229 protein-coding genes and 5 pseudogenes (1 of these 234 cut by a window edge) are annotated in these 230686 nt (G+C 48.8%); 114 read left to right on the plus strand and 120 right to left on the minus strand.

The window, feature by feature from the left end:
• Nucleotides 1-352 precede the first annotated feature (352 nt).
• Genes PHH59_RS00005 through mtnC form a run of 3 tightly spaced genes read left to right on the plus strand, consistent with a single transcriptional unit; the run spans nucleotide 353 to nucleotide 2219 of the window.
• The gene (locus tag PHH59_RS00005; RefSeq protein WP_300009275.1) at nucleotides 353-970 is read left to right on the plus strand and encodes a methylthioribulose 1-phosphate dehydratase; all 618 of its coding nucleotides are present in this window, start codon (nucleotides 353-355) and stop codon (nucleotides 968-970) included.
• Nucleotides 967-1527, plus strand: coding sequence for a cupin (locus tag PHH59_RS00010; RefSeq protein WP_300009278.1), 561 nt, complete (start codon nucleotides 967-969; stop codon nucleotides 1525-1527). The genes PHH59_RS00005 and PHH59_RS00010 overlap by 4 nt, the downstream gene beginning before the upstream one ends.
• On the plus strand, nucleotides 1524-2219 hold the full coding sequence (gene mtnC / locus PHH59_RS00015; RefSeq protein ID WP_300009281.1) for an acireductone synthase: 696 nt from the start codon (nucleotides 1524-1526) through the stop codon (nucleotides 2217-2219). Before PHH59_RS00010 ends, mtnC begins: the two co-directional genes overlap by 4 nt.
• Nucleotides 2220-2306: 87 nt before the next feature.
• On the opposite strand, the gene PHH59_RS00020 is transcribed toward mtnC, so the two are convergent.
• Both PHH59_RS00020 and PHH59_RS00025 read right to left on the minus strand, forming a co-directional pair.
• Nucleotides 2307-2573 (minus strand): hypothetical protein, encoded by a 267-nt coding sequence (locus PHH59_RS00020; protein WP_300009284.1) that lies wholly within the window; start codon nucleotides 2571-2573, stop codon nucleotides 2307-2309.
• 182 nt (nucleotides 2574-2755) lie between these two features.
• Nucleotides 2756-3286 carry an RNA pyrophosphohydrolase gene (locus tag PHH59_RS00025; RefSeq protein WP_300009287.1) on the minus strand — a complete coding sequence of 177 codons (531 nt, stop codon included), beginning with the start codon at nucleotides 3284-3286 and terminating at the stop codon, nucleotides 2756-2758.
• Nucleotides 3287-3521: 235 nt separating this feature from the next.
• On the opposite strand from PHH59_RS00025, the gene PHH59_RS00030 reads away from it, so the two are divergent.
• The 3 genes from PHH59_RS00030 to PHH59_RS00040 all read left to right on the plus strand — a co-directional run bounded on the left by PHH59_RS00030 (nucleotide 3522) and on the right by PHH59_RS00040 (nucleotide 4947).
• The gene (locus PHH59_RS00030; protein WP_300009291.1) at nucleotides 3522-4217 is read left to right on the plus strand and encodes an HAD family hydrolase; all 696 of its coding nucleotides are present in this window, start codon (nucleotides 3522-3524) and stop codon (nucleotides 4215-4217) included.
• A gap of 165 nt (nucleotides 4218-4382) precedes the next feature.
• Nucleotides 4383-4580 (plus strand): hypothetical protein, encoded by a 198-nt coding sequence (locus tag PHH59_RS00035; RefSeq protein WP_300009293.1) that lies wholly within the window; start codon nucleotides 4383-4385, stop codon nucleotides 4578-4580.
• Nucleotides 4552-4947, plus strand: coding sequence for a hypothetical protein (locus PHH59_RS00040; protein ID WP_300009296.1), 396 nt, complete (start codon nucleotides 4552-4554; stop codon nucleotides 4945-4947). The genes PHH59_RS00035 and PHH59_RS00040 overlap by 29 nt, the downstream gene beginning before the upstream one ends.
• A 12-nt stretch (nucleotides 4948-4959) precedes the next feature.
• On the opposite strand, the gene PHH59_RS00045 is transcribed toward PHH59_RS00040, so the two are convergent.
• The gene (locus tag PHH59_RS00045) at nucleotides 4960-5190 is read right to left on the minus strand and encodes a sulfurtransferase TusA family protein (RefSeq protein WP_300009299.1); all 231 of its coding nucleotides are present in this window, start codon (nucleotides 5188-5190) and stop codon (nucleotides 4960-4962) included.
• A gap of 79 nt (nucleotides 5191-5269) precedes the next feature.
• Between PHH59_RS00045 and cysG the strand changes: the two genes are divergently transcribed.
• On the plus strand, nucleotides 5270-6682 hold the full coding sequence (cysG, locus tag PHH59_RS00050) for a siroheme synthase CysG (RefSeq protein WP_300009301.1): 1413 nt from the start codon (nucleotides 5270-5272) through the stop codon (nucleotides 6680-6682).
• Between the two features lie 293 nt (nucleotides 6683-6975).
• Here the strand turns inward: cysG and PHH59_RS00055 are convergent.
• Nucleotides 6976-7212: pseudogene (locus PHH59_RS00055) on the minus strand (IS30 family transposase); the annotation flags it as partial.
• Nucleotides 7213-7558: 346 nt separating this feature from the next.
• Here PHH59_RS00055 and PHH59_RS00060 point away from each other — a divergent pair.
• The 3 genes from PHH59_RS00060 (at nucleotide 7559) to PHH59_RS00070 (ending at nucleotide 10636) form a co-directional block, all read left to right on the plus strand.
• Nucleotides 7559-8062, plus strand: coding sequence for a transcriptional repressor (locus PHH59_RS00060; RefSeq protein ID WP_300009304.1), 504 nt, complete (start codon nucleotides 7559-7561; stop codon nucleotides 8060-8062).
• Between the two features lie 417 nt (nucleotides 8063-8479).
• On the plus strand, nucleotides 8480-9532 hold the full coding sequence (locus PHH59_RS00065; RefSeq protein ID WP_300009307.1) for an aminoglycoside phosphotransferase family protein: 1053 nt from the start codon (nucleotides 8480-8482) through the stop codon (nucleotides 9530-9532).
• 183 nt (nucleotides 9533-9715) lie between these two features.
• Nucleotides 9716-10636, plus strand: coding sequence for a DMT family transporter (locus PHH59_RS00070; RefSeq protein ID WP_300009310.1), 921 nt, complete (start codon nucleotides 9716-9718; stop codon nucleotides 10634-10636).
• Here the strand turns inward: PHH59_RS00070 and PHH59_RS00075 are convergent.
• Nucleotides 10633-10827 (minus strand): hypothetical protein, encoded by a 195-nt coding sequence (locus PHH59_RS00075; protein WP_300009313.1) that lies wholly within the window; start codon nucleotides 10825-10827, stop codon nucleotides 10633-10635. The genes PHH59_RS00070 and PHH59_RS00075 overlap by 4 nt on opposite strands.
• A 680-nt stretch (nucleotides 10828-11507) precedes the next feature.
• Between PHH59_RS00075 and PHH59_RS00080 the strand changes: the two genes are divergently transcribed.
• From PHH59_RS00080 to PHH59_RS00115, 8 genes are all read left to right on the plus strand, one after another.
• Nucleotides 11508-12356, plus strand: a complete 849-nt coding sequence (locus PHH59_RS00080; RefSeq protein ID WP_300009316.1) for a hypothetical protein — start codon at nucleotides 11508-11510, stop codon at nucleotides 12354-12356.
• Nucleotides 12357-12374: 18 nt separating this feature from the next.
• Nucleotides 12375-13196: a hypothetical protein gene (locus PHH59_RS00085; RefSeq protein ID WP_300009319.1), complete on the plus strand. Its 822-nt coding sequence runs from the start codon at nucleotides 12375-12377 to the stop codon at nucleotides 13194-13196.
• An 18-nt stretch (nucleotides 13197-13214) separates the two neighbouring features.
• Nucleotides 13215-14051, plus strand: a complete 837-nt coding sequence (locus PHH59_RS00090) for a hypothetical protein (RefSeq protein WP_300009322.1) — start codon at nucleotides 13215-13217, stop codon at nucleotides 14049-14051.
• Nucleotides 14052-14069: 18 nt separating this feature from the next.
• Nucleotides 14070-14918 carry a hypothetical protein gene (locus PHH59_RS00095; RefSeq protein WP_300009325.1) on the plus strand — a complete coding sequence of 283 codons (849 nt, stop codon included), beginning with the start codon at nucleotides 14070-14072 and terminating at the stop codon, nucleotides 14916-14918.
• A gap of 28 nt (nucleotides 14919-14946) precedes the next feature.
• The gene (locus PHH59_RS00100; RefSeq protein ID WP_300009328.1) at nucleotides 14947-15198 is read left to right on the plus strand and encodes a hypothetical protein; all 252 of its coding nucleotides are present in this window, start codon (nucleotides 14947-14949) and stop codon (nucleotides 15196-15198) included.
• 128 nt (nucleotides 15199-15326) lie between these two features.
• Entirely contained in the window at nucleotides 15327-15743 is a 417-nt protein-coding gene (locus PHH59_RS00105; RefSeq protein ID WP_300009331.1) for a lysozyme inhibitor LprI family protein, read from the plus strand.
• Nucleotides 15744-15869: 126 nt separating this feature from the next.
• Nucleotides 15870-19190 (plus strand): hypothetical protein, encoded by a 3321-nt coding sequence (locus PHH59_RS00110; RefSeq protein WP_300009333.1) that lies wholly within the window; start codon nucleotides 15870-15872, stop codon nucleotides 19188-19190.
• A gap of 75 nt (nucleotides 19191-19265) precedes the next feature.
• A complete protein-coding gene (locus PHH59_RS00115) occupies nucleotides 19266-19931 on the plus strand; it encodes a DMT family transporter (protein ID WP_300009335.1) in 666 nt (221 codons plus the stop codon).
• Between the two features lie 5 nt (nucleotides 19932-19936).
• Here PHH59_RS00115 and hypF read toward each other — a convergent pair whose 3' ends face one another.
• From hypF to PHH59_RS00135, 4 genes are all read right to left on the minus strand, one after another.
• Nucleotides 19937-22186 carry a carbamoyltransferase HypF gene (gene hypF / locus PHH59_RS00120; RefSeq protein WP_300009339.1) on the minus strand — a complete coding sequence of 750 codons (2250 nt, stop codon included), beginning with the start codon at nucleotides 22184-22186 and terminating at the stop codon, nucleotides 19937-19939.
• A 15-nt stretch (nucleotides 22187-22201) separates the two neighbouring features.
• Nucleotides 22202-23329 (minus strand): hydrogenase formation protein HypD, encoded by a 1128-nt coding sequence (hypD, locus tag PHH59_RS00125; RefSeq protein ID WP_300009342.1) that lies wholly within the window; start codon nucleotides 23327-23329, stop codon nucleotides 22202-22204.
• Between the two features lie 276 nt (nucleotides 23330-23605).
• Complete coding sequence (locus tag PHH59_RS00130; RefSeq protein ID WP_300009345.1) at nucleotides 23606-23842, minus strand: HypC/HybG/HupF family hydrogenase formation chaperone; 237 nt, start codon at nucleotides 23840-23842, stop codon at nucleotides 23606-23608.
• 29 nt (nucleotides 23843-23871) lie between these two features.
• On the minus strand, nucleotides 23872-24456 hold the full coding sequence (locus PHH59_RS00135; protein ID WP_300009348.1) for a HupE/UreJ family protein: 585 nt from the start codon (nucleotides 24454-24456) through the stop codon (nucleotides 23872-23874).
• A 577-nt stretch (nucleotides 24457-25033) separates the two neighbouring features.
• Between PHH59_RS00135 and hypE the strand changes: the two genes are divergently transcribed.
• From hypE to pqqC, 13 genes and pseudogenes are all read left to right on the plus strand, one after another.
• A complete protein-coding gene (hypE, locus tag PHH59_RS00140; protein ID WP_300009351.1) occupies nucleotides 25034-26059 on the plus strand; it encodes a hydrogenase expression/formation protein HypE in 1026 nt (341 codons plus the stop codon).
• Between the two features lie 199 nt (nucleotides 26060-26258).
• Nucleotides 26259-27083: pseudogene (gene dapF, locus PHH59_RS00145) on the plus strand (diaminopimelate epimerase); the annotation flags it as partial.
• A gap of 24 nt (nucleotides 27084-27107) precedes the next feature.
• Nucleotides 27108-27773, plus strand: a complete 666-nt coding sequence (locus tag PHH59_RS00150) for a DUF484 family protein (protein ID WP_300010006.1) — start codon at nucleotides 27108-27110, stop codon at nucleotides 27771-27773.
• 1 nt (nucleotide 27774) lies between these two features.
• Complete coding sequence (gene xerC / locus PHH59_RS00155; RefSeq protein ID WP_300009353.1) at nucleotides 27775-28683, plus strand: tyrosine recombinase XerC; 909 nt, start codon at nucleotides 27775-27777, stop codon at nucleotides 28681-28683.
• A 182-nt stretch (nucleotides 28684-28865) separates the two neighbouring features.
• On the plus strand, nucleotides 28866-29888 hold the full coding sequence (locus PHH59_RS00160; protein WP_300009356.1) for a DUF2333 family protein: 1023 nt from the start codon (nucleotides 28866-28868) through the stop codon (nucleotides 29886-29888).
• A gap of 4 nt (nucleotides 29889-29892) precedes the next feature.
• Nucleotides 29893-30213, plus strand: coding sequence for a DUF4389 domain-containing protein (locus PHH59_RS00165; RefSeq protein ID WP_300009359.1), 321 nt, complete (start codon nucleotides 29893-29895; stop codon nucleotides 30211-30213).
• 380 nt (nucleotides 30214-30593) lie between these two features.
• On the plus strand, nucleotides 30594-32879 hold the full coding sequence (locus PHH59_RS00170; protein ID WP_300009362.1) for an adenylate/guanylate cyclase domain-containing protein: 2286 nt from the start codon (nucleotides 30594-30596) through the stop codon (nucleotides 32877-32879).
• A gap of 107 nt (nucleotides 32880-32986) precedes the next feature.
• A complete protein-coding gene (locus PHH59_RS00175) occupies nucleotides 32987-36316 on the plus strand; it encodes a TonB-dependent receptor (RefSeq protein WP_300009365.1) in 3330 nt (1109 codons plus the stop codon).
• Between the two features lie 32 nt (nucleotides 36317-36348).
• Complete coding sequence (locus PHH59_RS00180; RefSeq protein WP_300009368.1) at nucleotides 36349-36600, plus strand: hypothetical protein; 252 nt, start codon at nucleotides 36349-36351, stop codon at nucleotides 36598-36600.
• Nucleotides 36601-36836: 236 nt separating this feature from the next.
• Nucleotides 36837-36911, plus strand: a complete 75-nt coding sequence (pqqA, locus tag PHH59_RS00185) for a pyrroloquinoline quinone precursor peptide PqqA (protein ID WP_083930472.1) — start codon at nucleotides 36837-36839, stop codon at nucleotides 36909-36911.
• A 155-nt stretch (nucleotides 36912-37066) separates the two neighbouring features.
• The gene (pqqB, locus tag PHH59_RS00190; RefSeq protein ID WP_300009371.1) at nucleotides 37067-37978 is read left to right on the plus strand and encodes a pyrroloquinoline quinone biosynthesis protein PqqB; all 912 of its coding nucleotides are present in this window, start codon (nucleotides 37067-37069) and stop codon (nucleotides 37976-37978) included.
• A gap of 174 nt (nucleotides 37979-38152) precedes the next feature.
• Nucleotides 38153-38728: a Uma2 family endonuclease gene (locus tag PHH59_RS00195; protein WP_300009374.1), complete on the plus strand. Its 576-nt coding sequence runs from the start codon at nucleotides 38153-38155 to the stop codon at nucleotides 38726-38728.
• Nucleotides 38729-38837: 109 nt separating this feature from the next.
• On the plus strand, nucleotides 38838-39563 hold the full coding sequence (gene pqqC, locus PHH59_RS00200; protein ID WP_300009377.1) for a pyrroloquinoline-quinone synthase PqqC: 726 nt from the start codon (nucleotides 38838-38840) through the stop codon (nucleotides 39561-39563).
• Between the two features lie 160 nt (nucleotides 39564-39723).
• On the opposite strand, the gene rpsT is transcribed toward pqqC, so the two are convergent.
• The gene (gene rpsT / locus PHH59_RS00205) at nucleotides 39724-39996 is read right to left on the minus strand and encodes a 30S ribosomal protein S20 (RefSeq protein WP_300009380.1); all 273 of its coding nucleotides are present in this window, start codon (nucleotides 39994-39996) and stop codon (nucleotides 39724-39726) included.
• A gap of 96 nt (nucleotides 39997-40092) precedes the next feature.
• On the opposite strand from rpsT, the gene murJ reads away from it, so the two are divergent.
• The 4 genes from murJ to PHH59_RS00225 are packed head-to-tail and all read left to right on the plus strand — an operon-like array spanning nucleotide 40093 to nucleotide 43270.
• Nucleotides 40093-41652 carry a murein biosynthesis integral membrane protein MurJ gene (gene murJ, locus PHH59_RS00210; protein ID WP_300009383.1) on the plus strand — a complete coding sequence of 520 codons (1560 nt, stop codon included), beginning with the start codon at nucleotides 40093-40095 and terminating at the stop codon, nucleotides 41650-41652.
• Nucleotides 41653-41670: 18 nt separating this feature from the next.
• Entirely contained in the window at nucleotides 41671-42612 is a 942-nt protein-coding gene (gene ribF, locus PHH59_RS00215; RefSeq protein ID WP_300009386.1) for a bifunctional riboflavin kinase/FAD synthetase, read from the plus strand.
• 11 nt (nucleotides 42613-42623) lie between these two features.
• Nucleotides 42624-43061 (plus strand): PIN domain-containing protein, encoded by a 438-nt coding sequence (locus PHH59_RS00220; RefSeq protein ID WP_300009389.1) that lies wholly within the window; start codon nucleotides 42624-42626, stop codon nucleotides 43059-43061.
• Nucleotides 43058-43270, plus strand: a complete 213-nt coding sequence (locus PHH59_RS00225) for a hypothetical protein (RefSeq protein WP_300009392.1) — start codon at nucleotides 43058-43060, stop codon at nucleotides 43268-43270. The genes PHH59_RS00220 and PHH59_RS00225 overlap by 4 nt, the downstream gene beginning before the upstream one ends.
• A gap of 252 nt (nucleotides 43271-43522) precedes the next feature.
• Here PHH59_RS00225 and PHH59_RS00230 read toward each other — a convergent pair whose 3' ends face one another.
• From PHH59_RS00230 to rpoE, 4 genes are all read right to left on the minus strand, one after another.
• Nucleotides 43523-44929 (minus strand): DegQ family serine endoprotease, encoded by a 1407-nt coding sequence (locus PHH59_RS00230; RefSeq protein ID WP_300009395.1) that lies wholly within the window; start codon nucleotides 44927-44929, stop codon nucleotides 43523-43525.
• Between the two features lie 146 nt (nucleotides 44930-45075).
• Complete coding sequence (locus tag PHH59_RS00235; protein WP_300009398.1) at nucleotides 45076-46095, minus strand: MucB/RseB C-terminal domain-containing protein; 1020 nt, start codon at nucleotides 46093-46095, stop codon at nucleotides 45076-45078.
• Nucleotides 46092-46646, minus strand: a complete 555-nt coding sequence (locus PHH59_RS00240) for a sigma-E factor negative regulatory protein (RefSeq protein ID WP_300009401.1) — start codon at nucleotides 46644-46646, stop codon at nucleotides 46092-46094. The genes PHH59_RS00235 and PHH59_RS00240 overlap by 4 nt, the downstream gene beginning before the upstream one ends.
• Entirely contained in the window at nucleotides 46646-47248 is a 603-nt protein-coding gene (gene rpoE, locus PHH59_RS00245; protein WP_300009404.1) for an RNA polymerase sigma factor RpoE, read from the minus strand. Before rpoE ends, PHH59_RS00240 begins: the two co-directional genes overlap by 1 nt.
• A 151-nt stretch (nucleotides 47249-47399) precedes the next feature.
• Between rpoE and nadB the strand changes: the two genes are divergently transcribed.
• The 3 genes from nadB to PHH59_RS00260 all read left to right on the plus strand — a co-directional run bounded on the left by nadB (nucleotide 47400) and on the right by PHH59_RS00260 (nucleotide 51084).
• The gene (gene nadB / locus PHH59_RS00250; RefSeq protein ID WP_300009407.1) at nucleotides 47400-49016 is read left to right on the plus strand and encodes an L-aspartate oxidase; all 1617 of its coding nucleotides are present in this window, start codon (nucleotides 47400-47402) and stop codon (nucleotides 49014-49016) included.
• 90 nt (nucleotides 49017-49106) lie between these two features.
• Entirely contained in the window at nucleotides 49107-50504 is a 1398-nt protein-coding gene (locus PHH59_RS00255; RefSeq protein WP_300009410.1) for a hypothetical protein, read from the plus strand.
• A 79-nt stretch (nucleotides 50505-50583) separates the two neighbouring features.
• Nucleotides 50584-51084 (plus strand): hypothetical protein, encoded by a 501-nt coding sequence (locus PHH59_RS00260; RefSeq protein WP_300009413.1) that lies wholly within the window; start codon nucleotides 50584-50586, stop codon nucleotides 51082-51084.
• A 1-nt stretch (nucleotide 51085) separates the two neighbouring features.
• Here the strand turns inward: PHH59_RS00260 and hisC are convergent, their stop codons facing one another.
• The 9 genes from hisC to PHH59_RS00305 all read right to left on the minus strand — a co-directional run bounded on the left by hisC (nucleotide 51086) and on the right by PHH59_RS00305 (nucleotide 63016).
• The gene (hisC, locus tag PHH59_RS00265) at nucleotides 51086-52174 is read right to left on the minus strand and encodes a histidinol-phosphate transaminase (RefSeq protein WP_300009416.1); all 1089 of its coding nucleotides are present in this window, start codon (nucleotides 52172-52174) and stop codon (nucleotides 51086-51088) included.
• Nucleotides 52175-52421: 247 nt separating this feature from the next.
• On the minus strand, nucleotides 52422-53861 hold the full coding sequence (tldD, locus tag PHH59_RS00270; RefSeq protein ID WP_300009419.1) for a metalloprotease TldD: 1440 nt from the start codon (nucleotides 53859-53861) through the stop codon (nucleotides 52422-52424).
• 119 nt (nucleotides 53862-53980) lie between these two features.
• Nucleotides 53981-54586, minus strand: coding sequence for an outer membrane protein assembly factor BamC (gene bamC / locus PHH59_RS00275; protein WP_300009421.1), 606 nt, complete (start codon nucleotides 54584-54586; stop codon nucleotides 53981-53983).
• A 1-nt stretch (nucleotide 54587) separates the two neighbouring features.
• Nucleotides 54588-55406 (minus strand): carbon-nitrogen hydrolase family protein, encoded by an 819-nt coding sequence (locus tag PHH59_RS00280; protein WP_300009425.1) that lies wholly within the window; start codon nucleotides 55404-55406, stop codon nucleotides 54588-54590.
• A gap of 15 nt (nucleotides 55407-55421) precedes the next feature.
• Nucleotides 55422-59375, minus strand: a complete 3954-nt coding sequence (locus PHH59_RS00285; protein WP_300009428.1) for a DUF3971 domain-containing protein — start codon at nucleotides 59373-59375, stop codon at nucleotides 55422-55424.
• Nucleotides 59376-59454: 79 nt separating this feature from the next.
• Nucleotides 59455-60909: a ribonuclease G gene (rng, locus tag PHH59_RS00290; RefSeq protein ID WP_300009430.1), complete on the minus strand. Its 1455-nt coding sequence runs from the start codon at nucleotides 60907-60909 to the stop codon at nucleotides 59455-59457.
• A 41-nt stretch (nucleotides 60910-60950) separates the two neighbouring features.
• On the minus strand, nucleotides 60951-61553 hold the full coding sequence (locus PHH59_RS00295; RefSeq protein WP_300009433.1) for a Maf family protein: 603 nt from the start codon (nucleotides 61551-61553) through the stop codon (nucleotides 60951-60953).
• Nucleotides 61553-62020 carry a 23S rRNA (pseudouridine(1915)-N(3))-methyltransferase RlmH gene (rlmH, locus tag PHH59_RS00300; protein ID WP_300009436.1) on the minus strand — a complete coding sequence of 156 codons (468 nt, stop codon included), beginning with the start codon at nucleotides 62018-62020 and terminating at the stop codon, nucleotides 61553-61555. The genes PHH59_RS00295 and rlmH overlap by 1 nt, the downstream gene beginning before the upstream one ends.
• Nucleotides 62021-62230: 210 nt before the next feature.
• On the minus strand, nucleotides 62231-63016 hold the full coding sequence (locus tag PHH59_RS00305) for an ATP-binding cassette domain-containing protein (protein WP_300009439.1): 786 nt from the start codon (nucleotides 63014-63016) through the stop codon (nucleotides 62231-62233).
• Nucleotides 63017-63321: 305 nt separating this feature from the next.
• On the opposite strand from PHH59_RS00305, the gene PHH59_RS00310 reads away from it, so the two are divergent.
• The 4 genes from PHH59_RS00310 to PHH59_RS00325 all read left to right on the plus strand — a co-directional run bounded on the left by PHH59_RS00310 (nucleotide 63322) and on the right by PHH59_RS00325 (nucleotide 66425).
• The gene (locus tag PHH59_RS00310) at nucleotides 63322-63963 is read left to right on the plus strand and encodes a hypothetical protein (protein ID WP_300009442.1); all 642 of its coding nucleotides are present in this window, start codon (nucleotides 63322-63324) and stop codon (nucleotides 63961-63963) included.
• Between the two features lie 96 nt (nucleotides 63964-64059).
• Nucleotides 64060-64947 (plus strand): CHAD domain-containing protein, encoded by an 888-nt coding sequence (locus PHH59_RS00315; protein WP_300009444.1) that lies wholly within the window; start codon nucleotides 64060-64062, stop codon nucleotides 64945-64947.
• A gap of 243 nt (nucleotides 64948-65190) precedes the next feature.
• Entirely contained in the window at nucleotides 65191-65784 is a 594-nt protein-coding gene (locus tag PHH59_RS00320; protein WP_300009447.1) for a CatB-related O-acetyltransferase, read from the plus strand.
• Between the two features lie 413 nt (nucleotides 65785-66197).
• Nucleotides 66198-66425, plus strand: coding sequence for a PA3496 family putative envelope integrity protein (locus PHH59_RS00325; RefSeq protein ID WP_300009450.1), 228 nt, complete (start codon nucleotides 66198-66200; stop codon nucleotides 66423-66425).
• Between the two features lie 81 nt (nucleotides 66426-66506).
• Here PHH59_RS00325 and PHH59_RS00330 read toward each other — a convergent pair whose 3' ends face one another.
• The 7 genes from PHH59_RS00330 to PHH59_RS00360 all read right to left on the minus strand — a co-directional run bounded on the left by PHH59_RS00330 (nucleotide 66507) and on the right by PHH59_RS00360 (nucleotide 73345).
• Nucleotides 66507-67004 carry a CinA family protein gene (locus PHH59_RS00330; protein ID WP_300009453.1) on the minus strand — a complete coding sequence of 166 codons (498 nt, stop codon included), beginning with the start codon at nucleotides 67002-67004 and terminating at the stop codon, nucleotides 66507-66509.
• Entirely contained in the window at nucleotides 66988-67530 is a 543-nt protein-coding gene (locus tag PHH59_RS00335; protein ID WP_300009456.1) for a hypothetical protein, read from the minus strand. The genes PHH59_RS00330 and PHH59_RS00335 overlap by 17 nt, the downstream gene beginning before the upstream one ends.
• A gap of 307 nt (nucleotides 67531-67837) precedes the next feature.
• Nucleotides 67838-68578, minus strand: a complete 741-nt coding sequence (locus PHH59_RS00340) for a PEP-CTERM sorting domain-containing protein (protein ID WP_300009459.1) — start codon at nucleotides 68576-68578, stop codon at nucleotides 67838-67840.
• A gap of 190 nt (nucleotides 68579-68768) precedes the next feature.
• A complete protein-coding gene (locus PHH59_RS00345) occupies nucleotides 68769-69893 on the minus strand; it encodes a HupE/UreJ family protein (protein WP_300009462.1) in 1125 nt (374 codons plus the stop codon).
• A complete protein-coding gene (locus PHH59_RS00350) occupies nucleotides 69893-71068 on the minus strand; it encodes a hypothetical protein (protein WP_300009465.1) in 1176 nt (391 codons plus the stop codon). The genes PHH59_RS00345 and PHH59_RS00350 overlap by 1 nt, the downstream gene beginning before the upstream one ends.
• 201 nt (nucleotides 71069-71269) lie before the next feature.
• On the minus strand, nucleotides 71270-72739 hold the full coding sequence (locus PHH59_RS00355) for a DUF4331 domain-containing protein (RefSeq protein WP_300009468.1): 1470 nt from the start codon (nucleotides 72737-72739) through the stop codon (nucleotides 71270-71272).
• Between the two features lie 300 nt (nucleotides 72740-73039).
• On the minus strand, nucleotides 73040-73345 hold the full coding sequence (locus PHH59_RS00360; RefSeq protein WP_300009471.1) for an HU family DNA-binding protein: 306 nt from the start codon (nucleotides 73343-73345) through the stop codon (nucleotides 73040-73042).
• A gap of 427 nt (nucleotides 73346-73772) precedes the next feature.
• Between PHH59_RS00360 and pqqD the strand changes: the two genes are divergently transcribed.
• Both pqqD and pqqE read left to right on the plus strand, forming a co-directional pair.
• Nucleotides 73773-74042: a pyrroloquinoline quinone biosynthesis peptide chaperone PqqD gene (gene pqqD / locus PHH59_RS00365; protein WP_300009474.1), complete on the plus strand. Its 270-nt coding sequence runs from the start codon at nucleotides 73773-73775 to the stop codon at nucleotides 74040-74042.
• Entirely contained in the window at nucleotides 74023-75156 is a 1134-nt protein-coding gene (pqqE, locus tag PHH59_RS00370; protein WP_300009477.1) for a pyrroloquinoline quinone biosynthesis protein PqqE, read from the plus strand. Before pqqD ends, pqqE begins: the two co-directional genes overlap by 20 nt.
• Nucleotides 75157-75521: 365 nt before the next feature.
• On the opposite strand, the gene PHH59_RS00375 is transcribed toward pqqE, so the two are convergent.
• Both PHH59_RS00375 and PHH59_RS00380 read right to left on the minus strand, forming a co-directional pair.
• Nucleotides 75522-76022 carry a hypothetical protein gene (locus PHH59_RS00375; RefSeq protein ID WP_300009480.1) on the minus strand — a complete coding sequence of 167 codons (501 nt, stop codon included), beginning with the start codon at nucleotides 76020-76022 and terminating at the stop codon, nucleotides 75522-75524.
• 600 nt (nucleotides 76023-76622) lie between these two features.
• Nucleotides 76623-79118 (minus strand): LamG-like jellyroll fold domain-containing protein, encoded by a 2496-nt coding sequence (locus PHH59_RS00380; RefSeq protein WP_300009484.1) that lies wholly within the window; start codon nucleotides 79116-79118, stop codon nucleotides 76623-76625.
• A 306-nt stretch (nucleotides 79119-79424) separates the two neighbouring features.
• On the opposite strand from PHH59_RS00380, the gene polA reads away from it, so the two are divergent.
• The 5 genes and pseudogenes from polA to PHH59_RS00405 all read left to right on the plus strand — a co-directional run bounded on the left by polA (nucleotide 79425) and on the right by PHH59_RS00405 (nucleotide 86046).
• Nucleotides 79425-82190 (plus strand): DNA polymerase I, encoded by a 2766-nt coding sequence (gene polA, locus PHH59_RS00385; RefSeq protein ID WP_300009487.1) that lies wholly within the window; start codon nucleotides 79425-79427, stop codon nucleotides 82188-82190.
• A gap of 625 nt (nucleotides 82191-82815) precedes the next feature.
• Nucleotides 82816-84225 (plus strand): argininosuccinate lyase, encoded by a 1410-nt coding sequence (argH, locus tag PHH59_RS00390; protein ID WP_300009490.1) that lies wholly within the window; start codon nucleotides 82816-82818, stop codon nucleotides 84223-84225.
• A 463-nt stretch (nucleotides 84226-84688) separates the two neighbouring features.
• Nucleotides 84689-84949, plus strand: a pseudogene (locus PHH59_RS00395) (argininosuccinate lyase); the annotation flags it as partial.
• A gap of 125 nt (nucleotides 84950-85074) precedes the next feature.
• Entirely contained in the window at nucleotides 85075-85203 is a 129-nt protein-coding gene (locus PHH59_RS00400) for a helix-turn-helix domain-containing protein (RefSeq protein ID WP_366145489.1), read from the plus strand.
• A gap of 81 nt (nucleotides 85204-85284) precedes the next feature.
• Nucleotides 85285-86046, plus strand: a complete 762-nt coding sequence (locus PHH59_RS00405; RefSeq protein ID WP_300009493.1) for a hypothetical protein — start codon at nucleotides 85285-85287, stop codon at nucleotides 86044-86046.
• A 74-nt stretch (nucleotides 86047-86120) separates the two neighbouring features.
• Here the strand turns inward: PHH59_RS00405 and PHH59_RS00410 are convergent, their stop codons facing one another.
• Entirely contained in the window at nucleotides 86121-87068 is a 948-nt protein-coding gene (locus PHH59_RS00410) for an FRG domain-containing protein (protein ID WP_300009496.1), read from the minus strand.
• Between the two features lie 407 nt (nucleotides 87069-87475).
• Between PHH59_RS00410 and PHH59_RS00415 the strand changes: the two genes are divergently transcribed.
• The 3 genes and pseudogenes from PHH59_RS00415 to PHH59_RS00425 all read left to right on the plus strand — a co-directional run bounded on the left by PHH59_RS00415 (nucleotide 87476) and on the right by PHH59_RS00425 (nucleotide 89179).
• Entirely contained in the window at nucleotides 87476-87802 is a 327-nt protein-coding gene (locus PHH59_RS00415) for a winged helix-turn-helix domain-containing protein (RefSeq protein WP_300009499.1), read from the plus strand.
• Nucleotides 87803-87896: 94 nt separating this feature from the next.
• A pseudogene (locus PHH59_RS00420) lies at nucleotides 87897-88025 on the plus strand (DNA-binding response regulator); the annotation flags it as partial.
• Nucleotides 88026-88366: 341 nt separating this feature from the next.
• Nucleotides 88367-89179, plus strand: a complete 813-nt coding sequence (locus tag PHH59_RS00425; RefSeq protein ID WP_300009502.1) for a UDP-2,3-diacylglucosamine diphosphatase — start codon at nucleotides 88367-88369, stop codon at nucleotides 89177-89179.
• A gap of 76 nt (nucleotides 89180-89255) precedes the next feature.
• Here the strand turns inward: PHH59_RS00425 and PHH59_RS00430 are convergent, their stop codons facing one another.
• The 15 genes from PHH59_RS00430 to PHH59_RS00500 form a co-directional block, all read right to left on the minus strand.
• Entirely contained in the window at nucleotides 89256-90305 is a 1050-nt protein-coding gene (locus PHH59_RS00430) for an MJ1255/VC2487 family glycosyltransferase (protein WP_300009505.1), read from the minus strand.
• Nucleotides 90305-90826 (minus strand): phosphatase PAP2 family protein, encoded by a 522-nt coding sequence (locus PHH59_RS00435; protein WP_300009508.1) that lies wholly within the window; start codon nucleotides 90824-90826, stop codon nucleotides 90305-90307. The genes PHH59_RS00430 and PHH59_RS00435 overlap by 1 nt, the downstream gene beginning before the upstream one ends.
• 331 nt (nucleotides 90827-91157) lie before the next feature.
• Nucleotides 91158-91988: an SDR family NAD(P)-dependent oxidoreductase gene (locus PHH59_RS00440; protein ID WP_300009511.1), complete on the minus strand. Its 831-nt coding sequence runs from the start codon at nucleotides 91986-91988 to the stop codon at nucleotides 91158-91160.
• 5 nt (nucleotides 91989-91993) lie between these two features.
• Nucleotides 91994-92569: a DUF4124 domain-containing protein gene (locus PHH59_RS00445; protein ID WP_300009514.1), complete on the minus strand. Its 576-nt coding sequence runs from the start codon at nucleotides 92567-92569 to the stop codon at nucleotides 91994-91996.
• A 52-nt stretch (nucleotides 92570-92621) separates the two neighbouring features.
• Nucleotides 92622-94451: a glutamine--fructose-6-phosphate transaminase (isomerizing) gene (gene glmS / locus PHH59_RS00450; RefSeq protein WP_300009517.1), complete on the minus strand. Its 1830-nt coding sequence runs from the start codon at nucleotides 94449-94451 to the stop codon at nucleotides 92622-92624.
• Nucleotides 94451-95824, minus strand: coding sequence for a bifunctional UDP-N-acetylglucosamine diphosphorylase/glucosamine-1-phosphate N-acetyltransferase GlmU (glmU, locus tag PHH59_RS00455; RefSeq protein ID WP_300009520.1), 1374 nt, complete (start codon nucleotides 95822-95824; stop codon nucleotides 94451-94453). The genes glmS and glmU overlap by 1 nt, the downstream gene beginning before the upstream one ends.
• A 110-nt stretch (nucleotides 95825-95934) precedes the next feature.
• Nucleotides 95935-96357 (minus strand): F0F1 ATP synthase subunit epsilon, encoded by a 423-nt coding sequence (locus PHH59_RS00460; RefSeq protein WP_300009523.1) that lies wholly within the window; start codon nucleotides 96355-96357, stop codon nucleotides 95935-95937.
• A 22-nt stretch (nucleotides 96358-96379) separates the two neighbouring features.
• Nucleotides 96380-97762: a F0F1 ATP synthase subunit beta gene (atpD, locus tag PHH59_RS00465; RefSeq protein WP_300009526.1), complete on the minus strand. Its 1383-nt coding sequence runs from the start codon at nucleotides 97760-97762 to the stop codon at nucleotides 96380-96382.
• Between the two features lie 37 nt (nucleotides 97763-97799).
• A complete protein-coding gene (atpG, locus tag PHH59_RS00470) occupies nucleotides 97800-98669 on the minus strand; it encodes a F0F1 ATP synthase subunit gamma (protein WP_300009529.1) in 870 nt (289 codons plus the stop codon).
• 12 nt (nucleotides 98670-98681) lie between these two features.
• On the minus strand, nucleotides 98682-100226 hold the full coding sequence (gene atpA / locus PHH59_RS00475) for a F0F1 ATP synthase subunit alpha (protein WP_300010017.1): 1545 nt from the start codon (nucleotides 100224-100226) through the stop codon (nucleotides 98682-98684).
• 12 nt (nucleotides 100227-100238) lie between these two features.
• Nucleotides 100239-100772 (minus strand): F0F1 ATP synthase subunit delta, encoded by a 534-nt coding sequence (locus PHH59_RS00480; RefSeq protein WP_300009531.1) that lies wholly within the window; start codon nucleotides 100770-100772, stop codon nucleotides 100239-100241.
• A 5-nt stretch (nucleotides 100773-100777) separates the two neighbouring features.
• Nucleotides 100778-101251 (minus strand): F0F1 ATP synthase subunit B, encoded by a 474-nt coding sequence (locus PHH59_RS00485; RefSeq protein ID WP_300009534.1) that lies wholly within the window; start codon nucleotides 101249-101251, stop codon nucleotides 100778-100780.
• 36 nt (nucleotides 101252-101287) lie between these two features.
• Entirely contained in the window at nucleotides 101288-101557 is a 270-nt protein-coding gene (atpE, locus tag PHH59_RS00490) for a F0F1 ATP synthase subunit C (RefSeq protein WP_198007969.1), read from the minus strand.
• Nucleotides 101558-101626: 69 nt separating this feature from the next.
• Nucleotides 101627-102403, minus strand: coding sequence for a F0F1 ATP synthase subunit A (gene atpB, locus PHH59_RS00495; protein WP_300009537.1), 777 nt, complete (start codon nucleotides 102401-102403; stop codon nucleotides 101627-101629).
• 21 nt (nucleotides 102404-102424) lie between these two features.
• The gene (locus PHH59_RS00500) at nucleotides 102425-102784 is read right to left on the minus strand and encodes an ATP synthase subunit I (RefSeq protein ID WP_300009540.1); all 360 of its coding nucleotides are present in this window, start codon (nucleotides 102782-102784) and stop codon (nucleotides 102425-102427) included.
• A gap of 149 nt (nucleotides 102785-102933) precedes the next feature.
• Here PHH59_RS00500 and PHH59_RS00505 point away from each other — a divergent pair, with 149 nt between their 5' ends.
• Nucleotides 102934-103749, plus strand: coding sequence for a DUF2797 domain-containing protein (locus tag PHH59_RS00505; protein ID WP_300009543.1), 816 nt, complete (start codon nucleotides 102934-102936; stop codon nucleotides 103747-103749).
• A gap of 224 nt (nucleotides 103750-103973) precedes the next feature.
• Here PHH59_RS00505 and cysN read toward each other — a convergent pair whose 3' ends face one another.
• The 5 genes from cysN to mobB form a co-directional block, all read right to left on the minus strand.
• Nucleotides 103974-105602, minus strand: coding sequence for a sulfate adenylyltransferase subunit CysN (gene cysN / locus PHH59_RS00510; protein WP_300009546.1), 1629 nt, complete (start codon nucleotides 105600-105602; stop codon nucleotides 103974-103976).
• Nucleotides 105603-105649: 47 nt separating this feature from the next.
• Nucleotides 105650-106558: a sulfate adenylyltransferase subunit CysD gene (gene cysD, locus PHH59_RS00515; RefSeq protein WP_300009549.1), complete on the minus strand. Its 909-nt coding sequence runs from the start codon at nucleotides 106556-106558 to the stop codon at nucleotides 105650-105652.
• A gap of 118 nt (nucleotides 106559-106676) precedes the next feature.
• The gene (gene mpl / locus PHH59_RS00520; protein ID WP_300009552.1) at nucleotides 106677-108035 is read right to left on the minus strand and encodes a UDP-N-acetylmuramate:L-alanyl-gamma-D-glutamyl-meso-diaminopimelate ligase; all 1359 of its coding nucleotides are present in this window, start codon (nucleotides 108033-108035) and stop codon (nucleotides 106677-106679) included.
• A gap of 210 nt (nucleotides 108036-108245) precedes the next feature.
• On the minus strand, nucleotides 108246-109490 hold the full coding sequence (glp, locus tag PHH59_RS00525) for a gephyrin-like molybdotransferase Glp (protein WP_300009555.1): 1245 nt from the start codon (nucleotides 109488-109490) through the stop codon (nucleotides 108246-108248).
• Nucleotides 109487-110011, minus strand: a complete 525-nt coding sequence (gene mobB / locus PHH59_RS00530) for a molybdopterin-guanine dinucleotide biosynthesis protein B (RefSeq protein WP_300009558.1) — start codon at nucleotides 110009-110011, stop codon at nucleotides 109487-109489. Before mobB ends, glp begins: the two co-directional genes overlap by 4 nt.
• A gap of 109 nt (nucleotides 110012-110120) precedes the next feature.
• On the opposite strand from mobB, the gene PHH59_RS00535 reads away from it, so the two are divergent.
• The 4 genes from PHH59_RS00535 (at nucleotide 110121) to PHH59_RS00550 (ending at nucleotide 113760) form a co-directional block, all read left to right on the plus strand.
• Nucleotides 110121-110606 (plus strand): DnaJ domain-containing protein, encoded by a 486-nt coding sequence (locus PHH59_RS00535; protein WP_300009561.1) that lies wholly within the window; start codon nucleotides 110121-110123, stop codon nucleotides 110604-110606.
• A gap of 5 nt (nucleotides 110607-110611) precedes the next feature.
• Nucleotides 110612-111664 (plus strand): peptidoglycan DD-metalloendopeptidase family protein, encoded by a 1053-nt coding sequence (locus PHH59_RS00540; RefSeq protein ID WP_300009564.1) that lies wholly within the window; start codon nucleotides 110612-110614, stop codon nucleotides 111662-111664.
• 45 nt (nucleotides 111665-111709) lie between these two features.
• Nucleotides 111710-112687 carry an RNA polymerase sigma factor RpoS gene (rpoS, locus tag PHH59_RS00545; RefSeq protein WP_300009567.1) on the plus strand — a complete coding sequence of 326 codons (978 nt, stop codon included), beginning with the start codon at nucleotides 111710-111712 and terminating at the stop codon, nucleotides 112685-112687.
• A 122-nt stretch (nucleotides 112688-112809) separates the two neighbouring features.
• On the plus strand, nucleotides 112810-113760 hold the full coding sequence (locus PHH59_RS00550; protein ID WP_300009570.1) for an alpha/beta hydrolase: 951 nt from the start codon (nucleotides 112810-112812) through the stop codon (nucleotides 113758-113760).
• A 180-nt stretch (nucleotides 113761-113940) separates the two neighbouring features.
• On the opposite strand, the gene PHH59_RS00555 is transcribed toward PHH59_RS00550, so the two are convergent.
• The 11 genes from PHH59_RS00555 to aroQ form a co-directional block, all read right to left on the minus strand.
• The gene (locus tag PHH59_RS00555; RefSeq protein ID WP_300009573.1) at nucleotides 113941-114225 is read right to left on the minus strand and encodes a helix-turn-helix domain-containing protein; all 285 of its coding nucleotides are present in this window, start codon (nucleotides 114223-114225) and stop codon (nucleotides 113941-113943) included.
• Between the two features lie 3 nt (nucleotides 114226-114228).
• Nucleotides 114229-115209 (minus strand): tRNA dihydrouridine synthase DusB, encoded by a 981-nt coding sequence (dusB, locus tag PHH59_RS00560; RefSeq protein ID WP_300010023.1) that lies wholly within the window; start codon nucleotides 115207-115209, stop codon nucleotides 114229-114231.
• A gap of 205 nt (nucleotides 115210-115414) precedes the next feature.
• Nucleotides 115415-115942: a hypothetical protein gene (locus tag PHH59_RS00565; RefSeq protein ID WP_300009576.1), complete on the minus strand. Its 528-nt coding sequence runs from the start codon at nucleotides 115940-115942 to the stop codon at nucleotides 115415-115417.
• The gene (locus PHH59_RS00570) at nucleotides 115943-116128 is read right to left on the minus strand and encodes a metal-binding protein (protein ID WP_300009579.1); all 186 of its coding nucleotides are present in this window, start codon (nucleotides 116126-116128) and stop codon (nucleotides 115943-115945) included.
• 26 nt (nucleotides 116129-116154) lie between these two features.
• Nucleotides 116155-117351 carry a class I SAM-dependent rRNA methyltransferase gene (locus PHH59_RS00575; protein WP_300009582.1) on the minus strand — a complete coding sequence of 399 codons (1197 nt, stop codon included), beginning with the start codon at nucleotides 117349-117351 and terminating at the stop codon, nucleotides 116155-116157.
• Nucleotide 117352: 1 nt separating this feature from the next.
• On the minus strand, nucleotides 117353-118192 hold the full coding sequence (locus PHH59_RS00580) for a zinc-ribbon and DUF3426 domain-containing protein (RefSeq protein ID WP_300009584.1): 840 nt from the start codon (nucleotides 118190-118192) through the stop codon (nucleotides 117353-117355).
• 7 nt (nucleotides 118193-118199) lie between these two features.
• Nucleotides 118200-119078, minus strand: coding sequence for a 50S ribosomal protein L11 methyltransferase (gene prmA, locus PHH59_RS00585; RefSeq protein WP_300009587.1), 879 nt, complete (start codon nucleotides 119076-119078; stop codon nucleotides 118200-118202).
• 4 nt (nucleotides 119079-119082) lie between these two features.
• On the minus strand, nucleotides 119083-119493 hold the full coding sequence (locus tag PHH59_RS00590; RefSeq protein ID WP_366145478.1) for a PilZ domain-containing protein: 411 nt from the start codon (nucleotides 119491-119493) through the stop codon (nucleotides 119083-119085).
• Nucleotides 119494-119646: 153 nt separating this feature from the next.
• A complete protein-coding gene (gene accC / locus PHH59_RS00595; RefSeq protein WP_300009590.1) occupies nucleotides 119647-120990 on the minus strand; it encodes an acetyl-CoA carboxylase biotin carboxylase subunit in 1344 nt (447 codons plus the stop codon).
• Nucleotides 120991-121010: 20 nt separating this feature from the next.
• Nucleotides 121011-121451, minus strand: coding sequence for an acetyl-CoA carboxylase biotin carboxyl carrier protein (gene accB, locus PHH59_RS00600; protein ID WP_300009593.1), 441 nt, complete (start codon nucleotides 121449-121451; stop codon nucleotides 121011-121013).
• Between the two features lie 5 nt (nucleotides 121452-121456).
• Nucleotides 121457-121903, minus strand: a complete 447-nt coding sequence (gene aroQ, locus PHH59_RS00605) for a type II 3-dehydroquinate dehydratase (protein WP_300009596.1) — start codon at nucleotides 121901-121903, stop codon at nucleotides 121457-121459.
• 182 nt (nucleotides 121904-122085) lie between these two features.
• On the opposite strand from aroQ, the gene ubiG reads away from it, so the two are divergent.
• The 12 genes from ubiG (at nucleotide 122086) to PHH59_RS00665 (ending at nucleotide 131161) form a co-directional block, all read left to right on the plus strand.
• Entirely contained in the window at nucleotides 122086-122793 is a 708-nt protein-coding gene (gene ubiG / locus PHH59_RS00610; protein WP_300009599.1) for a bifunctional 2-polyprenyl-6-hydroxyphenol methylase/3-demethylubiquinol 3-O-methyltransferase UbiG, read from the plus strand.
• A gap of 6 nt (nucleotides 122794-122799) precedes the next feature.
• Nucleotides 122800-123480 (plus strand): HAD-IA family hydrolase, encoded by a 681-nt coding sequence (locus PHH59_RS00615; protein ID WP_300009602.1) that lies wholly within the window; start codon nucleotides 122800-122802, stop codon nucleotides 123478-123480.
• Nucleotides 123471-124199 carry an SDR family NAD(P)-dependent oxidoreductase gene (locus tag PHH59_RS00620; protein ID WP_300009605.1) on the plus strand — a complete coding sequence of 243 codons (729 nt, stop codon included), beginning with the start codon at nucleotides 123471-123473 and terminating at the stop codon, nucleotides 124197-124199. Before PHH59_RS00615 ends, PHH59_RS00620 begins: the two co-directional genes overlap by 10 nt.
• Before the next feature lie 9 nt (nucleotides 124200-124208).
• Nucleotides 124209-124757: a putative Fe-S cluster assembly protein SufT gene (gene sufT, locus PHH59_RS00625; protein WP_300009610.1), complete on the plus strand. Its 549-nt coding sequence runs from the start codon at nucleotides 124209-124211 to the stop codon at nucleotides 124755-124757.
• 256 nt (nucleotides 124758-125013) lie between these two features.
• A complete protein-coding gene (locus PHH59_RS00630) occupies nucleotides 125014-125274 on the plus strand; it encodes a hypothetical protein (RefSeq protein ID WP_300009613.1) in 261 nt (86 codons plus the stop codon).
• A gap of 171 nt (nucleotides 125275-125445) precedes the next feature.
• Nucleotides 125446-126459 carry a beta-N-acetylhexosaminidase gene (gene nagZ, locus PHH59_RS00635; protein ID WP_300009616.1) on the plus strand — a complete coding sequence of 338 codons (1014 nt, stop codon included), beginning with the start codon at nucleotides 125446-125448 and terminating at the stop codon, nucleotides 126457-126459.
• Nucleotides 126460-126470: 11 nt separating this feature from the next.
• Nucleotides 126471-127022 (plus strand): hypoxanthine-guanine phosphoribosyltransferase, encoded by a 552-nt coding sequence (locus PHH59_RS00640; protein ID WP_300009618.1) that lies wholly within the window; start codon nucleotides 126471-126473, stop codon nucleotides 127020-127022.
• A gap of 14 nt (nucleotides 127023-127036) precedes the next feature.
• Nucleotides 127037-127783: an S-methyl-5'-thioinosine phosphorylase gene (locus PHH59_RS00645; protein WP_300009622.1), complete on the plus strand. Its 747-nt coding sequence runs from the start codon at nucleotides 127037-127039 to the stop codon at nucleotides 127781-127783.
• A 67-nt stretch (nucleotides 127784-127850) separates the two neighbouring features.
• On the plus strand, nucleotides 127851-128483 hold the full coding sequence (gene nth, locus PHH59_RS00650; protein ID WP_300009625.1) for an endonuclease III: 633 nt from the start codon (nucleotides 127851-127853) through the stop codon (nucleotides 128481-128483).
• A gap of 312 nt (nucleotides 128484-128795) precedes the next feature.
• Nucleotides 128796-129473, plus strand: a complete 678-nt coding sequence (locus PHH59_RS00655; RefSeq protein ID WP_300009628.1) for a hypothetical protein — start codon at nucleotides 128796-128798, stop codon at nucleotides 129471-129473.
• A gap of 82 nt (nucleotides 129474-129555) precedes the next feature.
• Nucleotides 129556-130407: a DUF692 domain-containing protein gene (locus PHH59_RS00660; protein WP_300009631.1), complete on the plus strand. Its 852-nt coding sequence runs from the start codon at nucleotides 129556-129558 to the stop codon at nucleotides 130405-130407.
• A complete protein-coding gene (locus PHH59_RS00665; RefSeq protein ID WP_300009634.1) occupies nucleotides 130388-131161 on the plus strand; it encodes a putative DNA-binding domain-containing protein in 774 nt (257 codons plus the stop codon). The genes PHH59_RS00660 and PHH59_RS00665 overlap by 20 nt, the downstream gene beginning before the upstream one ends.
• A gap of 232 nt (nucleotides 131162-131393) precedes the next feature.
• On the opposite strand, the gene PHH59_RS00670 is transcribed toward PHH59_RS00665, so the two are convergent.
• The gene (locus tag PHH59_RS00670; RefSeq protein ID WP_300009637.1) at nucleotides 131394-131666 is read right to left on the minus strand and encodes a hypothetical protein; all 273 of its coding nucleotides are present in this window, start codon (nucleotides 131664-131666) and stop codon (nucleotides 131394-131396) included.
• 64 nt (nucleotides 131667-131730) lie between these two features.
• On the minus strand, nucleotides 131731-132096 hold the full coding sequence (locus PHH59_RS00675; RefSeq protein ID WP_300009640.1) for a MarR family transcriptional regulator: 366 nt from the start codon (nucleotides 132094-132096) through the stop codon (nucleotides 131731-131733).
• 121 nt (nucleotides 132097-132217) lie between these two features.
• Between PHH59_RS00675 and PHH59_RS00680 the strand changes: the two genes are divergently transcribed.
• Nucleotides 132218-132796, plus strand: a complete 579-nt coding sequence (locus tag PHH59_RS00680) for a carotenoid oxygenase family protein (protein ID WP_300009643.1) — start codon at nucleotides 132218-132220, stop codon at nucleotides 132794-132796.
• A gap of 13 nt (nucleotides 132797-132809) precedes the next feature.
• Complete coding sequence (locus tag PHH59_RS00685; protein WP_300009647.1) at nucleotides 132810-133073, plus strand: hypothetical protein; 264 nt, start codon at nucleotides 132810-132812, stop codon at nucleotides 133071-133073.
• A 6-nt stretch (nucleotides 133074-133079) separates the two neighbouring features.
• On the opposite strand, the gene PHH59_RS00690 is transcribed toward PHH59_RS00685, so the two are convergent.
• The 8 genes from PHH59_RS00690 to PHH59_RS00725 all read right to left on the minus strand — a co-directional run bounded on the left by PHH59_RS00690 (nucleotide 133080) and on the right by PHH59_RS00725 (nucleotide 139908).
• On the minus strand, nucleotides 133080-133295 hold the full coding sequence (locus PHH59_RS00690) for a type II toxin-antitoxin system HicB family antitoxin (protein WP_300009650.1): 216 nt from the start codon (nucleotides 133293-133295) through the stop codon (nucleotides 133080-133082).
• A 128-nt stretch (nucleotides 133296-133423) separates the two neighbouring features.
• Nucleotides 133424-133849 (minus strand): PIN domain-containing protein, encoded by a 426-nt coding sequence (locus PHH59_RS00695; RefSeq protein WP_300009654.1) that lies wholly within the window; start codon nucleotides 133847-133849, stop codon nucleotides 133424-133426.
• Entirely contained in the window at nucleotides 133846-134064 is a 219-nt protein-coding gene (locus PHH59_RS00700; RefSeq protein WP_300009657.1) for a hypothetical protein, read from the minus strand. Before PHH59_RS00700 ends, PHH59_RS00695 begins: the two co-directional genes overlap by 4 nt.
• 200 nt (nucleotides 134065-134264) lie before the next feature.
• Nucleotides 134265-135050 (minus strand): hypothetical protein, encoded by a 786-nt coding sequence (locus PHH59_RS00705; protein WP_300009660.1) that lies wholly within the window; start codon nucleotides 135048-135050, stop codon nucleotides 134265-134267.
• Nucleotides 135051-135127: 77 nt separating this feature from the next.
• Entirely contained in the window at nucleotides 135128-136840 is a 1713-nt protein-coding gene (gene ilvD, locus PHH59_RS00710) for a dihydroxy-acid dehydratase (protein WP_300009663.1), read from the minus strand.
• A 268-nt stretch (nucleotides 136841-137108) separates the two neighbouring features.
• Entirely contained in the window at nucleotides 137109-137777 is a 669-nt protein-coding gene (locus PHH59_RS00715; RefSeq protein ID WP_300009667.1) for a TIGR04211 family SH3 domain-containing protein, read from the minus strand.
• A gap of 41 nt (nucleotides 137778-137818) precedes the next feature.
• Complete coding sequence (gene argF, locus PHH59_RS00720; RefSeq protein WP_300009670.1) at nucleotides 137819-138721, minus strand: ornithine carbamoyltransferase; 903 nt, start codon at nucleotides 138719-138721, stop codon at nucleotides 137819-137821.
• 8 nt (nucleotides 138722-138729) lie between these two features.
• Nucleotides 138730-139908 (minus strand): aspartate aminotransferase family protein, encoded by a 1179-nt coding sequence (locus tag PHH59_RS00725; RefSeq protein ID WP_300009673.1) that lies wholly within the window; start codon nucleotides 139906-139908, stop codon nucleotides 138730-138732.
• A 171-nt stretch (nucleotides 139909-140079) separates the two neighbouring features.
• Between PHH59_RS00725 and grxD the strand changes: the two genes are divergently transcribed.
• Together grxD and ispB are read left to right on the plus strand one after the other, a co-directional pair.
• Complete coding sequence (gene grxD / locus PHH59_RS00730) at nucleotides 140080-140403, plus strand: Grx4 family monothiol glutaredoxin (protein WP_300009676.1); 324 nt, start codon at nucleotides 140080-140082, stop codon at nucleotides 140401-140403.
• 227 nt (nucleotides 140404-140630) lie between these two features.
• Nucleotides 140631-141641, plus strand: a complete 1011-nt coding sequence (gene ispB, locus PHH59_RS00735; protein WP_300009679.1) for an octaprenyl diphosphate synthase — start codon at nucleotides 140631-140633, stop codon at nucleotides 141639-141641.
• Between the two features lie 166 nt (nucleotides 141642-141807).
• Here the strand turns inward: ispB and PHH59_RS00740 are convergent, their stop codons facing one another.
• From PHH59_RS00740 to PHH59_RS00755, 4 genes are all read right to left on the minus strand, one after another.
• Nucleotides 141808-142539, minus strand: coding sequence for a hypothetical protein (locus PHH59_RS00740; protein WP_300009682.1), 732 nt, complete (start codon nucleotides 142537-142539; stop codon nucleotides 141808-141810).
• 172 nt (nucleotides 142540-142711) lie between these two features.
• Entirely contained in the window at nucleotides 142712-144070 is a 1359-nt protein-coding gene (locus tag PHH59_RS00745) for a cytochrome C (protein ID WP_300009685.1), read from the minus strand.
• Between the two features lie 202 nt (nucleotides 144071-144272).
• On the minus strand, nucleotides 144273-144731 hold the full coding sequence (locus tag PHH59_RS00750; RefSeq protein ID WP_300010029.1) for a hypothetical protein: 459 nt from the start codon (nucleotides 144729-144731) through the stop codon (nucleotides 144273-144275).
• A complete protein-coding gene (locus PHH59_RS00755; protein WP_300009688.1) occupies nucleotides 144731-145774 on the minus strand; it encodes a hypothetical protein in 1044 nt (347 codons plus the stop codon). The genes PHH59_RS00750 and PHH59_RS00755 overlap by 1 nt, the downstream gene beginning before the upstream one ends.
• Before the next feature lie 29 nt (nucleotides 145775-145803).
• Between PHH59_RS00755 and PHH59_RS00760 the strand changes: the two genes are divergently transcribed.
• The 8 genes from PHH59_RS00760 to ureG all read left to right on the plus strand — a co-directional run bounded on the left by PHH59_RS00760 (nucleotide 145804) and on the right by ureG (nucleotide 157254).
• Entirely contained in the window at nucleotides 145804-147576 is a 1773-nt protein-coding gene (locus tag PHH59_RS00760; RefSeq protein WP_300009691.1) for a PAS domain-containing sensor histidine kinase, read from the plus strand.
• A 3-nt stretch (nucleotides 147577-147579) separates the two neighbouring features.
• The gene (locus PHH59_RS00765; protein ID WP_300009694.1) at nucleotides 147580-148947 is read left to right on the plus strand and encodes a sigma-54 dependent transcriptional regulator; all 1368 of its coding nucleotides are present in this window, start codon (nucleotides 147580-147582) and stop codon (nucleotides 148945-148947) included.
• 235 nt (nucleotides 148948-149182) lie between these two features.
• Nucleotides 149183-150688 carry a DUF1800 domain-containing protein gene (locus PHH59_RS00770; protein ID WP_300009698.1) on the plus strand — a complete coding sequence of 502 codons (1506 nt, stop codon included), beginning with the start codon at nucleotides 149183-149185 and terminating at the stop codon, nucleotides 150686-150688.
• Between the two features lie 9 nt (nucleotides 150689-150697).
• Nucleotides 150698-151888 carry a DUF1501 domain-containing protein gene (locus PHH59_RS00775; protein ID WP_300009700.1) on the plus strand — a complete coding sequence of 397 codons (1191 nt, stop codon included), beginning with the start codon at nucleotides 150698-150700 and terminating at the stop codon, nucleotides 151886-151888.
• Between the two features lie 587 nt (nucleotides 151889-152475).
• Nucleotides 152476-155082: a glycosyltransferase gene (locus PHH59_RS00780; protein WP_300009702.1), complete on the plus strand. Its 2607-nt coding sequence runs from the start codon at nucleotides 152476-152478 to the stop codon at nucleotides 155080-155082.
• A 333-nt stretch (nucleotides 155083-155415) separates the two neighbouring features.
• Complete coding sequence (gene ureE / locus PHH59_RS00785) at nucleotides 155416-155847, plus strand: urease accessory protein UreE (protein WP_300009704.1); 432 nt, start codon at nucleotides 155416-155418, stop codon at nucleotides 155845-155847.
• Nucleotides 155837-156511 (plus strand): urease accessory UreF family protein, encoded by a 675-nt coding sequence (locus PHH59_RS00790; RefSeq protein ID WP_300009706.1) that lies wholly within the window; start codon nucleotides 155837-155839, stop codon nucleotides 156509-156511. The genes ureE and PHH59_RS00790 overlap by 11 nt, the downstream gene beginning before the upstream one ends.
• Before the next feature lie 116 nt (nucleotides 156512-156627).
• Entirely contained in the window at nucleotides 156628-157254 is a 627-nt protein-coding gene (gene ureG / locus PHH59_RS00795; protein ID WP_300009708.1) for an urease accessory protein UreG, read from the plus strand.
• Between the two features lie 129 nt (nucleotides 157255-157383).
• Here the strand turns inward: ureG and PHH59_RS00800 are convergent, their stop codons facing one another.
• The 10 genes from PHH59_RS00800 to PHH59_RS00845 form a co-directional block, all read right to left on the minus strand.
• Entirely contained in the window at nucleotides 157384-157956 is a 573-nt protein-coding gene (locus PHH59_RS00800) for a hypothetical protein (protein ID WP_300009710.1), read from the minus strand.
• 188 nt (nucleotides 157957-158144) lie between these two features.
• Nucleotides 158145-159233, minus strand: coding sequence for a quinolinate synthase NadA (gene nadA / locus PHH59_RS00805; protein ID WP_300009712.1), 1089 nt, complete (start codon nucleotides 159231-159233; stop codon nucleotides 158145-158147).
• Between the two features lie 349 nt (nucleotides 159234-159582).
• Entirely contained in the window at nucleotides 159583-159843 is a 261-nt protein-coding gene (locus tag PHH59_RS00810) for an RnfH family protein (protein ID WP_300009714.1), read from the minus strand.
• Nucleotides 159844-159939: 96 nt separating this feature from the next.
• Entirely contained in the window at nucleotides 159940-160623 is a 684-nt protein-coding gene (locus PHH59_RS00815) for an electron transport complex subunit E (RefSeq protein WP_300009716.1), read from the minus strand.
• Nucleotides 160624-160963: 340 nt separating this feature from the next.
• Nucleotides 160964-161671 (minus strand): electron transport complex subunit RsxG, encoded by a 708-nt coding sequence (gene rsxG, locus PHH59_RS00820; RefSeq protein ID WP_300009718.1) that lies wholly within the window; start codon nucleotides 161669-161671, stop codon nucleotides 160964-160966.
• A gap of 211 nt (nucleotides 161672-161882) precedes the next feature.
• Nucleotides 161883-162956 (minus strand): RnfABCDGE type electron transport complex subunit D, encoded by a 1074-nt coding sequence (locus tag PHH59_RS00825; RefSeq protein WP_300009720.1) that lies wholly within the window; start codon nucleotides 162954-162956, stop codon nucleotides 161883-161885.
• 95 nt (nucleotides 162957-163051) lie between these two features.
• Complete coding sequence (gene rsxC, locus PHH59_RS00830; RefSeq protein ID WP_300009722.1) at nucleotides 163052-164539, minus strand: electron transport complex subunit RsxC; 1488 nt, start codon at nucleotides 164537-164539, stop codon at nucleotides 163052-163054.
• Entirely contained in the window at nucleotides 164533-165087 is a 555-nt protein-coding gene (gene rsxB, locus PHH59_RS00835) for an electron transport complex subunit RsxB (RefSeq protein ID WP_300009724.1), read from the minus strand. The genes rsxC and rsxB overlap by 7 nt, the downstream gene beginning before the upstream one ends.
• Nucleotides 165088-165524: 437 nt before the next feature.
• A complete protein-coding gene (rsxA, locus tag PHH59_RS00840) occupies nucleotides 165525-166106 on the minus strand; it encodes an electron transport complex subunit RsxA (RefSeq protein WP_300009726.1) in 582 nt (193 codons plus the stop codon).
• A 185-nt stretch (nucleotides 166107-166291) separates the two neighbouring features.
• Nucleotides 166292-166525: a hypothetical protein gene (locus tag PHH59_RS00845; protein WP_300009728.1), complete on the minus strand. Its 234-nt coding sequence runs from the start codon at nucleotides 166523-166525 to the stop codon at nucleotides 166292-166294.
• Between the two features lie 38 nt (nucleotides 166526-166563).
• On the opposite strand from PHH59_RS00845, the gene nifL reads away from it, so the two are divergent.
• The 8 genes from nifL (at nucleotide 166564) to dbpA (ending at nucleotide 175711) form a co-directional block, all read left to right on the plus strand.
• Complete coding sequence (gene nifL / locus PHH59_RS00850) at nucleotides 166564-168129, plus strand: nitrogen fixation negative regulator NifL (protein ID WP_300009730.1); 1566 nt, start codon at nucleotides 166564-166566, stop codon at nucleotides 168127-168129.
• Nucleotides 168129-169670 carry a nif-specific transcriptional activator NifA gene (gene nifA / locus PHH59_RS00855; RefSeq protein ID WP_300009732.1) on the plus strand — a complete coding sequence of 514 codons (1542 nt, stop codon included), beginning with the start codon at nucleotides 168129-168131 and terminating at the stop codon, nucleotides 169668-169670. The genes nifL and nifA overlap by 1 nt, the downstream gene beginning before the upstream one ends.
• A gap of 116 nt (nucleotides 169671-169786) precedes the next feature.
• Nucleotides 169787-170047 (plus strand): hypothetical protein, encoded by a 261-nt coding sequence (locus PHH59_RS00860; protein ID WP_300009734.1) that lies wholly within the window; start codon nucleotides 169787-169789, stop codon nucleotides 170045-170047.
• 588 nt (nucleotides 170048-170635) lie between these two features.
• Nucleotides 170636-171421 carry a sulfite exporter TauE/SafE family protein gene (locus PHH59_RS00865; protein ID WP_300009736.1) on the plus strand — a complete coding sequence of 262 codons (786 nt, stop codon included), beginning with the start codon at nucleotides 170636-170638 and terminating at the stop codon, nucleotides 171419-171421.
• Nucleotides 171422-171498: 77 nt separating this feature from the next.
• The gene (gene modA / locus PHH59_RS00870) at nucleotides 171499-172275 is read left to right on the plus strand and encodes a molybdate ABC transporter substrate-binding protein (protein WP_300009738.1); all 777 of its coding nucleotides are present in this window, start codon (nucleotides 171499-171501) and stop codon (nucleotides 172273-172275) included.
• Nucleotides 172276-172402: 127 nt separating this feature from the next.
• Nucleotides 172403-173089: a molybdate ABC transporter permease subunit gene (gene modB, locus PHH59_RS00875; RefSeq protein WP_300010032.1), complete on the plus strand. Its 687-nt coding sequence runs from the start codon at nucleotides 172403-172405 to the stop codon at nucleotides 173087-173089.
• Between the two features lie 13 nt (nucleotides 173090-173102).
• A complete protein-coding gene (gene modC / locus PHH59_RS00880; RefSeq protein ID WP_300009740.1) occupies nucleotides 173103-174179 on the plus strand; it encodes a molybdenum ABC transporter ATP-binding protein in 1077 nt (358 codons plus the stop codon).
• Between the two features lie 149 nt (nucleotides 174180-174328).
• Nucleotides 174329-175711 (plus strand): ATP-dependent RNA helicase DbpA, encoded by a 1383-nt coding sequence (gene dbpA / locus PHH59_RS00885; RefSeq protein WP_300009744.1) that lies wholly within the window; start codon nucleotides 174329-174331, stop codon nucleotides 175709-175711.
• A 103-nt stretch (nucleotides 175712-175814) separates the two neighbouring features.
• On the opposite strand, the gene PHH59_RS00890 is transcribed toward dbpA, so the two are convergent.
• From PHH59_RS00890 to PHH59_RS00920, 7 genes are all read right to left on the minus strand, one after another.
• On the minus strand, nucleotides 175815-176012 hold the full coding sequence (locus PHH59_RS00890) for a type II toxin-antitoxin system HicA family toxin (RefSeq protein WP_300009746.1): 198 nt from the start codon (nucleotides 176010-176012) through the stop codon (nucleotides 175815-175817).
• Nucleotides 176012-176374 (minus strand): DUF1902 domain-containing protein, encoded by a 363-nt coding sequence (locus PHH59_RS00895; protein WP_300009748.1) that lies wholly within the window; start codon nucleotides 176372-176374, stop codon nucleotides 176012-176014. The genes PHH59_RS00890 and PHH59_RS00895 overlap by 1 nt, the downstream gene beginning before the upstream one ends.
• Before the next feature lie 74 nt (nucleotides 176375-176448).
• On the minus strand, nucleotides 176449-178419 hold the full coding sequence (locus PHH59_RS00900) for an AAA family ATPase (RefSeq protein WP_300009751.1): 1971 nt from the start codon (nucleotides 178417-178419) through the stop codon (nucleotides 176449-176451).
• A 44-nt stretch (nucleotides 178420-178463) separates the two neighbouring features.
• Nucleotides 178464-178712 (minus strand): type II toxin-antitoxin system Phd/YefM family antitoxin, encoded by a 249-nt coding sequence (locus tag PHH59_RS00905; RefSeq protein WP_300009754.1) that lies wholly within the window; start codon nucleotides 178710-178712, stop codon nucleotides 178464-178466.
• Nucleotides 178713-178873: 161 nt separating this feature from the next.
• The gene (locus tag PHH59_RS00910) at nucleotides 178874-179071 is read right to left on the minus strand and encodes a type II toxin-antitoxin system HicA family toxin (RefSeq protein ID WP_366145440.1); all 198 of its coding nucleotides are present in this window, start codon (nucleotides 179069-179071) and stop codon (nucleotides 178874-178876) included.
• Nucleotides 179071-179337: a DUF1902 domain-containing protein gene (locus PHH59_RS00915; RefSeq protein ID WP_300009757.1), complete on the minus strand. Its 267-nt coding sequence runs from the start codon at nucleotides 179335-179337 to the stop codon at nucleotides 179071-179073. The genes PHH59_RS00910 and PHH59_RS00915 overlap by 1 nt, the downstream gene beginning before the upstream one ends.
• A complete protein-coding gene (locus PHH59_RS00920; protein WP_300009760.1) occupies nucleotides 179318-179449 on the minus strand; it encodes a hypothetical protein in 132 nt (43 codons plus the stop codon). Before PHH59_RS00920 ends, PHH59_RS00915 begins: the two co-directional genes overlap by 20 nt.
• Before the next feature lie 281 nt (nucleotides 179450-179730).
• Here PHH59_RS00920 and parE point away from each other — a divergent pair, with 281 nt between their 5' ends.
• Nucleotides 179731-181620, plus strand: a complete 1890-nt coding sequence (parE, locus tag PHH59_RS00925) for a DNA topoisomerase IV subunit B (protein WP_300009763.1) — start codon at nucleotides 179731-179733, stop codon at nucleotides 181618-181620.
• Between the two features lie 244 nt (nucleotides 181621-181864).
• Here parE and PHH59_RS00930 read toward each other — a convergent pair whose 3' ends face one another.
• A complete protein-coding gene (locus PHH59_RS00930; RefSeq protein ID WP_300009766.1) occupies nucleotides 181865-182542 on the minus strand; it encodes a hypothetical protein in 678 nt (225 codons plus the stop codon).
• A 769-nt stretch (nucleotides 182543-183311) separates the two neighbouring features.
• On the opposite strand from PHH59_RS00930, the gene PHH59_RS00935 reads away from it, so the two are divergent.
• From PHH59_RS00935 to groEL, 11 genes are all read left to right on the plus strand, one after another.
• Entirely contained in the window at nucleotides 183312-184763 is a 1452-nt protein-coding gene (locus PHH59_RS00935; protein WP_300009768.1) for a cytochrome c, read from the plus strand.
• Nucleotides 184763-186067 (plus strand): cytochrome c, encoded by a 1305-nt coding sequence (locus PHH59_RS00940; RefSeq protein WP_300009771.1) that lies wholly within the window; start codon nucleotides 184763-184765, stop codon nucleotides 186065-186067. The genes PHH59_RS00935 and PHH59_RS00940 overlap by 1 nt, the downstream gene beginning before the upstream one ends.
• 116 nt (nucleotides 186068-186183) lie before the next feature.
• Nucleotides 186184-186492 (plus strand): hypothetical protein, encoded by a 309-nt coding sequence (locus tag PHH59_RS00945; protein ID WP_300009774.1) that lies wholly within the window; start codon nucleotides 186184-186186, stop codon nucleotides 186490-186492.
• 894 nt (nucleotides 186493-187386) lie between these two features.
• Entirely contained in the window at nucleotides 187387-188970 is a 1584-nt protein-coding gene (gene mmoX / locus PHH59_RS00950; protein WP_300009777.1) for an aromatic/alkene monooxygenase hydroxylase subunit alpha, read from the plus strand.
• Nucleotides 188971-189044: 74 nt separating this feature from the next.
• The gene (gene mmoY, locus PHH59_RS00955) at nucleotides 189045-190223 is read left to right on the plus strand and encodes an aromatic/alkene monooxygenase hydroxylase subunit beta (protein ID WP_300009780.1); all 1179 of its coding nucleotides are present in this window, start codon (nucleotides 189045-189047) and stop codon (nucleotides 190221-190223) included.
• Nucleotides 190224-190232: 9 nt separating this feature from the next.
• Nucleotides 190233-190658, plus strand: coding sequence for a methane monooxygenase regulator MmoB (gene mmoB / locus PHH59_RS00960; protein ID WP_300009783.1), 426 nt, complete (start codon nucleotides 190233-190235; stop codon nucleotides 190656-190658).
• 9 nt (nucleotides 190659-190667) lie between these two features.
• Nucleotides 190668-191165: an aromatic/alkene monooxygenase hydroxylase subunit gamma gene (gene mmoZ, locus PHH59_RS00965; RefSeq protein ID WP_300009786.1), complete on the plus strand. Its 498-nt coding sequence runs from the start codon at nucleotides 190668-190670 to the stop codon at nucleotides 191163-191165.
• 86 nt (nucleotides 191166-191251) lie between these two features.
• Nucleotides 191252-191503, plus strand: a complete 252-nt coding sequence (gene mmoD / locus PHH59_RS00970) for a soluble methane monooxygenase-binding protein MmoD (protein ID WP_300009789.1) — start codon at nucleotides 191252-191254, stop codon at nucleotides 191501-191503.
• Between the two features lie 54 nt (nucleotides 191504-191557).
• A complete protein-coding gene (gene mmoC, locus PHH59_RS00975; RefSeq protein ID WP_300009791.1) occupies nucleotides 191558-192595 on the plus strand; it encodes an aromatic/alkene monooxygenase hydroxylase FAD-binding subunit MmoC in 1038 nt (345 codons plus the stop codon).
• 29 nt (nucleotides 192596-192624) lie between these two features.
• Entirely contained in the window at nucleotides 192625-192939 is a 315-nt protein-coding gene (locus PHH59_RS00980; RefSeq protein ID WP_300009794.1) for a hypothetical protein, read from the plus strand.
• The gene (gene groEL / locus PHH59_RS00985) at nucleotides 192936-194624 is read left to right on the plus strand and encodes a chaperonin GroEL (RefSeq protein WP_300009797.1); all 1689 of its coding nucleotides are present in this window, start codon (nucleotides 192936-192938) and stop codon (nucleotides 194622-194624) included. Before PHH59_RS00980 ends, groEL begins: the two co-directional genes overlap by 4 nt.
• On the opposite strand, the gene PHH59_RS00990 is transcribed toward groEL, so the two are convergent.
• Nucleotides 194576-194776 carry a hypothetical protein gene (locus tag PHH59_RS00990; RefSeq protein ID WP_300009800.1) on the minus strand — a complete coding sequence of 67 codons (201 nt, stop codon included), beginning with the start codon at nucleotides 194774-194776 and terminating at the stop codon, nucleotides 194576-194578. The genes groEL and PHH59_RS00990 overlap by 49 nt on opposite strands.
• Nucleotides 194777-195019: 243 nt before the next feature.
• Between PHH59_RS00990 and PHH59_RS00995 the strand changes: the two genes are divergently transcribed.
• Nucleotides 195020-196798 (plus strand): sigma 54-interacting transcriptional regulator, encoded by a 1779-nt coding sequence (locus PHH59_RS00995; protein ID WP_300009803.1) that lies wholly within the window; start codon nucleotides 195020-195022, stop codon nucleotides 196796-196798.
• Between the two features lie 126 nt (nucleotides 196799-196924).
• Here the strand turns inward: PHH59_RS00995 and PHH59_RS01000 are convergent, their stop codons facing one another.
• The 5 genes from PHH59_RS01000 to PHH59_RS01020 all read right to left on the minus strand — a co-directional run bounded on the left by PHH59_RS01000 (nucleotide 196925) and on the right by PHH59_RS01020 (nucleotide 201541).
• Nucleotides 196925-198211, minus strand: coding sequence for a hypothetical protein (locus PHH59_RS01000; protein ID WP_300009806.1), 1287 nt, complete (start codon nucleotides 198209-198211; stop codon nucleotides 196925-196927).
• A 306-nt stretch (nucleotides 198212-198517) separates the two neighbouring features.
• A complete protein-coding gene (locus PHH59_RS01005; protein WP_300009809.1) occupies nucleotides 198518-198649 on the minus strand; it encodes a TIGR02450 family Trp-rich protein in 132 nt (43 codons plus the stop codon).
• Complete coding sequence (locus PHH59_RS01010; RefSeq protein WP_300009812.1) at nucleotides 198642-199544, minus strand: TIGR01777 family oxidoreductase; 903 nt, start codon at nucleotides 199542-199544, stop codon at nucleotides 198642-198644. Before PHH59_RS01010 ends, PHH59_RS01005 begins: the two co-directional genes overlap by 8 nt.
• An 884-nt stretch (nucleotides 199545-200428) precedes the next feature.
• Nucleotides 200429-200752 carry a ferredoxin FdxA gene (fdxA, locus tag PHH59_RS01015; RefSeq protein WP_300009815.1) on the minus strand — a complete coding sequence of 108 codons (324 nt, stop codon included), beginning with the start codon at nucleotides 200750-200752 and terminating at the stop codon, nucleotides 200429-200431.
• A 90-nt stretch (nucleotides 200753-200842) separates the two neighbouring features.
• Entirely contained in the window at nucleotides 200843-201541 is a 699-nt protein-coding gene (locus tag PHH59_RS01020; RefSeq protein ID WP_300009818.1) for a hypothetical protein, read from the minus strand.
• 718 nt (nucleotides 201542-202259) lie between these two features.
• On the opposite strand from PHH59_RS01020, the gene PHH59_RS01025 reads away from it, so the two are divergent.
• On the plus strand, nucleotides 202260-205247 hold the full coding sequence (locus PHH59_RS01025) for a calcium-binding protein (protein WP_300009821.1): 2988 nt from the start codon (nucleotides 202260-202262) through the stop codon (nucleotides 205245-205247).
• Between the two features lie 66 nt (nucleotides 205248-205313).
• Here PHH59_RS01025 and PHH59_RS01030 read toward each other — a convergent pair whose 3' ends face one another.
• The 4 genes from PHH59_RS01030 to PHH59_RS01045 all read right to left on the minus strand — a co-directional run bounded on the left by PHH59_RS01030 (nucleotide 205314) and on the right by PHH59_RS01045 (nucleotide 210128).
• Complete coding sequence (locus PHH59_RS01030) at nucleotides 205314-206051, minus strand: hypothetical protein (protein WP_300009824.1); 738 nt, start codon at nucleotides 206049-206051, stop codon at nucleotides 205314-205316.
• A gap of 171 nt (nucleotides 206052-206222) precedes the next feature.
• Nucleotides 206223-207233: a tryptophan--tRNA ligase gene (locus tag PHH59_RS01035; protein ID WP_300009827.1), complete on the minus strand. Its 1011-nt coding sequence runs from the start codon at nucleotides 207231-207233 to the stop codon at nucleotides 206223-206225.
• Nucleotides 207234-207840: 607 nt separating this feature from the next.
• A complete protein-coding gene (locus tag PHH59_RS01040) occupies nucleotides 207841-208644 on the minus strand; it encodes a hypothetical protein (RefSeq protein WP_300009830.1) in 804 nt (267 codons plus the stop codon).
• Between the two features lie 80 nt (nucleotides 208645-208724).
• Complete coding sequence (locus PHH59_RS01045) at nucleotides 208725-210128, minus strand: phosphomannomutase (RefSeq protein WP_300009832.1); 1404 nt, start codon at nucleotides 210126-210128, stop codon at nucleotides 208725-208727.
• Nucleotides 210129-210309: 181 nt separating this feature from the next.
• On the opposite strand from PHH59_RS01045, the gene PHH59_RS01050 reads away from it, so the two are divergent.
• Genes PHH59_RS01050 through PHH59_RS01060 form a run of 3 tightly spaced genes read left to right on the plus strand, consistent with a single transcriptional unit; the run spans nucleotide 210310 to nucleotide 212972 of the window.
• Nucleotides 210310-210984, plus strand: a complete 675-nt coding sequence (locus PHH59_RS01050; protein ID WP_300009835.1) for a metal-dependent hydrolase — start codon at nucleotides 210310-210312, stop codon at nucleotides 210982-210984.
• A gap of 21 nt (nucleotides 210985-211005) precedes the next feature.
• On the plus strand, nucleotides 211006-212319 hold the full coding sequence (locus tag PHH59_RS01055) for an ATP-binding protein (protein ID WP_300009837.1): 1314 nt from the start codon (nucleotides 211006-211008) through the stop codon (nucleotides 212317-212319).
• An 8-nt stretch (nucleotides 212320-212327) separates the two neighbouring features.
• Complete coding sequence (locus PHH59_RS01060) at nucleotides 212328-212972, plus strand: response regulator transcription factor (RefSeq protein ID WP_300010038.1); 645 nt, start codon at nucleotides 212328-212330, stop codon at nucleotides 212970-212972.
• 290 nt (nucleotides 212973-213262) lie between these two features.
• Here the strand turns inward: PHH59_RS01060 and PHH59_RS01065 are convergent, their stop codons facing one another.
• Nucleotides 213263-213931, minus strand: a complete 669-nt coding sequence (locus PHH59_RS01065) for a Bax inhibitor-1/YccA family protein (RefSeq protein WP_300009839.1) — start codon at nucleotides 213929-213931, stop codon at nucleotides 213263-213265.
• 226 nt (nucleotides 213932-214157) lie between these two features.
• Nucleotides 214158-214712 (minus strand): DUF1415 domain-containing protein, encoded by a 555-nt coding sequence (locus tag PHH59_RS01070; protein ID WP_300009841.1) that lies wholly within the window; start codon nucleotides 214710-214712, stop codon nucleotides 214158-214160.
• A 122-nt stretch (nucleotides 214713-214834) separates the two neighbouring features.
• On the opposite strand from PHH59_RS01070, the gene PHH59_RS01075 reads away from it, so the two are divergent.
• Both PHH59_RS01075 and PHH59_RS01080 read left to right on the plus strand, forming a co-directional pair.
• Nucleotides 214835-215569 (plus strand): helix-turn-helix domain-containing protein, encoded by a 735-nt coding sequence (locus tag PHH59_RS01075; RefSeq protein WP_300009842.1) that lies wholly within the window; start codon nucleotides 214835-214837, stop codon nucleotides 215567-215569.
• 28 nt (nucleotides 215570-215597) lie between these two features.
• Nucleotides 215598-215795 carry a hypothetical protein gene (locus PHH59_RS01080; RefSeq protein WP_300009844.1) on the plus strand — a complete coding sequence of 66 codons (198 nt, stop codon included), beginning with the start codon at nucleotides 215598-215600 and terminating at the stop codon, nucleotides 215793-215795.
• Between the two features lie 174 nt (nucleotides 215796-215969).
• Here the strand turns inward: PHH59_RS01080 and PHH59_RS01085 are convergent.
• A pseudogene (locus tag PHH59_RS01085) lies at nucleotides 215970-216086 on the minus strand (IS110 family transposase); the annotation flags it as partial.
• Nucleotides 216087-216135: 49 nt separating this feature from the next.
• Between PHH59_RS01085 and PHH59_RS01090 the strand changes: the two are divergent.
• Nucleotides 216136-216537 carry a type II toxin-antitoxin system HicB family antitoxin gene (locus PHH59_RS01090; protein ID WP_300009847.1) on the plus strand — a complete coding sequence of 134 codons (402 nt, stop codon included), beginning with the start codon at nucleotides 216136-216138 and terminating at the stop codon, nucleotides 216535-216537.
• 243 nt (nucleotides 216538-216780) lie between these two features.
• On the plus strand, nucleotides 216781-217572 hold the full coding sequence (locus tag PHH59_RS01095; RefSeq protein ID WP_300009850.1) for a hypothetical protein: 792 nt from the start codon (nucleotides 216781-216783) through the stop codon (nucleotides 217570-217572).
• Nucleotides 217573-217613: 41 nt separating this feature from the next.
• Here PHH59_RS01095 and PHH59_RS01100 read toward each other — a convergent pair whose 3' ends face one another.
• The 3 genes from PHH59_RS01100 to PHH59_RS16875 form a co-directional block, all read right to left on the minus strand.
• Nucleotides 217614-218090: a type II toxin-antitoxin system VapC family toxin gene (locus PHH59_RS01100; RefSeq protein ID WP_300009853.1), complete on the minus strand. Its 477-nt coding sequence runs from the start codon at nucleotides 218088-218090 to the stop codon at nucleotides 217614-217616.
• The gene (locus tag PHH59_RS01105) at nucleotides 218078-218317 is read right to left on the minus strand and encodes an AbrB/MazE/SpoVT family DNA-binding domain-containing protein (protein ID WP_300010041.1); all 240 of its coding nucleotides are present in this window, start codon (nucleotides 218315-218317) and stop codon (nucleotides 218078-218080) included. Before PHH59_RS01105 ends, PHH59_RS01100 begins: the two co-directional genes overlap by 13 nt.
• Before the next feature lie 944 nt (nucleotides 218318-219261).
• Entirely contained in the window at nucleotides 219262-219510 is a 249-nt protein-coding gene (locus PHH59_RS16875; protein WP_366145451.1) for a Mov34/MPN/PAD-1 family protein, read from the minus strand.
• 934 nt (nucleotides 219511-220444) lie between these two features.
• Between PHH59_RS16875 and glsA the strand changes: the two genes are divergently transcribed.
• Nucleotides 220445-222280: a glutaminase A gene (glsA, locus tag PHH59_RS01110; RefSeq protein ID WP_300009856.1), complete on the plus strand. Its 1836-nt coding sequence runs from the start codon at nucleotides 220445-220447 to the stop codon at nucleotides 222278-222280.
• A 39-nt stretch (nucleotides 222281-222319) separates the two neighbouring features.
• Here glsA and PHH59_RS01115 read toward each other — a convergent pair whose 3' ends face one another.
• Entirely contained in the window at nucleotides 222320-222646 is a 327-nt protein-coding gene (locus PHH59_RS01115) for a hypothetical protein (protein ID WP_300009859.1), read from the minus strand.
• 122 nt (nucleotides 222647-222768) lie between these two features.
• On the minus strand, nucleotides 222769-222951 hold the full coding sequence (locus PHH59_RS01120; protein WP_300009861.1) for a hypothetical protein: 183 nt from the start codon (nucleotides 222949-222951) through the stop codon (nucleotides 222769-222771).
• Between the two features lie 641 nt (nucleotides 222952-223592).
• Between PHH59_RS01120 and PHH59_RS01125 the strand changes: the two genes are divergently transcribed.
• From PHH59_RS01125 to PHH59_RS01135, 3 genes are read left to right on the plus strand one after another with little or no spacing between them, the layout of a single operon-like run.
• Nucleotides 223593-224495, plus strand: coding sequence for a hypothetical protein (locus PHH59_RS01125; RefSeq protein ID WP_300009864.1), 903 nt, complete (start codon nucleotides 223593-223595; stop codon nucleotides 224493-224495).
• A gap of 2 nt (nucleotides 224496-224497) precedes the next feature.
• Nucleotides 224498-224950: a hypothetical protein gene (locus PHH59_RS01130; protein ID WP_300009867.1), complete on the plus strand. Its 453-nt coding sequence runs from the start codon at nucleotides 224498-224500 to the stop codon at nucleotides 224948-224950.
• 23 nt (nucleotides 224951-224973) lie between these two features.
• Nucleotides 224974-225189: a hypothetical protein gene (locus PHH59_RS01135; protein WP_300009870.1), complete on the plus strand. Its 216-nt coding sequence runs from the start codon at nucleotides 224974-224976 to the stop codon at nucleotides 225187-225189.
• Nucleotides 225190-225732: 543 nt separating this feature from the next.
• On the opposite strand, the gene PHH59_RS01140 is transcribed toward PHH59_RS01135, so the two are convergent.
• From PHH59_RS01140 to PHH59_RS01165, 6 genes are all read right to left on the minus strand, one after another.
• On the minus strand, nucleotides 225733-226755 hold the full coding sequence (locus PHH59_RS01140) for an alpha/beta hydrolase (RefSeq protein WP_300009873.1): 1023 nt from the start codon (nucleotides 226753-226755) through the stop codon (nucleotides 225733-225735).
• Between the two features lie 37 nt (nucleotides 226756-226792).
• Nucleotides 226793-227035, minus strand: a complete 243-nt coding sequence (locus tag PHH59_RS01145; protein ID WP_300009876.1) for an excalibur calcium-binding domain-containing protein — start codon at nucleotides 227033-227035, stop codon at nucleotides 226793-226795.
• Nucleotides 227036-227317: 282 nt separating this feature from the next.
• Entirely contained in the window at nucleotides 227318-227686 is a 369-nt protein-coding gene (locus PHH59_RS01150; RefSeq protein ID WP_300009879.1) for a hypothetical protein, read from the minus strand.
• 230 nt (nucleotides 227687-227916) lie between these two features.
• Entirely contained in the window at nucleotides 227917-228627 is a 711-nt protein-coding gene (locus PHH59_RS01155) for an energy transducer TonB (protein WP_300009882.1), read from the minus strand.
• Nucleotides 228628-228629: 2 nt separating this feature from the next.
• Nucleotides 228630-229034, minus strand: coding sequence for a biopolymer transporter ExbD (locus PHH59_RS01160; RefSeq protein WP_300009885.1), 405 nt, complete (start codon nucleotides 229032-229034; stop codon nucleotides 228630-228632).
• Nucleotides 229024-230686 carry the 3' portion of a DUF2341 domain-containing protein gene (locus tag PHH59_RS01165; RefSeq protein ID WP_300009888.1) on the minus strand. 173 nt of this gene lie beyond the right edge of the window, so the window shows 1663 of its 1836 coding nt (coding positions 174-1836); its start codon lies beyond the right edge, outside the window; it ends in the stop codon at nucleotides 229024-229026. Before PHH59_RS01165 ends, PHH59_RS01160 begins: the two co-directional genes overlap by 11 nt.

The following is a 230686-nucleotide window of genomic DNA, read 5'->3' on the forward strand; positions in this document are numbered from 1 at the left end:
GCCTTGAACATGATCAGGCAAACCCCAAAGAAACGCATGAGTGTCAAACGTATGCGTAAGGCCGCTGGCTGGGATGACTTGCTTTTAACTGAGATTTTGGCTCAGGTATTTTAATGAGGTGGCCCTGGATTTCCGGCGAAGAATATACCCAACTCGCTAGTCTTTTTACCCATTTTCTGCGTTGTAAAAACAGTTGCATAGCCCGCTATGCGCCTATTTTTACGCCTTGAAAATGAGCAAAAATCCTGCGCGAGTTGGGTACATTCATTCTTGGAAATCGCCTTAACTTTAAAAGGCCGGACACCATCAGCTACTCAGACAACGATTTTCTAAGACTACCGACGACATCACCATGACTGACAGCAACTCTTTTTACCATGCCGCCGAGCAACTGATTGCCGCCGGACGTTTTATCGACAGCAAAGGCTGGGTCCCGGCGACCAGCGGCAATTTTTCGGTGCGTTTGCCTGACGGCACGATAGCCATCACCGTGTCCGGCAAACATAAAGGCCGTTTGCACAGTGATGATATTATGCTGATTGACATCGACGCCAACTCCCTGGATGGCAAAAAATCCTCGGCAGAAACGGGTTTGCATACGGGCATATACCGCCGCTTCCCTGAAATTAACGCCGTATTGCATCCGCATCCATTAAATACGGTGCTGGTTTCCAAGTTGTTTGGCCCGGAAATCGTGCTGGAAAATTACGAATTGCTGAAAGCGTTCTGTGGCATCGACACGCACGAAAGCCGTATCGTCGTGCCGATTTTTGCCAACGACCAGGATATTCCGCGTCTGGCGGCGCAGGTCGATGCGTATTTGGATACACACTCGGACTGTTATGCGTATATCATCGCCGGACACGGGCTTTATACATGGGGAACATCGGTTGAAGAAACGCTACGCTACTTGGAAGCCTTGGATTTTTTATTTGCTTGTGAACTGCACTTATACGGAGCCAAAAAATGAGTTTATTAACTGTTTACGCGGATAACAACGCCGAACAAGGCGAACGCTACAGCGATTTCGCCGCCATCGCGGGCCAATTGCACGCACTCAATGTCGTGTTTGAACGTTGGACGGCAAACTGCGCTTTCGCCGCCGATGCCGACCAAACCACGATTCTCGCCGCTTATGCCGAACCCATAGAACGTTTACAACAACAATACGGTTTCCAATCGGTCGATGTCATCAGCCTGAACGCCGACCATCCTGACAAAGCCGCCTTACGGCAAAAATTCCTGGCGGAACACACGCACGATGATTTTGAAGTGCGTTTTTTTATCGAAGGCTACGGGCTGTTTTATCTGCATGTCGGCGACAAAGTTTATGTCGTGCTATGTGAACGGGGCGATTTGATCAGCGTTCCGGCGCATACCAAGCACTGGTTTGATTTGGGTGAAAACCCTCGTTTAAAAGCCATCCGCCTGTTCACCACGCCGGACGGTTGGGTCGCCAATTTCACCGGCAGCGAGATTGGTGCCTCTTTCCCTACTTTAGACCAAACCCTCGCCGAATTGCCATGATTAAAGCCATCGTCACCGATATTGAAGGCACGACGACCTCTTTGGCGTTTGTCAAAGACGTGCTGTTCCCTTATGCACACGCACATCTGGGGGCATTTGTCCATGACCACGCCGAAGATGCTTCCGTTAAAGCCTTATTGGCGGACACTTGCAATTTGGCGGGCATATCATTTGACACCGAAGCAGCGGTTGCACAACTGCTCCACTGGTTGGATGAAGACAAAAAAATCACGCCGTTAAAAGCCTTGCAAGGCTTGATTTGGGAAGCCGGTTACCATCGGGGCGATTTCCACGGGCATATCTACGCCGATGCCGCCGGACAATTGCAACACTGGAAACAGCAGGGACTGGATTTGTATGTCTATTCATCCGGTTCGGTACAAGCGCAAAAACTGCTGTTCGCCCATACCGATTACGGCGATTTGACACCGCTGTTTTCCGGTTATTTTGACACGAACATCGGCGGCAAACGGGAGATGGAATCGTACCGGAACATCGCTAAACAAATCCAGTTACCACCGGAACAACTATTGTTTTTATCGGATATTGAAGAAGAACTCGATGCCGCCCAAGCCGCCGGATTCCATACCATTTGGCTTAAGCGGGAAACAGAGTTGACAGAAAACACCGCACATCGGCAAGTCAGTAGCTTTACCGAAATCACCGGACAAATGCTGGATCAACTTTCCTAAAACAGTCTGGTCGTGGGTCAAACCTGAATTTGTATCCATTCAGCCTAATCAAACACCCCATTTGACCCACTATCGACAGCTTTATCGTCAGTCACCATGTCCATGATGTTCATGTTCGCGATGTTCGTGTTCGCGATATTCATGTCCATAAAAACGCGGATGCCCGTAACCGAAAGGCCTCGGATAGAGAAAAACCGGAGGAGGTGGAGGTGGAAAATAACGCCGCCGGACAACAATCCGTGGACGCGGAGCGACATAAACGGGATAACTGCCATAATCCGCCGGATAAACCGCACACGCGCTTAACGCACCCAGCAAAGCCGCTACAGCCAAACGTTTGATTGAAAATGCCATGATAATTCCCGAATAGGATTGGTTTTACATCATCATAGGCACGATAAACTGAATAGCGTCTGAACCCTTTTTAACGCCTAAATCCCTGCCAGACCGGTAAACCACCACCTGCATGGCACGGCAATTAATGGCTTGGGAGCCTCATTTTTGGGCTACAGAGGGAATGGTAAGTCTAGTGACAACTAGGCTTTTGCGTTCCCTTGCTTGGACAAATAGCCTTCCGCATTGACTGGTATGCCCTGGATGGTCAAAATCACGCCCAGTTCGGTCATCGCCTTTTGATACACTTTGCGTTTGAAATAAACCACATTATTCAGCGGCTCCCAATAATCCACCCAACGCCAACTATCAAATTCCGGTTTTGGGCTGCGGTCAAAACGCACATGGGCATCGCTACCCAACAAACGCAACATATACCAAATCTGCTTTTGGCCTATACACAATGGCAACGAATTTTTACGGATATAGCGTTCGGGTAATTGGTACCTCAACCAGTAACGGGTGCGTCCTAAAATTTGTACATGTTGTTTTTGTAGCCCGGTTTCTTCCCACAATTCTCGATACATCGCTGCTTCAGGGTCTTCATTTTCATTGATTCCGCCTTGCGGGAACTGCCATGCGTCCACGCCCATCCGTTTTGCCCAAAACACGCGACCCTCGTCATTGCAAAGGATGATCCCGACATTGGGCCGGTATCCTTTAGAGTCTATCATGTTAAAACCTGTCGTTTTTATCTTGCCTTTGTCCTCATCAACTGGTGATAGTGCGTGGTCAGACAAGACAGTTTGTAATTGTTCCATTGTTCCATAAAAAAAGTGCAGAAGCTATAGCACTTCGGCCTTTTGATGGTACATTCACCACCTGACTATGGCTTTCGGAAGGTTTACGCGAACCCGCCGGAAGACAGCATCACCAGCAAACGATGAACCCATTTTTGACAGGATAACTATGAGCTTGGCGATTTTCGATTTGGACAACACCTTGATAGGCGATGACAGTGATTATTTATGGGGGCAGTTTCTGGTTGACCAGGGCGTGGTCGACAAAGACGTATATGAAGCGGCGAATGCCAAATTCTACGATGACTACAAGCAAGGCACACTGGATATTGTCGAATTTTTAGGCTTTTCCTTAAAGCCGTTGGCGGAACACGAACCTGCACAACTTTATCAATGGCGTGGGCAATTTATCCGCGACATCATCACGCCAATATTGCTAAAACCCGCACAACAGCTTATCGACAAACATAAGGCGCGTGGCGACACCTTGCTGGTGATCACCGCCACCAACCGCTTCGTCACTGAACCAATCGTCCAGCTTTACGGTATCGAGCATTTATTGGCGACGACACCCGAAATGCTGGATGGACGCTACACCGGAAAATTCATCGGTGCGCCGTGTTTTCAGTCGGGAAAAATCACGCATCTGGAAGCCTGGTTACAAGACACCGAAGAAAACTTACAAGACAGTTGGTTTTACAGCGACTCGCATAATGATTTGCCACTGCTACAACGGGTGGCGCATCCGGTTGCCGTCAACCCGGATGACAAACTGGCGGCATTTGCAAAAACCGCCCATTGGCCGGTGATTAGCTTGCGGGAAGCAGATTGTCCGACAGGGCATTTCGGGCATTGGCAAAAGTAGTGCCGCAGGGATTTTCAGGTTTTTCTTGTTTTCAAGAGACGACTTGAAAAACCTCGATGTCTTGGCGCGACTAAAAAGACAACGATATGAAACAATCCCTTTTCATATTGATACACTTATGCCAATCAGGTATATTGGCAAAAAATTTATTTGCAAATCAAACTTATGAACAGACATTTGAAAAACTGGCTGGATGGCATAAGCCAAACCTTGATTTTATATCCTGAGCAAGATTATTGCCGTCCTCAACGTGGTGATTTCCGCAAAGATGCGGCGGCGTTACGTAGCGATGCGGCGAAAATTACCGGCGGCTTACGCAAAAATGTGACCAAGCATGGCAAAGTCAACGCACGCCTCCGTTAAAAGTCGACATGGTGATTTGACCGTCCAACAGCACGAAACCGACAGCCCCATAATTCCCGTCCAACAAATTGAACAACTGCATCAATTTCGCCCTGACCGCGTCGATTGGGTGTTTGAACAAACCCAAACCGAAGCGGAATATCGCCGTAAAGAAACCCATCGGGTAAACACGTTTGTTTTCATTGAACGCTTGATTGGTCAAACCTGCGCCTTGCTGATCGGTTTGTCGGGTATCGGAGGCGGTGTTTATACCGCCGTCCACGGACAACCGGAAGCCGGCGGTACCATTGCAGGGCTTGCTATCACTGGCTTGGCCGCCGTATTTTTGACAGGACGCGCCAGAAAAATAACGAATGACGAAGCCTGACAAACACCCCGCTCACTTTTTCCTGACATAAAAAACCTGGCTATTATCGTGGCGGACCACTTCAACCAGCACATGCCCCGCCTGATCGACATACACGCCAAAATCCAGATGCGCCGCCGGGTCGGTGGCGATGACCTTGACCACTTCCCCGCTTGCCATGCTGTTTAAAGCCTTTTTTAGGCGCAACAACGGCAAGGGACACATCAAACCACTGGCATCAACTTCTACATTACATTCAATCATTGCGGTATTTTAAGTTTTCTAAAGCCTATCGAGGGTGCTTATAATAGCACCCCCAATTCAATCGACACATCCCCAGACAATGGATTATTTCCCGCTTTTTGCCCAGCTCAACAACCGTCCTTGCCTCGTGGTTGGCGCGGGCCACATCGCCGCCCGCAAGATTGACCTGCTGCTACGCGCCGGGGCCTGCGTCACGGTCATCGCCCTGAAGACCAGCCCTGCCATCGCGCAATTGGCAAAGGAACAAAAATTGACGCTCATCGAAAAGGCTTTCATGCAGGATGATGTGGAAGGATTCATGCTGGTCGTTTCGGCAACCGACAATACCGAAACCAATCAAAGCGTTGCCGCCGCCGCCAATGCCCGCCATATCTTCGTTAATGTCGTTGACAATCCACATCTGTGCAGTTTTATCTTGCCCGCGATTATTGACCGCTCGCCACTGGTGGTCGCGTTTTCATCCGGCGGTGCGGCCCCCGTGTTGGCGCGGTTGTTACGGGCGAAAATAGAAAGCGTCATCCCACCCGCATACGGACGCTTGGCGCAACTGGCGGAAAAATTCCGCACTGCGGTCAAACAACGTATCCACGCTCCCGAACAACGGCGGATTTTCTGGGAGACTATTTTTCAGGGTACGGTTGCCGAACAAGTCTACGCCGGGAACGAGCAGCAAGCCGAACAGCAATTGCTGGCGGTGCTGGACAAACACGAAAACGCCGCCACGGTGGGCGAAGTCTATTTGATAGGCGCAGGCCCGGGTGCGGCGGATTTATTGACATTCCGTGCCTTGCGGTTGATGCAGCAAGCCGACGTGATTGTCTATGACCATCTCGTGTCACCGGAAATTTTAGATCTGGCCCGCCGCGACAGTGAAAAAATCTATGTCGGCAAACAACGCCAAAACCACAGCTTGCCGCAAGATTCCATCAACCGCCTGCTTGCCGATTTGGCCAAAACCGGCAAGCGCGTGGTGCGTTTAAAAGGCGGCGACCCGTTCATTTTCGGGCGCGGCGGTGAGGAAATCGAAACCCTGATGCAAGAAGGCATCGCCTTCCAAGTCGTCCCCGGCATCACCGCCGCATCCGGCTGTGCGTCGTATGCCGGCATTCCGTTGACGCACCGTGACCATGCCCAATCCTGCACCTTCGTCACCGGACATTTAAAAGACAATTCAATCAACTTGAATTGGACCCAGCTTGCCGCCCCCAACCAAACCATCGTGGTCTACATGGGCTCGATGGGCCTGGAAAAAATCTGCCAGTCGCTGATCGCCCACGGTAGCCCGCCAGATTTGCCGATAGCCTTGGTGCAACAAGGCACCACCGCTAGCCAGCGCGTCTTCACCGGAACCCTGGCGACCATGCCCGCGCGGATGGCGGACGAGAAAATCTCCCCGCCCACGCTGATTATCATCGGCACGGTGGTGGGCTTGCATAATAGCTTGAACTGGTTCAAGGTCACGGAAGAAAACCGCGCCGAACAACTGACATGAATGGATGCCCCAAAAATTTCAGCAAGCTATTTTTGGACTAAAATATGCCGCAGCCGAAAGGCATCCCTGAAAAAGAGAATCTAAAAATCAAAAGCGTGGATTCAACTCCGAAGTGCAATCTTAGGTACCATGCGGCCTCTTGCTCTTGTTCAGCAAAAAACACTGCATGGGGTGTTTGGTAATTGAGTGATTTTCGTGGGCGGTGGTTCAGCTTGTGCATCACCGCTTCAACGTCCGCATCCGTGATATTCTCAAAACGGCTGCCTCTAGCGCCCCGTGTGGGTATTGCTAAAGTACTGCCTGGTCAACCCGTTGCTGTTTTCGTTTAAACCGCGCTCCCACGAATGGTAGGGATGCGCAAAACACACCTCCGCATTGAGATGTGCCTTGATGGTTTCATGTCCGGCGGACTCCCTGCCGTTATCGGCGGTGATCGTCAACGCCTTGTCCAGATAAGGCTTGGGCAAAATAACCGTCGCTTCCGTGACGGCTTCGGCATGTTTGCCGTCCACTTTTTTAATCAAGGTGAATTGTCCTTAGACCACCCTTGAGGTGGGACACCCTGTCCTCACCAGTGCACCCTGATGTTCCTGGCCTATCACGGTGTATAAGGCGGTGATGCAATCGATCAGCGATTTTCATGAGCCGTGGACGGAATTCGCCGACTTGGACAAGTGAAACCGCTTCCATCCAAATCCATAGACATGGTGTGTCCAACTAGTTTTATTGCAGCAGATGCCTCTAAACAACTGCAAGGGTTTGGTAAAAATTGTCCAGCGGTTTCCTAGATAATGGGCTATTAAAATTACGTCATTGCCCATGCAGTAGAATGAGTTATATTATATCATCTGCTCCGACTCTCTTGATGCCAACCCGATGAAAACGCCCGCTGAACCCCTATTTACGCCACCACCAACGACTCATAACCACCAGCAATGCGTCCATAACGCACTGAAAACCGCTGAAACTTTATGCGTCGAACGCGGTGTGCAATTGACCTCTATCCGTCATCAAGTGTTGGAATTGATTTGGGAAAGCCATAAAGCGGTAAAAGCCTACGAATTGCTGGACCGCATCAAACCCCTGCAAAACGCCGCCAAACCCGCAACAATTTACCGGGCCTTAGATTTTTTGATCACGCAAGGGTTGATCCACCGTGTCGAAAGTTTGAATGCGTTTGTCGGTTGCCGTTGTTCGGGACGCCAGCACGAGCAATTGCTGTTGATTTGCAAGCAGTGTGAAGAAGTTGAAGAACGCACGGCAAGCCAAGTCATGCAGGCTTTGGCTGAGGAATTTCAACGGGCCGGCTTCACCGCCCACAGCAAAGCCGTTGAAGTGCATGGTTTGTGCCAGCGATGCGCGGGGCTGTCCAGTGAATGACGCCTATCTTTTTCGGCACAAATCGTGACCGTCCGCAATATAGCATTGTGCCAAACGCAAGGTTTGCCCCGAATATTCGCCCAACAAAACTAACGCTTAGGTGATTTTCGAGAAAGAACATACCATCAAAAATCTGATTCGTAGAAAAACTAAAGTCCACGAAAATCACGAAAGGCACGAAAAAATAACTTGGAGACGTTTTTTTCGTGTTTTTTGTGTCGCCTCGGCACACCGCTACGCTGCTCTGTCCATAGACCCCCTTGAGGGGCATTGCTCTACCTCTGTCCATAGACCCCCTTGTGGGGCATCCATGCAGTCGTAATGCGCCTACTGTTGGCTTTCGTGGACAGATTTTTGGGTAAATTCATTGCCGGAAACCACCTTGACAGAAATTGGCAGTACCTTAAATTAACCAGCATGAGCATAGAAAAAAACCTCCTACACAGCATCGCCGGGCATTTCGCCAAGTCAATCAACTCCATCACACCGCTAGGCAATGGCTTGATTAATGACACGTTTTTGGTGACAAGCACCGAGTCCAGACAAACCGAGTCCAGACAATTTGTCTTGCAACGCATCAACCGGCAAGTGTTTCCTGAGCCGGAGCTGATCACCGCCAATTTGCTGACGCTAAATCAACACATCCGCCAACAAACCGATGTGCATCTACAAATGCCGGCCATTTTATGCACGGCAACTGGGCTGGCAAATTTTCAAGACGAACTCGGCAATAGCTGGCGGGCGCAAAGCTTTATCGCCGGGACGAAAAGCCTGGAAAGCTTGCGTTCACTCGATGATGCGGCACAAACCGGCTACGCGCTGGGGCATTTCCACCGCTTGACCAGCAGCCTGAAGCCAAACAAGCTGCATGACACCTTGCCAGGTTTCCATATCACGCCGGACTATTTACGCAATTATCACGCAGTCGCCCAACAAACGCAGAGGTTCGACCCGTTTTGTGCGGATTTCATCCGTGAATTTGAACATCCCGACATTTTAGAATCCGCCAAACAACAAAAACACTTGCAGGTACGGGTGATTCATGGCGATCCTAAACTCAATAATTTTTTGTTTGCGCAAGACGGCAAGATCATCAGCCTGATTGATCTGGACACCGTCAAACCTGGGCTGGTGCATTATGACATTGGCGATTGCTTGCGTTCGTGCTGCCATGATGCAGCGACTAACACGTTTAATTTGGACAAAGGTGCGGCGATTTTAAAAAGTTATCTGGACGAGGCCGCCGCTTTTTTTAGCGGCGAAGATTACGATTATTTATTTCCCGCCATCCAATTGCTACCTTTTGAATTGGGTTTGCGGTTTTACACGGATTATCTGCAAGGCGACCGCTATTTTAAAATCACCGGGCCTGGGCAAAATTTGCAGCGTGCCAAGGCGCAATTCCAACTTTGTGCATCGGTCATGGCACAAAAAGCGGAAATTGAAGCGTTGATTAGGCGGGTCAAATAACTTTGCGCTAATCATACAACCCAGCATCTGTTTTGCTAGGCCAGACGATTCCAACAATTATATTAATCATCCTAAATTTTCTTGCACAAAGATCTGGCAACGTGACAATTTTTGAGATGATTAATGAATGATTGCTGACATCATAAGCTCCCCCTCTTTTTCCGCCATCCCAAAGGAATTTCATTGTCTTCAAACAAATCCCCCTCCGAACAACGCCAGCGCATGATCGGCTTGGTGCTGGTGTTACTGGGCGCGTTCGGTTTTTCCGCGAAAGCGATTTTGATCAAACTGGCGTATGCCGCCAATGTGCAAATAGATGCGATTACGCTGATGGCTTTGCGTATGTTGTTTTCCTTGCCGTTTTTTTTGGTCGTGGCGGTTTGGAGTAATAAAGCCTCAGTAAGCGCGCCGATGACGGGCAGGCAATGGTTGATCATCACCGTGTTGGGCTTGATGGGTTATTACATCGCCAGTTATCTGGATTTTCTGGGCTTGCAAACCATTTCGGCGGGTTTGGAGCGGGTCATTTTGTTCCTCTACCCGACTTTTGTCGTGCTGTTTTCCGCGCTGTTCCATAGACGCAAAATCACCTGGCGGGCCGGGCTCGCGCTGGCCTTAAGTTATGCGGGGATGCTGCTGGTGTTTCTGGAGCAATTGTCGCTGACCTCGGCGAACATCTGGCTGGGTGCGTCGTTCGTCTTGGCGAGCGCGGTGGTGTTTGCGATATTTACGATGGGCAGCGGGGTCATGACGCACAGCATCGGTTCCACGCGCTTTACCGCTTACACCATGACGGTTGCCAGCGTGGCGACGCTGGTGCATTTTGGGGTGCGGCATGGGCTTGACCTGACCCATTTATCCGTCGAAATTTACGTTCTGGCATTGATCATGGCGATTTTTTCGACCGTGCTACCATCATTTTTTATGAACGCGGGCATACGCAAAATCGGCGCGAGTTCGGCTTCAATCATCAGCACCACCGGCCCTATCGCCACGCTGGTGTTGGCGTTTTTCTTACTACATGAAGCGATCACCGCGATGCAATTGGCGGGGACGTTCCTGGTGTTGAGCGGGGTTTATGTGGTCAGTAAAAAGCACCGCTAAAAACAGCATTGGCTTCCCGCTTCGATCACCTGGCCCAAGCTGATGCCTCCATCGCCGGAAGGGATGGCTTCGTGAAGGAAAACGTCAAAACCCGCTTGTTCCAATGCCGACAGTGCTTGTTCGGTCAATAGCCGGTTTTGGAACACACCGCCGGAAAGTCCAACGCGCAAAAAAGGGGTCAGGTCTTGCACCGTGCTTTTCGATTTTCATGCAAAATGCAAGACCTGACCGTTTTGGAATTGGCTGAAGAATCTTGCTAATCAGGAAACCTTTTATACCCGATGCTCCCGTCCGAATAGGGATGGTTGTTTGGTTTTATTGGGGCTTTTCATCATCGGACGCTTAGATGTCAGGCAACGGTGCGGCGGCGGCCCGACAAGGCGGCGGACACTAAAAACTTGCAAATAACAAAGGTAGTCTACACTTATTGTCAATGACGCTTGTTCCTCGGTTACTTGTGCAAAGGGGCGCATTAACATCACATCCCAGTGTGCCTAGAACTTCCCTGAAATTCAGGGGCGATTGGCAGGCCTTGGCTCAAGGCAAGCGAAGGTGTCTTGGGTGACATTTTTATGGCGGCGTGTGTGCCCAATGATCTTGCCGGACGGGTTTGCGAGACCCCATCCCGCTCAGAGTATGTTTCAAAAATACCCGTTAACGTGATTTTGCAAGACCTGACCCCTCGTGCTCGTGGACAGGCCAACATTGCGAAAGTTTTTTAAGATATAACGATGAGATTTATGTTCGCTATGAATTTGACTTTAATTTGTTGAAAAACTGGCGGCAGATCGAGCTTAAAATCAGAGAATTGGTTGCGTCGTTTGAACGGGCGGCAGCCACCGAGAAACCCTAAGACCATCGCAGGTTGAAAATGAAAAAACTACTGAAATATCTCGCGGTTGCCATTGGTGGTGGCCTGATGATGATTTTTATCGCCTATCTTGGGCTTATTGGCTGGTTGCAGTGGACACTTTCGCACCCCTCGCCCTCGGACGTTTTCCCGTTGGCAGGTCAGCAGACCACACAAACGCAGGTGCTTCGCTATCAGGTTGGCTCGCGCCGTTTCAATATTCCTGTCAATTATATTTTTAAAAAACCGGGGAGGCTGCGTACCGACATTATTAAAACCCCAACACCCGATGGCATTTGGGTGCTTTGGCCGGATTTGAAACCCTACACCAAAGAAACCCGCGCCGAGTTTGACCAACTGGGCAGGGGCAATAAAATTGACTTTATGATTACGGGAATGACGGGCAAATGGTATCAGCCACCAAACGGGAAATTTGACCCGTCAATTTTAGACCCCAACCAAGAAGTCGGCGACCGGGGCGGCTTTATCCCGGAATATCAGTTTTTCCATGACATTTACGCCTTAAAGCAAGAAGGCATTGAAGGGTCGTATAACCATGATCCAAGGATACCGTCGGAGTTTATTTATTATCAGCAATGGAAAGGCGCAACCGGAGAAGTGAGTGAAAAAAAATCACTCCAAAACATTTATGCGATTTTAGAAAACGGCCGTTATGTGTATTCAGCAAAATGCAGGGGATCCGAATTCGCCCCTTCGCCCAGTTGCAACAATTATTTTAAATACAGCGACGATATTTACGTTGACTACACGTTCAGTTTGGATTTGTTGAAAGACTGGCGGCAGATCGAATCCAAAATCAGAGAATTGGTCGCGTCGTTTGAACGGGCGGCGGCCACCGAGAAACCCTAAGGCCGTTGCAGGTTGAAAATGAAAAAACTACTGAAATATCTCGCGGTTGCCATTGGTGGTGGCCTGATGATGATTTTTATCGCCTATCTTGGGCTTATTGGCTGGTTACAGTGGAAGTTTTCGGATCGTTACCCATATAACGCCTCACCATTACAAGGGATGCATACAATAAATACGCTGCCTTTACGCTACAAAATAGGCTCGTACCGTTTAAACATTCCTGTTAATTACACCATCAGAACTACAGATATATTGCCCTCAAACATTATTGATGGAATTGATGTTATCTCCGTTCTCTGGCCAGATTTAGAACCTTATAGCGAAAAAAACCGAGCGGAATTTGAGCATCGGAGAAAAATAACAAATAAAATTTTTTTATCACTAACACAGACTAAGTGGTATCGCCCAGACGGTGCATATGATCCTAATAAAGTCCCTGCGGTACTACACGATGCTTTGACTCCAGAGCAAGCATGTTACTCTCATATTTACCATTTTAAGCAACGAGGAATAGAAGGAACTTACGTTCATGACAGCAAAGTACCTGAGGAGTTTATTTATTATCCAGAATGGGACAATGAAAAAAAACCAGTTTTGGGAAATAAATATGCGGTTTTAGACAAGGGACATTGCCTTTATTCTGTTAGATGTGATGGAGCAGAAAGCGATCATTCACCATGGACAAGCCGACATTGCGAAAGCTTTTTAAAATATAACGATGAAATTTATGTCCGCTATGAATTTGATTTTAATTTGCTGAAAGATTGGCGGCAGATCGAGCTTAAAATCAGAGAATTGGTTGCGTCGTTTGAACGGGCGGCAGCCACCGAGAAACCCTAAGGCCGTTGCAGGTTGAAAATGAAAAAACTACTGAAATATCTAGCGGTTGCCATTGGTGGTGGCCTGATGATGATTTTTATCGCCTATCTTGGGCTTATTGGCTGGTTGCAGTGGACACTTTCCCACCCCTCGCCCTCGGACGTTTTCCCGTTGGCAGGGCAGCAGACCACACAAACGCAGGTGCTTCGCTATCAGGTTGGCTCGCGCCGTTTCAATATTCCCGTCAATTATATTTTTAAAAAACCGGGGCGGCTGCGTACCGACATTATTAAAACCCCAACACCCGATGGCATTTGGGTGCTTTGGCCGGATTTGAAACCCTACACCAAAGAAACCCGCGCCGAGTTTGACCAACTGGGCAGGGGCAATAAAATTGATTTCATGATTACCTATATGGATAACAAATGGTACCAGCCGCCTGGCGGGAAATTTGACCCGTCAATTTTAGACCCCAACCAAGAAGTCGGCGACCGGGGCGGCTTTATCCCGGAATATCAGTTTTTCCATGACATTTACGCCTTAAGGCAACAAGGCATCGAAGGGTCGTATAACCACGATCCAAGGATTCCACCGAGGTTTATTTATTACACCTATAAGAAAGGTGCAGATGAAAAAAAAGCGGTTCAAAACATTTATGCGATTTTAGAGAAGGATCGTTATGTGTATTCAGCAAAATGCACGGGATCTGAGTTCGGCCCACATCCCGCTTGCCGCGCTTATTTTAAATACAGCGAGGATATTTATATTACCTATACTTTTAGCTTAGATTTGCTGAAAGATTGGCAGCAAATCGAGCTTAAAATCAGAGAATTGGTTGCGTCGTTTGAACGGGCGGCAGCCACCGAGAAACCCTAAGACCATCGCAGGTTGAAAATGAAAAAACTACTGAAATATCTAGCGGTTGCCATTGGTGGTGGCCTGATGATGATTTTTATCGCCTATCTTGGGCTTATTGGCTGGTTGCAGTGGACACTTTCGCACCCCTCGCCCTCGGACGTTTTCCCGTTGGCAGGTCAGCAGACCACACAAACGCAAGTGCTCCGTTATCAGGTGGGTGTGCGCCGTTTCAATATTCCCGTCAATTATATTTTTAAAAAACCGGGGCGGTTACCCACCGATATTATCAAAAAAAGAACACCCGACGGCATATGGGTGCTGTGGCCGGACTTAAAGCCCTACACCGAGGAAACCCGCGCAGAGTTTGAGCAACTGGGCAGGGGCAATAAAATTGATTTCATGATTCACCATGTGGATGTCAAATGGTATCAGCCACCTAACGGGAAATTTGACCCGTCCATCTTAGACCCCCATCAAGAGCTGGCTGACCGTGGCGGCTTGATCCCGGAATATCAGTTTTTCCATGACATTTACGCCTTAAGGCAACAAGGCATCGAAGGGTCGTATAACCACGATCCAAGGATTCCACCGAGGTTTATTTATTACACCTATAAGAAAGGTGCAGATGAAAAAAAAGCGGTTCAAAACATTTATGCGATTTTAGAAAACGGCCGTTATGTGTATTCAGCAAAATGCAGGGGATCCGAATTCGCCCCTTCGCCCAGTTGCAACAATTATTTTAAATACAGCGACGATATTTACGTTGACTACACGTTCAGTTTGGATTTGCTGAAAGACTGGCGGCAAATCGAATCCAAAATCAGAGAATTGGTTGCGTCGTTTGAGCGGGCGGCAGCCACCGAGAAACCCAATACCGTTCAATAATTTTTCAACCCCACAACAGGAGAACACCATGGCAAACCCCAGCAAAAAACCCGTGCCAGGCAGCATCGAGGCTTGGCAATTTAGCACACCCTCCTTTACAGCATTTTCCCTGGAGGCCGACGTGATGGCATCCCCGGATGACCCAAAGCCAACGGCGGCTTTCACTCCCCCCGGCAGCGCATTGGCCGCCCAGTCGAGTACAACGGGCCTTGCACATCATTTGAGCGATCCCGATTTGGCCCGGTTGCAGAATTTAGTAATCGTTTGTCCACACCTTTAATTTGAGGAACATATCATGCTTACTTACAGAACCCTTACCTCGCAACAGTATGTTGATGCGGTTGTTGTTAATTCAATCACCCCAACCTACCGCTCTAGAAAATGTTAGGCGATTACAGAGCAAGAGTGATGCACAGAATCACTGCAATAGTGATGATGGCATTATTTTTTTCGCCAGTCGTTTTTGCAAATAACGAATCAGACAAGTTATTGGATAAACATGAAAAGTGCGGCGAATTATCTAGTTATTCACGCATAGAAGGTTGCTTCTCGCAGGTGTATAGCGAAAGCGATCGCTACCTCAATAAAGAATATAACGAGCTAGTTGGTTATTTGGATAAATTGAAAAATAAGACTCACAAAAAACGACTTATGAGTGCTCAAAGTGCGTGGATTAAGTTCAGAGATTTGGATTGTGGGTTTTATAGCGACAGCCAACCGATTCGGTTTACTAAATGTCTTTCAGAGAGAACCATCCAGCGACTAAAGGAATTAGAGGATTTCAATGTTCCTTATGCAATGGGTTGCAATGGTTGTCCTTGGTGAAATACACGCTTGTTTTGGCGGGCGTAACTGTTATGAACCTAACAAATACTTAGACGAAAAAAAACCAGCATTGATTATGAACAAAATTTGCCTTTTAAATTATCAACCCCACCCAGGAGTACCGAAATGAACTTTCATCCAACGACCAGCAGTTACAAAGACGACCGCTATTCCTTAATCCTACAAGTTGAGGAAAGTGGCAACCCCCATTTTTCACCCTACAACGATGGTTTAGGTTTTGTTACTATCGGAGTTGGTTTTAATTTATCGGATGCAAATGTACGCACTCGTGTGTTTGCCGAGATGGGAATTACAAATACTGTATTGATAAATAAATTGACAAGTTATTTAGAAAAACAACATAAAGGGGCAAGTGATTCTGATATCAAGATGACTCTGGACGGTTACATGGCGCAATACATGCCCGGCACTACCTTTAACTTCGCCAATGAAACTCAAGTAAAAAACGTTTTTGACGATTTGGTTGAAATAACATATGAAAAACGAGTCGATAATTGGGCCGCCGCATACGGCCTTGGGATTATCCCTGAATCCAAAGAACGCTTGGTATTTCTATCGCTCTCTTACAACGGCGTTTTGGGTGGAAACATAGCGTTAGCCCTTGCCGCCGACAACCGTGCCGAGGCATGGTATCAAATACGTTATGAATCAAACGGCAATGACTTGGCCGGGTTGGCTAAACGCCATTATTTTGAATCTGAAGTATTCAGCCTGTACAACAATCCAAACTCCGTCACCGAAGCCGAAGCCAAACAAGTGCTGCAAATGTACACCCGCCATCACGACAACATCACGGCGTATGAAGCGAAATATGGGGTTGGCTTGGATGGCCGCGTGGAAGGCAATAACGTTATTGACGATGCCAACAGCGATTATCACCTTTCGGGTGCCGATCAGGTGGACACCCTTGCCGAAGCATTGAGACCGGCCCGCGATATGTTGGTCGGCTTATATGTCACCCAGAAAAATATTGCCATCCACATTAACGGAGAAGTTATGGTGGGGGATTATGCCTTGGATTTATACGACCAATTAATCGGGCGTGACGAAACCAGGCCGCCCATTCCACAAACCCCGCTGCCTAGCAATGACCTTCTCATTGGCGGACAAGGTAACGATACATTAAAAGGATTGGCAGGTGATGATGTTTTATACGGGGAGGAAGGTGACGACAAACTCGAGGGCGGCCAAGGCAACGACACCTACCTTTACGCCACGGGTGACGGCGTGGACACCATTGTTGACCATGACGGCAGCAACCAAATCCAAATCAACGGCGTGACCGTGTCCGGTGAGTTCAAGCCCACGTTCAACGGCGGGCATGTCTACTACAGCGCCGATAATTCCTTCCTGTTGCAGGAACTGGCGGGCGGCAGTTGGCGGCTGGCAATGCAGGACCCGGCCAGCCATGAATACCAGGCCGTGGCCGACTTGCAGGGCTGGCAATCAGGGGAGTTCGGCATCACAAAAGGCGCGGCGGCGGACACGGTTGACCGCATCAAACTGAGCTTCCCCAACAGCACCGCCTACCTGAACCTGAACGGCAGTGCCGCGCCCAAGGCGGTGGAGTTTGACGGCGGCACCAAGAACGACTCCATCCGGGGCACCAACCTCAATGACCTCATCAGTACGGGCAATGGGGTTGCCCCTGGGGACAGCAGCAACTATGTCTACGCCGCTTATGGCGATGACCGGGTGACGGGCGGCAATGGCCGTGATTTTATCCAAACCGGCCCCAACCCCACCACACCGCTGTTTTCCGACAATGACATCGCCTATGGCGGCACCCAAACTGACGTGCTGTTGGGCGGCAGCGGCAGCGACCAGCTCTGGGGCGATGCCGATGACGGCAACTGGCAGTTTGCCGGGGCGGACAGCGGCGACCGGGGCGACTGGCTCAGCGGCGAGAACGGCAGCGATTCCCTGTACGGCAGCCGTGCCGAAGATGTGATGTTCGGCGGTGCCGGGGAGGATTTGCTCCAAGGCGGCGCGGGTGACGACCTGTTGCTGGGGGATGCGCAATACACGCCTTATCGGGGTTCCGCTTCACTTTCTTATGCAGGCCCCCTCACCGTGTCTTATCACTGGGATGCGGTCAAGGGCATCATGGATTATGCCAAAGATGCCGGCAGTTACGCCACCGATCCGGTGCTTCTCGTTTTTGGCCCTGTCTTCCAATGGTCGGCGAATGCCACGGCCGACGATTACACCCTGACCCCGGCGTCGGGGGTCGTCATGACCGCCAGCCAACGGCTGGCCACGGGCGGCGGCAACGATGTCCTCTATGGTGGCGATGGCAACGACTGGATCGCCGGACAGACAGGCGGTGACTACATTGAAGGCGGCGGTGGCGATGATGTCCTTTATGGGGATGACAAGGACGGTGTGATGACCGCCGCCGACCAGGGCGGCGACACCGTGCTGGGTGGGGCTGGACAAGACATCCTCTATGGCGGCGGTGGGGACGACCTGTTAGGCGGCGGCACGGGCGATGACACTCTCTACGGCGGCACTGGCAAAGACACCATTTTCTTCAACCGTGGCGATGGCCACGACACGGTGATAGACCCTGACCAGGACGACACCATCCTGATCTTTGGCGAGGGCATCAGCCAGGACGACATCACCCTGAAATTGGGTTCGCTGGCCCTGGATTTGGGCAATGGCGATGAAGTGCATATCGCGGGTTTTGACCCTGACAATTCCCTCAACAGCTCAAGTGTGGGCACTTTCCGCTTTGCTGACGGCACGTCCCTGACCCTGGCTGGGCTGTTGGCCCGTGGTTTTGACATTGTCGGTACAACGGCGGCCGACACCTTAACAGGGACTGATGTCGTTGACCGCATCCAAGGGCTGGACGGCAATGACCGCTTGTCCGGTAACGACGGCAATGACAGGCTGAATGGCGGCGATGGGGCGGATGTCCTGACGGGTGGCTTGGGCAGGGACAAAATCATCCTGACCGAAGCCGGGGCGGCCACTGATGTGGTGAAAATCGCCACGGGCGACAGCTTGGTGTCCAGCTATGACACCATCAGCAGTTTTGCACTGGGCAACGGCGGCGGCACAGCAAGCACGGACAAATTGGACTTGGCCAGTGCCGCCATCGCCGCCGACACCACGGGCGTGGACGGCAGCAATTTTGGGATCATCAAAAGCCACGCCATCAGCCACGGCCTGGTGACGTTCGACGACCAAAACGGCTACGCGGGCGCGTTGACCTTGGCCAACAAAGACCTGGGCAACATCTTCAAATACTTGCAGGCCAACCTGAACCAAGGCGGAACCGTGGCGTTCACCGTGGGCGGCAACAGCTATGTGTTCCAGGACGGCGGGGCCACGGACACCGCCGTGCAATTGGCCGGGGTGTCCGTGGCCGGCCTTAGCACCGATGGTCTTGGGGTTGGCGGGGTGTGGTTGGTGTAGGCAAAGCCTGACTTGGTGGCGGAGCCGCCAAGCTTGCATGGACAAGGCCGCTAAGTCGCGGCCTTGTGTGTTTTTATGGCTGGGACACTAAAATTATATTACATCGCCAGTTATCTGGATTTTCTGGGCTTGCAAACCATTTCGGCGGGTTTGGAGCGGGTCATTTTGTTCCTCTACCCGACTTTTGTCGTGCTGTTTTCCGCGCTGTTCCATAGACGCAAAATCACCTGGCGGGCCGGGCTCGCGCTGGCCTTAAGTTATGCGGGGATGCTGCTGGTGTTTCTGGAGCAATTGTCGCTGACCTCGGCGAACATCTGGCTGGGTGCGTCGTTCGTCTTGGCGAGCGCGGTGGTGTTTGCGATATTTACGATGGGCAGCGGCGTGATGACGCACAGCATCGGCTCCACGCGCTTTACCGCTTACACCATGACGGTTGCCAGCGTGGCGACGCTGGTGCATTTTGGGGTGCGGCATGGGCTTGACCTGACGCATTTATCCGTCGACATTTACGTTCTGGCATGGGTCATGGCGATTTTTTCGACCGTGTTGCCGTCATTTTTTATGAACGCGGGCATACGCAAAATCGGTGCGAGTTCGGCTTCGATCATCAGCACCACTGGCCCTATCGCCACGCTGGTGTTGGCGTTTTTCTTACTGCATGAAGCCATTACCGCGATGCAATTGGCGGGGACATTCCTGGTGTTGAGCGGGGTTTATGTGGTTAGTAAAAAGCACCGATAAAAGCATCATTGGCTTCCCGCTTCGATCACCTGACCCAAGCTGATGCCTCCATCGCCAGATGGGACGGCTTCGTGAAGAAAAACCTCAAAACCCGCTTGTTCCAATGCCGACAGTGCTTGTTCGGTCAATAGCCGGTTTTGGAATACGCCACCGGAAAGCCCAACGCGGGTGATGCCGTGTTGCCCACCTATCGCTTTTGCCTGGTCGGTGATGGCGGCGGCCAGGCTGGCGTGGAAAACGGAGCTGCGTTCGGCAGGGCTTAATTTTGTATCCAGCAAGAACGGCAACAAAGCCCCCCAGTCGCTGACAAAAACACCGGCGGAATTTTGAGCCAGTGGCAAAGCAATGCTTTCACTACTGGGCGAGCCTATCGCCTCAAGCCGCATCGCGGCATGGCCTTCATAAGTTGAATGTTGGACGACTCCGATTAAAGCAGCGGCGGCATCAAACAAGCGTCCGGCTGAACTGGTGGCGGGGCAGTTGATGCGCCGCTCCCAGACTTGCCGCAAAAGGCTAGCATCTTGACCGCAATCAGGCCAATCTATACCTTGTTCCCAGCACACCGACAAAGCGCAACGCCAAGGCTCCCGGCTGGCTTTATCGCCACCTGGCAAATAAAACGGCCTTAACGCCCCCACCCGCCGCCAATGGCCTGGTTCGCCAAGCAAAGCCTCGCCTCCCCAGACACCGCCATCTTCCCCGTAGCCAGTGCCGTCCCAGGTAAAAACCAGCATTTGTCCTGCCAACCCGTGTTCCCCAACCAACGCCGACGCGTGGGCGTGGTGATGGAAAACCGGAATGACCGGCAAGCCTTGCTGCTTGGCCCAACGGCTGGAATGGTAGCCAGGATGGGCGTCACAGACTATCGCTTGCGGACTGACACCGTAAAGCCGCTGCAAATCGGCAACGACTTGTTCAAACACTTGCGAGCTTCGCAGTGAACCCAAATCACCGATATGCGGCGAGACCACCACCCGGTCACGAAAACCCAGAGCCACTGTGTTTTTAAGATCGGCACCCACCGCCAATACGGGTTGTTCCAACCAGAACGGCAGTTTGCGCTCCATCGGCGCGAGTCCGCGACCCAGCCGAATCGGGCGGGATTTACCGGCAACCAGGCGATACACCGAATCGTCCGCCGGACGGCGTATCGGGCGGTTGTGGTGCAGGTAAGCATCGGCGACTTGGCTAAGCCGAGTTTCCACTTCGCCCCCGTCGGTCAGCACGGGTTCGCCACTTAAATTTGCGGAGGTCGCCACCAAGGGCTTACCGAAACCATCCGCCAGCAGATGATGCAAGGGGCTGTAAGGCAACATCAAACCGATTTCGTTCAAGTCAGGGGCGACGGATTCGGTCAACAAGGTGTTGGCGCGTTTTTTAACCAGCACGATGGGACGTAATGGCGAGCATAGCCCATGTTTTTCAGGTTCTTCCAATTCCGCTAATTGATCCGCCAGTTCCAAGCCATCTTTGCCCCGCCACGGCACTAGCACCGCCAACGGTTTATTAGGACGGTGCTTGCGTTCCCGAAGCCGCCGCACGGAATCGGCTTGAGCCGCATCGCATAACAGGTGGTAGCCGCCCACGCCTTTGACGGCAACAATCAAACCTTCATGCAGGGCGGCAAGACAAGCGGCTAACGCCACTTCGTCACCGCATAAATCGGGATAACTGGATCGGCGAAAACTCAGGCTAGGGCCGCAACGGGGACACGCCAACGGTTGGGCATGGTAACGGCGGTCAAGCGGATTGCTGTATTCAGATTGGCATTCGGGGCATAAGGTAAAATCGACCATCGCCGTATTGGGCCGGTCATAAGGCAAGCGGTCGATAAGCGTATAACGCGGGCCGCACTGGGTGCAATTGATGAAGGGGTAACGGTGGCGTCTTTCCGCAGGATTTTGCATCTCGGCCAGACAATCGTTGCAAACGAAGTAATCCGGCGGGATATGGGCATCGGTATGGTCGCCATCTTCGCTGGGTTCAATGGTGAAGCCAGGATACCCGCATGGCTCAACGGGAAAAATCAGGGGACATTCGGGCTGGGCAAGCGGCGGTGCGTGGTCAATAAGGGCGAGTTTGAAGGCCGTTAGTGCATCACCGGAACCCTCGGCATGAATTTCGACTTGACCGCTACAATTACGCACCCATCCGGCTAAACCCAACTCATGGGCAAAACGGCTGACAAAGGGGCGGAAACCGACACCCTGCACCCTGCCCGTAATGACGATATGAATCGCCAGTATTTCGCTCACCGGCGGACAACTAGGTCAGGCCGCATCCACGGCTTCGGTAGATTCTTTGCGTACCCCAGTCGACCACCAAATCCGGCAAGCACCTTCGTCTGACACCATGCAGGGGCCGATAGGATTTCGGGGGACGCAAGACTCGCCATACAAACGGCATTCATTGGGTTTGATTTTGCCTAGCACCACTTTGGCACAATCACAACCTGGAGGCATGGCACCGGCTTTTTTTCGTGCTTCATCGGCGTAGCTAGGAAATCGGAGACGGGCGTTGTGTGCCGCCAGTTTTTCGCTTAGCTCAAAACCCGATTGCGGGATAATCCCGATACCCCGCCAAGGTGCATCAACCACCACCAAAGTTGAATTTAAAAGCTGCTGCGCGGTAGGGTTGCCCTGCGGTTTGACAACTTGGGTGTAGCAATTATCCAGAAATATCTTTTTTTCAATAACCTGCCGCAACACCGAGTAAGTGGCGGCCAGCAGGCTTTCGGGGGTAAACCCGGCGACTGCGGTCGGAATATGGTGTTTATCAACAACAAACCGCCATTCTTCGGAACCCATAATGGTTGCAACATGACCGGGGGCGATGAGCGCGTCAAATCCTGGCGTACCTGAATCCAGCAACATGGCGACTGCGGGCCACGTCAGGCGACCGCTCATCAAGATCAATAAATTCTCAGGGATACCCTCGGCAAGCATCGCGGCGACGGGGGCGCAGGTTGTCTCAAATCCGGCGACAAAAAAAACGACGGTTTTTTCGGGGTTGGCTTTGGCACAAATCACTGCTTCGGTTGGCGACGCGATGGGCCTGATGTCGGCACCGGCGGCTTTGGCTTGCTCCAGGGTACGGACGAAGGTGCGGACGGCGGTTTTCGGCACATTAACCGGTACGCGCAACATATCCCCGAACGCCACCAAGATAATATCTTCATGCACTGCAATTTGTATGGCTTGGTAAATGTCTTCTTCAGGACAAATACACACCGGGCAACCGGGCCCTGGAATCAGTTCAATGTTTTGCGGCAGGGCGGTACGCAATCCCGCCATCGAAATGGATCGCTCATGCCCACCACAGACATTCATGATCCGAACTTTTTCGGGCAGTGGCAGTGCGCGGATTTTTTCCAGTGTGTGTTTTGCACCAGTCGGCATGATATTAGCTCAGATGTGGACAGCTTGGTTGCTTAGGAATGGGCATGAAATGAATTCGCGGATCAAGACCTGTCAGGTTTCTTGTGCCCCAGAGGGTATCAAAACCTGACAGGTCTGACGAGCCGGTGCGGAAATTATTTCATGCCCGTTCCTTAAGGGATAACACTTTGTTTTGGCGGCTTGGGCATGAAGCAGTGATACGAATAACTTTTTCTGCACGACGGGGTTTTGCCATCGCCATCACCTACCCCCATCAAGTCCCCACACAGGGAAAGCTCATGCACTGACGAAGTCCTCATCCAGCATTTGGTCAAGCAACTCCCAAGTGGATAAAGCTTCCTCTTCAGAAATTTTCTGGATGGCGTAGCCCACGTGGATCAGGATGTAATCGCCTATTTGCACCGTCTCGTCTTGCAACAAAATCAGGCTGACATCACGTTCCACGCCCTTAGAGGCACAACGGGCATTAAAGCCATCAATACGGGTGATTTGCATCGGAATAGCTAGGCACATGGTGGCTTCCCTGTAATAATCAAGAGTAATTAGACTGCCACCAACAGCAAACCGCTAGCGGCAACCAGCGCATAACCTGCGATGCGTTGGATTATTTTGTACTGGCGCAAGCTTAGGGCAAAACCGATACCGACGCCATGCAGCAAGATGGTCGCCAAGACAAAGCCGATTCCATAGAAGATTGGCGTAGCGGCTTGAGGCAATTCCAACCCATGCGCGTAGCCATGAAACACGGCAAACAGGGCGGCCAAAGCGGCTCCTGCGCCAGCCGGCAAACGCACCGGGCCAGCGATCAACAAACCCAAAACCAGCACGGAACTAGCAACCACCGGTTCCAGAAAAGGCAAAGGCAAGCCGACCGAACCCAAAGCGGCAGCGGCGGACATGACACTGACAAAAGTGAGCGGAACCAGCCAAACGGCCCTTCCACCCAATTGCGCCGCCCAAATGCCAACGGCGATCATCGCTAACAAATGATCCAAACCCATAAAAGGATGGGCCAAACCCGCCAGCAAACCAGCATCATAAGCACCGAAAGTATGGGCTTCGGCACTCGGCATAACCGCCGCATAGACTATCAGGCCCAACCAAGAATGAGAAAATTTTGCTTTCATAATTATCACCTTAATGTAGTGGAAACATTGACCTTAACCAGACCTTCGCCATTCGGGCCGGGAACATGCACGGCGCAGCCTATGCAGGGAGCCAAACTGTGGATTGTACGCAAAATCACCAACGGCTGCCAAGAAACTGGCCTTTAACTAATGGCACCGCCAAAAGCTGCTCCTGTGAAACAGGCTTTGGCGAGTGTCCCGCTCAAATTCCAATTCGACAAACGCCCACAACCGATGGTGAAGCGCGTATTTAAGTGTAGCCATCGGCATACTCCTTACGGAATATGTCTACTGTATTTTCTTTAGGTGCAAAACCAAGTATTTTAATGAGCTTGATGTCCAACATCTTATTTTCTTAATAAACTTTTTAATTTTCAATAAATTAGTGAGTTCTATTGTTATATTTGTTGATGTGTTCTCAATATACCATAAAGCTATTATCAAGCACTATCGGCATAGCCTGGTTTATTCCACCGTCAAACTATGCGGCAATCCGACAAAACATATTAAACTTGGCAAAACATCTCAAAACCGCATCAATTGTTGGCCTTCCATAACCCTAATACTGACAAAAACCATGAAAATACCATCCTTCTTTACGGACTCCCACATCGCCCTCGCCCACGGCAATGGCGGTCGGTTAATGCGCGAATTGATCGAGGCCATATTTGCCCGCCATCTAAGCAATGAACTTCTGGACACCCGTGTCGATGCGGCGTGTTTGCCGTTTGGGATGGATTCGGGGGAAATCATGGTGACCACTGACGGTTTCACCGTGGAACCCTTGGAGTTTCCTGGCGGAAATATCGGCAGCCTTGCCGTGCATGGCACGGTGAACGATCTGGCCGTATCTGGCGCAACGCCACTTTATCTGACGCTCAGTGCCTTCATTGAGGAAGGTTTGGAAGTGGCGTTGCTGGATCGAGTCCTGGCAAGCATGGCGCAAGCTTGCCAGGACAGCCATGTCAAGGTCGTCGCCGGCGATACCAAAGTGTTGCGTCGTGGTCAGGGCGGCGGCATTTATTTTGCCATGACCGGCATAGGCCTGCGCCCATCCCATTTGCGGCTAGGTGTGGACCAAATCCGTCCCGATGATTTGATTTTACTCAGCGGTTCCATAGGGGATCATGGCACCGCCGTATTGCTCGCCCGTGAACAATTCGGTTTATCTGGCGAACTCCAATCTGACTCAGCCAGCGTTTTACCCATCACCCAAGCATTAATCACAATCCCAGGATTGCGCTTTATGCGTGATCCGACCCGAGGCGGTGTGGCAACGGTTGCCCATGAAATCGCGGCGGCGACCAATACCACGATTCGGCTTAAAGAAAACCCAATTACCATTGCCGATCCGGTGCGCACAGTTTGCGCCATGTTAGGTTACGATCCCTTGTATTTGGCTTCTGAAGGCCGTGTCATCGCCGTTTTGGAACCAGCCGGCGCGGAAATTGCGCTAGGCCGGTTGCAAGGCTTGGGTTATGCAGATGCCGCGATTATTGGAACCGTAGTTTGTGGACGGCCACAAGTTGTCCTTGAAACAGAACTGGGGGGCGAGCGTATTTTGCCAGAGCTGGAAGACGATCCCTTGCCCCGTATCTGTTAAGCCCCCTGCTCATTTACTGGCAAGCCCTTAAAGAAAGGAATTATTTTCTTTACATTGCCTTGCCGATTTTCTAAAGTCCCCTCCCAAGGTAAGGCTATGCAACCCAATACCCAACCATCATCTGCTAAGCGTGACAAAGTGGATATTTTGCAACAACGGCTGACCGGCGCCTTTTAAGCTCCGCAGAAAATAGATAACGATGATTAACTTTACGAAAATGCAAGGCTTAGGCAATGATTTTGTCGTCATTGACGCCATTTCCCAGGCAGTTGACTTAACGCCGGAGCAAATCCGCTTTATGTCCGACCGCCACTTCGGCGTCGGTTTTGACCAGTTGCTATTAGTTGAGCAACCTGTCAGCAGCAATGCCGATTTTAAATACCGCATTTTTAACGCCGATGGGGGTGAAGTCGCCCAATGCGGCAATGGTGCGCGATGCTTTGCCCGCTTTGTGCGTGACAAAGGTTTATCGGCTAAAAATACCATTTGTGTTGACACCGATTCCGGGCAATTGACCTTGCATTTTGATGCCGATGGTTTAATTACCGTCAATATGGGCATCCCCCGCCACGCGCCTTGGGAAATCCCCATGCAGGCGGAACAGGAAGCCAAGTTTTATACCGTCCCGATCAACGACACCGAAAAAGCGTTCGGGGCGGTGTCCGTGGGCAACCCCCATGCGGTGATCCAAGTCAATGACATCAAAACCGCACAAGTCAAAGAAATCGGGGCGATATTGGAAAGCCATCCCATTTTTCCAGAACGCGCCAATATCGGCTTTATGCAAGTCCTTGACCGCGGGCATATCAAATTACGGGTTTACGAACGCGGTGCCGCCGAGACCTTGGCTTGCGGCAGCGGCGCGTGTGCCGCCGTAGTGATTGGCATTGAACAACATTTGCTGGATCAAGATGTCACCGTCGAATTGCCAGGGGGGGAGTTAAAGATATATTGGGCGGGACGCGGTGAACCGGTCTTGATGACAGGGGAGGCAAAATCCATTTATGACGGCTGCATCAACTTGGCTGGCGGGCAGCAAATTGCCGAATTGTCGGAGCTGCAAGTGGAGCGGTATTTGCAAAAACATCCCCAATTTTTCAACGAGCATCTGCATTTGTTGGAACAAATCCACATCCCGCATCCTAGCGGCAACGCCGTTTCGCTGATTTCCAAACAACTGGAAATATTCCGCAGCCGCCATCAAGAAATGGAAAGCCAATTGACGGAACTGATCGACATCGCCCGCGACAACGACACGTCCATCCTGCGTATGCACAAACTTTCCCTGGCCTTGCTGGATGCGTCCACGCTGGCAATGGCGGTCAGAAACCTCAATATTGTCTTGTCAGACTATTTCCTGACCGATTTTGTCGCGGTGCGGATTATCAAGGAACCGCCTTATCCAGAAATGCCTGAATTGTTTATCGCCCCGCACAGCGAACAATTGCAGCCATTCAGCAAAGAACGGTCATCACAACAGCCGGGCTGTGGACGCCCTACACTGGCGCAAGCGCGGGTGCTGTTTGGTGACGCAGTAGCCGCAGACGTTAAATCCTGTGCGATAGTCCCGATGATTTTTACAGAACTGGAAGGCCTGCTCGCCATCGGCAGCCGCGAAGACGACCGTTTTGTCAATGGCATGGGGCATTTGTTCCTAACCCAAATGAGCGAACTGGTCGGCACCCGCTTTATTGCTTTGCTGAAACAATATTGATATGCACAACGATGCAGGGCAGATGTTGGCGGATTTTTTCACGCAGCTCACGGTGGAAAAACGTGCGTCCATCCACACGGTCAAAAATTATCAGCGCGACATCGCCCATTTAAACCGCTATTGCACCGACAAAGCCATTGCCGATTGGCACCAGGTCCAGGCCGCCGACATCCGCGCCCATATCGCCAACCGCCACCGGCAAGGCATCAGCAGTAAAAGCTTGCAACGCGAACTCTCCGCTATCCGTAGCTTTTACCACTACCTGATGCAACAAAGCCATGCCTCCAGCAATCCAGCCCAGCACGTCAAAGCCCCGAAGCAGGCGCGTAAACTACCTAAAACCCTGGATGTCGATCAAGTCAAAGGACTATTGGAAGCCGGAACCAGCTCGGTGTTGGAAATACGCGATGTGGCAATGTTTGAATTATTTTATTCTTCTGGTTTGCGGCTTAGCGAATTGTCCGCCCTGGATTTGACGGATATTGACCTGGCCGGACAATCCCTGATGGTACGTTCGGGTAAAGGCGGCAAATCCAGGGTGTTGCCGATAGGCAGCAAAGCGGTGGCGGCTATTGAAAACTGGTTGCAACAACGATCAAAACAAACAAACATCACAGAACCCGCATTGTTTGTTTCCTCACGCGGCGCCCGTCTTGGCCAACGCAGCATTGAGCTTAGGCTGAAACAATGGTGCGTCAAGAAAGGCGTCGCAGAATCCATCCATCCACACATGTTAAGACACTCTTTCGCCAGCCATTTGCTGGAAGCCAGCCAGGATTTACGCGCAGTCCAAGAATTGTTGGGACATAGCAACATTAGCACGACACAAATTTACACGCACTTGGATTTCCAGCATCTAGCTGAAATTTATGACAAAGCCCACCCACGGGCCAAAAAAAAGGCGGAATAATTTTGGGCGCGATAGGCAAAAAAATAAAAAACCTGCTACCATGTCTTATATTTTTAAGACAAAAAGAGCTTTCAATTTAAGGCGGTAGACCTGATACCCAGGGCACTTTAATACTGCCAACGTAAACCGGAGGCACGATCAGGCAATCCGTTTTTACGCGCATACTTCTCAAAGGTACTGAAATGGCGGCAAATGAAACAACCCAAGATATAAAATCTAAAGGGATACTGTGGGGCTTCGGTGTATTTATTTCTATTGTGTTGGTTGTTTTGATAGTTTTAGGTGCGTGGTGGGGAAGTGAGCCTGGACAGTTCAACATCATGGATGAAGCGGAAAAACGCGCCAAAGAAACCCACGAGACCGACAATTTACCCCTCGGTTACGTCTATACCAACACCTTGGCGCATATCGCCGAAGTGTTGCTCCATAAACCCGGCGGCTATATCACCAACGACGTAGGCCCGCCAGGCGTGTTCCTTGACAACGTCCCTAGTTGGGAATTTGGGGCATTGGTCATGTTGCGCGATGCCACTTCAGCATTGCGTAACCATTTTGCCAGAGACCAATCACAATCCGCCGAAGACCCAGACCTGGCGGTTGCCGAACCTTACTTCTATTTCGAGAACGACTCTTGGGCCTTGCCTTCCACCGAAGCCGAATACGAAAAAGGCGTCGAAGCCCTGCACAAATACATGACCCGCTTGCAGCATTACGGGGGCGAAGTCAAAAAAGCCCAGTTTTATTCGCGTGCCGACAACCTTTGGCAATACACAGAAGTCGTTATCAAGCGGCTTGGTGGCCTGTCCACCCGTTTGACGGCAAACAATTCCGGTACTAATTTTGGCCCTGGACTGACCAAATTGGAAACCGACAATATCGAAAAAGAAGTGCCGATTGCAAGAGTTCCCTGGATGGAGATTGATAACGTTTTTTACGAAGCACGCGGTGCAAGCTGGGCTTTATTGCATATTTTGCGGGCGATTAAGTACGATTTCAAAGATATTCTTCTGGACAAACGCGCCATGCGTACCGTTGATATTATGATCAAATCCTTGGAGAACTCCTTGGAACCCATCTTAAGCCCGATGATTTTAGATGGCGGCGGTTATGGCCTGTTCGCCAACTATTCATTGACAATGGCAAATTACATTGCCCGTGCCAACGCCGCCGCGCTGGATTTGCGTGATATTATGAACAGAGGTTAATGATATGGACGAAGAAATTAATACCAATTTAAAACAACTCAGCACGTGGAAGCGCATATTTTTCATGCTGATTTTCTCAGTGATCGGTGAACTGGTCAGGTTGCTATTGTGGGCGGTCATCGTCCTGCAAGTCGCATCCACACTGCTAACGGGCAAACCTAACCAAAATATCCTTAATTTTGGGCGTAGCTTGTCCTTGTACACTTACCACATTTTGCTGTTCCTGACTTTCACCACAGAAATTATTCCGTTTCCATTTTCCGACTGGAATATGACCGCCGAGCTTCAAATCGCGGAAACCGAACAAGCCAAAGAAAAAGAATAAGACATTATTCTTGCCTAAAACGGGAGGCTAAGAACAGCCCTCCCGTTATCTCCGCCCCAGCCTCTTCCAATATACCTATTTTTGAAACCTACAGGATTAGTCGTCCTCTATGGTCTGATTCTACAACCCCCAAAGCCCGCCAATTACTGATTCTTTGCAACCATCTGCAAAAATAATACAAAATTACACCCGCTACGCGGTAATATTTCACTATTAATTGATTAAACCGCACTCAAATCGACCGAAAAGTGCGATAAATGCTTAACAAGCCGTTCACTATCTTTGTAAACTCGACAAAAAATGAGTAGCGGCAAGCAAGCCGTCCGCCGCTGCCTATCAGTTGTTTCAAGAGGTATTGAACCGCCTCTAAATGGATAACCATGAAACTTGCCCAACCCGTTTTTGACCACTGCTTATCGTTTGCCAAGCTATTGCTTAAAACTTTCAAGTTTTTTTTATTATCCTCGTTGGCGGGCTTGTTAGGTGCGGTATTGTTGTTGACACCGCTAGGTGTGTATCTGGAAGAAGAATTCGGCTTAACTTGGTTATTTTCGGCCAGAGGCGAGATAGCACCGCCCAAAGATGTCGCCATCATTAGCGTTGACCAGACATCTGCGGAAATTTTGCATCTGCCCGACGATCCTGAAAAATGGCCGCGCGGGTATTATGCCCGTTTGCTTAACCGGATCAATGCACAACGGCCCGCCATTATCGCGCTGAACATGGTGTTCAATGAAAACCGCGACCCACAAAGCGATCAACTATTGGCTGAAGCGATTGCGGCAAATAACAACGTCATCCTCAGCAATTATCTCAAACATAAAATCATCCCGATGTCCGGCACAGACGATGCCGTCAGTTATGAAAGCGTCATCGAATCCATCGGCATCATCAATGCCGCCGCCTTGTACACCGCACCTTTCCTCATTCCGAAAACCTCCTCCACGGTCAAACAATTCTGGACCAACAAAGACAGTGCCGGCGACCTTAGAACCTTTCCAGACATTGTGTTCCAGAGTTATGTATTTAAAACCGCCTATCGCGACATCATGGCATTGCTTAAAGCCATCAATCCCGCATTGGCGGCAAAATATCCCGACAGCTTTGTACAATTTGCCGGCAACCAGGCCATGCTTGACAATATCGGGCAGATCCAATCGGCATTTGCCAAATTCAACAAGGATAATGGGCAGCTCGGACAACTCATCGCGAAGGCCACGTTTCCAGCAAAATCCAAACACTTGTTAAGCTCTTGGCTTGAACTGTTGCATAATCAAAAAAGCTTATATTTAAACCATTACGGCAATGTCGGGACGATTACCACCATTCCCTTTTACCAGGCGCTTGAACAGCTTCAGCCTGACATCTTGCGGGATAAAATTGTCATGATCGGTTTTTCAGAAAGTATAGAACCGGAAAAAAATCTGGGGTTTTACACGGTTTTCTCAAATGCACACGGACAAACCATCAGCCCTGTTGAAATTGCCGCCACCGCCATAGGCAATCTGGTTGACAATATCTGGCTGAAACCGTTAGACCCGGCCTACCAATTTTTGCTGCCCTTGGTTTGGGGCATTGTTTTGTCAGTCTTGTGTTTATCCTGTCCTTTCCATATCAGCATTGGCTTAATCCTGCTGTTAGGCTCCACCTATCTTTATGTCGCTTATTATGAATTTGTCACCGCGCAAGTCTGGCTGCCGCTAGTCGTTCCTATTGGTTTACAAATGCCGGTGATTTTGATCGCCGCATCCATCCTGTATTTTCGGCGCAACCAACAGGCAAAATACAAAATGCAGCTAGTTCTGAGGCATTTGTTGCCCAAAGAAATCGTCGACAACATCCCCTACCAACCTGAAAACCGGGTGATGTCCACCGGCGGCAAACTCATACAGGGCGTTTGTTTGGCAACGGATGTCAACGATTATACGAAACTATCGGAATCGATGAAGCCAGAAGTCTTAATCGAGCTGATGAACGCCTATTTTGCGGACATATTTCCGCTAGTGACTGACCACGGCGGTTATATCACCGATTTGGCGGGGGATGGCATGTACGCTGTATGGCTTAACCCCGGACATAACAAACAGCCACATATCAACGCCTGTCATGCCGCATTGGCCATTAAAGCCGCCGTCAGCCAGTTTAACCAAACGGGGCAACCTGCGCTAATCACGCGTTTGGGCCTGGCCTGTGGTGAAATCAGCATAGGCAATACCGGCGCACCAGGACGCTATGTCTATCGCGCCATCGGCGACCCTGTAAATACGGCATCACGGATTGAAGGGCTTAACAAATATCTGGGTACGCACATTTTGGTCACCGCCGAGGTGATTGAAGGGTTGGATGGCTTTCTTTTACGTGATTTGGGCCTATTTTTATTGAAAGGCAAATCCAACCCCGTCCATGTTTTTGAACTGTTGATGGCGGAGATTCATGCCGTGGTCTGTGCACGCACACTAACCACGGCATTCGCCAAAGCGTTAAGCCTGTTTAAAGCCAAACAATGGACAACGGCACTGGCTGCTTTTGTTGCCATCAACAACGATTTTCCCGATGATGGGCCAACACAGTTTTTTATCCGCTATTTACAATCGTTAGCCACATTACCGGAAGCATCGCTGAATGAAACAGCCAATGTCATTGACATAAGCCACATCACTTTTTAGTTGTATTCCAAAAGCCAATATGCTTCAATCCCAGACAAGAAAGGGCTGGCAATAGGTTTCGGGGGAAACTTGGACAGAACCCTTTGCTGGCAATAACAATAATTAATATGCTACAAAAACCTAATTATTATTTTATCGCGCTGTTGCTCGTGCCTTACTGCACACAGGCGTCGTTGCCTTGTGAACGGCCAGTTGCCCAAATACTGTCAGCGCAGGGTAAAGTGGACGCCCTGCGGGCGCAAGAAACCACATGGCTGGATGTCCATCAACTAGATGAATTTTGTCCGGGCGATAAAATCCGCACCGCCAAGCGTAGCCGCGCCACCTTGCGCTTAAGCAACGAGTCGATCATTACGCTTGAACAAGCAACGACCTTGATGTTTCCCGAACCGGCCAGGAATGCTCCCGAATGGCTGGTCAGCCTATTAAATGGAACCAGTTTTTTCCGAAGCCGCCAGCCGCAGCAACTACATATCAATACCCCATTTATCAACGCCGTACATGAAGGCACCGAATTCTTAGTCCGCGTTGATGACCAACATACTGAAATCACCGTCTTTGACGGGCAAGTCGCCGCCCAAAATCAAGCCGGGCGCATCCAGATAAAACCCGGATTTGTCGGCATCGCCCCCAAACATCAAGCGCCGTACTTACAACCGCTGATGATCAGGCCCGAAGATGCCGTGCAATGGGCCTTGTACTATCCACCGTTGCTTGATTATAAAAAACTCACCGCATTGCACAGCGTTTCGCCAACATTCCAGCACGGCGACAGCTATCAGTTGCTGGACAAGCTCGACACGGTACCGATGGTACGTCGGGATGGATACTATTTTTCACTGAAAGCCTCCTTGTTGTTGAACGTAGGCCGCGTTGATGAAGCTGGGCAGCAAATAGACCATTTGCTCAAATTAAACCCGCATGATAGTGACGCGCTTGCCTTGCAGTCAGTCATAGCCACCAGCAAAAACCATCAAGACGATGGCTTGGCATTCGCCCAAAAAGCGGTGGCGATCAATCCTCAATCGAGCATGGCGAAACTCGCCTTGTCTTACGCCTATCAAGCCTTGTTCAAACTGGAAGACGCGCTCAAGGCCACGCAGGAAGCCACCCGACTTAGCTCCGACAACGCCCTGGCCTGGGCAAGGCTGGCTGAACTCCAGCTTTCCATCGGAAATCGTGATGATGCCCTGGTGTCGGCGGAAAAAGCCCAATCCATCAACCCTGCCCTAGCCCGGACACAAACCGTACTGGGCTTTGCACATCTGGCCCAAGCCCAAATCATTGCGGCGAGACAGGCTTTTGACCAAGCCGTGGCATTGGATTCATCAGACCCGCTGGCACGGCTAGGCCAGGCGCTAACCGACATCCGCGTCGGCAAGTTGGAGCAAGGCAAACAAAAACTTGAAACCGCCGCCAACCTTGCCCCCAATAACGCCATCATCCGCAGCTATCTCGGCAAAGCCCATTACGAACTGAAAAACACCGAATTTGCCGAAACCGAATTTAAAATCGCCAAAGCCAGCGATCCTAAAGACCCGACCCCGTGGTTTTATGACGCCATTCTTAAACAAACCAACAACCAGCCAGTCGCCGCGTTGCGTGACATGCAGCAAGCGGTGGCCTTAAATGACAACCGCGCCGTTTACCGCTCCCGGCTATTGTTGGACAAGGATGCCGCCGTGCGCGGGACTGGTTTGGGGCGAATTTATAATGACCTAGGATTTAGTGATATTGCCAGCCGCCAGGCCAGCAAATCCCTCGCCCTAGACCCTGGCAATTATTCGGCGCACCGCCTGCTGGCTGACAGTGCCGCCAACCAGCCCCGCCAAGAAACAACCCGCTCCAGCGCCTTGTTGCAATCGCAACTGTTCCAATCCGTCAACCTCAACCCTATCCAACCACGCCTGGCTTATACCGATTTGAACATCCCTAAAAGCGGCGGGCCGGCGGAAATTGGCTTTAATGAATACAACAAAGCTTTCGAACGGGACAATACCCGGATCACCAACACCACCACTTATGGCTCCAACAACACCGTAGGCAACGAGGCCGTCGTGTCAGGGCTAATCAACAAATTCGCCTACAGCCTGGGCCAACTGCATTACGATACCGACGGCTACCGCGCCAACAACGCCATTAAGCACGATCTGTACAACGCTTTTGCCCAGTATGAAATTTCGCCGAAATGGAACGTACAGGCGGAATATCGGCGGCGTGACACCGAGACCGGGGATTTGGAACTGATAGGCCGTGCGGATAATATCCTTATCCCCAACTATCAGCGTAAACTTGGTCAAGACACGTATCGGCTAGGCTTGAAATTCTCCCCCGCAGCACATTCTGATTGGGTCACCTCATTTATTTATGCCAACCGTGACGAATTTCAGGACTTCAACAATTTTGGCTTTACCTTTGGTACCCGCGACAAGGGTTATCAATTGGAATCGGCGTATGTGTACCGGCAAGAACGCTTTAACGTCATCACAGGGGTGGCGCGTTACGCCTTTGAAATAGCAGACACGGCAGCGACAAATCTAATTTTTCTCTGTCCGTACATCGCTTGTGGCACGGTGCAAAGCGTCGCCATCCAAAACATGGGCTACTCTTACGCGAATATCAAAGTGCTTGACAGCCTGACCACCACCTTGGGCTTAAGTTACGACAACTACTATGAAACCAATTCCAGCAAACTTAATTTAGATCGCCCCAATCCAAAATTTGGCTTGCTGTGGCAAGCCACCAATAGCATGACTCTGCGTTTGGCATTTTTCGACACCGTAAAATCCCCCATCGCGGTCAATCAAGTGATCCAGCCCTTACAAGTCGCTGGGTTTAATCAATTTTTCGATGACCCGAATGGCACCAAAGCCACGCAATATGGTATTGGCATGGACTACCGTATCAACCCAAATTGGTACGCAGGCATAGAATTTTTCAAGCGGGAATTGGCGTGGCCGTATACTAATTTTGACCAACAACGCCATTTTGAACAACGGGATGAAGACCTATACCGTTTCTATATCAATTGGACGATCAATGACAATTGGATAGCCAATTCCGGCTTTCGGCATGAGAGCTTCAATAGCGGAGGCGAAAATTCCCCAAAAGCCGTGGACACTTCGTACCTGCCAACCAGCCTACGGTTTTTCCACCCTAGCGGTTTTTTTGCTGAAGTACGCGGCACGTATGTCAACCAGCAAGTAGATCGCCCTGTGAATTTTCAAGAAGAGGAGTTCGCCACTGATTTTTATTTAGTCGATGCCTCAATCGGTTATCGCTTGCCCAAACAATATGGGATACTCAGCTTGGAAGCCAACAACTTGCTGGACAACCGTTTCAAATTCAGAGACCGCACTTTTCAGATCAACGAAAAACGTGTGTCTGATATAACCCCAGTGCAAACCTTGTTTGCCCGCTTCACGTTCAACTTTTAAATTATCTGCTAACTCAATCTTGGAGATTAAACATGGAAATCAGAACACTCAGCGCAACGGCGACTAAAGAAATTTTGGGAGACGAACTATCTTTTTTAGTGGCCTATTCCTCTAACGGTGACACAATTCTTTATGTTCCCGAAGGCAAAAACGCAAAAGAAATGGCCTTCCCAATGGAATACCCACCTAAAGAAATTTTAGCTATGACCAACATTTCAACCGTTCGTGCGGCTGGCAAGTGTATTGTTTACAGAAATGGCATTCCTGTTTGTATCCCTTGCTAAGGACAGCTTTTCAGTAAATTTTTGTAGTTACCCAGCCCTACCTTGAAAAAATATAAAAACTCAAGCAGAGCGAGTAGCCCATATATAGCGAGAGCGGAATATGGGGTCGAAACTACACAATCTCGCTTAAAGAAATGTTTGCACATCTTGCGAAAAAAAAGGCTTCATCGTATACTCTGATTTGGCTTACTTGATCAAGCTAGACACATCATTATAAAACTTTGGAGGTTATGATTATGAAATGGGAAACACCAAGCTTTACCGACCTGCGTTTCGGTTTTGAAGTAACAATGTACATCTACAACCGTTAATCTTAGCGGCTTGTAAAAACAAAAGGGGTTCATCACGAACCCCTTTTTTTTGCCTGACTTTTTGAACTGGCTTGCCCTTTGAATTTTTCGTGTTTTTCGTGCTTTTCGTGGACAATACCGTCATTTTTTAACGCTTCATTATTCGGTCTTACACAATGAAAATTAGAGTCCTAGGTTCAGGCGCAGGTGGCGGTTTTCCGCAATGGAACTGCAACTGCCATAACTGCCACCGCATCCGCCACAACGAAATGAACGGCACGGCACGCACCCAATCGTCCATCGCCGTCAGCACCGATAACCGTAACTGGTTGCTGTTCAACACCTCACCTGACATCCGCACCCAACTGGAAGCCTTCCCCGCCATTCAGCCCAAAGATGGCATCCGCGATACGGGCATTAAAGCCATCATGCTCATCGACAGCCAGATCGACCACACCACTGGCCTATTGATGTTGCGCGAAGGCAAGCCGCTGGATGTTTATTGCACGGAAATGGTCAGGCAAGATTTGACCAGCGGTTTCCCGCTGTTCAACATGCTTAAGGATTACTGCACCGTCAACCATCATCCGGTTCCGGTCGATGGCAGCAGCTTCACCATTCCCGGCATAGACGACCTGCGCTTTTACACCCAAGCCCTGAAAAGCAAAGCCCCGCCCTATTCCCCGCATCGCAACGACCCGCACGATGGCGACAATATCGGCGTGATTATCGAGCAAATCTCCACCGGTAAAAAAGCCTTTTATTCGCCGGGTTTGGGCGAGATAGAAGCGCACGTCATGGCGGCGATGCAAGCCGCTGATTGCGTGATGGTGGACGGTACTTTCTGGACTAATGACGAAATGGTCACCCAAGGCATCAGCCACAAACTGGCAAGGGAAATCGGCCATTTACCGCAATCCGGCGAAGGCGGCATGATCGAAGTGCTGAACAGCATTGGCGAAAAACGCAAAATCTTGATCCATATCAACAACACCAACCCCATTTTGGATGATGATTCCGCCGAACGTCAGGAATTGGAGGCAAACGGTATTGAAGTGGCTTATGATGGTTTAGAAATAGACTTGTAGGAGTTATAAAATGGGCGCGACATTAATTGTTTCATAAGTGCTTGCACTAGAAATAGTCTGTGTCCGTTAAAAGATTTCGGCAAGCACTTATGAAACACACATAACTTATTGAATGGGCATTACAATCCCATAAGTGCTTGCTAACAGTAACATAACTATACTGCGCAAGCACTTATGGGAAAATTAATACTGCAAAACCGCTTTATTAGCGAACCGGATTATTTGATACAAGAGGCCGAAAGCGACTGTAAGCACGAGTATGTTGATGGCGATTGCTATGCGATGTCTGGGGCGAGTGAGAAACACAATATCATTACAGGCAATATTTTCTTTCATCTGCGTTTGGCAACTCGCGGGCAGACTAGCAGTTGCCGGGTTTTTGCCAGCGACATGAAATGCCGCATCGAAAATGGACGGATTTATTACTATCCTGATATGATTCTGGTTTGCAAGCAAAACGACAACGCCGAATATTACAAAGAACAGCCTTGCTTCATCGCCGAAGTGCAATCCAAAAACACCGAGCGCGTGGATCGCCACGAAAAATGGCTGGTGTATTCCAAAATACCTAGCCTGCGTTATTACTTGCTCGCCGATTCGCGGCAACAAAAAGCCGAGTATTTCCGGCGTGACAGCAACGGGGATTGGCAAGGCGGCGTTTTGGCAGATGGAGAAACTTTAGATATTCTCTGCGACAACTATCACGCAGCTTTATCTTTGGCGGAAATTTATGAGGATGTGGTTTTTTAGACCTGTCAGGTTTTTAAAACCTGACAGGTCTAAGCTTTTCCCCTAAAACCTTCGGCAGCAATTTCTAAAAATCAATTTATTAATAAGATATACATTCATAGGAAATCACATGAACGAACAAACGCCTTGGAACCGCGAAGAATTTGAAGCCGCCCTGCGCGGCATGGAAAAGTATTACCATATCCATCACCCGTACCACACGCTGATGAACGAAGGCAAATTGAGCAAACCGCAACTGCAAGGCTGGGTGGCCAACCGTTATTATTACCAAGTGTGCATCCCGCTGAAAGACGCCAACATCCTCGCCAACTGCCCGGACCGTGAAACCCGCGCCAAATGGATACAGCGCATCCTCGACCATGACGGGCATCCTGGCGACCCAGGAGGCATCGAAGCCTGGATACAACTGGGCATGGCGGTGGGCTTAAGCCGCGAAGAAATCACCTCAGAGCAACATGTGTTGCCGGGTGTGCGCTTTGCCGTGGATGCTTATGTCAATTTCGCCCGCCGCGCCGAATGGCATGAAGCCGCCAGCTCCTCATTGACCGAATTGTTCGCTCCGAAAATCCACCAGCAACGTCTGGACAATTGGCCTGAGCATTACCCCTGGGTCGAACAGCAAGGCTATATTTACTTCCGCAAACGCCTGACCGAAGCCCGCCGCGATGTCGAACATGGCTTGGCGATTACGCTGGACTGGTACAAAACCCGCGAGCAGCAAGACCGTATGGTGCAAATCTTGAAATTCAAGCTGGATGTGCTATGGACGATGGCGGATGCGATGTATATGGCATACATCCATGAAATGCCGCCGTATTTTACTATCGAAAAGTAGCGGCGCATCCCGTAGGGTACGCTGTGCGTACCTTTTAAACCCAATTTATTTCAAGCATTAAGGCACACAGCATTCCCTATATTTAAACGAAACCACCTAAATTTCGGGTAATAAAAAAGGCCGGATTTATGAAAATCCGGCCTTTTTTAAATGAAACCTTTTATTCGCCGAGAACCAAAGCTTTTACTCTTGCATTCAGTCGGCTTTTGCTACGCGCCGCTTTATTCTTGTGGATAAGCCCTTTAGTGACGGCAGAATCAATAATTGGCACGGCAGTTTTGAATGCCGCCTGCGCTTGTTCTTTATCGCCTGCCCTTACGGCGGCAAGCACTTTTTTGATGAAAGTGCGTAAGTTGCTACGTTGTCCTGCGTTGCGAATACGGCTTTTTTCCGCTTGTTTCGCGCGCTTTTTAGCTTGTGCTGTATTAGCCATGGTGTCTCGGTTTGAATCTGGTTTAAGTATGAGCCGTGTATTATCTTTTTAAATGTTATTATTGTCAAACTTTTTAGCGAGTTACGGAACGGCGGATTGGGCAAGCAATTATTTAAATCAACCGCTATCGTCAGCGCACTGACCCTGATGTCACGGTTATTAGGCTTTGTCCGCGACATGTTGATTGCGCGGCTGTTTGGCGTGGATGTGGCGACCGATGCGTTTTTTGTCGCGTTTAAAATCCCTAACTTCCTGCGCCGCCTGTTCACCGAAGGCGCGTTTGCCCATGCCTTCATCCCGGTATTGGCGGAATATCAGGCACAAGATGACCCCGCCGCCGTCCGCCAATTTCTCGGCAAAGCCGCCGGATTATGGGCCTTTGTGCTGTTGGTATTGACTATCATCGGCGTACTGGCCGCACCTATCCTGATAATTCTGCTCGCCCCAGGCTTTAACTGGCAAGGCACACAGCACGAACTGGCGGTGCTGATGTTACAAATCACCTTCCCGTACCTGTTGTTTATCGCCTTGGTGGCGTTTGCGGGCGGCATTTTAAACGCTTATCACCAGTTCGTAATTCCGTCCCTGACCCCTGCCCTGCTCAATATCTGCATGATCTCCGCAGCGATTTGGCTCGCGCCCTTGCTGGACGAACCTGTCACCGCCTTGGCCTGGGGTGTGTTGATTGCGGGTGTCGCCCAACTTTTTCTGCAAATCCCCGCCTTGTTGAAGCTCGGCTTGTTACCGCGTTTGCAACTGGATTTTCATGATGCTGGTGTAAAACGGCTGTTCAAACGCATCGTACCAGCGATTTTCAGCGTCTCGGTCACGCAAATCAATTTATTGCTGGACACCTTGATCGCCTCGTTCTTGACGGTGGGTAGCGTCTCGTGGCTGTATTATTCGGATAGGCTGGTGGAATTTCCCCAAGGCTTATTGGGTTTGGCCTTGGGTACCGTGATTTTGCCGCAGCTCGCCAAACACCATGCCCAGGATGACCCCAGTGCGTTTTCAAACTCCCTTGATTGGGGTTTGCGCTTGGTGTTGCTGACGGGCATTCCGGCAACCATCGGGCTGATCCTGCTCGCCGAACCGATGTTGGCGACGATGTTCCAATACGATGAATTCACCCACACCGACGTGCAATTGGCGGGGCAAAGCTTGAAAGCCTACGCGCTGGGCTTGCTGGGTTTTTTGATGATCAAGGTGCTGGTGCCGGGTTTTACCGCACGGCAGGACATGTCCACGCCGCTACGTTACGGCATCTATGCGATGCTGATTAGCTTGGCGGGCAATGTCTTGGCAATCCCCTTCGCCCATGCCGGGTTGGCTTTGGCGACTTCGTTAGGTGCTGCCATTAACGCTTTATTGCTGCTATACAAACTGCACCAAGAGCGCGTCTACCAACCCGCACGGGGCTGGTGGCTGTTTTTACTGCGGGTATTACTGGCAAGTACGGCAATGGCCGCCAGTCTGTATTACCTTGTCGATGTTGAGGCATGGCAACACTGGCATACCAGCGAGCGGATTTTGCAGTTGCTCAAGTTTATTGCCATCGGCATGGTTATCTATGCTACGGCATTGTTAATAATGGGCTTAAGACTGCGGCATTTAAGCGTCCCGCATGATAAGATAAATGATTTTTTATCATCATAAAGATTGCCGTTTTGACCCATGCAATTAATTAGAGGACTGGCGCATTTAAAACCGTTTGTGGACGGCTGTGTGCTGACGATAGGCAACTTCGATGGCTTGCACCTAGGCCACCGCGCGGTGATAAAAAAACTGGTGGCGCGTGGCGAGGCATTGGGGTTGCCTGTGGTCATCATGATTTTTGAACCGCAACCGCTGGAATATTTTTTAAAGGACAATGAACCGTCGCGCCTCAGTGCCTTGCGAGAAAAAGCCATACAATTCAGTGCCTTGCCAGTCGATTATGTATTGATTGCGCGTTTCAACCGCCAATTTGCCAATGTCGATGCCGAGCAGTTTATTGATGAGATTTTGCTGAAAAAACTCAATATCAAGCATTTGGTCATCGGCGATGACTTCCATTTTGGCAAAGCGCGGCGCGGAAATTTTAATCTGCTGAAAGAAAAAGGCCAAAAACACGGCTTTAGCGTCGAAGATACCGGCTCGTATCTGGTCGAAGGTTGCCGCGTCAGCAGCACCTTGATCCGCGACGCCCTGGCGGCGGGCGATTTGGCACAAGCAGAGCGCTTGCTAGGACACAGTTATTCGATTTGCGGACGCGTCGCCCACGGCGACAAACGGGGGCGCACCCTAGGCTATCCAACCGCCAACATTAAACTGTTCCGTAAAAACACGCCCGTCAACGGCGTATTTGCCGTCACGATGACCGGCATTGATGATCAAGCCGTCTACGGCATCGCCAATGTCGGCACCCGCCCAACTATCGACGGCAGCTCCAAAGTGATACTGGAAACGCATTTGTTTAATTTTGACCGCGAGATATACGGGCGGTATGTGGAAGTGCATTTCAAACAGAAAATTCGGGATGAGATGCGGTTTGCGTCGGTGAATGAATTGCAAAACCAAATTCAGCGGGACGTGGAAACAGCAAAAAGCTGGTTTGCACAATCCGGCAATTTGTAAAGTGCAGCATAATGAAAATTTATCTGGACAATTGTTGCTTAAACAGGCCCTTCGATAATCAAGCGGACCTGCGGATTCATCTGGAAGCGGAAGCAGTTAAAACCATAATCACCTTGGTTGAACAGCGGACATGGCAACTCATCGGTAGCTCGATTTTAAAATTTGAAATCGCCAAATTGACTGACAATTCGAGAAAAAGAGAGCTTGCATTAATGGAATCGTTGGCAAGCGAAATCATTGTGATAAATCAGCAAATCGCCGAAAAAGCCAAACAATTTGAAAATTTTGGTTTACAAGCTTTCGATGCCTTACATTTGGCTTGTGCTGAAAACAACGCCGATGTACTACTTACCGTTGATGACAAATTTATAAGGAAAGCAAAAAACATCACCAAATTGGGAATCAACATCTGCAATCCTATAGTCTGGCTAAATGAGGTTTTGCCATGAACACCATTGATTACAAAACAGAACAGGAAATTTACCAAAAAGGCATAGCCGTTCTTTATCAAGGCTTAGGTGCAAGCGGTTTTATCCGCTTTATCCAACAAATGGATCAAGGTCATGGCAACTACGTTGAAGACCGCCAACAATGGCAACAGCAGTATTCGGTTGATGCCATTTTGGCGGAATTGGAAAACAACACATTGCTGAAATAACCATAAACACGATTACGCGCCCAAACATCACTGCCATTAAGTTAAGATATAAATGTTAATAATCAACATATTATAGCTGTGTAGGTTGGGTCGCCTAATGCGCCTACTGTTGGTAGCGATAGCGTAACCCAACATTTACCGCTCCTGAAAGCTTGCATTATTGTGCATTCGTTGATGCACCCAGGGTTTTTATTGGGTGGTTTTGCCAGTAAAGACGTTGCGCCGCAACGTCTTTACAAAGGTGAAGCGCCTCTATTTATCTATCTTAAGTGCCAAAAACGCAGGGCTGCCGCGTCGTTGTATCAGCACGGCGACAGATTTTCCTATAGGCAGGTTTTTGATGGTCTTTTCAAAATCATCAACCGAGCGGATGACCGTGTTTTGGAGGCGTAAAATAACGTCACCGCGTTGAATGCCCGCTTCTTTGGCTGCGCCTTTGCTGACTTCCTGCACTACCACGCCACCACTGGGCATTTGTAAGGATTCCCGTTGCTCATCGGTCAGTTCGCTCACCGTGATGCCAATTCTATTCATCGGTTTGGTTTCAGTTTTTGCTTCCGCCAATTGTTCAGGCTGGTCGGGCAATAAGCCGATTTTAAACTCGACGGTTTTGCTTTCACCTTGCCTGATGATTTTTAGCGTGGCGTTGCTATTGATTGCCGCCATGCCAACCAAAGGCGGCAGATCACCTGATGTGTCAATCACTTGACCATTGAATTCAACAATCACGTCACCCAGTTGCAAATCGGCTTTTTCGGCGGGACTGCCGGGCATGACTTTGGAAACCAACGCACCTTGCGGTTTTTTCATGCCGAACGATTCCGCCAATTCGCGGGTGACGTCCTGGATTTGTACGCCCAACCAGCCGTGCGAGGCTTTGCCCTTGGTTTTGATTTGGTCAACGACGTTCATGACCACGTCTATCGGAATGGCAAAAGACAAGCCCATAAAACCGCCGGTGCGGCTGTAGATTTGCGAGTTGATGCCGATGACTTTACCGTCCATATTGAACAACGGGCCGCCGGAATTGCCGGGATTGATCGCCACGTCGGTTTGGATGAACGGCACATAGTTGCCGCCAGGCAAGCTACGGCCTTTGGCACTGACGATACCGGCGGTGACGGATTGCTCAAAGCCGAACGGGGAGCCGATAGCCAGCACCCATTCACCGACTTGCAATTTTTCAGGTGTGCCTATTGCCACGGAAGGCAGGTTGCTGGCGGCAACTTTCAGCAAAGCGACATCGGTGCGTGCGTCGGAACCTATCAGCTTGGCGACCAATTCACGGCGGTCGGAGAATTTGACGATAATCTCATCGGCGTCTTTGACCACATGATGGTTGGTCAGCACATAACCATCGGAGGAAATGATAAAACCGGAGCCTAAAGATTGGGTGTCGCCGGAATCATAGCCGTCCCCATTACCTTCGGGGTTATTGTAAAAATGTTTGAACAGCTCTTCCATTTCCGGCGGCATACCTTCAGGCAGTTGTGGCTTGACGGTGCTTTCAGGCGCGGGTTTGGCTTTCTGGGAGGTGCTGATATTGACAACGGCAACGCCATTGGTTTTGACCATTTCTGTAAAATCGGGTAATTGCGCCAAAACATTTTGGCTCGTCATGACCATAAAAAACACAAATAAGCTTATGATTTTTGGCATATTATCTCCATTTAAACTGTTAAAATTAGTTGTAGCGGCATTTGTTAATTGGTTTATAAGTTCTTGCTTTAGCTTTATAGGAATCTTTGCAAGAACTTATGGGAACAAGAACTCATGGGAACAAGAGCTCATGGGAAAATTAATATTCAACGGGTAGCGTCACGCAGTTTGACACTGTCGGCAATCAGGCGGATGGTTTCCGAAGGGACTTCACCCATCACCGTCAATTCAAAATCGCCTAGTGTGTGGCTGAAAAAATTGACGGCATCAATGGCCTGCACCCTGTTTGAATCAAGGTTCACCAAGGGTTGCGCGGCATTTTTATGCTCCATATAAACAGAAACTGACGCAAGCCCGTCACTCAGCAACAAATGGTCGACGGGTTGTTCTAAGTCGTGCATAGGTTTGCGGGTAAAGAACACTTCTTTAAAACCTTTGGGTAGCACCGACAACACAAATGGCATTTGTTGTGACACCGGCTCTTCATTATTTTCTGAAGATAGGGCGGCATTGGCATTGGCCGGTTTCAAGCCAACAAAAGGCAACGCGTCTTTAACTTCCAGCTCGGTAAACATTAGCTCCTCAAGAACTTCTTCATCCTGATCATAAACAACAACTTTTAACGGCAAATACCATTGCTGGCTAAGCCAAACTTTGCGGGCATATCTAAGGTCGTCTTTAGGTTTGATAGTGACGACATAGGCGGGCAACATGGCGATGCTTTCTTCGCCTGCCAGCTTGATTTCGTAGACGGCGTCCAGTTGATTTATATCGGTCGGCAGTTCAATCAGAAAAGAACGTTCAAAAGGACGGTGGTCAACAACCAGTTTTTGCGTGGCTTTGTAAAGACAACTGACTTTGCCGGTTTCCCGCACCACTTCGCGTAAAGGGGAGTTTAAGGACAACAGATGTTCCTGTTCATGTCCGTTGTTAGCGGCATGGGAATATTTCATCGGCTCCAATTTGCCGTCCCGTAAAAATGCAACCGTACCCTGGTAATTCATTGTCCGCATCGCCAGCGCCATTTTTGCCAAGGCTTGTTTACCATCCAGCAATTGCAACGCCGGACGTGTTTCTGTGTTAGCGGGTGGCGGCGTATTTTCCGCCAAAGCGTTGAGCGTTGAAACAACGGGGAGGATAAGGAAAAACCACTTTACCACAATCATTTTTGGTTATACGTCGTCACGCGGGCCATGGATTTAAGGTTCGGATTATTGGCATAGACACTGCCGTTGTGTGCTTGGAGATAATCATTGATCCGGGCATTCAGTGGGATTTCAGATTCGGTTTTGGGGGTATCGACCGGAGAATTTGGCAAGGTTTTCGGGGTTTGTTGTTGGGCGACTTGTAAGCTGGTGGCAGGCACTTTATCGTTACCACCCAGATGCGGCAACGAGCGCACCGCCAACACCGAAACCACCGCCACGGAAGCCGCCAGTGCCAACCATTGATAAGGGAAACGGCGGTTTGCCGGTTTCTTGCGTGGCAATAAATAAACGGGTTCGTGTTGCAATTGCTGGCTGACTTTTTCCGAAAAATCCGTGCTAAGGTTCAAAAACTGATCGGTTTTAAGCGCGTGGCTAATGGCTTCATAGCGGTTCAGTTTGTTGGTCAATTCAGGATTAGCGCGCAATTTTTGCAATAAATCCAAAGCTTCGTCATAGTCCAGTTCGTTATCTAGGAATTGGGAAATTTTGGGGTTCATTTCTTCGTTCATTAAAAGTCACCGTTTGTGAGCAAGGGGTTTAGTTTATTATCAATCGCTTCACGCGCCCTAAAAATACGTGATCGCACTGTTCCAACCGGACATTCCATCGCTTCGGCAATTTCTTCGTAACTCATCCCTTCAAATTCTCTTAGCATGATGGCGGTACGCATTTCATCAGGCAGGTTTTCAATCGCAGACCGGATAGCCTTGACAATTTCTTCGTTCATCAACAAGCGTTCCGGCGTATCAATACCTTGCAATTGCGGTGCGTTTTCTATGGCTTCCGCATCTTGGATATCGACTTCGTATTGGCTGCTACGCCGTGAGCGTGACACCAGATAGTTTTTCGCGGTATTGATGGCGATACGGTACAACCAGGTGTAAAAAGTGGAATCACCACGGAAACTGCCGATAGCACGATAAGCCTTGATGAACGCTTCTTGCGCGACATCCTGGGCTTCACTGGGGTCTTTAAGATAGCGGTTTACCAACTGGACGATCTTATGTTGATATTTTATGACCAACAAATCATAAGCCTTTTTATCGCCCTGCTGCACACGCGCCACTAAATCTTCATCGAGATGTTCGCTAGTCCTCTTTTGACTGTTCACTACGGCTCTTTAATGTTGGGATGGACAGGATTAATCTGAATAAGTTCTTTTGTGACAAAATTGTGTTATCACTTTAAAAAAAGGTATTATCGCTAATCTGTGATAACTAAGCCACTTTTGCGAGTTGGCTGCCAATACCTTTGTTAGTTTTATGCCGCTTTATTCTGAAAGTTTTGCAAGAAGTTATGATGTGTTAATTATTGGCAGTGGTGGTGCCGGGCTCAGTTTGGCCATCAAATTGGCGGGCTGCGGCGTCCAAGTCGCCGTATTGTCAAAATTCGCCTTGACTGCCGGTAGCACTTATTATGCACAAGGTGGCATTTCTGCCGTTTTCGATGCCGATGATTCAATCGAGTCGCATATTGAAGACACGCTGGATGCCGGTGCGGGTTTGTGTAATCCTGAAATCGTCAGACTGACGGTCACACAGGGTAAAAGTTCCATCGAATGGTTACGCCGGCAAGGTGTCGCCTTTACCGAAGACGTCACGCCCACTGGTGAAAAAATCCTGCATCTCAACCGCGAAGGCGGGCATTCGCACCGTAGGATCGTCCATACTGCCGACGCCACCGGCAAAGCCGTGTCATTGTCGTTGATTGAACGCGCCCAGGAACATGAAAACATCCATTTGTTTGAACACCACAATGTCGTCGAACTCATCACCGCGCCAAGCAGCGGGGAAACCGGCAAGGCCATCTTGGGTGCTTATGTCCTGGATTCGCAACAACAAACCGTAAAAACATTCACCGCCAAGGTGGTTGTCCTGGCAACCGGCGGGGCCAGCAAGGTGTATTTGTACAGCACCAACCCGCAAAGCGCGACCGGCGATGGCATTGCCTTGGCATGGCGGGCGGGTTGCCGTGTCAGCAATATGGAATTCATGCAATTCCACCCGACTTGTTTGTACCATCCCAAAGCGCAATCTTTCCTGATCAGCGAGGCGGTCAGGGGCGAAGGCGGCAAATTGATCCTGCCGGATGGTTCGGCCTTTATGCAGAATTTTGACCCGCGCGGCGAGTTGGCCCCACGGGACATCGTCGCAAGGGCCATCGACCACGAAATCAAAAAACGCGGTATTGATTGCGTGTATCTGGACATCAGCCATAAATCCGAAGAATTCATCCTGAAACACTTTCCAACCATCCATAAAAAATGCCTGAAGTTCGGGATAGACATCACCAAACAACCCATCCCTGTCGTGCCTTCCGCGCATTACACTTGCGGCGGTGTGCTGACTGACAGCTATGCGCGCACCGATATTGGCAACCTCTACGCGATAGGCGAAGTCGCCAGCACCGGATTGCACGGGGCCAACCGCATGGCGAGCAACTCCTTGCTGGAATGCCTGGTGTTTGCCGACCGTGCCAGCGTTGATATTTTGGCGAAACTCGACAGCATCCCCACGCCACCCAGAGTGCCTGACTGGGACGACTCGCAAGTCAGCGACTCCGATGAAGAAGTGGTTGTCTCGCACAATTGGGACGAGCTACGCCATTTCATGTGGGATTATGTCGGCATTGTCAGGACGGACAAGCGTTTATACCGCGCCATGAACCGCGTCGAACTGCTTAAACATGAAATCAACGAATATTACCGTTATTTCCGTGTCACCAGTGATTTGTTGGAATTGCGTAATCTGGTGATTGTGGCGGAATTGATCATCCGTTGCGCCCTGCAACGCAAGGAAAGCAGGGGCTTGCATTACACGCTGGACTATCCTGAAACCGATAACGGCAAGCCGCCACAAAATACCATCCTGACTCCCTAGCGGGGCACTGATTTGTATATAATTCCGCTATTTCGGGTGTATACTTCGCCCACTCCTTAATATAAAAATTAAAAATACGGGGATCTTCTGATGACTGAAAAGACCGCTAGCAAATACCTGCTCAACCTGGAAAAACAATTCGCCCACGACAACCCTGTCTTGCTGCAAGCCTTAAGAGTCTTTCAAGAAGTGGACCAGCTAGAATATGACCTGGGCCTTATCGAAGCGGAAGAGACCACCGCCAGCAAACATTCCTGGTGGCCTATCGTCAGCCTGATTGGTGGCAACTCCACCGCCAAATCCCGTTTTATCAACAGCTACTTGGATACCGAACAGTTGCTGTCCGGGACGCCTGCCTCCAGCCATAAATTTACCGTGCTATTGCACAACAACCAAGCCAATTCCAACACCCTGCCCGGCACCGCACTGGATGTTGATCCGCGTTACCCTTTCTATAAAATCAGCAGCAAAATCGAACAACAGCAGGCAGGGGAAGGCGGCCGCATCAATTCGTATCTGGAATTGAAAACCCTGTCCAGCGAACGCTTAAAGGGCAAATTGTTTATCGACGCACCGAATGTCGTCACCGCGATGGCGACACCGGTCATCCACATGCTGACCCGACAAACCATAGAAACCTCTGACTTGGTCTTCGTCTTTAACGATGTGTTTGACGCAGAAACCGCATTGGCTAAAGAACTGATAGAACTTATCGCCCTGCATCAGGACACCAATAAGTTTGTCTATCTGATAGACGAGCCCACCGCCAACTTAAGCACCACCAACAACAACGCGATCATTTCTTTGTGGCAGAGAAAGTTGTCTGAATTCGGACTTAACACGGGACAATTTATCGTGTTGACCAACCAGCAAAATTCGGCAAACCCATCGGGTGCCGGTTATTTTGCCGAAATCGACCACCGTATGACCAACGTCGCCCATAGCCGCTCTTACCGAGTACTCGATGCCTTGGAAAAAAACATCAATGACATAGAAGAGGTGGTGGTACCGGAAACCCAAAAAGGCATTTCGTCGTGGAAAGACCGCGTCAACATGACGACGCTGGTCATCCTCAGTTTTATTGGCTCGCTGGCGGTGTTGGCGGAAATAGAAATGGGGATTCTGGAATTATTGATGGACCCGATTATAGGGCCGGCCATCGGGGCGGGCCTGATTGCCGTCATGATCCCCATCCATTTGATCAACAGCAGGTTACAGGCGAAATTAATCAGCCACAAATTACATGCCCGGCAGAAAGAACTGCATTTAATGGAAAACCTGGGCGAATTTTTTGAAAAAAACCAGACTTTTGGACGTATGCTCTTGACCGTCAGCGACCCGGTCGGCTGGAACAAAAAAACCAAAGCCCGGATCATGCAACTGCGCGAAAAAACCGAGGAGCTGGTACAGGCCTTAAATGACAACTTCAGCAATTACCAGGAATCACCGTCATCAACGCCTGCATCCAGTTTTAAAGAATTCCCCTAGAGCCTTGCCCGTGGCAATCAACCAAAGGGCGTACATCCTATAGCTGCTAATCAACGGCATAACCTGCTAATAATTAACTATGGATACTTTAAAAAACTATCTGCCGTTGTGCTGGTTTAAATCAAATCCGCTTGAGCTGATAAGATCGGTTAGTTTTTTCAAACAAAACCTCATCTTCTATTTTATTGTTGAATTTTTATTACAGGCAAACATGACCGATGATCCGCTCGAGTCATTTTATGAAGTAAGCTTTGAAACCCTGCTGACCTTGCTGTTCATTGGCGTTATGCTGGCCCTCAACAAATCCATGTACGCTTTTATCCAAATCTCGACCGCCGTCCTGTTCTGTTCCAACGCCGTTTCCTTTTTTGTAATCCCCGTCCTGGTCTGGCTGACCATCAGTGAAAACACCATCAGTTATTATCTGGTGGGTTTGCTGATTTTTTGGGATTACGCACTGACCACCTACATCATCAAACGGGTGCTCACGCTTAACATAGCCGCCAGTGCGGTGGTCTCGCTGTTTTACGTCACCTTTACTTACTTCGGTGCTTATACGCTAGGGCAGTTGGTGCAATAGCCTATTCCAATCCCAAGCTATGTGCCAACGCCAACAAAAATGCCGCATTTTCATCGGGTGTGCCCACCGTAACCCGCAAACAATCCTGTAGCAAACCACCTTGCGGATTCAGGTTTTTAATCAGCACCCCCTGCTGTTTTAGCGAAGCAAACACGGCATCCGCCTGCCCTGCCTGGGTTCTGAACAAAATAAAATTTGCCGAACTAGGATAAGCGGTAATGCCTTCCAGGTTGTTAAGCGTTGCCAAAACTGTCGCCCTCTGCCCACAAATGTTTTGGGTTTGCACATCAAACAAGTTTTTGTTGCGCAAGGCAAAGTTTACGGTCAACTGCGTCAGGCTATTGATATTGTAAGGCAAACGAATTTTATTCAATTCGCCCAAGCATTCCGGCTTGCCCACTAAATACCCCAAACGTAAACCCGCCAAACCCAATTTCGACACGGTGCGCATCACCAATAAATTGTCATATTCGACCAGCCTATCCATAAAACTGGCATGGGCAAACGGCGCGTAAGCTTCATCAATGACCACCAGACCCTTAGTGCTTGTGATGATTTTTTCTATAGTCGAAACACTAAATAAATTACCGGTCGGATTGTTTGGATAGGCGATAAAAATCACTGCTGGCTGATGTTGTTCGACCACAGCAATCATCGCGGGTAAATCCAACTCAAAATTCCCTGCCAATAAAGGGACGGCGTGGTAGCTAAGCCCCAAACTATCACTCAATTGCTTGTACATGACAAACCCCGGTGCCGGGGCCAACACGCTTGCCGTGGGCGGCAAGGCCATCAGCAACAGTTGGATGATTTCATCGGAACCGTTACCCAGCAACACGTCAAATTGTCCAGGGATTTGCTCCAACTCCTTAATCGTTTGCACCAGTTGCCGGGCTTCAGGATCGGGATAGCGGTTCATCGGACAATCTTTGATCGTTTCCAACCAACTGATTTTAATATCTTCAGGCCAATGGTAGGGATTTTCCATCGCATCCAGCTTAATCAAACCAGCCGCGTCAGCGACTTTATAAGCGGACATGGCGAGGACTTCCTTGCGGAAAATAGAGGTGCGTATATCGTTAGGCATCATGAGGGGGGAAAGGTAAGGTTTTAAGTGCGGTGCTGTATTTCTTGAAATCGTTTCTAAGTAGCGGCGGGCGGCTGCCCACCTTAAGATTTGGTCATTAATAACTTCCCGATATTAAGACCTGACAGGTTTTTGAAACCTGTCAGGTCTAGGGTTTCAAGAATGGTTCAGGGAAGTTATTTTTAGCCAAATCCTTAGTTTTAGATGATACGCGCTCCAGACGACCAGCCGGCCGCCGCCACACAAAGGGCTAGACGCTGGTTCCCCCCACCGTCAAGCCATCAATTTTCAAGGTCGGCTGGCCGACACCGACGGGTACGCTTTGCCCGTCCTTTCCGCAAGTGCCGACACCGCTGTCCAGTTCCAAATCATTGCCGACCATAGACACTTTGGTCAACACATCCGGGCCGTTGCCTATCAAAGTCGCGCCTTTCACGGGACGGGTGATTTTGCCGTCTTCGATCAAATAGGCTTCACTGGCGGAAAAGACAAATTTGCCGGATGTGATGTCCACTTGTCCACCGGCGAAATTCTTGGCGTACAAGCCTTTTTTGACGGATTTGATAATTTCTTCAGGATCGTGCGGGCCTGGCAGCATATAAGTATTGGTCATGCGCGGCATGGGCAGGCTGGCGTAAGATTCACGCCGTCCGTTGCCGGTGGGTTTTACGCCCATCAAACGGGCGTTGAGCTTGTCCTGCATATAGCCTTTGAGGATGCCGTTTTCAATCAGCACGGTTTGTTCGGTCGGCGTGCCTTCATCGTCTATGCTCAAAGAACCGCGCCGCCCTGGCAAAGTCCCGTCATCAACGACCGTGCATAAATCCGACGCGACCCGCTCGCCGACGCGGCCGCTGAACGCCGACGTGCCTTTACGGTTGAAATCGCCTTCCAGTCCGTGGCCTATGGCTTCATGCAGCAAAATGCCGGGCCAGCCTGGCCCCAAAACAACTGTCATATTACCGGCGGGTGCTTCGCCGGCTTCCAGATTGACCAATGCCAAGCGCACTGCTTCGCGTCCATAGCCGATAGCGCGGTCTTCGGCGAGAAAATACTGGTAATCAGAACGTCCACCGCCCCCCATACTGCCTTGTTCGCGGCGACCGTTTTCGACCACGATGACGGTCACGTTCATCCGCACCAAAGGCCGGATATCCGCCGCCAACGTACCATCTTGGTTGGCGACCAGAATGCTTTCATGGACACCGATCAAGCTGACGATAACTTCTTCGATGCGGCTGTCCAGTTTGCGGGTCTCGCTCTCGACTTTTTGCAGCAAGGCTATTTTTTGCGGGTCGTCCAATGATTTTAAGGGATTGGCAAACGGATAATAACACACTGGATTGGGGGCCAGTTTTATGCCGGCTTGCACGTCCTGCCCGTGTCTGAGTATGGCATTGACATTATTCGCCGCTTCTAACAAGACCGGCAATTCAATGCGGTCACTGTAGGCAAATCCGGTTTTTTCACCCGCCACGGCGCGGACTCCCGCGCCTTGTTCGATATTGTGGCTGCCCTCTTTGATGATCCCGCCTTCCATGATCCACGATTCGGAGCGGGTGGATTGGAAATAAATATCGGCGGCATCAACGGGGACGCTGAGCAAACGGCCCATGATGGTTTCAATATCGCTGTCCTGGAAGCCGACAGGTGTCAGGATGGCTTGTCTGGCAAGGTTTAATAAGTTCATAGGGTTATCCGCGCCGGATGCTCAAAATAAACGTCGGCGGTTATTGTAGTTAATGTAGGGAGCGCGTTGGTGTGGGAAAAGGCCTTTCAGGCTTTTGAAGCCTTAAAGCCCTTAGGCTGTTATACCGTCAGCAAATCATCACGCATGGTTTCAAAGATCTTATATAACAAAGCATCGGCATCATCATCGGCTTCCGCGTCATAAGCGGTTTTTTCCAACGCACTGCTTTGTTCGGCGGGAGTGGCTTTTTTGACGGTGACACGGGTTTCTTGGCCGTTCTTGTCAACCGTCAGCACATAAATGACTTCTTTTTCTTGTTTGGTGACCAAAGACGAGAACATGCCAATCAACGTGCCCGGATTGTAGGAAACAAAATACTGGCCTTTGTCACGCACTTGGTCGGTGATTTTGATTTCACTTTGGGTAAGGGCCTGGCTGATGGTATTCCAGGCGGTGTCAAATGGTTGTTTGATGTTGATGACCGGCGGCTTGGACGATGTCAGGTACACATCATCCTCCAAACCTTTTTTATGTTTTTTTTCCGGGATGATGCTGTCATCTTCAACTATCACAAGCTCATCCGCCGCTTGTTTATGCGTCGCCAATATTGGCGGACGCTCAAGGATTTCGGTGCTCCGGTAACGCGGGTCGTCACCACCACAGGCTGTCAGCATCAATGCCAACAAGAAACTTTTTGCTACGGCTTTCAGGTCATTCAAAGTCATATCACTCACACACAAAACATCGATGGTTCAAAACCGGGAACGCGCTACGGACTTGCTTCAGGCGGTCAGGGTCAATAGTGGCAATGGCAAAACCCCTACCGCTTGGGCAGCAATCCAGGACGACGCCCCAAGGGTCGATGACCATGCTATGCCCAAAAGTTTTCCTGCCATTACCATGCACACCGCCTTGGTTAGGCGCGATGACATAACACAAATTTTCAATCGCCCGTGCCCTTAGCAACACTTCCCAATGCGCCGCGCCGGTTTCGGCGGTAAATGCCGCCGGAATCACCAAAATATCGACGCCTTGCGGACTCAACATACGGAAAAATTCAGGGAAGCGTAAATCATAACAAACGGCCAAACCTATGCGGCCAAACGGGGAATCGACAATGACCAGATCGTTACCCGCTTCAATCGACGCCGATTCACGGTAGACTTCTTCGGTTCCCGGCACACTGACATCAAACAGATGGATTTTGTCATAACGGCCGACGCGCCCACCGCTATCGTTATAAACCAAACAGGCGGCACGCACTTTATTGTCGGCATCGCCAGCAATAGGCAGGGTTCCGGCAATCACCCAGACGGAATATTTTTTGGCGGCCATCGCCAGAAAATCTTGTATGGGTCCGGTACCATCCACTTCTTTTATTTTAAGCTTATCCAGTTCATGCAAGCCCATCAACGCAAAATTTTCCGGCAAGGCCACCAATTTTGCCCCGGCGGCGGCGGCTTCGGCGATCAATTTTTCAGCGTCAAGCAGGTTGGCTTCGACATCAGGGCTGGAAACCATCTGGATAGCGGCACATAAATTCATACTGTCCCTCTTTGTTTATTTGGATTGTTGTTTATCAGTTTGCCCCAACCAGAAAAAATCCGTCAATCCGCTCCAAATTTTTGGCACGACACCATCATTATCATGTAGCGGGATCACTTGCGGGGCGTCCCACTTTCCTTGCAACTGGTATTGCGAACCCAGCAAAAAACCGTCCTGGTCATCGCCGGTCAAGGTACGCGCCACCAACAAGGTGACTTTATCCATAATTGTACCAGCAATAGGCAGTGCGTCGGCACTTTTGGGAATGACGCTAGCTTGTTGGTCCAGCGTTTTGCTGATGAAATCGGTCACGCCGGTGATGGTGATTTTGGCTGGAATCGCATCGACGGTTAAATCGTGGGTCACTGCTTTGCCATCGGCAAGCGTAAAATGTCCTTTAATGGAATTAAAAGTCAAGCCTTCCTCGTAAAGATCACGGAAATCGAGTTGCAGGCGTTTTAACCATTGCTCCATTGCCAAAATACCCAACACCCGCCCTAAACCCGGTTCGATGCTTAAAATACGTCCTTCGGTAAAATCCAGATCGACATTGCCTTGTAAACCAGCCAACGAAAATTGCTGGGGCGCACCCGACCATTTACCGGCAAAATCAATTGCCGCGCTGGTGTCCACCAGATCGTGGGTAATATCGAGTTGCGCCAGCAACTGTCCGGCATGGGGCATTTCCAAATGCCCCTTCAATTCGGTCTCGGCCTGGTGGTTTTTGACCGTCCAGCCGCCAGATACCGACAATTTCTGCGCCACGCCATCCAGTTGTAAGGTCTTGATCGTGATACCGTCCGGCACACGCCCCGTTTCAAAAACCAAAGCCCCCAAATCCAAGGACTGCCATAACGTCTTATCGCTGCTCATCGCCAACAGCGGCATGGCTTGTGGCGAAATGACCGGTTCAAGGCCACTTTGCCGCCCACGCAATTGTTTTATGATGGAAAGATCCAGCGATGCCATATCAAGACGGATGGTGCTATCGGGGCCAATACTGGCCGGTATCTGTATATCGCCGACCGCAAAAGCACTGTTGATATGCCCTGACCACTGCTTTCCGTCCGGCTTCAGAGCCAAATCAAACCTGCCTAACGGGGTTAGGCCCCAAGTGGCCTGATCGCTATGGATGTTAATTTCCCTGATGGCAAGACCGCCACCTTGCCCGGCCGCCGCCCAGTCCAAACCCTCTTTTAAATCCAATTGCTTATGGTTGATTTCCAGTTTAAGCCCGGCCTGTTGTTGGGGTATGGCCTCGCCTGTGCCGAGCAGGATATGTCCGGCAACAATGCGTTGTTTAGCCGTATCAAATTGCAGGACGGCTTTCAGGTCATTACGGTAGGCGACGGTAATCGGCATGGAGGCAATATCATTGAGACCAAAAACAATTTTGAGTGCTTGCTGTTCGTCGCGGGATTTAGCCAACGTCCCGGGCAATTTCAATTCCACCCCGACCAGATCGGATTCGACCACAAGGTCTGTCGGCATATCATCCAAGGGCAAGCGGAATGTCAATTGATAATCCAATCCGCCATCCGCGATATTGGCAGTGGGCAAGCCAAATTGTTGTTCAATATCATCGAGTGTCGCGTATCCAAACGCGCGTAAGCTGGTCTGTCCTGAGTTGCTGGCGATGTTGATCTGCACCGGATGATTTAACGCGACCGCCTTGATGGTGTCGCTATAAATGCCGTGTTCATTGAATTTTAACAAGCCGTTGATGCGTTTAACCGGCAAATCCAATGCCTTCACGGTCAATTGGGCTTGGTTTAGCGTGGCCTTGCCATCGACTTTAGGCTGGACGCCATAAGCCAGCGGCAACAGCAAATCCAGGCTGACTTTGGTGTTGCCTTGGGTGGCAATGGCATCGGCGACCGAGGCGATACGGGGACGCAAAGGCGTGTTTTTCAAAAACGCCAGGGCTTGGGCGATCTCGCCGTCCACGTCGCCTTGCACCAGCAATTGTTTGCTTTTGCCTACCGACGGATTGACCACCACGACCTTGCTGGCCTTGAGCTGGTTGTTGTGGCCTTCGTAAGCCGAGGCTTCCATACGGGTCTGGAGAAAGTTGAGCCGCCCGTTAATTTCATTGATCCGCGGCCAGCCAGGCGCGTACTCCAATTCCAAATGCTCGACATCAAGCGAAGCTTCAAACAAACCGCCGCCGAGCATTTCGCTGGCTTCAACCGCAACAGCATCAACGGGGGGAAGGATGCCGGTTTGCGGGGATAAAGCAGCTTCCAAGGTTTTTTTATGCTTCCCGGCCATCCCGTCATCCCGCACATGGCTGGCGAGTGGCTGCCCTAAAGCGCCGACGAACAATAAGCGGCCTTTTTTGATTTGCCCCTGCACAAAAGCCCTGTCCAGCCAATCGGTATCGGCTGGTTTCATGAACCCAACCGGAAAATAATGCTTCATCTGGCTGACATCGCCACAGACCAAAGCCATTTGCAAATCTAAAAATGGCAACGCATCGTGCTTGGCAAGCTTCAATTGCCAACGGCTTTCACTTTGCAAGCCTAGCAAACCCACATTCAGCTTACGGCTGGAGAGCTGCCAAAAGTTGGCATATTGCCGCCAATCAAGCAGGCCATCAAGGCTTTTGACCACCAATGCTTCACGAAAATAAGCGGGTGATTTGATGCGGGCATCGTGGGTATGCAAGGCTACGACACCGTGTTTATCGGTGCCTTTGATGTGGCCGGTAAGATTTTCCACACCCGGCACCGATGCAAAGGGCGCGAAGCTGATGCCTTTAAAATTGCCATTGATAGCCGCCGTGCGGTCTTTGAGATTGACAAACAACGTCAGTTTTTCCAAATCACCGACGGGGTTGGCTGCGGCGATGGCGGCGATTTTTTCGTCCGGCTGCGGGGCGAAAAACAGCCAGGTGCGCACCGCCTGCTGTATGTCAAACTGACTGATAAACAGGGCGATTTTTTGCAGTCCGGCCTTAGCCGATTGTTGGCCTGAAAACCTGAAAGCCGCTGATGAGGGTTGTTGGGTATTTGAGGTTTGCAGGGAAAAATGCGGGACGTCCAGCCGCCAAGCGCGGGTGTTTTCGTCCTGTTGCCAACGAAAATCCGTCTGCATTGACGTGAACGCCAATTGCCCGTGATTTTGCCGTGACAGCTTCGCCTGTTGCAGTCCGATCTTGCCAGCGACTGCGGTCAAATGCGAATGCTCCAACTGGCTCCAAATCTGTACATCGGCGAGTCCGGCATTCATTGAAATGCCCTGGGCGCTGGTCCAGTCACTGGGCAAATGTGCACCGAGTTTGAGTTGCTTGGCGTCAAGAAACGCCTTGCCGTTCATCGCTCCGGCGACAAACGGATTGCCGGAAAAATCAATCGCGGCCTTGAACGATTCACCGTAATAGTCCGGCAGCTTGGCAAGCACGTTGATCCGATGCTGCTGTTGCCGGTTGATGACCACCAAATCGACGGCTTCCAATTTAAGCGGATGCTGTTTGTTGGCTAGGCCATGCCAGTCGATCTCACTTTGCAAGATTTCAAATTTACGGCCTTGCCACAACCAATCCGGCTGCCCGCCGCCTGACTTCAAGCCCAACACGGCAAAACTACCATCATCTTTGCGGTAAACGGAAAACTTTGCACCGACCAGCGTCACCCACGCAGATGACAACAAATCCTGGCTGAACACGGTTTCCAGCAAATCCAGGCCCAAGCGTATTTCGCGCAAGGCCACCACCGGCTCTAAGGCGGTGGCTTGGGAATGCACGGTGATGTCGGTCAACACCAATTCGGGGCTAAACCCGCGCATCTTAGCCCGCAGATGACCGATGCTGACCGGTGCGCCTAGCAGTTCGCTGACATGGCCCGCCAGATTGGCTTTATAACTGTCAACACCCGGCAACACTAGCCGCAAGCCAGTCAAGCCCACGGCAACCGCCAGTAATGACCAAAACACAAGATGCCGCGATACGCGATGGATATGGTGAATCATGCTTAAGCGTGGTTAATCCGAGGGAGCTATAAGCCCATGCCGTCTCTGTGCCATGAGGAGCATCATGCCTGCCAGCCGGTTAAAGCAGCACAATATCGTACTGCTCCTGATTGTACTGCGATTCGGCCCGGAACTTGATTTGTACGCCCAAAAACGTCTCCAGTTCCGCCAACATGTCCGCTTCTTCATCAAGCAACATTTCCACGACCGCATTGGAAGCCAACACCAGCAAGGTCTGCACTTTATATAACCTGACCTCGCGGATAATTTCACGGAAAATTTCCAGGCACATGGTCTCGGCAGTTTTCAACACCCCTCGCCCGCCGCAGGCATTGCACGGCTCGCAAAGGATATGTTCGAGGCTTTCGCGGGTACGTTTGCGGGTCATTTCCACCAAACCCAAAATCGACACTTCGGTGATTTTGGTTTTGGCGCGGTCTTTTTCCAAATGCCTTTCCAACGCTTGCAACACTTGCTTTTTATGGTCTTCGCTTTTCATGTCGATAAAATCAATGATGATGATACCGCCAAGGTTGCGTAGCCGAAGTTGCCGGGCGATGGTTTGCGCCGCTTCCAGATTGGTTTTGAAAATGGTCTCTTCCAGATTACGCCCGCCGACATAACCGCCGGTATTGACATCGACCGTCGTCATCGCTTCGGTTTGGTCAAACACCAAATGCCCGCCGGATTTTAATTTCACCTTGCGTTCCAATGCCTTTTTGATTTCGTCCTCAACGCTATAAATGTCAAACACCGGACATTCCCCACTGTAATGCTCCAGTACGGGGACGATTTCAGGGACAAAAATCTCGGCAAATTCCATCATGCGCTGGTAGGTTTCCCGCGAGTCCACACGCACCCGGTCTATGCCTTCTTTGTACAAATCACGCAAGGTGCGGACGCTGAGCGGCAAATCGTTATGGATAAATTCTTTAGGTTTCGCATTGGTGATTTTTTCCGAAATGGATTCCCACAATTTCAGCAAAAACGTCATATCGGCAACCAGCACCGATTCTTCCGCGCATTCGGCCGCCGTCCTGGCGATAAAACCGCCGCATTCATTTTCTTTTCTGAAACCATCAAGGCAGGCCCGCAAACGCACCCGTTCAGCTTCACATTCAATGCGTTGCGAAACGCCGGAATTTTGCGAATAAGGCATGTAAACCTGATAGCGCGACGGAATCGCTATTTCTGTCGTCAGCCTGGCACCCTTAGTGCCCAGCGGGTCTTTAACCACCTGCACGACAATCGGCTGGCCTTCATGCAGGTAATGTTCGATATTTTCCGAAGCTTTCTTTTCCAGATCCTTGCTGCATAAATCAGACAAATGCAAAAATGCCGCCTTGTCCAGGCCAATATCAACAAACGCCGCCTGCATACCCGGCAAGACACGGCACACTTCACCTTTATAGATATTGCCGACCAATCCACGTTCGCGGGTGCGTTCGATAATCAGCTCTTGCACAACGCCGTTCTCAATGACCGCCACCCGCGTTTCCGGTGGCGTCACATTAATTAAAATCTCTTCACTCATTTGAAAATTGTTATATTAATTGTTTCATAAGTAATCGCACCTTAAATTTCAAAATTGTTCCGGCGATTACTTATGAAACAATTAATACCTTGTTGGGCTAAAAGTTGTGCGGTTTCAAACACCGGCAAACCGACCACGCCAGAAAAACTGCCTGTAATGGACTCGACAAAAACGCCGCCCCGGCCTTGTATCGCATAGGCCCCGGCTTTGTCCTGCGGCTCCCCGCTTTCCCAGTAAGCCACTATTTCTGCATCTGTCAAACAGCGGAACGTCACCTCGGTGATGCTCACCGCCTCGCCGTGTTGCCGCCCCCGCAAAGACACTGACGTGAAAACCTGATGGCGATTGCCGGACAATGACCGCAGCATCTCTAGCGCATCGTCTTTATCCCTAGGCTTGCCCATAATCCTGCCCAGCAACACCACGGTGGTGTCGGCGGCTAAAACCGGAAGCTGTGCACCATACTGGGCGACACCCGCAGCAGATTTTTCCGCCGCCATGCGCTGGACATAAGCCAACGGGGCTTCATCAGGCAACGGGGTTTCATCTATATCAACAGGGCAAACGTGGTAATTGATGCAAATTTGATCTAAGAGTTCGCGGCGGCGCGGGGAAGCGGAGGCTAAAATAAGCTGTGTCGTCATTAGCGATGGTAAGGGTGGTTGTTTAACAAGCTCCATGCCCGATAAAGCTGTTCGGCAACAATAATCCGCACTAATGGATGCGGAAACGTCAGTTTCGACAGGCTCCAGGATTCATGCGCCTTTTGGCGGGCGGCGACGGCCAAGCCTTCCGGCCCGCCCACCAGCAAGGCCACCGATTGCCCGCCCGCCAACCAACGGCTCATCGCTTCGGCCAATTCAGGTGTTGTCCACGGTTTGCCGGGAATATCCAAGGTGACAATATGCGCACCGGAGGGAATCGCCGCGATCATCCGCTCGCCTTCGTCACGGACTATCCGCGCGACATCGCTGTTTTTGGTGCGTTTGCCAGGGGCGATTTCTTTCAGCACCAGTTCGCATTCACGCGGCAGACGTTTGGCATATTCATCATAGCCCGCCAGCACCCAGCCCGGCATACGGTTTCCGACGGAAATTAGATTTATTTGCATGGGTGTGCAGGATACAGACAAGGGGGGGTTGATGCAATGCGGGGGATTGAAAACAGCGGGGAAGTTTGCAATCGTGATTGCCGTTTGCTTTGGTGTTGCCAGTCTCATTTTTATGGCAATTTATATACGCTTGCCCTGCTACATCCCAGCCCACTTATTCAGCCTAATCCCGTTTTCGTGTTTTTTCGTGCCTTTCGTGGACAATCTCAATCAATCCCACCCATCCTGGCTAGCATTATGGAAACAAGCCAGCAAATCATCGATTTGCAGGTTTTGCTTCTGCCCGCTATCAAAATCATGCAAAACTTTGCCACAGTGCATCATGACGATACGGTCGCCGAAGTGCACGGCTTGCTGCATGGAGTGGGTGACCATCAGCGTGGTGAGTTTGGCATCGGCGATGACTCGTTGGGTTAAGGCCAAGACTTGGTCGGCACTTTTCGGATCTAGCGCGGCGGTGTGTTCGTCCAGCAAAAGCAGTTTCGGTTTTAGCCAGGTTGCCATCAGCAAGGTCAAGGCTTGGCGTTGGCCGCCGGAGAGCAGGCCTATCGGACTGTCCAGACGCGCTTCCAAGTCCATGTCCAATTCGCGCACCCGTTCTTGCAAAGCTTGCCGTAACCGCCTAGATTGCGCCCATGCCAAGCCGCGCAGTTTGCCGCGTTTTGCCGCCAGGGAAAAATTATCCAGTATCGACATGTGCGGTGCCGTGCCGGAAAACGGATTTTGGAAGATGCGGCCTATGGATGCAGCGCGGCGGTGTTCAGGCCAATCGCTGATTTCTTGCCCGTCCAATTCTATGCGTCCGGCATCAATTTCAAAACTGCCCGCCAAGGCGTTCAGCAAGGTCGATTTGCCTGGGCCATTGCCACCCAAGACCATCACGAACGCGCCTTCGGCTATGTCCAAGCTGATGCCGCGCAGGGGGCGGACTTCGTTGACCGTACCCGCGTAAAAGGTTTTTTGCACATCATGCAATCGTAAGATGGGCGGATTCATGCGGTTTTTGGCCTTTTTTGTGGAGCGCGTTTGGCGAGGTTCCTGACCCAAGCGGGAAGGACTAAGGCCGCGAACACGAACACGGCGGTGATGAGTTTCAAAACCGCCTATTGTTATTTTCGGGCGGAAATCTATACTCCAAACGGTCAATTTTTCGGCTATTACAATCCGCTGTACGCTATGCGTACCTTATACATTGATTTTTAAATCAACTATTTAAAAGGTGCGTACAGTGTACAATAACTTAAAATTTGCTCACAGCAATCTTGCCAGCAACTTGATATTTTTAATTAAAAGGTGTCCACATGCAGATGTTAATTGCCGTTATCGTCATATCCAGCATCATGTTTGCGCTTTATGCCATCGCCAGGCAGTATTCGCAGTTCAGTTATATCGAACGCTATCGTTTCCACCCCGCGATCCGGCAAAAGCTCAGAAAAAAGCATCCCACCCTCACAGACCAGCAACTGGATTTGGTCTTCCAAGCCTTGCGGGACTATTTTTATTGTTGCAGCCGCGCCAAACACCGCATGGTTTCGATGCCCTCACAAATCGTCGACGACGCTTGGCATGAGTTCATTTTATTCACCCGCAGTTACCAGCAATTTTGCCAAAAAGCCTTCGGGCGATTTTTACACCACACTCCCGCTGAAGCCATGAGCAGGCCAACATTGGCGCAAGATGGCATCAAACGCGCCTGGCGTTTAGCTTGTGTTAAAGAAAAAATCAACCCTAAAACCCCCGAATATTTGCCGTTATTGTTCGCACTAGACGCACAGCTTGCGGTTCCAGGCGGGTTTATTTACCGCTTGCATTGCATCCCCGGCAGCAACGGATACTGCGCCAGCCACATAGGTTGTGGCGGCGGGTGCAGTGGCGGCTGTGGCGGAGACGGAGATGGTGGCGGTTCTGATGGCGGCTGCGGTGGAGGATGTGGCGGCGATTAACGGACAAATGCGGGGCTAAACATCTAACCGTTTAGAACGCCCTTTATCTTAACTATCTTTGGGCGTTGATAACGGCAATGCCCTTGGCGGGACACTATGATGACAAAATATCCATTGCATAAAAACGACACGATAAAAGCAGCCGTAACGGCTATTTTATTAACGCTATTTGCCACCATCCGTAAAAATAAGCACGCTGTTTTAGATGCTGGCAACACCGAATATATGCATGATTACCGTGTCGCCATCCGCCGCACCCGCTGTTTAATCAGCCAATTCGAAGCCGTTTTCCATAAACAGGACATTAGCCATTTCCGTGACGAATTTTTTTGGTTGTTTGGGGAGACCGGCAAAGTGCGGGATATGGACGTCCAGTTAGTCAATTTGCAACATTATAAAACCCTGTTGCCTTCTTCGGTTGAAGCGGACTTGATGCGCTTGAACGACCAGCTTTGGGCGGAACAAAAAATGGCTTACGCTGAAATGTATGAGGTTTTGGATTCCAAGCGTTATGAAAAACTTTTGTCTGATTGGCAACGTTTCCTCAACACGGCGCACCTCATCAAAGCTAAATTCGCCGACAGCGGTATTTTTCGTTTAGCTGATGGACGGATCCAAAAAAAGTATCTGGCAATATTAAAACTTGGCGACGGGATCACCCTAGACGCCTCTGACGAGGCTTACCACGACCTCCGCAAAAGCTGTAAAAATCTACGTTATTTGTTGGAGTTTTTTGAAAAATTTTATGATGACCAAGAAATTCAAGCGTTGCTGGAGGTTTTGAAGCATGTGCAAGATAATTTAGGCGCACATCAGGATTTATCTGTGCAAATTAAGTTTTTGCAACAATTGCCATCTAGCCAACACCCGATATGGAACTTGCTTGTTACTCTGCTAGAAACAGAAAAACAAAAACAACGCACTGAATTTAAAAGGCATTTTGAAGAATTTTCGGAATATAAAATGCCCTCACCAAAGAATTGATCACCAGGCAATGCTTCAGTGTGGCGATAAAAAAACCGGGGATTTATTGTCAATTCCAAGCAACTAAATATGTCACTAAAAATAATCACCTCCCTTTATAATAATAAACAGGCTTATCCAGAGTTGTTTTGAGCAACGCCTAAACTCAGCTTTAGCAAAACGGGTGCCGGCCACCAATGGATAGCATGAAAATATCCCCATCGGCTTATACAGCCATCTTTTAAATAGCACTAGAGTTAAATTATGATTTTAGACGAGCAAGACAAGTTTTACACCGCCAACATTCTTAGCAAGGAAATTAAAGATTTTGGCTGGTCTATAGGGGAATACACTTATGGAAAGCCTATCGTGGTAGGAAAAAGGCAATCAAAATTGAATATCGGCAAATACTGTTCCATCGCTACGGGTGCAACGATATTTTTAGGACATGAACACCGCACAGATTGGGTGACAACGTATCCTTTTTCAGTTTTGGTAAAGCGTGGCTGGGCAAATGGACGCGGCATAAAGGGGCATCCGCACACAAAAGGGGATGTCAATATCGGGCATGATGTGTGGCTGGCCCAACACTGTTCTATTTTATCAGGGGTTACGATTGGGACAGGCGCGGTGGTGGCAACTCGCGCACTCGTTGTAAAAGATGTCCCGCCATACAGCATTGTTGCGGGTGTTCCAGCGCGTGTAACACGCTATAGGTTCGATGCAGACGTTATAGAAAAATTACTCGCCACAAAATGGTGGGATCGCAGTGCCGAAGAAATCAACGAGATTATACCCTTGCTGTTATCACCCGACCCTATGGCGGTGGTCCGTTGGTTGGAAAGCAACCCTGTCTAATTTTTATAGCGTCAAGCTCATTGCCATAAACCGGATAAATCGTAAGTTAGGTATTCCAGTCCAGCTATTTTAAACAACCAGTTTAAACAACCGGCAAACAAAGTTTCTTGATTCAAGTAAAAAACTTTAAATATCATTATGTTATTTTCAATTTAGCCAACCAAACCCACAGGCTTTGAGTAATTTTCACTGAATTGAATAGTCGGGCCTAAGCGTTTAGGTCATCGACGTATTAAAACCCCCTCGCAACTATCCTTGAACCTATGGGACAAACCCATTTGAAAAAGGGTATGGGGGATGATAAATTGCCATAAAATTCATACTCATGTGCTTATCGTTAGATACTAAAAATTTTTGATTTACAAGTCTACATAATAGGATTTTAATAATGCTTTTATTACATAGGAATTAAGATGACTAAAAACTCACCTAAATCAGCCGCCAAAACCAACGCGCCCAATACGGCAGAACCAGATCATGATGATGACGATATTTTCGACGCCGACTTTGTCGCCTTGCCTGAAAGCCTTGAGAAAGAGACGATTAAACGTGATGCGCGGAGAAAAATTGAAATCTACTGGGAAAAGAAACAACTGAGGGAACAATTTGAAGATTTTGATGAATCTGAATTTGGATTTTGACCTCGCCACTCCCTGCCTTTAGCCAAAAGATACTATCTAATTATCTAACTATATCGCAAGCTTGTTACTGCTGAAACCCCCTTATCGAAACGCGCCTTCAAGAGCAGTTTTCACTGATTGCGCCCTTATTTGATGCCTATCCCCAGAAAACTGCTTTTTGACGACTATAGATTTTTCCCCTTTATTTTTCCACGCAATAAACACCGTACCCACCGGTTTATCAGGCGCCCCCCCATCAGGGCCAGCGACGCCCGTAACGGCAATGGCACAATTTGCTGAGCTATGCACCAACGCGCCAGCCACCATTTCCGTTGCTGTTTCTTCGCTAACCGCCCCGTAGTGCTCAATTGTTTGTGGATTAACGCCCAACATATCAATTTTTGCCTGGTTGCTGTAGGTTACAAAACCCCGCTCAAACCATGCCGAACTGCCAGGAACATCTGTGATAGTTTGGGCAATCCAGCCACCCGTGCAAGATTCGGCAACGGTGATGATTTTGCCATGCGCCGTCAAAAAACGGCCCAGTTGTCCGGCTAAAGCAAGCAATTCCCCATCGACCATGTTAATGCCAACCGCCATATTGGGTGGTCGGGTCGCCGCGAAAACCGGTGGAAGTTTTATTGGCATCCGGTGCATTAATCATGCTTTCAGCGGCGACCACCATATTGGCGCGGCTGTAACCGCCTAAAGCTTGGGCTTTTTTGGCAATTGCGGTGGTTAGCGAATTAATGTCATATTGGTTGATGGACGGATCAACGACCACCGAAAGCAAAGCCCCGGTTCCGGTAGAGACACTGAGAACCACAGGTAAAGCCGTGTTTTCGGGCACTTCCAATCGGTAATGCCCGTTATCCAACGCGGCACTAACGAGCAAATGGTTTTGCGCGTCATTCAAATCGACGCTGCCCGTCTTAACCGTGCCATTTTTATCGCTGACCGTACCACTCAACACCGTCGCGTTGATGAACGTCTTACTGCCCTGTTGGATGGCTATGGTTTGCGGCTGGTTTTTTTCGCAAGCCGTGATGATAGACGCAAGACACAGAGCCAGCAACATGGACCAATGATGCAGCTTGATTCCGTGCCAAGTAATCGGAGTGTTCATAATAAATTCCGTAATTTGCATGAACACTCTTTAAATCATGTTTTTGGCCGATTTGCAAGTGCTAGATTGGCGTTGGATGCGCTGAATGAAGGGAAGCGCATTATTTAAGGGGGGGGGGCTTTTAAAGAGATAGGGTTAATCTATTTGCTTGGCTGTTCATAACGATAGGGTAAGCACTGCGTACAACATGGCTGGCGATGCAATAGGAGAAAGCAGCAAAAAGGGGATACCACAATAACCGGCATCCCCTCGGAGTAGAGCAGTATTTACCCTGTCCAAACTTGAAACAAAGCAATAAATTTAACAATTAAGCACAACGATTCTTCTGCTGTCTGCGGACTGCCAAAATGCCCAATAAGCCAATACCCAACAAGGTATAGGCTTCAGGTTCTGGTACCGAGTTGCTTTCTTGGAAAGAAATGCCGTCCAAAAAGGCAAAAGGTGGTTGTCCACTGGGCGTGCCTTTGGCGAAGAAGGTTAGGAGTTCACTGGTATCCGTTGCAGTAAATGTCAATGTCTGGAAATTCCAGTCTATGCTGCCATGTGAAGGGGTGGTCATCAACGTTGAGAATTGGCTCTGGCTACCCAACGTAACCTCCCACTGCTCGGTAGTGACGCCAAAAAAAGCATCACCCTTCTGCTGGCCGGACGCTTGCCAGAAAGAGATGTCATATTGTTGTCCCACAGTCAACCCGTCAACAGTTTGTGTAAGCGGCTTACTGAACTCCCGATCAGAATCCATCCCGACGTAATTACCGCCTAGGGGGCTAGATCCAGGATTGATCCAGAATGTCAACCCGCCACCAAAGGAGCTACCGCAAAGATTATCTGTGTCCCCAGAGACGATCAGACAATCAAGGGTGTTAGAACCTGCACCAACAGCCGTCCATCCAGGAACCGCAGTAGGGTTGTTGATAGAAAAACTTTCCGTAACTCCAGGCGTGTCAAAACCACCATTAATTATTAGATTCGCCGCTTGTATAGAAAATGTGGACAATAATAGTGTAACTCCTATTAAACCAACGTTTGCGATGTTACTAATATTCATAAATTTTTTAACCTATAGATAAATTGACGACAAAAAGAGCTACATTATCCAAAACGATCATTACAAGTCAATGAAATTGGAACAAGCCTAACTTGCGTCAATCCTAAGCGCAACTATCTTGGGTATTGGATTGGATACGAAAATTGTATCCCCTTGGCGATTTCATCGCTTAATAAGCTCACCGCTACGCTCAAATAAGTTGCGCCCAACCCAAATCCAGACTTCTGTCCAGCAACCAAAATACCGCGACGACGGCAATTAGCCACGAGCCTATCCCCACCGTCAGGCGTTGGTAATACCAAGTCTGGCGCAGATAAAAAGCCAACGGCAGAAATACAGTGACTATCGCAAACTGTCCGGCTTCCACGCCCAGGTTAAAGCCGACCAAAGCCAGTGCCAAGGCATCGCCGGGCAAACCCAAATCGGTCAGCACACTGGCGAACCCTAAACCGTGGATCAAACCAAAACCAAAGGCCACCAGCCAAATACGCTTGAGGACTAAGGGATAAATATTGTTCAGTGCCGCCAGCAACACCGATGCGGCTATCGCGGATTCCACCCAGCGCGAGGGCACGTTAAGGACTTGCAAGGTCGCCAAACTCAAGGTGATGGAATGTGCCAAGGTGAACGCGGTGACAATCTTGGCAACTTCGATAAACGCCGTGCGGAACTGCCGGACAGGTTGCCAACCGCTATCTACACGCCACAATACGGCGGGCAATAACAGGCTGATCAGAAACAGGATATGATCATAGCCTATCCAGATATGCCAAACCCCTTCTTGGGCAAATTCGCTGAACGCACGCCAGTTTGATCGCGTTCCTAATTGCAATTCGCGCATCGGTTGTTCCGGGCTTAACACCGCTGTCTGGGTTTGGCCTTGGTTTTGTAGGCGCAACAAGCCCCGGTGCGATGGGTCTAGATCAAAAAACAAGCGGTAATCCACGCTTAAAACCCGCACCGCCGTTGGGCAAACCACAGCAAATTGCAGCACGGCATAGGCCCCGTCGGTGTGCTTGTCCACCTGATGGTTTACGGGGGCCAGACGGCAAACCTGATGCTTGGTGCTAATCGCCAAATGCGCCAACGCATAAGCATCTATTTGAGCCTGATGCTGTTGCGCTTCGCCCCAGGTGATCCTATTGTCACCATTATCATCCAGACCTAGTGCGTAATCGAGGTCACGCAAGGCAATATCCCATTGCCCGCTGACCGTTTGTTCCTGGACGCTGATCGACAAATAACTGTCGCTAGGTTTATGGGCCAACACAGGCATCGCCAATAACCCAAAGCAAATCGCCAGTAAAATGCGCATCACTGTGCCCCCAGCTTGGCAAGATAAGGCGGCAATTGCCTGTCTTGCAGCTTGGTTTGGCTTAACCAAGCCAACACAGGCCGGGCCGCTTCAGGCTTGCCTGATGCCAACGCCGCTTCCAGCACTAATCTGGCATCCCACGGTTCGTGTTGTACTTGCCAATTCTCCAAAGCCAGCCGTAAAGCGATTTCTGGTTGTTTAGCAAGAGCTAAGTTAAAACGGGCTTCTTCCCGCTGATGGATGTTTTCGCCCCGTAAACGATAAGCGTCTATCCGGCGTTGCAGTTCGCCGATATGTTGTGGCAATAGATTCGAGCCAGTGGCTTGTTCGGCTAAAGCCAAGCGCAACAAGAGTCCGTCAGGACGAGTGTCGTCTTTCAGTAATGCCACCACTTCGGCTGGACGGTGTTGTTCCAGCAAAAAATCGCTGTAGGCGCTTAATAGATACACATCCCGCCGCTGCAAGGCCATTGCCTGCAAAAAATGGGCTTCGGCATTGCGGTTATCGCCCAAGCGGGCGGCGATTTCCGCCAGCACCGACAACGTCCATAGCCGGATTTGCCCATCGGTTTGCGCCGTGTTGGCAAAGCTTTCTTGCAATAATTGATAAGCCTGTTGGCCTGAACCGCTGAGGCTGGCGGCATTTGCCAGACAAGTCGTTGCCGGCAAATTGGCCCCCAAGCGTTTTAATATCGAACAGCTCCGCAACGATGCGTCATAGTCGCCACGCACCGCTTGGATTACGGCTTGTGTCAACCAGGCTTGGGCGTTGCGTGGTTCGTTGGCGAGCACGTCCTGCAAATCCTGCAAGGCGCCGGTAAAATCATGCCGATGTTGGCGGATGGTCGCCCGCACCATCAACACGTCAACAGGCGGTTGGTTTTGCCGCCACCAAGTTTTAACTGCGGCTTCGGCATAACCGTAATAACGCGGATCGGCCTCGGTTCGGGCGGTTTCCAATAAGCGGGTGGCGATGCCGACCGCTAAAGACAGGTTATCGGGATTGGCGTTGAGCTGACGCTGCAAGGTCTTCATCTCCAGCTCTGCTTGGTTGTTGAGGACGGGCAGTTGCTCAAGCACTTCATCGGGGGATTTGGGGATATACGGTGCCGCCAAACTGATGGCCGGCAACACCCAGAACAATATAGCCCAAACAATGGCTGATAATCTTGGCATGAATAAACCCGGTTGGAAAATTATAGTAAAAACAACAAGCATTAGTTGAAGCTTAGGAATGTGCATGGAATAAATTCGCGGATCAAGACCTGTCAGGTTTTCAAAACCTGACAGGTCTGACGAGCCGGTGCGGAAATTATTTCATGCCCATTCCTTAGATTATCCATTCCCGCGATTTCTGCGGGAATGGATAAACCCAAATTAATTACAAGGCTTGGCGCCTGGCTCGTTGCAATCTATATGTCTGCGGTTACGACCATCATGAGGTTTAGGCAAAAATGGGAACACTTTGTAAATGCCGTTTTTGGTCAAATTAATGCCGTTGGCGCCAATGTTAAAATTGACGCCGTCGCCCAAGTTTGGCACTGGAATGCCTAACAAAGCACCGGAAACCACACGCAAAGCAATATCGGTCACATCATCATTAGGGCGGCGGCCATTTGGAAAGCCGGCCTTATCCCCGGCCAGTACCGTCAAACGTTTTTGCGCGGCAGGTGCGGTAGGCGGCACACTGACATTCAAACGCAATAAATCAGAACAAAGGCTTGCCCTCGTACATTTTGCAGGTTGCCCTGGATATTTCAGCAAAGCCGCCACCAGGTCAGTACGTCCAGTCGTTGGAAAATTAGTGCCAAATGCGGCATTAATTAAGCTGGTCGGACGGGGATTGAGGTAAAAATCCAGAAATTGCGCCTCCTTCTCTGGCTCGGTCGCATTCCACAAGTCTTTTTTACCTGTGCCGATAATGAGTTCATTGACCAAGGGATTGCCCATACGCGCCACTTGGACGAAAGCACCGGAGTAAACAGTTTGACCCAGTTTGTTAATGGTTTTGTAGCGTGGACGGCTGGTTGACGCATACATGCCGATGACCGCATTTGCGTCTGAAGTCACTTCACTGATAGGCACTTCAATGGCGATTGAATTGACATTAAAACCTGAGAACATGTCATTGCCAAAAGGATTGGCGAAATCGTTGGCGTCTTGGTCGGCTGTCAAAATAGGCGGGGCGCGGAAATTCAGGGTGTCGAAAAACGCTCCTAAATCAATATAAAACGCTTCGTCACGCTGACCGGCGAACACCCGTCCGCCATTCACCAAAGGATAAATGCCTTGTTCGCTTAAATCCTGATAATCCGGCATGGTGCGAGGGCCTATGTTGGACGGGGCCGCCACCAATTTTCCGGTACTTAATTCGCGTGATTGGGTGCCTTTAATTTCAGTGACGGTATAGGTTTGGCGCAAGCCTAAACCCACCGAGTCCGCCCCATCCAAGCCCCGGATAGCAGGTGGTAAACCGGGGACAGTATCAACACCACCATAAGCAATCGGCAAATTAATAAACGGTGCGCGTAGTTCGGTTTTAAATTGTATCCGGTAAACAATATCGTCGGCCTTGCCATCCTTGTTGGTGTCGAGATTGATGTCATAAGCCACAGGGTCATCAAAGTTATAATAATTTGGCGCGGCACTGGGTTCTTGTCCAGGCAGCACGTTCATAATAAAAACCAGTTTACTGGGGTCTTCCCAACTGCGGAACGCATAAACATCGGTAATATCGGCAGCGGGATCAAAAGCAATGGCGGGGGCTTCACGGTGGCTGGCGGAAAAACTAAGGGCAGGTAAAGCGGCAACAACCGATACAGCTAATAATTTGGGTATCATTTTCATAATCTGGGCCTCTCTTAATCAGTGGGGATTAAATTCAAATAAACATAAGGCAATTTCTGTGTATTGAAATTGCATTTATGTATACGGAGAGACCGAAAAAATGGATGCAATAAAATGAAATTATTTTTACATTTTTTAATGATGGGGCTAAGAACGTGTTTTAAAAGCGTCGCGAGCGGTTCGAGTGCAAGGCGCACGGAGCGCAGAAACCGAAGTGTACTGGACGTACATGAGGATTTCGAGCACCGCGCAACGCAGCAATCGGGCAGCGTAGCAGCTTTTAAAACACGTTCTAAACAACTACGAAGCTTGTTTAACCAATATCCTCGATGCCGCAACCCGCAAACGCAATTCTTTACCTGCTTTAAAATGCGTGGCATACCTGGGCGGTACATGCAATGATTCGCCGGAAATAAAATTACGCCCTTTCCGTGAAATACGATAATGGACTGAAAACACACCAAAATTACGGATTTCTATCCGTTGTTTCGCCATTAAGGCGGCGGTGATGCGTTCCAGAATACAATTAACCGCGAGTTCGACTTCTTTTTTGCTCAAATGCGGTTGTTTTTTAGAGAGTACATTGATGAGATCGGTTTTAGTCATTGCCTGTTTTCCTGTGTTAAAGTGCTTGTTGGTCGGCCCGGATTAACTACTGCGTGATATGACACAATTGACCGGGTGAAATGCCGCAGAAAAGCTGTGCCTATCGAGCCGGACACGGTGAGCTATTTGTTTTTAAAGCATTTTATTTATACAACAGCGAATAACAGCAATTCTGATGCCACTTTTGTGGCAATGAAAGACACCGTCTGCATAGCACGGTTTATGTCAGCAGCACCCAACATTCGCGACAGCAAAACAAAATCCAAAATGTCCGCTTATAAAAGCGGCGATTTTGCTAAAATTGCGCCAGTTTTATCAACCTGGTTGATATTGATTTTTAAGTGTTTGCCTTAGTTTTAGGAAAACGGGCAAGCACTTATGAAACAATGAATAATAAAACGGCAACACCAACCTAAGCACATCCACTATGATTATAAACCCGCAACTGCCCATCCGTTTTTCCCGCACGCACCGTTTGCAATGGGAAGAAGCCCAGCAAAAATTCGTCATCCTCTACCCTGAAGGCATGGTCGAGCTTAACCAAAGTTCGGCGGAAATCCTAAAATGCTGCGATGGGGTACGGACGCTTGCCGACATCGTCACGGAACTGGAACAAAAATTCGCCACGTCCGGTTTACATTCTGATATTTCCGCTTTTCTGGAGGTCGCCTTAAACAATGGCTGGATACAACAATAATCAAACTAAAACCACCCCGCCACGCTGGTTACTGGCGGAACTCACTTATTCTTGCCCCTTGCAATGCCCGTATTGCTCCAATCCCTTGGACTATGCGAGCTATAAAACCGAGTTAAGCACCGACGATTGGAAGCGTGTTTTGACGCAAGCGCGGAAACTGGGCGCGGTGCAACTGGGATTTTCCGGCGGCGAACCGTTGACGCGCCCCGATTTGCCGGAATTGGTCAAACATGCCCGCAAGCTGGGCTATTATTCCAACCTGATCACTTCGGGTTATGGCATGACCGAGGAAAAAATTGTCCAGCTCAAAGAAGCGGGGCTAGACCATATCCAAGTCAGCATCCAAGCCAGCAGCCAAGAGCTTAACGACCATATCGCAGGCACGGCTTCGTTCGAGCATAAAAAACAAGTCGCGCATCTGGTCAAAAAACACGGCTACCCGATGGTGCTGTGCGTGGTGATCCACCGCGAAAACATCCATCAAATGCCGGAAATTTTGGCGATGGCGGAAGAACTGGGCGCGGATTATCTGGAACTTGCCAACACGCAATATTACGGTTGGGCGCATGTCAACCGCGATTTATTACTGCCGACCAAAGAACAATTTGAACAAGCCGAGGCGATTGCCCAAGCCTATAAAGAAAAAGTCGCGGGCAAAATGAAAATCTATTACGTCGTGCCGGATTTTTACGAAGACCGCCCGAAAGCGTGCATGAACGGCTGGGGGACGACATTTTTGACCATCGCGCCGGACGGGGTGGCGTTGCCCTGCCATTCCGCGCGTGAACTGCCAGGCTTGGAATGCCCGAACGTCAAGGATTACAGCATTGAAGAAATCTGGTATGAATCCAAAACCTTCAATTTCTTCCGTGGCTTTGACTGGATGAAAGAGCCTTGCCGCAGTTGCGATGAAAAGGAAAAAGATTTCGGTGGCTGCCGTTGCCAAGCGTATTTGCTGACGGGCGATATGTACAACACCGATCCGGTATGTGGCAAATCACCTGAGCATGGCGTGGTTGGAGAGGCGATAGATTCGGCTAGGGCGGCGGCCTTAGCCATTGACGAGAAACCGCTGATTTTTCGCAATAGCAAGAATTCGCGGAATATGGCTTAGTGTCATGGAAAACCCGAACAGCCTTCAGCCGGACGGGGCATGTTGCCCCGTCCGTAAAGTTCATTGTTTTTTTCAAAATGGCGGTGGCATTGAAACATTAGGGACAGGATTAACCTTATTCGTTAGAACGTGTTTTAAAAGCTGCTACGCGGCTCGATTGCTGCGTTGCGCGGTGCTCGAAATCCTCATGTACGTCCAGTACACTCCGGTTTCTCCGCTCCGTGCGCCTCGGCACACCGCTACGCTGCTCTGTCCATAGACCACCTTGAGGGGCGTTGCCCTACCTCTGTCCATAGACCACCCTTGTGGTGGCATCCATGCAGTCGTTGCACTCGAACCGCTCGCGACGCTTTTAAAACACGTTCTTAGTGCATTTTCATGCTGGCGATCACATCATCTCGAATCTTTTCGATCTTGTCCCTATGTCGTGTGCGGTCAGTGATTTCCACAAGCTCTCCTGATAGCAAGCGGATGGATAGCCAGTATTCGTAATGATCCGTACGGCTTTCCAAATCGAAATTATTCCATTGATCGATGAAAACCTCGGAAATCGAAGCAAAGGGGATGTTCCGATGTTTTTTTTCGAAACGTGACGTATCGAGAACGGCCACCCGCCGCAACCGATGGTCAATGCTGACTTCGCGTTTGGGCCTCCAAACAAATACCCAGAGGCCAAGCGCGATGAAAAAAACTCCCATAAACTCGATTAGCTTACGCGTACCTGATGGCCCTAACTGGAACAAGCCTGTATCCGGGTTGCTGCCCACCGGGTCAATATATTGAACAAGCACAATGATAAAAATGCCCAAAGCGATGGCGAACCAGCCATCGCGGGGGGGATTGTTTTGATAGCCTGTGATTTTCATGATGGATACAAACCTTTTTTAGATTCATTATGTTGGCTAACGTAGCACGGTAGGTTGGGGTGAGGCACGGACCCCAACGCATAAAATCCGTAATGTTGGGGTCCGCAAGCCCACCGCCAACCTACGGCCTAATTGCCAAGAACACACGCATGACCGCCGCACCGTTCAAGCCTAACACGCCTGTTGCGTTTCGTCCAAGCCAATCCCGGCAACATTTGCCTGAAATTTTCACAAGAACGGATTGATGACCATCATCCGGTTATCAATTATCTGCCCATATTGCATGTCCTCCGAATACAGCGTGGTGCACTCGGCTTGGTCGCTGATTTGTAGAATTTGCATAGTCGATGCCTGTTGTTTTTAGGTTTTGTAGTAGCTAAGAAGGCGGGTTTTTAATAAAGAATTTTCACATCAAGAAAGTGGGTCTCGCCAAACTTGAGTATCCAATATTTCACCCCCCCTGCTGAACATTCTCCAAAATCGCCGCTACTGATGGATGCTAATTTCCTCTGTGCAATGATCATATAAAACCGCTCAAATATATCCTCCACCTGTGATGAATCTGGCTCCAATTATCTGGGCGATTAACTACTTTTACCGTTATTTTTGGCATTGCATCGGCAAATAAACCGCTGGTATGGACGTTTTGTTTTTTCCTTGCGCCGTCATGCCGTTTACTGGGGACGCGTAGCCGCACACCCAGGAAATCGGGCTGCCAGGGTTGGCGGTGACAATGGCGGGACGCAGGCTTAAGGATTTGCCGAACGCGGCTTTAGCCACCCGATTCCCAAACGTGACATGGATTGCGCCATCTTCGACGGCGACTCCGGTGACATAATTGCCGATCAGTTGTTCTGGTTTGGGTAGGCCAGCGGCTTCATTATTGACGGGAAAGCTGCCATTGACCACGAAATGCTCGGCCACGGCGGTTTTGGCATAATCCGCCAAGCCCATCCCTTCTGAAAGTTGGGCGCGGATAACCGTACTTGGCATCGTAACCGCCGATTTTTCATTTTTTACCTCGGCAGGTGGATGGGGGGCGCACCGTTTGATAAGCCCGCCAATCCGGTCTAAGGCATCGGTTCTGGACGCATTCCCCGCCGCCGGACGCTTGGCTGCTTTCAGGGACTCCAACAGATAAGGGGTGTCCATCCAAATCGCCCCGTCCACGTTGGCACGGCATAGCGTGTCCCAGCCCGTGTCCATGCGCAGCAATATCGGCAAGGCTTGTTCCGCCTCTGTTTGGGTGAGATTAGGTGGCATACGCACGAGAAACATCAGAAAATCCAATTCTTCGGGCAGCTTGCGTGGCTCGGAAACGTCAGAACGCCGCGCCAAAATTTCGCGGTAAGTGATTTCCGGGTGGTTTTTGTCGAACAGCACTGTCTGTGGGCCGGCAACCCAACCTTGGAGATGGTCCGGTGTTTGCACCTGATACCAGTTTTGCTGGTCTTGGTCGGTGGCAAGCTGGGCAACCGTCAGCACCGTCCCTAATGACAGGCGGGCGGTTATTGGCGAGGCAGGGTCGGGATTAGCCCGCAAGCGCACCCCGGAACCCATGACCACCCTTTCCCAGCGGTCTTTGGCGGTTTCATCTAGCAACCAGCGTCCTTTGCCATCAAGTTTCAAGTAGGCGATGGCTTCCCGATAATTTCCGCCGGTTTTGGTATCGGGTATGTTCTTGGTGATACTGATTGTGCTGTTGTCTATCCATTTCACCTCACTGGGGCCCCAGTCGTTGTATTCCTGGTCATACTCGGAAACGAATTTACTTACCTGATCGTTCCAGATTTGGATGCCATTGGCGATAAACGACGCTTCCATATCCATTGAGAAGGTGAGGAAGCGTTTGTGGTCTGGAGAAATGACGGGGTTCCCCCAGATTTCCGTTTCGGCACCGGTGCTTGTATCGACTAGCAATAAGCTATTCCCTTCAGACTCGCTTATCCAAACCAGATAGGAATGCAGGTCTGGCAAATGTGCTTGGAAATGATAATCCCTCCCGCCATCCTCGTTGGATTCCTCCCGGTTTTTCAAGTTATGGAACTGTCCGTTTTTCAAGCGGAGCCGAAGTGTCTGGCCTTCGCGCTTCACAAGGTCAGGGGCGATGGTTGTTAACGCTTGTTCCTCAATGAGGATGCCGGATTTTTCGGATGCTTGCGGTGCCTGTGCCAGCGACGGGACAGTCCCGTCTTTGGCGGTATCGGCAATGCGGCAAATTTGCCGGATTTCTTGCTCAGTGAGCGGGCGGTCATAAATTTGAATTTCGTCCATATCACCGGGCGTGTAATCGACCCCAGGCCTGTTGATGTTATAGGCTTTTGCAATGGTGAGCGGGGTTGGGTAAGTGTTTAACGGGCCAGGATTGTTGGTTTGCCCGACCAGTTTGCCATCGGCAAATAGTTTGAGTTGCTGTTGGTCATAGGTGCTGACTAGGCAATACCATTGCCCTGGTTTCCAGAAATCATTTTCCGTGGTCTGCAAAACCGACGCACCCTGGATCGCCACCCGCGCATCAAATCGCCCCTGCGTCCGCAGGATTCTGTCAGGCCAATAGGCGTTGCCATTCACGCCGAGATGGTATTGGTAGTATGGTGCTTCATGGGCGGGGTAAGGTTTTTGGACAATGGCATTGTCACCGTTTCCGGCAAATGCCCGGCTAGGCCGGTACCACGCAGCCAAGCTCAGTTCTTTGACCGGATTGAGGGAGTCGGCATTGGGGACGAGGATAAAATCATCAGTTCCGTCAAAGCTCAAGGCCTTGCCATGCACACCGTCGATACATTGCGGATTGCCCTGGATCACACCATGATTTTTATAAGGCCCGGAATCGTCGGCGTTACAGGCATCGAAGCTCCAATAGGCGATGAGACCTGTCAATACCGGCCCAGTTTTGTCCAATGCCGCTGTGTATCCGGTGACAGGGAAGCATAGGCTGGTCATCATGACCAAGACCAAGAGCAAAGCAAGGTTTGATGTCTGACGCTTATAGGCAATGCTGAGAAAAATTCGGGATAACACATCGGGCGGATCAATCTTCGCCAGATAATGACTTAGCGGGAAACTGCCTAAAAAATTGTGATGGACGGTTTTCATTGAGGTTACCTGCTTGGGCTATATCGGCCTATTCGTTGTCCAGATGAGTTTTGTCATAATCGCCCACTCAGTGACATTGTGGTGCTTGGGTAAAAAAGCAATTGCTTATACTTTAGCCAATTTCATTTAAATTTCTAGGCTATTATCAAATTGATTTTAATTATATTTTTTATAATTTCCCAGCAGTTAAAAGCAATCTCCCCTCCGGTTTTGAACTAAGCGGGCGCTCCTGTATGCGGATGTAAGTAAAAAACCCATAAAAATGCTATCTTGTTAGCCTGTCCAACCATTTTACCGCCAAACCCTATGCCGCTACCTTCCTCCCAATACCTGATCTTAGTTGATGGCTCTTCTTTCCTCTTCCGTGCCTACCACGCCATCCCCATGCTAAACAGCCCGGACGGCAAGCCGACCAACGCCATCCACGGCGTCACCAATATGCTGCGTAAGCTCATGAGCGATTACGCCAGTGAACATATCTCGGTTGTTTTTGACGCGCCAGGGAAAACTTTCCGCAATGACTTGTATGAAGCCTATAAAGCCCACCGTCCGCCCATGCCGGATGATTTGCGCGTACAAATTGAGCCACTGCACCAATTAATCCGCGCAATGGGCTTGCCGTTGCTGATGGAATCGGGTGTGGAGGCCGATGATGTGATGGGGACGCTGGCATGTCGCGGCAAGGAATCCGGTTACCACGTCATTCTGGTGACTGGCGACAAGGACATGGCGCAACTCGTCAATGAACAGGTCATCCTTGAAAACACCATGTCGAACACCCGCATGGACATCCAAGGCGTGATAGCCAAATTTGGCGTAAGGCCGGAGCAAATCGTCGATTATCTGGCCTTGATGGGCGACACTGTTGACAATATTCCTGGTGTGCCCAAAGTCGGCCCGAAAACCGCCGCCAAATGGCTGGAGCAATACGGCACACTGGAAAACCTGGTCGCCCATGCCCATGAAATAAAAGGCAAGATTGGCGAAAACTTGCGCGACGCGCTGGAGTTTATGCCGCTTGCCAAGCAATTGACGACCATCCAATGTGATTTGGAGCTGCCCTTCGGCGTTGAAGATTTGAAACAACAGCCTATGGACAAAGCGGCTTTAAAAACCTTGCTGACGGAACTGGGATTTTCATCATGGCTGAAAACCTTGGACAATCCTATTGCCACTGAAACCCCAGTTGTTAAGGATAGGCAAACAGATATTGGTGTAGACCTTTCTGGTTTGCCAAACCAGACAAGTCTTAATGCAAATGTCCAAAAAGTTTACGAAACCATCCTGACCGAAACCCAATTCACCGATTGGCTCAAACGCCTAGACACGGCCGAATTGTTTGCTTTCGATACCGAAACCACCAGCCTGGATTACAGCAAAGCCCAAATCGTCGGCGTGTCGTTTGCCGTGGAAGCGGGACATGCGGCCTATTTGCCTTTAGCGCACGAATATCCCGGCGCACCGAAACAACTTGACCGCACCGATATACTGGAAAAACTCCGCCCGCTTTTGGAAAATCCCCACAAAGCCAAACTGGGGCAAAACCTGAAATACGATGCCCATGTCTTAGCCAACCACGGCATCACCTTACGCGGCATCGCCCATGACACGATGCTCGAATCTTATGTCTTGGACAGCACCGCGAGCCGCCACAATATGGATGATCTGGCGAAAAAGTATCTGGACATGGACACCATCCATTACGAAGATGTCGCGGGCAAAGGCGCGAAACAAATCGGTTTCCAGGAAGTCGCCATCGAACAGGCCACGCCGTATGCCGCCGAAGATGCCGATATTACCCTGCGTTTGCACCAGACTTTATTGCCGAAACTGCAACAGCACCCTCGCCTGTATCAACTTTACCAGCAGATGGAAATACCGCTAATCCCCGTATTGGCAAAGATTGAACGCAACGGCGTACTCATCGACACGGCGATGCTGGCCCAACAAAGTCTGGAATTATCCAGCCAAATCATCGCCTTGGAACAACATGCCCACGATCTCGCAGGCCGCGCTTTCAATCTGGGCTCACCTAAGCAGATCCAGGATATTTTGTACGACCAACTGAAACTTCCGGTCTTGAAAAAAACCCCGAAAGGCCAGCCATCGACCGATGAATCGGTGTTGCAAGAATTGGCGGCGGACTATCCCTTGCCCAAGGTGATATTGGAATACCGCAGTTTAAGCAAGCTGAAATCAACTTATATCGACAAACTGCCGCAACAAGTGGACAGCAACACCGGACGCATCCACACCTCCTACCATCAAGCCGTAGCGGCTACAGGACGGCTGTCTTCGTCCGACCCGAACCTGCAAAACATCCCGATACGCAGTGCCGAAGGCCGCAAAATCCGCCAAGCGTTTATCGCCCCGGCAGGCTATAAAATCGTCGCCGCCGATTATTCGCAAATTGAGCTGCGCATCATGGCGCATTTGTCGGCCGATGCGGGTTTGTTGCAAGCATTTAGCCAAGGTGAGGACATTCACAGGGCCACCGCCGCCGAAGTGTTTGGCGTCGCCCCCGAACAAGTCACCCACGATTTGCGCCGTTCCGCCAAAGCCATTAACTTTGGCTTGATTTATGGCATGTCCTCCTTCGGTCTGGCGCAGCAATTGGGCTTAGGCCGCAACCAAGCCCAGGCTTATATTGATTTGTATTTTGCCCGTTATCCCGGCGTGAAAAATTACATGGACAGCATCCGCGAACAAGCGCGGGAACAAGGTTTTGTCGAAACCCTGTTTGGACGGCGCCTGTATTTGCCGGACATCCAATCCCGCAACGCCAACATGCGCCAATACGCCGAACGCACCGCCATCAACGCGCCGATGCAGGGCACCGCCGCCGACATTATCAAACGCGCCATGATCGCCACAGATGCGTGGTTAAACAAAGGGCGCACCGATGCCAAAATGATTATGCAGGTGCATGATGAATTGGTGTTTGAAATCGCCGAAAACCAGCTAGAGGCGTGTACCACACAGATCAAAAACCTGATGTGCGCCGCCGCTGAATTGAACGTGCCATTGGTCGTGGATGTTGGGGTTGGGGATAATTGGGATGAGGCGCATTAGGCGGCACGATCTACTTCAAACGGTCACGTTTTCGGTTTGGTAGTCCTGCAATCGGAATGATAATAGATTTGTCAATAAAATATTGCGATGACTGTACGCCTTGAAGTACGGGCATTCGACCCAATAAATCGGTAGGCTTGACTTTTTACAAATCATTCCGATTGCAGGACTACCAAAAATCATTGCATAGCCACAAAAACTTTACTTATATGTTCATTTAGTTTGCTGTCGCCGTCATAAATAAGCAGCACCTTAAGCCGCTCCGCTGCCGCGATTCGTGCTGCTTCATGTTCTCCAGCACAGAGTCATAAGTATCTACATATTTTTTATTAATTATTTTAAAACAAATAGTTAGGCGCGTATGGCGCGTTTGTAACTTGTGCGTGACGTTTATATCCAGTTCCCAAGCTCCAGCTTGTGAACCAACGTATTAAGATAATTTTTCGGATGGTGTAAACAATTTGGCAATCAGCCAAACCGTTGTCTGGCGATAGTAAGTAAAGTGGTTGGCGAATAATGGGGCGGGGTTGTAACTTGCGTATTGGCTGTTTTGCGGTGTTTTTAAACATCCATAGGATTCTAAACGGTATAATCAGCAAATTTTTCCAACGGCTTTAAAATCACCATGACTTCCGTAAATTCTGAAAAATTGTCCAGCGCCCGCTTTGCCCAAGCCACCGATGCTTTTGTCGAAGTCTTCACGGCCTCCGTTGATTTTGACCAACGCATGGCCCCGCAAGACATCCAAGGTTCCATCGCCCATGCCACCATGTTGTGCGCCTGTGGCATCCTGACCGAAGCCGAGCGCGACGCCATCATCAACGGCCTGACGCAAATCGGCGCAGAAATAGCTGACGGCACATTCGTCTGGTCTATCAAGCAAGAAGATGTCCACATGAACATCGAAGCGCGCTTGACCGACATGATTGGCGTTGCGGGGAAAAAACTGCACACCGGACGTTCGCGCAATGACCAGGTCGCCACCGACATCCGCCTGTATTTGCGTAGCGAAATCGTCCAGATCACCGCCCAATTGACGCGTTTGCAAACCGCCATCCTGGATTTGGCGGAACAACACGCCGGCACCATCATGCCCGGTTTCACGCATTTGCAAGTCGCCCAGCCCATCACCTTCGGGCACCACCTGATGGCCTGGTTTGAAATGCTGCGCCGTGACCGCGAGCGTCTGGACGATTGCGTCAAACGCATCAACATCATGCCCTTAGGTGCGGCGGCCTTGGCGGGGACCAGCTACCCGATAGACCGCTTCATGACCGCCGAACTGCTAGGTTTCAGCCGCCCGTCCGCCAACTCGCTGGATTCGGTCAGCGACCGTGATTTCGCCATCGAATTTGCCGCCGTCGCCAGCCTCATCATGATGCACTTGTCGCGTTTCTCCGAAGAACTGATTTTGTGGTCTAGCGCGTTTGTTGATTTTATCGACATGCCGGATGCCTTTTGCACGGGTTCATCCATCATGCCGCAAAAGAAAAATCCCGATGTGCCGGAATTGGTGCGCGGCAAATCCGGCAGGGTCACGGGGCATCTGGTGGCCTTGCTGATGCTGATGAAAAGCCAGCCCTTGGCCTATAACAAAGATAACCAGGAAGACAAAGAGCCGCTGTTCGACACCGCCGACACGCTGGTCAATTGCCTACGCGCCTACGCCGACATGGTCCCGCACATCACCGCCAAAAAAGCCAATATGTACAATGCCGCCAAGCGTGGTTTCGCCACCGCGACCGATTTGGCGGATTATCTGGTACGCAAAGGCATGGCCTTCCGTGATGCGCATGAAGTGGTGGGTTTGGCGGTGCGTTTGGGTTTGGAAAGCCAACGGGATTTGTCCGAACTGACGCTTGCCGAATTGCAGGGGTTTTCGGCGTTAGTCTCCGAAGACGTGTTTGCGTATTTGACTTTGGAAGGCTCGGTGGCGGCGCGTCAGCATATCGGCGGCACTGCGCCGGAGACGGTCAAGGCGGCTATCCAGGCGGCGCGGCAGCTTTTGGATAACTTAGGAATGGGCATGGAATAAGTCCGTAGATTAAGACCGTTCAACCCGTAAGACGCATACCGTAACCCGTAAGACGCATACCGTAGGGTGCAATAGGCGATAGCCGTATTGCACCTGCCTTCAATCATCCGGCGCATTACGCTATCGCTAATGCGCCCTACGCGGGCTGCGCCGGAGACGGTCAAGGCGGCTATCCAGGCGGCGCGTCAGCTTTTGGATAACTTAACCCGTAAGACGCATACCGTAAGGTGCAATAGGCGATAGCCGTATTGCACCTGCCTTCAATCATCCGGCGCATTACGCTATCGCTAATGCGTCCTACGCGCTGCGCCGGAGACGGTCAAGGCGGCTATCCAGGCGGCGCGTCAGCTTTTGGATAACTTAACCCGTAAGACGCATACCGTAAGGTGCAATAGGCGATAGCCGTATTGCACCTGCCTTCAATCATCCGGCGCATTACGCTATCGCTAATGCGCCCTACGCGCTGGTACGCAAAGGCATGGCCTTCCGTGATGCGCATGAGGTGGTGGGTTTGGCGGTGCGTTTGGGTTTGGAAAGCCAACGGGATTTGTCGGAATTGACGCTTGCCGAATTGCAGGGGTTTTCGGCGTTAGTCTCCGAAGACGTGTTTGCGTATTTGACTTTGGAAGGCTCGGTGGCGGCGCGTCAGCATATCGGCGGCACTGCGCCGGAGACGGTCAAGGCGGCTATCCAGGCGGCGCGGCAGCTTTTGGATAATGCTTAGGAATGGGCATGGAATAAGTCCGTAGATTAAGACCGTTCAACCCGTAAGACGCATACCGTAGGGTGCAATAGGCGATAGCCGTATTGCACCTGCCTTCAATCATCCGGCGCATTACGCTATCGCTAATGCGCCCTACGCGGGCTGCTATTCGACTAGCTTTACAACAAAGCAACGGTTCGGTGGGACATGCGGGGGAGTTATTGGGGATGAGCCGCGCGACTTTATGGCGTAAGCGTAAGCGGTATGGGTTGTGATGATTAAATGATTTACGAGCAAACCAATAATATTTATAAACCAATAAACAAAAATTTGAGTATCTGAAAAAGGACAGCTCTATGGAAAAAATAAAGGCTTGGGTAATTGGAGAAATTGGTGAATATATCGCTCAAAAATATTTATCAAGCAACGGGTTTCAACTTGTAAAATATGGTAAAGAAATGCCTCGAAACACATCAGGAAATCACCTGAAACCTTACCTTACAGTATGCTCTGATGAAGGATTGGATTGTGCCGTAGGTTATGCTAAATCCAAATATGCCAAAGAAACGCCTAAAACCATTTTTAAACTCAACATCAATAGCCCCCCGTATAAGAAAGAGTTTCTTATTGTTAACCTACTAGTAAATGAGTATATCCAGCGTTACTGGTGGCACTTTTCTGAAAAGAATCCATTACCTCATGACTGGCTAAAAATAACTCAAGCGCAAAAAAAGCATGGAAATCAAGCCGCAGAACGTTTGAAAAATGAAAATAGAGAAGCCCTAAAAAAATTCCCTGGGTCAGGTGCGCACCCAGGCCGCTATGATTTTATCGGTTTCAAAAGCGGTGAATATTATGCAATAGAGGTCAAAGTTAACAAATCTAAGCTCAATTATTGGCAGGTAATCAGGTTATCACTATTACAGAGATATGGATGTAATATTATCGTTATAAATATATGCATTTCAAAAGCACAATTGCTTCTTGCAATAGCTGGCAAAGAGCCACTTATTGAAAGCATAAAACTAAACGCTGAATTACGAAACTCCAAAATTGAGTTACCATCAGACGAAGAATTTATCAAAATATTAAACTATTTGATGCCCCACGAAAAATAGCCATACTTCTTAATTAATGAGCCGCATGTCTCGGTAGATTTTATGGCTCTGCTGAGATAGTTCCCAACGATTAGTTAGAAGTAATGGGAATTCCATTTTGCCTTAACAACTGACGCTACATTATCTAATGTTGGCATTAAGGAAGCCTTGGTTATTCCTTCTTTCTCTAAAACCCACAACAGCTCCTGGGCATGTTCTATACTTAGTTCATGCGATATTAATATTGGCAGTTCGCAACACATATCGGTAATTATTTCCTCTAAAGCTGGCCATTTCTGATGAAGTAAAAAATACTTCTCCAATTCTGAATATGAATCTGAAGATGACAGATTTGATACGGTTGTAAATACACCGCTTTGTGAGTGAAGAAAATTATTTGAGGACCTTTGTGGCCTGAAGATCATTATTCTGAAGGGTTTGAATAAATCGTCTGAATGTCCTTGAAATGCTAAATACTTGGTATTTAAAGACCAGACACAAATATTCTTCGAGTCTGGCGGGCTAAATTCAGCTGCAAAATATGCAGCAACTATTGGACTATTTGTCCAATCTAAAAGGCGAGTAGGTATACCATGATGCTGTGCAAGTGATGCTGCGCCAGAGAAACATTCATCATTGTTGCGCCGTAATTTCCCATTTAATATCGGGCTTCTGTTTGGCTGGTAATATCCAGCATCAACGTCAAATCCTAGCTCATTAGCAACATTTGCAAAACGAAAAAGAGCTTCTTCTTCTGCGTTAGTCCATTCTAAATATTGACGCAGAATAGGCGTTTCTTCTATTGCTGACGGTAATTCCAAAATCGGTAATTCTAAGCTTGCAATTTTTGCGATCAGAGGCATTAAGCTACCCGATGTCTCTCGCCAAGCAGATGGGAGTAGCTTCCAGTTATCAGCGTCGCCAATTCCACGAAAAACCCATGGTGAATTACGATTTTGTTCCCACCATTTTTTGTTTGAGCGACGAATTTCTGAAAGAAAATCCTCCACTTTATCGAATTTTATTCTGCTAAGTGCTGGCATTTTGAATGCAGTAAGGTAGGTGCACTTTTATGGATTTATAACGTCTAGTTTTAAACCCATAAAGCTACAAATCATAAAACACATTTACTTTAACATCCAGGAAACAAATCAACCTGAAGTTTTGTATATTTTCAAGCGGGACGGGATTTGTTATCCAGCTCTTAACCGTTTCAATCTAGTTATTGGTATTCAAAACGTTTCGGAACGGGTAACAAACCCGTTCCTGCTGGTTGCCAAGCAATAAAGACGAATGTAAAACTTAGTCCGCTTATGTTTCGTGACGCTGGAGCGTCTATCACGGCATTCCCATTTAAAATAACTGGGGTCAGAGTAAACTTAAACCTCTTTATTAGACCATTACAGAAAGCGACATCACGCTGGCGTTGGACAACGGCGCCGACGACTACTTGACCCAACCATTCAGCACTGCCGAACTGCTGTCGCGCATCAAAGCCCTGCCTAGGCGTGTCGCCAAGCTACCCGGTGGCGCACAGGAGTTTTTCCAAGTCGGCGAACTAAAAATAGAACTGACCAAACGCCGCGTTTTCGTTGGGGAGAAAGAAATCCACCTGACCCCCATCGAATTCCGTCTGCTGAGTGTATTGGTAAGCAACGCCGGATTCGTGGCCACGCACCGGCAACTGCTCGAAAAGGTTTGGGGCTTCCTATACTTTGAGCGGTCGGTTTTTCAGTTTTTGGAATTTGCAGTAGGGTACGCTGTGTGTACATTTTAAATATTTATTTAAAAATCAATATATAAGGTACGCACAGCGTACCCTACTTAAAAAACCGAAAACATGACCGTTCAGAGTATATACCGAACATAGCCACTATTTACGCATTTACATGGGGCAACTACGCCACAAAATAGAATCCAATCTCGCCCGCCCCCGTTATTTTCTGACCGAGGCGGGGGTCGGGTATCGGCTGTGCGAGGAGGAAAACCAAAGAAAGTAAAAAGCCGTCAAAACCCACCGTTTATTTTACGGCCCGTAACATGGGTTTGCCCTAACGATACGCTATGGCATTGATGTGACGGCGGTTTTCTAAAGTAGAAGCCCCATGCAAACAGGCAACCGTCACAATAAAGTCATATTGATGACCTATGATTAAGAGACGGTTATCCCAATAAACCTTGGAGTTTTAGCCATGTGATAACGGCGACTGGCGATGCTAGCGTCTTTAGCCATTATGTTTCGCGGAAGACATCAGCTTGAACCGTGTCCCATCGCGCTTTCCACGCCTCAGTGCCGTTCCACTCTCTTAAGCCATACTTAAACCAACGCGTAACCCATCTTATGAGCAAAAAAATCAAAGCCTCTTACAAAGCCATATTTGTTTCTGACATTCATCTTGGTACCCGTTCGTGTAAAGCGGAGTTTTTGCTGAAAACTCTGAAAAGACTGGCTTTCGATGAGGTTTATCTGGTCGGCGACATTATTGACGGCTGGAAAATCAAGCGTGGCTGGTATTGGCATCAAGACCACACCAATTTTTTGAGGAAGATTTTAAAATATTCAAAAAATAAACGTGTGGTCTATATCGCAGGCAACCACGACGAATTTCTGCGCAACTTTTTATCGCATGGCGATTTGAATATCGGCAATGTGGAAATTTATGACGAAATGGTCTACAAAAGCGCCTCCGGCAAGTCATATTTGCTGACGCATGGCGACAATTACGACATTGTCACCCGCTACCACAAACAAATCGCCGTGCTAGGTGATATTGGCTACGAAACCTTGCTGTCGCTTAACCGCCATTTCAACTGGGTAAGACGGCATCTGGGGTTCGGTTACTGGTCGCTGTCGCGGTTTGTCAAAAACAAAGTCAAATCAGCGGTTTCATTTATCACCCAATTTGAAGTTGTGGTCGCCAATGAATGTGAAGGCCGCCAGTTAGATGGCGTGATTTGCGGACACATCCATTCTGCGGCCAACAAGTACATTAACAACATCCATTACCTAAATTGTGGGGATTGGGTGGAATCTTGTACATTAATTGCCGAAGACTGGAATGGCGAATTCCATATCATTGAATACAATACATTAACTGAAGAATTTCCTGCCTTGGCAGAAACAGAAGACATGGCCGAAGAAGTTCCCGGCTAAAAAAAGATAAGCCTTGGTCTGCCGGATTCCAAAATTGTCCCGGCAGACCAAGGCTATAAACGCGTAAAAACCGTTGTCAAAACTTTGATAAATCAACCTTCAAAACATTGACATCACCCCAAACCATTTCGATAAAATCCGCATCCATTTTGGGCATTCCGTCCTGAAGCCATTGCACTAAGGTTTTGGCAATATTGGGATAAGTGATGTATATCGCGTGATTATCATGCAGCCAATGTTCAATGGCCGACAAATCCATCGTCTTCATGGTATGCCCATAACCCAACTCTTTTAATGCGGCGGCATTCGATATTTGCTCCATTTGTGAATGCAAAGGCTTAACCAGGATTTTCTTTCCTAGCTGTAATGCTTCGCTTGCCAATTCAAAACCCGCATTGCTGATAATCCCCGCACAATCATATAAGTCTTTTTGAAAACCGCTACGCGACAAAGGATTGCAAGTAATGTGTTCAAAATTGGAAACCGCAACCTCTGGCGAATAAATATGAAATTCAAATTGCTTGAAGTTTGCCAAGAGGTTGATGACACTGTTTTGATCTTCAAAAGGCAAATAAACAATGATTTTATTTTTGATGATTTTTTCAGGCGTTTCCGGTGTCTCGATAATAGGCGGCAAAATCGGCTGTCCAAAATGATGCCAATGCAAACCTACACCTATATCTGCCGGTGCAAAATACTTCATCACCTGATTGGCAATCGGATCACTTCCCGCCCTAGGAATCGGGTAATTAAAAGCATATTGGTGACCGACCCCTAAAACTGGTTTTTTCTGCCTCCTTGCCGACCATGCGGTTACCGGTTCAAAATCGGTAATGACTTGGTCATAACCACTTAAATCCAATTCTTTTATATCTTTTAAAAAAGTAATCGGTTTGACGTCACGGGCTGTTTTTAAATAACTGACCTGGCCTTTATCGGTATTGAACGTCAATCCAGTACGCACCTGATAGCCATTGAACACATCCATATCAAAAAACTTATCTATCGGTCTACCAGTGAATTGAAAAGTTACATCTATCCCTGCTAATTTCAACTCCTTTGCCATGACTCTGGCGCGTGTGATGTGACCATTGCCCGTCCCCTGAACTCCATAAAAAATTCTCATTAGATAACTTGTCCTAAACTAAAAAATGCGGTGCTGACACCCAAAATACACCCCACCAATGTATCTGTTGGAAAATGAACCCCTAAAACCACTCGTGAGAAACCTACCAATAACGCCCAACCATAAAGCGGGATCATAAAAACAGGGAAAAAATAGCCAACCAATGTCGCCATCATGAACGCCGCCGATGTGTGGCCTGATGGAAAACTGAATTTATCTGAAGGCTTAATAATGCTACGAAAGTTTTTTAACGCCGCTTCAGGCCGGTTACGTTTAAATCCATTTTTCAATATAAAGTAAATTGGCCTTTCTAACAGGAAGGCCAATAAAATGGCCCGTAACAACGGGCTTTCAATTCCTTCAATAAAGTATAACAAACCGATGATCAAAGTATAAAGCTGCCCATCACCTGTTTTTGACAAATACCGGCTAATATTCGATAAAGTCCTATGAATTTTGGCATTAACCAGCCAAGTGAACATAAATACATCATACTTATGAATAGATAGTAGCAGTTTCATATCGTTATCCTCTCAGTCAACATTCTGCAAAGACCGCCCAGCGCCTTATGCAGTGAAGAAAATCATCAATTTTCTAATTTTTTATTCTTGTTATGGATGACGAAGGGTAAAGCTGTTCTATGACAAAGAAATGAAGCTTCGTTTACGATTTAATGACAGTTTTATTAAACCTATTGATCTTGATATAAGCTATAGAAAACCTTAGCTTTTGGATAAAGTGATGACGAGGTTTCAATCTTGAAAACGACAACTTAAAAATAGCGGTTTATGCACAGGTTATTAGCAGATTCTATTGAGCATTCTTGAAAACAGTCATACACCGACCTCCATATCACATCTTTCTGAGCAGGTTATCGAGCCACGATATCGGTAAAATGCCTTTCAAAAACGCCAATAAGTAAGTTGGGAAAGTGACGTAATAGCGGATTTGAGGCCGTTTTGATTCGATTGCATGGATAGCTTTTTTGGCAACGGCCTCGGCAGGAAGCGTGAAAGGCGCAGCCGCACCTTCTTTTTGCAAACGGGCTTCCATGGATTTGTAGGTTTTTTGGTGATAACTTCGATTGGGATCAATATTTTTTTTATACAGATCGAAGGCATTTTTTCTAAAATCGCTAAGTATCGGGCCAGGTTCAATCAATGAGATGTGGATATTAGTATCATGCAATTCCAAGCGTAACGTATCAGCTAATCCTTCCAGCGCGAATTTGCTGGCATTATAAGCACCTCGATACGGCATGGCCACCAACCCTAAAATTGAACTGTTATAAATAATACGTCCATGCCCTTGTTGGCGCATCACCGGAAGCAACAAATTTGTCAGTTCATGAGTCCCAAACAAATTGGTTTCAAATTGACAACGTAAGACTTCGCGGCTTAAATCTTCAACGGCCCCTGGCTGCCCAAATGCAGCGTTATTAAATAAAGCATCTATTTTACCAGCAGTCAATGCTAGCACTTCGCCTACCGCTTTCTGAATACTCAAACTATCAGCCAAGTCCAATTGTACGGCGGAGAACCCCTCGGCCACCAAGCGCGAAACATCGGCGGGCTTTCTTGCCGTAGCGATAACATAATGCCCACGCTGTTTCAATTGTTGTGCGGCCACATAGCCTATACCACTAGAACAGCCTGTAATTAGCACAATTTTAGCTTTGTCCATAACCATTACTGGGTCAATTGCTTCTCATCAAAGTAAAAACTTTTGGTATTGCTACAATCGACCAAAAATACGAGTAAAGCCTTAGTGGATTTTTCGTTTAATTCTGAAGACTCTACACGGTTACACTGGCCTGAAGTCAAAGCTTTTTGGGCGGCGACCCCTCTCATATGCTCAATTTCTGCTAATCTGGACTGAAAAAGTTTGACTAAAGGCGTCAATTTTTCAAGCTCATATGGCGCAATAGCATAAGCCGAAAATTTGTTTGGATTTTCTTTTATCAGTAATTGGTTTTTTTTACTTTCATTAATAATCTGAAGCTTACGCAAGTTTTCTTGCTGTTGTTCAAGCTTTTGCAGTTCTTCTTGCTGTTGCTGTTCTTTGATTTTTAAGAGTTGTAATTTTTTTTCTTCGTCCAAATCGACTGACTTCCCCGTTTTCAGATCGATTTGGGTGTTATTGTAGCCTTCTACGCAAGGACTGGAACGATACACCTTATTGCCACTGGAATCAGTGCATTTGTAGACTCCAGCGGAAGCATTCATGACAAATAAACTTGCCAATACAAATAATATAAGTTTCATTTTCTCGGCTCGGTAATTTAATCGAAAACTGTCGATCTGATAGGATGTTGTTTTATTCTACCGTAACGGACTTGGCAAGATTTCTTGGCTGATCGACATCAGTGCCTTTTAAAACCGCAACATGGTAAGCAAGCAACTGTAACGGAATGGTATATAGTATAGGCGAAATTTCATTTTCAACTTGTGGTACTTTAATTATTTGTATGTTTCCGCCTGCTACTGAAAGCAATTTTTCATCCATGAAAACAATCAGTTGTCCACCACGCGCACTAACTTCCTGCATATTGGATTTCAATTTTTCCAATAAACGATTGTTAGGTGCAACAGTAATAACGGGCATATCGGCATCAATCAGCGCCAGAGGGCCATGCTTAAGTTCGCCTGCAGGATACGCTTCAGCATGGATATAAGAAATTTCTTTTAACTTCAACGCCCCTTCCATAGCGATAGGATAATGGGGGCCCCTCCCCAAAAAAAGGGCGTGATGTTTTTCAGCAAACTGTTCAGACAAGAGCTTAATCTCATCATTCAACGTCAAAACCTTCTCAATCTCGCCGGGCAAGCGAAATAACTGGGACGTTATTTTTTTCTCTCTCTCTTCAACCAACTGAAAACGCCTGCCAAGCGCAATAACCAATAACATTAATGCCGCAAGCTGGGTCGTGAACGCTTTAGTCGAAGCAACACCAATCTCTGGGCCTGCCCGCGTCATTAACACCAGATCCGATTCCCTAACTAAAGAACTTTCGGGTACATTGCAGATGCTTAATGAATATTTCGCACCGAGTTTTTTTGCTTCTTGCAGAGCCGCCAAGGTATCTGCGGTTTCGCCGGATTGTGAAATGGTGACAACCAAGGTATCTTTAGCCAACACAGGGTGCCTGTAACGGAACTCACTGGCAACTTCAACTTGGCAAGGTACGCTAGCTAATTCTTCAAACCAATAACGGGCAACCAATCCGGCATGATAGCTCGTGCCACAGGCTAAAATTTGAACTGATTTAATTTTATCAAATACCTCGTTGGCATTATGTCCAAACGAATTTTCCTGCAAACGGTTGTTGATAAACCGGCCTTCCAGAGTTTGGGCAACTGCAAAAGCTTGCTCATAAATTTCTTTGAGCATGTAATGTCGGTAATTGCCTTTATCGACAGCATCGGGGCTAAGGCTGCTTTCTTTTATGGGGCGTCGGACAACTTGGTTTTGGGCATCAAAAATCACTACCGAATCCAAATGCAGGGCGGCAACATCCCCTTCTTCCAGAAACATAAACCGTTGCGTGACCGGCAATAATGCGGCCACATCGGAAGCAATAAAATATTCTCCGATGCCAACACCAATTACTAACGGGCTACCCTTACGGCAAGCGATTAAAGTATCTGGTTCATCGGCACTAATGATACCTAACGCGTAGGCACCTTCCAATTTTTGAACCGTCTGTTTCACTGCGTCAAGCAAGTTGCCCGTGGCCTGCAAAGCATAAAAAATTTCGTGGACTATCACCTCAGTATCAGTTTGCGAAGTAAATTGGCATCCCTGCGCCAATCTAATAGCTTTAAGCTGCTCATAGTTTTCGATAATGCCATTATGGACAACCGCAACTTTGTTACCGCTGATATGGGGATGGGCATTTGCAGTACTAGGTTTCCCGTGGGTAGCCCAGCGGGTATGGGCAATTCCAATAGTTCCCGGCAAAGGGTCGGCTTGTATCGAAGCTTCCAATTCTTTAACTTTACCTAATTCACGCTTGCGATATATTTGTCCGTTATTGATGATTGCGATACCTGCCGAATCGTAACCACGATATTCCAATCTTTTTAAACCTTCCAGTAAGATAGGCACCACGTTACGCTGGGCGATACCACCGACAATGCCGCACATTATGATTTCTCCTGTTTGGTAGGACGTTGCCAGCTAGATACAGAGACCTGTTTTACCCTGCTTAAGGTCAACTGGTCTGCCGGGGTGTCGCGAGTAATAGTGGAACCTGCGCCTATGGTGGCATTCTTACCGACTGTAACCGGGGCGATCAACTGGGTATCGGAACCAATGAAAGCACCATCTTCGATGATAGTCCTAAACTTATTTGCACCATCATAATTGCAGGTGATAGTTCCCGCACCAATATTAACTTTACTGCCAATACTTGCGTCACCAATGTAACTGAGGTGGTTGATTTTTGTTTCTTCGGCAATTGCAGATTTTTTTATCTCCACAAAATTACCGATATGGACATTTGCCGCCAATACGGTTTCAGGACGCAATCTGGCATACGGCCCTATTCGGCTGCCCTGCCCTATTTGTGCATCTTCTATTATACAAAGACCAAGAATTTCGACATTATCACCAATAAGTGAATTCTTAATGTGTGTGTTGGGGCCTATCTTCACATTGTTGCCGATGCTGTTATTACCTTCAAGAATGACATTTATGTCGATTTCAATATCCTGCCCAAGGCTGTCTAGCGATCCACGTAGATCAAAACGCAAGGGGTCCCTCAACGTCACACCACGCGCCATAAGCTGTTCGGCTTGCTGTTGCTGGTATATCCTCTCTAACTGGGCTAATTGCATCCGGTTGTTTACCCCCAGCACCTCATCAACGGTTTCTGGCTGGTTTGTAACAACGCTAATGCCCTCAGCAACCGCCATTTCAATGATGTCCGTCAAATAGTATTCATTTTGGGCATTATCATTGTCCAACTGATCCAACCACCGTTTTAATTTGTCTCCGGGAACAGCCATAATACCCGTATTTACTTCTAGAATATTTTTTTCAGCATCAGTGGCATCTTTTTCTTCGACTATCTTTATCACTTCTCCTGAGTCATTTCGGACAATTCTGCCATATCCGGTAGAGTTTTCGAGATTGACTGTCAGTAAGGCGATTGATTGTTGACTAACATTAGCCAATAATCGATTCAGTGTCGCCAATTTTAATAGCGGAACATCTCCATATAGAATTAAAACCATATCTTCATCAGCAATAAACCCACTTGCCTGTTGAACGGCGTGACCTGTACCTAATTGCTGTAGTTGTTCAATCCAATTCACTTCAGGTAAATTTAAGGCCTGCTTGACCAATTCAGCACCGTGGCCAATGACAATATGGACACTATTGTCCGTTAATTGACTGCTTAAGTCATAAACGTGCCTTAACAATGGTTTATTGGCGATTTTATGCAGAACTTTTGGTTGGTCTGAACACATTCGCGTACCCTTGCCTGCTGCTAGAATAATAGTCGTAATTTTCATTGCATATCCCTTAAAACAAAAAAGCCCGATAGCGTTTTGACGTTACCGAGCTTTTTAAAAAACCGTATCAATATGATTGATAAATTTAATCAACCGTCTGTATCAATGAATTATTCGCCACGTTTTCGCAGCCTATCCAAAGTTCGCAGTTGCATAATGGCCTGCAATAATTGTGCATGGGCTGCTTCATAATCCACTTTACCAGATTTATCCGCCAATTCTTCTTCAGCTTTTGCTTTGGCTGCTATTGCCGCAGCTTCATCAATATCCTTAGCCCTAATCGCCACATCGGCCAAAACAGTCACAATATGAGGCTGGACTTCAAGGATACCCCCTGAAATAAAGAAAGGGTAACTTTCCTTTGCCGTTACTTTTACCCGCACTTCCCCTGGGTTTAGCCTTGTTATGAACGGGGCATGTCTTGGAGAAATACCTACTTCACCCAGTTCAGCAGGAGCAAATAACATTTCCGCCAATCCAGAAAATATTTCTTTTTCTGCACTTACGATGTCTACATGTACGGTCATGGTCATTTATATTACCTAAACAGTCACATTAAGCTTGCATTGCTTTTGCTTTTTCCAACACTTCGTCAATGGTGCCAACCATATAAAAAGCCTGCTCTGGAACCGCATCATATTCACCGTTGATTATGCCTTTAAATCCTGAAATCGTATCTTTTAAGGAAACATATTTTCCAGGAGAACCGGTAAACACTTCAGCAACAAAGAATGGTTGCGACAAGAAACGTTGAATTTTACGCGCCCTGGCAACGATTTGCTTGTCTTCTTCGGACAATTCATCCATACCCAAAATGGCAATGATGTCACGCAACTCTTTATAGCGTTGCAATGTTTTTTGCACTTTACGGGCAACATCATAATGATCTTGACCGATAACCAGCGGATCCAACTGACGGCTAGTTGAATCTAATGGGTCAATTGCAGGATAAATGCCTAATTCTGCGATTTGACGCGACAATACCACGGTCGCATCCAAGTGGGCGAAAGTAGTAGCAGGTGACGGGTCAGTCAAATCATCGGCAGGAACATACACTGCTTGGATAGAGGTAATAGAACCCGTTTTGGTTGAAGTGATACGTTCTTGCAAAACACCCATTTCTTCAGCCAGCGTAGGTTGGTAACCTACCGCTGATGGCATCCGGCCTAACAATGCAGATACTTCCGTACCCGCCAAAGTATAACGGTAAATATTGTCGACGAAGAACAACACATCACGACCTTCATCACGGAAGTATTCCGCCATAGTCAAACCTGTCAGTGCAACGCGCAATCTGTTGCCCGGTGGTTCATTCATCTGCCCGTAAACTAGTGATACTTTATCGATTACGTTGGAATCGGTCATTTCATGATAGAAATCGTTACCCTCACGAGTACGTTCTCCCACACCTGCAAATACAGAGTAACCACTATGCTCAATCGCAATATTACGGATCAGCTCCATCATATTCACGGTTTTACCTACACCGGCCCCACCGAACAGACCGACTTTACCACCCTTAGAAAACGGACAGATCAAGTCAATGACCTTAATTCCGGTTTCAAGCAATTCATTGGCAGCCGCTTGCTCTGCATAACTAGGGGCTTCCCTATGAATACCCCATTTTACTTTTTCACCAATAGGCCCTTTTTCATCAATAGGCTCACCGAGGACATTCATAATACGCCCCAATGTTTCTTGACCGACAGGGACAGAAATCGGGCCGTTGGTATTATTGACAGCAAGATCCCGACTTAAACCATCAGTGCTACCCATCGCAATAGTCCTAACCACGCCGTCACCAATTTGTTGCTGTACTTCCAACACCAAATTTTTAGATTCTACGATTAATGCATCATATACTTTGGGCAATTCTTCGCGTGAAAACTCCACATCTACGACCGCACCAATAATCTGAACGATTTTACCCGAACTCATTCTGTGTCCTCTTTGTATTTTGTCATTTTGCTAGATGTTAAACAGCGGCGGCACCGGCAACTATTTCTGAAATTTCTTGAGTAATTGCAGCCTGTCTGGCTTTGTTATAAACCAACTGTAATTCTTTGATAAGATTTCCAGCATTATCCGATGCACTCTTCATGGCTACCATTCTAGCAGCTTGTTCACAGGCGTTATTTTCAACTAAACCTTGATATACGATGGATTCAATATAGCGTGTCAGTAAATGATCCAACACCTCTTTAGCATCGGGTTCGTAAATATAATCCCAATGACCATTTGCCAATCCATTTTCAATTTCATTGGCGACAACAGGCAATAATCTATCTGCAGTAGGGTGCTGAGTCATAGTATTAACAAATTCATTACTAATAACATATAATTCATCAATTCTATTCTGCTCGTATGCATCCAGCATTAGTTTTATTACTCCGATAATATCGCTTAAATGCGGAGTATCACCAATTTTTGAAACTTGCCCTACCAAATTAATTTTTTTCAGATTACTAAAGAAGCCAAAACCTTTCGTACCAACCGTGCAAACATCCACTTCCACTCCATCGCCGTCCCATTTCATTAACAGGGACAATGATTTTCTGAATAAATTGGAATTTAAACCGCCGCATAAGCCTCTATCAGAACTTATTACGATAAGTCCCACCCGCTTTACTTCACGCTGGACAAGAAATGGATGTTTGTATTCAGGGTTTGCATGGGCAAGATGTTTAATAATCTGACCTATTTTTTTTGCGTAAGGGCGTGTTGCCTGCATTCTGTCTTTTGTCTTACGCATTTTACTCGCAGCAACCATTTCCATGGCACGAGTGATCTTCTGAGTATTTTTAATACTCGCAATCTTTGTGCGTATTTCTTTGCCAACAGCCATTTTAAGACCCTTTTACCAACTATGAGTTTTTATGAAAGTTTCAATCGCATCTTGCATACTTTGTTTGATTTCATTACTAAAATCACCCGTCGCATTGATTGTGTCCATTAATCCAGAATGCTCTGATTTCATATAGGAATGTAGCGCGGCTTCAAAATCAAGTACCTTGCTGGTTTCTAGGCTATCCAAGAAACCTTCGTTCGCCGCAAATAATGAAATGGCCATTTGCGCAACAGACATCGGTGAATATTGATTTTGTTTCATCAATTCAGTAACACGTTGTCCACGTTCAATTTGCTTTCTTGTGCTCTCATCCAAATCTGAAGCAAATTGGGCAAACGCGGCCAACTCACGGTATTGCGCCAAATCAAGGCGGGTACCGCCGCCCAATTTTTTAATGATCTTGGTCTGTGCCGCGCCACCAACCCGCGATACCGACAAACCGGCATTTACAGCAGGACGGATACCAGAGTTGAACAAGTTACTTTCCAAAAAAATCTGTCCATCAGTGATCGAAATTACGTTAGTTGGAACAAACGCGGATACATCACCACCTTGCGTTTCAATAATTGGCAATGCTGTCAAAGAACCAGTTTTTCCTTTAACCCTACCACCCGTTAATTTTTCAACTTCTTCAGCATTAATACGCGATGCCCGTTCCAATAAACGCGAGTGCAAATAAAACACATCACCCGGATAAGCTTCACGACCAGGAGGTCGGCGCAATAATAATGAAACTTGACGGTAAGCCCAAGCTTGTTTGGTTAAGTCATCATAAATAATGAGTGCATCTTCACCGCGATCCCTAAAGAATTCGCCCATTGAACACCCAGTGTAAGGGGCAATGAATTGCATTGCAGCGGACTCGGAAGCCGATGCGGCAACGATAATGGTATGCTCCATTGCACCGTGTTCTTCCAATTTACGGACGACGTTGGCAATTGACGAACGCTTTTGGCCTATAGCAACATAGATACATTTAATACCCGTGCCTTTTTGATTGATAATAGCATCAACCGCAATTGCTGTTTTCCCTGTTTGCCTGTCGCCGATAATCAACTCACGTTGACCACGGCCTACTGGAATCATTGCATCAATTGATTTAAGTCCAAGCTGGACTGGTTGATCAACTGATTGCCGGGCAATTACACCTGGTGCAATTTTTTCAATCGGGGAAGTTTCATTCGTATCTATAGCACCCTTGCCGTCAATTGGATTACCCAAAGCATCAACAACACGACCCAATAATGCTTCACCGACAGGGACTTCCAAAATCCTTCCAGTACACTTTACGGTATCGCCTTCAGATATGTGTTGATATGATCCTAAAATGACCACACCTACCGAATCTCTTTCAAGATTGAGCGCCATTCCAAAAGTATTGCCCGGAAACTCCAGCATTTCTCCCTGCATTGCGCCAGAAAGGCCATGTACCCTCACAATACCGTCAGATACACTAACAACGGTACCTTCCGTATGAGATTCAGAACTCAAATCGAAGTTTTCGATCTTCTTTTTTATTAGATCACTTATTTCAGATGGGTTTAATTGCATGATTTTATCTCACTCTCACTGAAGAGCCTTTTGCATGTGTTGAAGCTGGCCTCTAATAGATCCGTCAATCACTCGGTCACCTGCTCGTACTAGAACACCACCAATTAATGATTTATCAACGGCTACGTTCATATTAATTTTTTTGCCTAGCGATTTTTGCAGTTTTTCAGAAAGTCGGTTATAGGCTTCTTCAGAAAACTCATAAGCAGTTGATACTTGCACATCAACATAGCCTTCGTATTCGGCTTTGTACCCTTCAAACAGTATGGCAATTGTGGATAGTAAATCCAATCTACCATTCTGGACTAGCACTTTAAGGAAGCTAGCATCATCTTCATCAATCTGCCCATTGCAAATATCAAGCAATAGTTCCGATACTTTCTGTTTACCGACTTTAGGATTATTGACGACGATTGAAATTTCATTATCACCCATAATAGCCGCCATAAATTTCAAACTCTGCGACCACTTCATCATCGCATCATTCTGTTTGGCCCATTTAAATGCAGCTACCGCATAAGGTCTTGCCAATGTTGCTAATTCGCTCATTACGCTTAACCTAATTGATTGGATACTTTGCTGATAATATCTTGATGCTTGGCTTGATCAATTTCAGCTCCGAGAATTTGCTCTGCCGCCATTAAGGCCAGCGTGGCAACTTCTTGACGCAAACCTTCTTTAGCCTGCTGTATTTCTTGTTCAATTTGTGCTTTTGCAGCAAGAATCACCCGATCACCTTCTTTTTTAGCGGTTTCTTTTGATTCTTCAACAAGTTCATTAGCACGCTTCTGAGCAAGATTGATAATTTCCGAAGACTGTTCTTTGGCTTCTTTAAGAAATTTTTTGGCTTTCTTTTCAGCCAATTGCATTTCTTCCTGTCCTTTTTCGGCCGCAGCTAAACCCTCGGCAATTTTTTTTCTACGTTCTTCTAAAGAGTCAAATAAAGGTGGCCAAATATACTTCATGGTAAACCATACCAGAAGTGCAAAGGTAATCATTTGCCCAATCAGAGTAGCATTGATACTCACGATGCGTTCCCCTTTAATAAAAATTAGACTATTCGATTAACCTGCCGCAGCAGCTTGTACAGCAGACAAGAATGGGTTTGCAAAGGTGAAGAACAATGCCAAACCAACACCAATCATGGTTACCGCGTCCAAAAGACCTGCAACAACGAACATTTTCACTTGCAACATAGGCACCATCTCTGGCTGGCGTGCGGCACCTTCAAGAAATTTACCACCTAAAAGACCAAAACCTATTGCCGTTCCTAAAGCACCCATACCTAAAACCAATCCTACTGCAATAGCAGTCATACCTTGCACATCTGCAATTAGTCTTGCAATTTCCATGAAACCTCCAGCCTATATAAAGTTATTAAAAGTAGTTCAATGTAAAAAAAATTAATGGTCTTCGTGCGCCATACTCAGGTAAACAATCGTCAAAACCATAAATATAAACGCTTGAAGAGTAATAATAAGAATATGGAAAATAGCCCAAGGAAAACTCAGTACAGGCTGAATATACCACGGCAACAAAGCAATCAGGATAAAAATTAATTCACCCGCATAAAGGTTTCCAAATAGACGAAGTGCCAATGAAATCGGCTTTGCAAACTCTTCGACTAATTTCAATAATAGATTGAATGGCAATAACCAAGGGCCAAACGGCTGCAACGTTAATTCTTTTGTAAATCCCCAAGCACCTTTTATTTTTATACTGTAAAAAATAATCAGAAAAAAAACTGAGATAGACATTGCAAACGTGGCGTTTAAATCAGTGCTCGGCACAACCCGCAAGTATTCGACACCCATTAATGAACCCACTAATGGCAATATGTCAACGGGGAACAAGTCCATAAAATTCCAGAGAAATATCCAGCAAAATATAGTCAGTGCCAATGGAGCAATTAGTTTGCTGTGGCCATGAAAACTGTCTTTGACCTGGGTGTCAACAAACTCGATCAACATTTCAGCAAAACTTTGCACTAAACCTGGGACACCGGCAGTGGCTTTTTCAGCCGCCGTCTTAAAAAACCAAATAAATAGACCACCTAATACTGCAGAAAAAAACAAGGTATCCAGATGCAATGTCCAGAAACCCTCGCCCACATGTAACGCAGTCAAATGGTGGATTATATATCCGGTTGCACCTTCGGCAGCATGAGCTTCGGTAGCCATTATTTCCCTCTCTAAAATATATCAGCGCATCAACAACGCAAACCAAAAAACCGAAATCGCCAGCGCATAAGCGCATAGCAGCGAAAATATTTCTATATTGGGCAGATTAAAAACCACCACAAACAGGATGACCGTCAAAACCCATTTGCCAACCTCACCCAGATAAAAAGCATTGAGTATTTTTCTTGCTTCTTTGCCAGTGGCTTTGTGTATTTGTATGGCAAAAAAAAGGTTCGGAAGAAAAGCGATTAAGCCACCATAGGTAAAAGACGTTGCTTTTTGCCATTCGCCCATTACTGCAAGACTTACAACACCTATGATTATTATCAACAATTGATAAATCAGTACTTTACTGACAGTAGATGTACTTCTATCTGTCACATTTAACTCCGAACAAAAATTCGCTGGATTATAACGGGGCTGCCTGATTAAATCAAGGAAAGCTAATTACCGATGCATCTAAGTCTTTTTACCTCACAGATTTTGTGACATTATACCAGTTGTTTTTGACTTAGACACAGGAATAGCTCATGCAGGGGCAATTAAGAAAACTGTACGGACAAATCAACCGACCAATTTTGTATGATTTACCACTAGATAGCACAAAAATCGCCTTGAACCCATTAATCGGCAAAACCATAAAACTTGTCAATACCGGCAATATACGGTGCGTACATTGCAGTAGGGCTATTAAAAAAACATACAATCAAGGCTATTGTTACCCTTGTTTTATTTCATTGGCACAATGCGATATGTGCATCATGACGCCGCATACTTGCCACTATGCGGCAGGCACTTGTAGGGAGCCGGCCTGGGGCGAAGAGTTTTGTTTCCAACCACACATCTTTTATCTGGCCAATTCCAGCGGCATTAAAGTAGGCATCACCCGGCAATCGCAAATCCCGACACGGTGGATTGACCAAGGGGCAACCCAGGCCCTACCTATCTTCAAAGTCAAATCCCGACATATCTCCGGCCTGATTGAGCTTGTCATCAGCAAACACATCAGCGACAAAACCAATTGGCAACAAATGCTCAAAAAAACGGCGGAACCTATAAACCTAACCGCCCGGCGCGATGAACTAATCAAATTATGCGAAACGGAATTGACTCAGATAAAACAGTCTTTCGCCCCTGAAGCCATTGAATTCCTAACTCAAGAACAAACACTCGAATTGGATTTTCCTATAACCCAATATCCAGCCAAAATAAAATCCCTATGCTTAACCAAAACGCCTGAGATTACTGGCGTTTTACAAGGCATTAAAGGGCAATATTTGTTATTGGATGCCGGGGTGCTTAATATCCGCAAATATTCCGGCTATGAAATCGCTTTTTCCGCATAATCAACCAGCAGCTAAGTAGGTGTGAAAAAGTTTTTTAACATTGATTTTCACAGAACAAACGTCCACTGTTTTCACTGCAATATTGAGGAAGCATCGTCATTCCGGCAGGGATTGCCGGAATGGCAGCTTCTCTTAAAATGTTAAAAAATATATGCACACCTACTTATATGATCTTTAGGTCATATAGCCATGATTTATTTTGACGCCACAATCCCAATCGGTTTTTAATAAATGACTTGTTGGCCTTTAAGATCGCTATAAATATCATCAATTGCCTGCTTATCGGTATCGAAAGCCAGATCCGCACAGTCGACTTTACTATGCGTACAAATGGCAATCAATCCGGCATTTTTTATGGCCTGAATCAGCGACGCGGCATCTTCATTTTCTAAAACAGTTGTGGCGTGACCGTTATCAAACAGCTTCCTTTCCAACTGGTAAGCAACAGCTTGGTTTTCAGTACCAGTCAATAAAATAGCAGTGGGGACTTGATTGAACCGTGCTGCACGTTCATCCGCACTAACCGATTGCAGGACTTCATCCCCTGACGCCCCGATTATCATCCCCGCTCCCACAGTCCCATTGGTCAAGCGGTCAATGATTATGAATGAACCCGTGCCACGGCTAGTTTTGTAAGGGTCAAATACAACCGGAGCCGTAACTGACACCGTGCAGCAACCGATTTCATTAAGCTTTAACTCATTGGCATCGTGATGCTCCAGGGTATTGACATCAATCCGGTGATGGATCAATGACACCGATCCAAAAACAGTCCGTGTCGCCAGTTTGAGCGCGTATTGGCGACCGGGCGTCAAGGCTTTTTCGGTCATCCAAACGATATGGGCCTTGAATTTGTCGGACACGATGGCAGGCACTTGCTCTTTACCAACAATCATGTCGCCACGGCTAATGTCAATTTCATCTTCCAGCGTGAAAGTGACCGACATCGGTGAAAACGCCTGCTCCAGGTCACCGTCATAAGTGACGATTGATTTGATTTTGCTGGATTTTCCAGAAGGTAACGCGGTAATCTGATCGCCTTTATGGAACACACCGGCGGCCACCGTGCCGCAAAAGCCGCGAAAATCCAGGTTAGGCCGGTTTACGTATTGCACGGGGAAACGCGCATTGCCAAAATTACGGTCATTGGTGATCACGACGGTATTCAATGCTTCCATCATCGGCACACCGGTGTACCAGGGCATATTTTCACTGGGATTAACGACATTATCGCCATCCAACGCCGACATCGGGATGAACTGGACATCATGCAAGTCCAAGGTATCTATAAATTTTAAATAGTCTTGCTTGATTTCGTTGAATTTTTCTTCGCGGTATTCCACCAAATCCATTTTATTGATGGCGACGATGATGTGCTTGATGCCTAACAGCGACGCGATAAAACTATGGCGTTTGGTTTGGGTTTGCACACCGTAACGGGCATCAATCAAGATGATCGCCAAATCGCAGGTGGATGCGCCAGTCGCCATGTTCCTTGTGTATTGCTCGTGGCCCGGCGTGTCGGCAATGATGAATTTGCGCGTCGCCGTGGAAAAATAGCGGTAAGCCACATCAATGGTGATGCCTTGCTCACGCTCGGCCTGCAAGCCATCAACCAGCAAGGCCAAATCAATTTTACCCGCGCCCGTAGTGCCGGATTTGACACTATCGGCCTGTACGGCCGCCAGTTGGTCTTCATAAATCATTTTGGAATCGTGCAACAAACGGCCTATCAGCGTACTTTTGCCGTCGTCGACATTGCCACAGGTTAAAAAGCGTAACAATTCTTTGCGTTCGTGTTGCGCCAAATAGGCGTTAATATCGGTGCTGATTAAGTCAGATTGGTGGGACATAGTAATTCTCTGGAGTTCTGTTATAGATGGCGTTTACGGAAGACTAATTAAAAATACCCTTCGCGTTTTTTCTGTTCCATAGAGCCGGATTGATCATGATCGATCAATCGCCCTTGACGTTCAGAAGTGGTCGTCAACAACATTTCCTGAATGATTTCAGGCAAGGTTGTCGCAGTCGATTCCACCGCGCCAGTCAATGGATAACATCCCAAGGTCCGAAAACGCACCATTTTCATTTCAACTTTGTCATCAGGGCCTATCGGCATACGCCCGTCATCGACCATGATCAACATGCCGTCTTTTTCCACAACCGGACGTTCTTTGGCGAAATACAGCGGTACGATAGGGATTTGCTCCAGATGGATATATTGCCAAATGTCCAGCTCTGTCCAGTTCGACAGCGGGAAAACGCGTATGCTCTCGCCTTTATCTATCTTGCCGTTGTAGATGTTCCATAATTCAGGACGTTGGTTTTTCGGATCCCAGGTGTGGTTTTTGTCGCGGAACGAATACACCCGCTCTTTCGCCCGCGACTTTTCTTCGTCACGACGCGCACCACCAAAAGCCGCATCAAATTGATATTTGTTCAGGGCTTGTTTTAGCCCCTCGGTTTTCATCACATCGGTATGTTTTTTACTGCCGTGCGTGAACGGGCCTATGCCTTGTTCCACACCGTCTTCGTTGACATGCACCAGCAAATCCAAACCCAATTCCTTTATCCATGAATCACGGAACGCGATCATTTCCTTGAATTTCCAGGTCGTATCGACGTGCATCAAAGGAAAAGGCGGTTTTCCAGGAAAAAAGGCTTTCATGGTCAAATGCAACATGACCGCAGAGTCTTTACCTATTGAATATAACATCACAGGACGTTCAAATTCAGCAGCCACCTCACGGATGATATGAATGCTCTCAGCTTCCAGCTGTTTAAGATGTGTCAGTTTATAATCGGTCATTTAAAAGTCCGTCAAAGTTGGGTGGATCATTATGTCAATTGAACGCTCAATCTGCGTCCTATTCTAATTTGAACAACCAGTGAATACCAGTTATCTCCATTGTCACTACCTATTTAGGTTAAAGTTCGTTTAACGCGTTTTGCAGCCGCTGATAGATGCCGCCAAAACCGCCATTGCTCATCAAGACAAAATGCCCGCCACGGGGGGTTTCCGCGAGCAAGTTCGTGATGATGCCGTCCAGTGACGCACAAATTTCGATATTATCGGCATATTGCTTGAGTGCGCTTAAATCCCAACCCATCGCTTCCGGCTGGTAAATGATCGCCATATCGGCTTGGCTTAAGGATTTCGCCAGCGTTTCGGTATGAACCCCCATACGCATGGTGTTTGAACGCGGTTCGACAATGGCAATGATACGTTCTTGCCCGACTTGCTTACGCAAACCATCCAAAGTCGTGGCGATGGCGGTCGGATGATGGGCAAAATCATCATATAAAGTCACGCCCTTGATTTGGGCGATCACTTCCATGCGCCGTTTGACATTTTTAAACCGTGCCAACGCTTCGATTGCCGCAGATGGCATCACACCGGCTTGCTTTGCCGCAACAATGGCGGACAAGGCATTATAGACATTATGTCGGCCAGTCAACGCCCAATCGACGGTGCCTTGGTCGGCATGTTCGAAATACACTTTAAATTGGCTGCCATCGTCTTTTAGCAAATGGGCATTCCATTGGGCATAGCCATCAATTGAGGTTTTTGCAACCGGTGTCCAACAGCCCATCGCCAACACCTCATTAAGATTTGCATCGCATTCCGGGCTGATGATCAGGCCTTCGCCCGGAACCGTCCTGACCAAATGGTGGAACTGTTTTTTTATCGCGTCCAAATCGGGAAAAATGTCGGCATGGTCGTATTCGAGGTTATTCAGGATAGCCGTGCGCGGACGGTAATGGACAAATTTTGAGCGCTTATCAAAAAAAGCCGAATCATATTCATCCGCTTCGATGACAAAAAATCCCGCATCGCCAAGACGGGCGGAAACGCCAAAATTCAACGGGATACCACCAATCAAAAAACCGGCTTTAATGCCGTTATATTCCAGTATCCAACTCAACATGCCCGTGGTCGTGGTTTTACCATGCGTACCCGCGACAGCCAACACCGATTTACCATGCAACACATGCTCTGCCAGCCACTGCGGGCCGGAGACATAATTCAGGCCCCGGTTCAAAACCGCTTCGACTTCGGGGTTGCCGCGTGACAAGGCATTACCAATAACCACCAGATCCGGCTGGCTATCGAGGTTGTCCGCCCGATAACCTTCCATCAACTCGATGCCCTGTTGTTCCAACTGCGTACTCATCGGCGGATAAACGTTCTGGTCAGAACCTGACACCTGATGGCCTAATTGTCTGGCAATCACCGCCAATCCGCCCATAAACGTACCGCAAATGCCTAAAATATGGATATGCACTATTTGATCCTGTTACTCGGTTTAAAAAATGGTTTGCTGGCTAAAACTAATGGCAACAAGCTAAAGTGGCTAGTCCTAAGATGGGGAGGGGATTGCCAGTTCCCCGTTCAAGACAATCCGGCTTGCCAAAGTCCTGACGGAATCAGCCGTTTAAGGCATCTATGGTTCCGACAATTAATGATTGCCATGCCTGTGTAACAACGCAAGCAACTAAATCAACATACTGAAAGGCTCAACAACGACTTGTTCACCCAATTGCACACCCTGGGAACCACCAGGTAAGATTATGTAGCAATTGGCTTTATGAAGGGTGCTAAGCAAATGGGAACCTTGCTGCCCGGCGGAAGCCACAATAAACTCACCAGTGGCCTCCTGGCTAAGAATACCGCATTGGAATTCCTGCCGACCGGGGGATTTTTTAAGGATACTGCGGCAAGTCGCCGTTAAACGCAGGGGGTGTCTGGTAGGCAAACCCATCAATTGTGCTAATGCGGGTAACACAAACTTTTGGAAGGTCGCAAACACGGCTAACGGATTGCCCGGCAAAGCAAACAAATAACTGCCGCCGATTTTGCCAAACGCCAGCGGTTTCCCGGGTTTCATCGCTATTTTCCAAAACTCCACTTGCCCGCAAGCTTGCAAAATATCCTTGACATAATCCGCCTCGCCAACCGAAGCCCCACCAGTGGTAATAATGACATCACTCTGTTTGGCGGCCCCCAACAAGGCCGCTTCGAGCTGGTTTGGGTCATCGGCAATAACGCCGCCATCAATAAAGGTATAACGGCAATCGTTTAACAAACCGCTTAAAAGATAACGGTTGCTGTCATAAATTTGCCCCGCTTGTAACGCTTGCCCCAACTCGGCAAGCTCATCGCCAGTAGAAAAAAAGGTGATTTTTAGCTGTCGAAGCACTGGTATTTCTGCAATACCGATAGCCGCCAATAAGCCCAAATCGGCCGCCGTCACCGTTTTTGGATAAGAGCACACCCTGTCGCCCTGCCTTACATCCTCGCCCGCGAGCCTGACATTCTGTTTGCCTTTGGTTTGTGCCGGAAAATGGATGCTTGAGCCTTCCGCCCGAACTTGCTCCTGCATAATCACGGAATCCGCCTGCTCTGGCACCACCGCGCCCGTAAAAATCCTAATGCACTCGCCAGAGTTTAGACCTCCCTGAAAAGGCCGCCCTGCCCATGATGTCCCGACACAGGTTAAAGTAAAAACACAATCAACGGCAATATCTTGGCTTGAAAAGGCATAACCATCCATCGCCGCATTACGGTCAGGGGGAATATTCGCCTGTGCATAAACCGCACTTGCCAAAATACGCCCTAGCGAGTTTCTTAATGGCAGCATTTCGATGCCTTGCACGGGCACTATGGCCGTTTTGATTTTTGCCAAGGCTTCATCAACCGTTAATAACGCTTGGGGTTCAATCGCACACGCATCAATCATGATAACTTTAGTAGGGTGCTGAAAATAAATTGGGCGATCAATTCCGGTTGATTTAAATCCAAACAAGGCAAGTAATCAGGAACGGGCAACATAACATCGCTGGCGACAGCAATAATATCAGGATCATTTGGGTAAAGTAACGGCTGCGCCAGTACGCTCCGGTGCAATTCAACCTTCGGATATTTCTCCGCTTTAAAGCCTTCCACCAAAATCAAATCCAGCCCGGCAAACTCAAACTGCTTTAATTCTTCATCCAGACAAGGCTCCCTTTCCGGCGATATTTCAGTAATGACGGCACGACGATGGGGGGAGACCAGCACCACTGGCGAGGCACCGGCGGCACGCAAACGGAAACTGTCTTTGCAGGGCTGGTCGATCTGGAAATTATGATGGCTGTGCTTGATTACGCCAATACGCAATCCCAGATTTTTCAATAGCGGAATCAATACCGCCAACAACGTGGTTTTGCCTGTCCCGCTTGCGGCGACGAAACCTAAAACAGGGATTGGGTGGTTTTGCATGGCAGGCAATTCATCAGAGTGTTATCTTCTATCCGTTATTCTAGGGTATTATTTGGCACACCCTCTATTTTAATCAGCGTCGACTCGATTATTCCTTGCGGAGCATGTCTTGATCCGGATCATTTTACTTTTGCTGCTAATTATCATTGGCTATTTTGCCTTACGCGGCATATTGAAAAAACCGACGGGGGATTTAAAGAAATATATCAGAATTATAGGCTTTAGCGCTATCGGCGGAATAGTTTTGTTTTTGACGCTAACCGGCAAGTTAAACGCCTTATTCGCGCTGGTAGCAGTCATTATTGCTTATATTTTTAGGTTAATACCGATTTTGCTGCATTACTTCCCCCATCTGCACAGGCTGTGGATGCACTATACCGCGCAACAGCAAGGCCAAGCCCATCAAGCCGCCAGCAAAGGCGGCATGGCAATTGACGAAGCCTACGAAATCCTCGGCTTAAAGCCAGGCGCATCGGAACAGGACATCATTGCCGCACATCGCAAGTTGATATTGAAAAACCATCCTGACCGGGGCGGCTCCGATTACCTGGCTGCGAAAATCAATCTTGCCAAACAAATATTATTGAAAAAATAACCGCTATGCACTGCAACCCCATCCAGCCGTTTTTCCTTGCCCCTTTGATGCTGACCTTAGCCCTAGGTTGGCAAAATCTTGGTTTTGCCGCAACACAGCCTGGTCAGACACAAACTCCAATTCAGGCGCAAACGCCAAGCACGCAGATCGACAAAGCCTCGAAAAACCCTATTGCCGCTCCCAACGAAAAGCCTACAACAGCCAAACCCGTCAATATCCCCAAACCAGCCGCCGCCATAGCCACGCCCGGCAAGCATCCCAAACTTAAAACGCCGGTATCCGTCATTGCTCCCCCAAAGACCGTCACAACCGACACTAGGCTTGACCCTAAAAAATACTATCTGGTAAAAACCGGCGACTCACTTTATTCAATCAGTGTCAAAACAGGCCAAATCTTTCAAAATCTGGCACAGTGGAACTATCTTCCGTCGCCTTACCAAGTAAGGGAAGGACAAATCCTCAAACTGTTCCAGCCCCCCGCCCCCCCACAAACCAATAAAACGCAAGCCAATACAACAGCTATCAAAAAAAACCGCGATGGAATTCAAAAAACCACAATTTTCGTCACAAAAAAGCCATCGACACCCGTTATAATCAAACCCCAAAAAAGCCAATCGCCAGTAACTATTGGCAAAACACTTGCTATTGAGCAAAAAACTCCAAATATTTCAATTGCTAATAAAAAAATGTTAAAGTCAGGCTTCAAGTGGCCTATCAATGGGCGGGTTATCAAAGGCTTTACGCAAACGAACAATCAAGGCATTGATATAGAGAACAAATCCGGCAAGCAACCCGTACTGGCGGCGCAGGCGGGGCTTGTGGTATACACAGGGCAAGGCCTCAGCAACCTCAAAAACCTTATCATCATCAAACACAGTGGCGACTATTTAACGGCTTATTCCAACAATAGCCGTGTCATTGTCAATGAAGACCAACAGGTAAAAACAGGCCAACGCATTGCCGAAATTGTGCCCCCTAATAACAAACCCAGCGTCTTGCATTTCCAAATCAGAAAAAACGGCATCCCGGTCAACCCGCTTAAATTGTTACCTAAATAGTGATTATGGCTATCCACATAACCCGACTAATCCCGGCAATTACTTATGAATGAAGAACTATTGGAACCATTGGATGACGAGATAGGCGTAAGCCTTGACGATGATTTTTCTTTTGACGACGAGGGCAATATCAGCTCGATACAAGACATAGTGGATCTTGAAGTTGCCGTAATAAAAGCCAAAACCAGCTATGACTTCGATGCCACCCGTGTCTATCTCAACCAACTGGGACGTTCGAAATTACTGACCGCAGAACAGGAAATAACCTACGGCAAACGCGCCATACAAGGCGATAGGGAAGCACGCAACATCATGATCGAGAGTAATCTGCGCTTGGTCGTTAAAATTTCCCGCCGCTACATCAACCGTGGCCTGCCCTTGCTGGACATGATCAATGAAGGCAACCTTGGCTTGATACGCGCCGTGGAAAAATTCAATCCTGAAAAAGGCTTCCGGTTTTCCACCTATGCCACTTGGTGGATCAGACAGGCAATTGAACGCGCCATCATGAACCAAACCCGGACTATCCGCTTGCCGATCCATATCGTCAAGGAAATGAACACTTACTTAAAAGCACAACGCCATCTGACGCAATTGCTGGACCGCGAACCCAATGCCGAAGACATCGCCGAACATCTTGACCGGCCTGTGTCGCAAGTCGAAAAAATGCTTAAGCTCAATGAGCGGGTCACCTCGGTGGACATGCCCAGTTCCCAAGACCTCGACAAACCTATCCTCGATTCGCTCAGCCATGATGCGGCGGTCCCGCATGACGAGAAAATCCAGGCTGATGGCATCCGGTTGAATATCTGCCACTGGATTTTTGAACTTCCAGAAAAACAACGCGATGTGATTTGCCGCCGTTACGGGCTGTGCGGCTATCAGGAATCCACGCTTGAGCAAGTTGCCCAAGAACTTGGCGTCACCCGCGAACGCATCCGGCAAATCCAAATGGAAGGTTTAAAAAAATTAAAGGAAATTATGCACACGCATGGTTATTCATTCGAAGAAATCTTCAATTAAGCCCTTTGCAAGCAGCTAGCCTCGTCAAACTCCGCCTGTCGCTGCCTGTCAAGCCGATGAACCCCATTCACCGCCCCCGCTATCTGTATTGTATTTGTTGCCTGCTTTTGCTTTCGGGCTGTATGCCCAAAATTCACCAACCCGGCCCACCCATCATAACCTCCCAATTGCTCAAACAGCGTTATCTCGCCGCCGATGGCGTTATGTTGCCGCTCAAGCAATGGCTGCCTACCCAAAAGCCAATCAACGCCGTATTGATAGCCGTCCATGGTTTTAATGATTACAGCCAATTTTTCCAACAACCCGCCGAATTTTTCAGCCAACAAGGCATCGCTTGCTACGCCTATGACCAACGGGGTTTTGGCGGCAGCCCCAGCCACGGCTTCTGGAGCGGCACGGCGGCTTATGTGCAGGATTTGGCAGTATTTATCCGCCTAATCCACGATAAACACCCACAATTGCCGGTTTATTTGCTCGGTGAAAGCATGGGGGCAGCCGTAGTGATCGCCACCCTTGGTGAAACGATAAATCCTGGACTTGCCGGCATTATCCTCTCCGCACCGGCAGTTTGGTCCAGGGACACCATGCCTTGGTACCAACAAGCCTTGCTATGGTCACTCGCGCATACCCTGCCCTCGTTGACGCTGACCGGCAGGGGGCTTAAAGTGCAAGCGTCTGACAATATCCCCATGCTAAAAGCCTTGTTCCAAGATCCCTTGGTGATCAAGGCCACACGCGTCGAAACCTTATACGGACTGGCGGATTTAATGGACACCGCCCGGCACCAAGCGGGAAAAATCGACCAAACTAGCCTGGTGCTTTATGGTGATAATGATCAAATTATCCCTAAAAAACCCACTTACCAATTCATCGACAGTTTCTTACAAACCCAAACCCAGAAAAAAACCGTGGCCTTTTATGAAAACGGCTACCACATGCTCTTGCGTGACCTCAATGCGCCCGCCGTTTGGCAGGATATTTTCGCCTGGATACAAGCACCCAAAGCGCCCTTACCCTCTAAGGCAGACCGTTATGCAAGACATCGCCTTGGTTCGAATGGTGCTTGGCTATAAGCGGGACTAGAAAGGCAAGTCTTTGATTCCATACATGGCGGAATGATAGAACCCAAAATGAGGGGCATTTGTGACTTAGAAACAGGAATTGTTGACCTCGTTACACCAAAACCGGCCGGGTATCCGAATCGGGCATTGCCCGATCTTTTGGCCTATGCGCCAAAACGGCTATTGAACACCTTAAGATATCCCATAATTTTCTAGCTTCTTACGCAAGGTGCTACGGCTTAAACCCAACACTTTGGCTGCTTTGGTTTGATTGTGCCCTGAATGGAACATAGCGGCCTCTAACAAAGGCTTTTCCACTTCGCAGATAACCATAGCGTGGAGATTAACGGCATCGTGGTCGCTTAACTGTGCAAAATACAGTTCTAGCGAGTGTTTGACATAGGCGGACAACGGAACCGGGGAGTTGGCAGGAAGATTGGTATTCATGATTTCGGCACAATGTTTAGAAGCGTCCATAAGTTATGCAGCTCTTGCGTTGGTCAGAGGATGAAAAAATGAATCGATCAGCGCGATTTGCTCGGCGGGAAGTTGCGCCTGATTGATGGCGTTTTGAATGCTTTGCGGCATTGCCAAGGCTTGGCAATACCAGGTGATATGTTTGCGGGCTATTCTAACACCAGAGATGTCGCCGTAGAAGCGGTAAAGTGCTTCAAGATGCCCGACCAATATTGGCTGGATACTGGACATATCTGGTTCGGCGAGCCGCCTACCAGTATTTAGAAAATGGTTGGTCTGTTGAAATATCCACGGGTTGCCCTGGGCGGCCCGGCCTATCATAAGGGCATCCGCCCCTGTGCTGTCCAAAATCTGTTTCGCCTTTTCTGGTGAGTCAATGTCGCCGTTGGCAATAATCGGAATACTGACGGCCTGTTTGACCTGCCGTATCGTTTCATATTCAGCCTGTCCGGTAAACTTACAAGCGCGCGTCCTTCCATGTATGGTCAAGGCGGCAATACCGGCGGCTTCGGCAATTTTGGCAATAGTCACCGCATTGCGGTTTTGCAAATCCCAACCGGTGCGGATTTTTAACGTGACCGGAACCGCCACGGCATTAACCACGGCGTCGAGTATCTGTTTCACCAGTTCTTCATTTTTCAGCAAGGCCGAACCCGCCGCAACGGAACAGACTTTTTTCGCAGGACACCCCATGTTGATGTCGATAATATCCGCGCCGCGTTCGGCATTAAGCCTGGCGGCCTCAGCCATTTGCCGTGGCTGTGTGCCTAAAATCTGGATTGAGCGCAGACCGTTTTCACCATGATGGTCAGCCCTAAGCAAAGTGCGTTTATGTTCGCGCAAAGCCGGATTGGAAGCGACCATTTCTGATACGGCAAGACCTGCGCCAAATTGTCGGCATACAGTCCGAAACGGGCGGTCGCTGATCCCCGCCATAGGCGCAAGTATCAGTGGGTTGGCAAGTTGGTGCGGGCCGATGTGCATGGCAGGAACAGGGCAGAAATACAGCGGGAAGGGGCGCGTATCATATCTTAAAAAAAGGATTCGGCAAGCGACTATCGAATCCACGGATGCAAAAAATAGCAAAGGCATTAAGGACACAAGGTTTCCCAATGCCTTTTTTTACATTGTCCGTAGTAAAAGTATTAACAAGGGGTGGCTGGCTTACATCATTACGATTGGATGCGGCTCATGAATCGGAGGATTCATTCCAGATCGGGTTATTGCGGTCTTCATCCGTCAATTTGGCATTATCGTGGGGGTAGATATGCCAAAATGACTTGTCAATCGGTGCATTGCTATAAGTATGTTTTTTATCATGTCCGAACGGGCACCACCAATTTTCAACGATTTTAACCATATACGCATGCCATTCAAACAGGGCGACGCTGTATGGGCAATACCAGGTGCAGTTTAATATCCAGAACAGTTTGTATTGCGACAAACTCCCGTAAAACGTGGGTTTCATCGTGATTTGGTTTTTTAATGTGTAACGGTGACTGGCGCGGTCAGGAATAAAATCAGACCACGTTTTGACATTTTTAGCGCCGACAAACAGCAGATGATAATAAGTCATGTAAGCACTGAGAATGACAAAAGGCAGGGTAAGAATCGGCAAGTAGACCAAAACCATACCGACGGCCCGTTTCCAAGCAGGCATTTGATCGTGGTGTTTGCCGATTTCGACACGGACGGCGCAAGATTCGCAGGCTTTCATTTAAGGTATCTCCTCATTATTGGTAATTGTATTTTTTATAGTTGTAGTTTCGCTAATTTCATTCAGAAGCTGAAAAATACTCAAGCACCCGGCGCAGCAAAATTTTTTTATACCATCGGCATCCGTTTCAGTAAAACCTTCAATTTCTACCGGCTGGCCGCATAGGGCACAGGTTTCTTTTTCCATAGTGGCAAATAGCCTCAATGACAAGATTACAGGGAAGATGACACTGAGCAAAAAAAAGTTTTTAAATAATCCGTTTCGGGCAAGGCCGGATCTATCGGATGGTCAGGGCCTTGTCCGAGGCTGGCAAAAAAAGTCAGATGGCGGTCTATATGCCGTCCTGACGAACGTAAAATCTCCTGCAAATTGTCCCGGCTCAAGTGGAATGAACAGGATGCCGACACCAACACGCCGTTTTTTCCCAGCACCTGCAAAGCCAGGTGGTTCAGGCGGCGATACGCTTCATAACCTTGTTTGAAATCTTTTTTGCGTTTGATTAAAGCCGGCGGATCCAGGACGACAATATCGTAAAGCTGGTTGTCCAACCTCGATTGTTTTAAGAACTCAAACACATCGCTACGGACAAATTGCATCCGCTCCGCCACTTGGTTGAGTCTGGCATTTTCCGCAGCCAGTGTCAACGCACCATCAGAAGCATCGACGCATACCACTTCCGCTGCGCCGGCGCGTGCTGCGGGGATGCCCCAAGCCCCCGTGTAAGAGAATAAATCCAACACCCGCAAATTTTTTGCCATGCCCGCCAACTGCGCCCGGCTGTTACGGTGGTCATAAAACCATCCGGTTTTCTGTCCGTCCAAAATGTTAATGTAAAATTTTGTGCCGTTTTCTTCAATTAGCAGCGTGTCGGGCAATTCACCATAAGCGATTTCCGAAACCAAATCCAAACCTTCCAGTTCCCGTTGGCTGTTGTCATTTTTTAACACAATCGCGGCGGGTGCGAAAAGTTCCACCAAGGCATCGAGCAACGCCGTTTTCCGTTGCTCGATGCCAGCCGTGGTGATCTGCACCGAAAACACATCGCCAAAACGGTCTATCACCAAGCCGGGCAAACCGTCACTTTCGCCAAATACCAGCCGATAATAAGGCTGGTCGAAAATTTTCTCACGCAAGGCCAGGGCGGTGCTTAGACGGTCTTTAAAAAAATTCTGTCCGCATTTGAGATTGGCTTTTCTCGACAGCAACCTCGCACAAACCAAGGTGCCGGGGTTGACATAAGCCGTCCCCATCGCCTTGCCATCCGCACTATGGATTTGCACCAAATCGCCTGCCGTAAACGGGTCCAAGGGCGAACGCTGCATGTCGATTTCGTTGCTGAACACCCATAAATGCCCTTTACGCAGGCGTTGGTCTTCGTGTTTTTTTAAGTAAAGTACTGGATGCGCCATATCAATAAGTCAAATCAAAAGTATACCCCCCCACGGTTGGGGTGGTCGGGGCGATGTGTAGCCTTAGTTCCACCGTGGCATCGGGTTTGATGACCGCAGTTTTTGAATCGAGCAAATAATCTTCAGGACGGAAACGGCGGCGGGCCAGCATGTTGCCGGCATAATCCTGCAAGCTCAGATCTATATTCGGGTAAGTTTGGGGATAATCCGCCTGGTTGATGATGATGGCTTTGAATAATTGGCCGCCGTCAGGCGAAGGTTCCAGGACGCTGCTGACAATCGCCAATTCGTTGGCGTTTTGGTATGTAGGCAACGGGCAAACCAGCACTTGGCAAAAACGCCGTAGCATAAGGTTTTGGCTGATGGCGTGGCCGTGAAAAAACAATAATTGCCCAAGCAATAACAGCCCGCCCAGCAACGCGCCTGTCCGCCAATGCGGGCTAGGTGCTTGCCGCGCCTGTTCCCACGGTAAACTAATAGGCGTATCTGCTTCGCTTGAGCTGTACCGCCCTGGCAATTTGCCGGAGTTGGGTTTTAATGGGTCGCCACCACCCATCCACCTTTGTGCTGAGCCAAGAAATTGCGCTGCCGATGGATCAGTGGGAGGCAACCCTATGGGTTTAGGCAGTTCAAGATCAAGCGACGGCAACTCGGGCTGAAGGTCTTGCGGTTGCTGCTGTCCGCTTGCGACCACCGATGTTTCCGGGTCGATGTCACTAAGTTGCTCCAAGGCGTCAAACCTAATGGCACATTGCGGACACGCTATAACCGCCCGTGCGTCCCGTAACTGGCCTACCGTCAGCTCTTGTTTATGGCCACAATTAGGGCATCGGGTAAACATGCTTGCGTCAGCGTTTGCAGCCGTCCAGCCTGATCCAGTCTTCCTGCTGGACGGGGGCGGTAAAAGCAATACAGTGCCGATACGCATCCATCACCGGGCCAGCTTGTTCATGCAGAATACCTGAAAGCACCAAGCGCCCCTCCGCCACAAGCAATGCGCTAATGGACTCCGCCATTTCTATCAAGGGTTTGGCGAGAATGTTCGCCAACACGACATCCGCTGGCTCTGGCGTAAATTGCCCGGGCAAATAACAACTGACCTGGTCTTGGACCTGGTTTTTTAAGGCATTGTCATGAGTTGCGGTCAAAGCTTGCGGGTCTATATCAACGGCAATCACCCGCGACGCCCCCAGCAATACCGCCGCCACCGCCAAAATACCGGAACCGCAGCCGTAATCAATCACGGTTTTGCCGGTTAAATCGTTGCCCGCCAACCATTCCAAACATAAGGCCGTGGTCGGGTGCGTGCCGGTACCAAATGCAAGCCCCGGGTCCAGCGTCAGGCATACGGTATCGGCTTCGTGTTGTTCTTGACCCGTCGGACACACCCATAACTTGCCGGCAAACTTCATCGGCTGGAAGTATTCCATCCACGCCCTCTCCCATGCCTGGTCAGCAACCTCTTCATAGTGCCAGGCCAACAAATCTTGTGTTGGAAAACGTCCATAAACCGAAGTTCTTATCCGTTCTGGTTCGACATCGAGTTCATACAGGGCGATCACTTGTGTACGCGTCCAGATTTTCGTCTCACCAATGGCGGGTTCATAAACCGGCTCATCTTCCGCATCCATGTAAGTGACCGACACCGCACCCAGATTATCGAAAAAATCCGCAAGTCTTGGAGCAAGCTGTTCGTGGGTGATGACGGTGATTTGATGCCAGGGCATAATTTTAACGAGGTTGGTAAAAGTGGTTTTGCGCCGTTTTAATAAAGCATATTATGGCGGCAAGGAAAATTGGCGGGGAGGCGGTACAACAACATGCCACAATCATCATGGACTTCCAGCACAAATTATAGGCAAGCCCCAACTTTATTATTGATTTATTGGTCTCGTTATCTTCCTCATCAAAAGCGACACCGGCTCCTGCCAGAAAAAATTCATTATCGTGCGCCACCGCATAGACAACTTCACATTTCAACAACAAAAGCCCGTCTCCAAGATAAGTTTTAAGGACACCTGAACGGGCATTATGTATAGGCAATGTTTCAGGATCGGCTTCCGACAAAAATGCGCCGCCTAAACTGATATTGCTTATCTTGCCGCTATATTTCCGACTATCAATGAACAAAAAAATGAACAAAAAAACTTAAGATCAGTAGGGGTTCTCGTGTGCTTGCGCTGGTTGGTCTGTGGAGTTTCCATAATTTTATCCTTATAAATTAAAAATAAAGCCACAATCCATCCATTAAAAAAACCGATCTGACCGCACAAATACTAAAATGACGTGTATGGCTTAATAAATCCCCAGCTTCTTTTCCAGATAATGGATATTCTGCCCACCCGCAGCAAAAGCGCAGTCATTCATGATGTCTTGCTGGAGCGGAATATTGGTCTTGATCCCGTCAATGATGATTTCGCTCAACGCCGTATTCATACGGGCTATCGCGCTTTTACGGGTTTCGCCGTGGGCAATCAGTTTGCCAATCATCGAGTCATAATACGGAGGGACTTTATAGCCGTTATAAATATGGGTTTCGCAACGGATGCCTGGGCCGCCGGGCATGTGGAACTGCTCGATTTTGCCTGGGCACGGCATAAAAGTTTGCGGGTCTTCGGCATTCAGACGGCATTCAATCGCATGGCCTTGGATTTTGACTTGGTCTTGGGTCATCGACAAACGCTCACCGCAAGCTATGCGTAATTGCTCTTTGACAATGTCAAAACCAGTGACCATTTCCGTAACCGGATGCTCAACCTGGACGCGCGTGTTCATTTCTATGAAATAAAACTCGCCTTTTTCGTATAAAAACTCAAAAGTTCCGGCACCGAGATAGCCGATATCGATACAAGCTTTCACACAACGCCCACCGATAAACTTGCGTTGCTCTTCCGTAATACCAGGGGCAGGAGCTTCTTCAACGACTTTTTGGTGGCGGCGCTGCATGGAACAATCACGCTCGCCCAAATGGATGGCGTTGCCGTGGGAGTCCGCCATCACTTGAAATTCGATATGGCGCGGGTCTTCAAGAAACTTTTCCATGTACACGGTCGGGTTGCCAAACGCGCTGCCCGCTTCGGCCTTGGTCATGGCAATGGCATTGATCAGCACCGCTTCGGTATGCACGGTACGCATGCCACGCCCGCCGCCGCCGCCTGCCGCCTTGATAATGACCGGATAACCAATTTCTTTAGCGAGTTTGAGATTTTTTTTGTTATCGTCTGACAAGGGGTCATTGTTGCCCGGCACACAAGGGATGCCCGCCGCCAACATGGCGTTCTTGGCGGATATTTTGTCGCCCATCATACGGATGGTATCGGCATTAGGGCCGATGAACACAAACCCGCTCTGTTTGACTTTTTCAGCAAAATCCGCATTTTCCGAAAGGAATCCGTAGCCAGGATGAATGGCTTCCGCATCGGTGACTTCGGCGGCGCTGATAATCGCCGGAATATTCAGATAACTGTCGGCGGATGATGCCGGCCCAATGCAGACCGATTCATCGGCCAGACGGACGTGCTTCAAGTCCCGGTCAGCTTCAGAGTGGACGGCAACGACTTTTACACCCAATTCCCTACAGGCACGCAAAATGCGCAGGGCAATTTCGCCGCGATTGGCGATAACGATTTTATCGAACATGTCTTACTCGTTTCTGCGTGTTATTCAATGATAAATAAAGGCTGTCCGTATTCGACAGGTTCGGAGTTTTCCACCAGGATTTGTTTGATCGTGCCGCTTTTGTCGGCTTCGATCTGGTTGAGGATTTTCATGGCTTCGATAATACATAAGGTGTCGCCGGTTTGCACCGATTGCCCGACTTCCACAAAAACTTTTGTGCCGGGTGAGGCAGAACGGTAAAACGTCCCCACCATAGGCGATTTGACAACGTGCCCGCTGACAGTATCTTCAACGGGCGCGGAAAGCTGGACGACGGCTGTGCCCGTTATGGGCGGAGCAACCTGGGCCGCGTAAGCCATCGGTGCGGGAGCCGCCGAGTAGCGGCTGATACGGATGCTTTCTTCACCTTCTTTCACTTCCAACTCAGCAATACCCGATGCTTCGATCATTTCGATCAGTTTTTTAATTTTTCTAATATCCATGGTTTTCAATGTCTCTCGGCTAGTATCTGATGTGCGGCCTGCAGGGCCAGTTCGTATCCGGTTGCACCTAATCCACAAATGATGCCTTTGGCAATATCTGAGAAATAGGAATGTTTTCTAAAAGGTTCGCGGGCATAAACATTTGACAAGTGCACTTCTATAAAGGGGATTTGGGTCGCCAGCAAGGCATCCCGTACCGCCACGCTGGTATGCGTAAAAGCGGCCGGGTTAATGATAATGAAATCAACCTGCTTGCTATAAGCCTGGTGTATAAGCTCGACGAGTTCATGTTCGGCGTTGGTCTGATGAAAGGCCAGTTGATGGTCAAGTCCGGCCGCCTGCTGTTCCAATAATGCTTTTATGTCCGCCAATGTTTTGTTACCGTAATGGCCTGGTTCGCGTAGTCCCAGCAAGTTTAAATTCGGCCCATTTAAGACGGTGATTGTTGCCATTAAGATGATATTGATGCACTAATTAAGAGGTGATTTAACCGTGCAATTTTACCGTTTTGCGAGGTTTTGTCCATCTATTGTTTTATTGGCGACGATACGGCAAAAGGATGGGATCTACGCTAAAATGACTAATAACCTAGCAATAGAGTAAACTATTGCCTACTTATATGAGGTACAGCACGATGACAAGCACAAACAATGTACACCTGCATGAAATCAACAAGTTTGGTGCCATGGCGGAACGCTGGTGGGACACCCAAGGCGAATTCAAAACCCTGCACGACATCAATCCCTTGCGCTTGGAATTTATCCAGCGATATGCCGGCATTGCCGGCAAACGCATCGTCGATGTCGGCTGTGGCGGCGGCATCCTGACTGAAGCCTTGGCAAAACAAGGGGCCGACACATTAGGTATCGACCTGAGTGAAGATTTGCTCGATATTGCCGAGTTGCACGGACTGGAAACCGGTGTCAACGCCCATTACCAGAAAATCAGCGCGGAACAACTCGCCGGGCAACAAGCGGGGGGTTTTGACCATGTCACCTGCATGGAAATGCTTGAACATGTGCCCGATCCGGGTTCGATCATCACGGCTTGCGCGAAACTGGTCAAACCCGGCGGCAAGGTGTTTTTTTCGACGTTAAACCGGCAACCGAAAGCCTATTTGCTGGCGATTGTGGCGGCTGAACATCTGCTGCAAATGATGCCGAAAGGCACGCATGATTTCAAAACCTTCATCAAACCTTCGGAACTGTGCCAAACGGCGCGTTCGGCGGGATTGGCCTTGCAAGGCATGGTCGGGATTGAATACAACCCGTTCAACAAGCGTTTTAGTTTGGGCAAAGACATAGACGTCAATTACATCGCCGCTTTCGAACGTTCCGAGTAACCGCCAATGTCCATAGATTTTAACTTGTCGTGCGTGTTGTTTGATCTTGACGGCACCCTGGTTGACACGGCACCGGACTTGATTGCCTGCCTGAACAAATCCTTCCATCATCACGGATACGGGATGGTCGCCCCGGAAACGATCAAGCCATTTATCTCTTTCGGGGCGGCGGCGATGATCAAGGACAGCTTGGGCAATACGGTGACGGACGAAGAACAGGACGCGATTTTGGCGACCATGCTGGATTTTTATCAGAACAATATCGCCGAACACAGTGAATTCTTCACCAACATGCCCGACATTTTGGCGGCGATTGAAGAGCGCGGACTGAAATGGGGCGTGGTGACCAACAAACGTGAACGTTTTACCCTGCCCCTGATGGCGGCCCTGCAACTGTCTGACCGCGCCGCCTGCATCATCAGCGGCGACACCACCGCCTATCCCAAACCGCATTCCGAACCGATGCTGGAAGCCTGTAGGCGGGCGGCGGTGCAAGCGCACGAATGCGTCTATATTGGCGACGCCCCGCATGACATCACCGCCGGAAAAAATGTGCAAATGAAAACCCTGGCGGCGGTTTACGGCTATCTGAAACCTGATGACCAACCAGAGACCTGGGGCGCGGATGCCTTGATCACCACCCCTGGACAAATTCTAACCTGGATAGATGCCGCCTTATGCCGTTAAGCAAACAAGTCATTTTAATCACCGGCGCCGGTGGCGGTTTGGGTAGCACGGCCGCACTGGCCTTAGCCAAACGCGGGGCGCATATCATCTTGCTGGACAAACTGATCCCCAAATTGGAAACGGTTTACGACGCCATCGTCGCGGCGAACGCCCCCGAACCCATCATGTATCCGTTTGATTTGGCGGGAGCGGATGAAAACGACTATCAGGAACTGGCGGACAGGATAGAAGGGAAATACGGGGCCTTGCAAGGCTTGCTACATTCTGCGGTTGAATTCAGCCACTTTACGCCCGTACCGCAAATCAGCACGAAAGACTGGGCAAAAACACTGCATGTCAATGTCAACGCGCCGTTTCTGCTGTGCCGCATGTTGCTGCCCTTGTTGCAAAAAAGCCCGCACGCGTCGATAGTCTTTACATCAGATTCATCGGCACGGACTGCACCGGCTTATTCAGGTGCTTATGGCGTGTCCAAAATAGCCCTGGAAGGTTTTGCGAAAATCCTGGCGGAAGAACTGGAAGCCGCCAACACCGTCAGGGTCAATACCTTAATTCCCGGGCCAGTGGACTCGCCATTTAGAACACGCGCCTATCCTGCCGAAGATAAAAGCCGTTTGCCGACGATGGCATCCTTGGCCCCGGCTTACATCTACCTATTTGGCCCACAAAGCCTCGGCATCACCGGCCAAACCGTTGATGCCCGTACTTTTCATTTATAAACAACCATTATGGCTGATAAAGAGACCATTATTTTAAGCCGCGACGTCAATATCGTGACCATACCCGATGGCATGGCCGGCATGTTGCGCCAGGGTATGGAAGTGACCCTCCATCAAGCGTTAGGCGATAATTTCACCGTGATCACCGATTACGGGCACATGGTGCGCATTGCAGGCAGTGACGCCGATGCCTTGGGCAAAGAACCGCAACAACTGCAATCCTTGGTTTCTGACAACACCGCCGAAGCCATCGAACAGAATTGCTGGGAAGTGATGCGCACGGTTTATGACCCGGAAATTCCGGTCAACATCGTCGAACTGGGCTTGGTTTACTACTGCAAAGTCAACCCGATAGCGGCAAACCAGTATGACGTGCAGATCATGATGACCTTGACTGCGCCTGGTTGCGGCATGGGACCGGTCATCCAGGGCGACGTCGAAAAAGGCATCCGCGCCTTGCCGGGTGTCGCCCGTGTCAACGTGGAAGTCGTGCTGGATCCGCCCTGGTCACGCGACATGATGTCGGAAGTGGCTAAATTGCAGTTGGGGCTATATTAAACGCCTCCTCGAAACAGTTAGAAAAAAGCACAATATTTGTGAAACATTACCGTGCTTCTTGCTATTGTAACGAACAAATCCTAGGCTCTTAGCCATCTTCCGGCTTTAGTACAAAAATCCAATGTCCGCGCCAATGCTGGGACATATCGGCGGTGATGATTTTATTGCCGTGCTCACCTGCACTCATTAGTTGCCGTGTTGCCAAGAAGTTCTATGATCAGGCAAGACTTGACATTTAACCGCTTTTGAAAATCAAGTGCCGGCCCATTACCGTGCCGAGGATGTTGAAACGGGCGGCATTTATGGCGAATACCGCTCAGGCGATCCCAATTTTTTCCCGCTGATCAGCTTGTCGGTGGGCATCGTCGCCCCCGATGTTTGCAGCCGTTGCCAATCCCATGTCGATATTGCCGACCCGGCGGCAAGCGCGAAAAAATCCGCCAAAAAAATAACCGGCAACAGTTATTTTGTCGTCGGCGATAGCAACAAGGCAGCCTGCCAATGCAACCCTGAGTAAACAGACTGCTTCACAAAAAGCCTCGCATTTTCCATACTGTTAATTGTGTACGAGCATTCATAATTGCAACACTGATTATTACCCGAAAAAATTTCCTGTTATCATATTTGCATAAAACGACAATTCATCTACAAATGATGAGATTTATTCATCAACATAGCACCGGAAAACATGACCAACTCTCTCCCTATCGGCCCAGTGATGCTCGATATTGCTGGCTTGACGCTGTCTTCACACGAGCAAGACCTTATCCAGCATCCGAACACGGGTGCAGTCATCCTGTTCTCACGCAATTATCAAACCCCGGAACAAGTCACCAAACTTATCAATAACATCAGGGCCGCGCGTAATGGCGAAATCCTCATTGCCGTGGATCAAGAAGGCGGCAGGGTGCAACGTTTCCAAACCGGATTCACCCGCTTGCCGGCGGCGGCACGATTTGAACAGGAAAAACAGTTGGCACAATCGGCCGGCTGGTTGATGGCGGTGGAATTATTGGCGGTGGGTGTGGATTTCAGTTTTGCGCCCGTGCTCGATGTCGATTGCGGAGTCAGTGAAATTATCGGCAACCGCGCTTTTTCCCGCGACCACGAACAAGTCACCGTACTTGCCGGCCTGTTCAAACAAGGTATGAAAGTCGCTGGCATGGCGGCAAGCGGTAAACATTTTCCAGGACATGGTGCGGTGGCCTTAGATTCGCACCTGGCCCTGCCTATAGACGAACGTGATTTGGACAGCATCCGCAACCAAGACCTGCAACCCTTCAAACACCTGATTGCGGCAGGTTTGGAAGGCGTGATGCTGGCACATATTGTTTATCCGAATATTGACGGACATGCGGCGGGATTTTCACCATTTTGGATACAAAAAATCCTGCGTGAAGAATTAAACTTCCAGGGTGCCGTGTTCAGCGATGATTTAAGCATGGAAGGCGCGGCATCGGTGGGTGGTTTTGCTGAACGCGCCCGACTGGCGCAACAAGCAGGTTGCGATATGATCCTGGTCTGCAATAATCCGGCCGCCGCCGAACAGGTGCTGGAAGCCCTTCCCGTAAGCAATGATCCATTGCGTGAAGAACGCTTGTTACGCATGAAAGGCAGGCCGTTGATGAACAGGAGCCAATTGCATCAATCGAAAAAATGGCAAACCATCAGCTCGCTGATCAAACTATTTAACCAACAATAACAAGCAAAATCATGCTCGACGAAATCAAACGTACCCAGGCCAACGCCGAATTACTCCATAGTGAACAGGAGATTGAAGCGGCACTGGACAGTATGGCGGTGCAAATCAACACCACCCTGGCGGACAGCAACCCGATAGTGCTCTGTGTCATAAACGGCGGTATCGTGGTTGCAGGCAAGCTACTGACCCGTTTGACCATGCCTTTGAATGTGGACTCCATCAATGCCAGCCGTTATCGGAACCAAACGGCTGGCGGCGCCATTGAATGGCTATTCGAACCCCGAATGCCGCTGGATGGGCGCGTAGTCCTGGTCGTGGACGACATTCTCGACGAAGGTATCACCTTGGCGGCGATCCATCAATATTGTTTGGAAAAAGGAGCCACCGCCGTTTACAGCGCCGTACTGCTGGACAAATTGTTAGGCCATGACAAACCCATTCGTGCCGATTTTGTCGGTTTGGAAGTCGCAAACCACTATTTATTTGGTTATGGCATGGATTACAAAGGCTATTTACGCAACGCCGCCGGCATTTATGCCTGCAAACTTGAAAACCAGGACTAAATCAGGAATAAACCATGACCAAATTGGCAATTATCGGCGGCACTGGCCTAACCCAACTTGAGGGCTTGGCCATCACCCGGCGAGAACAACTCAGCACCCCTTATGGCGCACCCTCCGCCGAGTTTATTACCGGTGAATTCAACCACCAGTCCGTGGTTTTCCTGGCACGGCATGGTAATCCGCACACCATCGCGCCCCACAAAATCAATTACCGAGCCAATATCTGGGGACTAAAACAACTGGGGGTCGAAGACATTATCGCCGTCGCCGCCGTTGGCGGCATTACTGAAGCGATGATCCCCGCGCATATCGCCATTCCAGACCAGATCATCGATTACACCTACAGCCGCAAACACACTTTTTTTGAAGACGCCAACTATCCGGTCACCCATATTGATTTCACTTTTCCTTACACCCCTAAATTACGCAACGCCTTGATCGCCGCTGCGGTACATGCAGGCATCAAAATCAGCCAACATGGCACCTATGGCTGCACACAAGGCCCGCGCCTGGAAAGCATCGCCGAAATCAAACGCATGGAGCGTGATGGTTGCGATTTGGTGGGCATGACCGGGATGCCGGAGGCGGCCTTGGCCAAAGAGCTGGGTATGAATTATGCCTCCATTTCAGTAATCGCAAATTGGGCGGCGGGCAAAACTGACGGCGAAATCACGATGGCGGAAATTGAGCAAAACCTGCATGCAGGCATGGCAAACATTGCACAATTACTGCAAGCGTTTATTGCCCGCACCGTGATTTAGCCTGAAATGCCTGTTAAAGCGGTAACAGGCGTTTCAAATCTAACTTCGCGTCAATCAAGCCACCAACATGAACACCCAAACACGCCAGGAAATATTTAAACGCCTCGCCGCCGCCATACCTGAACCTACCACGGAACTCAACTACAGCACCCCGTTTGAATTGCTGGTCGCCGTGGTCTTATCGGCCCAAGCGACCGACAAAGGCGTGAACAAAGCCACCGCCCAATTGTTTCCTATCGCCAATACCCCGGAAAGCATTTTGGCACTGGGCTTGGATGGTTTAAAAACCTACATCAAAACCATCGGGCTGTTTAACAGCAAAGCGGCGAACATCATCACCCTATGCCAACAATTGCTCGATAAGCACGGCGGGCAAGTGCCGGACACCCGTGAACATCTGGAAGCCTTGGCGGGTGTCGGCCGGAAAACCGCCAATGTCATACTCAATACGGCATTTGGACAGGAAACTATTGCGGTCGATACGCATATCTTCCGCGTCGCCAACCGCACCCGCCTTGCACCTGGTAAAAATGTCCTGGAAGTGGAACAAAAATTGAACAAATGGACTCCCAAAGCCCACAAAAAAGCGGCGCATCATTTGTTGATACTGCATGGACGCTACACTTGCATCGCCAGAAAACCCAAATGCGCCGAATGTGTGCTTGCTGATTTGTGCGAATACCCAGAGAAAACCTTATAATGTTAAATATAAATTTTCGGTTTTTGGAGCGCGGGCGGCTCGGGTGCAAGGCGCACGGAGCGCGAAAACCGGTGTGTACATGAGACCGCGCAACGCCGCAATCGAACCGCGTAATCGCTTTTAAAACACGTTCTAAGGAAAACAGACGAATAGCCGCCTGTATTTTAGATGGCTACTTAAACCGCAAAGATTGTAATTTTTTACAACGCAAGTATATTTATACTGTGTCCGGTCATGCTTGGACATGCCACCCTGTGATGCGTACCCCGCATCATTTTTAGCCCCACAATAAACTCTTAGGAAGATACCACCATGAAAACAACTAATAAAAATCCGTTATTCGCCGCAATGAGCGTGGCGATCATGTCATCTTTGTCGGCAACTGCCGCCAATGCTGAAGCCAATCCATTCGGTATGACAGAATTGTCTGCCGGTTATATGCAAATTGCCGAAGCCAAAGCCCCGGAAATGAAATGCGGCGCGTCCATGAACATGGGCGGCACCGCAAAAACGGCTGAAGGTGCTTGCGCCGGTGCCAAAACATCTGACAAAGCCGCCGCCGCTGAAGGCAAATGCGGAGACATGATGGACGGCGATAAAATGAAAAAAGGCATGGAATCCGCTTGTGGCGCCATGATGAAAGGCAAGGAAGGCGCGTGTGGCGAAATGATGAAAGGCGAAAACATGAAAGGCAAAGAAGGGGCCTGCGGTGCCGGTATGAAAATGCCAGAAGGCAAATGCGCGGCACAATGTGGCGAAGCCATGAAAAACTGTGCTGATGTAAAAGCCAAAGAAGGTAATTGCGGTGCGCAAATGAAAGGTTGCGGTGAAGCCATGCAAGGTTGTTCCGAAATGATGAAAGGCAAAGAAGGCACCTGTGCCGCAGCAGCAAAAACACCTGCCCCACAAACACCAGTTCCACAAACATCTGCTCCAAAAACACCTGCTCCAAAAGTTGCTGAACCCATCCACATCAAACCAGCAAATTAAACGGACTTTTCGTTAAAGCCGGTTAAATCAGGAGGATATTTTTTATATCCTCCTTTTCTTTTACTTTTGCACAGGTGTTCCTATGGACACAACACTAAGACCCGTCCACGGTGCCGGCTTGGGCTTAAGGCGGAGTTTCTTGGGCGAAATCGTCGAGACGCCCCCTTCCGATGTTGATTTCTACGAAGTCGCCCCCGAAAACTGGATCACCATTGGCGGTAAATTCGGCAAACAATTCCGCGCCATGACCGAGCGGTTCAACTTTGTCTGCCACGGTTTGTCACTGTCACTGGGCAGCACCGACCCGCTGGATGAAACCTTTGTCCGTGCCGTCAAGCAATTCATGCACGACCACCAAATCAAGCTGTACAGCGAACATCTCAGCTATTGCAGCCAGGATGGGCATTTATACGATTTGCTGCCAATACCGTTCACCTCCGAAGCCGTCAGCCATGTCGCCGCACGGATTAAGCGCGTACAAGACCTGCTCGAACAAAAAATCGCCATCGAAAATGTCTCATATTACGCCGTCCCCGGTCAGGAAATGACCGAACTGGACTTTTTTAACGCCGTCGTCCAAGAAGCCGATTGCGATGTCTTGCTGGACGTGAACAATATTTACGTCAACAGCGTCAACCACGGCTACGATGCCGAAGCCTTCCTCAAGGCCGTACCCGCACAGCGCATCGTCTACGCGCATATCGCCGGACATTACGTCGAAGCCGAAGATTTTCTGGTGGACACCCACGGCGCGGAAATTATCGACCCGGTATGGAAGCTGCTGGGCAAAGCCTACGAATGGCACGGCGTGTTTCCGACTTTGCTGGAACGGGACTTCAACCTCCCGGAAATGTCCGAATTGATCCGCGAAGTCAACACCATCAAATCCATCCAAACGGCCTGGCACCACCACCATGCCCAACAATCCGCCTAATCCGATGAACGTTGATTTTGCCGCCAAACAACGCGAATTTGTCGCTTATGTCAGGGATTCTGGACAAAATCCTCCACCCGCTGATGTGCCACTGCCGCGCATTGACATGTACCGGGAATTGCTGTTCAACAATATCGACAATTTCCTGGGCAGCAATTTTCCGGTCTTGCGGCAACTGCTCGATGACGGCCAGTGGTACGCAATGGCGCGGGATTTTTATGCCAGACACACCTGCACTTCCCCGTATTTTTCAGAAATTCCTGAAGAATTTATCGCCTATCTGCAAACCGAACGCAAAAACGCCGATGATTTTCCGTTCATGCTGGAACTGGCGCATTACGAGTGGGTGGAAATGGCGGTCGCCATCGCCAAAGAAGAACCGCTAGACACTTCGTCCCCGCAGCAAGTGTTGGGCGGACACACGCTGGCACTTTCGCCGTTGGCTTGGCCGCTGGCGTACCAATACCCGGTACACAAAATCGCCCCGAACTTTTTACCCACCGAAGCCCCCGCGCAACCGACTTTTTTAATCGTCTACCGCAACCGGCAAGATGAAGTCCATTTTCTGGAAATCACCCCGATAACTTACCGCTTGCTGGAACTATTGCAGGACGAAACACCTGCCACGGCGATGGATTGTTTAAAGCAGATCGTAGCAGAAATGCAGCATCCACAACCGGAATTGGTTATTAATGGCGGCTTGCAAATCTTGCAGGATCTGGTGGAAAAAGGGATTGTTAGTGTCGTCGCTTGATTAGTTTATGGATTGATTAGGAACGGGCATGAAATAATTTCCGCACCAGATCGTCAGACCTGTCAGGTTTTGAAAACCTGACAGGTCTTGATCCGCGAATTTATTCCATGCTCATTCCTTAGTTTGTAGATTGTTTGAACAGCGGGAATAGCCGGAACGGGCAACAAACCCGTTCCGGCATGACTAAACAAAAAAGTTAAACCACCACAAAATCCATTCGTCAACGCCAAATTCACGCCCAGCGTGGCGATTTGCACATCGGCATCAGACCATTGCCGTCGGCATCATAAAACAATCCGCCAGTGGTTTTGTGGTGGACGATGAAATCATCGGCATCCACCGCCACTAAGCCGATTTTGAAATAATCCCTATTCAGCTCACCCGTCGCCATCAACTTGGTGAAAATAGCGTTTTCTAACCGGATGGTGTCATGCACCATCGGCCTAACAAGCCAACAAAATGGATGCGCCGCCCGTTGCCGGTTCTGGCATTTCGGTTTTATCAAGGTTCGGTGGCTTCGTTTCTCTTTCGTTAGCGGCGCCCCCTGTCACGTTAGGCGTTCTCGTGGTTCATTGCGTAAGATTGTCTTGCATCACTTTAAGCAACGCCTCTAATTTCTCAATATCCTCAGCGGCTATTCCATTAACCATTTCCGCCACCAATTGCTGCTCTTTCACCATGAAACGGGTGACAATTTGCTGCACTTCCGCGCTGGGCTTGAGTAGGAAACTACGTTTATCCAGCATATCCTGCGCTTTGCTCAATAGCCCTTGCTCGGCTAAAGAGTTGACCAAACGGGTGACTTGGGCTTTGTCCCTCGCCATTTTTTTGACCAGTAGATTCTGGGGCATTTCACCTTCTTCCACCAGAATCCTAAGCACCAGAATTTGCATGGGGGATAACTTGGCCTCCGCCTCTTGAACCACGTCAAGCATTCGACCACGAATTAAAAAGATAAGCCTGAACAGGAGTTCATGAAGTTGGAATGTCGGCGAAACTGGCATGTGTAAATTCCTGTCCTGTGCTTTCGGTTGGGCTTTATTATGAAAAATATAGTTGGTTGATGCTTTCTGGATTTGGCATTTTGTCAATGCGTTTGAGGACGGTGGGGATATTGTGGTGGATGCAATTCGGCACGATGATTTTCGCGTGTTTGCCTCGCCAGTTGACTTGAACGCCAAGGTGAGTGGCGAACCTGCGTTGTGGCGGTTTCGCCTATCACCTAAACAGAGAGGGTTTTCCGGCGAACCGCTACGGCCATTCCCTTGCGAGTTTCCATCCGTACATCCGCGCCATGCGGGTGCGGAACATCGCACGGTCTGGCTGCAAACCTATACGAAAGCCGACGGTGGAGAAGGTGCGGGGGTTGGGCGTTTTGACATCCAAACAAGACAAACACAGTATTGGTATAACCCGGAAGGGCATTTAGGCTCAGAGCCTGTTTTTGTACCGGAACATGGGAATGCACCAGAAGGTTGGTTATTGCAATTATTGCAAGACCCAGAGGCAGAACGCAGTTACTTGGCGGTACTGGACTCAGAACGCCTTGACGCAGGGCCTATGGCAAAGGTTTGGTTTAATCAGGCAATCCCCATGACGTTTCATGGTGTTTTTGTGCCGGAAGCAAATAGATAAGCAGCCAAAAGCGATGGCTGAATTTTTATTTACCAATGCCGAAAAAACGATATTGGTATCAACAATAATCGACTTCATTGAATCTTGGCTAAAAAACGGGCTTGGTTTTGTTGCCACCAAGCCGTTTTTAACTCCTCGTCCAATGCCATCGCATCATCTGTGGCCATTTGGCTTTGGGACAGCAATTCTTTTATTCGCAAGATTTCGGGCGGGTGCAATAATTCGTCGGAATTTAAGTGTTCTTTGGAAAAAATTAAATTCACCGTCTTTTCAATAGAGTATGTTACGCCGTCATTGCATATAACGGTTTGGAAGGTTCCGGTACGGGGTCGCCGGATTTATTGCAAGCCGTAATCCATGCCGCCATTGCGTCGTGCAATTCGACAATTGCCTCTTGTTCCGTCCGACCCCAAGCGTTACAACTTGGCAAATCAGGAGTTACAGCAATATATCCTTCATCTTCATCGCTCCAAAAAATCTCAATGGGGTATTTATTCATGATTTTTCACCGTATTTGTTAAGCATTACCGCCAATTGTCTGGCCTGATACGGCAAAATAAAGCCGTTCCGGTTTTGGAAGTTTAACTGCATCGGCTCACCCTTACGCTTAAAAACACTATGCAATTTTCACGTCTTATGAAGGGCATTACTTTTAAAAAAAGAGCTAAAACCCTTTTTTTCAAGGCCTAGCCGCAATTTATTATCGCCTGTCCAAAGCAAGCCATTCATCTCAATGGTTAAAGCTACAAAAAGCATGTCTTTCGGATCAATGTCTTTTACCAACAACCAAGCCTTTTGTAGTGCATCGGTTGAAATGGCGTTTTCATCATAGAAATCAATATGCCGGATAAGCTCGTACAGGATTTCCAATATTTCATCCGGCGTGTGCTTACTGATTTTGCAGATTTTTTCCTTGTGCTTAAACAATTCCACAAAGCCGAATTTGGGCATCAGCAATGTCTGTTGTGACTCCAGCAAAAACGAAGCGATGGCTGAATTTTTATTTACTAATGCCGAAAATACGATATTGGTATCAACAATGATCGGATTCATTGAATCTTGGCTAAAAAACGGGCTTGGTTTTGTTGCCACCAAGCCGTTTTTAACTCCTCGTCCAATGCCATCGCATCGTCTTCGGTCATTTGGCTTTGCGACAGCAATTCTTTAATCCGCAAAATTTCCAGCAGACGCAAGAGTTCTTGGGAATTTAAGTATTCTTTTGAGAAAGTTAAATTGACTGTTGTTTCAGTGGCTTGGTAGTTCAGCATATTTGTTCCTACTTAAAGGTGTGAGTACGTATTGTGTACCCTACTACGAGTCTCTTTTTTAGTCATTTTTCGTTTTTTCTACAAAAATCGATATTTTCTTTGATTGACCAGTAATAGGATGAGTCGAGGTACGAGGCGCATCGGTCGCGAACGATGCGCTTCACTTTGTTCAGCGCATCCTATAGCCCCTCTCTATCGAGCTAGTCCATCGGAAAATTAAATTCAGCGGAACTAAGCAATGAATTAATCTTATCCGATTCGATTTTTACGCAAAAAGGCTTTATGTCCTCAATCTTTATTTTGATTGGTTTTTTGTCTCTTGTTTTTTGATAAAAACAAATCCTAAATTCTTTTTGGTAGCTAAATCTTTTGTGCTTTTTAAACGGAACGTCTTGTTCTTCTATCCGACCACTAAAAAGCTCATCATCATAATAGTCAACTAATCTCCCAACACAACTATATCCTTGGTCTTGAAAAGCTTGTTGTGATTGACGTATTTTATTTAGAAAATTGGACGCAAGCATAATGACGGCGAATTTACCAAACTTAAAACACTGCTCATCGATTTTAAATTGCTCTTTAAATTTAATAACCTCTTCTTCTGTATATATAATTTCACCATTTATGGTTTTGAAGGGTGTTACACTGATCGCATACATACAAAATACATGTAAAAAATCACTATCATTCCTAGACATAGATACAGGTTCAATCAAATCTTCTCCAGCTATGTCCAAATGCGGATTTGCTGGAAATGACATTGAAATAAAATCCTTAGGTTGACACCATATTTCAACCGCTTCATGCCTATCTGCACGACCATCATCACAATTTTTCTCAACTTTCTTAAAATAAGCCAAGCTATTTAAATACAATTCTCCAGAAATAAATTGATCTGCGTAGCATTCCTTTTCAAAAAATTTAACAAAGTATACAGGCACAAGCTTGAGTATATTTTCAGCATCAGTAATTAAATTTTTAGACATAATTTTATTTTAAATGCGTAGGAAGATTTAATATTTATGCTGGGTTACGCTGTCGCTAATCCAGCATAAATTAATCATTAATCCAAATTATCCGTAACCGCCCCCAAAGAAGCCGAACTCACCAACTTGGCATATTTCGCCAACACGCCACGGGTATATTTCGGCGCGGGCTGTTGCCAACGCTCCATACGCCGCGCCATTTCATGCTCGTTGATATGCAAGGTCAAGGCGTTGTTTTCGGCGTCAATGGCAATGGTGTCGCCGTTTTCGACGAGGGCCAAGGGGCCGCCGACGTAGGCTTCGGGGGTGATGTGGCCTACCACGAAACCGTGGGTGCCGCCGGAGAAACGCCCGTCGGTGATCAGCGCGACTTCTTTACCTAAGCCTTTGCCCATGATGGCGGAGGTGGGGGAGAGCATTTCGCGCATTCCGGGGCCGCCTTTGGGGCCTTCGTAGCGTATGACGATGACATCGCCTTTGACGATGTCGCCGTGCAGTATGCTGTGCAAGGCTTGTTCTTCCGTATCAAATACTTTCGCCGTGCCTATAAAACGCAGGCCTTCCTTACCGGTGATTTTCGCCACCGCACCGCCTGGCGCGAGGTTGCCGTATAACACAACTAAATGGCTGTCTTTTTTGATCGGGCGGGTTAGGTCATGGATCATGTCTTGACCGTCTGGATACGGGGCGACATCGGCGAGGTTTTCCGCCAGCGTTAAGCCGGTGACGGTCAAGCAATCGCCGTGCAACAAACCTGCGTCCAACAACACTTTCATCAATGGCTGGATGCCGCCAATTTCGACCAGTTCCGCCATTTGGTATTTACCACTCGGCTTCAAATCGGCCAGCATGGGCACTCGTTTGCCGATGCGGGTGAAATCGTCCAAGCTTAAATCGATTTTCGCGGCGTTCGCCATTGCCAATAAGTGCAGCACGGCGTTGGTGGAACCGCCCAGCGCGATGACCACGGTGATGGCGTTTTCAAAGGCTTCCTTGGTCATGATGTCGCTAGGTTTGATGCCTTTTTCGATCAGGTTCATGACCGCCGCGCCCGCGCGTTCGCAGTCCAGACGTTTGTCGTTGGAAATCGCGGCTTGCGCTGAGCTGTTCGGCAAGCTCATGCCTAATGCTTCAATCGCCGAGGCCATCGTGTTGGCGGTGTACATGCCGCCGCACGAACCTGCGCCAGGGATGGCTTTGGCTTCAATTTCCGCCAGTTCGGCATCGTCGATTTTATTGTTGGCGCGGGCGCCGACCGCTTCAAAGACTGACACGACATCGAGCTTTTTATCTTTGTGGCAACCCGGCATAATCGTGCCGCCGTAGACGAAAATCGCCGGACGGTTAAGGCGCGAGAGGGCGATCATGCAACCGGGCATGTTTTTGTCGCAACCGCCGATGGCGACCACGCCGTCAAAACCTTGGCAACCCACTACGGTTTCAATCGAATCAGCGATGACTTCGCGTGACACCAGCGAGTATTTCATGCCTTCCGTACCCATCGAGATGCCGTCGGAAATGGTGATGGTGTTGAACACCACGGCTTTGCCATCGGCGTTGTTTACGCCAATCGCCGCATCATCGGCTAGTTTGTTGATGTGCATATTGCAGGGCGTGACCATGCTCCAGGTTGACGCGATGCCGATTTGCGGTTTCTTGAAATCTTCGTTGGAAAAACCGACCGCGTGGAGCATGGCGCGGCTGGGTGCGCGTTCCATGCCGTCTACGACTTGGGATGAAAATGAACGGCTGCTTGGTTTTGAATTAGGGGTATCGCCTGAATTGGTCATGTAAGGATTCCTTTTGATTTTCGAGTAAGTGGAATAAGGGTTGTTATGAGGTGTTTTTAGCGGGAGGGATTTATCAAAGACCAGCCTTCAATTCGGCCTGTCCTCAAACGTATAGGGATTACGAAAATCCAGAATGATAGATGTGCCCACAAATACCGTTCATGGTTGTCGGGATTATGGCAATCCATGCCGGCATAAGGATGTCGTAACTTGTGTGGGTATTTGTATTTGCAGCGGGTAAACAGCAATAAAGCCATAGCCGCTATACTCAGTACATATCCCAACTGCTTTTGCGCCGCCAGCCCAATTTAGGCAGGATAAAACCTAAAATCACGCTAAAAAAGACCAGGATGCCGCCATATAAAAACCAATCCTGGTCACTGGTGTTTTTAAGTCCGGCATTTTCCCGCTCAAGCTGCTCTTGTTTACGTTCTGCATTGACAACACGTTCTTGCAATTCGTCACGTTCATTTTTTAACTGCACCACACCTGCCGCCGCTTGCTTCAATTCATTGAGTTCCAGGCTCAGTTTGTCCCGCTCCATCGCCAAGGATTTTTCCAGCGACGTGCCGGGTGTGATGGAATCCTTGACCATTTTTAGCTCGGCTTTTAAAGACAGATTTTCCGACTGCAAGGCTTTGAGGGTTTTATTGTTGGTCTCTATTTGCTCCCGCGCGGGCGGCTCTTTCATGGTCTGGCGGGTTTGGATAAAACCTTCGACACCGTCGCTAGTACGCACAGGCGTGAAACCGGATTTGGTTTTTTCACCGACGACGGTCAACTCAGTGCCGGTGGGGATGAGTTTGACGACTTTCGCTTCATTATCAGGCGCACTTCTGATAGATAAATTAAGATTATCGGTGACATAGACTGTTTCCGCCCGTGCCGCGCCGACAGCAAGCATGAGCATAACTAGCGAGGATATTAATTTTTTCACAAGATTCCCTGCTTTAGCCGTTTAATGGGGCGATTTTAACGTTATTTCTGGCAGAGCAGAAATTCCAGTAAGGCTTTTTGGGCATGAAGGCGGTTTTCAGCTTCTTGGAAAACGACGCTTTGCACACCGTCAATGACTTCAGCGCTGACTTCTTCTCCGCGATGGGCTGGCAAGCAGTGCATGAACAAGGCATCAGGATGCGCCGCCGACATGACCTTGGTGTCAACCTGATAATCCTTAAAGGCGCAAACGCGTTGCCTTTGCTCTTCTTCCTGACCCATACTGGCCCACACATCAGTGACGACCAAATCGGCATTTTGTGCCGCCGCAACCGTTTGGGTGAAAAATTTCACCCGTTCGCCTACCGTGGCAACGATTTCCGGCGATGGTTCGTATCCATTCGGGCAAGCGATGTGCAAGGTAAAATCCAGCATCATCGCGGCGTGGATATAAGAATGGCACATGTTGTTGCCGTCACCTATCCAGGCTACCGTTTTGCCTTGAATATCGCCACGCAATTCAAAAAAAGTCTGCATGTCGGCGAGCAACTGGCAAGGATGCTGTTGATCGGTCAAACCATTAATGACGGGTACGCTGGAATGCTCGGCAAACGTGGTGACGGTTTCATGCTTGTCGGTCCGTAACATGATGCAATCAACCATGCTGGAAATGACTTTGGCACTGTCGCGTAGCGGTTCGCCTCGCCCCAACTGGGTGTCACGCGGTGACAAAAACAACGCGCTGCCGCCAAAATGCGCCATGCCAGTTTCAAAGGAAATACGGGTGCGGGTCGATGATTTTTCAAAAATCATCGCCATGACGCGGCCTTTTAACGGTTGGTAATCCACATCGCGGTGGTTTTTCAGTTCGATGGCACGATGGAGCAATGCGCGGAGTTCATCACTGGAAACATCGAGCAGGCTGGTAAAATGTCTAGGATTCATAGCTCTTCCTACAACGTGGCGGTAAACGCTAAAATTAAAGAGGATAAGGTGCCGACAAGCAACTGGATTTGTGGCTCGTCCATAACTAACGGCGGCAACAGGCGGATGTTTTTTTCATAGGTGACGTTAATCAACAGACCCGCATCCAAGGCTTGCCCGACCAATCCGGTGCAAGCTGTGTCGAGTTCGATACCGATCATCATGCCTTTGTGGCGGATGTCCACGATATGCGGATTGCCTTGCAATTGCCCGCTGAATCCCGCCCAAATCGCCGCACCTTTGCTGGTCGCCGCCGCCATTAAATCATCGGCATCCAGGGTTGCCAACACCGCCAGGGCCGCACTACACGCCAAGGGATTGCCGCCGAAGGTCGAGCCATGTGCGCCTGCCGTCAACACCTCGGCGGCCTTGCCCCGCGCCAGGCACGCGCCTATCGGTACGCCATTGCCCAAGGCTTTGGCGACGGTGCAGACATCAGGCAAGATACCGTTGTGCTGGTAAGCCAAGAACTTTCCCGTCCGGCCTATTCCGGTTTGGATTTCATCGAGCATCAACAATAATTGGTGTTGGTCACACAAACCGCGCAATTGATTGAGATAATCCGCCGCCGGAATATTCACCCCGCCTTCGCCTTGAATCGGCTCGACCAACACCGCAACGACATTGCGGTTCCCGCTGATGGCTTGTTCCACCGCGCCAATATCGTTGTACGGCACGCGGATAAAACCTTCGACCAGCGGCCCGAAACCTTGCTGGACTTTGGGGTTGCCCGTCGCACTGAGTGTCGCCAGCGTCCGCCCGTGGAAACTTTTTTCCATGACAATGATGGCAGGTTTTTCAATGCCTAAACCATGACCATATTTCCGCGCTAACTTAATCGCCGCTTCGTTCGCTTCCGCGCCGGAATTGCTGAAAAAAACATTGTCCATGCCGCTTTTTTCAATCAGGCGGTTAGCTAATTGTTCCTGCAAAGCTATCCGGTAAATATTGGAGGTATGGACCAGTTTGCGGCTTTGTCCGCACAGGGCTTCATGTACTGCCGGATGCGCGTGGCCTAGATTGCACACGGCGATACCGGACAGCGCGTCCAAATAGCGTTTGCCCTGGTCATCCCAGAGCCACGCACCCTCACCGCGCTCAAAAGTGACAGCTAAACGTCCGTACGTTGGCATAATGTGACTGGTCATAAGGTCTGCCTATCAACAAAACAATGGGTTGTGCCACCCGATAAAAAAACGCTCGATTATAAGTTTCAATTTCACCTTAGGCAAGTCCATGATTTTAATATTTGCTTTTTTAACTGCTTTAAAATTGATAAAATCGCCAGGAATTAATTTAACAAACGAGTGAAGATGATTATGAACGTATTAGAAAGAATTAAAGACCAAATCGACAATAATCCTGTTGTGTTGTACATGAAAGGGACGCCGGACTTCCCGCAATGCGGGTTTTCCGGGCAAACCGTGCAAATTCTGGATTTGTGCCAAGCCCAATATATGTTCGTCAATATTTTTGAAGACACTGAATTGCGTGAAGCACTGAAAGAATATTCCAACTGGCCGACTTACCCCCAACTTTATGTCAACGGTGAGTTGGTCGGGGGCTGTGATATTGTTGTGGATTTGTACAAAAAAGGCGAACTATTGCCTATGCTGTCCGCTGTGGGTAGTATTGCCCAGTAACAAAAAAGTCCCACGCCAAAAGCTTGGCCAGACCACGCCACTTAATTGTTTGGGCAAGCTTTTCGGACAACCTAAGGTTTTTGGCTAGCAGGAAACAAGGGGCGAATTGCCGCTTAACTTGTCATGAGCGATTGCTTAATGAATAGGTTATAATGTCGCCCTATTCAAGGGCTTCATAGTTATCACTATGAAAAACAACCAAAACTTTAGACCTATAACACTCAATAATGGCATCGCACGCACCATCCCCATCGAACTTATCGACACCTATTGACTTTGATTCTATTAAAAATTTAACGCAAACCGAAGCCAAAGCCGTCGACCAGCTCATTATTGACGAGTTAAGTTCCGATGTGATTTTAATCAACCAAATGGGGCATTACATCGTCGGCAATGGCGGCAAGCGTTTACGTCCCATGCTGTTATTGCTCGCCGCCAAAGCTTTGGGTGGCGTGACAGACAAACACCTGATCCTCGCCGCCGTCATCGAATTTATCCATACGGCAACATTACTGCACGACGATGTCGTCGACGAATCCGATTTGCGCCGTGGCAAAGAATCCGCCAACGCCGTCTGGGGCAACGCCGCCAGTGTCTTGGTCGGTGATTACCTGTACTCGCGGACTTTTGAGATGATGGTGCGCACGGGCAATATGCGCGTCATGGAAATCCTCTCCAAAACCACCACCGCAATCGCCGAAGGTGAGGTATTGCAGCTTTTAAACTGCAATAACCCAGAAACCACAGAAGCCAAATACTTGGAAGTCATTGCCAGAAAAACGGCAATTTTATTCAGTGCCGCCACCCGCTTGGGGGCGGTCATTGCCGGTGTTCCTGCTGATATGGAAGAAAACCTCGCCCAATACGGGCAGCATTTAGGCATAGCATTCCAATTGATTGACGACGCGCTGGATTACAAAGCCAATCAAGACGACTTGGGCAAAAATCTCGGCGATGATTTGGCAGAGGGCAAGCCAACGTTACCGCTGATTTACGCCATCCAAAACGGTAGCGAAAGCGAAGCCGCGATTATTATTGAAGCGATTAAAAACGGTGACCGCGAGGCTTTCAACCAAGTCTATGCCATTGTCCAAAGCACCCAAGCCATCATCTACACCGAACAACGCGCCGATGAAGAAGCACGAAAAGCCATCAACGCCCTCGCCTGCCTGCCTGAATCCGAATACAAAGACGCATTGATTTTATTGGCTAAATTTTCCGTACAGCGGAATTATTAATTTGCACAACTAGACAAAACCTCCCATTCCGCAACATCCCGTTTTTCACCAGCGGCAGGCAAATATCCGCTTAACGATTAAACTGAGGATATTTCGATGAGGAAAGCGGGTTGTTTATAACACATCATTGCTGAGGGAGAACCATTTGACAAATAGCACCAGCCCCCTATCCAGGTTTTCTGGAAAAAAACCACATCTGATAAACGCTAAGTAAAATCTGTAGCCCCATTGATAAGCCCATTAATGCGCCACTGATGACCACCACATAAGCAAAAGACGGCGTGGATTTGGTAATAAACCAAGACACCACATCCAGCAACATCGCCGCAAACGGAATGACCACGGCAACACGCTTGACATAAACGCTAAGCTCACACAGCAAAAAGATTTTGCCGATAAAAAATAGGATAAAAGCAATACCAAACAAATGGATATGCGACACCCGCACAAGGGTCGGGATAGTCGCGCCACCGCCGTGGGCAACTTCCGCTACGCCCTTGTAATTAGTCAAGTCCGGCAACGAAGGGTTGACGCTAGGCGTGTGGCAGATAATGCAGTCGCGGTTTAGGATAGGGGCGACCTTGTCATTATAGCCGGACTCTTCCGCTCCCGACCTGATCCATTCCAAAATCACCGCCTGGTCGGAGGCATATCTCAGATTTGGTTTCATAATACCCATGACCGCCGTACCTAAACGGGTTTGGGTCGTAGAACCGTGATAACTGATGACGACATCTTCAATGGAAAGACCCGCCTTACCGTCCAGCCCTTGATGGGTGTAATAAAGATTGGCCAGGGCGGCCAAATATCCAAGCCCGATGGTGAGCAGGAACACGGTGTTTAAAATGCGTTCACTGACGGAAATGTCTTTAAAGCGTCTGAAGCGTTCGGGTTTCATAAAGATGACAGGAGTGGAAGGTTGGCAGTTTCGGGATAATGGTTATTGGCTTTGATACGGCTTTATACGGGATGCTCCATGAAGCAGGCAAACCTGTTGGAGACGGGATACATTTAATATTATGGCTACGAAACGGGCTAGGTCCGTTCCGTAGCGTTTCTAGCGGCGTGGTTTAAAACGCCAACCAGCCGTTCAGCATAAAGGTATTGTTACCATTGACAAATTGCGTTGCACCATCAAATTGCGAATAGCCAATATACTGCAAGCTGGTGCGTAAGTTAAGCCAAGGCGCCCAGGTCGAACCGGATTTGCCAAACGGCACATAAACCAATTCGGCAGTGTAGTATTCACTATTCGGTTTAAAAGAGACCGAATCGGGGTAAACATTGCCATTACGCGAACCGTAAAGCTTGTTATAAGCAAAAGTCACACCGTAAGTTTGGTCAAACGTGTACGCGGCATTGAATTTGTAAGTATCTAAATCGGTGTTGCCAGTACCGCCACTGCGGCTGACCGAGAGGCTTTGATTTTCGTGGATGAACGTGGTTTTCACTTCAAAGATATGTTTGGGATTTGCCATGTATTGGTAGGTGGCGTCAAACGCAATATCAGTGTAATGGTCAGCCCCGTTGCCGGCATCACCCAAGGTGTTCGGCAACAATACATCCGCGCTCATGCCGTAATGGCCTATGGCAAAAAAATGGCCTTTCGTGTCATATTGCAAGGCAGTACGCCAATAAGGTGCCGGACCGTCCAGTTTGATATAGCCACCCGGAGTCGCGCCTGCCAACGCGCCTTGCAGATTATTTGAGAAGGAGTCATAAGCCCCCGCTTCCAAATACACCAAGTTGTTAATCATAGTGTAGGCGGTCGCGCCACCAACTTGTGAGGTTCCCAGTCCACCATCAATTAACGCGGCGGTCGCTACGCCGGGCTGTAGTGCAGAACCATTGTAAGGGAAGCCCCAGGCTGAGGTGGTGTTCCACAAATCTTGCACGGTCGGGCTGTTATTTAACGAAATCCCATAAGTTATAGGCGTATCGACCAATTCAGTTTGGTCAGCATAACGAATATCCGCGTTATCCCATGCTACACCATCGGCATAGCCATCATAAGTGAACTGGCTAAATGCACCGACTTTGCCGTAAACCTTTCCGGCATAAAACAAAGACGCCTGATCAAAGGTAAAGTTATCGTTTTTGTTGTAACCTGATTGATCAAAATTGGCGGGGTCTTGATCTTTGTCCGTATGCGTCAGAGAGCCTTCAATCATGGCACTGATAGGCGGGAGCTTGGCATCGGCGCCACCGCCACTCAGGGTATAACCACCCAACTTAAAGCCACGACCAAAAGGCGTCAGGTTAGGACCGAACGATTGGGTATGGCACTGGCTACAGGCTGCGCCGGTTTGCCTGGTAAAACTGGGCACCGCTTGGGCATCTGAACTGCTAAATAGAACGATAGAAGTCAGCGTTGCCGATAAAGCTAAAAGAAAAGCTGACGGGTAAAAGGGTTTAACAAAAAATTGCATAGTGACACCTGATAATTGAATGGATGTAATTATTTTAAGCAAAAATTGCACCATATTAACAAGGTTATATAAAAAGCTATTACCAATGGTTTTTCGATGACTAACTCATAAATAAAACACAAGTCTGCAAAAAACGTATGGCTTTAAGAAAATATCCAACCATTCTTGCGGGATTGGGTGAAAATCATACCCAATCCGATCATTAAGCCCCCGTATTACAATAAAGTTTTAGGTCGTACTTAGTTGTGACCTTAAAGACCACTTTGACACGCCCATCTAAATGGCAAGGCAGGATATAGCCGATGGCGCCACGCGTACCGGCTACGAAACGCAACATCGCTTCTTCGGAAGCCACCACATAAGGCGGGGCAATACCCTGAAAGTATTGCTCATTCCAGTATGGCTCCAAAGCTTCTGGAGGAAGATTAAACAGCGTTCGGGAAAAAGCCAACCTGATCGGATCATCCGCGTTCAAATTGAGCGGAATCCAACCACCCCCTGCTTCGTTCAGCAAGGTTTTACGCAAAAAGATGTTTTTTACCCGCTTGCTGCTGAAGTTCTTAAACGATGTATCATGCCCAGTGATTACCAGAATATCATCAGCCCTGGCCTGCGATGACAGCATGACTAACAGCAGGGTTAAAATTCGTACATTCATCATCAAAAAAACATGGAAATGGACGTAAAAAAACCGCTGGGAGCCACCAGGCCATTTTGTGAACCAAACCGATATTCGGCCTTAAACACTAATGGTACATAGGGGCGCCACGCCAAACCAGCGACACCAACATGCGTGTCCAAATCGATAAAATGATGCGTACCGATCAGGTATTCATAACGCGCAATGCCAAAAAGATGTTCGGTCAACGGCGCAATGCCTTGAACAAACAAACCTTTTTCCTGCCCTTGGCTATCGCCGGCATGACGGTAAATCGCTTCTGCCGCGACTTCGTAACCATCTTTTTTCCACAGAAAATCCACGCCCAACAAATCATTGCGATCAGCTTTGGGAGCAATTTCGTTGTTAAAATCAATAAAAGACAAGCCTATTTGCGCCGTTTCAGACAGATCGAAATTGACACGCCCACCAAATCCCGTGTCAAAACCGGATGTGCCACTATCGAAGACATTCAAACGACCAGAATGATCTGAATAAACCGACATATCCAGATTCCGTTCATTAAACTGCCACCGCTGGGTCAACATAACGCCGTTAATGTGCGGGCTAAACAGCATTTCGTCAGTGACCAACGGGCGGGTGCTGGTCCAGATGAGCGGCGCGGCGTGGATAACGTTCCAGCGGCCTATCGGGGTCAGGAATTTTCCGAACCGCACCGTCGCCGCCTCCGTTGCCAACAAGTCGACATACAAACGTTCCGCCCTTAAGGCGTGGGCAAAGCTATCAGAATTCCGGGTAGACTGCCAATCATCGACTTCAACTTCAGAAAAAAAACGCACCCGCTGATGTGGAGACCACGTCAGAAACAAGCTCAATTCATCCAGTTTGAGCTGATTGGCTTTTTTTTCAGGATATTGGTATGAGACATTGATGTATCCACCCAAATTGAAATCGGCATCCGGCCAACTGATTCCGCGCCCCCAATGGTAGGATGGCGGTATACTGGTGTCCGCCCAACTGCAACACCACATGCTTTGCCCCAACGCCAGCAACAGCGTGATTCCTGATTGTAAACGCCTAGACATAGTGTATTTGAGCCACCTAGAGGGAACGAATGACAATTCGCTATACTTTATTGATGTCATATTTGCTGATTAGTCTAGCATCGGCCTTGCTGATTACATTAATGATTTCCGTCCATCTCCGCGAAATCCTGCGCTTGGAAATTGACAATAAACTCAAATCCCAGGCCACTACGATTATGCAACAAATTGACACATCCTTATTTGAGCGATTCGAAAACATGGCGCTCTGGAGCCAGTTGGAGGTGATGCAAGAGATTCGTGTCAGGGATGTCGATAAACGCCTGTCACACTTCCTCAACGGATTGCACAGCGGTTATGGTGGCATTTATGAGCAGATTTTTGCCGTCAACCAACAAGACGAGGCCATTTCCGCCAGCGACATGAAAATGCTTGGTCAAGTGTATCCGCATACCCAACCCTGGCTCAGCATCTCCCATAAGCAGCACACCCATTCGCTACAATATCTGGATACGCCAACGACACAGCTCTATTTTTCGATTGCCATCCCTGATGCCTTTAAATCTGGTGAACTAGGCCGCCTGTATGCCAGATTTAACTGGAAAGAAATTGTCAGGTTGCTGGACGCGCCGCTGCCCTTCAGCTCTAAAGACTCACCCACTTATGCTTTGCTGGTCGATGGCAGCGGTCAAATCATTGCAACCTCGTCCACGCTCAATGATAGAAAACTGCAATTTGCCCGCTTGCCGGACATCTTGCAGCAAATGACCGCCAGCACTGGCCCCCTGGTGAGCACCATTGATTTCCTGAAGAATGAAGAAGCCTTGGTCGGCTACGCCAATTCCCAAGGTTACCGCACGTTTAGTGGCTTTGGCTGGCATGTGTTGATTCTACAACCCAGCAAAAACGCATTGACGCCGGTTTGGAACTTGTGGGTGGCGATACTGGTGTTTTTAGGCCTGACTTTATTGCTAGGTGTCGCCGTTTCTTTTTGGATGTCGGCAAGAATAGCAAGGCCGATTGTACAGTTGGCGCAATTTACCCGTGACTTTATGCAGGGCAAACCCGTCATTCCGCCGTTAGTAAAATCCAGCCGGGAAATTACCGAATTAAGCACCCAGTTTTCGCTGATGATGATCCATCTTGAACGCTCACACCAAGATTTGGAGCGCGTCGCCAAACTCGCGGTGATTGGCGAAATGGCGGCGAGCATGGCGCATGAAGTCAGGACACCGCTGGGGATTTTGCGCTCCTCCGCACAAATTCTGCAACGCGAACCCCAACTGAGCGACATCGGCCGGGAAATGACCGAATTCATCCTCAGCGAAACCCAACGCTTGAACGGCTTGGTGGCGACGATGCTGGAATGTGCCAAACCCAGGCCGCCCCAGTTCGCCCGGCACGATGCCCATGAAATCATCGGACACACGTTGGAGCTTTTGCAAAACCATGCCCAAACGCGGCATGTCCAAATCACTACGCAATTGTATGCCAAAAATTCACAGCTTGAATGTGATAAAGATCACATCATCCAAGTGTTTTTAAATTTACTATTAAACGCTATACAACACGTCAAAGAAGGCGGGCATGTCGAAGTGGGCAGTATCGCCCACGGCCAAACCTTGGAATTTTGTGTCCGCGATGACGGTGCGGGCATTAGCGGCGCCAACAAAAGCAAAGTCTTCGATCCCTTTTTTACCCAACGTCAAGATGGCATAGGCCTGGGCCTGACCGTTGTCCAGCAAATCGTGCTGGCGCATCAGGGCAAAATATTTATCACCGACAGCCCTTATGGCGGCGCGTGTTTCCATGTCATTCTGCCGATTATCCATCAGGAACCTTAAGCAATGCCCAAACAAACCATTCTGGTCGTCGATGACGAACCGAAAATGCGCCGCTTATTGGAAATCATGCTGACGCAAATGGAATACTGCGTTTTGCAGGCGGCGGACGGGCGCGAAGCGTTTGATATTCTCAGCGAGTGCACCGCCGATTTGGTGATCACCGATTTACGGATGCCAAATCTGGACGGTATCGCCTTGCTACGGCAATTGCGCGAAAACAATAACGACATTCCGGTCATTGTCGTCACGGCCTATGGCACGGTAGAAAGTGCGGTGGATGCGATGAAATATGGCGCGAGCGATTATATCGTGCGGCCTTTTGAACTGGACGCCGTGGAAGCGGCGGTGCAACGGGCCTTAAGACTGGGCAAGGTGCAGCGCGAAAACCGCTACCTGCGCCAACAAGTCGAACAAGGCTGGCACGGCTTTATCGGCACCAGCCCGGTCATGCAGCAAATTTACACGCAAATCCAGCAAGTCGCGGCGACCAAAACCAGTGTGCTGATCCAAGGCGAAACGGGCACCGGCAAAGAACTGGTGGCACGGGCGATACACAATGCGTCCAACCGTGCCAAATCGCTGTTTGTGTCCATCAATTGTGCGGCGATTCCGGCTGACATTTTAGAAAGCGAATTGTTTGGCTATAGCAAAGGGGCGTTTACCGGCGCAAACAAGGAACGCATCGGCAAATTTGAACTGGCTGATGGCGGTACGCTGTTTCTCGACGAAATCACCGAAATGGATTTTAATTTGCAGGCCAAATTATTGCGGGTGCTACAGGAACGCACCCTGGAACGCCTGGGCAGCAACCGCACTATCGCCGTGGACGTGCGCGTGATAGCCGCCTCCAACCGCAACCCACGGCAGGCGATTGTTGACCAGAAATTGCGCGAAGATTTGTTCTACCGCCTGAACGTGTTCACCATCTCCTTGCCACGCTTACGCGAGCGGCGCGAGGATATCCTGCCGCTGGCGCATTATTTTCTGGAAAAACACGCCCGCGATTTTGGTTTTGGTTGTAACGGTATCGAAGCGGATGCCGAAGCCTGCCTGATAGCTTATCAATGGCCCGGCAATGTCCGTGAGCTGGAAAACATGATGGAACGCGCCATCGTTATGAGTAGCGGCAAAACCATCGGCATCGGGCATTTGCCCAGTGATGTCCTTTACGATGCCTTACCTACCCAAGCCCCCTTACCTGACCAACTAGAAACCGGCTGCGGCACAGGAATGATCCAGCAAGTTGAACAATTGGAAAAACAATTGATCCAACAGGCTTTGATAAAAACCGGCGATAATAAGGCAAAAGCCGCGCAATTATTAGAAATTAGCGAACGCTCCTTATGGTACAAAATTAAAAAATATTTTTGACTTGGCTGCATTAAACCAGTTTAAAATCGATAATCCTAAAAACCACAGCCAGTCCACGACCCGCAGAGCGCGAAGCGAAAAGCACGAAAAAAATCAGAATGTTGTGTTGACCTAGCTATCCACCCTTTGGGTGACGGCCTACAGTTCTGTCTCTCTTTGAAAATTTTCGTGCTTTTCGTGGATGAAATGATTTTTCTAGGATAATTAAGCACTAAACCCATTCAATGAGGTGATTATGATAAAGCTGTTAAAAATACTCGGATTGCTTGCGTGTTATCTCCCTGCCCTCCTTTTTGCAGCTCCGCTGTCCGGCGAAGACATCAAATGGCTTAACCGCGTGACTTACGGTATCGACAACGTCACATTAAATGCTTATGTCACTGAAGGCAGGGCGGGATACCTGAAAAGGCAATTGGACAACCGCGTCGATGACCGCCTGCCCGCCAGGGTTGCAGAGTTGATAGGCGGGATGCGTATTTCCACCGAACCCGTAAAAATGACGGTATCCGCTTTTCAGGAAGCACACAAACGCTTGAAAAGTTTACCCGTTGAGCAACGGAACGAGCTGAAAAAAGCAACCAACCAACCGCTCAACCAACGTATCAATGAAACCATGCAACGGCATCTGCTCAGGGCCATGTATTCGCCAGCGCAAATTAAAGAGCAATTGGTCTGGTTTTGGTTTAATCATTTCAATGTCTCTAAAGATAAAGGGGCATTGAATAAGATACTGGTGTCCGACTATGAAGAACGCGCCATACGGCCCTATGTGCTCGGCAAATTCCGCGATTTGCTGATGGCGACCTTACGCCATCCTGCCATGTTGGTTTATTTGGACAATGTCCAAAATGCCAACGGCAAAATTAACGAAAACTATGCCCGCGAACTGATGGAACTGCACACCCTGGGCGTCGATGGAGGCTACTCGCAACAAGATGTGCAGGAATTGGCGCGTATCCTGACTGGCGCGGGCATGAATTGGACGGACAACTATCCTAGGTTGAACGCCAAACTCGAAACCTATTACCTGCATGACGGCGGGTTTGAATTTAATCCTAAACGCCATGATTTCGGCGAGAAACTTTTTCTCGGCAAAAAAATTGCCGGCAACGGGTTTGCCGAAATTGAACAAGTGGTCGATATGTTGGCGCGCCATCCATCGACAGCACGGTTTATCAGCACTAAGCTGGCGATGTTTTTTGTTGCCGATGTGCCGCCGCCGGATTTGGTCGGACGTATGGGCAAAGCTTTTCTGGCTAGCGATGGTGACATCTCCGCCACCTTGCGCGTCTTGTTCGATTCCAAAGAATTTATCGCATCGCTAGGCAGCAAGGCCAAAGACCCCTTGCATTATATCGTCTCGGCCCTACGTTTTGCCTACGAGGACCGCCCCATTTCGGATATGCTCCCGGCCATCCATTGGCTGATCAACTTGGGCGAACCCTTGTATAGCCATCCCACCCCGGATGGCTACGGCATGAACGAAAAAGACTGGCTAAGCCCTGAGCAATTGACCCGACGTTTTGAAATCGCCAAAATCATCGCTAGCGGCAAAGCCAAATTGACCGGCGGTGACGTAGACCCCAAAACGCTGGTCACGCCGGTATTGGCAAACAAATTGTCTTATCAGGCATTGGAGCCTAGTTTGTCGGTACAAACCAAAAACGCCCTGGCAAAATCGGTGTCCCAGCCAGAATGGAACACCTTTTTCCTGTCATCGCCAGAATTTCTTTACCGCTAGGAGACCCTCATGAACCGTCGATTATTTCTACAATCATTAGCGGCGGCAAGCGGGATGCTGGCCTTTCGTTCCAATTTTTGGGCCGCCCCCGCTAGCGATGCACGTTTTTTACTGGTGTTTTTGCGTGGCGGCTACGATGCCGCCAATATTTTAATCCCCCATAGCAGCGATTTTTATTATCAGGTACGTCCGCAAATCGCCATAGCCAAACCTGATCCTGCCAACATCCATGCCGCCCTGCCGATTAATGCCGATTGGGGTTTGCATCCGGCCTTAAAAACCAGTGTATGGCCTTTGTTTCAACAAGGCCAAGCCGCGTTTATCCCCTTTGCCGGTACTGACGATTTATCGCGCAGCCATTTTGAAACCCAGGACAGCATTGCGTTTGGCCAACCCTTAACCGGGCCCAAAGACTACCGCTCCGGCTTTTTGAACCGCTTAGCCGGTGTGTTGTCCGGCCGCCATGCCGTTAGCTTCACCGATGATTTGCCAATCATTTGCAAGGGGGAGGCGACAATTCCCAATATTTCCCTTAAAAAACACGGCAAACCTGTGTTTGCCGGACGGCAGGCAGATATTTTGTCGGAAATGTATAAAGGTCGTGCCCTCAACACCTATGTCCAAGAAGGCATGGAATTGCGTGCGGAAGTCGCCCAGGATTTAGAACAGGAAATGATCCAGGCCAACCGTGGCGCCATCCCATCCAAAGGCTTTGAAGACGAAGCCCAACGCATGGCGCATTTGATGCGTGATAAATTCAACATCGGTTTTGTCGATATTGGCGGCTGGGACACCCATCTTAACGAAGGCGGCGCAGAAGGCCAGCTTGCCAATAAAATCGGCAGCCTGGGAAATGGCCTGGCGGCCTTCGCCACGGCGATGGGGCCATTGTGGCAAAAAACCACCGTGCTGGTCATCTCCGAATTTGGCCGGACATTTCGGGAAAATGGCAATCGCGGCACTGACCACGGTCATGGCACAGTGTACTGGGTACTGGGCGGCGGCATCAAAGGCAAACGCGTGGTCGGTGAACAACTGCGCGTCGAACAGAAAAACTTGTTTCAAGACCGCGACTATCAGGTATTGAACGAGTACCGCAACATTATGGGCGGATTATTCCAAGCCCAATTTGGCTTGTCCGCCAAGCAAGTGCAAACCGTGTTTCCGAACACCAAACCTGTGCAGTTGGGCTTGTTGTAAGGGTTTTGTTAAAAATTGATGTGACGCATCTGTCCACGAAAGACACGAAAAAGAGTCACTGACGCCATCGTGGGCGGATAAACCGCAACTTGAAATGACTCCCACTTAAGGAATGTGCATAAAATAATTTCCGCACCGGCTTGTCAGACCTGTCAGGTTTTGAAAACCTGACAGGTCTTGATCCGCGAATTTATTCCATGCACATTCCTAACCTTTTTCCGCTTTGCAAGCCCTCATAAACAAGTTGTGGTTTCTTTCCGGGCCGATTTTATGGCAACAAATTATGCCCGGTTTATGCCCGGAGGATACCCTGCCCAAGAAACCGAAAACTTGACCATTCAAAACCTAATAAATGATCAGGTTTTTTCGTATTTTTCGTGGATAGCAATTCAGGAACAATGGCTTAACGATTTTATAAATTTCAACTACTTAAATTTGTTATCAACTATTTCTAACCCGCCTTCGCGGCAGTTTAAATAATTTCTTGCCGGCCTTGTATCCCGTGTAAAATAGTTCCAGAAATGTCCTAAAATGATTTCCACTGGTTTCAAAAATCCTCAATAAAACAAACACTTTCACATCCCCTGATGAAAACAAAAATAGTTACTGTATTGGCACTCACCTTGCTGGTCATGATCAATTTCAGCATTTGGAGCTTTGTCAACAACCCCTTGCAATTACAGACGTGGACAAAAACCACGATGGGCTTGACTTACGATCCCACCCGCAAAACGGATGATCCCCGTGACAATATCTTTATTAAAGAAGAAGATATTGACAAAGATTTGGCCTTGTTGGAGAACAAAGTCCACGCCATCCGTACTTACAGTATGTTGCGGGGCCAAAACAAGATCCCCGAAATCGCCGCCAAACACAATTTGAACGTGACGATGGGCGCGTGGATAGACGGCAATCTGGAAAAGAACCGCCAGGAGCTGGAAACCCTGATTAACGTCAGCCGCCAGAACAACCCCAAAATCATCCGCGTCATGGTCGGCAACGAGGTCATGTTGCGGGCCGATATTCCTGAAGATGCGTTGATTGAATATATCCGCGAAGTTAAAAAACGTAACTGGCGTCCGGTCAGCACCTCCGAAACCTGGGCCCAATGGCTGAAACATCCCAAATTGGCTGCGGAAGTCGATTTTATCGCCGTACATATCCTGCCGTATTGGGAAGGCATCGCCGCCGAGGATGCGGTGGACTATATTTTTGACCGCTATCATGAGGTACAAAAAGCCTATCCCGACAAGCCCGTCATCATCACCGAATTGGGTTGGCCTTCCGATGGCCAACCCGCCCGCCACGCCACGGCATCGGTGTCCAACCAAGCTAAAGTCTTGCGCGAATTCTTAAACCGCGCCGACCAGGAAAAAGTCACTTATTACATTGTTGAAGCCTTTGACCAACCGTGGAAACAATCCATCGAAGGTTCGGCAGGCGCTTATTGGGGTGTTTTCAATGCCGACCGGCAAGCGAAATATCCTATGGACGGCGATGTCCTGACCTTGCCAAGCTGGGGCAACTGGGCAATGGCGGCGGCGATATTGAGTGCGGCGTTGATGGCCTTGTTCTTGTTGACCCGCCGGAGCATGAAATTACCCGGCATGGTGTTTTTTGGCCTGATCACCAACTTGGCGGTATCGACTATTTTCTGGTCGCTGTCGATAGGCGCACAACAATACCAAACGCCGCTGACCATCCTGTTCTGGGTGGTGTTGATTTTGATGCAAATACTCGCGGCGATTATTTTGCTGATCGAATCACTGGAAATTGCCGAGATTATCTGGCACCGCAAAACCGCCCGCACCTTCCAGCCGCTCACGCCATCGCCGGAATTTAAGTATCCCAAAGTCTCCCTGCATTTGCCCATCCATAACGAACCGCCGATGATGGTGCGCAAGACCTTGGAAGCCTTGGCAAAAGTCGATTATCCCAATCTGGAAGTGCTGGTGATGGACAACAACACCAAAGACCCTGCCGTTTGGGAACCCGTTAGAGATGATTGTGAACGGCTGGGGTCGATGTTCCGGTTCTTCCATTTGGAAAATTGGCCCGGCTTTAAGGCGGGGGCGATCAACCATGCGTTGGAGCAAACCGCCGCCGATGCGGAAATCATCGCCGTCATCGACAGCGATTATATTTTGTCGCCGGATTGGCTGAACTGCATGGTGCCGTATTTTGATAATGAAAACGTCGGTTTCGTGCAATCGCCGCAAGATTACCGCGACCGCCAGCAAAGCACATTCAAAGACATTTGCTACTGGGAATATGCCGGATTCTTCAACATCGGCATGGTGCAGCGCAACGAGTACAACGCCATCATCCAACATGGCACGATGACCATGATCCGCAAATCGGCGTTGCTGGAAGTCGGGCGTTGGTCGGAATGGTGTATTTGTGAGGACAGCGAATTGGGTCTGCGCCTGTATGAAGCCGGTTATGATTCGGTTTACGTCAAAGATTCGTTCGGTCGCGGCCTGATGCCGGACACTTTCTCCGGTTATATGACGCAACGTTTCCGCTGGGTGTATGGCGCGATGCAAATCATCAAAGCCCATTGGCGCAGTTTCTTGCCAACCAAAAAATCCCCGCTCACCGCCGCGCAACGTTATTATTTTGTTGCGGGTTGGTTACCGTGGTTTTCGGATGCGTTGGCCTTGGTGTTCACCGTCACCAGTTTGCTGCTGACCGCGATCATCGTCTACGATCCCATCCACAGTGAATTGCCGATCAACGCCTTCTTGCTGCCCACTATCGGCCTGTTCACGTTCAAAGTCTTGCGCGGGCTGTGGTTGTACCAGGCGCGTGTCCCGTGTTCGTTCTGGCAATCTTTGGGTGCGGCTTTGACCGGTTTATCGCTGACCCATACCGTCGCCAAAGGCACTTGGCAAGGCTTGCTCACGTCCGGCAAGCCATTCATGCGCACCCCCAAGTATGAAAAACAAGGCCCCTTGTTCGCCGGCATGATGGTCATCAGGCAGGAAGTGATTTTGCTGCTGTTTTTGGGCCTGGCGATTTTCGCTATGGCTTCGCTGGAGCACTTTGACAATCTCAGCGGACGGTTGTGGATTTCGATCCTGTCGGTACAAGCCGTGCCATATCTTGCCACCCTGGCGACATTGTTGATCAGCATCGCCCCCCATTATGGTAAAAATGCCAAATTGGCTGAAGAGCTGGACGAAGAGGTGTGATTTAATGCCTTCGGCTTGGTGAAACGTTGGGGCAAGTTTTACAAACAGGCGTGGAACGGGCTTAAAAACCCGTTCCGGCTAGTTTAACGATGTATTAAAAGATCAAGCTTCGTTTTTTCCGCCCGCTTTGTCCTTCCGCCCCCCTATTTTTTAACATCGGAATATCAAGGTAATACAGGGGCTTAACGCCATCTTACCATCCCTTCTTTAAACACTGGACATCCCGCCTTTAACACACTTAGCTTTGGCGCCATCCCGTTCCGCCCGACAAACACAACCCCAGCCGTCGCCGCCATATCACCAGACAATCCATCACATAGCGCGTAACTTGACATGTTGAAACTAACCGAACTCGCACCACCTGAAACCTTGGCTGATGATGTCCTGACTTTACCTTTTGAAGCCCGCCAAAAAAGCCGCTTGCCTGCTTGTACCGATGGTGGCGTAAAAGTCGGCTTGTTTTTACAGCGCGGGCAATATTTACGCTCCGGTGTCGTGTTGACGGGAACTGAAAAGTTTAACGTCATGATCAAGGCCGCGCCGGAATCTTTGTCGGTCGTCCATACTGACGATGCTTTGCTGTTTGCGCGGGCTTGTTACCATCTCGGCAACCGCCATATCGCCCTGCAAATTATGCCAGGCGAATTGCGGTTTTTGAGCGACCACGTCCTCGACCATCTGGTCGAAGGCTTAGGCTTAACTGTCACGCATGAAGACCTGCCCTTCGAACCCGAAGCGGGCGCGTATCACGGTCATGGCCACTGACCTGGCTTTATTGCGTTTGCTGCAACTGGCCAGCCCTGGCTTGCCGATTGGCATGTACAGCTATTCGCAAGGCTTGGAGCGGGCGGTGGATGATGGTTTGCTCAACACCGCCGAAACCGCCCGTGAGTGGATCGGCGGCGTGTTGCAGCAAAGCATGACGCGGGTGGATGTGCCGGTTTTATTCCGACTGTTTGCCGCATGGCAAAACCACGACCACGCGGCGGTGACACACTGGAGCAAAACCCTGGCCGCTTGCCGCGAAACCAGCGAGTTACGAGCGGAAGATAGGCAAACCGGACAGGCCTTGGCAAAATTATTGGTCAAACTGGACCTGCCGGAGGCGGAAGCCTGGCAACGCCAACCCGAAACCACATTGGCAACGCTATTCAGCCTCGCCGCCGCGCGTTGGGGCATAGACCTGCGCCATGCCGCGATGGGCTATATCTGGGGCTGGCTGGAAAACCAAGTGTTGTGTGCCGTCAAACTCGTGCCGCTAGGACAGGTCGCCGGACAGCAATTATTGCAAGCCTTGGCGACGCAAATCCCCGCGCAAGTCGATGCGGCGGCGTTGATTGATGATGACGGCATTGGCGGCAGTGCGTTTGGCTTGGCTTTGGCAAGTAGCCGCCATGAAATGCAATATTCACGCTTGTTTCGGTCTTGAGAATGAATTGCTAATGTAGGATGGACTGACACAAGAGAACCCATCATCACCAACAAACTCATAATGGGTTTCGTACCTCAGCCCATCCACGCAAACCCTAAATTAGGAATGTCCCCATGAATGACAAACCCGTCTTAAGAATCGGCATCGGCGGCCCGGTCGGTTCCGGCAAAACCGCCTTGGTCGATGCCTTGTGCAAACGTATGCGTGGTCAATTTGAAATCGCCGTCGTCACTAACGATATTTACACCCGCGAAGACCAGCAATTTTTAATCCGTAGCCAAGCCTTGCCCGAAGAGCGGATTTTGGGCGTGGAAACGGGGGGATGCCCGCACACCGCCATCCGCGAAGATGCGTCGATGAATTTGGCGGCGGTCGATGAGTTGTGCGGACGCTGGGAGAACCTCGACTTCATCATGGTGGAAAGCGGCGGCGATAATTTGAGCGCAACGTTCAGCCCTGAGCTTGCCGACTTGACCATTTATGTGATCGACGTCTCGGCGGGTGACAAAATCCCGCGCAAAGGCGGCCCCGGCATCACCCGCTCGGATTTGCTGGTCATCAATAAAATAGACCTCGCCCCTTATGTCGGCGCGTCTTTGGAAGTGATGGGCAGGGATGCAAAAAAAATGCGCGGCGAACGGCCTTTTGTGTTCAGTAATTTAAAAACAGGTACGGGGCTTGCCGATATTGAAGCGTTTATTATTGAAGCGGGGATGTTGGATACGGTGGTTGCCGAATAATTTTGAGTGCGACGACAATGTTAGGCATTGTTGTTGTACCGAAAGCCGCCAGTTCATTAAACCATCAAACCAACGTGATTCGCGGCAGTCCAGGCGGAGCGCACTAAATGGGCGCCCGCCTAGCCATCTTTATCGCGGAAGATACTTGTATTTCTCTATCAGGGATTTGACCTGGCGACGGTCAATTGAAGGCTTTTTAGTGAATACACCCAGCGTATCGACTTCAACCTGGGTCTCCAGAAACGACAGCACGATGTGGTAATGCGGGCGGTTCCAAAAATCGTGGATCAGGATCTTGCAGTTTTCGGGCGTGTTCAATATGGTGTTGAGCGTACAGGCAACCCGGAAGCGTCCGTCTATCAAAACCAAATCATGCTCGCTTTTTTGCCGAAAAATGCGGAACGAATAATCCGGCCAAAGATGTTTTTTACAAAAACTGGCGGGATAACCCCAATAAAACGTCTTGCCTATGTCAATGATATGGAACAGCAAACGTCCGGCGGATACCGCTTCGGAAATCACCGGATTGGGCTTTAAATTTTCATTGACAAATTCCACGGATGATTCAACCGAATCGATTTGTTTGATTGACGGTACGCTGGCGGCATACAAGGTGCTGGCTCCGGCGCCAAATTCCAGAAACTTCGTGGAGGTATCAATATGGCTGTGCAGGATGTCAAGTTCTGAGGCGGTCATGGTCATGGCTTAACTCCCTGTATGCCGGTTAAGATGATGGGGTTTACGGAATCTGTACATTATTGCTTTATTTGATATAAAAATCATATTTTTCAACCGGTTATAATACTTAATTATCCTTATCCCCAACCCGCTTTGGTACGGTGCTTACTTTGTACCGCTTACTTTGTACAAAGCCCGACAAGCTGAAAATATTAACTCACCACGAGCATATTATCCAACGCCTTTTTCGCCAGCCCTGCAACCTCAGCCGGTACGGCAATTTGGTTGATGACTTCACCCGCCACCAAATTCTCCAGCACCCAGGCCAAATGCTGCGGGTCGGTGCGGAACATGGTCGAACACATGCACAAAGTCGGCGACATGAAATGCACATTTTTGCCCTGCCCTTTGCATTCTTCGTGCAGGCGGTTGACCAGATTCAACTCCGTTGCCACCAGCCAGCGCGTGTTCGGTTCTGCGGCGCGGACGGTTTTTAGGATATATTCGGTCGAGCCGATATAGTCGGCCTTTTGGCAGACTTCAAAACAGGCTTCGGGGTGGGCAATGACTTGGGTTTCGGGGTAACGCGCCAAAAAGTTGTCGATGTGTCCGGGCTTAAACGCTTGATGCACCGAGCAATGCCCGTTCCAGAGTATCATTTTCGCGTTATGGATTTGCGCCTCGCTCAAGCCGCCCAGTGGCTGGTTAAAATCCCAAGTGACCATTTCCTCCAAGGCTATGCCCATGCGGTAGCCGGTGTTGCGCCCTAAATGCTGGTCAGGGAAAAATAACACCTTAGCTTTTTGGGCAAAACTCCATTCGAGGATTTTTTGCGCGTTCGATGACGTGCAGACAATACCATCATGTTTGCCACAAAAAGCTTTCAGATCGGCAGCGGAATTGATATAGGTGACTGGCGTGATTTGGCTTTCCACATCAATCACCTGCGCCAACTCTTCCCAGCATTTTTGCACTTTGACCAAGTTCGCCATATCCGCCATCGAACAGCCCGCCGCCAAATCCGGCAAGATGGCGATTTGCTCAGGGCGCGACAGAATATCGGCGACTTCCGCCATAAAATGCACACCGCAGAAGACGATGTATTCTGCTTCCGATTCGGCGGCATTGCGGGACAATTTTAAAGAATCACCGGAAAAATCGGCGTGTTTGAACACTTCATCGCGTTGATAATGATGGCCTAATATCACACAGCGCGTACCAAGCTTGGCTTTGGCGGCAATAATCCGGGCATCGCATTCATCATCATCGAGCAGCGCGTAATCTTGAATAGGGAAAGGCATGTCAATAAATCTCAAAAATAATTCAATGTGCCGCCATTTTAAAAGTTTATGGCGGGGATGACTAATCCTGATTTTATTCTTGGCCTAAAGATTTTCGCGTTTATACAGAAAGCAATGGGGAGTACCTTAGAGGAGGTGTGGAAAGGATGTCATCTGAACAGTGATCTTGCCCTAATTTTACGGACATTCTGCCAAGGATTTGGCAAAAAATAACGTCCTTGAATGTTGACGGGTACATTTTTGTAGGGGCGATTTTAATCGACCAGGCGAATGAATCCGCCCCAGCTTGGTTCCTGTATCTTAGTTCCTGTATTCTATGTAAATCGGAACGTTATTTTTTGCCCAATCCTTAGCGTCTGCGCCGTTGCACCGTTTGCGGATCAACGGTGATTTGCCGGTAAATCTCCACCCTATCGCCATCTTTTACCGGCGTGTCCAGCGCGGCAATTTTGCCGAAGATACCGACTTTTTGGCTGCCCAGATTGATTTCTGGGTAGAGTTTTAAAACCCCGGACAGATTAATGGCTTCTTCTATGGTGCTGTTGTCCGGCACTTCCAGACGCATCCACAACTGCCTATCGACTTCTGCATAACAAACGCCAACGTTCATAAAGACTCCTAATTTATGTAGGATGGGCTGAACGAAGGGAAGCCCATCAATGGCTACAGATACAATGGGCTTGCCTTCGTTCAGCCCATCCTGCATTTACTCCGCAGAAACCGGTGTTAATGCCGTGGCGGTTTTGCGCCTCGCCAGTTGTTGATCAATCAACCGCTTACCGACAATCAAAAATGCCACCATAATAAAACCGCCTGGCGGCAAGGCCATCAACAAAAAGCCTTTGTAATTGGGGATGACGGTGACTTCCAAAAACCGGAACGATTCGCCCAGCAATAGCGACGCATTGGCGAACAGCGTACCCGTCGAGCTGATTTCCCGCGCCGCACCCAAAGCCACCAGGACCAGTAAAAATCCCAAACCCATCATCAGGCCGTCCCATAACGCTTCCTTGACGGGCTGCTTGGAAGCGAAGGCTTCGGCACGGCCTAGCAAGGCGCAGTTGGTGACGATCAGGGCGATGAACAGGCCTAAGACTTTGTAAAGCTCATGCGCCCAGGCGTTCATCAAAATATCCACCAGCGTCACCAGCGCGGCAATCAGCAACACGAAAATGGGGATACGGATTTCGCCGGGGATCAGATGCCGTGTCACCGAAATCAGGCCGTTGGAGGCAATGATGACCACCAGCGTCGCCAAGCCCATGCCTAAGCCGTTGGTGGCAGTCCCAGTGACGGCGAGCAAGGGGCATAAGGCCAGGTTCTGCCCGAACACGATGTTGTTGTTCCAAATGCCATCGGCGGCAATTTTGCGGTAAGTTTCTGATAACATGGCTAGCTCCTTTGGCGTTATATACTCTGAACGGTCAAGTTTTCGGTTTTTTTAGGTAGGGTACGCTGTGCGTACCTATAAAAATCATCATAAAATCAATGCAAAAGGTACGCACAGCGTACCCTACGATGGATTGCAAAAACCGAAAACGTGACCGTTTGAAGTATATGTAAATTTTTCATTATCCACGAAAGGCACGAAATACACGAAAAATGCAAAACCATTAACCTTGCAAGCCCATCGAATTTGGATAGGCAGTTAGCTATTCAGGCACTACCGATAATTTCGCGGCCATTTTCGTGTCGCCTAATGCGCCTACTGTTGGCTTTCGTGGACAAAATCAAGGTTTAATCAACTCAGCTTGGTGCGCCTTGAACAACTGCAAGCCACGATAAATCGCCTGCACCGATTTGCGCGGCGTGATGGTGGCTCCGGCAAATTGGTCAAATTCGCCGCCGTCTTTTTTCACCGCCCATTGCGCGGGGGTCAGATTGTCCAGCGAGCGACCGACAAAATTCAATATCCAATTGGATTTGGCGACTTCGATCTTATCGCCCAAGCCTGGCGTTTCTTTGTGGCTTAACACCCGCACACCCAAGACATTGCCGTCCCGGTCTACGCCCATAATCATATTGATTGCGCCGGAATAGCCATCGGGCGCGGTAAATTTGAAACACACGGCGGTGACTTGCCCGGCTTTCTTGGCGATATACACGGTGGTCTCGTCGGCGGCGATGTTGTACCCGGCGGACGGGATGATGCGTGTGTCTTGCAGCATATCGTTGTCATGCAGCTCGGCAGGGACGACTTCCGCCAGCGAGTTTTGCAAATCTTCCGCCAGGCGTTGCTGGATAGTGCCTTCGGTGCTGCAATTGGTCACGCCCAGCAAGACGCTGGCGAGCAGCGCGAAACCGGCCAACACGCCGGTCTGGAACTCCAGCTTGGGGCGCAGTTGGGCAAGGTTGGCGGGTTCTAGCCAACGTTTTAGCCAGTCCAGATAATGCAGAGCTTGGGCTTTTAAATGGTCGATGGTGGGGTTGGGTTTCATCGGTTATTCCCTGGATTTATTTATTCGCTCTTGTTTAATCGTTCCCATACTCCGGTGCACATCGTTACACCCGTCTCGACGTAGACGTAGGCAGGAATAAGACAGTCCGCGCTCGCGCAGGACTGGTGTTTCCGGCATTTCAACGCTACGTCTTGCCGGAAACACCTGCCCTCGCTAACGCTGGGCAGGCTTATTCCGGCCTACAAAGGATTCACAGCTTAGGAATCTCCAAGGGCTTGCCCTGACGGTCACGCCCGTAAATCCGTGGACGGATGTAATGGTCGATCAGCGGTGTCGCCGAATTCATCAGCAAGATGGCGAAGCCCGCGCCTTCAGGGTACGCGCCCCAAGTGCGGATAACGAATATCAACAGTCCGCAACCCGCGCCGAACACCAGTTGTCCGGTCGGCGTGTTCGGTGACGTGACATAATCGGTGGCGATAAAAAACGCCACGCACAGCATCGCGCCGGAATTCAGGTGCAAAAACGGGCTGATATAATGGTCGCCGTCGATCAAATGGAACAGGCTGGCCAACACCGCCACCGTCACCAACAAGGACACGGGGATCTGCCATTGGATGATTTTTTCGCGGATCAGCCAAACACCACCCAAGCCCATCAACACGGTGGAGGTTTCACCCAAACTGCCGCGTGTCCAGCCAATAAAATTCAGCGCAGGCGAATAATCTTTCAAAATGTCCGGCAACAGACGGTTTTGCGAAAATTCGGTTTTGATATAGCCCAGCATGGTCGCGCCTGTGTAAGCGTCGAGGTTTTGCAAGCCGGAAAAGGTGATGTGCCAACTTTCGGCAAAGCCAGGCGAATTGGCAAAAAACAGCGGCGAGACATTCGCCCAAGTGGTCATTTCAATCGGGAAGGAAATCAGCAAAGCAACCCTTGCCAACATCGCCGGATTGAACAGGTTCTGGCCCAAACCGCCATAGACTTGTTTGCCTAACACAATCGCCAAACCCGCTCCAACAACGCCTATCCACCAAGGTGCCCACGGTGGCAAAGTCATCGCCAACAGCCAACCCGTCAACAATGCGGAACCGTCCATAATCACCGGCTTGACGGGGCGGCCTCTGAGACGGACGCAAAAAGCCTCAAACAGCACAGCCGAGGAAATGGTGATGAGGAACAAAAATACCGCCGGCCAGCCGAACAGCCACAGGCCAAACGCGGTGGCGGGCGATAAAGCCAAGACCACGCGCCACATGATTTGGCTGACGCTAAGGTTCGCCCCGACATGTGCGCCGCTGGCGGGTTTGTGGTGGATCATCATTCAGCCCCCCCGTAGGGTACGCTGTGCGTACCTTTTGACCATTCCCAACGCGACAGGCAGTAAAATGGCACGCACAGCGTACCCTACACATCTATTCATACCACCGCCTCCTGTTCCGCTTTCAAACGGTCACGTTCTTTTTTAGCCGCAATCCGCGCTTCCTCTTCTAAACGCTGTTGTTCGGCGATACGATCTAAACGCGCTTGCCGCGCTTCCATCAATTTTTTGGTCTGTTCCGACTTGTGCTGCGCCTGTTGCCTTGCGGCGACCTCGCCGGAAGCATATTTGAAATACTGCACCAACGGGATATTCGACGGGCAAATATACGAACAGCAACCGCAACTGATGCAGTCTTTCAGGCCAATATCGACGGCGGCATCCAATTGGTTGACGCGGATATTGTTCGCCATGTCCAAAGGCCGCAAGCCGGCAGGGCACACGCCCACGCAACTGGCGCAACGGATGCAGGGTTGCTCGTCAGTGCTTTTCAGCTCATTTTGCGTCAAGGCCAAGATGCCACTGGTGGCTTTGACGGTAGGCAAGCCAGAATGCGGTAACGAATCGCCCATCATCGGCCCGCCCATGACGATGCGTGCGGTTTGCGCGGCATCGACTTCGCAAAACGCGAACAATTCGGAAATCAAGGTTCCTAGCGGCACTTCAACATTCATCGGTTTGCCGACCGCGCCGCCGGAGACGGTGATCACGCGGCTGACCAAAGGTTGCCCGTGGCGTATCGCTTTATGCGTGGCATACGCCGTGCCGACATTGTGGATGGTCACGCCAATTTCCGATGAACGGCAACCCACCGGCACTTCACGACCCGTGACATACCGTATCAATTGCCGGTCCCAGCCCATAGGATAGCGGGTCGGGATTTGCATGACCTTGATTTCTGGAAATAACCGCGCCGCAGCCGCCATCGCATAAAAGGCCTGCGGCTTGTTGTCTTCAATCGCCACCACGGCATGATGGGTCTCCATGCCATGCAGCATCAGGCGCACACCGTCGATGATTTGTTCGCTACGTTCCTGCATCTGCCGGTCATCGCAGCTTAAATAAGGCTCGCATTCCGCGCCGTTGATAATCAAGGTGTCGATATGATTTTCGCGCCCCATGTTCAGTTTGACGGCGGTCGGAAACGTTGCACCGCCCAAACCGACGATGCCCGCCGCACCGACGCGCAAACTGATGTCTTCGGGGCTTAACTGAAACGGGTCGTCAATTTCCGGCGTATCGACCCACTGGTCTTTGCCGTCGGTTTCCAACACGATCATGCGGATAGGCAACGCGGACGGATGCGGTGCAGGATAATCGTTGACATCGAGGATAACACCCGAACTTGGTGCATGGACAGGTGCGGAAATCATCCCTTGGCTGTAAGCCAACAATTGGCCTTTCAACACCGTATCACCAACACGGATCAACGGCTCGGCGGGTTTGCCGACATGTTGTTGCAAGGGGATATAAAGTTTTTCCGGCAGAGGGAAACGATTGACTATCGCCTGGGTCGATGTGCTGGCTTTGCGCTCATCGGCATGGACGCCACCACGGATGCGCTGCGGTTTTAACCAACTCAACATGGCACACCCTCCGCCACGGGAACCCTAGGTTTCGTCCATCGCCAATTCCGCAACGTGACTTCAATCGGGTGCATTTGCAGGCATTCGGTCGGGCAGACTTCCACACAACGTTTGCAGGCGATGCAAGCATCGGCAACCACGGCGTGGATTTGTTTGGGTGCGCCGACGATGGCATCGGTGGGGCAAACTTTAAAGCAACGGGTGCAACCCGTGCAGGTGGCTTCGCTGACACGGGCGACTAACAATTCCGGCTCCTGCACATCTTTCAAATCCAAGTCCAAGCCCAATAACGCGGCGATTTGTTCCGCCAAGGTACTGCCGCCGGGAGGACAAACCGTTGCCGGGGCTTTGCCTTCCGCCAAAGCTTCGGCAGCGGGCCGGCAACCAGGAAACCCGCATTGCCCGCACTGCGAACCGGGCAGCATCGCTTCCAATTCATCAACTATCGGGCTGCTTTCGACTTTTAAATATTTACCGGCAATACCCAGCAACAAGCCCAGCAACAAGCCCAATCCGGTTAAACTGACAATAGCGTAGAAAACGTACATGGTGTTTCCTGTTAATCCTAAAAAAATGTGTTGTCCACGAAAGACACGAAAAGCACGAAAAAATAAGGCAATGTTTTATCGATTTCATCGTTCCCACGCCGGAGCGCCACTGCCATTAAGTTAAGAGATAAATATTAATAATCAAAAGATTAGAATTGTGTAGGTTGGGTTAGCGATAGCGTAACCCAACATTTACCGTTCCGATGTTGTCGGGTTACGCTATCGCTAACCCGACCTACGATTGAAGCGCATCACAAAAACAATCGTAACCACATGAATATTAAATTTATTCCTTAACTTAATGGCAGTGACGCTCCGGCGTGGGAATGTAGGGCTAGACGCTTCAGCGTCCCGTACCACCACGCCGGAGCGTGGGAACGATGCAAATACAAGCTGTTCGTGCCTTTCGTGTTTTTCGTGGACAAATCCTTTTATGCCTATTTGGTATAAAGCCCTGCAAAGCCCATGAACGCCAGCGACAAAATCCCTGCGGTGATGAACGCTATCGGCGTACCGGCGAACAAGGCCGGAACCGCCATCAAAGCCAGCCGTTCGCGTAGGCCGGCAAACAACACCATCACTAGCGTAAACCCAAGCGCCGAACCAAAGCCAAAAATCAGGCTTTGCATAAAACCGTATTTTTCCTGCACGTTCAGCAAGGCCACGCCCAACACCGCGCAATTGGTGGTGATCAAGGGCAAAAATATCCCCAAAATCTGGTATAGGACAGGTGACGTCTTATGCACGACCATTTCGGTAAACTGCACCACGGCGGCAATCACCAAGATAAACGCCAATATCCGTAAAAATTCGATGTGCAAAGGGACGAGGATGAAATGCTCCAGCAACCAACTGGTCATCGCCGCCAAGGTCAACACAAACGTGGTCGCCAAACCCATGCTCAAGGCCGAATCGAGTTTTTTCGACACGCCCATAAACGGACATAGGCCAAGGAATTTCACCAGCACTACGTTGTTGACCAGAGCCGTGCCCAAGAGAAGGAGAAGGTATTCACTCACTGTTATTTCCAGACAGTTTTAGGACTTTTGCAAGGTGACAGCATCAATTATGCCAACCCTATAAATAGCTTGTTGCCAGCCAAATACCGGTGAAATCCCCCGAATACACATACATCGACTGTGGCAATTCATACATCATATTGCATTAGAAAAATTATTTTGTCGCAAACCTGACAAAATGATAGTTAAATACCTGCTCCAAATTTAATACCCGTTACACCCGGCACTTCGGCATAAAAACCATAAAACCATGTGCTTTTTGTTTTGCTTTTTGTTTTATTGAACGGCTTTAAAATTACTGGCATTAAACCTAGTCTACCGTTACTGGCGTTACTGGCGTTACTGGCGTTACTGGCGTTAAAATTGCTTATTAAATTTAAAGCACCCCATTCCAGGCCGTAATATGAAAAAAACGTCATTACAATTCTTACAGGCGCATGCCAACCTAGCAAACGTTATGGACGAACTGACACCGACTTTATTTGGCGAAGCGTATCGGGAAAATGGCGGACAGATGCCTTATGATTTGTTTATTGAAGCGGTTGAACAAGTGCCGATAGCGATTTCCATCACCGATAAAAAAGCCAGAATCCTTTACGTCAACGAGGAATTCACCCGCGTTACCGGCTACCAAGCCGAAGACATTCTCGGAGAAAACGAATCGGTCTTATCGGACAAACGCACACCCAGGGAAGTCTATTACGAACTATGGCATACCATCCGTAGCAAAAAAGTCTGGCGCGGCACTTTGTGCAACCGCCATAAATTCGGCCATCGCTATATTGCCGATTTGACCATCGCCCCGATGTTGAACGGACAAGGCAAGATTACGCACTACATAGGGATGCACCGCGACATCACACTAGCGCATGAGGCGGAAAAACGGGTCATCAACCAAAAATTGTTGATTGAATCGGTGATTAATTCCTCGCCGATGGCGATGGTGGTGATAGACGACCAAAACAAGGTGATTTTGGACAACCATAATTACAAAGCCTTGGTCAGCGATTTGGACAAAGGCGAACCCGCGACATATTTTTTGCACAAACTCCGCGATGAAATGGGGGAATTATGGGGCCAGCTACAGAGCAAGGAACAAGGCTTCAATAACCGCGAATTCAGGGTCGAAGGCAAAGGCAGCCGCAGGGCGCGGTGGTTTTCTTGTGCGGGCAACTGGTTCAAGGAAAATGAAGTGCACGTCGATGCGTTTTTTGAAAACGCCACCAAGCAGTATCTGATCCTGACCATCACCGACATCACCCGGCAGCGCCGGCAAATGGAAGAGCTGCATATCCAGACCCTTAAAACGCTCATGGCGGAGGATGAACGGGTGCGCAGTATCCGCGAAACCTTGCTGGGCGCGATACATCAAACCCAAATGCCCATGAACCAAATCAAGGCCGCCGAACAGATACTGAAACACAAAGGCGACGGGCAAAACGCCGGCTTATTGCATATCTTGCAACAGATACAGCAATCCGGTGAAGAGGCCATTGCGACCATGCAAAAATGTATCCCCGACATTGTGCAGGCCACGCTGATTTCGGTCAACCTCAACCAAATCCTGCATGAAGTGCTGTTGTTGAGCGACCAACGCATCTGGGGCCTGGGCATAGAGGTGCAGTGGCAACCGCTCACCGAACTGCCCTCCATGCCTGGCTCGGAAAACCGCCTGCGCATTTTATTCAAGCAATTGATCGACAATGCCATTGATGCCATCAGTTCGGCGGAAACGGGCGAACAGCGCATTAAAATCAGCACCGACACCGACGATGAGCTGATTTATGTCTGCATTGAAGACAGCGGCCCAGGAATCCCTTTGGAAAAACGCAGTAAAGTCTTTGAACCTTTTTATACCACACGGCCTACGGGCGGCAGCCAGGCGGGCATGGGGCTGGTGATGGCGAAGGAGATTGTCACCCAGCATCACGGGTTTATTGACATTGACCCCAATTACGACCAAGGCTGCCGGTTCAAAATCAGCTTCCCTTTGCACCGGCAGGAGCCGAGGAGGTTAGCGTAATGGTCGAACGCACCCAGCTTATTGAGGCCGAACTGGACACCCTGTACCTGATCAGCCAAGTGCTGAACAGCACCCATGATTTACACGCCAAATTACGGGCGGTTTTGGAGATATTGCATAAACGCTCTGGAATGCGTTCCGGCATGATTACGCTACGTGAAATTGAAAGCAACAGCATGATCGTCAGCGTCGTCTTCAGCAACGATGCCGACAAATTGACCGGGGCGATCCGCTACAACCCGGGCGAAGGTTTGATGGGCGCGATACTGGATGCAGGCTGCACCATCGTCGTGGACAAGGTGTCGGAAGAACCGCGTTTTCTAGGCCGCTTGGGCTTGTATGACCCTGGACTGCCGTTTATCGGCTCGCCCATTTATATCGAAGAAGGCGACACCATCGGGGTGCTCGCGGCGCAACCCGACAATAACCTGTTTTTGGGCGAACGCGCCCGCTTCATGGAAATGATCGCCAACCTGATCGCGCAAAGCGTCAAAATGTTGCGGCTCATCGAACGCAAACAGCGCAACTTGCTCAGCGAACGTGACCAGCTCAAACAGGCCTTGATCAAAAACTACAGCTTTGAAAACATCATCGGGCATTCGCCGCCGATGCTAAAAGTGTTTGAAGTCATCCGCCAAGTCGCCAAATGGAACACCACTGTGCTGATACGCGGCGAATCCGGCACGGGCAAGGAAGTGGTCGCCAATGCCATACACTTCAATTCCGGCTGCGCCAGCGGGCCGTTCCTGAAACTCAATTGCGCCGCCCTGCCCGACACCTTATTGGAATCGGAATTGTTCGGCCATGAAAAAGGCGCGTTCAGCGGCGCGGTCAGCCAGCGCAAAGGCCGCTTTGAACTGTCCGACAACGGCACGCTGTTCCTAGATGAAATCGGCGAAATTTCCGCGTCCTTCCAAGCCAAGCTCTTGCGCGTCTTGCAGGAAGGCGAATTTGAACGGGTCGGCGGGACGCAAACCATCAAAGTCAATGTCCGCATCATCGCCGCCACCAACCGCAACCTTGAGGAACAAGTCACCGAAGGCAAGTTCCGCGAGGATTTGTATTACCGGCTCAATGTGATGCCCATCCAAATGCCGCCCTTACGCGACCGCAGCGAAGACATCCCGCAATTATCCGAATTCCTGCTCGGCAGGATTTCAAGCCAACAGGGCGGGCGGCCTTTGGAAATCAAGGAAAGCGCGATACGCATCCTGATGAAACACGATTGGCCCGGCAATGTCCGCGAACTTGCCAACCGCCTGGAACGCGCCGCCATCATGAGTTCCAACGGCATCATAGACCGCGATGTCATGGTCAGCACCGGGCTGGAAGATGAAATCGGCAACGGCATCAACCATAAAATCCAAAAAACGCCCGTGATTGATTTTAACGATGAAAACATGGATGACCGCGAACGCGTGATCGCCGCGCTGGAGCAAAGCGGCTGGGTGCAAGCCAAAGCCGCCCGTTTGTTAAATATGACCCCTAGGCAGATTGCTTACCGCATTTTGACCTTGGATATCACTATGAAGCAAATTTAAGCCCGTAATAGTAGGGTACGCTGTGCGTACCTTTAATAGCCAAGAAGGTACACACAGCGTAGCCTACAAAATTCCGACGGACTGTACAGGCATACCCTAAAGCATTTGGAGCAACCATGACCATTTTATATGTGCAACACGATTACGCCGTCTTCGGTTTCGGCGAAACCCGCGAAGCCGCCATCGCGATGGCGGCACAATGGCTAAAAGATGCCAGTGGCAAACAAGGCTGTTCGATAGAATATGCAGAAAGTTTATTGGTCAGCGATCCTAGACCTGGACAAATGACGCTCTATAAATCGGCTGAAACCATCCCGGCCCATGCTGAAATCTGGGGAGGGGAAGAGCTTTTGGATTGGTACCATGATGTCAATTGATTGGGCAACACCATAATTAAGCCCCACTTTTTCTATACCCCTAAGGATTTGGCTAAAAATAACTTCATTGAACCATTCTTGTAACCCTAGACCTGACAGGTTTCAAAAACCTGTCAGGTCTTAATATCGGGAAGTTATTAATGGCCAAATCCTAAGCGTGTTGTCACCGCCCGCCAGGTAAACCATCAAGGCTGACGCCATTTTTGGCAATTATCAAAAAAGCCCTTCTTGTATATACTCTGAACGGTCACGTTTTCGGTTTTGGAGCGCGGGCAGGATGCCTTTATGCCCCGGAGGGTACGCGCTCCCATCAACTAAAACCGAAAACGTGACCGTTTGAAGTATATACACAAGGGGAAACTTAAGTTTATACACCTTTTTCACGGTTAATCGAGTTTATCCCACCCATCCTGTCACGTTTTCAATGCTTATCGATGCTTCATCAAGGCTTTTATAACAGGATGGGACGACAATGCTTGATTTGCAATTTATTATATAGTTAAATAAATAATGGATACCATTGGCATCACAAGAACCCCCACAACCCTAATTTCTAATTGCCTCCCCATACTCCAACCTGCCGATTTTATGAAAAATAATAACTTTGCCGTATTCAGTAGCGGTGCAGTGATCGGTACGTTGGGTGGTTTAATCGGCCTAGGCGGGGCTGAATTCCGTTTACCTTTGTTGATTGGACTATTCGCTTTCGCCTCATTGGAAGCCGTCATCGTGAACAAGGCCATCAGCCTTATTGTCGTGGCTTCCGCATTGCTGTTCCGCGCAGGCACAATCCCGCTTAACGCCCTTATGGCGTATTGGGATGTGATCCTGAACCTATTGGCAGGAAGCCTTTTGGGGGCTTGGTTCGGAGCGGGATGGGCAATCCGGCTCAGGACAGAAACCCTTTATAAGGTCATTGCCGTATTGCTATTGTTAATCGCCCTCTTGCTGGTGTTTGCCCATAACCCGACGGCCTCAACTATGCCTTTATTTTCAGGCACAACCCAAGTCACCGTCGGGGTGGCGGCGGGGTTTGGCATCGGCGTGGTGGCTTCGCTTTTGGGCGTGGCTGGCGGGGAATTGCTGATCCCCACGCTGGTATTGCTGTTTGGCGCGGACATTAAACTGGCGGGCAGCCTGTCTTTGGCGGTCAGTTTACCGACTATGCTAGTAGGCTTCACCCGCTACAGCACAGACCAAAGCTTTGCCGTGCTGGGACAAAACCAACGTTTCGTCTGGGTGATGGCGACTGGGTCTTTGTGCGGTGCTTTTCTGGGCGGGCAGTTGCTTGGTATCGTCCCAACAAAAATATTGTTACCCATGCTGGCTCTGATACTGGGAGTCTCGGCGATTAAAGTCTGGCGGCACGGGTAATCCGGCTTTGCCCCAACAACAGTTTTAAGCAATTTGATCCGACCCGGCAACACATCGTTTAACCTTTGGAGAATTTTATGCACCGTAACCATTTTTTTCGCACTTTATTTATCATTTGGCTGGCCTCGCTGGCTCCCGCTGCTTGGGCAGAAAGCACAATGGTCGCCGTCGCCTCCGATTTCACCAAACCCATGACCGAAATTGCCGCCGAATTTGAAAAAGCCACGGGGCACACCGCTAAATTGTCTTTCGGTTCCTCCGGCAAAGCTTTTGCACAAATTCAAAGTGGGGCGCCGTTCGACGTGTATTTGTCAGCCAGTGAAAAATACCCGCTAGAACTGGAAAAGTCAGGTTTTGCGGTAGCTGGCAGCCATTTCGTTTTCGCCATCGGCAAACTGGTGTTGTGGTCGAAAATTGAAAACTATGTGGATGCCCAAGGCCAGATTTTGGCAAAAGGCGGCTTCAAACATCTTGCCATTGCCGATCCCAGTCACGCGCCTTATGGGGTCGTTGCCGTGGAGGTGTTAAAAAACTTAGGTCTTTTGGACAAACTGCAACCGCTGTTTGTGCAAGGTGAAAACATCTCCCAAACCTTTCAATTTGTCAGCACAGGCAATGCCGAATTGGGTTTCATCGCTCTTGCCCAAATTATTGACATTAAGACTGGAAAAATCGGCAGTGGCTCCGGCTGGTTAGTGCCTGACAACCTGCACCACCCCTTTGAGCAAATGGCGGTGTTGCTGAAAACTGGGGATAAAAATCCAGCCGCCCATGCCCTGCTGGATTTCCTTAAATCGCCACCTGCATTGGCGATTATAGAAAAATACGGTTTCGGGTTGCCTGCTCATAAATGAGGCCAGGTCTAGTAAGACGGGATTTGTAACCCCGTCCTTAAGCTTTTAGACACCCAAAACATTACGGAACGGGATGAAACCCCGTCCCCGCCCATGTTCACCTCGCCTTAAATAGTCAAAAATGCCCATGCTAACCACCGCCGACCTAGACACCCTGCTCCTCACCTTCCAAGTCGCCAGCATCGCCACCGTGCTGATGCTGCTGTTCGGCACCCCGCTGGCGTGGTGGCTGGCCCGCACCCACTCTACTTGGAAAGGCATCATCAACGCCGTGGTGGCGTTGCCGCTGGTGTTGCCGCCGACGGTGTTGGGTTTTTACTTGCTGGTGCTGATGGGGCCAGCGGGTGTGGTAGGGCAATTCACGCAATGGCTGGGCATCGGCACATTGCCGTTCACCTTTGCCGGATTGGTCGTCGCCTCTGTCTTGTATTCCTTGCCGTTTGTCGTGCAACCTTTGCAAACCGCCTTTGCCGCCATCGGCGAACAGCCTTTGGAGGCGGCGGCGACCTTACGCGCCAGCCCTTGGGACACATTTTTCAGCGTCGTCGTGCCGCTGGCGAAACCTGGCTTCATGACCGCCACCATTTTAGGCTTCGCCCATACCGTCGGTGAGTTCGGCGTGGTGCTGATGGTGGGCGGCAATATCCCCGACAAGACCCGCGTCGTGTCGGTGCAAATCTACAATCATGTCGAAGCCCTAGAATACAGCGAAGCGCACTGGCTGGCGGGCGGCTTGCTGGTGTTCTCGTTCAGCGTCTTGCTGGTCTTGTACACCGCGCTAAAATCGCAACCCTCCGCCCACCCGCTGAAATGACCTGATCACGACCATGACCAACATCCTAGCCCGCTTCCGGCTCGACTACGGCGATTTTAACCTGGACGTCGGCCTGCAACTGCCCGCAACCGGCATCACCGTGTTGTTCGGTCATTCCGGTTCCGGCAAGACCACGTTGCTCCGCTGCATCGCTGGGCTGCAACACGCGCCGCAAGGCTTTCTGGAAATCAACGGCAAGGTCTGGCAAGACAGCGGACGCGGCATATTCCTGCCCACCCACAAACGCCCGCTGGGCTATGTGTTCCAAGAAGCCAACCTGTTCCCGCATCTGACGGTCAGTGAAAACCTACACTATGGCTTGAAGCGCATCAAACACAATTCGGGCGCGGTCAAACTCGACCAAACCCTTGACCTGCTAGGCATAGGCCACTTGCTGGATCGCCGCCCCGCACACTTGTCCGGCGGCGAACGCCAGCGGGTCGCCATCGCCCGCGCGTTGGCGCTCAACCCCGAAATTTTGCTAATGGACGAACCGCTGGCCTCGCTGGATTTCAAGCGCAAACAGGAAATCCTGCCCTTCCTCAGCCGTCTGCATGAACAACTGGCGATCCCGGTGTTGTACGTCACGCATTCCCAACAGGAAGTCGCGCAACTGGCTGATTTTCTGGTGATTATGGAGGAAGGCCGGACACTGGCGACGGGGCCGCTGTCGGAAACCTTAAGCCGTATCGACTTGCCGCTGGCGCAGGACAAACAAGCCGCCACGGTTTGGCAGGTCACCATCACGGAACAGGAAACCGATTACCAACTCACCCACGTCGCCTTTGCGGGCCATTCACTCAGCTTGCCGATGGTCGATGCGGCTATCGGCACCCCGCTACGGCTGCAAATCTACGCCCGCGATGTCAGCATCACTTTAGAAGCCCCCGCCGCCACCAGCATACTCAATGTGTTGCCCGCCACCATCTCCGGCATCGCCGACGGCCACAGCGGGCAATGCGTCGTGTCTGTGCAAGTCGGCAAGCAGCCGCTGTTGGCGCACATCACCCGCAAATCGGTGTTGTTGCTGGGCCTGCAAGTTGGCATGGCGGTTTATGTGCAGATTAAAGGCACGTCGATATTGAATTAATACCAACAACGGTAGGAATCCCCAGCCATCAAAACACCTAAAACACGTTCTAACATTCCTATTTGCTATAGATTACACCTCAGTATTGTTATCATAAGCCATTGAATGATGGCAGTTCGCCGCCATTCGCGTGACTAAAAGAGCCTTTTGTGAATACTGCCGAATTTTCATCCTTACCGCTAGAACCCGCCCTGCTCGAAAACATCGCCTCCTTAGGCTACACCCACCTGACCCCCATCCAAGCCGAAGCCCTGCCGCACATCCTTGACGGCAAGGACATCATTGCCCAAGCCAAAACCGGCAGCGGCAAAACCGCCGCGTTTGGCATCGGTTTGCTGTCACGCATCGACTTTAGCCGTTTCAGCGTCCAGGCTTTGGTGATTTGCCCGACCCGCGAGTTAGCTGACCAAGTCTGCAAAGAATTGCGCCTGCTGGCGCGGTATACCCAAAACGTCAAAATCCTGTCCTTATGCGGCGGCGTACCGAGCAGGCCGCAAGTGGATTCTTTGGAACATGGCGTGCATATCGTCGTCGGTACGCCAGGCCGTTTGCAGGAACATCTACGCAAACGCAATCTGCGCCTGAACCATTTGCAAACGCTAGTGCTGGACGAAGCCGACCGCATGTTGGACATGGGCTTTGCCGAAGCCATTTCCGACGTGATTTCCTACGCGCCCAAACAGCGGCAAACCCTGCTGTTTTCCGCCACCTACTCCGACCCAATCCGGGAAATCAGCAAACGCTTCCAAGACCAACCGATCACCGTCAGCATCGACAGCCACCACCACGACAGCGTGATTGAGCAGCATTTCTACCACACCGAAAAATCCAAACGCCTCAGTGCCTTGGGTTATTTGCTGGCCTACCACCGCCCCGAATCGACGGTGATTTTTTGCAACACCAAACGCGAATGCCAAGACATCGCCGCAGCCTTGGACAATTGCGGGTTTTCCGTGCAAGCCTTGCACGGCGATTTGGAACAAAAACACCGCGACCAAGTGCTGGTGCGTTTCGCCAACAAAAGCTGTTCAATTTTAGTCGCCACCGATGTCGCCGCACGCGGTTTGGACATCAAAGACCTGCAAGCCGTGATCAATTACGAATTGCCGTGGGATCCTGAAATCTACGTCCACCGCATCGGCCGCACCGGACGCGCGGGCAAACAAGGCCTGGCGTTGAGCCTGTGCATAGCAGCGGAAATGGACCGCGTCAAAGCCATTGAAGAATATAAAAACATGACCGCCAAGTGGGACGAACTCGCCCCCTTCAAAATGGTTTACGAAGAACGCTTCCAACCGCCCATGGCGACTTTATGGATAGACGGCGGCCGTAAAAACAAACTCCGCCCAGGCGATATATTGGGCGCCTTGACTGGCGAAGGCGGCATTGCTGGCAGCGACATCGGCAAAATTGATATTTTTGACGACCAAGCTTATGTGGCAATCAAACAAGAAAGCGTCGATATGGCTTTGGCTTGGCTGAAAAAAGGCAAGATTAAGGGCAAGAGTTTTATGGTGCGGAAGTCTAAATAAAGGTTGGGGTTGCCTAAATGTAGGATGGGCTGACGCAAGGAAGCCCATCAAATTCGACAATACCCAATGATGGGCTTCCCTTCGTTCAGCCCATCTACGAGTTTTAAATTTTCGTTTTCAAACCAGCTTGTTTGAGTATGGCATTAGCCGTTGGTTTGGACTTAATGGTAAATGGTACACAGAAAATTTTCTGATTGACTGGGCTACGCCAAATTTCATGGCTACCCTTGCCTTGGCGTACAAAAACACAACCCGAAGAACGTAATATTTCTACCAGTTGCGGATAGAGGGTTGAAACCATTAAGCCGTCACCGGATGCGTTGTTTGTTCATGAGAAAAACGCAAACGGAGATTATCAGCATCGACACCCAAATTATTTAGTTCCGTCAGTTCAGGTGCAATCTGCCAAACCCGCGCAATCAAATCATCATAACCCTCCGCCTCAGTGACTAAACCTAACGAGTCACATTCAGCCATCCAAATCCCATCAAGAACTGAAACGTCAACCACGAAAACGTTATCAGATGGTATAAATAAAGCTACAGGTTGATGGGCTTGTGCCGCCAAAGCGGTTTTTAAGGTGTTTAGTACAAACATATTGATGTTTTTGATCCCCGCCAGTTGGTCGTTCATTTCGTCAGGGATTTCAATGGTAATGTTCATGTTTTTACCCTATTGATTGTATTAAAAGCTTATATTTTCCTGCGGCAATAATATCTACAAATCAAGCTGTTCGACTAAATAACAGCGTTTACTTTTTTAAACAGCTCTTCAAAGCGTTTCAGTGTATTTTCATCCAACGAATCGGGTGGATTGCTTGCGAAATATGATGCGACGGCATAATGGTTAAAACCACCACTCGGTCTAAGTTCAATTTTTTTATCTTTCAAATAGCTTTCAAGGCGTTGAATAATTCGGTCGCGCTTTGGAAGTTCGGATTCTTTGATAGCCACATCACTTAACTGTTTGGAAAACGTCCGATTAAAATAATCGAGATAAAATACTGTCTCAAAAAGGTCTTCAGTGTCGCTAGCTTGTCCTTCTTTACCTAATTGATCCAGATTTCTAAATTGGGAAGCGTTTAGTACAAATTTTGGATGTACTATTTTTGCTTTCACCATATCCTCTAGCTTCTGCTCTGGACTGCCCTTGTAATCATGAAGCACAGCAATTTTTAAATCATTCGCGCTTAATAAAGCCAAAAATGTAACAACATTATCAAGCCCGCCAACCGGAACAATCGTAATATCTTCGCGCAATCCTATTTTGCCTGCTTTTTCAAGAAGCGAGGAAATGGTTTTAAGGTAAATGAGATCGGAAGCCCCTTCGACCAATAGATTGCATGGTGAAATAAACAAATTTTGGGCGATAGTCCAACCCAATGCCGCTTGCAAAGGAAAAATTGTGCGTGGGTCTGAACCGGATAGATTGTCAGATATGATGGTACCGACTTTAGGCTTATCTTCAACCATTCTGACTTGATGGAGTCGACGAGAATGCACCATGAAAGGTGAATGTGTTGTGTAAATAACTTGATGTTTTTGGGCTAGATCATCTATGTAATGCAAAAAATCAGCTTGCGCTAAAGCGTGTAATGCTAACCCAGGCTCATCCAGTAAAAGGATAATCTCCCTTTTTGAACCAATTTGTTCCTTAACACTATCGAACCAGACTAAAAAGCTAAAAAACCAGATAAAGCCACGACTACGTTGGTCAAAAGGAGTTTCAACTCCTAGGTGACGACGATCCATAGTACGAAGATAAATATTTGACCCATTATTATAAGGAGCTACATCGCCTGAATTAGATTTAATATCGACTTTAACCCATATATTTTCGTTCTGCTTCCAAAACTCCAGAATATTCTCGGTAAGGTTCATTGAAACGCTTCCTAAAATTGCGTTTTGCGTTTCGTAGTCATTGAGTTCTGAAAAATCATCAATTGAAATACCTGCTTTCCGAAGCAAAGCCAAAGCAGAGCGATGTTGGGAGGTAAGTTGTTCTGGATCATTTACAGCTTGTCTAACACGAGCAGCTAAGTCAGTAAGGTTTATTTTGCTGGGTAAGATATTGTAATCACTAAAATAAAGAAACTGTGGTGTTCTAGATTCTAGCCATTCCCAAACTTCGTATTCTACAACGGAATCCCTCGTTGCCTTGGTTATACGGCTTTTAATTTTTTCTAAAAACTGTTTATCTTCTTCTGTAGGACTAATGTCTACAAAGCTTTCTGGGATAGAGCGGAATGATTGAGCTTTTTTTAAGGCTGTTTTTGCATCTGTACTTAACGCTGATTCGGCAAGTAGTGCCTTAAGTACGGGTTGCTCATCAACATTAATACTAACTTGACTAGTGTTGTCATAAAGATGGGTAATAGAAAATGTAAACTCTGCTGGTATCTCCGTATGAAGCTCAGCGTTTAAATCACTAACCTCATCGCCAGTAAGCCGGTAAGTAAGTACTGTTGCTTTGGCTGGATTTTTTGCATGTTGCTTTAGATAATCTGTATATCCTTTTTTGGGATAGTCATGCACTGGATCGAATTTAGCCAAGCCTTGTGCATCATTGGATTTTTCTAACGCTTTTAAAAACACGGTTTTTCCCGCTTCATTCATACCGACTAATACGGTGACTTCATCATCAATGAATACAGTTTGCGGCGTATTGATTGATTTAAACGATTTTATTTTTGCTGATATAAGAAACATATTTCTTCCGTTAATTGATTGAAATATAAATAACTAAGCGTAACTCATTCCGCAAACAGCTCGTCCACATGTTGATCGACGCTGTCTTTAGTAAACCGCCCCGCTGCAACATCGTGCTGGGCTTCATATAGCGCCGCTTCTAATTCCATTTCACGCAGGTAATGGTAATGGTCAATTTTCATGACCACGAAGGATTCTTTGCCGTCTACAGAAATAACAGCCTCTGGTTGTGTAGCTAGGCTTTCTTCCAAACAGGCAATGCCTTTAGTTTTTAAATCGTTGGCGGTAATCATTTGCTTGGCCTAAGTTTATGTCCGTTTAACTATAGGACTGAGTGGATGCCAGGTCAAATCCTATCTACACAGGGGTGAAACAGCACCATGGTGTGCTGAGGCACAAAGCGTATCTGTCGGGTTATGTCCAAATCCAGGCTGAACAGTAAAACCCGTGCCACTTAAATTTTCGGTTTCAAACCAGCTTGTTTGAGTATGGCATTAGCCGTTGGTTTGGACTTAATGGTAAAAGGCACACAGAAAATTTTCTGTTTGATTGGGCTACGCCAAATTTCATGGCTGCCCTTGCCTTGGCGGACAAAAACACAACTAGAAGCGCGTAACAGCTCAATCAACTGCGGATAGGGCATTGAAACCATTAAGCTTTCACCGGATGCGTGGTTTGTTCATGGGAAAAACGCAAACGGAGATTATCGGCATCGACACCCAAATCATTCAGTTCCGCCAGTTCAGGCGCAATCTGCCAAACCCGCGCAAGCAAATCATCATAACTCTCCACCTCAGTGACCACGCCTAAGGGGCTACATTCAGCCGTCCAAATCCCGCCAAGAACTGAAACGTCAACCACGAAGATTTTTTCCGCTGATATAAATAAATCCGCTGATTCATGGGCTTGTGCCGCCAAAGCGGTTTTTAAGGTGCGCGGTTTTTAAGGTGTTGTGTACAAACACATTGATATTTTTGATTCCCGCCAGTTGGACGTTCATTTCGTCAGGGATTTCAATGGTAATGTTCATGTTTTCACTTTATTGATTGTTTTATTGATAGGGAATTTGAAAATATAGTTAAATAATCGGATATAAAGAAGGCTAGCTGTTATAGTTTCCAGCTTTTTTCAATCCGACCAAAGACGAGGAAGCGGTCATGCACAAGCGGAATCATCGCCCACGAAAAACACGCAATGACCCAACACCCTATGCGGGTTTTTTTTGCTGAAACAGGGCAAGAGGCCGCATGATACCTTGGATTGCACTTCGAAGTTGAATCCACATTTTTTTAGTTTGAGAAATAACACACGATGAGTAACGACTATAACGCCGCTGCGATAGAAGTATTGAGCGGTTTGGAACCAGTGCGCAAACGCCCGGGCATGTACACGGACACCACCCGCCCCAACCATTTGGTGCAGGAAGTGGTGGATAACAGCGTTGATGAAGCGATGGCAGGACACGCCACCCGCATCGAAGTGGTTTTATTGAAAGACGGCGGCGTGTCGGTATCTGACAATGGGCGCGGGATGCCGGTTGACCTGCATCCCGAACAAGGCATCCCTGGCGTGGAAGTGATTTTGACCCAGCTCCATGCGGGCGGCAAGTTTTCCAATAAAAACTACCAGTTTTCCGGGGGCCTACATGGGGTTGGCGCGTCGGTGGTCAATGCCTTGTCGGCAAAATTGGAAGTGGAAGTCAAGCGCAATGGCAAGGTCTACCGTATGACGTTTGCCGATGGTGACAAACAAAGCGAGTTGGCGGAAATCGGCACGGTGGGCAAAAACAATACCGGCACAATGGTCAAATTCTGGCCTAACGAAAAATATTTTGATTCCAACAAAATCTCTGTATCGCGGCTAAAACACAATCTACGCGCCAAGGCGGTGTTATGCCCTGGCCTGAAAGTGATTTTAAAAATCGAAGCGAGCGAAGAACATGTCGAGTGGTATTACCAAGACGGCTTAAAAGATTATTTGCTGGACAGGATCGGTCAGGTGGAATTTTTCCCCGAACAACCGTTTATGGGCAATAGCGCCGCCAATCATGAAGCGGTGGAATGGGGCGTGGTGTGGGCGGTGGAGAATGACTCGGAAGTGTTGGCGGAAAGTTACGTCAATCTGGTGCCGACCGCGCAAGGCGGCACCCACGTCAACGGTTTGCGGGCGGGTTTGACCGAGGCGATGCGCGAGTTTTGCGATTTGCGCAATATCCTGCCGCGTGGCGTGAAAGTCGCCCCGGAAGATGTCTGGGAAAATTGCCATTTCGTCTTGTCGGTGAAATTGCAAGACCCGCAGTTTTCAGGGCAGACCAAAGAACGGTTAAGCTCGCGGGAATGCGTCGCCTTTGTCTCCGGCGTGGCGAAGGACACGTTCAGTTTGTGGCTGAACCAACATCCTGCGGAAGGTGAAAAAATCGCCGAAGTGATTATCGCCAGTGCACAAAAACGCCTGCGCTCGAATAAAAAAATCATCCGCAAAAAAATCACCGCCGGGCCCGCGTTGCCAGGCAAATTGGCGGATTGTTCGGCGCAGGACATAGCCCGCACTGAATTGTTTTTGGTCGAAGGCGACTCGGCGGGCGGTTCGGCGAAACAAGCCCGCGAACGCGACTTCCAGGCCATCATGCCTTTGCGCGGCAAGATTTTGAACACCTGGGAAGTGGAATCCACCCAAGTCATGGCTTCGCAAGAAGTGCATGACATTGCCGTGGCCTTGGGCATTGAACCGGGTTCGGATGATTTGCACAACCTGCGTTACGGCAAAGTCTGCATCCTCGCCGATGCCGATTCCGACGGCAACCATATCGCCACCTTGATTTGCGCCTTGTTTTACCAGCATTTCCAACCGCTGGTCAAAGCCGGGCATGTGTTTGTCGCGATGCCGCCTTTGTATCGGATTGATGTCGGCAAGCGGGTGTTTTACGCGCTGGACGAATCGGAACGTTTGGGGGTTTTGGACAGGATCAAGGCGGAAAAATTGAAAGGGACTATCAATGTCCAGCGTTTTAAAGGTTTGGGCGAGATGAACCCGTCACAATTGCGGGAAACCACGATGAACCCCGACACCCGCCGCTTGGTGCAATTGACGATTGCCGAAGATGACGAAACCAGCGGGCAATTGGATTTGTTGCTGGCGAAAAAACGCTCTCAAGATCGGAAAGCGTGGTTGGAAATCAAGGGCAATTTGGCGGATGTGTGAACATAGGACGCGGATGAGAAATCTGGGGGGTGAAGTTTCTGCTCCCCCAGCTTGCAACGTCCCACTAAAAACCGAAAACTTGGGCGTTTGAAGTATGTACTTCAAACGGTCACGTTTTTGGTTTTTGCAATCTATCGTAGGGTACGCTGTGCGTACCTTTTGCATTGATTTTATGATGATTTTTAAAGGTACGCACAGCGTACCCTACCTAAAAACCAAAAACTTGAGCGTTTGCAGTATATCCTCAAGCCAAGACCAATAACGATGAAACCACATCAAAATACACATCCAGCAGGGATGACAAGGTATTGCGGTACAGTGCCTGGAAAGTCGCTGACGGTTGCGCCATCAACAAACTGAAAAAATCCGCCAACGCATAGTAACTGCCGGTCAAAACCGCTTCCGCCTCGTCGCTAAGCGAGCTTAGGTAAGCGGTTATGGGCGCGAAGGTCGTGCTGACAAACAATTCAGGATTTTCCATGAACGCTTGCCAATAGCGTGCTGATTGATCGGCAACATCCGCCACATAACGGCTTACCGGTTCAAACGTAGCCACCGTCACCTGTTCGGGATTATCCCAAAAAGCTTGCAAATATTGCCCCGCCTGTTCCTTGCCCGCACTCAGCTTGACTTGCCAGTCCTGATAAATGGGTGACACCGTGCCTTGGACTTGGGCATACAAAACCTTGCTAGAATTGGCGGATTGTTCATACCAAGCGGTCAGCGTGGGTATCGGTTGCTCGTAAACCTGTTTGGCGGCGCCCGCGACAAAACGATGGGCATCAATCAACGCGTTACGAATATCCTGGTACAAACTGTTAAGCTGGAAACTGACTTGGCTCAACAGCTTTTGAGTCGGCAAAATGAGCTTGTTGTCCAGGTCTAGCTGGCGAAAAGCCAAAAAATCCGATGGATTCCACATGAATATGTCCCTCAATTAATAAAGTGTGTACAAAACGGCTGTGTACAAAACGGCTGCGCGTCCCGATTGCCACGTTCCGTCCGCGACGTTTAGCACGTCCTAAACAATAATCCGTTAGATTCTAGCTTGCCTAGAGGAAATTAAATATGCGACATGATGCCGCGCGACAAAATGTCCCAGAAAAACGCGGTGGGGAATCGGTAGGCAAAAAAAATGCGGTTAATACAAATTAACCGCACAAAAACTCTTAAACCCTTTTAGGAGGTGGTGTTTCATTAAGAGTGGGCAGATTTTAGCTTGCGCCCACCCTAATGAAAATATGGCATATTGCCGCGCGGCAGCTTGTCGCAGCCAAAACCTTTACTAAAGCCCCATTCCTGCCACAGCCAATCCATACTTTTAAACGGTCACGTTTTCGGTTTTTGGAGCGCGGCCATCTTGGCCGCTTGGCGGGCAGGATGCCCGCGCTCCGAGTTGTTGCGCCCTCATTTTAAAAAACCGAAAACGTGACCGTTTGAAGTATAGCCCAGCGTCTATTTTATGGTCAGTGTGGTTTTATTGAACGTCCATTAATTGCCGCTTCAAACACGCCCGCCAAGAAGTCCCGGCCCAGTCCAGCCGCCAAGCCATGCCCTGGAAAATATCGGGTATTTTTTCATACAAAGGCACAGTTATTGCCTAATCACCCGATGTTGTCATGCCGCCGGTTAATTAACCGGACTTAACGCGATGGCGACGGGCTTATTTATTTTATAACTACGGGGTAGCCATGGATTTTCCCATTTTTCATATCGATTTTATCGGTAATCGCCTGTTGATTGCCGTCGATGCCATTTTACATGTCCTTATCAACCACGCTTTCGCGGTCGGCGCATTGCCGGTGGTTGCCTTGCTTGAATTTTTGGGTATGCGTAGCCAAGACCCGCGTTGGGACAATCTGGCGTACCGCCTGTTAAAAATCATTTTTATCCTCACCACCACGGTCGGCGCGTTGACCGGCGTCGGCATCTGGTTTTCGGCGGCGCTGGTCAATCCGGCGGCGATAGGCAGTTTGATCCGGGTGTTTTTCTGGGGCTGGTTTGTCGAATGGCTCGTGTTTGTCTGTGAAGTCAGCCTGATCATGGCGTATTTTTTGAGCTGGCAAACGGCAAACCGCTCACCCGAAACCAAGTTAAAACACCTGCGCCTGGGGATTTTCCTGGCAGTTTTCTCATGGATCACTATGGCGATTATCGTCGCCATCCTCGGCTTTATGATGGACCCGGGCAATTGGCTGACCGAACGGACCTTACTGTCCGGTCTGTTCAACCCCATGTATTTTCCGCAATTGGCACTGCGAACTACATTGGCTATGGTGATGGGCGGCATCACGATGATTTGCCTAAGCTATTGGCACACCCGGGATGACCGTGGCTTCCGCGCGACGGTTACGGAAGTTTTGTCGAAATGGTCGGGGATCTGGATGCTGGGCCTGATCGTCGCTTCGGTCTGGTATTATCGCGTGATACCGGAACTTATGCTGGCGAACATCCCGGTGGCCTTCGCCACGCAGGAATATGCCGGCTGGAACGGCAGGTTAAAAGTGCTGCTGATAGTCGGCTTGATGTATGTCAGCCGGATTTTATGGGTGTCGGTCAAACGCCCAGGCCAAGTGCATGGCGCAAAGTACCTGGTTTCGGCGCTGCTGCTGTTTGCGATGCTGGGGCAATTCGAGCGGGTGCGGGAATTTATCCGCAAGCCCTTCATCATCGGCAATTACATGTATGCCAATGGCATCCGTGTCGAAGATTACCCGCTGTTGCAACGCGACGGCATCCTGCAACATGCCACTTACGCCAGTATCCGCGAAGTGACCGCCGACAACCAGCCCGCTGCCGGCCGCGAGGTGTTTGAACAAGCCTGCACTCGTTGCCATACCGTCAACGGCGTCAACAGCATACGCGGCCAGTTGAAAAACATGTACGGCGATAAGCCCTGGCAGTCTGAAGCCATTGCCGCCTACATTGAAAACATGCACGGCGCCCGTTATTTCATGCCGCCGTTTCCTGGCAATAAGGCCGAGCTGAACGCGCTTTCTGTTTATTTGGCTTCGTTGCAAAAACGGGCCGCCCCGTTCAACGGCGCGCAAATCAACGGCATCCCCAAACCCGATCACATTTCCACGGCAATCAGTTACGGAATTTTGCCCAATCTGGGCATTCACCACGGAGAACAACGCTAATGACCGCCCCTATCCCCCGCGATATTCCTTTACCCTTGCCGGCCCCGGAAGGCTTTCTGGAAATCCTGCTGATTGCATCATTCCTGCTGCATATTATTTTTGTGCATTTAATGGTCGGCGGCTCGCTGTTCAGCCTGGCGTGTCAAATCAAGGGCCTGAAAGCGCCGGATTATGAAAAGCTGGCTTACCGCATCATGCAGACGGTCACGGTCAATAAAAGCCTGGCCGTGGTCATGGGCGTCGCGCCGCTGCTGATTATCAACACGCTCTACGCGCCGCAGTTTTATGCGTCCAGCGCGCTGATCGGCGATATGTGGATGGCGATTATCCCGATGGTGACGCTGGCATTTTTATTGGCTTACCTGCATAAATTCTGGTGGCATCATTTTATCAACTTACCCGAACTGCACATCGGTATTGCCGCTTTGGAGACCGGGCTGTTTTTATTCATCCCGCTGATTTTCATGACCAATGTCAACCTGATGCTGTTTCCTGAATATTGGCCGGAAGTCAAAGGCTTCCTATCTGCCATGCTGCTGCCGAATGTGTTGCAACGTTATCTGCATTTTCTGTCGGCCAGCGTTTTGTTCACGGCCTTGTTTTTTGTTGGCTGGACGGGGCGCAAACGCTTTCAGGAAGAGGCGGGATTCAACGAACTGAAAATCATCACGGTACGCCGCTTTTTTTATGCCTACGCCTTCGGGGCCGCTATTTTTCAAATCCTGACCGGACTAATGGCCTTGGCCTCCTTGCCGACCCAGGGCATGGGCTGGAATTTTATTCTGATATTGACCTTCGGCGGCGCGTTGGCATTGCCGGCCTTGTGGTGGATGTGGCGTAACCTGACCCAACCCAGCCATTTGCTGGATGATGATTTTAAGCGGATTATCGCCTGCTTTGCTTGCGCCGCCATTTTTATGGGCATCGCCCGTCATGAGTACCGCGAAAACGCCTTGGCTGACCATAAAACCGCCATCAGCGAAAAAACCGCCAACTATCAGGCCGCCGTTAAAGAAGCCGGCGAACAGGCGCGACAAACGGCCAAAAAACCGGAAGGCATCGTCTCAGCCCCAGGAGAAAGCGCGTTTAACAAAAACTGCGCGGCATGCCACCACGCCACATTGCCCACCGTAGGGCCGGCCTTGCAGGAAATTAAAACCCTCTACGCGGACAATCCGTCCGGCATTGTGGTTTGGACTAAAGCGCCCGGCAAAAAACGCGCGGACAGCATGACCATGCCCGGCTTTCCCCAATTAAGCGATGAGGAGTTGACCGCTATCAGCCAATACATACTCAAGCATTGACAAACTGGACTCCATTTTTAGGCGGGCTTATCCCGCCTAAAGCAGATGGCCGACAAACGACAGCGGGAACGCTAAGGATTGGTGCCCACCTACCCCTACAAACTTTAGGCGAACTTATGAGCAGACTTAAACTTTTACAAGAACAAGCAAACCGCACGGTTGCTAAAACGGCTGAATGTAACAATTCACTAAAGGACGTCCCATCAGACGGACTGCCGCTGACCCAGTATTTCCAAATCCATTTTCAGCATATTCATGAAAATACCCGGCTTATGCAGGACGAGCTGGTACAGTTTCGGCATCATATCGCAGACCTGAACCTGAAAGTGGAGCAACTCACGGCATTGTTAATCGAGCAGCAAGCCATGCTCTCAGGCAAGTCTTATCCTCTCGGACAACGAAATGGCAGACATTCAGGACACTGAGCCTGGCAGGCTTGCTGATTTGCCACAGCAGCCTGGTGCGGGCGAGACGCCCGCGCTCCCAGGCTTATTGCCCTAAAATGGCTAGGATTCTGAATAATTATGCAAAAACTTGCACGATTATTGCCTTATTATTGGGGATTACATAAAAACACCGCCTAGCGGTAGGCGAAAATTGGCTTAGGAATGAGCATGAAATAACTTATGCAAATGCGTTCGGTGTAGATGCGGATAAATCCGCGCCTACATCTCGAACTTATTTCATGCTCATTACTTAGCGGGCATAAGCATCTACACAAGTTTTATTGCTCGTCATTCTGGCAGGGAGAGCGTAGCGAGGGTTGGCCGGAATGTCGGTGTTCAAGACTTGTGTAGATACCTATGCTTAGCGGGAGAACGTTTTCAAGGCTGTCCCTATAAAAACGCGGCCAATAAGCATTGACCGCATAAAGACTCTTAAAACCCTTTAGGAAGTGGCACTGATTAAGACTACGTTTATTTTAGCTTGCGCCATCCCTTAAGAAAATACGACATTTTGCCGCGCGGCAGCTTGTCGCAGCCACGCTTTTCCCACCCCGCGCCAATGCCCAAACCCCTTTCCTGCAAACTGGACGTTTACTATTTAAACAGTGTCCATTATTTGGACAGTTTTCAGATCAGCCCCGGTTTCCTCTGTTTGCATCCACCTTATTGTTTTATTTAAAGAAACAAACTATCAACATGCTTGGCACGAGGCTTGCACCAGGCAAATCAGGTCATCATCCAGCCATTGGGAACCCGCATTAAGACGTGCCAAGCCAAGGTTTACAAAATTTTGCAAAGTTTTACAACGTTTTGCAAAGTGATGATGGCCTATTTAACTTTTGTCTAAAACAATAAACATCAGGAGTAGTCTCTATGGCTATCAGTGCAGCAACAAAAGCGGCGACGGATGCTCTCGCCGTCAACCGCGCACCCGTCAGTGTGGGCGCGCAAGAAGTCCACAGATGGATGCAAAGCTTTACTTGGGATTTTGAAAAAAACCGCACCAAGTATTCGACCAAATACAAAATGGCGAATGACACCAAAGAGCAGTTCAAGCTGATCGCTAAAGAATATGCGCGTATGGAGTCGGTTAAGGACGAACGCCAATTCGGCAGCTTGCAAGACGTATTGACCCGCGTTGACGCCGCCAACCGTGTGCATCCAAAATGGAATGAGTCCATGAAAGTGATTTCCAACTTTTTGGAAGTGGGCGAATACAACGCGATTGCCGGAACCGGCATGTTATGGGATTCGGCGACTGCGCCTGAACAAAAAAATGGTTATTTAGGCCAGGTGTTGGATGAAATCCGCCACACTAACCAATGCGGTTACGTCAACTATTACTTCGCCAAACAAGGCCAGGATGCCGCCGGACATAACGATGCCCGCCGCACCCGCGCCATCGGCCCGTTGTGGAAAGGCATGAAACGGGTGTTTTCTGACGGTTTCATTTCCGGTGATGCCGTGGAATGTTCCATCAACTTGCAGTTGGTCGGTGAGGCTTGCTTTACCAATCCTTTAATCGTGGCAGTGACCGAATGGGCTTGCGCCAACGGCGATGAAATGACCCCGACCGTGTTCTTGTCGATTGAAACCGATGAGTTACGCCACATGGCAAACGGCTACCAAACCGTGGTTTCCATTGCCAATGACGCGGCGGCTTCAAAATATTTGAACACCGACCTGAACAACGCCTTCTGGACGCAACAAAAATACTTCACGCCCGTGCTGGGCATGATGTTCGAGTACGGCAGCCATTTTAAAGTCGAACCTTGGGTGAAAACCTGGAACCGTTGGGTATACGAAGATTGGGGTGGTATCTGGATTGGCCGTTTGGGCAAATACGGCGTGCAATCGCCCGCGAGCTTGCGTGATGCGAAAAAAGACGCGTACTGGGCGCACCATGATTTGTTCCTGTTGGCCTATGCTTTGTGGCCTACCGGTTTCTTCCGCTTGAGCCTGCCGACTGCTCAAGAAGCGGAATGGTATGAAGCCAATTACCCAGGCTGGTACGACATGTACGGCAAAGTCTATGACGAATGGCGTGCGCGTGGCTGTGAAGACCCTAACAGCGGCTTCCTGCCCCTGCAATGGTTCATCGAAAACAACCACCCGATTTACATCGACCGCGTCTCGCAAGTGCCGTTCTGCCCTAGCTATTGCAAAGGCGCCAGCACCTTGCGCGTGCTTGAGTTCAACGGCAAAAAACATTCGTTCAGCGACCAATGGGGCGAGCGCATGTGGCTGTCCGAGCCTGAACGTTATGAATGCCAAAACATCTTTGAACAATACGAAGGCCGCGAGTTATCCGAAGTGATTGCCGAAGGACATGGCCTGCGTAGTGATGGCAAGACCTTGATCAGCCAACCCCACACCAACAAAGACGGCAAACTGTGGACGCTGGATGACATCAAAAAAATCAACTGCGTCTTTTCAGATCCCTTGAAAGCACTGTAATTGCACACCCTTGTAAATCCCCTTGCCCATTCAGGGTGAGGGGCAATCTTCCTAATTTTAAGGAGACATAGCTTATGTCAATTGAAGTATCCGGCGGCAGACGCGGCCTGACCGATCCCGTTCTGGCAGCAGAAATTATGGCGGCCATTCCTGACCAGCCTTTAGAAACCCAACGTAAGATGAATTATTTCATGACCCCGCGCGGTAAGCGGATCAACGAGTATGAAGTGTTGTGCTGTTATTCCCAACCGACTCCTGACTGGATTCCTGGCGGTTTGGATTGGGGCGATTGGACACAAAAATTCCACGGTGGCCGTCCGTCATGGAGCAATGAGTCGACGGAAATGCGTAGCTCGGATTGGCTTAAACACCGTGACCCGGCATTCCGCTGGCACGCGCTGTATGTCAAGGATAAAGCCGAAGAATGGCGTTATACCGACCGTTTCCTGAAAGCCTATTCGGCTGACGGACATGTGCGCTCAATGGATCCTGTCTGGCGCGATGAAGTGTTGGGTGATTATCTGGGCGCATTCGGTTTCAGCGAATACGGTTTGTTCAACTCCCATTCATCGGTTGTGCGTGACTGCCTGGGTGACACCTTGCGGATGAGCAGCGCGATGATCGGCTTGGATAAAGTTGATAACGCGCAAATGATCCAAATGGAAAGGACGTTTTTGGCGAAACTGGTGCCAGGTTTTCCTGAAGCCACCGACATTCCTAAAAACGAATGGACAAAAGGCGTCATCTTTAAAGGTTCACGCGAAGTCGTGCAACAAATCTGGCAAGAAACCTATGACTGGAACGAAATATTGTTCTCAGGCCATATGATCTATGACCCTTTGTTCGGTCAGTTTGTGCGCCGTGAATTCTTTTCACGGTTGTCATCGTATTACGGTGACACCTTGACGCCGTTCTTCATCAACCAAATGCAATTGTATTTCTCGCAAACCAAAGGCATCACCACCGACATGTTCCACACTTGTCTGGCGGCTGACGAACAATTTGGCGCTTACAACATCCGCCTGATGCACACTTGGGCCGATAAATGGCTGCCACGCACCATCACGGCGCTGAAAGATTTTATGGGCATTTTCGCAAAAATACCCGAAATCAAAGGCGTTAGCGATAAACCGGCGATTGAAGCGGCGTTAAATCGGGTGTTTGATGACTGGAAGCACGATTTTGCCGATCCAATAGGCTACAAAGCCGACACCGCCGCACTCGTTAAAACTGTGCTCTCAGGTCTAAAATAAGGAATCACTATGTCTACAAATTCAAATGCCTACGGCTCAGGTATCATGGCGAAAACAGGCAAAGCCTTTGCTGATGAATACTTTTCCGAAGAAAACCAAACCGTCCACGAAAGCAACGAAGTGGTGTTGGTGTTAAAAAAATCCGATGAAATCAATTCGGTGGTGCATGAAATTTTGCTGGGCGACCGCAAGGCCGACAACCCCACCTTAATCGTGGAAGACCGCGCCGGTTACTGGTGGCTGAAAGCGACCGGAAAAATTGAAATCGATTGCACGGAAGTCTCTGAATTGTTGGGTAAACATTACAGTGTCTATGACCTGCTGGTGGATGTGTCTTCCACCATAGGCCGCGCCTATACGCTGGGCGAAACCTTTACCATCACCTCAGAACTGATGGGTCTTGATGTCAAACTGCAAGACTTGCAAACCGCATAGGAGCTAACCATGCCAAATATTCACGATAACCCTACCCGTACCGAATGGGTAAATAAAATCGCTGGTTTAAAAACCTTGGCGCAAGGCCACGCGTTCTTAAAAGACTTCCGGGCCAAGTACGTCAGTGTCTTTAAAACTGATTTTTCTTTAGAACTGGATTGGCTTTGGATCGAGCTGAAAATTGAAGAAAAAGTGGCGGTATTGAAACAAGCGGAATTCAATGACCACCAATTGCTGAATGTGTGCACCTGCGGCACTGATGCACAAAAAGTGGCTAATGAGTCCCTAGCCGCGATGGCTGCCTGTGAAGACATGTATGAGGCCGAACGCATCCATATTAACTTCCGCTTGGCCTGCAAGCCACCCGTCATGCCCGTCAATTTCTTTTTAGACACTGACCGGCAATTGGGCACCAAGTTGATGGAGCTTCGCAACACCGATTACTACGCCTTGCCGCTGGAAGAATTGCGTAAAGTGCGTGGTGTCAGGGTTGTCACCTTGCAGTAAGCCTTTAATGTGAGCAAAAGGCAACCCATAAAGGTTGCCTTTTGTTTTTCCAATTATTTATCCAATTAATTATCCGTAAACAAGATATGACTGTATTTTTCAATGACCCGCCCAACACTTCCGGTGAACCCTTAGAAATTTCCCCGGAAGCCATCGCCATCCACACATCCAACACCTACACCGCCTACAGCGAAGATTTGGATTTTATGTGGCGGTGGCGGATTTACCGCGACAACAAAATGGTGCAGGAAGGTTGTTCATTGACGCTGGATGCGTCCAGACGTGCCGTCCAGCATGTTTTGAGTTTTTTTAACGTCTCCCAATTACACGCCCAATGACTTTATAGTTCCCCATTAAGAGGGAAAAATAACGAACGCCAGGAGTTTTAAGCAATGACCAGCACCCATCAAGTCACCATTGTGACCGAAGATAATGAATCCATCACATTCGATTGCCGTTCGGATGAAGATGTCATCACCGCCGCCGTCCGCCAGGATATTTACCTGATGTCTTCTTGCCGGGAAGGCGGTTGCGCCACCTGCAAGGGCTATTGCTCAGAAGGCGATTATGTCATCGGCAAAGTCAGCGCCCAAGCCTTACCTAGCCAAGAAGAGGAAGACGGCATGGTGTTGTTATGCCGTTGCTATCCCACCACCGACATAGAAGTGGAAGTCCCCTATACTTACGAGCGTATTTCCTTTTCGCCGGAAGGCATGACCTTTGAAGCCGAAGTGGTCGAGCTGTCACAAATTTCCATCAACGTGGTCAAATTTCAATTACGCCGCACGGGTGATGATAAAACCATCAAATTTGACTCCGGGCAATTTTTCGATTTGGAAATCCCCGGTACAGAAACCACCCGCTCTTATTCGCCTGCCAATATCAGCAACAGCCAGGGCGATCTGGAATTTTTGATCCGCATCGTGGATGGCGGCAAATTCTCCGAGTTCTTGAAAAAAGAGGCCAAAGTCGGGCAAAGGATCAAAGTCAAAGGCCCATCGGGCGTTTTTGGCCTGAAAGAAAACGGTTTCACCCCGCGTTATTTTGTCGCGGGCGGGACAGGGCTGGCGCCAATTTTATCCATGGTCAGGCACATGAAAGAATGGGACGAGCCGCAAAAATGCGTGATTTATTTTGGCGTCAACACCGAAGCCGAGATTTTCCATCTGGATGAACTGGAGCAATTGGCCGCGCAAATGCCGACGCTGGAGCTTAGGAACTGCGTGTGGAAATGTTCGGACGATTGGCACTGCGAAAAAGGCAGCGTGGTCGATATTTTACGCCGCGATTTAGTGGAAACCGGCGCGAAACCCGATCTTTACCTTTGCGGCCCGCCAGGCATGGTCGATGCCACTTTTACCGTCTGTGCCGATGTGGGCATCCCGAAAGAGCGTATTTATCTGGAAAAATTCTTGCCCAGCGGTCAGTAACATGCGCATTACACATTTTGGAGACCGCCATGAATGAGGCAGACAAGGAATTTCTCCATGATATGGTCAAACAGCTTGATGAGACCATCCGGCAACTGGTTGTTGAAGAAGCCCAATTGATTGCCAAGATAGGTGCCGGACGCGCCGAAGAATTGCTGGAGTATTGGCGGCGGGAATTGTCGGCCGAGGACGAAATGGAATTTAAAAAAAGCATGGATTACTGGGACATACAATTGATCCGGCTTTTATCGCGGTCAAAACGCGCGCATAACACCCGGGCGGAAGTCGGGCAAGCCTTAATGAAAATGGCCTCCCGGCCCATCCTTAAACGGAAACCAACATGAGCAAAGAAATTATTTACAACCCGGAAATACGCACCCGTTTGCTGACAGGCATCAACCAAGTCGCCCGTGCCGTGGCGGTGACCTATGGCAGTGTCGGCCCCACGGTGATGATACAACACCGCACCGACGGCATGATGCCGGTGTTTACCCGCGATGGCGTCACGGTGGCGAACGCCGTAGTCATTCAAGACCGCATCGCCGATTTGGGCGGACGGATGTTGCGTGATGTGGCGGGGGCGATGTCGCGGCAAGTGGGCGATGGCACCACCACCGCCATCGTACTGGCCCAAGCCTTGGCGCAAGGCTGCCTGAAAAGCGTGGCGGCGGGATTTCATCCCATGCAGTTGAAAAAAGGCTTGGATGTGGCCTTGGCGGTAGTGGAAAAATACCTGCTGGATAATGCGGTGACAAGCGGGGCTTCTGATTGGGTGGAAAAAATCGCCCTCGTCGCCAGCAAAAACGAAACCAAGGCCGGCAAGCTGATCGCCCAAGCCTTGAGTGAGTTGGGCTTGCAAAGGGAGCTGACTTTTTTGCCGGGCAATGGTTTGGAAGATGAATTGGCTATTGTCGATGGCATACAGTACGGACAAGGCTATTTGTCACCGTATTTCGTCACCGACAAAACCCGTGCCGAAGCGGTGCTGGAGAATCCTTATATTTTGTTTTATGACCGGGAAATCAGCGATTTGATGGCACTTGTCCCGATTCTGGAACAAGTCAAGGCAGAGGGCCGCCCGCTGTTGGTGATTGCCGAGGATGTGGTCGATAAGGCATTGACCGGCTTGTTGCTGAACCATGTCCGTGGCATTTTTAAAGTGGTGGCGGTCAAACCGCCGGGATTTGGTGACAAGCGCGTAAACCGCCTGAGAGATTTGGCCTTGCTGGCTGGCGGTGAAGCAATCCTTGATTTGCCAGGTTTAAGCGGCGTGCTTGAGCGTGTCGGCTTGGAGCAACTGGGCCAGGCGCAACGGGCGGTCATTACCGAAAGCAGCACAACTATCATCGGCGCGACAGGCGAGCCAGCCGCCATCGCGCAATTGTCCGAAAACTTACGTCAAGAAGCCGAGCTGATTTTGGCAAAGAAACCAGGAGTCGGGTCGGCGACGGGCAACAAACATGATTTCGACGAATTGCAGGAACGCCTTGCCCTGTTGTCCGGCAAAACAGGCACGTTCAGCGTCGGTGGCAACACCGATTTTGAGATAAAAGAACGTATGGTGCGCATAGAAAATGCCTATTTGTCGGCTAGAGCGGCGTTGGCAGAGGGCGTGTTGCCAGGCGGCGGTGTCGCCTTGTACCATTGCGGGGAAGTCCTTGAAAAAGCCATTGCCGAAAATGCCGGGCAACAACAGGGCTTTCATATCCTGCAACAAGCCCTAGCAGCACCGTTGCTGACCATTATCCAAAACGCCAATTTAAACACTGAGACCGTCATTGACCGACTCAGCAAGCCAGGCGATAACCATATCACTGTCAATACAGAAAACCAGTGTTACGGCAATTTTTTGGAAATCGGCATCATTGATCCGGTCAAAGTCATGCGTTTGGCCTTACGCAACGCCGTCAGCGTGGTGGGGACATTAATCACCAGTGAAACCGTGGTGATGGAAGTGCCTGACCTGTCCATTATGGCGGGCTATTCCCCGGAATGGGCGGCGGCGACCCGCGAAGACCCTAGGGTGTAAGCCAATACACTTGAGCGTTGGCTGAGCGAAGCCGAAGCCAGCCCGGTGCTTGGGTAGTGGTTCAGTTTGAAACTAAAACAATGCTTTCGTAGGCCGGAATAAGACCGCCCCGAACATAGCGCGGGATGGTCATTTCCGTCAGGTTCGGGCATTTTGCCGGAAACGCCTGTTCTCGCTGCCGCTCGAACAGTCTTATTCCGGCCTATAAAAATTTCAAACTGGACCACTGCCGACTTTAATCCCGCACCCAAAACCAAGTCCCTACCTGCCCTCCGAAAAGTGGGTCACTCCAATTCCTTACTGGAATTAAGGCAATGCGACACTATGCCGCATTGCCTCATTTTTTGATTTTGTTATCTTGAAGTACTGGCAATACCACTATTCAAGAGAACTGAATGCTTATCGATTTGCATATCCACCAACAAGGCCATTTGGCACAGGAATCATTGTTGCTGGGACAATCCTGCGAATACCCGATTTTTCGGCCTATGCAAGCTTGGCAATGGATGACCCAAACCCGTTCGGTACCCGACCCAAGTGATTGGGTGCGTCTTGAAGTCATCGAATCATGGCACCGCTGCCTTGAAGATTACCGTTTACCGCTAGGCAATTATGCCATGTGGGAAAACTACCCTATTGCCAAGCAAACAGAAAAGTTAGATTCCCCGTCGCAAAAAATAGAAGCCTTGATCAAGCAGCTTGACCATAACTTCCATGTTTTTTTGAAGGAGGCCGGCGTCATGATGATGCTGACCTCCGCCGATGGCAACCTGTTATACGCGCTAGGGGAGCAACAGCCCTTGGGTTCATTCATGTCACGTGCGAGTGCAAGGGGGGCCAACTGGTTGGAGCCGGTGTTAGGCAATAATGGCATCGGGACGGCGGCGGAATTGAAAAAACCCATCGCCTTCCAGGGCATGGAGCATTATCTTAGCGTCTTGCACCCTTACACTACCGTGGGTTATCCCCTACTTGACGATGCCGGGCAATTATTGGCGGTCATCGGCTTGGTCAGCAGCCATCATCAAGAAAGCATGAATTCCTTGTTTGCTTTTTTGCATCTCATCTGCGTATTGGTGAACACGGATTTGCCATTAGCCAAAAATTCCCTGGCGCAGCAACGGGTGCTGGAAAAAATTCCCTTCAAAGCCGCCCCCAAAACACCCGACCCATCAGATGTAGCGGCAATATCAGAAACGTTGGCGACATTGGTCGAAAAGGCCGTCAAGTTGCAACGATACAAAATCCCTATTTTGATCACGGGTGAATCAGGGGTGGGTAAAGACCATTTTGTCACGCTGATTAAAAACGCCGGCCCTAGAAAAAACGCCCCGTTGATTGCGATCAATTGCGCGTCCATCCCCCATGATCTGATAGAAAGCGAACTCTTCGGTTACGAATCAGGAAGCTTTACCGGCGCGAAAAGCACGGGCAAACCGGGCAAATTCATGCTGGCTGATACCGGTATATTGTTTCTCGATGAAATTGGCGATATGAGCTTCGACTTGCAATCAACCTTGCTCAGGGTGCTGGAAACGTCAGAATTCACGCCTGTAGGCGGCAACAAGCCGATACGGGTGGATGTGCAAGTGATTGCGGCAACCAATGTCCAGTTATTGGAAGCGGTTGAGGCAGGACGTTTTCGGCGCGACCTTTACTATCGCCTGAACGGCGCACAAATCCACCTGCAAGCTTTACGCGAGCGCAACGATAAAAAAGCCATCATCCACCACATCCTGCAACGGGAATTAAACGCGATGGCATCGGAACCCCCGTTTGCCATTTGCCCGGAAGTCATCAAGCTGTTTGAACAACATCCTTGGCCAGGTAATATCCGCCAATTGATCAATGTCATAAGGGCGACACTGTACACCGCCAGCAGCCGGTTTATCACCACCCAAGATTTGCCACTTGATTTTATAGCTGAATTGAAGCAACAAAGCTTGCTTGATGTCGCCCGTTTTCGGCTGCCTATCACGCAGAACCAACTACAGGTGATGAGTTTATCGGACTGGGAATTGCACGGGATTAAAACAGCGTTAAAAAATTGTGACGGTAATATTTCCCTGACTGCAAAAAAACTGGGCATCACCCGCACTACGCTTTACAAAAAAATGGAGTATTTCGGTCTGAATAAAACCGGTGATGAAAGCCTGCTATATGTAGCCATTTAACGTTGATGCGTCACAATTGCCAGGCATTTTGACAACTACGCTACGCTTGGATAAGTAGGGGGGGAGCGATGGAAGCAGGTAGCGGTTCCACTACCTGCGTATGTGTCAAATGTAAAAACGGCGGAGTTAAAAATCGTAGCCCATACCGATTTCATAGCCTTCAAAATTATTTGGGTCTTCGATACTAAACATATATTTGCCACTGAGCGAGAACGAATCTGCCAAACCCAAACTTACCGTGTCCAACCAAGCCACTTTTTTGACTGAACTGAATTCAATACCCACTTCGTTGTATTGGCGGACAAACACTTTAGAGCCGGTAAATTCGGTGTCGGTGAAGATGCCTTTTATCCTGACATCGTGACCGAAGAAAAAAGGCACCACTTTGCTGGGGAAAATACCATTTTTAAATACATAGTTGTTAATATTGGGATCGGAACTGGCCACGCCACTAATACTGAGGGGCAGGGTTTTATAATAGCCAAACATATTGACGAAAGACATATCATAACCAGCAAGCTTAAATTGATAATTGCTGGACAATGATGTGGAAAAAATTTGCCCTAAACTGGCTAGGTCTTGGGATCCTATGGCACCGTAACTGACGCTAGGGATTAAATACCAGTTATCTGTTATTGGTTGCATATAAGCTAAGCCTAAGCTGCCTTGGAACGAAGCGGCTTCGCCTACGGTGATATAGTTAAATTGTCCATTGATAAGCAGTTTTTTCCGGGGGTCGTCAGAATCAATGCCAAATGCTTTGCTGACAGGGATGCTGATAACTGAAACGTCAAGACCCTTTTGGGTGTAGTTACCACCACCAACCCCCACCAATGTCGGGTTAGACGATGATTTTGTGCTGGTTCCGCTGTTTGTACGACTACTGCCGGATGAACTAGGGATATTGGCGGCGTGATCAAAGGTACTGCCAACCAACTGGCCTTGTAAGCTGGTAGGGTTGCCGGCAATTTGTGAGTTAGGGGTATTGGCAATCTGGTATTCTAACAGGCGGCTATATGTATGGTCCGTGTCGTTACGCAGATAATCTTCCATTGCTTGGGTGGTGTCACTCCGCTTGTTACGTATGAAGGATTTGGTGACCCCTAATTCGGGTATGCTAAGTATCAATTCACTGGTATTCGTACTACCTTGAGGCAAAGTGACATTGATATCGACCCCTTGATAAACCGTTTTGGCGGAAACAGAGGAGGTCACCGAGTTGTAACCCGGAAAAGCGGCGGAAAAGCCTTTGTTGGTCAATTGGTCAAAAAAATTGCCTGCGTTGTCAAAATCAAACGTTTTGGTCTTGGGGGGTTGTCCTAAATTGGTTACGGTGATGTCCGCTTGAAACACGCCGGAAAAGGCGCAATAAGGAAACATTGATAAAATGATGGTTGCGATAATTTTTTTCATGAATATAAGCCATTGGTTATCTTAGGATAAGTTTTAATGCAGTCAAATAACTCGATTTTACAATGATCTCTAAAAAAAATAAATGCAATAATTATTCCTATTTACTAATCACTTCACCAAATAATTAATACGAACTAAAACAATAGTCGATGGCAAGCAATTGTGCAAGCCAAAATGATCCAATATACCCTTTATAAAACTTTTCTAACAACCAGCCAGATTGCCAAAATGCACGGTATTTCAATGACTCCCAATCAATTTACTACTCTCGGTGATTGATGGCCGCTTCAATGACACAGGCAGCAATCACTTCCTGTCCGTCTCTGATAAGACGGGGATAAGACGGCTGACCAGAAAATGTTTTTCTTGGTTGACGGGATGTACGGCAGTCCATTTGCCCGGCAATAATTTTGTTGGATTAATCGACAGCTTATTCATGATCTAAAGATTGTTTCAAGGCCTGGTCAAGCTTGCCATACTGAAACTCAAACCCTTGGTCCAGAAGGCGTTTGGGTATGACCCGCTGGCTTCCCAACAGCAGTTCTGACATTTCGCCCAGCAAGGCTTTCAATAAACTTGCAGGCAGTGGAAAAAGGGCTGGACGGTGTAAACAAGCGGCTAACGTTGACGTAAATTCGCTATTTGTGACAGGATTTGGTGCAGTGGCATTATATGCACCGTGCATAGTGGCATCTTTGATCATGGCTTGGGCGATGGCTATCCAATCTTGCCGGTGAATCCACGACATCCATTGGTGGCCATCGCCTAGACGCCCACCTAGACCTAGCCGAAACGGCAACAAGAGACGTTGCAACAAGCCGCCGCCATTGGCGATGACCAATCCCGTCCTGACCAAACACACCCTGACCCCGTAATGCCCGGCTTGAAGCGCCGCCTGTTCCCAATCGTGACAAAGCTGCTGTGAAAAATCCTCGCTTACAACAGAGTCTTCGGTCAATTCGGTATCCCCTTGGCTGCCGTAGTAACCGATAGCCGAGCCGCTGATAAGCAATTCCGGCTTAACGTCCATACCCGCGATACAAGCGACGAGATTTTCAGTCAATTGAATGCGGCTGTTTCTGATAAGTTTTTTTTGCTCGTTTGTCCAACGGCTATCGAAAATGGGCGCACCCGCCAAATTTATGATGATTTGATAAGACTGGTTAGGTTTTAGTTGCCTCAAATCACCCAGGGCATGGATGCCGGCCCTGCCAATATTTTCAACCGATTCCGGCTTGCGGCTTAATACCGTAACATCATAATTTTGATCGTATAAACTCCGGGCAAGGGCCGAACCAATGAAACCCGTTCCGCCAGTTATCAGTATTTTCATCGTTGTTTCCTTGTTTATCCGTGGTCATTGATAAATGTAAGGGCGTCTGTTGTAGACGATCCTATGTTTTCTGGTTTCAGCCTATTTTAAAAGCTTACTTAATATTGGCAAATGAGTTTTGTACATGTTTTGTACACATATAAATTGACAAGCGGTTTTCTGCAATTAAACTGAGACTTAAAGTTGGTGGTTTATGTCGGATTGTAAATCCGTTATCTGTCCAAAATCCGTTTAGTTCGTATTGCCTTCTTAATCAGCACTGATAGATTAAGAATACTCCCATCCTCCTCTATAAACCCTCCTACGTTGCCTACTGGAGGGTTCTTTTTTAATAAACATCACGATGAAAGGGATGATGTCCAAACTTAGCCTATGCTGCAAATTTTTGGTGGCAATTAATTTTTATGTCGCCGTCATCGTATTGGTCACACTTTGTTCTTTGTCAATATCTGACAGTTACCGTTTTTTTGATTTTAATGAGGATTTATATGGCGTCCTGGACAACAACTGACGTATGGCTATTGTTTATCTGGGCTTGCTTGAACTAGCAATTGTTGCTTATTGTTGACTGGTTAAAAATTTTCAAACCATGATTTTGGTGGGATTCTTTCTGATTCTACTGATTGGATCAATCGAATTTTATGGTGAAGCCAACACAATTGCCATTGATGATGGCTTAGCGTTGTTTTTTCTATACACAGGGCTGTCACATTTGGCTTTTGGCATTATGGGCATAATGGAAAAAAACCGTTTCAAACAGGCTAACGAAACGGGCAATTTATCCTAGCAGCCGTTTTGATAAAAAATGCCACTAACGATGCGACACCGCCAGTAGCATGATTATTATTTGGGCAACGCTATTTGGGCAACTCCATTTGGCAACGCTATCTTTCCAGCAAATCCAATTTGCCTTCTTTACCGTTCCATTCATCCGCATCCGGTAACGCAGGCTGGACTTCCGTGATGCCCGGCCAAATTTTGGACAAATCGGCATTCAATTGTATAAATTGCTCCTGGCCTTCAGGCACTTCATCTTCCGCGAAAATGGCGTTGGCAGGGCATTCAGGTTCGCACAAGGTGCAATCTATGCACTCATCAGGATCAATGACCAGAAAGTTGGGGCCGGCATGGAAACAATCGACCGGGCAAACATCGACACAGTCAGTAAATTTACATTTAATACAATTTTCAGTGACTACAAAAGTCATAATAAGTACCAGAAATAGATTTTAATAAAACCGTTATCTTAGCAGAAACGCTTCATCCGTAGAACAGTGAATCGCTAGAGATCGTTATTTTTACTTGGCTGGTGAAGCCAAAGACGAAAACAGTTCTTTTTTACGCTTCATCGTTTCGCCGCCAGTATTTTTGAGCGCGAGTTTTGCCTCCTCCTCAAGCTGGGTGTCGGCAAAAACTTGTTCGGGACGGACCGGTGCCGTGCTCGCGCGTTCAAAATGATGTATGGCTTGGTCCTTATTGCCTTTATCCAGCAAAAATTGACCGTAATAAAAATTGCTGTCGATGCCGTTCGGACTAATTTTCAACGCCGTTTGAAACATCTTCTCCGCTTCATCATCATCACCAAATGCGATGGGCCAAGCGGGTGCCAAGTGATATAGCGTACCCAGCACCACATATGCCGAACCGCCCATAGTGCCGGGATTGATTTCAATAGCCTGGTTTAACAAATCCCGCACTTCATGCACTGCACCCAAAGCTGAAACCGGATTTTGATGGTCGGCATAACTGGCCTTGATGACCGCCTGCCAAAAAATCGCCCCCGCTTCTTTCGGATATTGCTTGCAAAGCTTGACGGCTTTTTCCAACAACAGTGCGTAGGCCGGGCCTTTTTCTTTTTCAGGCACTTGGTAATAAATTTTTGCCCATTCTGATTCAATCGCGTTGAGCGCGTCCTCAACAGGCCCTGCGTGCACAGAAAACGACATCAACAATGCCACAGCCCAAATGATTTTTTTTACAGCGTAAACAATTTTCATGATCCAAGCCTCCAAAGGGTTGGGGGATTACAACTTTAGGTGGTCTGTATTAATTCATAAATTCTTGCCTTAGTTTTATTAGGCGGCCATGAAAGCCTTATTTCATGCGGATTGTAGTTTTCTCTCAAAGCCGCGTCGTTTAAGGCTTCCATAATTAACGGTGACATAGCCTATCCATCATAAGCGCAGTGGAATGGATATTTTTATACCTATTTCCTACCCATTAAAACTCGATTTGTAGTGGTTGCCCTCCACTTTTCCAAATGAAAATATCACCATAGCCGTTTTGTCGAATAGGTGTTCCCGATATTGACTGCAAATGCTATTGCCAGAAGGCTTCAACAAATAACGCAGAAACAACCTACCTAAACCCTCAGTTGAAGTGCTAGAAAATTAAGCGTATAAGAAACCACATGATATTGATGATACGACAATTCCAAATACCTATTCAACTTGGCGTAGGATAGTCGGATGTCAGTAAAATCTTGGGGGCATCTCCAACCAAATGTATTGGGAAATAAGGGGCGGCAATTACAAAAGATGTAGCCACCGCCAAAGCAGTATTTCATCCGGTTGTTGGCGAAAAAGCATGTTCGCCGGGTCAGTCAGCTAAAACGAACACACCCAATACTAACAATCAGTCAACCCAGTAAAACGCAATCAAGAAGGCAATGAGGGTTAACCTTCTGGTTACATAACATTATTTACGGTGATTAACATGGCAACTTATTACGGCGATGATAAAGACAATTCCTATAACGGCACTAATCTAGGTGATTTTATTTATGGATATGGAGGCAATGATAAGCTGAATGGCTTGGGGGGGAATGATTCTATTTGGGGTGGCGATGGCAATGACACGTTGAACGGCGGTATAGATACTGACTATATGGCTGGAGGCTTAGGAAACGACACTTACCTGATTGCTAAAAACGATGGTCAAGATACCATTGACGACGAAGGCGGTGCAGATGTTGTTAAATTTACCGATATCGCTTCAACGGCTATTACTAAAGTTTATAGGGTTGGTGATGGCCTTGACTTGCGGTTGACCTATGGAAGCAGTCAAGTGACGGTTTTAGGGTATTTTAACTCCGCCCCCCGTATTGAGCAGTTCCAATTCAACGATGCAGTAACTTGGAATTGGGCTGATATCAAGCAGAAAGCCTTTCAAGTACCTACCGATGGCAATGACATCCTGTACGGTTATGATGATGAAAATGATGTGCTAAATGGTCTGGCCGGTGATGATAAGCTTTATGCTTTTGGTGGCAATGATACCTTGAACGGTGGGACAGGTAATGACTATTTAGAAGGTAATAATGGAGCTGACATCTATCTCTTTGCAAAAAGCGACGGTCAGGATGTTGTTCAAGAAGTTAATTATTACCTACATTTCACCTACATTTACGAATGGGACGACAATATCGATATTTATAAATTTACTGACGTTGCTTCAACTGCTGTTACTCAAGTCAGCCGGGTCAGCAGCCAGGAATACTATGGTGCCTCGGATAATTTACGGTTGACCTATGGTGATAATGCCCAAATCACGATCCTGAACTATTTCTCTTACACCAATTTCCATACCGATCAGTTTCAATTTAGCGACGGCGTGACGTGGCGTTGGGCGGATATTGGGCTGAAAGCCTTGCCGAAACCAACCAGCGGCAATGACATCTTATATGGCTACAATGAAATCAATGACTTTTTATCCGGTTTGGCGGGGAATGATAGGCTTTACGGCTACAGCGGCAACGATACGCTAAATGGTGGGATAGGTAATGATTATATGGAAGGTGGTATTGGAGCGGACACCTATCTTATTGCTAAAAACGATGGTCGGGATATTATTCAGGATGCTACTTTTCGTAGTTCCCCTGTTATGGGTATCCATGGATGGATCGAATATGACATAAGCATTGACATTATTAAGTTTACTGACATTGCTTCAACGGCGATAACTCAAGTCAGCAGCGTTAGAAATGGCTCCATCTGTGAAGATTTATTGTTGACCTTTGGTAGTAGTCAAATAATAACCATCCAGAACTATTTTACCTGGGAGGGGTTGGATGATGCGGGGTGGTATCGTTTTCCATCATGGAACTATCAATACGACCAGTTACAATTCAGTGACGGCGTTACCTGGAATTGGTCAAGCCAAGGGACTGACAGTAATGATGTGATATATAACTATGATTACTTTTCCAGTGATTTGACTGTAAACGGATTGTCAGGAGATGATTGGATTTTTACTGATTCCGGTTACGACACGTTGGATGGCGGGCTAGGGAATGACTTTATGGATGGTGGTGTCGGAGATGATTCATATTGGGTCGATAGTGTGGGTGATGTGGTGCATGAACGCCTTAATGAGGGCAACGATACCGTTTTCAGTTCAGTAAATTATACCTGGGTTGCCAATGTGGAAAATTTGGCTTTACTCGCCGGTGCGCTGATTGCAGGTGGTAATGCGCTGGATAACAACCTTACTGGAAATGAGTCTGCCAATATCATCTACGGATTGGCGGGCAATGATACGCTTAATGGTCAAGGCGGCAATGACAGTTTACGTGGGGATTCGGGTAATGATGTCATTGATGGTGGTAATGGTGTGGATACGGCACAGTATTGGACAGCTACATCAGGTGTGGCTGTTAGCTTGGAGGTGACTGCAGCACAAAATACCTTGGGTGCGGGATTAGACACCTTGGGCAACATCGAAAATATCAGCGGCAGTGGTTTCAATGACACCTTAACCGGCAATGCTTTTGCTAATTCACTTTCTGGCGGCAATGGCAACGATACCCTCCGTGGCGATGACGGTAATGACGGCTTGCTCGGTGGCGATGGCAATGATGTCCTGGATGGCGGCAATGGCATCGACACTGCCCATTATTGGACGGCTGGCGCAGGTGTGACGGTGAATCTTGGCTTGACCGCTGCGCAAAACACTGTCGGGGCGGGGTTAGACACCTTGGGCAATATTGAAAATATCGTCGGTAGCGGCTTTAACGACACCTTAACGGGTAACGCATTAGGCAACGCCCTATTTGGCCAGACGGGTGATGACAAACTCAGTGGCGGCGACGGCAATGACAGTCTGTTGGGCGGGCTGGGCAATGATGTCCTGGATGGCGGCAATGGCAGTGACTGGGCGCAATACTGGGCTGCCACGGCGGGAGTGGCGGTAAATTTAGGCTTGGCGGTTGCCCAAAACACGTTTGGAGCGGGTATAGACACCCTGAGCAATTTTGAAAACGTCAACGGCAGTGGTTTTAATGATATTTTAATTGGCAATGCCTTGGGCAATGTTTTGATAGGTGGTAAGGGTAACGACACCTTACTTGGCGGTCTAGGCAACGACGTGCTGACGGGCGGATTAGGGCAAGATGCTTTTGGTTTTAATACGGCCCTGGGAATCAACAACAAAGACACCATCGCCGACTTTAACGTCGCCGACGACACCATCAAACTGGAAAACGGCATTTTTACCGCCTTGACCTCAACAGGCGTGCTAGCCGAGACCGCCTTTAAAATCATCGGCAACGGCAACAGCGTCGATGGCGACGACCACATCCTTTACAACACCGTTTCCGGTGGCCTGTTCTATGATGCCGACGGCAATGGCGCGAGCGTGGCGGTATTGATAAGTCTTATCGGCAAAGGTTTGGCCATCACACAGGCGGATTTTTGGGTGGTCTAAATCCAGGCAAAGGCACGGCGGCTTAAAGCCGCCGTGCCGGATTTGACAAAGTTTGCAAGTAAAAAATTAAACCTCGACATCCGCTTCCGCTTCAAAAATACTTTTATAAGACACATACATCAACGTTGACACCAGCATGTACAAAACCGGAGTCAGCAATGGTGTCAAGGTTGAGCATAAAACCGCTTCCAAAAATACAAAGCCCAGCATTTTATACATCGCCCCCTGGTTTCTTGAAACGGCGTAATCACTCTGTTCTTTGGCCTCGCTCCAACGGGTGTTTTTAAATAACATCAACGGGTGGCTGAACCAGCCAACGAAGCTCGTCAGCATCAACAGCGTGAAAATCAGCGTGACATTGGCGTAAGAATACATCCAGCCCACCACGTCCCGCGTCGTCTCCCGGTTGAGGTTTTCAGGGGTGAATTCCCAGTGAAAAAAGAATTGCGGGATTTTGTAATATTCCCCGGACAGCAGGCTGGCTACCAGCATAAACACAAACCAGCACACGACTATGCTGCCCGCCGCCAGGACCGCCAATGGCAGGCTTTTGTTGACCGCCCAGGCAAAACCGACCGGCGTGTCTGAACTGGCTTTCATGTCGATGTATTTAGCGACGCCCACACCCACAAACAAACTTGCCACTGCCGCAAAAACGCCCAGTGCCAGGGAGATTTTACCCAAGACCAGCACCATCCCTACCAATCCACTATAACCAAACCACACCCACGGGCGCAGTTTGATAAACCACAGCGATTGTTGTAACCAGTCGGTAAATTTGAGTTTTTTCTTGATGTTTCTCACGTTTCCATCCGTATCCAGGTTCTATCCGCCAAATGAAAGCCACCGACGGATAGGGGCCGGAGACCAGGGGCTTCCCGATTCACTGGGAATTTGCAAAAAACGATAGCCGTCAATTGCAAGGCGACGTCTTTTAAACACGTTGCGTAGTGGTCGCCCACCGGCAATCAGTCACTAGGAAATTCTGGATATTCCCACGGCTTTACGCAGTTTTTGCATGAAAGGGATGCTGATGTCACGGGCTTTCCGCGCCCCTTCTTGTAATTGTTCTTCGATATGTTCGGGAGCCTGGAGCAGGGCTTCGTAACGTTCCCGTGCCGGTGTGATTTGGTTGTTAATGTGCTCGAACAACACTTGTTTCATCTCGCCCCAAGCGATGCCTTCGGCGTAACGCTGGCGGATATGCGTCACTTCGTGCGGTGTCGCAAACGCCTGATAAACGCTGAACAGGATACAGTCCTCGGTGTCTTTAGGCTCCCCGGGTGGTAAGGAATTGGTCTTGATTTTATTGATCAGTTTCCGCAGTTTTTGCTCAGGCTCGAATAGCGGGATGGTGTTGTTATAGCTTTTGCTCATCTTGCGCCCATCCAGACCGGACAAGACCGCGCCGTGTTCTTCCAGCAAGGCTTCCGGCAACACAAAATGCTCGCCGTAGATATGGTTAAAACGTGCCGCCATGTCACGGGCCATTTCAATATGCTGGATTTGATCCTTGCCGACCGGGACTTGGTGGGCGTTAAACATCAAAATATCGGCGGCCATCAGTACCGGATAACTGAACAAGCCCATCGTAATGCCTTTGTCGGGATCGTTTTCGCTGTTGTGTTCATTATCGGCGACGGCGGCTTTGTAAGCATGGGCTCGGTTCATCAAGCCCTTGGACGCGACACAAGCCAGCATCCACGATAATTCAAGAATTTCCGGTACATCGGACTGGCGGTAAAACACGGCGTTGGCGGTATCCAAACCCAACGCCAGCCAAGTCGCGGCTATTTCCAAGCTGGATTGCCTGACTTTTTCTGGATCAGTGCATTTAATCAAGGCATGGTAGTCAGCCAGAAAATAAAACGGCATCACGTTGGGGTTTTTACTGGCGGCAATCGCCGGGCGTATCGCGCCGACATAATTGCCTAGATGTGGGGTTCCGGTGGTGGTGATGCCTGTTAAAACAATCGCTTTATTCATTTAGGGCTCAGTAGCTCGATGGGTTAAAGTGGACGACAATGTTAATTGTTTCATAAGTGCTTGCATAGAAAATGGAATGCCCAGCTACGCTTTTTTTAGCAAGCACTTAGAACGTGTTTTAAAAGTTGCTACGCGGTTCGATTGCGGCGTTGCGCGGTGCTCAAAATCTTCATGTACTCCAGTACACTCCGGTTTTTCCGCTCCGTGCGCCTTGCAATCAAACCACTCGCGACGCTTTTAAAACACGTTCTTATGAAACCGGGATTGTAATATTACATAAATTCCGCTCAAGATGCAGTACCGGGAAATTTCTTATAACAGTGCCAGTTGGGCTAAGACCCAAGCTTGCGATGCAATCGGTATACTACAGTTTTAAGATAAAGCAATGCCTGACATGGCTGTCCAACTGCGTGTTTAATCAGCGGTATTGTTACGAGCGGGTAGTCGACGAAGAGTCAGGGGCTACTAAAACTGCCCTGGCATGACCTTAAAAACGGGCTTATCTTTTTTAAGGCGATTTTATGGCAGTCGGGTGGGTTACGGCTAAATGAAGCCGATGGTTTTGATGGCCTGCAATAGGCATAAAGAAACTGTCATTTTGGGGTGGTTACAGTTTATTAAACCGGGTAAAAATCTTTTTTACCGGATCGGTGATTAAGTTCGCCCGTTTTTCAAGGACGGCTTCGAAAAGGTCGGGGCGTGCGTTTCTTTGTTCCGCGTAGAAAGGGGCGATATGCTTCAAAATCACCGCTTTTTCTTCTTCGGAAATATCGGGGACGACGATACGGTTATCCCGGCGCATAAAATAACTGAGGAACATATTCAGAAATTCATCATCGAGTTGTTCCGGGAAAAAACTTTTTTGGAAGGTCTGAAAATTTTCATGATTAAAAATAGTGATTTTTAATTTTGATGACGCATAGTCCACCAAAACTTGAAACCGTACCGGAATTTTTCTCTCGACAACAAACATGGCCCGGTCGGTGTGCTGTTGTTTTTGCTGGAAACGCAAACCATGTTCAAACAGGAAATTATATTCTTTATCTATTAAAGACTTGGAAGACAATCCATAGCTAAAGCTGCCTTCCGCTTCACAATAAAAACTGATGTTGATTTGCATCATCCGTTGAAAATCAGCCATACCCATGCGCCCATCAGTATTGATTTTATAGTTTTTCTGATAAAGCCTGCCAAATTGCGGGTAATGATTAGAATAGTGGCTTACGGGCATGGGTTCTTCAAGAAAATTCAGATATTCAACCAGTTCTTTCAGGCTGTCATAAAGAAGCTGCATTTTAGGCAAAAGTTCTTTTTGGTAAGTCTGTTCCAGTTTTTTATCAAGCAAGCTTTGTTGATGTTGGGCTTGCTTTTTTTCCGCCGCTCTTTGCCGTATTTCATCCAATATACTCATAATTCTTCCCCTTTTTGTTGTTAAGTGGTGGGTAAAATAGCCTTCAACTCATGGTGGCCGTCTACTTTACCGGAGATTAGTTATAAAACGTCCGTTTGCCCAGCCAGTAATGCCAATAATTCTTGGGTTTTTGCCTGCATCAAAGCTTCGTCACCACGGGATTCCACATTCAAGCGCACTAGCGGTTCTGTGTTTGAACAACGCAAGTTAAACCGCCAATCAGTAAACTCCATGCTTAAACCATCTGTGAAATCAATCGCTAACGCATCATTCTGATACTGTTGCCGGATTTGTGCAAGTACGGCGGCGGGATCGCTAATGACGCGGTTGATCTCACCGCTGGCAGGAAACAGGCGCAACCGTTCGTCAACCAGTTGTGATAAAGTTTTGCCGCTATCACTCATTAAGGCCACCACTAGCAACCACGGGATCATGCCGCTGTCGCAGTAGGCAAAATTGCGGAAATAATGGTGTGCGCTCATTTCGCCGCCGTACACGGCATCTTCGCTACGCATCCGTTCTTTGATGAAGGCATGTCCGGTCTTGCTTTGGATGGCATTGCCGCCCAGACTTTCGATGATGTCGATGGTGTTCCAGGTCAAGCGTGGATCGTGGACGATTTTTGCACCCGGATTTAGTTTTAAAAAGGCGGCGGCGAGTAGGCCGACAATGTAATAACCTTCGATAAAACGCCCTGTTTCATCAAACAGGAAACAACGGTCAAAATCGCCATCCCAGGCGATGCCTAAATCCGCGTGGTTTTCAGTGATCGCGGCAATGGTGCCGGCGCGGTTTTCAGGCAACAGAGGATTCGGGATACCGTTGGGGAAATGCCCGTCCGGTTCATGGTGGATTTTGATGAAGCTAAGGGTGGGTAATGCTGCTTCCAGCCAGTCAATGACGTGGCCCGCCGCACCGTTGCCGGCATTGACGACGATTTTTAGCGGCTTTAACGGTTCAGTGCCCAGGTAACTGAGCAGATGCTGGATGTAGGCTTCGCCCGTCGCAATGTGTTTGACCTGTCCTCGTGTTGTGCTGGGTGCGCCGAATGTATTGGTTTCAGCCAGTTGTTTGATGTCGTTCAAACCCGTGTCGCCGCTCACTGGTTTGCTGTCCTCGCGTACCAGCTTCATGCCATTGTAATCTTTAGGGTTATGGCTGGCGGTGACCATGATGCCACCGTCCATTGCCTTGCCATTGTCCTGATAGGCAAACGTGGCAAAATACACCTCTTCGGTTCCGCACAAACCAATGTCGTACACATCGACACCGGCATCCAGCAAACCCTGCGTGACCGCCGCCGCCATTTCATCGCTGGACAGGCGGATGTCGCGGCCCACGATGACCGATTTAGGCCGGATTTTTTCGGCAAACGCGCGGCCAATGCGGTAGGCAATGTCGGCATTGAGTTCATCAGGCAATCGCCCGCGAATATCGTAGGCTTTAAAACAAGTTAAAGGGGAAGTGGTCAATGAGGTTGCCATGAGTTTTTTAGGATTAAAAGTATGTCTGCAAATGCCGCCTAGTATAATTGGCAACGATTATGTGACCAATGAATTGTTACGGTATTTGTGAATTAATTGTCCCATAAATTCGGGCACAGTAACCTCACCCTACTGTGCGCGAACTTATGGGACAATCAATACATCCAATCAATCAATAATTATGGCTAATTTTAAAACCCATGTTTCTGTTGCTGCTTTAGCCAGCCTGGCGGCTGCCGGCGTAGCCGTTAAAATGCAGTTGATTTCTTATGACCAAACCCTCTGGCTAGTGTTTTTAGGAATGGTCGGTGGTTTGTTACCGGATATTGATGCTGGTAATTCTAGACCAGTACGTTTATTGTTCAACGTGCTGGCCTTGCTGGCGGTGTCGGCAACCGCTGAACTTTTGCAGCATCGACATGATTCTTATTGGGTGTTAAGCGGCGCGGCAGTTGCCTATGTCACCGTGCGCTATGGCCTGTTCGCGTTGTTCAACCATTTTACCGAGCATCGGGGCGTTTTTCATTCGCTGTTGGCGGCGGTGTTTTTTGCTTTGCTGGCAAGTTGTATTTCGTATTATTTCCTGCATTGGACTGTGATGCAGGCGTGGTTGAATGGCTTGTTTATTGCTTTCGGTTTTATTGTCCATTTATTGTTGGATGAGCTGTACAGTGTCGATTTAAAAAATAAACGCATGAAAAAATCGTTTGGCACCGCGCTGAAGCTATGCCATTACCAAAATCTTACCGCGTCATTATCGCTGTTGGCGCTGACTATGGTTTTGGCTTGGTTTGCACCATCGACCCTGCCAGTACGGCAAGCAATCGGCTTGTTGCACTGGCATGTCATCAAGTAACTGTGTTTTGATGGGATGGGCATGAGTTTACGTTCCCAGGTCAATCTCCGTATCGTTTTGACCAGCCTGTTTATTTTGGTGTTGGGCGGTTCGGTGGCGGTATGGCAGGCGCGGGGCGCGGTCAGCAAGGAAATTGAATCGTCATTGAATCTCGCGGCACAATTGATCCAACTTAATTTTCCACAAGCCCGGCAAAGCGCGGTTGATGTGAGTGCGTGGTTGCCACGTTTTGTCTCGCTGGAACAAACCCGTCATTTGCAGATACATTTAAAAAAAACCAGCGGCGAAATCGTTAAATTTACCGCCGGGCTTAAACGTGCCGATGCAGCGGACACGCCGCCGCAATGGTTTGTCGGTTTAGTTGCTGCCGATTATCCCTCTATCGAGCAGCAATTGATCACCTCGGACGGACAGCGCATCACTTTGCTTATCCAAGCCGACCCGCTGGATGAAATCAGTGAGGCATGGAAAGAGAGTTCGGCTTATTTCATGTCTTTGTGTGTGATGGCGGCATTGACATTTTTGGCGGTCAACTTGGTGTTCAATAAGGCGTTTCAAGCCATCGCCGTGATTGTTGATGGCCTGAAAGCGATAGGGCAAGGCCAGTACCAGCAAAAATTACCGGATTTTGGCATCCAGGAATATGACCATATCGCCAAAGCCATCAACTACATGACCGCTGTTTTGGATGCGACGCAACAAGAAAACAGCGCGTTGACGCTGCATTCCTTGCAAATCCAAGAAGAAGAAAGACAGTATTTGTCGCAGGAACTGCATGATGAACTGGGGCAATCGTTGACTGCGATCAAAGTCATGGCGGTCACCGCCAAGAAACCGCAAGCCGATACGGGGCAAATCACCGATGCGATCATCACTATTTGCGACCACCTGATTGTTGTGGTGCGCTCGATGATGCGCCAGTTGCATCCGTTGGTGCTGGCGGAACTGGGGCTGAAAGCGACGCTGGAAGATTTGCTCAACCACTGGGCCAGCCGCCAGCCTGAGCTGGCACTGACATTGCTGTGCAGTGACGAAGTGGATCAATTGGAGCCGAAAATGACCATCCAATTGTTCCGTGTCGTGCAAGAAGCGATCACCAATATCGTGCGCCACGCTAAAGCCAGTGACGCGAGCATCCGTCTTGACATCGATAACGGCAAACATCTGTTGTTAGAGATCACTGATAATGGGCAAGGCTGTACACCCGGTCACATCAATGCCGGTTTTGGTTTACGCGGTATGCGGGAACGCATTAACAGTTTAGGCGGCAACTTCACCATCCATGCCGCCCCCCAACAAGGCTTACGCATTAGCGCGAGTATCCCGCTACCATGAAAGACGCCATAAAAAACACTATAAAAATCCTTTTGGTCGATGACCACGCCATCGTCCGCGCCGGTTTCCGCATGTTATTGTCCGTTGTGGACACCCTCGAAGTGGTTGCCGAAGCCGAACGCGGCGAGGCGGCCTGCCAGCTTTATCTGGAAAAACAACCCGACGTCACCGTGTTGGACTTATCCATGCCCGGCATTGGTGGCTTGGAAACTTTGCGGCGCATTTGTTTGCGTGATGACAAGGCGAAAGTGCTGGTGTTCAGCGTCCATGACGAAAGCGTCTACGTCAACCGTGCCATAGGTGCGGGGGCGAAAGGCTACATCACCAAAAGCAGCGCGCCGCATATTTTAGTGGCAGCCATCCACAAAATTGCTGGTGGCGGCATATACATCGAGCAAGGTTTGCTCAAAGACCCGTCCTCCACGCCCGGAGCTACGGATTACCGTGCCATTATCGGTACGTTGTCGGCTAGGGAGTTCGACATCTTCCTGCTGCTGGCAAAAGGCTTGACCGCACACAAAATCGCCGAAGAATTGTGTTTAGGTTACAAAACCGTCGCCAATTACGGCACACAAATCAAAAACAAATTAAATGTTGCAAGCGTCGCCGAACTAGCGCATATCGCGATGGCGTTGGGAGTGATGAAGGGATGATCTGGAGAAAACGAAGGTGAAGGGGTCAGTGCATGGCATCAATATCTAGCTAATAATTTTCGCGGATTCAACTAACAACTGCAATTAACCCATTGATTTTTATAATCCGCCTACACCCAAAATTTTTGGCGGAAACACGGATAGGTGGCCTTAAATTGCTGCCCAATACTAGGCCACCTAACGAGCTAACCAAAAGGACTGCCCACCGTTCCAATCGGTAAATTTTTATTTTTCAATAGTAAGCAACTTCATTAAAGGCTATCTGGGCATTACCGTAAAACATTAAGACCTTAATCGTCGCTGCCTAAAATGCCCAGTATTTGCAACAAGCTCAGGAACAAGTTGTAGATGGACACATATAAATTAACCGTCGCCATGATGTAATTGGTTTCACCGCCATTGACCATCAAGCTGGTTTGGAACAAGATCATGCCCGACATCAGCAGGATGAACATCGCCGAAACCGCCAATGACAAAGCCGGTATCGCAAAAACAATGGCACCAATACCCGCCAACAACGCCACCAAAATGCCGACCAGCAAAAATCCGCCCATAAAGCTGAAATCCTTGCGGGTCGTCAGTGCATAACCGGACAAGCCCAGAAAAATAGTGCCAGTACCGCCCAATGCCATCATGATCAATTCATGGCCATTGGTAAACTCTTTGATGTACATGGACAAAATCGGCCCCAGCGTCAAGCCCATAAAGCCAGTCAAGGCAAACACCAAAACCAAACCTATGGCACTGTTACGGAATTTGCTGATGGCAAACAACATGCCGTAAAAACCGACCAGCGTCAAAATCAAGCCTGGATGGGGCACGTTGAATGCCATCGACAAACCTGCCGTCATGGCACTGAACAACAAGGTCATGGACAACAATAAATAAGTGTTGCGGAGCAACTTGTTGGTCGCCAACACGCCCGTTTCAGGACGCGATAAAACAGTATCAATTTTCATAAAAATCTCCTAAAGAGTGGGTAACGAAATCAAAGACCCTTTAATGGTACTAGAGTTTTAGCGTCTTGGTAAAAAAATTAAGCATTGCCCTCCAGCACAAAAGCCAATACCAGACGAATTTAACCATCAGGTTTAAAACCGGCAAGTCATTTTCCAATCACATCAACGTTCCGGGGCATTCAAACCGCGTAGTGCAATGCCCTCGCTATCCACACCCGGCCAACACTCAGGCATTATTTTGGTAACACGCCGCCAACATCGCCTGCATCTGGCTTAATCCCAATTGCCGGGTCAGTTTGATGTTGCGCCGGGGAATGCCTTTCGCGTCCGGGTGGTTAGCCACTGCTGCTTCGATACTGCTTTCCCTTAACAAATGCAACATCGGATAAGGCGAGCGGTTGGTGTAATTTGCCGCATCATCGGGCGTGGCTTGGTCAAAACAATAATCAGGATGGAAACTGGCAAGCTGATAAACGCCTTCATAGCCTTGGGCAACTAACAAGGCTTCGGCAAGCCCAAGAAAATCCAGATAATCATCAAATTCAGCGAAGCCCTGGCTGTAAATCAATAACGTGGTGGCAATGCCGTCATCAAGATCAAGACGCGCACATTCGGTGACCAAATTATGTAAGCACGATTCAAGATCGACAGCCTCATCCACATAAAAGCGAATGCCGCCGCTCTCCAGCTCAGGTTTGGCAAAAGGACAGATGGCATAACCGATAATGATGGTTTCCAGCCAAATGCGGGTGGAGTTGATAAAAAAAGAAGAATTGGACATAACGGGAGAGTTGCTGGCAAAGCATCATTTTAATCTTTACGCGTTCAGTTTGAACATTTACTTTGTTGCCGCCAATTTCTGCTACACTGCCAGACTTACCCATCAAACGGAGGCATGAAGTAATGGAACCCACTCCAATCAAGGCTTCATGCCCAGATTGCCGCTTGTCAGAACTCTGCCTGCCTTATGGCCTACAACGCGATGAAGTCAAACAGCTTGCCACGATTGTAAAAAACCAGCGGCTGTTGCAATTCGATGATTTTTTATACTTGCTAGGCGAGGAATGCCGATGTTTGTATGCGGTGAAATCGGGTTCTTTCCGCAGTTTTATTGCCAATGGCGATGGCCTTGAACAAACCATAGGTTTTTATTTGCCAGGTGAAATCATGGGCCTGGATGCCTTGCAACATGACCGGTTTAGCTGCTCAACCATCGCCTTGGAAACAAGCACGGTCTGCGAAGTACCGCTGTCGCGGCTCAATAGCTTATGTAACGAAATTCCTGGCTTGCAAATGCAGATGATGCGGATTCTGGGAAAAGAAATTGCTTCGGATCATGACACCATCGTGTTGTTAGGCCATCGCACGGCAATAGAACGTGTAGCGACATTTTTGCTGATGTTGTCACAACGCTACGCTGCTTTGGGATTTTCCAGCACAACGTTTAACTTGAGCATGCGCAGGCAAGACATTGCCAATTTTCTCGGCCTTACCATTGAAACTGTCAGCCGCCAACTGGCCGAATTAAGCAAACAAGGCATCATTACCGTGAAGCAACGCATTATTAAGATTAACGATTTGCCGTCGTTAAAAACAATTGTCAATCCTTGTGCTGGACAACAACTGACGACGGCATAAGCCTATCATAAAAAGGTAAACACTTACCTTGACAAACAAACCAATGACTTATTTTGCAGTTTCTGTTGAAGCGGCGCCACCGGCTGGCTTGCTTGGCCCTTTACTGTCGGATCCACAAGCAGTCAAAGTAGCAACAGCAACAACTAACAAAACTAACGAACTGATAAATTTCATAAACTTCTCAAAAATGACGGTAAACAGAATGTTTTTAGCAGTTGTACGCTAAGAAACACGGCAACCCCGCTCTTCAGGGTGCAAGCATTATGGCACAGGCTGGCGGCACTGGTTTTGACATAGATCAACCCCCATGCAAATAACCCGCTTTTATTGCTTGATATGATTCATTTCCATAGGATATGCTGTGCCCACAGATACCGTCTTAAAATCCAAAGATCAAGTGTTATTTTGAGTACGCCCAGAGCGTGTCAAAAGGTTCACCGGATTTGAGGATGCCAAAAGCGATATGGATTAATTTGCGCATGGCAGCGCAAGCAATGGCCTTGCCATTTTTGCCGTTGGCCTTGAGTGCATAAGTATCTACACAAGTTTGCAAATAAAATGGCATGATGAAATATTCAGTTGTTTTGCACAAAGACCCTCAGTCAGATTACAGCGTTACCGTTCCTGATTTACCTGGCTGTTTTTCCGCCGGAAGCACCATTGAAGAAGCGTTATCAATGGCTAAGGAAGCGATAGAGTGCCATATTGAAGGTATGTTTTTGGATGGTGAATTTATTCCAAAATTACTTCCTTTTGAGGAACATCAAGCGAACCCTAAATACTCTGATGGCATTTGGGGAATTGTCGAAATAGATATAAGCCAATTATCTTCAAAATCCAAACAGGTCAATATTACGTTGCCCGAATATCTTTTAAACACCGTTGATAATTATGCAAAGAAGCACGGCGAAACAAGGTCTGGTTTGTTGGCTCATGCTGTTACGGAATACATAAGCAGTCACCAATAAAATGCTGAACAACAACTTTTTGTTCTTTGTCTTTGCTTGTTACCGTTTCGCAGCAAGGTTCTTTAGGGCTTTGTAACAACTTGAAATTTGTCTCTTCGCAAAGCCCAACAAGTCAGTCAAAGGGACACGCCGCCCGTTGGCGGTTTTGCAGTTTGGTTTTTATCAAGGTTCGGTGGCTTCGTTTGGCTTTCGTGAGCGGCACGCCCCTTACCGTCACGCTAGGCTTTACATTAGGAGATTTCGATGAATGAACTACTTTACGGGATAGGCATTACTTTAATTGCAGCAATGTTACTTCTGATGGTGTCACTGGCTATTTATGGCGGCTACCAACTTGGATTGAAAAGGCAGTCACTTTACAGTGATCCAATGAAGTCTCAAGTGGTTAGCATTCAAGGCTCTCTGCTTGGATTGCTATCGTTGTTGCTAGGGTTTACTTTTTCTATTGCCTTACAACATTTCGACAAGCGTAGCGAGGCTATGAAAGAAGAGGCGAATGCTATCGGCACAACCTACCTTCGTGCGCACTCGCTACCCGATACAACGAGGAATGAAACACTGGACATACTTAAAAAATATGTGGATGTCCGAGTCCAGGCCGGTGAAATTTCAGTGGCGAACATGCTATATAGGGAACCCCTTCTTCAAGAAGCAAGCGAGCTAAGGGTTAAGCTATGGGACTTGGCGATGAAGTCGATGAAGGATGATGATCGAGTTGCGACAACAGGCCTTTATATTCAGACACTCAATGACCTTATCGATGCTTTCGGAACAAGGGACGAAGCCCTTAACAGGCATATCCCGGAGGTAATTAATTTTTTATTGATTATTGCGATACTTTTATCAGGGGGCTCAATTGGTTACACATCAGCCCTATCCAATCATCGACCCTCAATAGCGGCTATCGGTTTTATGATTGTTGTCATTATTTTAACGTCCATGCTGATGGATTTAGATCGGCCCAAACGAGGTGGTATTCAGATCAGCCAAAAAAATATGTTGGATCTTCAAAAAGAGATCAGAAGTTCACATTGATTAGTGCATCGGCAGTGACTAATTGAACGATTGATTTTTAGTTACGATTCTGGAAAACAATCAAACATGAGCAAATCGTTAACCAAAACGACCTCAAGATCATCGGTAGAACGGATACCTTTGTCGTTAGTGATAAGAAACTGGCAACCTGCCTTAACCGCAGTTGCACAATGTAGAGAATCGATTAGCTTCATGCCTGTTTCTACTCTCAGCCTAGAAGCCGTATCAAACAGTTCGGTACTGTGAGGCATGATACTCAGAAAATTTTCCCTTGCAAAAAAGGCTTTTCCGCGAGTAATCTCAAGGGTATTTTTAGTTCTATACGGATAAACCATGAGTTCGGCAACCGCTGCATCGCCTGTATAGCCAAAAAATAAACGACGGTCACAAGCAACTATGATTTGAGAGATAACACTAAAATACGGCTCTCTTTTATCAAAAAAGTAAATTAAAAAGTTTGCATCGAAATAAACACCTTGCCCCTGCATTCTTTCGATAAGTTCATCTACCTTTCCCATTCGTTGTGTAAATTATGGATATTGGTTTCAAATTCAGCGGATGTTTCCCCCCATGCTCCCGCAAACAAGCCAGCATAAGACAAGACATCATCTTTTTTGGGTTCTACCGTTAGCGGTTTCAAAATAATCACCCCGTTAAGGTATTCAACGTCAAATTTAGAATTTTCTGAAAGGTGTGCCGTTTCAACGATACTAGCGGGGATGGTGATCTGCCCTTTGGATCTCATTTTCACGATAGGCATTAGCAATGTCTCCATAAATAGCAAAGTAAGAAATATAAAATACTTTCCCACCCATTATAGGCAAGCGGGGCGGGTTGTCAAAAGAAAATCGGAAACGGCGTTTTAATGGCGATAATATGGATTATCACCATTAAATACAGGTTAAAAATCTATTGCTATGGAGTAATTTCAAGATTAGATGCTTCTACATATTAATGCCTTTCAAGTATCACAAAACTAAAAATAAATTACTTATAGATGTGGTCTATTTGCATCAACGCGTTTTGTAATATAAACAGTTTGCTTGCGGTAAGAAAGTATGTATAAAACTAAAAAAATAAATATACATATATACGGCGCAATTGTTTTTAGTATTGAATAAAATTGAGATAAATAACAATATAGAACAATAATTCCGATTAATAAAAATAACGCACAAAATGTGCGGTACATATTATTAGCCTCTGACAATATATCTAATTTAGAATCAATTTTTGATGCTTTGACAAAATCTTCATACTCAGAAAATTCAATAACTCCAAATTTTTTTAATATTGGTTCTACAATAATAGAACCAACACGACTTACAACTGAACCTAAAAAATAAGGTAGTCATGCAATCGGAATGATAATAGATTTGTCAATAAAATATTGCGATGACTGTACGCCTTGAAGTACGGGCATTCGACCCAATAAATCGGTAGGCTTGACTTTTAACAAATCATTCCGATTGCAGGACTACCAAAAATAATAGATAAAAACGCCGATTATTATATCTTTTTGTAATATTTTTATAGGTGTTAAAGTATCAATAAAAAATGCGAATAAAATTCCAGGCAATAAGTAATTAAACAAATTGTATGAGCTAAGCTTATCTAATAAATCTTTCATGCTAGACTCTTTTTATATTGTTACCGGATATTTTTATTTTTAATATAGAAATAATGGTATTACGAATTGTTTTGAACCGTAATAGTTATATTATTTGAGCTAACAATTATCATCAAAGCAGGTTGTCCATCTTTTGAAAGAGTTTCTGCTAGAGTATGAATTAATTGATAATCAGTTGAACTTGGTTGTGCAGAATATAGTGGTGGATGAGAATGCCATTCGCCTATATAACCAACGATATTTGCAGTACATTTAGCAATTTTATTGAGTTGATCTTCAGACCGATGACTCCACGTACAAACCCAAATGGACTAGACTTGCTATCAGATGGCTGAGTTAGAACATCAACAACAAAAATGGTATGTAATTTTTGATCTATATAGCCAACAATGACACCACCAGTTTCATTAGGCAAAAAATCAACTCTATATCGCTAAATACATCCGTCATTCCGGCATACCCTCTGGGGCATAAAGGGATTGCCGGAATCCAGTTCACAGGGAGGTGAACGGTTACCATTATGCCCAAAAATAGATATTCGACTATTTTTAAACGCTCGTTGTGACACAGATGCCATCCCTAGCATCTGGATTCCGGCAATCCCTTAATGCCGAGGGTATGCCGGAATGACGCATATTTTGGAGGTTGCCATGCTTATTGACAGTTTAGCTTACGCCTTTAGTAAAAAGACACTGAAACCCATATAGAGCCTTATTTTTTGGAAACGTTTGTTCACGCAAACCCCAATTATCGTCAGCTGCAACGCCCCTGTTTGTACGAAAGTTCCGTTTGGAAAATTGGCGTATAATTTTGTGTCCGAAAAAGCGTTGATGCATCATTTTAACTCTATTAAAGCTAACAGTCCGGAATACATTTGAGCCAATCAGTTTTAGGGTAATGTTGCTCTTCCCTGAGAACAGTAAAAAATGGCGATCGCATGCACCTGATGAGTGCAAATTTATCCGAATACTCACTCATGGTGAATCTGTCTGCAATTATTTCCCCGATTTTTTTTGTAAGCGCTTTGATTTTTCACTACTTTGTTCTAATTCGCAGGCTGTGGCATGGATTATGTTTATCATTAAAGATGTTCAATATAGAGCAAGGGCAAACTGCGGCATGCCATTATAGGCGTGGTATAAAGCCTTGAATCCTTGGTAACAGAACCAACCATCATATCCTTGCTTATTTATGAAATAAGACATCCAAATAGCAATCTGCCTGTCCAGGAGCGACAAATCAATGAATGTTAATTATTTCCAGAATTATCTTGAAACTTTGCACCAAAGTTATGCGAACCTTGACAAAGGCGAGGTAGCAAGTTACATCCCTGAGCTTCTAAAGGCAGACCCGCAGTGGTTCGGTATTGCGTTGATCACTGTCGATGGGCATGTTTATCAAGTAGGCGATTCGCGTCAGCCATTTACCATACAGTCGATTTCAAAAGCCATTACCTACGGGATTGCCCTGGAAGATAACGGCGTTGAAGCAGTGTTGCAAAAAGTGGACGTAGAGCCTTCAGGAGAAGCCTTCAACTCCATCAGCCTGGAACCTGACACCGGTCGCCCCAGGAACCCGATGATTAATGCTGGCGCGATCGCTACTGTGGCGCTGATCAATGGGGAATCGGCGGATGACAAACTCAAGCGTATGCTCAAGTGTTATGAACGTTATCTGGGACGCTCGGTTACGATTGATGAGGATGTGTACCGTTCAGAAAAATCGACCGGACATCGCAATCGAGCCATCGCCTATCTGTTGCGCAATTCGGATATTATTGAAAAGGATACCGATGATGTTCTTGATGTGTATTTCAAGCAATGTTCAATACTCGTAACCTGTAGAGATTTGGCCCTGATCGGCGCTACTCTGGCCAATAATGGCGTCAATCCCATTACAGGCGTGCGCGTGCTGGCAAGCCATTATGTGCCGAAGGTGTTGAGCGTGATGAGTTCATGCGGGATGTATGATTATTCGGGCGCCTGGGTTTATGAGGTGGGCATGCCGGCAAAAAGCGGTGTCGGCGGTGGAATTGTTGCTGTGCTGCCGGGCCAGTTCGGTCTTGCGGTGTTTTCCCCGAAGCTGGACGAACGCGGTAACAGCGCCCGTGGTATTGCTGCGTGCAAAAAAATTTCCTCCGATTTCGGTCTGCACATGTTTCGCACCGGTCGGTCTACCACGTCATCGGTCATTCATGCCAGTTATGATGCCGCTCATGTGCCTTCTAAACGTACTCGCAACGTCGAGCAGGGACGGCTGATTGCTGAATTAGGCCACAAGGTCATGGTGCTGGAATTACATGGAGAATTGATGTTTACCTCTGCTGAAATCGTCATTCATGAAGCAATGGTTGCAGCCAAGAAGGCCGAGTATCTGATTATAGATTTTACTCGCGCCGCCTATATCAGCGAAGGGGCTGACAGTATGATAGCGGGTCTGATCCAGTCACTGTCCGAACACGGCAAGACGATTTTGCTGACCGGCACCTGGGGTAAGTATGAGACGATAAAATTGATAAAAAAACGCATTGGCTATACTGACGATATGCCTTTGTTGAACTACGACGCCATCGATGACGCTTTGGAATGGTGCGAAGACCAGTTGTTAGCGGGGCAAGCTTCCTATACTGCGGCTGAAGCCCCTCTTGTGGCGCAGAATTTCTTGATAGAGTTTACTGCCGAGGAAATGGAGGTCTTCGAATCCATGCTGGAGCATCGTAGCTACGATGAAGGCGCATACCTGTGCAGGGAGGGCGATCCCGGAGATTTACTGTATTTTCTTCTCTCGGGACAGGTCAGTGTTATTGTTCCGCTCTCTCATCGCAGGAGTAGGCGTATTACATCTTTATCGGCGGGTTCGGCTTTTGGAGAGATTGCCATGCTTGATCGGGGCAAGCGTTCGGCGGACATTGTGGCCGATGATAATGTGACATGTCTGGTTCTTGATTATAAACAACTGGAGGAGCAGAGCAGTCCATTGGCTATGTGCATTCGTTGGAAGCTCGCCACGAATATCGGACGGGATCTTGCCCGAAAACTTCGCAAGGCTACCTTAGAGATTAAATCACTAAGGAGTTGAGTTGTCTTAGCGGAAATCGGTATTAGAGACAAGGTTGTTTTATGTTTTTTTCGCATCCATATTGACGACCCAGGGCGACTCGCCTGACGGTGTGTTTGCATAACGACGACAGCGCGCTAAATGGAAGCGGGATGGACCGTCGTTTGGATAGTCCCGCAGGATGGCCTTGAAAATATCGCCGGCCTCGCGCCAGCGTCCGCATCGCAATTCGTCCATGCCAATAGCAAAGCTTTCGCAGAGCTGTTTTTGCGACTTGTTGGCAGTGCTTTCCAAAGCAACAACTTCCAAGATAGGCAAGGGTTCAGTCTTGCCGACGAAGCGAAATTCGCCCAGAAACCGGCACAAAAGACCATCAACGCCTTCCATAGCGGAGCGGCTGCTCAGGAGTTGGGTATGCAGATGTTTATTGAGATCTTCGATACGCGCGGCGCTATTTGCGCAATCGCCAACGATGCTATAGACAAAATGTCCGCCACCGCCAGCGTGTCCTACGTAAGCCCATCTTCAAGTCCGATGCGCAGCGAATGGGAGAACTGGGCATAGCGTTTCTCGAAGCCGGCAACGGCTTCGATGGCTTCAAGCCCGGCCAGCAGGGCTTTGCGACGGACATCCGAGCCGGGCTGTTCGACCGTCCAAGCACACATGATGCCATCGGCGCGGAATTCAATCACATCGACGCCATTACGCCTTAGCGGGGCGGACAGGGTTTCAAAATAATCGTTAATAATAACTGGGGTCAGAGTAAACTTATATACTGATCCGTTCTTTTCTTCCGCCAGCCGACAGGCCTACCCATTTTTTGGACGGCCATCCGCCGACCGCTCAAATTTTCTATTTCCGCTTTAAATCGCTCGCTGCCAAGTGCCATGCCTTTGTTTACTGAGGAATTCCGATTGGACACGCGCGGGCCAGTCTCGCCATTTGTTTTTCCCGAAGTCGATAGACATAAACATCAACAGTATAGCAGAGGTTTAAATTTACTCTGACCCCAGTTATTTGCGACTGCGCGTCCTTTGAGCGGGACGGGGTTTGTAACCCCGTCCCGCTTAGGGCGTGACCGTGTGAGGTGTAGCTGTTTTTTTCAATGGCTACAGCAAAAATATGCTCTCGGCAACACTAGATATAGCCAGCTAAAATCTAGCGGCAACTAAATAGGGATTATTTTTCTAATCTGGTAATCCTTGATAGTTTACCCCGCCCCTTTGTGCTACGGTGTCTGTGGTGAAGCGTTAGACAGACATTACCCGTTAGCCATTTCGCCCATCGTGCCAACAACGCTTTTCCGCAACCCAAACAACCCGGAGGAATCAACATGTCCAACAAATTTTTTAACATCTTAGCAGGCTTCCTGTTGCTACTGGCATCAGGGAACCTTTTTGCAACCCAAGTCGACCGTGTCACACTGGATGAGGCTATCCGTGATGCGGGGCTGATTTTTCAGGGGACGGTCACTAAAATCGAATCGCACACATTGGCGGAATTGGGGACAAATTACGAGCCTATGCGTTTTGCTTTTGTCACTTTTCGTGTTGAGCGCGTTATTAAAGGGCAGATAGAAGGGGATGGTACTACACTCACTCTACCTTTCCATTCTTGTTTGGTTTTGGATTATAAAAGGCAAAAGAGCATGATGGAACAAGAGCCAACGTTAAGTCCGACAGATGCGCTAATGAAAATGCAACCAGCGATGACGGAAGAGCTTGGGGTAGGCATGGCATGTGAAATCACAGGTATGTCCCATTTTATTGGGGGGGAAAGCGATATTTTATTTGTGGATAAGGAAGCCGGATCGAATCCTTTGGTCGGATGGGGGCAAGGGCGTTATTCAATAGTTAATAATAAAATCTATCCGGTGGCGTGGTTAACCCAAGAAGGAGGGATTGACTTTACCTCGCCTTACGGATTGAAAGACGAGCAAGAAGCAGAAAAACTGGGTCAGATGTTGCCGCAAGAGGCCCAAAAGCACGGTTGGACACCGCCAAAAGGTGCTAAGCGGATGGAGCCTGATGAATTTTCCGAGGTTATCGAACGAAAATTACACGATTTAGAGCAAACTCAATTCATGGCGGGAAAGCCAAGTGTAGAACCTGTAAAAAGTGCTGACATTAGAGACCCAATATATCGCAGAATCGCTGAATGGAAGTACAAAGAAGCCCAAAAATACAAAGTTCGGGCTTTAGAAAAACTCCCAAATACCATTCAACAAGGGGAATAATCATGAAATTTAACTTAATCATTGCGTTTGTGGCATTTGGATTTTCACTTCATCCATCGGAATCTGTTGCTTGGGTACAAATAACTTGTGATAACGGTCAGAAAAGGCATTGGGATGTCAAAGAATATAAACCGATGCTTGATCCAGCGACCATTCCTTCAAATTCCGAGCAATATGATAGGATTCTCGATGCAATTAGACGCATGAATCTCAATCCCAGCAACTTCAGATATGTATCTGGAGGATTGGATGATAATGATGGCGTAGGTACATTGGGGGTTAATAAAAACGAAAGTGAAATATATTTCACTGATCTTACATTTAATAATTCCTTTCCAAACAATGCCAAGTTATCGCCCAAGAAATTAACAATTCCGATGATTCTTCAACATGCACGGCAACAGTGTCTGATATCCAAATCAACACCCAATACCGCTTATCACGCGCTCCGGTAGGCACTAACAAAATCCAATACAACTTGCTTGCCAAAACAGAGTTATTTGAATACGGAGGCAGTAATGAGAACTTTACGTCAACCGTCATGCACGAGATGGGGCATACTGCCGGACTGGAACACGAAGGGGGCGTTCAGTGGCTGGCGTATTGGCTGGGTTGTATTGTTGATCCTTTGGATGTGAGCGCTGAAAAATTTGAAGGAAATAATGCCACTTATGTTGAAATTAAGATCAATTAAGGGTGTCGGCTTTTAAAGCCAAGGTCGGACATGTTGTTTATGCCTGACGTTCCACCGTCCGATGCTGGATGGGTCATCAGTTGCGCTCGTTCCCAAGCTCCAGCTTGGGAACGAGTCAAAATAACTGAATAACTGGGGTCAGAGTAAACTTATATACTGATCCGTTCTTTTCTTCCGCCAGCCGACAGGCCTACCCATTTTTTTGGCGACCATCCGCCGACCTCAAATTTTCTATTTCCGCTTTAAATCGCTCGCTGCCAAGTGCCATGCCTTTGTTTACTGAGGAATTCCTATTGGACACGCGCGGGGCAGTCTCGCCATTTGTTTTTCCCGAAGTCGATAGATATAAACATCAACGGTATAGCAGAGGTTTAAGTTTACTCTGACCCCAGTTATTCGACCACAGTTATTCAAACGTGCCACCCCGTGTGCAATCCATCTGCTCGCGATCAGCCCCCGAAGCGCCTTTTCAGCCAGACGTCGACTACCGGGGTCGCCGCATAGTCGGGATTGCCCAGTTGGCGATTGATTTCGGCATGGCCCTTAAGCCCAAGTCCCGGGAAATTCCTGCCTCTCAACCGGCGTGCCGGCCTGCTTCAGCGAGGCTTCGAGCTCTTTCGATTGCGCTACCCCGTCCGTGCGCTGGACGTGGATGATCAGGAACGCGGGCGCGTTGGGGACTTGGGCGTGGAGCGTGGGCGAAAGCGCGTGCTGGCGGGCTGGATCCTCGCCAAAGACCTGAATGTAGGTGTCGTGCATGAAATCGTTGCCCTCCTTGATCTGGCGCGACACGTCATAGGCCGCGCCATCGATCGGCAACACTCCAGCGATGCTGGCGAAGGACAGTCCCGCGTGCTTGAGGTACTGCTCGTCGGTGCCGACCAGTGCCACAAGGTGCGCCCCCGCGCTGTGGCCCATGATCACAATCCTGCCGGGATCGAAGCTCAATTGATCGGCATGGTCGATTAGATAGCGTAGCGCGGCCGCGACGTCCGCTGCCTCGTCTTCGACGGTGCTGTTGGGGACTAACCGGTAGTTGATCGAGGCATAGGCATAGCCGAGGCCGATATAGTGTGGTGCCTTCCAGCTACCGTCGGCGGTATCCTTGCTTCCGCGTTTCCACCCGCCGCCGTGGACGAACAGCACCAGCGGCGCGCGGCGGTTGCCGTTGGTGGTGGGGTAGAAATCGAACTGCTGGAGATTATTGGTTCCATAGGCCATGGTCTGCTTGCCCCTAGGCTGCGGTACCTGCACGCCATCGTGGCGGCCGACCAGCCATTCGCTCAGCCGCCCGCCCGGGCGGGCCTCGGCTAGATTGCCAACAACCAGCGCCAGCACGGCGCACGATAGGACGATGCTTTTTCTCATAACTCGACTCCTTTTCCCTTGGGCAAACTCTTCTCGAGCTTTTTCAATTAGTTTATTAAATTTCCCCACCCGAAAATCCGATTGGATTTGGTTATCCCACAGATCATTTTCAAGTTCGAAAAACCAATCACGGAATTTTGTAAATTCCTCTTCAAGTAAATTACGAACGCGCGTTTCAAGCTCTTCGACTTCATTCATGTTGGCTGCTCCTTAATAAAAACTGAAATTATACCCGTTATTTACACCACTGCCGCTCACAAGGAATACCATCATGGTTTCCATCCATCTTAGTGCCTGGGCAATTGTTTATGAAAAACGTTGCTTCCTCGCAAAAAGTCATTTGAGAACAATGGGTTCTGCCATCGCACTTAAATTGGTTGCTGCTTACTGGTTCATCAGGTTCTGGACTGGCGACATATTCTGTTGGTGTTTGATAGGCTTCAAATGGAATAACTGGGGTCAGAATAACTGGGGTCATGGGGTCAGAGTAAACTTATATACTGATCCGTTCTTCTCTTCCGCCAACCGACAGGCCTACCCATTTTTTTGGCGGCCATCCACCGACCGCTCAAATTTTCTATTTCCGCTTTAAATCGCTCGCTGCCAAATGCCATGCCTTTGTTTACTGAGGAATTCCGATTGGACACGCGCGGGCCAGTCTCGCCATTTGTTTTTCCCGAAGTCGATAGATATAAACATCAACAGTATAGCAGATGTTTAATTTTACTCTGACCCCAGTTATTCTCTGACCCCAGTTATTTTATTTTTTCTGGAATTCAGACTTAAATAACGAAGTTAGTTCGGAAATAATAAAGGAAATTAACCCAGAAAGGGCTAAGCTGGCGAAAGTTCCATAAAATAAGTCAATAAATTTATCTAATTGGCAACCCTTGATCATATCTGTTAGCAAGCATATAACGAGAACAGAAAAACATGAGAGGATTGGCGTTATTTCTCGGTATTGCGGGTGAGATATTATTTGTACAAAAACACCAATTATAAAAGCTCCAAACCCTCTTGCTTTTACGATACCTCCAATATCAAACAGCTCAAGCAACCATATTAAACAATTTACCCCAATAAAAGCTGAAACTACAGTCCACCCCCAAATAAAAATATACTTTATCATTGCTAACAATCCTCAATTGCTAAGTGAGTGTTTTAAAAGTCTCGATTTAGTAAAAATTGCTCACAATCAACTGGGTTGCCCAAACGCAACATTGGAAAATTGGATGAAATCACCTTGTTTCAAGATGAATTTGATCTAAAAACCTCAGTTTTCACCACCGCCGGAATTAAGTTTACTCTGACCCCAGTTACAGGCTCAAAGATACAAGGCGTTGCAATAAGGCGTTGCAATCAATTTATCCCCTGAGTTGTGATTCTTAAGATCACCGGCTGCGGCATGTTTTTGGGCGGCGCGTTAGGGATTTTGCGGGAGCCGGTTAGTGTGCCCACCAACAGGCTATCGATATTTTTATTGCCGGTAGATTCGCCCAGGTCGCAACGGGTTATGCGGCCTTCGTCGTCCAGCCAAATTTTAATGATCACGCTATAGTTGATGCTACGCAATTCGTTCCGCTTCGATAATTCATTTTGTAAATATTCTTCAATCTTCGAAGCGTAGAAGCCGAGCTCCATTGTGCTAGGTTTAGATTTTTTCAAGCCGCTTTCGGGCTTGATTTCCGTTAGGCTTTTGCCGCCTTTTCTAGCTTTTAACCCGAAAGCGTCGCTACCTGCCACAGCGGTGGCGGTGTCCAAGCCCAAGGTTTCGTCAAGCACTTCAGGATTACTTTCGACTTCTAATGCTTCGCTTTCCATGCTTTCTGTTTTAGGTTCTTCGGCGGGTTGCTCAAGGATTTCCTTTGGTGGCGGTGGCGGCGGTACGGGGGGCTGATCCTTTAGCAGGGTTACGCTCAAAGGCGCTTCGACGCGCTGATAACCGGCGGAGAGTATTTGCCGGCGCACAAAAAACACAATGCCGGCGATGATCAATACGGCGACAACGCGTATTATCGCCTGCCTCAGCCAACGGTCCCAAATGCTGTCATCAGGCGTCATATCGGCCATGGCTATTTAACCAATCGCTGTGTCACCAGGCCGAGGTTGTTGATCTCAAGCCGTTTGACAACATCGAGCACTTGTATTACCCGTTCGTATTGTATTGCGGCGTCGCCTTTTACCACGACGGGCAATTTGGGGTCGGCGGCTTTATACTGGCGTAACCGGTTTTCCAATTCCGCCAACGTCACCGGTGTGGTGTCCAGATAAATACGGCCGTCGGCGGTGATCGTGACGGCTTTGGTTTTGGGTTTGCCCAGATTGGGCGCAACGCTGGCTTTCGGCAGATCCACATTAATGCCTTGCACGGTCGCGGTAGCCATGATGATAAAGACCACGACCAGCGTCCAGGCCAAGTCCATCAGCGGCGTGATGTTAAGTTCGTCGTAGACTTTCGGCCGGGTTCTACGCCGCATGGCGAGCCCCTTCGGCGTTAGCCTGGATCATAGCCAGACGGCTCAAAAACTGATCGACGAACACTTCCATGATGGAAATGCGCTTGCCCACCCGTGTGGCAACATGGTTGTAGCCGAACAAAGAGGGTATCGCCACCACCAGCCCCATGACGGTAGCCGCTAATGCCGCCGATATGCCAGGTGCGATAGTGTTGACGTTGACATCCCCCGCTGCGGCGATTGACGCGAAAGTAATCATGACGCCCACCACGGTTCCCAGCAGCCCCAAAAACGGCCCGCCGCTGATGGCGATGGTTACCAGCACCAAACGCTCGTTCAGGTGGTTGGTTTGCGTGACCAGTTCCGCATCCAGCGCCGAGCGTATCACTTCCAAAGACAGGGCGTTTAACGCCACGGGTTGTTGGCTGTCTTGTCCCGCCAACAGGCGTTGTAACGCGTGCAGCTCCGTTAAGCCGGCGGCGTAGATTTGAAAGAGGGCGGAATGCTTGCTGTCCGCGCTATCTTGTGCGAGGCCGGCGTTAGAGCTTGCCACTTCCTGATTAAAGCGCTCGGCAAAGCCTTCCATAAACAATTTGTCGGCGCGTTCGGTTCGGGTCAACGCAAAGGATTTATTGATAATGACATCGGCGCTGACCAAGCCCATGATGACGATAATGGCAATCACAACCCATCCTTCTGGTTGTATTGCGCCCAGCAATGACCACAGCAGGGCGAAATATTCCGCCATGCCGCCGCTGGTACTGGCGGATTCGTCTTCGCCGTATTGCAGCAGTTTACTGTCGGGGCTTTGACCGCCGGCGGACAAACGGATCCAGTCGGCGTTGCGGGCCACATTGGAAAACTGCACTTCATCGATAAGGCCTTTAAATCCGTTGTTTTCCGCAGTGGCGCCTAATATGATGTCGGCATCGATGACGGCAAAGGATACCGGGGTTGACGCGACTTCCGCACCATCGATAAACAGTTTCAAGTCCTTGTTTATGCTGACGGCGATATGTTGCCAGCGGTCAACGGCCAATGGCGAAACCGCCGCCACTTGGGTTTCCTGTTGGTTTTCCGTGATCCGGGCATAGACCCGGTCAGCACTCACGCCAATTTCGAATGTCCGGTCACCTACCGACTGCGATAAGATGATATTTTGTTCCTGGCTTTCAGAAAGCCTCAGCCAACCGGAGAACGTAAAGCCGGTTTCCGGGTTGAGGCTTATGGCGGGGTTTTTTTCAATCACGATGCTTTCGCTGCCGTTGAATTCCGCGCCATTGTTTATCAAGCCGGGAACACCCGGCTTGATGCTGGATGTTTTCGCATGATGCCCGAAAGCCGTCGCATCCTGCGGCAAGCCGGACAATTCGCTGAAATGGTATACGGCGGTTTGGTTGATATCATAGGTGCCGGCGCTGTCGGCAATGGTATTGGCCTTGGCGTTACCGTAATACATCCAAAAGTGATTGTTTTTACTGCCGGCGGCATCCTTGGCGTCTATGAGCGGAACCTGCACCCAGATGACCGCTATACCGGCGGCGGCGTCGAATATTTCAACATGGTGTTTTAACGGCGTCGTGTCATCGGCCGCGATGAAGCGGATATCGGAAGCATCGGGTTTGGCATCAAGGAAATACGGAAAATTGCCACTGTGCAGGCGCACCACGACA

It is taken from the genome of Methylovulum sp. (assembly GCF_028687615.1).
In the GTDB taxonomy this organism is placed as follows: Bacteria; Pseudomonadota; Gammaproteobacteria; order Methylococcales; family Methylomonadaceae; genus Methylovulum.

Bases quoted from the DNA above. Each gene is read 5' to 3' on its own strand.
- PHH59_RS00005 (WP_300009275.1), top strand. From the start codon at position 353: ATGACTGACAGCAACTCTTTTTACCATGCCGCCGAGCAACTGATTGCC.
- PHH59_RS00010 (WP_300009278.1), top strand. From the start codon at position 967: ATGAGTTTATTAACTGTTTACGCGGATAACAACGCCGAACAAGGCGAA.
- mtnC (WP_300009281.1), top strand. From the start codon at position 1,524: ATGATTAAAGCCATCGTCACCGATATTGAAGGCACGACGACCTCTTTG.
- PHH59_RS00020 (WP_300009284.1), bottom strand. From the start codon at position 2,573: ATGGCATTTTCAATCAAACGTTTGGCTGTAGCGGCTTTGCTGGGTGCG.
- PHH59_RS00025 (WP_300009287.1), bottom strand. From the start codon at position 3,286: ATGATAGACTCTAAAGGATACCGGCCCAATGTCGGGATCATCCTTTGC.
- PHH59_RS00030 (WP_300009291.1), top strand. From the start codon at position 3,522: ATGAGCTTGGCGATTTTCGATTTGGACAACACCTTGATAGGCGATGAC.
- PHH59_RS00035 (WP_300009293.1), top strand. From the start codon at position 4,383: ATGAACAGACATTTGAAAAACTGGCTGGATGGCATAAGCCAAACCTTG.
- PHH59_RS00040 (WP_300009296.1), top strand. From the start codon at position 4,552: ATGGCAAAGTCAACGCACGCCTCCGTTAAAAGTCGACATGGTGATTTG.
- PHH59_RS00045 (WP_300009299.1), bottom strand. From the start codon at position 5,190: ATGATTGAATGTAATGTAGAAGTTGATGCCAGTGGTTTGATGTGTCCC.
- cysG (WP_300009301.1), top strand. From the start codon at position 5,270: ATGGATTATTTCCCGCTTTTTGCCCAGCTCAACAACCGTCCTTGCCTC.
- PHH59_RS00060 (WP_300009304.1), top strand. From the start codon at position 7,559: ATGAAAACGCCCGCTGAACCCCTATTTACGCCACCACCAACGACTCAT.
- PHH59_RS00065 (WP_300009307.1), top strand. From the start codon at position 8,480: ATGAGCATAGAAAAAAACCTCCTACACAGCATCGCCGGGCATTTCGCC.
- PHH59_RS00080 (WP_300009316.1), top strand. From the start codon at position 11,508: ATGAAAAAACTACTGAAATATCTCGCGGTTGCCATTGGTGGTGGCCTG.
- PHH59_RS00085 (WP_300009319.1), top strand. From the start codon at position 12,375: ATGAAAAAACTACTGAAATATCTCGCGGTTGCCATTGGTGGTGGCCTG.
- PHH59_RS00090 (WP_300009322.1), top strand. From the start codon at position 13,215: ATGAAAAAACTACTGAAATATCTAGCGGTTGCCATTGGTGGTGGCCTG.
- PHH59_RS00095 (WP_300009325.1), top strand. From the start codon at position 14,070: ATGAAAAAACTACTGAAATATCTAGCGGTTGCCATTGGTGGTGGCCTG.
- PHH59_RS00100 (WP_300009328.1), top strand. From the start codon at position 14,947: ATGGCAAACCCCAGCAAAAAACCCGTGCCAGGCAGCATCGAGGCTTGG.
- PHH59_RS00105 (WP_300009331.1), top strand. From the start codon at position 15,327: ATGCACAGAATCACTGCAATAGTGATGATGGCATTATTTTTTTCGCCA.
- PHH59_RS00110 (WP_300009333.1), top strand. From the start codon at position 15,870: ATGAACTTTCATCCAACGACCAGCAGTTACAAAGACGACCGCTATTCC.
- PHH59_RS00115 (WP_300009335.1), top strand. From the start codon at position 19,266: ATGGCTGGGACACTAAAATTATATTACATCGCCAGTTATCTGGATTTT.
- hypD (WP_300009342.1), bottom strand. From the start codon at position 23,329: ATGCCGACTGGTGCAAAACACACACTGGAAAAAATCCGCGCACTGCCA.
- PHH59_RS00130 (WP_300009345.1), bottom strand. From the start codon at position 23,842: ATGTGCCTAGCTATTCCGATGCAAATCACCCGTATTGATGGCTTTAAT.
- PHH59_RS00135 (WP_300009348.1), bottom strand. From the start codon at position 24,456: ATGAAAGCAAAATTTTCTCATTCTTGGTTGGGCCTGATAGTCTATGCG.
- hypE (WP_300009351.1), top strand. From the start codon at position 25,034: ATGAAAATACCATCCTTCTTTACGGACTCCCACATCGCCCTCGCCCAC.
- xerC (WP_300009353.1), top strand. From the start codon at position 27,775: ATGCACAACGATGCAGGGCAGATGTTGGCGGATTTTTTCACGCAGCTC.
- PHH59_RS00160 (WP_300009356.1), top strand. From the start codon at position 28,866: ATGGCGGCAAATGAAACAACCCAAGATATAAAATCTAAAGGGATACTG.
- PHH59_RS00165 (WP_300009359.1), top strand. From the start codon at position 29,893: ATGGACGAAGAAATTAATACCAATTTAAAACAACTCAGCACGTGGAAG.
- PHH59_RS00170 (WP_300009362.1), top strand. From the start codon at position 30,594: ATGAAACTTGCCCAACCCGTTTTTGACCACTGCTTATCGTTTGCCAAG.
- PHH59_RS00175 (WP_300009365.1), top strand. From the start codon at position 32,987: ATGCTACAAAAACCTAATTATTATTTTATCGCGCTGTTGCTCGTGCCT.
- PHH59_RS00180 (WP_300009368.1), top strand. From the start codon at position 36,349: ATGGAAATCAGAACACTCAGCGCAACGGCGACTAAAGAAATTTTGGGA.
- pqqB (WP_300009371.1), top strand. From the start codon at position 37,067: ATGAAAATTAGAGTCCTAGGTTCAGGCGCAGGTGGCGGTTTTCCGCAA.
- PHH59_RS00195 (WP_300009374.1), top strand. From the start codon at position 38,153: ATGGGAAAATTAATACTGCAAAACCGCTTTATTAGCGAACCGGATTAT.
- pqqC (WP_300009377.1), top strand. From the start codon at position 38,838: ATGAACGAACAAACGCCTTGGAACCGCGAAGAATTTGAAGCCGCCCTG.
- rpsT (WP_300009380.1), bottom strand. From the start codon at position 39,996: ATGGCTAATACAGCACAAGCTAAAAAGCGCGCGAAACAAGCGGAAAAA.
- ribF (WP_300009386.1), top strand. From the start codon at position 41,671: ATGCAATTAATTAGAGGACTGGCGCATTTAAAACCGTTTGTGGACGGC.
- PHH59_RS00220 (WP_300009389.1), top strand. From the start codon at position 42,624: ATGAAAATTTATCTGGACAATTGTTGCTTAAACAGGCCCTTCGATAAT.
- PHH59_RS00225 (WP_300009392.1), top strand. From the start codon at position 43,058: ATGAACACCATTGATTACAAAACAGAACAGGAAATTTACCAAAAAGGC.
- PHH59_RS00230 (WP_300009395.1), bottom strand. From the start codon at position 44,929: ATGCCAAAAATCATAAGCTTATTTGTGTTTTTTATGGTCATGACGAGC.
- PHH59_RS00235 (WP_300009398.1), bottom strand. From the start codon at position 46,095: ATGATTGTGGTAAAGTGGTTTTTCCTTATCCTCCCCGTTGTTTCAACG.
- PHH59_RS00240 (WP_300009401.1), bottom strand. From the start codon at position 46,646: ATGAACGAAGAAATGAACCCCAAAATTTCCCAATTCCTAGATAACGAA.
- nadB (WP_300009407.1), top strand. From the start codon at position 47,400: ATGCCGCTTTATTCTGAAAGTTTTGCAAGAAGTTATGATGTGTTAATT.
- PHH59_RS00255 (WP_300009410.1), top strand. From the start codon at position 49,107: ATGACTGAAAAGACCGCTAGCAAATACCTGCTCAACCTGGAAAAACAA.
- PHH59_RS00260 (WP_300009413.1), top strand. From the start codon at position 50,584: ATGGATACTTTAAAAAACTATCTGCCGTTGTGCTGGTTTAAATCAAAT.
- hisC (WP_300009416.1), bottom strand. From the start codon at position 52,174: ATGATGCCTAACGATATACGCACCTCTATTTTCCGCAAGGAAGTCCTC.
- tldD (WP_300009419.1), bottom strand. From the start codon at position 53,861: ATGAACTTATTAAACCTTGCCAGACAAGCCATCCTGACACCTGTCGGC.
- bamC (WP_300009421.1), bottom strand. From the start codon at position 54,586: ATGACTTTGAATGACCTGAAAGCCGTAGCAAAAAGTTTCTTGTTGGCA.
- PHH59_RS00280 (WP_300009425.1), bottom strand. From the start codon at position 55,406: ATGAATTTATGTGCCGCTATCCAGATGGTTTCCAGCCCTGATGTCGAA.
- PHH59_RS00285 (WP_300009428.1), bottom strand. From the start codon at position 59,375: ATGATTCACCATATCCATCGCGTATCGCGGCATCTTGTGTTTTGGTCA.
- rng (WP_300009430.1), bottom strand. From the start codon at position 60,909: ATGAGTGAAGAGATTTTAATTAATGTGACGCCACCGGAAACGCGGGTG.
- PHH59_RS00295 (WP_300009433.1), bottom strand. From the start codon at position 61,553: ATGACGACACAGCTTATTTTAGCCTCCGCTTCCCCGCGCCGCCGCGAA.
- rlmH (WP_300009436.1), bottom strand. From the start codon at position 62,020: ATGCAAATAAATCTAATTTCCGTCGGAAACCGTATGCCGGGCTGGGTG.
- PHH59_RS00305 (WP_300009439.1), bottom strand. From the start codon at position 63,016: ATGAATCCGCCCATCTTACGATTGCATGATGTGCAAAAAACCTTTTAC.
- PHH59_RS00310 (WP_300009442.1), top strand. From the start codon at position 63,322: ATGCAGATGTTAATTGCCGTTATCGTCATATCCAGCATCATGTTTGCG.
- PHH59_RS00315 (WP_300009444.1), top strand. From the start codon at position 64,060: ATGATGACAAAATATCCATTGCATAAAAACGACACGATAAAAGCAGCC.
- PHH59_RS00320 (WP_300009447.1), top strand. From the start codon at position 65,191: ATGATTTTAGACGAGCAAGACAAGTTTTACACCGCCAACATTCTTAGC.
- PHH59_RS00325 (WP_300009450.1), top strand. From the start codon at position 66,198: ATGACTAAAAACTCACCTAAATCAGCCGCCAAAACCAACGCGCCCAAT.
- PHH59_RS00330 (WP_300009453.1), bottom strand. From the start codon at position 67,004: ATGGCGGTTGGCATTAACATGGTCGATGGGGAATTGCTTGCTTTAGCC.
- PHH59_RS00335 (WP_300009456.1), bottom strand. From the start codon at position 67,530: ATGAACACTCCGATTACTTGGCACGGAATCAAGCTGCATCATTGGTCC.
- PHH59_RS00340 (WP_300009459.1), bottom strand. From the start codon at position 68,578: ATGAATATTAGTAACATCGCAAACGTTGGTTTAATAGGAGTTACACTA.
- PHH59_RS00345 (WP_300009462.1), bottom strand. From the start codon at position 69,893: ATGCGCATTTTACTGGCGATTTGCTTTGGGTTATTGGCGATGCCTGTG.
- PHH59_RS00350 (WP_300009465.1), bottom strand. From the start codon at position 71,068: ATGCCAAGATTATCAGCCATTGTTTGGGCTATATTGTTCTGGGTGTTG.
- PHH59_RS00355 (WP_300009468.1), bottom strand. From the start codon at position 72,739: ATGAAAATGATACCCAAATTATTAGCTGTATCGGTTGTTGCCGCTTTA.
- PHH59_RS00360 (WP_300009471.1), bottom strand. From the start codon at position 73,345: ATGACTAAAACCGATCTCATCAATGTACTCTCTAAAAAACAACCGCAT.
- pqqD (WP_300009474.1), top strand. From the start codon at position 73,773: ATGATTATAAACCCGCAACTGCCCATCCGTTTTTCCCGCACGCACCGT.
- pqqE (WP_300009477.1), top strand. From the start codon at position 74,023: ATGGCTGGATACAACAATAATCAAACTAAAACCACCCCGCCACGCTGG.
- PHH59_RS00375 (WP_300009480.1), bottom strand. From the start codon at position 76,022: ATGAAAATCACAGGCTATCAAAACAATCCCCCCCGCGATGGCTGGTTC.
- PHH59_RS00380 (WP_300009484.1), bottom strand. From the start codon at position 79,118: ATGAAAACCGTCCATCACAATTTTTTAGGCAGTTTCCCGCTAAGTCAT.
- polA (WP_300009487.1), top strand. From the start codon at position 79,425: ATGCCGCTACCTTCCTCCCAATACCTGATCTTAGTTGATGGCTCTTCT.
- argH (WP_300009490.1), top strand. From the start codon at position 82,816: ATGACTTCCGTAAATTCTGAAAAATTGTCCAGCGCCCGCTTTGCCCAA.
- PHH59_RS00400 (WP_366145489.1), top strand. From the start codon at position 85,075: ATGCGCCCTACGCGGGCTGCTATTCGACTAGCTTTACAACAAAGCAAC.
- PHH59_RS00405 (WP_300009493.1), top strand. From the start codon at position 85,285: ATGGAAAAAATAAAGGCTTGGGTAATTGGAGAAATTGGTGAATATATC.
- PHH59_RS00410 (WP_300009496.1), bottom strand. From the start codon at position 87,068: ATGCCAGCACTTAGCAGAATAAAATTCGATAAAGTGGAGGATTTTCTT.
- PHH59_RS00425 (WP_300009502.1), top strand. From the start codon at position 88,367: ATGAGCAAAAAAATCAAAGCCTCTTACAAAGCCATATTTGTTTCTGAC.
- PHH59_RS00430 (WP_300009505.1), bottom strand. From the start codon at position 90,305: ATGAGAATTTTTTATGGAGTTCAGGGGACGGGCAATGGTCACATCACA.
- PHH59_RS00435 (WP_300009508.1), bottom strand. From the start codon at position 90,826: ATGAAACTGCTACTATCTATTCATAAGTATGATGTATTTATGTTCACT.
- PHH59_RS00440 (WP_300009511.1), bottom strand. From the start codon at position 91,988: ATGGACAAAGCTAAAATTGTGCTAATTACAGGCTGTTCTAGTGGTATA.
- PHH59_RS00445 (WP_300009514.1), bottom strand. From the start codon at position 92,569: ATGAAACTTATATTATTTGTATTGGCAAGTTTATTTGTCATGAATGCT.
- glmS (WP_300009517.1), bottom strand. From the start codon at position 94,451: ATGTGCGGCATTGTCGGTGGTATCGCCCAGCGTAACGTGGTGCCTATC.
- glmU (WP_300009520.1), bottom strand. From the start codon at position 95,824: ATGAAAATTACGACTATTATTCTAGCAGCAGGCAAGGGTACGCGAATG.
- PHH59_RS00460 (WP_300009523.1), bottom strand. From the start codon at position 96,357: ATGACCATGACCGTACATGTAGACATCGTAAGTGCAGAAAAAGAAATA.
- atpD (WP_300009526.1), bottom strand. From the start codon at position 97,762: ATGAGTTCGGGTAAAATCGTTCAGATTATTGGTGCGGTCGTAGATGTG.
- atpG (WP_300009529.1), bottom strand. From the start codon at position 98,669: ATGGCTGTTGGCAAAGAAATACGCACAAAGATTGCGAGTATTAAAAAT.
- PHH59_RS00480 (WP_300009531.1), bottom strand. From the start codon at position 100,772: ATGAGCGAATTAGCAACATTGGCAAGACCTTATGCGGTAGCTGCATTT.
- atpB (WP_300009537.1), bottom strand. From the start codon at position 102,403: ATGGCTACCGAAGCTCATGCTGCCGAAGGTGCAACCGGATATATAATC.
- PHH59_RS00505 (WP_300009543.1), top strand. From the start codon at position 102,934: ATGCAGGGGCAATTAAGAAAACTGTACGGACAAATCAACCGACCAATT.
- cysN (WP_300009546.1), bottom strand. From the start codon at position 105,602: ATGTCCCACCAATCTGACTTAATCAGCACCGATATTAACGCCTATTTG.
- cysD (WP_300009549.1), bottom strand. From the start codon at position 106,558: ATGACCGATTATAAACTGACACATCTTAAACAGCTGGAAGCTGAGAGC.
- glp (WP_300009555.1), bottom strand. From the start codon at position 109,490: ATGATTGATGCGTGTGCGATTGAACCCCAAGCGTTATTAACGGTTGAT.
- mobB (WP_300009558.1), bottom strand. From the start codon at position 110,011: ATGCAAAACCACCCAATCCCTGTTTTAGGTTTCGTCGCCGCAAGCGGG.
- PHH59_RS00540 (WP_300009564.1), top strand. From the start codon at position 110,612: ATGCACTGCAACCCCATCCAGCCGTTTTTCCTTGCCCCTTTGATGCTG.
- rpoS (WP_300009567.1), top strand. From the start codon at position 111,710: ATGAATGAAGAACTATTGGAACCATTGGATGACGAGATAGGCGTAAGC.
- PHH59_RS00550 (WP_300009570.1), top strand. From the start codon at position 112,810: ATGCCCAAAATTCACCAACCCGGCCCACCCATCATAACCTCCCAATTG.
- PHH59_RS00555 (WP_300009573.1), bottom strand. From the start codon at position 114,225: ATGGACGCTTCTAAACATTGTGCCGAAATCATGAATACCAATCTTCCT.
- dusB (WP_300010023.1), bottom strand. From the start codon at position 115,209: ATGCACATCGGCCCGCACCAACTTGCCAACCCACTGATACTTGCGCCT.
- PHH59_RS00565 (WP_300009576.1), bottom strand. From the start codon at position 115,942: ATGAAAGCCTGCGAATCTTGCGCCGTCCGTGTCGAAATCGGCAAACAC.
- PHH59_RS00570 (WP_300009579.1), bottom strand. From the start codon at position 116,128: ATGGAAAAAGAAACCTGTGCCCTATGCGGCCAGCCGGTAGAAATTGAA.
- PHH59_RS00575 (WP_300009582.1), bottom strand. From the start codon at position 117,351: ATGGCGCATCCAGTACTTTACTTAAAAAAACACGAAGACCAACGCCTG.
- PHH59_RS00580 (WP_300009584.1), bottom strand. From the start codon at position 118,192: ATGTTTACCCGATGCCCTAATTGTGGCCATAAACAAGAGCTGACGGTA.
- prmA (WP_300009587.1), bottom strand. From the start codon at position 119,078: ATGCCCTGGCATCAAATCACCGTCATCACCCACGAACAGCTTGCTCCA.
- accC (WP_300009590.1), bottom strand. From the start codon at position 120,990: ATGTTCGATAAAATCGTTATCGCCAATCGCGGCGAAATTGCCCTGCGC.
- accB (WP_300009593.1), bottom strand. From the start codon at position 121,451: ATGGATATTAGAAAAATTAAAAAACTGATCGAAATGATCGAAGCATCG.
- aroQ (WP_300009596.1), bottom strand. From the start codon at position 121,903: ATGGCAACAATCACCGTCTTAAATGGGCCGAATTTAAACTTGCTGGGA.
- ubiG (WP_300009599.1), top strand. From the start codon at position 122,086: ATGACAAGCACAAACAATGTACACCTGCATGAAATCAACAAGTTTGGT.
- PHH59_RS00615 (WP_300009602.1), top strand. From the start codon at position 122,800: ATGTCCATAGATTTTAACTTGTCGTGCGTGTTGTTTGATCTTGACGGC.
- PHH59_RS00620 (WP_300009605.1), top strand. From the start codon at position 123,471: ATGCCGTTAAGCAAACAAGTCATTTTAATCACCGGCGCCGGTGGCGGT.
- sufT (WP_300009610.1), top strand. From the start codon at position 124,209: ATGGCTGATAAAGAGACCATTATTTTAAGCCGCGACGTCAATATCGTG.
- nagZ (WP_300009616.1), top strand. From the start codon at position 125,446: ATGACCAACTCTCTCCCTATCGGCCCAGTGATGCTCGATATTGCTGGC.
- PHH59_RS00640 (WP_300009618.1), top strand. From the start codon at position 126,471: ATGCTCGACGAAATCAAACGTACCCAGGCCAACGCCGAATTACTCCAT.
- PHH59_RS00645 (WP_300009622.1), top strand. From the start codon at position 127,037: ATGACCAAATTGGCAATTATCGGCGGCACTGGCCTAACCCAACTTGAG.
- nth (WP_300009625.1), top strand. From the start codon at position 127,851: ATGAACACCCAAACACGCCAGGAAATATTTAAACGCCTCGCCGCCGCC.
- PHH59_RS00655 (WP_300009628.1), top strand. From the start codon at position 128,796: ATGAAAACAACTAATAAAAATCCGTTATTCGCCGCAATGAGCGTGGCG.
- PHH59_RS00660 (WP_300009631.1), top strand. From the start codon at position 129,556: ATGGACACAACACTAAGACCCGTCCACGGTGCCGGCTTGGGCTTAAGG.
- PHH59_RS00665 (WP_300009634.1), top strand. From the start codon at position 130,388: ATGCCCAACAATCCGCCTAATCCGATGAACGTTGATTTTGCCGCCAAA.
- PHH59_RS00675 (WP_300009640.1), bottom strand. From the start codon at position 132,096: ATGCTTGACGTGGTTCAAGAGGCGGAGGCCAAGTTATCCCCCATGCAA.
- PHH59_RS00685 (WP_300009647.1), top strand. From the start codon at position 132,810: ATGGCTGAATTTTTATTTACCAATGCCGAAAAAACGATATTGGTATCA.
- PHH59_RS00690 (WP_300009650.1), bottom strand. From the start codon at position 133,295: ATGAATAAATACCCCATTGAGATTTTTTGGAGCGATGAAGATGAAGGA.
- PHH59_RS00695 (WP_300009654.1), bottom strand. From the start codon at position 133,849: ATGAATCCGATCATTGTTGATACCAATATCGTATTTTCGGCATTAGTA.
- PHH59_RS00700 (WP_300009657.1), bottom strand. From the start codon at position 134,064: ATGCTGAACTACCAAGCCACTGAAACAACAGTCAATTTAACTTTCTCA.
- PHH59_RS00705 (WP_300009660.1), bottom strand. From the start codon at position 135,050: ATGTCTAAAAATTTAATTACTGATGCTGAAAATATACTCAAGCTTGTG.
- ilvD (WP_300009663.1), bottom strand. From the start codon at position 136,840: ATGACCAATTCAGGCGATACCCCTAATTCAAAACCAAGCAGCCGTTCA.
- argF (WP_300009670.1), bottom strand. From the start codon at position 138,721: ATGAATCCTAGACATTTTACCAGCCTGCTCGATGTTTCCAGTGATGAA.
- PHH59_RS00725 (WP_300009673.1), bottom strand. From the start codon at position 139,908: ATGACCAGTCACATTATGCCAACGTACGGACGTTTAGCTGTCACTTTT.
- grxD (WP_300009676.1), top strand. From the start codon at position 140,080: ATGAACGTATTAGAAAGAATTAAAGACCAAATCGACAATAATCCTGTT.
- ispB (WP_300009679.1), top strand. From the start codon at position 140,631: ATGGCATCGCACGCACCATCCCCATCGAACTTATCGACACCTATTGAC.
- PHH59_RS00740 (WP_300009682.1), bottom strand. From the start codon at position 142,539: ATGAAACCCGAACGCTTCAGACGCTTTAAAGACATTTCCGTCAGTGAA.
- PHH59_RS00745 (WP_300009685.1), bottom strand. From the start codon at position 144,070: ATGCAATTTTTTGTTAAACCCTTTTACCCGTCAGCTTTTCTTTTAGCT.
- PHH59_RS00750 (WP_300010029.1), bottom strand. From the start codon at position 144,731: ATGATGAATGTACGAATTTTAACCCTGCTGTTAGTCATGCTGTCATCG.
- PHH59_RS00755 (WP_300009688.1), bottom strand. From the start codon at position 145,774: ATGTCTAGGCGTTTACAATCAGGAATCACGCTGTTGCTGGCGTTGGGG.
- PHH59_RS00760 (WP_300009691.1), top strand. From the start codon at position 145,804: ATGACAATTCGCTATACTTTATTGATGTCATATTTGCTGATTAGTCTA.
- PHH59_RS00765 (WP_300009694.1), top strand. From the start codon at position 147,580: ATGCCCAAACAAACCATTCTGGTCGTCGATGACGAACCGAAAATGCGC.
- PHH59_RS00770 (WP_300009698.1), top strand. From the start codon at position 149,183: ATGATAAAGCTGTTAAAAATACTCGGATTGCTTGCGTGTTATCTCCCT.
- PHH59_RS00775 (WP_300009700.1), top strand. From the start codon at position 150,698: ATGAACCGTCGATTATTTCTACAATCATTAGCGGCGGCAAGCGGGATG.
- PHH59_RS00780 (WP_300009702.1), top strand. From the start codon at position 152,476: ATGAAAACAAAAATAGTTACTGTATTGGCACTCACCTTGCTGGTCATG.
- ureE (WP_300009704.1), top strand. From the start codon at position 155,416: ATGTTGAAACTAACCGAACTCGCACCACCTGAAACCTTGGCTGATGAT.
- PHH59_RS00790 (WP_300009706.1), top strand. From the start codon at position 155,837: ATGGCCACTGACCTGGCTTTATTGCGTTTGCTGCAACTGGCCAGCCCT.
- ureG (WP_300009708.1), top strand. From the start codon at position 156,628: ATGAATGACAAACCCGTCTTAAGAATCGGCATCGGCGGCCCGGTCGGT.
- PHH59_RS00800 (WP_300009710.1), bottom strand. From the start codon at position 157,956: ATGACCATGACCGCCTCAGAACTTGACATCCTGCACAGCCATATTGAT.
- nadA (WP_300009712.1), bottom strand. From the start codon at position 159,233: ATGCCTTTCCCTATTCAAGATTACGCGCTGCTCGATGATGATGAATGC.
- PHH59_RS00810 (WP_300009714.1), bottom strand. From the start codon at position 159,843: ATGAACGTTGGCGTTTGTTATGCAGAAGTCGATAGGCAGTTGTGGATG.
- PHH59_RS00815 (WP_300009716.1), bottom strand. From the start codon at position 160,623: ATGTTATCAGAAACTTACCGCAAAATTGCCGCCGATGGCATTTGGAAC.
- rsxG (WP_300009718.1), bottom strand. From the start codon at position 161,671: ATGAAACCCAACCCCACCATCGACCATTTAAAAGCCCAAGCTCTGCAT.
- PHH59_RS00825 (WP_300009720.1), bottom strand. From the start codon at position 162,956: ATGATGATCCACCACAAACCCGCCAGCGGCGCACATGTCGGGGCGAAC.
- rsxC (WP_300009722.1), bottom strand. From the start codon at position 164,539: ATGTTGAGTTGGTTAAAACCGCAGCGCATCCGTGGTGGCGTCCATGCC.
- rsxB (WP_300009724.1), bottom strand. From the start codon at position 165,087: ATGTACGTTTTCTACGCTATTGTCAGTTTAACCGGATTGGGCTTGTTG.
- PHH59_RS00845 (WP_300009728.1), bottom strand. From the start codon at position 166,525: ATGACGTTTTTTTCATATTACGGCCTGGAATGGGGTGCTTTAAATTTA.
- nifL (WP_300009730.1), top strand. From the start codon at position 166,564: ATGGACGAACTGACACCGACTTTATTTGGCGAAGCGTATCGGGAAAAT.
- nifA (WP_300009732.1), top strand. From the start codon at position 168,129: ATGGTCGAACGCACCCAGCTTATTGAGGCCGAACTGGACACCCTGTAC.
- PHH59_RS00860 (WP_300009734.1), top strand. From the start codon at position 169,787: ATGACCATTTTATATGTGCAACACGATTACGCCGTCTTCGGTTTCGGC.
- PHH59_RS00865 (WP_300009736.1), top strand. From the start codon at position 170,636: ATGAAAAATAATAACTTTGCCGTATTCAGTAGCGGTGCAGTGATCGGT.
- modA (WP_300009738.1), top strand. From the start codon at position 171,499: ATGCACCGTAACCATTTTTTTCGCACTTTATTTATCATTTGGCTGGCC.
- modB (WP_300010032.1), top strand. From the start codon at position 172,403: ATGCTAACCACCGCCGACCTAGACACCCTGCTCCTCACCTTCCAAGTC.
- modC (WP_300009740.1), top strand. From the start codon at position 173,103: ATGACCAACATCCTAGCCCGCTTCCGGCTCGACTACGGCGATTTTAAC.
- PHH59_RS00890 (WP_300009746.1), bottom strand. From the start codon at position 176,012: ATGGTTTCAACCCTCTATCCGCAACTGGTAGAAATATTACGTTCTTCG.
- PHH59_RS00895 (WP_300009748.1), bottom strand. From the start codon at position 176,374: ATGAACATTACCATTGAAATCCCTGACGAAATGAACGACCAACTGGCG.
- PHH59_RS00900 (WP_300009751.1), bottom strand. From the start codon at position 178,419: ATGTTTCTTATATCAGCAAAAATAAAATCGTTTAAATCAATCAATACG.
- PHH59_RS00905 (WP_300009754.1), bottom strand. From the start codon at position 178,712: ATGATTACCGCCAACGATTTAAAAACTAAAGGCATTGCCTGTTTGGAA.
- PHH59_RS00910 (WP_366145440.1), bottom strand. From the start codon at position 179,071: ATGGTTTCAATGCCCTATCCGCAGTTGATTGAGCTGTTACGCGCTTCT.
- PHH59_RS00920 (WP_300009760.1), bottom strand. From the start codon at position 179,449: ATGAACATTACCATTGAAATCCCTGACGAAATGAACGTCCAACTGGCG.
- parE (WP_300009763.1), top strand. From the start codon at position 179,731: ATGAGTAACGACTATAACGCCGCTGCGATAGAAGTATTGAGCGGTTTG.
- PHH59_RS00930 (WP_300009766.1), bottom strand. From the start codon at position 182,542: ATGTGGAATCCATCGGATTTTTTGGCTTTTCGCCAGCTAGACCTGGAC.
- PHH59_RS00935 (WP_300009768.1), top strand. From the start codon at position 183,312: ATGGATTTTCCCATTTTTCATATCGATTTTATCGGTAATCGCCTGTTG.
- PHH59_RS00940 (WP_300009771.1), top strand. From the start codon at position 184,763: ATGACCGCCCCTATCCCCCGCGATATTCCTTTACCCTTGCCGGCCCCG.
- PHH59_RS00945 (WP_300009774.1), top strand. From the start codon at position 186,184: ATGAGCAGACTTAAACTTTTACAAGAACAAGCAAACCGCACGGTTGCT.
- mmoX (WP_300009777.1), top strand. From the start codon at position 187,387: ATGGCTATCAGTGCAGCAACAAAAGCGGCGACGGATGCTCTCGCCGTC.
- mmoY (WP_300009780.1), top strand. From the start codon at position 189,045: ATGTCAATTGAAGTATCCGGCGGCAGACGCGGCCTGACCGATCCCGTT.
- mmoB (WP_300009783.1), top strand. From the start codon at position 190,233: ATGTCTACAAATTCAAATGCCTACGGCTCAGGTATCATGGCGAAAACA.
- mmoZ (WP_300009786.1), top strand. From the start codon at position 190,668: ATGCCAAATATTCACGATAACCCTACCCGTACCGAATGGGTAAATAAA.
- mmoD (WP_300009789.1), top strand. From the start codon at position 191,252: ATGACTGTATTTTTCAATGACCCGCCCAACACTTCCGGTGAACCCTTA.
- mmoC (WP_300009791.1), top strand. From the start codon at position 191,558: ATGACCAGCACCCATCAAGTCACCATTGTGACCGAAGATAATGAATCC.
- PHH59_RS00980 (WP_300009794.1), top strand. From the start codon at position 192,625: ATGAATGAGGCAGACAAGGAATTTCTCCATGATATGGTCAAACAGCTT.
- groEL (WP_300009797.1), top strand. From the start codon at position 192,936: ATGAGCAAAGAAATTATTTACAACCCGGAAATACGCACCCGTTTGCTG.
- PHH59_RS00990 (WP_300009800.1), bottom strand. From the start codon at position 194,776: ATGCCCGAACCTGACGGAAATGACCATCCCGCGCTATGTTCGGGGCGG.
- PHH59_RS00995 (WP_300009803.1), top strand. From the start codon at position 195,020: ATGCTTATCGATTTGCATATCCACCAACAAGGCCATTTGGCACAGGAA.
- PHH59_RS01000 (WP_300009806.1), bottom strand. From the start codon at position 198,211: ATGAAAAAAATTATCGCAACCATCATTTTATCAATGTTTCCTTATTGC.
- PHH59_RS01005 (WP_300009809.1), bottom strand. From the start codon at position 198,649: ATGAATAAGCTGTCGATTAATCCAACAAAATTATTGCCGGGCAAATGG.
- PHH59_RS01010 (WP_300009812.1), bottom strand. From the start codon at position 199,544: ATGAAAATACTGATAACTGGCGGAACGGGTTTCATTGGTTCGGCCCTT.
- fdxA (WP_300009815.1), bottom strand. From the start codon at position 200,752: ATGACTTTTGTAGTCACTGAAAATTGTATTAAATGTAAATTTACTGAC.
- PHH59_RS01020 (WP_300009818.1), bottom strand. From the start codon at position 201,541: ATGAAAATTGTTTACGCTGTAAAAAAAATCATTTGGGCTGTGGCATTG.
- PHH59_RS01025 (WP_300009821.1), top strand. From the start codon at position 202,260: ATGGCAACTTATTACGGCGATGATAAAGACAATTCCTATAACGGCACT.
- PHH59_RS01035 (WP_300009827.1), bottom strand. From the start codon at position 207,233: ATGAATAAAGCGATTGTTTTAACAGGCATCACCACCACCGGAACCCCA.
- PHH59_RS01040 (WP_300009830.1), bottom strand. From the start codon at position 208,644: ATGAGTATATTGGATGAAATACGGCAAAGAGCGGCGGAAAAAAAGCAA.
- PHH59_RS01045 (WP_300009832.1), bottom strand. From the start codon at position 210,128: ATGGCAACCTCATTGACCACTTCCCCTTTAACTTGTTTTAAAGCCTAC.
- PHH59_RS01050 (WP_300009835.1), top strand. From the start codon at position 210,310: ATGGCTAATTTTAAAACCCATGTTTCTGTTGCTGCTTTAGCCAGCCTG.
- PHH59_RS01055 (WP_300009837.1), top strand. From the start codon at position 211,006: ATGAGTTTACGTTCCCAGGTCAATCTCCGTATCGTTTTGACCAGCCTG.
- PHH59_RS01065 (WP_300009839.1), bottom strand. From the start codon at position 213,931: ATGAAAATTGATACTGTTTTATCGCGTCCTGAAACGGGCGTGTTGGCG.
- PHH59_RS01070 (WP_300009841.1), bottom strand. From the start codon at position 214,712: ATGTCCAATTCTTCTTTTTTTATCAACTCCACCCGCATTTGGCTGGAA.
- PHH59_RS01075 (WP_300009842.1), top strand. From the start codon at position 214,835: ATGGAACCCACTCCAATCAAGGCTTCATGCCCAGATTGCCGCTTGTCA.
- PHH59_RS01090 (WP_300009847.1), top strand. From the start codon at position 216,136: ATGAAATATTCAGTTGTTTTGCACAAAGACCCTCAGTCAGATTACAGC.
- PHH59_RS01095 (WP_300009850.1), top strand. From the start codon at position 216,781: ATGAATGAACTACTTTACGGGATAGGCATTACTTTAATTGCAGCAATG.
- PHH59_RS01100 (WP_300009853.1), bottom strand. From the start codon at position 218,090: ATGGGAAAGGTAGATGAACTTATCGAAAGAATGCAGGGGCAAGGTGTT.
- PHH59_RS01105 (WP_300010041.1), bottom strand. From the start codon at position 218,317: ATGAGATCCAAAGGGCAGATCACCATCCCCGCTAGTATCGTTGAAACG.
- glsA (WP_300009856.1), top strand. From the start codon at position 220,445: ATGAATGTTAATTATTTCCAGAATTATCTTGAAACTTTGCACCAAAGT.
- PHH59_RS01115 (WP_300009859.1), bottom strand. From the start codon at position 222,646: ATGGAAGGCGTTGATGGTCTTTTGTGCCGGTTTCTGGGCGAATTTCGC.
- PHH59_RS01125 (WP_300009864.1), top strand. From the start codon at position 223,593: ATGTCCAACAAATTTTTTAACATCTTAGCAGGCTTCCTGTTGCTACTG.
- PHH59_RS01130 (WP_300009867.1), top strand. From the start codon at position 224,498: ATGAAATTTAACTTAATCATTGCGTTTGTGGCATTTGGATTTTCACTT.
- PHH59_RS01140 (WP_300009873.1), bottom strand. From the start codon at position 226,755: ATGAATGAAGTCGAAGAGCTTGAAACGCGCGTTCGTAATTTACTTGAA.
- PHH59_RS01145 (WP_300009876.1), bottom strand. From the start codon at position 227,035: ATGACCCCAGTTATTCTGACCCCAGTTATTCCATTTGAAGCCTATCAA.
- PHH59_RS01150 (WP_300009879.1), bottom strand. From the start codon at position 227,686: ATGATAAAGTATATTTTTATTTGGGGGTGGACTGTAGTTTCAGCTTTT.
- PHH59_RS01155 (WP_300009882.1), bottom strand. From the start codon at position 228,627: ATGGCCGATATGACGCCTGATGACAGCATTTGGGACCGTTGGCTGAGG.
- PHH59_RS01160 (WP_300009885.1), bottom strand. From the start codon at position 229,034: ATGCGGCGTAGAACCCGGCCGAAAGTCTACGACGAACTTAACATCACG.